The following is a 224,626-nucleotide window of genomic DNA, read 5'->3' as shown; positions in this document are numbered from 1 at the left end:
GGAGCGCTACTCCATCGCCATCCCGGCCGACCGCCAGTCGGCCGAGGCCACCCGGTCCGTGCAGGCGTTCGCCCGCGCGGTACGGGAAGCCATCATCGAAAGGCAGCAATCGTGACTCCTCCGCCCTCCGACGCCCGAGCCCGTGATCCCGAACTCACCCGGCTCGGCGAACGGCTGAAGAAGACCCGCGACTACCTCAACATGTCGCAGCAGTTCGTCTCCGACAACACCGGCATCCCTCGTTCGGCGATCAGCGACATCGAGCGCGGTGAGCGGCGTGTGGACAGCCTGGAGCTGAAGAAGCTCGCCCGCCTGTACCGGCAGCCGGTCGCCTACTTCCTTGCCGAGGAAGAGGATGCGGACGCCGGCGAGTACGCCCTGGCTGGACTGCCGCGCGCACTGGCCCAGTTGACCGACGGTGACCAGAAGACGGTGATGGAGTTCGCCGAGTACCTCTCGCTGCGGCGGGCGGCCGAGAAGGAGCAGGAAGACTCCGCGGAACAGGACAGTCAGCGGTGAACTGGGCGGTGGCGCACCGCATCGCCGGGATCGCGGCTGCCCAGGCCCACCGTGATCTGGGCATCGACCGCACCCGTTACGTACCCGTCCACCAGGCATTGAAGAGAGCCGAGGTCGTCGGCATGGCGCAGCCGATGCCGCGCCTGTTCGGCGTCTACCTCTCCCCCGCCGACAACGGGCCAGCCGTGCTGCTCAACGCCAAGCTGAACATCGTCACCCAGCGGCACACCGCGGCCCACGAACTCGGGCACCACCAGTTGCGGCACCGTACAGCGGCCGACGACGACCTCAGCCCGGCGCTGCGGTGGGGCAACGGCAGCTGGCCGGACGAGGAGAAGACCGCGGAGGCGTTCGCCGCATGGTTCCTCATGCCACGCCCGGCGGTGCTGGCCGGTCTCGACCGAATCTGCCAGGGACAGCCGACCAGCCCGGAGCATGTGTACCGGCTGGCAAGGGAGCTGGGCACCTCCTACACGGGCACCGTGCGGCATCTACAGAATCTTCGTCTGCTGGATGCCGACCGTGCTCGCCAGTGGGCGAAGATCTCCCTGGCCGCGCTGCGCAGTTCCCTGGCGGGCGGGGCGGCCCTGTCTGCGGAAGCCCAGGTCCATGTCGTCACCACGTCATCCCATCAGCAGCAGATACATGTCGACGTCGGTGACGTGCTGACCGTCCGCAGCGCCGGAGCTGCGTTCGTCTCGCTGCCCAAGGGCCTGGCCCGCTGCACGGATGTAGAGCAGGCGGCCGTGGTGACCGACGAGCTCGGCGATCCGGTCCTGCTGGAGGTGTCGGCGGCCGACTGGGACGAACCGGTCCGGCTGACGGTGGTGCGGGACGCGCCCCGCACCGGTGTGCACGACGTCTGGCCGGACTGACCACCTGCCGCACCGGACTCCTTTTTGCCCCGTCGACCGTGCCAGGAGGATTCATGATCAGCTTCGATGTCACCGGCCGTGACGTCACCCGCGCCTGGATCGCCGCCTGCAATGCCCTGGACCGCAAGGACAACCCGTCGCGCACCGGCCTACACACCGTCGTACGCATCACTGACCCCACCACTGACGACACCGGCTTCCGCACGGAACTGGACCGGCTGCGCACCGCCAAACGGCACGAGCCGATCGATACCGTCGCCGGCACCCTTTTCCCGGTCGGCCTCGCGGCCCGGGCCGCCGATCACGCCGATCTCGTGTCCCGCTACCGCGCCATGTACCCGCGGCTGAAGAAGTTCCCGGGCAACGCGCACGGCACCCACTTCGGCCGCCTGGTCGCCTACCCCGGCGTGAAGAAGACCGACATCGACCAGGTCGGCAACATCATCAGCCGGCTGCGCAAGCAGGCCTCGGGGAAAGGGCCAATGACCGCCGCCTATGAAGCGGACCTCGCCCACCCCGACGACGGTGACGTGCCGGCCGAGCTGCTCGTGCACGCCGCCGACCGCGACAACCTCTACCGCGGCTTCCCCTGCTTGAGCCACGTCTCCTTCCAGCTGGATCGTGACGGCCGAGTGCACGCCGCTGCGCTGTACCGCAGCCACTACATGTTCGAACGGGCCTACGGCAACTACCTGGGCCTAGGCAGGCTGCTCGCCTACATCGCCGACCAGGCCGAACTGGCCGTCGGGACCCTGACCGTCGTGGCCGGGCACGCCCACCTGGACGGGCCGATCACCGCCATACGCCCGCTGCTGAGCGACACCCCGCCCCTGGCCGCATGACACCCGCCTCAGCAAGCCGCGTTGATCCCCCACTTGGGCGGGAACCAGGCCGGCACCGGTGCCGTCGAGGAGCGGTAGGTCTGCTTGATGCGGCTGCGGCCGCTGATTCCTGCGATCTCCGGGTGGGCGACGCGCGCGTACTTGTCGACCTCGCAGAACAGGTTCTGGCAGTCGATCAACTGCAGCGGGCGCCCCCGCAACCCTGCAAAGTCCAGGCCCAGGCGGGCGAAGTGCTCGTCCTGGGTGTCGGCCATGTACCGGATGACATCGGCCTCGATGCCGTCGGCCGCCACACCGAAGCACTTGCGGATCCCGTCCCTCGCACCGGGCCCGGGCACGACGAAGTCCATCTCCGAAAACGGCATCTGTGCCGCGTAGTTGAGGTCGATCACGAACTGGTACGCCAGGAACGGACCGATGGCCGGATAGCCCAGCAGGACTTCGTAGGCATCCCGCAGCGTTGACGCTGCCAGGACCTTCTCCGGGGCGCCGGACGTCATCATCATCTCCAGCAGCCGCAGATGATTGCGGTGCTTGCGCTGCTCCCCCAGCTGCGGCGGCGGCACGATGTAGGCGGCCGAGTACAGCCGCTCCCCCGCCGCGAATGCCCGCGACAGCACCCGGTCAAAGACCCGGTGGTCGTACCCGTCCCACCGCACCTCGCCCAGCGCACCGGTCAGCAGCCGCCACGTGGACTCCTTGTTGAAGACCTTGAACAGCAGAGTGCGGAAGAAGACCTCCTCCCACTCCTGCTCACCGCCGTAGATGACGTCAGCGATCAACGCCTGGCTGACCCGGTCCGCGGCCCGGTAGCAGTTGGTGAACCGGTACCGGGACAGGATCGGATCACTCGTCCACGGCCCCGGCCCGCCGGACAGCCGCGCCTCGTACACCGCCTGCCGTGCCGCAGCAAACCGCCAGTACGTATCGAACACCGGTGTGGGACGCAGCGTCCGCCCCGCGACCCGGACACCGCCCCGGCCCGAAGCCCCCGAGCCCTCCGACGTCCGGCGTCCTTGCAGCAGCGTCACCATGCGCTCAATATATATTCGATATAGGGCAGTTGGCACAGCCAAAGGGGGAAACCGTGGACCTGCTGTGGCAGCAGCCCCGCCGCAACACACTCGTCTCCTGGCCCCACGACATCAACCAACGCCTCGACATACTCGTCCGCGCCGCAGCCGCCGCCGGCGAACAGACCTCCCGCTCCCAGATCCTCGCCGCCCTCGTCGCCACCGCCGAGACCGCACCCGAGGCCATAGCGGAACTCCTCCACACCTACCGGCGCCTCACCGCCGACGCCCTCACCGCCGACAACGAACGCACCGACCTCCCCACCGTCCGCGCCCCCGGCCCCACCCGCTCATCCACCTGACCGAACGGCGCACCTCCAGCATCACGCTTCGATCCGCGCCGGAGATCTCCGTCCTCTGGTCGCTCACGTGGGTTCGACGGCTTGGCGCTCCGGATGGGCAGTTGCTTCCCGACTGCCACTCGAGAGCAACACGTAGCCCAGAGCCACCAAGCACACCTTCGAGTGATGGCCCTCCCTCACGTCCCGGCAGGCGCTAGAGTTCCATCTCGTTGTAAATGGGGGCGTTACACCGACGCGTTGCTGGCTGCCCACCGCACGCGCTCGTGCCGTACTGCAAGGGAGCAGCGTGCGACTCGTCGAACTCAGCGTCAGCAACTTCCGTTCGTTGGGCCACGTCGAGAGCATTCCGATCCACAAGCAGACGATCTTGACCGGGCACAATGACTGTGGGAAGACAGCGACGCTGGATGCGATCGCGGTCCTGCTCGGCGAACGCAGCATCATCGATAGCGACATCTCCGATTTCGCCGAGGCAGAGCCCGTGCGCGCAGCGTTGCCCGCGGACCAGGACGAGGAGCAGCGTACGGTCACGGTCGAGGGCAGATTCGCTCTTTCTGCGGCGGAGGAGAAGGCGCTCGACACGGGACCGTTTCTGCGGGTGCGCCGGCGCCATGTGGAGGGTGGGCGCAGCTGTCTGGAGTGGTTGACGGAGGTGCCGCGAAATCCGGCCCTTCGGGACATCGCCCCTCTGAAGGCCGGCGAGTTGAGGGACCTGGCCTCTGAGCTTGGGCTCAAGCTGCCTGAGGGCAAGCCGAACGTGAAGGACAGCTGGGCAGAGCTGCTCAAGGAGCACGCCGCCGGCACCGACGACAAAGTCACCGACTGGGTAGTGGCGCCCGAGGCGGTCGCTTCTGCACTTCCTCAGTTGCTGTATTTCAAGGGGGATGCGGCCGAGTCTCCCGAAGCGGTCGTACGCAGCATCCTGACGGCGAAGCTGCGTGAGTACACGTTGCGGGAGGAGACCCGGAAGAAGATCACGGATCTGGAGGAGGAGTTTGCCGCTCTCCTCAAAGACGACGTCATCCGGTTGCAGAAGCTGGTCGAGGAGCGGTGCGCATTCGATGCCTTCACCGTGGATCCGGGCGTCCAGTTCCGGCCGACCGTCAACAGCCTGTCGTTGACCGCTGCAGCTCCGGGCCAGCGGGCCGTGTCGTTGACAGCAGCAGGTTCTGGCCGGTCGCGTCGTGTTTCTCTGGCGCTGTGGGAAGCCAGTCAGGAACTGCTGTCGGAGGATTCCGACGATGGTCCTGGCGTGATTATCGCCTATGACGAGCCCGACACCCATCTGGACTACGACCACCAGCGCCGCATCATGCAGATGATCAAGGTGTCGGCATCGGCTGCGCAGTCCACCGTGATCGTCGCCACCCATTCGCTGAACCTGATCGACGGCGTCGACATCCAAGACATCGTGCACCTCAACAGCCGGGACGGACGTGCCTACGTACAGTCCCTCGGTGCGGAAGACGACGACGAAGACACCCGCAGGTTCATGTCGAACATGGCCCTCTCCCTGGGCTTTCGAAACAGTGTCCTGTTGCACGAACGCTGTTTCGTCGGTGTGGAGGGCCCCACGGAGTACGCAACCCTGCCCATCCTCTTCAAGCTGGCGTTCGGATACCCCATCCAGTCCGCAGGCATCGCCCTGTGAGACTGCAAGGGCAACGACGGAGCCCTGAGCTTCGCCAAGTTCCTCAAAAAGCACAAACGCACCGTGGTGTTCCTGGTCGACGCCGACACGATGCGCGACAAGCAGAAGCAGTTCAACATCGACCGTCTGAAGAAACAGGGATTCACCGAGGCCGACTGTCTCTTCCTCGGAGATCCCAACGAGCTCGAGGACCTCTTCAGCGACGAACAGTGGGCCGACACCATGAACGCCGTCTGGCCCCGCAAGGACGAACGGCAGTGGGCCGCCCAGGACGTAGGTAATCTGCGCCAGGCGGGGAAGTTCAGCAAGTCGTTGCACGGCCTGCTGCGCCAGTACTCCACCACCTCGCCCAACGGCAAGGAAGACATGGTCGTCGAGCTCACCCGTCGGCTACGCACAGCAGCCGACGTCCCGCGTCCCCTGGTGAAGTCCTTCGAGGATGCGATCAAGGTTGCCCGGGAGGCAGGTCTGGCCTACTGGCCCGAGGACTGACCACGCCGCAGTGAACGGCGTGCTTGCATCCGGCTCAGGCGCTGCTCACGCGTGGGCTCCTCCCACGCATGCACCCCGACGGACGACACCCAGCGCCGCCCGTGCCGGCTCTGCTCTTCACCGCACCACCGGCACCCTGACGGCGCGGGAGGGCCTGCATGGCGAACGCGCACAGTCATGGCATGCACCTCAGTACTCTCCGCTCGTTGTGCCGGTGACGTACTCAAAGACTCCCACGCACCACTGACAATCGGCAGACCGGCGTCCCAGCACGGCAGCAGGTGCCAGATGCCTCACCGGCATCCGGCACGGGGTCCCCTATGTGCATCGGTGGGTTCGATTAGAACCTGAAGACGTCGTGTAAGCCCAAAAGGACATCGAGGTGAGGTGTTGGCAGTCGGGGTGTTGCGGACCGTGCCGCTGGACGGTGAGCTGACCTCATCGCTGATCAACCGGGTGGCGGCCCGCTACCGCCTCCCGGCCAGCAGCGTGCTGCGGCTGTGGACGTGCCGCAACTCCGTCGCCCGCCACGACGGCGGTGGCATCCGGGCGGATGCAGAGATCATCCTCAACGAGGCCGGGCGGGAGTCGCTCGCCGAGCTGTGTGGGGTAAAGCGGGAGGTGCTGACGCACGCTCTGCCGGCGTTCGCTGTGGACGACCCCAAGATCAGCACCGGCCGGGAGGCCGGGGTGGTGCAGGCGCGGTGGAGGGTGGCGAGCACGGCGGCGGGTGTGGCTGCCTATGGCTGCCAGCTGTGCACCGCGCGGCGTACCGGGCAGGCGCTTCGGGCGGTGCGGTACGTGCCGCGGTGGCAGCGGGTCTGCCTGCGGCACGGGTTCTGGCTGCTGGACGCGGATGCCGACCAGCCGTTGGAGCACCTGGGGTTGCGCCTGTTGCCGGAGGTGGTGGCCGCGCAGCGGCGGTGGCGGGGTGTGGCGCGGCGTGCGGTGCGGGCCGGGGTGGAGCCGGAGCGGGCGTTCACGTTGGCGCATGCGGTGGTGGCCCGCTGGTGGGAGCAGGCCCTGTCCTGGGAGCAGGAGGTGATCTGGCCGCGCCGTTTGCACCAGTTGGCGGGCGGCGACGCGGGATCGCGGCTTGAGTGGTGGCGGATCGTGGGCCGGGACGCGGCGATCTTTCCGGAGGTAGTGGCCGTCGCGGACGCGTTGCTGGAGCCGGCCATGGTCGAGGTGGCCTGGCAGGTGAGCGGCGGGATGAAGCCTCGGGCGCGCAGGGCCGACGATGCGTTCTGTCACCGGCTGGGTGAGCGGGTGGGCCGCATCTGGCTGGGGCCCGAACTTGCGGCCGATCACGGCAGCCCGCTGAACGGCTGGAAGGGCGCGATCGTGCGTGCCCGCCGCCACGCGGCGGGGCCGCCGGGCTGGCGGGAGGATCCGTGGCACCTGAAGCGGGAGCAGCAGCCCGCCACGATGGCCGGCCAGCTGCGCGTCATGGCGGCAGAGCAGCAGGCGGGCGGCTCGGGTACCCGGTGGCGGGCCACCGTTCCTGCCGAACAACGGTTCCGCGTCTCGCAGTTGGTCGACGAGGCGCGCGAACAGCTGGTGGAGTTGCGCGGCGTGCACAGCGGCACCACCGCCGAGGTGGCCCGCACGCTGCTGGAGCACCTCAGTGAGAGTGCCGACCTGATCGACCAGGCCCTCGTGCATACGGCCGCCGCAGCCGTCGCCTCCGGGGTGGCGCTCAAGGAGGTGGCCCAGTGGTCCCGTCTGCCCGCCGAGGAGCTGGCCGCGGTGCTCGCCCTGGGCGAGGGCGAGGACTGACACAAGGGCCTGCCATGGGAACGGGAAAGTGCGGGACTTCGCACTGACACCGGTGCCCGTTCGCGGCACCCTGGGTGCCGCGAGCAGCCCAACATCCGTCGGTTGCACCGATGTTGCGGTTACCGGCCGGTTCTCCTGCGCGGCAGGCCAGGTATGGCGTTGTGTGGAGTACGTGATCATCGACAGCAGCCAGGAGGCCGCATCGTCCGCGGCGCCCGGGGCCGGGCGCCGCATCCCCGAGCCGCACAGTACGGGTGGTGCTGTTCGACGCGACGAAGCTGCGGCTGTAGAGGCCAGCCTGATCGATGTGCGCTTTCGAGACCCTCTGGGGCGCGCACACCAGCTCCCGTGGCTTGAGGCTGCGCAGGACGTCGCCTTCGAGGAGAGTCCTGCGGTACGGGCTTTCCCCGTCCGGCCCGGGCGGCGTGTGGCTCCGGGCTGGTGGTGGTCGTCGACGACCGGGCGGCTGGTGGCGTACGGGTCCGGCGTCATGCGGACCGAGCTGATGCTGCTGGACCGGGATCCGGCGGTGGTGGCGCTGGCCTGCCGGCCGGTGGAACTGGTGTGGCGGGAGAAAAGCAGGGCCTTCGGTCATGCGCCGCAGCTGATGGCCAGGCTGCAGGACGGCAGCGGCCTGTTGCTCGACTGCGCGGGACGCAGCGGGCCTTCTGCCCGGCTGGCGGCGCGGGCACGGGTTGTGGCGGCTGCCGCCGAGGCAGCGGGCTGGTCCTACCGGCTCGCGGGGCCGCCGGATCCGGTGCTGGTGGCCAACGTGCGGTGGCTGGCGGGTTACCGGCATCCCCGGTACGCCGCAGGTCCGTGGACGCCGGCTCTGGTGGAGGTGTTCGCCAGTCCGCGGCCGGCGGTGGAGGCGGTGTGTGAGCTGGGGGATCCGATCGCCGTGTGGCCTGCGGTCTTTCACGCGCTGTGGAGCGGTGTGCTGCGGGTGCGGCTGGATGAACCGCTGCACGAGCGTGCCGTCGTCTGCCTCGCACGGCAGGAGACCGAAGCGGCGTGACGCAGGCGGTCGTCGAGGTCGGGGCGCGCCTTCGCTACGACGGACGGACATGGACGCTCGCCGTGCTGGAAGGCGCCCGGGCCACGCTGGTGAGTGACGAGGGCTCCTCGGCGGTCGTGCTGCTGCCCTACCTGTTCGCCGATCCGTCCTTCGAGGTGGAAGGCGGACCCGCGCCGGGGAGGGTGCCGCCGTTCGGGCTGCTGGAAGCACTGCCGGAACAGGTGCGGGAGCGGGCTCTGGCGTGGCAGCGGCATGTGCAGGAGGTGGAGACCGGCTTTCCTGACGCTGTCGGTCAGGGCGCCCCGCGTGAGCAGTTCGATCCGGCGACGCGGAGCCTGGCGCAGCGGGAGCGGGCGAAGGCCGAGGAGTTGACGGCGGCGGGCTGGTCGGCGAGTGCGGCGACGGTGCGCCGGATGCGGGCGCGCTACCGCAGCGAGGGCTTGTGGGGGCTGGTGGACGGCCGGGCGGTGCGGGAGCGATCGGCCGTGGGGCGGGCCGATGAGCGGGTGGTCGCGGCGGTCAGGAAGGTGCTGGAGGGGCAGCGGGAGCGGTCGACGGGCACGCTGGTGCGGCTGCGCCGCCGGGTGGGGTGGCTGCTGGAGGAGGAGTACGGCGCCGGGGTGGTGGCCCTGCCGCCGGTGTCGACGTTCAACCGGCTGGTGCACGCGATGGCCGACGGCCAGGGCCTTTTGGGGACGGCGGCGCAGCGGCGGTGGCATACGTCGCGGCCGGCACCTCCCTTCACGCCGACGGTGGCACTGCGGCCGGGTGAGCTGGTGATGCTGGACAGCACGCCGCTGGATGTACTGGCGGTCCTGGACGACGGGGTGACCGGCCGTCTTGAACTGTGTATCGCGCTGGACGTGGCCACACGCAGCATCTGCGCGGCGGTGGTGCGTCCGGTGGGCACGACGTCGGTGGACGCGGCGATGCTGCTGGCGCAGATGGTGGTGCCGACGGCGATGCGGCCGGGATGGGATGCGGCACTGTCCATGCAGCGGTCGGTCATCCCCTACGAGCGGCTGATCGCGCTGGACGCGCGGCTGGAGCACGCGGCTGCCCGGCCGGTGATCATGCCGGAGACGGTGATCGTGGACCAGGGCCGGGTGTATGTGTCGGCGTCGTTCGTCTCGGCGTGCGAGAGCCTGGGGGTGTCGGTGCAGCCGGTGCCGCCGGCGAACGGCCCGGCGAAGGGGAACGTGGAGCGGACCTTCCGCGCGATTGCCGACGGGTTCAGCCAGTACCTGCCGGGCCACACCGGCTCGGACGTCTCCCAGCGGGGCGCGGCTGCGGAGCAGGATGCCTGCTGGAGCCTGGCGCAGCTTCAGGAACTGCTGGACGAGTGGGTCATCTGCGGGTGGCAGGAGCGCCGGCACGAGGCGCTGCGGCACCCGATGATGCCGAAGGTTGCCGTCTGTCCGAACGAGATGTGGGCGGCTTTGGTGGCGGTGACGGGGCATGTACCGGTGCCTTTGTCCGCCGACGATTACGTCGAGCTGCTGCCGGTGCGGTGGCAGGCCGTCAACGACTACGGCGTCCGTTTCGGCTACCGCACCTACGACCACCCCGGTCTCAATCCCTACCGGCGCCGCCGCTCACTGCGGGCGGACAAGAACGGACGGTGGGAGGTCCACCACAACCCCTACGATCCGAACCGGGTGTGGGTGCGCCTGCCCGAGGGATGGCTCGAGGTGCCGTGGGTCCACGCGGGGGCGGTGAGGCGCCCGTTCACCGCGTTCACGTTCGACCACGTCCGCCGCACCGTGGAACGCTGGCATGGCCGTGAAGAGCACGAGGCGGCGATCGCCCAGGCACTCGATGCGCTGCTGCACCGTGCCGGCCAGGGACTGGGCAGCAGGCGAGAGCGGACGGTGGCCGCGCGGGCCCAGGCGGCCGCGCAGATGACCGATCCCTCCCCCGCCACCACCGGGCAGCAGTGGCCTGCGCCTCTGGCGCCGGGGGCCTCGTTCGGGCTGCCCGGTTCCTTCACCGTCCCGCTTCCAGATGACGGCGGCTGGGACGCCGACGACAGCCTGGACGACATCGAGGACAACCAGGACGACGAGGACTACCTTCTCGGCGCCCTCACCGACGGCCAGGACGCCGCGGCAGGCCACGCGGATGAGGCCGAAGCATCCGGGCCGACGGCCGGAACGACCCGGGGCCAGGCAGCTGAGCAGACGCCGGACGCCGCCGGGGCGGGCGGCATGCGCATCTACGACCCGTACCAGGAGGCCCAGGCATGGTGACGACGGCCCAGCCCGCCACCACGAGCACGTTCAGTCCGCTGACCACGTGGGACGGATGGCAGCAGTTCGTCGACACGCCCCACGCCCCGGCACGGGACGCCGGCGACCAGGAATGGACACTGGAGCAGCGGGAGGACTACCACGCACGATTCGTGGTGCTGAAAACCCCCGCCATGGACACCATCTCCATCGCGGTACGCCGCCTGCTGCTGCTCAACCGCGGCCAGCAGGGCGGAGCCAGACGCGGCCTGATCATCTCCGGGCCTGCCACCACCGGGAAGACCACCGCCATGCAACAGCTCGGGCGCACCGTCGAACTCGCCGACCGGCGCCGCCACCCCAACCAGGACGAGCGTCTGCCGGTCCTGTTCATCACCGTGCCGCCGTCCTCCACCCCGAAGATGCTCATCAGCGAGTTCGCCCGCTTCCTCGGCCTGCCCGCCCTGGAACGGATGAACCAGATCCAGATCACCAACGCCGTGTGCGAGCTGCTGTGCGAGATGAGCACCCAGCTCGTCCTGGTCGACGACGTGCACCTGATGGACACCCGCAGCCGGGCCGGCGCCGAGACCTCTGATCAGCTGAAGTACCTCGGCGAGCGGATCCCGGCGACCTTCGTCTACTCCGGCATCGACGTCGAATCCTCGCCGCTGCTGACCGGCGTGCGCGGCTCCCAGCTCGCCGGCCGCTTCAAAATCGTGCGCAACCAGCCCCTGCGCTACGGCAGCAGCGCGGACAAACAGATCTGGCACGACCTCGTGCGCAGCATGGACAGCGCCTTGCGGCTGCGCCATCACCGGCCGGGCACGCTGGTCACGCACGCCGCCTACCTGCACGCCCGCACCGGCGGCCGCATGGGCAGCCTCTCCCACCTCATCCGGGAAGCCGCCCTGGTGTCCCTGCTGGACGGCACCGAGAAGATCACCAAGAAGCTCCTCGAACAGATCGAGCTCGACAGCGCCGCCGAACAACGGGCCCGGGCACCGCACCGCCGCCGGATGCCCTCGCAACGCCAGCCCTGACCTGCGCGTCCGCCCCAACTTTCCGTCCTGATCCCCCATTTGGCGACTACTCGGATGCAGATGCATCCGAGCCCGCCAGGAACGACCTCTGCTCCCTCATGCTCGACTCTCTTCCACCACAGCCGCAGCCGCCTCGGACAGCAGAGGCACGTCCGGGGCCGGTTCGTCTCGCCCCGCTGCGCGGCGAGACGAACCTGTCGTACCTGGACCGGCTGGCCGACCGCTACCGACTCGGCGTCAGAGACCTCATCCCCGCACTCCTCCAGGTCGGCGGAGGCCTGTTCAAGGGCTACCGCACCGACGGCGAGGTCTACCTCAACGCCGAAGCCCGCGCCCGCGTCTCCGCGTTCTGCCGCGTGCCCGAGGAGATCCTGAAGCGGGCTCTGCCCGCCTGGACCGCCCAAGAGCCCATCGCGCCGGACGGGGCGGGTGCGGCCGGGCGGTTCCGCTTCGGGGCCGTGGTGCCGGCCGCGGGGGAAGGCTGCCAGCTGTGCACGGCCACACGCACCGGACGGACCAAGCCCGCCCGGCTCTATCTGCAGCCGCACACCCGCATCTGCCCGCGCCACCGGCGCTGGATGCTCGGCACCCACTGGATCGACGGCGCACCGGCCGACACCGAGCAGATCGACCTGACAGGACTGCCGGAGATGGTCGCGGCGCACCGGCGGCATCTGGATCTGCTGCGTCATCGGCCGGACGCCGCCCGCGCGTTCGAGGTCGCGCACGCCGTGGTCGTCTCCTGGTGGGCGCAGCAGTGGCCCGAGGAAGAGCAGTGGCCGCGCCGGGCACTGCGGCTCGCGCCGCCGGGCACCGATCCCGGCTGGTGGCGGCTGCTGGCCCGGGACGCGGTCACCTACCCCGAGACCGTCGCCCTCACCTCAGTGCTCACCGACGAACGCACCAGGCAGCGGCTGCTCGCCGATACGGGCGGACATCTGCCCCACACGCTCGCTCACGTCCCTGGTCTGGTCACCCAGCTGGCGCGGGTGACGAACCGTCCGTGGCTGCCCGAACAGATCGCCTCCACCTCGGCTGGTCCTTTGCTGCTCTGGGTGCAGCACTGCGTACGGGCCGACGCGGACACAGCCGTCGCCGACCGGCTGTGGACGCTGCACATGGCGCACCGGCCCCGCCCCATCGCCCGCGAACTCACCGCCTACCGCGACATCGCCGACAAGGGCGAGAACGCTGCGGGCGGTACGCGGCTGCACCTAGGGCTCCGGCACACCTCGGACCAGGCATTCACCACCGGCCTGGCCCACGCTCGCGCCTACGCTGCGGTCCACGGCCATCTCGCCGCTCCGATCGGCGAGCGGTTCAACGGCTTTGCCCTGGGCCGGTGGCTGTCGAACCACCGGAAATTCCCCGCGATGCCACCCGAACACGTCGCGGAACTCGAGGCGCTGGATCCGTGGTGGAGACCGCCGTGGACGGTCATGTGGCAGCGTTCCTACTACGAAGCCCGCGACCACGCCCGCGCCCGGGGCGGCCTGCGGCCCGAACACGGCTTCCCCGCCACCAGCTTCGGCCTGGGCGAATGGCTGTACAACCAGTGCACCGGCTACGACGACCTGCACCCCGCACAGCAGCGCCTCCTGGCCGACATCGGCCTCACCCGCGACAGTGCCCGGGCGGCCCGGCCCCGCCGCAAGCACATGGCCACCCACTTCCAGCGCGCCCTCGCCTGCGCCCGCGCCTTCGTTGAGGCCCACGGCACGCTGGTGAACGCGACCACCGACACCGTCCAGGACGGACTGAAGCTGGGGCAGTGGCTGTCCAACCAGCGCAGCAAGGACCGCACCTACCAGCACCGCCACGGCACCCCCTCGTCCCGGGCCCTGGCGCTGTCGGCGATCGATCCCTGGTGGAACCCGCCCTGGACCCTGGAATGGCAGCGCTCCTGGCACCGGGCACACACCCATGTTCAAGGCGGCCACGTCCTGGACGCCGCGGCAGGATTCCCCGGCACCAGCAGCGCGCTCGCCACATGGCTGACGACCCAGTGCGCCCAGTACGACATCCTCCAGCCCGGCCAGCAGGACCTGCTCGCCCGTATCGGACTGACATTGGAGACCGCGCGCGGCGCTGCCGCCCGGCCCGCCGAGCGCGAGGCCGACTTCGCCGTCGGCCTCGGATACGCGCGCTCCTACCACGCAACGCACCGAACCCTCGCCGCCGCGATCGACACCGTCCACGACGGATTCCAGCTCGGACGATGGCTGCGCCGGCAACGCCAGCACGCCCGTACCGACACCGACCGGGGTACACCTCCCTCTGCCGCGGCGAAGGCGCTGAACAAGATCGATCCCTGGTGGTGCCCGCCCTGGAGCCTGGCGTGGCAACGCGCCTGGCAGCACATCCACGACCAAGTCCGAGCCGGCCACCGGCTCGACACCGACCACCACTTCCGCAGCTTCGCCCCCACCCAACGCGCCTGGCTCCGCCAGCAGCGCACCCACTACAACGACCTCCACCCCGACCAGCAGCGCCTCCTGGCCGACATCGGCCTCACCCGCGAGAGAGCCCGCACCCGTCCCATCAACCCGTACGCCGAGACCGCACTCACGCATGCCCGCGCCTACGCCGCCACCCACCACACCCTGGCCGTGGCCTACTCCACCGTCCACGACGGCTTCCCGCTGGGGCGCTGGCTGAATGACCAACGCCAACAAGCCCGACGCGATGCCACCCCTACCGCTCGTCACCAGGCATTGACCGCGATCGACCCGTGGTGGAACCCGCCCTGGGATCTTGCCTGGCAGCGCGCCTACACCCGCGCCCTCACCACCCAGGCCTGGCCCACCGGCTTGCCGGCCGACGTCAGAAGCTGGATCAGAGCACAACACGCCGCCTGGACACATCTACTCCCCCAACAGCAGCAGCTCCTGAGCGACCTGGGCATCGCCCCCGTCGGCCGCCGCCGGACCAGCCGCGTCTACCCCTCAAGCCCCGGACTCGCCCACGCCCGCGCCTACGCCGCCCTGAACGGCCACCTCGCCTGCAGCAAAGACACCCACCACGACGACTTCGCCCTGGGCGACTGGCTGACACAAAAACGCCGCGCCGCCCGACAAGGCCGCCTATCCCCCACCACCGCTCACGCCCTCGACACCCTCGACCCCTGGTGGTGCCCACCCTGGCCCCACACCTGGCAACGCACCTACCACCAAGCCCGCGAGCAGCACGACGCCGGCCAGGACCACTCCCCCACCATCCAGCGATGGACCGAGCAGCAACGCACCCGCTGGAGCACCCTGCACCCCCAGCAGCAACACCTCCTCACCACCATCGGCATCCACCCCGGATAAAACCGACGATGTTGGAGGGCCTCCGCAGCCATATTGTCCGCTCGGGGTCGGTCGCTGCCCGCAGAGGAGACCGTCACGGGGCGTCTCCATAGACGGCGATGGTCATTCGCTTGGCGCGGGTGAGGGCCACGTAGAGCTTGCGGTGGTCTTCACTGTCTGAGCTGAGGCCCTGTCGCAGGGTTTCTCGCTCCGGGCCGGTAAGGCAGACGCCGACGGCGTCCCACTCCCGTCCCTTGGCCTGATGGGCGGTCAGGCCGGGGATGAGGCGTGCAGAGGCGTGGAGACGGGCTCTCAGGTTCTCCAGGCGTGCCGTGTGGGTGTGGTTGCGTCGTCTGGGCAGTGGACGGTCAGTTTCGCTGGCGACGACCGTGTTGAGGGAAGTCCAGATCTCGGCGATGCCTGTCGTGCCTGCGAGGTCAGCGAGCACAGCCTGGAGCGGAGAGCGCAGGCGCTGCGCCGCCTCGTGGTCGATACCGAGGGTGGTGAGGGCATCCCTGTGGAAGGTGGCGTTTTCCCCGAACATCCGCTGGGTGACTTCGCTGAGCAGGAGAGTGCAGGCTGCTTCGTGGATGTGGCCTGTGGTCGATCCGTAGGCGAGGGGCAGGACATGGGGCCCGGCCTCCCACAGGGGTTTCCATCGCAGGGCAAGGAGAACGTCCATGTTCTCGGCCTGCCCTTCGGGAAGGGACACGCCCTGACCCGCACGCAACTGATCTGCCAACAGGGCTTGTTGGGCACTCCTCCACCGGAAGGAGGTGTGCAAGTCGCGTTGGACGAAGCGGGCATCCTTGACCAGGCCGGGCACTTGTTCAGGGCGGGCGCCACGGAAGCCGTACAGGGCCTGCCACGGATCACCAACCACGGTGACCTCCAGGCCTGCGTCGGCGGCGAGGCGGACTAGGGACAGGTCCAGGGCGTTGGCGTCGAAGATCTCGTCGACAATCAGCGCCCGGGTGGTCTGGGCGAGGCGGGCGAGCAGGACATCGCGAACGCCGTGGGCGCCCAGGGCCGATTCGAGGAGGTGGCGCGCATCCTGGTGTGTGCAGTACCCCTCGGCCAGGACCTCTCTGACGTCCGCGGTGCTGGGTCTGTTCGCTTTCCCGGCCCGTCGGACGACCTGGGTGACGACCTGGCCTGTTTCCAGGATCACGGTGGGCTCTCTGTCGGTCCACTGAGTGGATAGCAGCACCCGCCAGTGGTCGATGACGGTGAGGTGGCGGTGGCCCGCGGGCCACCGCACGTGTCCGGTGTGCAGGAGGTGGGTGAGCAGGTCGCACACGATGGTGTCGAGTGTGACGATGCGGTGCGGCCAGGCGAGAGCGTTCGTGCCCCATTGGCTGAGCACACGATCGCGGAGTTCGGCGGTCGCGGAGCGGGTGAAACTAACCGCGATGACGGCGCGCTGGTCGTTGCCGTTGAAGCGCTGTATACCGAAGCGTTGAGCCGCCACGGTGGTCTTGCCGGATCCCGGGGCCGCTTCGATGTAGAGGCGGCGGCGCGGTGTTCCGGCCGCGGTCAGTTGTTCATCGGTAAGAGCGCCGGCGGTGTCAGCTCGGGTCACGGTCCGCGTCCCCCCATGGGTCCGCCGCCCACGGTTCAGATCCCCAGGAACCTGCTGCCCACGGGTCGGCATCGGCAGGCTGCGCCGGGGCGGTGGGCCAAGCTCCGGCGGGCATGGGTACCGGCGGAGCAGCAGGGCTGCCCGGGTCGACCGGGGACAGGCCAGGGATGGCCGGCGGAAGGGCGGGCGGGACGTCTCCCTCCTCTGCTTCTCCCTCTTCGGCGCCGTCTCCGTCCTGGGGTTCCGCGGGATGCGGAAAGAGGAAGTCGAACAGGTTCTCCAGATGGTCGGGGACCTGGACCGGTTCGCCGCGTTCGACTGCATCGGCCAGCAGAAAAGCCAGTGCGTCGGCGAAGGCCGCCTTGTCCTTGGCGTGCGGGCCCGCCGGCACGTCTGGGGCGCCCTTCTTGCCCTTACGGGCGCTCTTGAACAGGTTGTGCACCGACTGCGGGGTGATCGGCTCGATGGGTGCTGCGCCGATGTCGGTCAGCGCGGTCTCGATGAGCTGCTCGTTGCCCTGGGTGATGGACGGCTCCAGTGTCGGGTGGCTGATGAATGCCTGCACCACGGCCGGATCGTGGTCGGCCAGCCAGGCGGGCGGGGTGGGCTGTTCGTCGAAGGGCTTGTCGCTGTCGCGCAACACGGCCAGCCGGGTGCAGATCTCCGCACCCTTCGTCGCCAGGAGCCGCGAAGTCCACGGCCCGACTTTGGTCCCGACGTACATGATGCTGAGTGCCTCGACGAAGGCACGCTTCGCCTCGTCCTGCCCGGCCCAGGCTCGGCCGAAGTCGCGGAGGATGGCGGCTTCGGTCACTCCTTCGACCACGACGAGCCGCTCGGCGAACAGTGCGGCCGAGCGGCTGGCGTCCATGTGCAGGCGGGCCATGCGCAGCGTCTTGTCGCGCTCGGTCATCGGGATCGTGGCGATCGGTCGGCAGACGCGCTGGCCGTCCGGCGTGCGCCGCAGCACCACCAGTTGTTCGGGGTCGCAGGAAGTGATGATGTCGGTGGCGTGGCTGGAGAGCACGATCTGCAATTCCGGACGCTCGCGCACGGTCTTGCGCAGGTAGCGCACGAGGGCGTGCTGCAGCTGGGGGTGGAGGTGGGCTTCGGGCTCCTCGATGACCACGGTGGCGTGGAACGGGGTGCGGGGAAAGAAGGAGTCCGCCTCGGATTCGGCTTCCGCCGCGGCCTGCAGGCGGCGCTCCCTCGCCAACTGCTCCTCGTCCGCTTGCGTCAGTTCCCCGGGTTCGTCGCTGGTCTCAGACGCCTCTCCTGCGGCTGTGGCGCGTGCGGCGGAGTCGGGTATCGCGGCCAGCGTGACGGCCATGTGGAGCAGGTTGACGTAGCCCAAGCCCGAGACCTCCAGCGGACGGGCCGAGGTACGACCTTCGACGACAGCCAGCATCAGTTCCAGGACACGCGCGAGGTAGGAGTCGTCTATCACCTGTCCCCGCACGTAGGGCCACTGGCGCTGCACGCCCGAAGTGAGAGAGGCGAGATGGGTGCTGATGCGTTCCTCGACGGCTTCGATGAGCCCGTCCTTGGCGAGGTTTTCCAGAAGCCGGGAGGCCTTCACCCGCAGCGGCACCAGGCTGCGGCTGCCGTCGAGACGTTCCTGCTGGGCGCGCAGCAGCTCGATGAGGATCCGGGTCTCACGGCGGGCCAGCTCATCCAGAGGGTGGCGCCAGGCCGGCAGGTAGATAAACTTGAACGGGTCCGTCCCCAGACCCGGTTGCTGTATTCGGTACCGGTCGACCTGAGCGCGGACCGTGCCCAAGTTACGTTGGAATCCGCTGAACCATTGTTGCGCGACGTCGCCGGCGGATCGGTGCAAAGAGCCCTGGATCTGCTGTCCCAGAGGTCCTTCGGCTTCCGCGGCGTGCTCCAGGCTGTACTGCACCTCGACGCCCAATGCATCACCTGTGCCGAGAACGGCAGCGCTCTGCCTGGGCAGCAGCGGGAAGCGGCTGGTGTGCGCCAGGTACAGGGAGTCGGTGATCGTGGTCTTGCCAGCTCCGTTCGCCCCGATCAGAACGCTGAAGCGTCCCGGCAGCTGGCACTCGATCTCCCCCTCAGCGCTAGCTCTCAGCCCGGAGACCTTGACGCGGCTCAAATACAACGGACCCCCCTAACAACCCTGATGGCGCACAACGACCTCCATCATCACCGCTGGCACAAACACCTCTCACCCAAAAACACGACCCCGCCCCACCAAGTAGCAGCTCGCTGGAAGTGCATGACGCTCGATCAACCTGCGCACAGCCACGTACACACAGGTCAGACAGACACCACCCCGCCCAGCCTCACACTCCGGGCACCCCCAAGCACCACGAACATCACCCAGAAAAACTGAGAAACCCCAGCTCACAGCCACAGCAACAACTCACAAAAACTGGGCGACGACACCTCCCCGCGCGTGCGGACCGTCCTCGTGGCCGCCAGCCTCTCCCGGACCGGAGGCGCCGGTCACAGCGGCCCCATGAGCCGTGCGCAGGCCCGCTCCAGCAACCGGCGGTCCACCACCGCACGGCTCTTGCCGTAGGTCTCGGCCGTCAGGTGCGAGGTCAGCTTCGCCCACGTCCGGAAATTGCCGTGTCCCACATGCTCGTCCACCCACACGACATCGTCCTCGCTCACGACCTCCCACAGCGGGTGGAAGGCCGCCATCGCCGCTGCCACCTCGCGGCGGCGAAGACGAGGCACCAACTCCCAGGTCAGCACCCGAGACGCCAGCGCTGGCACCCGACGCAGCGCCCGTTCGCTGCCCGCACACGCCAAAAGGAGCGCCGTGTCCGTGTCCGGGTGGTCCCACAGCCCGCGCAGAAACTCCAGCGCCGGCCCCGGAAGACGCTGCGCCTCGTCCAGCACCAGCACGCGCGGCTGTCGCAATGCGTTCACCAGCATCAGGTCGGTCTCCCCCGCCCCGCGCGGCAGACGCCTGCCCAGCTCCAGAGCGTCCCCGAGCACCCTGCGCAGCTCGGGAACCGTCGGGTGCACACCGACGTGGACCCGACGGACTCTGGCCGGGTGCGGCAGCGGGGACAGGGCGTACTGCAGCGCGACGGTCTTGCCCTGGCCGGCGTCGCCGTAAAGACACACCACCGCCCCCACCGCGGCCGCGTGCGCAACCGTCCGCAGCACCGACCGAACGGCAGGCGTGTGCACCACCTGGGCATCCGGAACCAGGACCGGGGCCTGCGCCAGGTGCTTCTGCTCCCGCAGAAACACCTGCCCACCGACGCCCTTCTCGGCCACCGCGTCCAGACCCAGCTCACTGAGGGGATCCGGCCGACGCACCCCGGCCGCCTCCGGCTCCCGCCCGGTCAGCAAAGCCCGCCCCGCCCGCCGGTCCCTGCGGATCACCCGGCTCAACGTCGACATCGACGGAACCGGCACCTCACCCCTGGCGGCCACCAGCCGACGCCTCAGCTCCGAGACATTGCCCCCGCCTCGCCCAGCAGCTCCCATACCTCGTCCGACACCACGTATCCCTGCCGGGCCGGCGCCTCCGGCCGCCCCGTCGCCTTCGCCTGCTCCAGCCAGCGCCAGACCGTACGCTCCGAAACACCCACCGTCTCAGCGACCGCACGCACATGCCGCGTGGCCAGCTCCCCCGCCTGCTGCCGCTCCAGCAGACGACGCACCACCAACCCCCTGGGCAGCACAGGCCCACGACCGGCCCTTACCTCTTGGTCCATCCCACGATCACACCGACCGGGCCCACCTCACCGCATAAGAACTAACGAACCTGAGACACCATCAGCCGCAATGCGATAAAGCCCCATTACAGCGATCCCACCCATCAACCTCTCGCCTTATGACAGTGCCAGCCCTCCCTTCAACACCCCCCTGACCAGCACCAATGAACCAACCACCCGACCACCAACACCGACTCTCATCACCACCGACTACAAACCGAGAGGCCGCACACGGCCCCGCACTCTCTGCCAGGACATCCGCATCACCATCCCGCTGACGCCCACCCACTGCCGCCCCACCGCCCACTCACACTCCGGGCCGCGCAGCTATGCGGCATCCGTTTCACGAGCAGCGGTCGCGGCGTAGTCGGTCGGGGTCTGGCCGTAGTGCTTGCGGAAGGCGCGCGCGAAGTGGCCGCTGTCGGCGAACTGCCAGCGGGCGGCTATCTCCGTGACGGTCAGGCGCCGGTGCGGTGCGACGAGCGCGCGGCATGCCTCCTCGAGGCGGCGGCGCCGGATGTAGGTGCTCAGCGGCCCGTCTTCCCTGGCGAAGGCCCGTTGGAGCGTACGCGGGGAGACGTTCAGCTCCCGGGCGAGAGCCGAGGGGGACAGGGCGGGGTCGGTGAGCCGGCGGTCGGCCAGGTCTCGCGCGGCTTGGGCCAGGGCCGGCGCCAACAGGGGCTCCACGTCGTCCAGGCCGCCGACGGCGGCGGCCCGGGCCAACTCGGCCAGGGTGCTGCGGGCGGCGTCGGCCCCGGCCGGCCCGAGACGGTCCAGCATCCGGCCCACCATGGCGGCATGCGCCGTCAGCAGCCGCACCTCAGCGGTGTCGGCCGGACCGGAGGCCGGCCCGCCCCGCCCGAGCCGCACCTCCGCGGCGGGCAGGACGAGTACCTGCACGACGGTGCGTGGCGCGGCGGAGAAGTGGGACAGCCTTCCCCTCTGCACCAGCAGGCGGCCGGCCGGTGCCGTGTGCTCGGCTCCGTTCGGCTCGCCGAACCGCCAGGCTCCCCGGTGGACGATCCACAGGCGTACGTGATCGTCGGCCCCCACCCGTCGGCCCCCTGTCCGCAGGGCCGCCGCGGTCTGGAAGCGGTTGAACATCATGTCCCGCACCCAAAACCCGCGGGAGCGCGCCGAGAAACCGGACACGGTCGTGCGGCGGAAGGAGGCCAGAGCGAAGGTGTCACCCATCCGGCTGCGCCACTGGTGTGCGAAGACGCTGAAGGCGTTCGCGCCGCTCACGTCAGCCGAGAACGTACCGCTCATCGTTGTCGCGAATCTCCCGTTCGAACTGACGCACCGGTCCAAGGCGCCGGGACCACACGCTTCCTACCCTTGTTCCGGCATACATCGAAGAGCCGGCATCCGCGGTCTGGAATGTCGATACAAGGGTAACGAGGTGGCGCAATTGAGCACGCTCGCGATCGTGGGCGCAGGCCCGCAACTCGGGCGCGCGATCGGCCGGCGGTTCGCCGCCCAAGGAGTCGACGTGGCGCTGATCGCCCGCAGCCGCACGACGCTGCAGGCAGTGGCCGACGAACTGTCCCACACGGGCGTGCGGGCCGAGGCGTTCCCCGCCGACGTGACCGACCGTCCCGCCCTGCACGCCGCGCTCACCCAGGCCGAGGAACGGCTGGGACCGATCGACATACTCGAGTACTCGCCCGCACCGTCCCCGGCCGACCTGCGCCGGGCACCGCTGGTCGAGGCCACGAAGGTCACCGTCGACTCGGTCCTGGCCCAGCTGGACCTCTATCTGCTCGGAGGCGTGGCGGCGGTGCAGCACGTCCTGCCCGGCATGCTGGAGCGCGGCACGGGCACGATCCTGGTCAGCAGCGGAGCGGGATCGGGGCCGGTGATCGCCCCGCCGGTGGCGAACGTCCAGATCGCCACCGGCGGGATGCGCAACTGGATCCTCAACCTGCACGCGGCGCTCTCCGGCACCGGCGTCTACGCCGCGCACGTGGCGATCGCCGCCTACATCGGCCAAGGGGGCCACGCCTCCCAGCCGCAGACGATCGCCGACGCCTACTGGCGGCTGCACACCGGGCGCACCGAAGCCGAGCTGGTCATCCACGACCTGCCGAACGACTACCTGGACCGGGGACTGGCCGACAAGTTCACCGAGTCCTGAGCCGCCGGCGGCTGCCCGGCCCCAGCACGCACAGGGCGGTGGCGCCCGTCCGGCCGTCCGGCCGTCCACGGCGGCACTGCCGTGGACGTCCTGCCCGGAGACACAGGGGCCCGAGCCGGCCGTCCACGGCGGCGGTGCCGTGGACGTCCTGCCCGGTGGCACAGGGGCCCGGGCCGGGCCGATTCCCGCCGGCAGCCGCCGCTCCACTGCCCGGCACAGACACGGTTCACGCCAGCCCCGCGACCCGGGAGATCGCGGCACTCGCCCTGCGCAGCGCCGTCACGGCCGCGGTCCGGGGCCCGCCCTCATCGGGTGCGACCCATGACAACGCGCCCAGAGCATTGCCGCGGCGGTCCAGGATCGGGGCGGCGACCGTCGACATGGCCGTGGGCCCACGGCGCAGCGGGTTGGGCACCGTCACGGCACAGACACCGTCCGCACGAACGGTGGCCAAAAGCCGGCGGACACAGGGCGCATCGTCCGCGCCCGCCAGCACCTGCTTCCGGATGCTCCCCGGGGCGTGCGCCAGCAGGGCAATCCCGATACCCGTCCCGACGAGAGGCAGGCGCCCCCCGACCCGGTACTTGACCGCCGCCGCGTCCCGTGCGGACAGCCGCTCGACCAGAACGGCCTCGCCGCCGTCACGCACGGCCAGGAGGATGTGCTGGCCGGTGACCCGGTGCAGGTCCTGCATGAACGGCAGCGCGGCGGCGCGCAGTCCGTGGCCGCGGGGCGCCAGCGAGGCGATCTCGAGCAGTTGCAGGCCCACGACGAAGTCGCCGTTGCCGAGGCGTTCAAGGGCCCCCACATCCGTCAGCTGGGCCGCGATCCGGGACGTCGTGCTCTTCGGAAGACCCGCCCGGGCCGCGAGTGTGTGAAGCGCCAGAGTCTCGCCGGCCTCGCTGAAACAACCCAGCACCCGAAACGCCCGCTCCAGGACCGGCTCACCACGCAACGGCCTGCCCCCACGCCGGACTTGTACCGGCGTTCCACTCATCGAAACCGCCGGTGCGCATCGACTGCCACGCTCCGAATAATAGCCCCGAGACGCGCCCACCCGCTGACAGCAGACACCGGCCCAGACCACCGCCCCGGCACACCGGCACACCGGCACCGGTGGTCAGGACCGGGCCGAAGGAAACGCCGTCCACCCGTCACGACAGGCAGCACACACCGAGGAGAACACCAACATGACCAGCCCCGCCCTACGCGACGTCCACATCCCGCACGCCTATGCCGAACAGCAGGCCGACCTCGGCGAGATCACCATGAACTACGCCCAGGCCGGCGACCCCGCACGGCCCGCCCTGCTGCTCATCCCCGAGCAGACAGGATCCTGGTGGTCGTACGAGGAGGCGATGGGCCTGCTCGCGGAACACTTCCACGTCTACGCCGTCGACCTGCGCGGCCAGGGCCGCAGCAGCTGGACCCCGAAACGGTACAGCCTCGACAACTTCGGCAACGACCTGGCCCGGTTCATCACCCTGGTGGTGAAACGGCCCGTCATCGCCGCGGGCAACTCCTCCGGCGGCGTCCTCGCCGCATGGCTGTCGGCATACTCCATGCCCGGTCAGCTCCGGGGCGCCCTGTGCGAGGACCCGCCGTTCTTCGCATCCGAACTCCTGCCCGCACACGGCCACTCGGTCCGCCACGGGGCGGGACCGGTATTCGAACTCTTCCGCACATATCTCGGCGACCAGTGGAGCGTGGGCGACTGGGACGGGTACTGCCGCGCGGCCGGCGCCTCCGCCTCACCCATGGCACAGTCCTTCGTGGCGGACAGAATCCCGCAGCACCTCAAGGAGTACGACCCGGAATGGGCCCGGGCCTTCTACGAGGGAACCGTCGGCCTGAACTGCCCCCACGAACGCATGCTGACCCAGGTCAAAACACCGGTGCTCCTCACCCACCACATGCGCGGCACCGACCCGCGCACCGGAAACCTCCTCGGAGCACTCTCCGACGAACAGGCCGCACACGCCAAGCGGTTGATGGACTCGGCAGGGGCGAATGTCCACTACGAATCCGTACCCGAGGCATCACACACGATGCACCAGTCCGACCCGGCACGCTACACCGAAATCCTCACACGATGGGCGGCCACACTCGCCCCGTGACCAGGCACCGCACGAACAGGCACAGCCGGGCCCCGAGCACACGAACTCCACACCGGCCGGCGGGCAGGCACGCCCGACCAAGCCCCCCGGCCGCCTGGCCGCCTCAGACCCGCAGCCAGGAAGCAGCAGAACTCCCCGGCACCAGCCCGCAGGCGAACTCCGCCCTCTCCTTAAAACCCGCGCGTCAGCCCGACCCGCACACGTAGCACGCCAAAACGAACTCGACCACAAAGCCCCCCCCCACCTCCGCATCCGCATCCGGGTCTCCCAACGGCCCCAACCCCACCTAAGACTTGTCCCGCAATGATCACGCAGGAGGGCGTCGCTGCCGGTTGCCAGCCGGCTGCGGAGTCAGTCAAGGCTGCTCGCCCATGCCGTCAGCGCGGCGAAGTCGTCGATGGCGAGGCCGTGTCGTGGGTCGATCCGGTGTAGTAGGGCGGGACCATCGTGGTGTTCCTTCACCCAGGAACGATCCGCCTCTGTGATCTCGTCGTCGATCCAGGCGAACGCACGGCCTGTCACCCAGGCGACGATCTCAGGCGTCTTCCAGAACACACCGTTCCCGGGCTCGGGCCGCGGCGAGGGCCAAGGGATGAAGGGCAGCTCGGGCAATCCCAGGACTGGCGCGACGAAGGCGTTGGCTTCTTCCTCCCACGTCGTCGCCCACACCAGGTCAAGGGGAAGTGCCTCCAGCGCCGGGCCGTGATCCGGGTTGAGCCACACCCGCAGCGGCTTCACCGGCTTGTTAGGCAGTCCCCAGTCAGTCAGCCGGCGCCGCTCAGCGGCCTCCCACCGAGGCGTCAGCAAGCGGTGCGTCTGATAGCCCTCGGGCCGACGGTGCGGCTTCGCTGCATACGGGTTCAGCGGTCCATCCACATCCACCAACAGCACCGGGCGCACCAGCTCATCCCCCTTGGTCCTGCGTCGCACCGTACCGGCCGGTGAAGAGACCGCCCAACAGAATTCTGGCCGGTGCTGGTCTACGCAACTCTGGCTCCGGGGTAGAGGGACAATCTTGACGTGTCAGCAGTGATCACGGCGTCGCAGCCGTCCTGGATAGGCCCGTTCACAGGGCTGAGCCCGCGCTGCTTCGGCAAGCTGGTGAACGCCTTGCGCCGTGAGGGGGCGGACGCGGTCCGCCGAGGCCGGCCGTGGAGCCTTCCCCTGGAGGACCCAGTCCTGCTCGTCGCGGCTTACTGGCGCACGAACTTGCCACTGCGCCAGCTCGCGCCGCTGTTCGGGATCTCGAAGTCTGCGGCCGACCGGATCATCGACCGCCTCGCACCGCTCCTCGCGCTGCGGCCGCGCCCTCGGTTCCGCAAGGGCACCGTGCTCATCGTGGACGGCACCTTGGTTCCCACGCGTGACCATGCGGTGGCCGAGCAGTCGAAGAACTACCGGTACTCCACCAACCACCAGGTCGTCACCGACGCCGATACACGGCTGATCGTCGCGGTCGGCAAACCTCTGCCCGGCAACCGCAACGACTGCAGGGCATGGGAGCTCTCCGGAGCGAAGGGCTCCGTCGGCACCGCCACGGTGATCGCTGACGGCGGCTACCGCGGCACTGGCCTGGTGATCCCACACCGCCGCGAACCAGGCCCGGCCCAGCTCCCGGCCTGGAAGGAGGAGCACAACCGCTCACACCGCAAGGTCCCTGCCCGCATCGAGCACGCCTTAGCCCGCATGAAGAGCTGGAAGATCCTCCGCGACTGCCGCCTGAAGGGAGACGGCATTCACTACGCCATGCTGGGCATAGCCCGCCTGCACAACCTTGCGCTCGCCGGATAGACCGGCCCGACGGCGTTCCCCGCATGCTGACCGTGTCGGCTCAGTTGATCATTGCGGAACAGCCTTTAGCGCACGACCTCGAGCAGAGCATCAAAGTGGCTGCCCCCACAGCAGCAGGAAACCCCGCCGCAGAACATCCGGATCACCCTGTCCCGTACCAGCACAACGACCCCACAGGACAGACATCGGCCATGTGAGAAACCGCCGCCCCGCCCCCGCGTCACAGGAAGCACCACCACCCGCCCGGCACCCACGAAGCCGTTGCACTCAACCATGAACGTCCAGCCACCGACCAGGACCACCCCCACCGGCTGGACCTCCCCGAAAACCCGGCCCACCAGGCAATACCACCCGAGCGTCCACCCGCACAGCACACACAGCCGTCACCCCCGCCCCGACAGTGCCCCGCAGAACCACCAGCACCCCCAGGAACTCCCACAGCAAAACAGACCGCACATACCTTGAAACAACACAACCCCTCAAAACCGCCCCCAACACCAAAACACCCGCATAACCGGCCTCCACCCCCCACCAACACACCCCCCTGGCCGCGAACAACACGAAGAGAAGAACGAGAAAGACACCCCACCCACTCCACCCCCGACCCCACCCCGAAGACACCGCACACGACAACCACCACACACCCCCCAAAAAGCCCCGCCGGCCGACCACAGCCAGCGCCGTTCATAGACCGTCTTCCACGGCCCGAAACGTTCCGGAAGGTCACGCCACTGCATCCAGTCCGAATCCGGTGCGCAATCCCGTCGATTACCTGCCGGTGATTCCGCCACCGGCCGCAACGTCCGTTGCTGACCGGCATGAACGGACGCAGCCGTTCCCACTCGGCATCACTCAGATCACGCCGCCCCATACCCACATCAACGACCGGACGTGGAACAGCCACATGATCCGCAAGGCAGGCTAGGAGTCCATAGCCACTACGATGTATAGCGACTCGTCTAGGAAGACGGTACTCAGGCGGGGCCGGACGCCGGTCTCGGTCCCTTCCGCAGTCGGCGCCAGGACGTTACTCCGAAACAAGGCCTGGTTTCCGCGGGGACCTCGAGCCAGGCTAGACCGGTCCGCCACACGTTCATTACGCGGACAAATGGCACGCGATACGGAACACGCAGCGGACCGAGACAGCGGTGGGACCGTTCTAGAGCAGGCGACAACAGCGGATCAAGCCGCTCCTATAGGTCGTCAGGAACAAGACCAGCACGCACCCCGGACACAATGCAGTCAAGCTCGTCGACACAAAACCGGCAGCTCAACAAATTTTGAGACGATCAGTCAGTCGAGTGGCCAATTTGTTAGCTTCATTGGATTCAGCATGAGCCACACGTTCGTAACGCATTCACCACTGACGTCAAATGTGGCCATACCGTATCGGCGCTCTCCATTTCGAAGAATGTATCCGAGACCGTCAGCTGTTTCGCGTCGTTCAAGGCGGAGGGCGGGCTGTTTTCGCATCACTCCCATGAACCACCGGGCTACGTTATTCGACCCATGGATGACCTGAGGCGCCGCATTGACGAAGCCACCCCCGTCTACTCGTAGTTCGACGCCTGGAGCCAACACGCGGAGCAGGGCCTCGATGTCCCCTCCGACAGCTGCATCACGGAAGGCCCGAACAACCTCATCGTGCTGGTGCGAAGAAACCCATGCACGTCTTCCTCGTCGAACGTGGCGGCGCGCGGACGTTGCCAATTGCCTTGTTGCTGCCGCTGAACGATCTACGACACCAGCAATCTCGTCAAACGGGACGCCGAATACGTCATGCAGCACGAACGTCACTCGCTCCGCTGGGGTCATTGCTTCGAGAACCGTCAGTAGTGCCATGCTGACGGCATCATCTAGGGTGACACGATCGAGTGGATCAGCAGCAAGACTGCTGGAGTTCAGTGGCACCTTCGCTGTGTCTGCAAAAAGGTCAGCCGGAACCGGCTCCGGTAGCCATTGCCCGACGTACATCTCCCGTCGTGCTCGCGCGGAACCCAGCAAGTCGAGTGAGATGCGGCTGGCAACTCGAATCAGCCATGCTGCAGGCACGGCAATTTTGTTGCGTTCCTCGGGATCGAGACGGTACCACCTGACATATGTCTCTTGTACGACGTCCTCGGCATCGGCCAGAGTGCCCATCATGCGAAAGGCCAGCGACAGCAGACGATGCCGCTCTGCCATGACTGAATCGAGGGCTGTTGATTCATCACGCTCGATTCCTCCGAACTCGGCGGATTCCGCAGGAACATCTTCCGGCATGGGGCACCTTTCCCATTGGAGCGCAGCACGCCCAGCCTTCTGCCTGGCGCTCATGCGTTCCTCCTCCGTTCACTATCGCATTCAGGCGGTGGGAATCCCTGTGATTGGGTACCGCACAGTGCCTGCCCGGTACGCGCCGCGCGGAACCATGACATCGAGTGCCCCTTCCGCGTCCATGGTCACAACCTCACGATCATCTCCGCGGTCAGCCAAAGTGGCACGGAAGAGGTCGTCGTGGTAGAAGCGGTCGGGTCCAGCGATCTCGACCTCGCTTCCTGGTTCCAGCGTCGTGGCTGCCTCGGCGAGCAGCTCGATCACTTCGTCCAGCTCGACGGGCTGGATGAATGATCTTGGAGCAAGAACTTTGCCGTCCACGGTGTGCTGGTCAATGAGAACAGGAATGTAGCTCTGGAACTGGGTGGCCCGAATGATGGTGGCGGGGATCGAAGCGGATCGCACGGCCCTTTCCTGCGCCACCTTGCCGAGGTAGTACCCGATCTCAGACGCGTCCCCTTGCCCAACGCCGACAATGGAGAGCACGATGTGATGACGCACGCCTGCACGTTGTCCCTCCGCGGTCAGGTTGTTGATCGCTCCCTCGAAGAACGAGATTGCACCCTCCGCATCAAAGCGGGGGGTGTTGAGGACGTTGACGATGGTGTCGACTCCGACGAGCGCCTCGGTCAGCCCTTTGCCCGAGATGACGTCGATCCCGTCCTCAAGCCCTCCCGAGACCACCTCAATGCCCTTGGTCTCCAGGTTGTCAGCAAGGAGGGACCCCACTCGGCCGCGCCCACCAGCGATGAAAACCTTCATTTCCGCACTCCGTTCCGGGGCACCAGTCGCTGCCCTCAGCAACATGACGACGCAGGCCGGAGGAATGTGAGGTTGCGAGACAGATTCTCATCGCCCGCCTGATGGAGGTGTGCAGACGACCGGGCGACCAACTGGCTCGAGCCCGCCAGAGCAGTAGCCACCCGCTACGACAAGCGCGGCTACGTCTTCCTCGGGATCACGACCGCCGAAGCCCCATCATCTGGCTCTGTGCATGATCAGACGGACAAGTCATGACAAAATACGTCCGTCACGACAGCGGCCGTTACCTGGACAGCTGGTACCAGCGGCTGCGGGACGCCTACCTGGCCACGATGGCAGACCTCGGCGTCGGTGCCGACCTCGCCCCGGACGACTTCCTCACCGCGATGAACGGCTGGAAGGGCCGTGACCTGGAGCTGGCGATCGTCGTCTCGGCGGTCAAGGCGACGGTCAAGGGCGGCCTGGGCAAGCTCCGCGAGCGCCCCCGGGGCGAGGGCTGGAAACCCGGGCAGCCGTGGCGCGCCCTGGCCCGCCCGACGTGGCGGCCGGACATCCGGGCGGCGGTCATCTCCCGCACCCGCACCAACCTGCACCGCAAGATCGTCAAGTACGCGGCGTTCACCGGCCGGTACCCGGTCGCGATCCTGTCCGACTGCGTCGTCTACGCGGCAGGCGGCGAGAGCCCGTTGGACTTTCTGCCCTACCGGGAGGGCAAGCCGCTGCCCGGTGGCTTCAAGCACGGTATCAACCCGGGCCTGGTCAAGCACGAGGGCACCCAGACCGTGCTGTGGGGTGAGGAGGTCCGCGAGCGTTTCAACGCACCGGAACTCAACCTCGCCCGGTACATCAAGGACGGCATCGTCACCAACGTCGACAGCGGAGAGTAGGAGTGGGCCACGATGAGCCTGTTCGGGGACGGTCTCGACCGCGCCGTACAAGGGGCGTTCACCCGTCCCATCCCCAAGTCGGCCGGCGCGCAGATGCGCTACCTGGTCAAACAGCTCAAAGGCACCCGTGCCGTGGCCGGCCTGCTCGGCGTCTCGCAGCGCACCGTCGAGCGGTACGTGAAGGACCAGATCCGCCGCCCGCGCGCCGACCTCGCACGGCGCCTGGAGGACGCCGTACGCGCCCGCTGGCAGCCCCGCATCCGCGCCCAGGCCCGCAAGCAGGCCGCCACCAGCACCGGCCTGGTCCTCGACACCCGCGCCCGCTTCGGCTTCACCGCCGCCCCCGGCACCACCGACGACGCCCGCATCCGCCACCTCACCCTCGCCCTGCCCCCACACCACGCCGCACGCGGGCCGCGCCCTCAGTTCGATCAACGACACCATCGGGACCGATGCCTCAACCGTCACAACTCTCCGCATGAGGGTGAGTCGGCGGTCGTGGTCGGCGGACCTCACATGTCACCGGGCCGGACAGAGTGCCGCTCGCTCCGGCTCGGCTTCATGGTCGTGTTGTCAGCGGAGGGCTCGCTGGTCGTAGGCGTGCTGACGCGCTTGGATCTCGGAGGCGTTCGCGACGGTCCAGTCGTAGAGGTGGGCGAACGGCTCGCGCAGGGATTCGCCGAGGGAGGTCAGCGAGTATTCGACGCCGACCGGCGAGGTCGGCAGCACGCGGCGCTCGACCATCCCGTTGCGTTCGAGCCGGCGCAAGGTCTGCGTGAGGACGCGTTGCGTGATGCCCTCAAGGCGGCGCTTGATCTCGTTGAACCGGCGTGGTTCGGCCAGGACCGCCATTACCATCATCGACCACTTGTCGGCGATCTGATCGAGGATCGGCCGGCTCGGACAGTCGGACCGAAACGTGATGTCGTGCTCAGTGACGGCCCGGTAGACGGCCTCAGAAGTGGCCATGGCAGTATCCTCCACGATCCCTGGGATGTCTGAAGTGCGTTATTGACGCAGGTCAGAGACAGTTTCACAGTAGGTATACATCAGGAACCAGAGTCTTGTCAGATACCTAGGAGAAACGTCATGGGCCACGACGCCTACCAGACCTTGCGGGTCAGCCAGAAGGACGGAGTCGCGCACGTCACGATCGACAACCCGCCGGTCAACGTCCTCAGCGTCGCGGTCATGACCGATGTGCGGCGCCTGCTCACCACGCTGGCCGGCGACGACACCGTACGCGTGATCGTGTTCGACAGCGCGGACCCGGACTTCTTCCTCGCCCACGTCGACATGACCACCACCCCGGACGCCCTCGCCGGACTCATGGCCGACCTGCCGGACGGCGTCAACGTCTTCCAAGCCGTCGGGGAGCAGCTACGCCGACAGCCCCAGGTGACCATCGTCAAGCTCGCAGGCAAGGCGCGCGGCGGCGGAGCCGAATTCGTCGTGGCCGCGGACATGGCGTTCGCGGCGATCGGCAAGTCCGGTCTCGGCCAGATCGAAGCCCTCATGGGCATCGTCCCCGGCGGCGGGGCCACGCAGTACCTCACCGAGCGCGTCGGCCGTAACCGTGCCTTGGAGATCGTGCTCGGCGCCGATCTGATGGACGCCGAGACCGCCGAGCGCTATGGCTGGGTCAACCGAGCCGTCCCCGCCGGCCAGCTCGACGAGTTCGTCGACCGCCTCGCCGGTAACATCGCCGAATTGCCCGACGGCGTCGTCGCGGCCGCCAAACACGCCGTCGCCTCCCGCGATCATTCTGATGGCCTGGCGCGGGAGAACGACGCCTGGGCCGAGCTCGTATTCCGCCCCGCTACAGCACAGCTCATGGGCGCCGGGCTCGCCAACGGCGCCCAGACCCGGGACGGCGAACAGGACCTCGAGGGTCTGTTCCGCGGTCTCGCCGGGTAGCTGAATGTGCACCTATGACAAGTCGAATGCCTTGCCGGTGACTGAAGCACTCCGGGTATGACGGAGGCTCGATTCCCTGAGAGGATCCAGTCATGGCCCGCACCCTTACCCTGACGAGCTGAAGTCAGCAAGAGGTGACTCTCCAGGGTGCGAAGCAGACCCCGGCCCGCTCCTGCGCTGGTCGTCCCGGTCGCCGGCCGAAATCTTGGCGGCACCCCCAACTGGTGGCTCTGCAGTTTGCGCTGACCGACGACCTGATATACCCGGTCTCGTCACGCCGAGTACGGGCCGACGCTTTCCTACGAGCTGCGGCACACCGTTGCGCGTCTCCGGCTGGCTCGCCGCGTGGACTCCGCAACGGTGCAAGCGTGGTGCGGGCACGAGTCGATCGCGACCACCCATCGGTACCTGCCGGCGCCGTACCTCGTCAGACGCCGGACTCGTTGCGGACCACAGGCGTCGGCAGCATGACCGATGTGCTGGGGCGGATGCGCTGTGCCCGCACCCGCAGGACGCGGAAGCCCTGCATGGCGGCTTCGGTACCCAGGGCTGTCAGCAGGTGGGTCTTGGCGGTGCCGAAGTCGCCGATCAGGCAGAGCGGCTCGGGATCGTCTGTGGAGGCGTGCCTTGCTGGACCGGGCAACGATCGTGAAGGTTGTGGCGTCCGTAGGAGTGTGACCCGGCCCGGCACAGCGCCGGGTCTGTTGGGGGCTTTGGTGGAGAAGGACGTGGAGCGGGAACAAGACGCGGAGGCGGCGCCGAACGTGTACGAGCGGATCCTCGCAGAGGACCGCAGGGTGATACGGGAGGCACTGCGTACCAGCCGCGGTGGGGCGCACTTCGGATTGGTGCTGACCTTCTTGGCACTCGGTGCGGTCGGGTACTTCAACGGCCCGAGATGGCCCTTGATCATCGGCGGCGTGTTCGCCGTCTGGTTCGCGCTGGCCTTCGCCGTCGTCCGCCGACGTGGAGGTCGGGGCTGGAAGGCGGTGGAACGGGCATACATCGCGACCTTCGGCTGGGCCGAGTGGCTCTGACCTGACGGCCTCGGACCCGGCGGCGCCGACGCCCTCGAAGTCGCTCAGGCGGTGGGTGGCGAGGAGGTGAATCGTGCCGGTCGCGCGGGACAGGCGCAGGTCGGCGTCGATCTTCCTGACCTGGGAGGCCCCGCCGGATCGCATCTGCCGCCACCAACGCGGGCCGGCCGGAGCGCGCGGTGGAACCGCGGCGTGCTGTACGCCGACGCGTCGGCGCTGGGCGAGCACACGACCCGGACCGATGCCACCGCATGGCGGCCCACCTCGATGCCCGGACCGCCCGCATCCGCCAACTCCCGGGCTCCGAGGGCTCTACAGGCCCTGGGGAATACGAATGGCCAGCTTGCCAGCCTCAAGGATCCGGGCGGCCGCATATGGGAGATCGCACCGTGACCCCAAGCCTCGTTGCGTGCGGTTCGGGGCGGTCAGGCCGGTGTTGGTGCAGGTGCCGTCGCCGAGGGCAGCGCACTCGAAGTGCTCGGTCAGACTGGAGCCCCATCAGGCGGGCGCGTCCGCCGTGTTGCGGGCACCAGCCGGGTCGCGGTCACGGACCGGGATGAGAGTGGCGTCCACGATCCAACTGGCGGTCGACGGCATCGGTGGCGGTCCGGGCCCGCTCGGGATCGCACTCGGAGTAGTTGTCCAGTGCCACCAGCGGCTCCCGCGGGCCGGTCAGGGTTCCTATCGTGCCGGGCGCCAATGCCCCGACTCGCCGGGCGGCCCGTTCCGCAGACGGTCGACGCTCACGACGCCCCTCGTCCTCCAGGTGCCCGCGCGGCTTCAACCACCGTCCCTCGTACACCTGTACCACACGTCGGGCTTGCAGTTGCAGGCCATGTACGCCTGAGCCTAAGCTGGTTGGCAAGGCGACTGTGCGATGCGGGGGATGTAACGTGCGCAGGGCAGCAGTGAGGTGTCTGTCTCAAGGGCGGGGGACGCCGTGACGGCACCGCCCGGTGCCCGGAGCCATCCCTCGACTGCCACCCGCCTCAAGGAACTCGCGGGGCCCGAGCTTTACCGCCGCAACGCCTTCCGGCGCACCGGTCTGCCGGCCGTCGCGGCGCTCAGCGACATCAAGAACCGCCGTCGTACGGTGAACACCTGTATCGAGCTGGACATCGAGATCGACGTGCCCGGGGAGTTCCCACCCCGCGAACCGCTCACCGCCGACCAGGCGCGGGCCGCCTTCGAGGATCTCACCGACTCGCAACGGCGCATCGTCGACGAGGTGTTCTGGTTCTGGGGGACGGACTGCTCCGGCTGTCTCTGCCCCGAGTCGGTGCACCGCAACCACGACGACGCGGTACGCGCGCACGTGCGCGCCCTGGATGCCGAACTGTCCGACCCAGGACAGCCGCCGGACACCGAGGCGGCCCGGCAACGGAACGAGGAGTGGGCCGAAGCCGCTTCGCAGTGGAGACTGTTACTGCGCCGCGCGCCCTTCTGGGAGCACCTGCGGACTCGGTTACAGGCCCTGGACGACCGGCGGCTGGACGAATCGGTCATCGATCTGCTGCGCGGCGCAGTGCCCCGCACCCTGGTCGCGCCGGTCGTGCACCTCGCGGTCGCCGACGGCGCACCGGAGCGCCTGGTCCAGCAGTGCCTCAAGTGGTCCGACGTGGGTCGACACGCGCTGGACGACGCCCTCGACGACATCCTCTCCCCCCGCTACGCGGCGCTGAGCCCGCACATCCAACGGGCCCACGAACACACGGTCGCCGGACGCCCGAGCGCAGCCGAGTCCCTGCTGCTGGAGCACGTGGTACCGGCCCTGGAGCGTTTGGAGCCGTTCGAGGGGCGTACGTCCACGCACCGCGCCGCGGCCCGGCGGCGGACCGACGCTGTCCGGGACGCCACCGCCGTACAGCTCGCCAACAGCGCTTACAAGACGTTGGAGTTGGGGCAGGTCACGGCGTTGTCACCTGGGTGGGCGGTCGGCCGCCTGGAGCGGGCGCGGCGGTTCGCCACCCGCCCGGACACCCAGGAGGGTATCGACCAGGCGCTGTCGCTGGTCCGGGCCGCCCGCTCCGCGGGCCTGGGCTTGGGTCTCGGTACGGGCCCCGGTATGCGGTCCACCCCGCCCGGTGCGCGCAGCCGGCCGCGCCCGGCACCGCCGCCCGCCACACGCCGGCCCGCTTCACCGGGGCCGAGACCCCAGCCCGGCCGCCCCCGGTCGGCCACGCCGGCAAGGCCGCGCCGTGACCTCCCGTCGGCGCTCACGGTGGTCACCGTGCTGACCGGCGTGATCGTGTTCGTGGTCCTGATGTCCCTGAGCGTGTCGGCGCCGCTGCCGTACGCCCTGTTCGCCATGGGCGCGGTGCAGCTGATCGGCGGGGGCATACGCACATTCCGCGACCGCCGTCCGACCGATCGCCCGCTGGGACGCCGCTGAGAGGCCGTCATGAAACATGTGCTGCGCCGTGTACGGGGTTCCCTGCGGCAGGGGCGCCACCACCGCGCCTTCCGTATCCCGCCGCCGCGATGGAGTCCGGACCAGCAGCGGGCGCTGCGGCGGCTCGCACAGGAGACGCCACCGCTGGACGCGTCCCCGCCGGTCACGGCAGAGCCGGAGACAGCGTCCACCGCACCGATCGAGGCGGCCGAACTGGTCCGTGTCGCCACGTACTTGTGGCGGGCACGCAAGAGGCTCGATGGCCCCGGGGACCCCGAACCCAAGGGCGTCCGGCAGGCGGGACGGCACGTCGGCACGGCGCTCACCCTGCTCGACGAGACGGGACTGGTCGTCCAGGACCATGACGGGGCGCCGTTCCACTCCGGGCTGTCCCTGGAGGTGCTGGGCTTCGTGGACGACCCCGCGCTGGGCGAGGGGAGCGGGGAGTACGTCAAGGAGACCCTGGAGCCCTGTGTCTACGTCCATGACCGCCGTGTCCAGACGGGAAAGGTGATCGTCCGCCGGCCCGCCGCCGTGTCCCAGGACCGGCCCGCCCCTGCGGAGCCCGACCCCTTTGGACACGACCACCAGGAGAACGATGATGCGTGAGACCGTCGACTTCGGCATCGACCTCGGCACCACCACCAGCGCCATCGCCGTGGCTGAGAACGGCTCGGTACGGGTGATCAAGAACGTCCACGACTGGGACGTCACCCCCTCGGCGGTCTGGATGCCCAAGCCCGGTGAAGTGCATGTGGGCGGCAAGGCCAAACAGCGGGTCGAGTCCGATCCCGCCAACGCCCACGCCGAATTCAAGTTGGAGATGGGCGTCGCAGGCGCTGAACGCCACTTCGCGAGAGCCGATGTGTCCCTGACCCCGGAGCAGCTGTCCGCCGAGGTCCTCAAGTCACTGCGGGCCGACGCGGCCTCGCACTGCGGCGAGCCACCCGGGGCCGCCGTCATCACCGTCCCCGCCGCGTTCGCGCTCCACCAGAGCTCGGCGACCGGTCGGGCGGCGGAGCTGGCCGGACTCGGCAAGCATTGCCCGCTGGTCCAGGAGCCCACGGCGGCCGCCATCGCCTACGGGTACCAGGATGCCTCGGACCGCGCCTACTGGCTGGTGTTCGACTTCGGCGGCGGCACTTTCGACGCCGCGATCGTCAGCAAGCGGGACGGCGACCTGCAGGTCCTCAACCACGCCGGCGACCCCCACCTGGGTGGCAAGGTCATCGACTGGGCGCTGGTCGAGCGGCTGCTGGTGCCCGCGGTCGTCCGTGACCTGGGGCTGGCGGACTTCACCCGAGACAACAAGCGGTGGACGGCCAACTTCGCCAAGCTCAAGTGGGCCGCCGAGAGCGCCAAGATCGAGCTGTCCAGGCGGGAGTCCGCTTCGGTGGACGTCGAGCTCGACACCGGCTCCGGCGGCACCGAACCCTTCGAGTACACCCTTACGCGCGGCGCCCTGGAGGACATCACCACGCCCTACTACACCCGCGCCGTCAACCGCTGCCGCGACGCGCTCACCGAGGGCAATCTCCGCCCCGACGACATCGACCGGCTCCTGCTGGTGGGCGGCGCCACGCTCGCTCCGGGGCTGCGCGAGCACCTCGCCGACCCGCGGCACGGCCTCGGCATCGAGGTGGACCACAGTCAGGACGCGACGACGGTCGTGGCGCGCGGCGCGGCCGTGTTCGCCGGCACGGTCCGGGTCAAGGACCGGGTGCCCCGCCCCGCCAAGGCCGGGGAGTTCACCGTCGACCTGCACTACGAGCCGCGCGTCACCACCACCAACCCCCCGGTCGGCGGGGTGCTGCACAGCGTCGAGGACGTCGACTGGACGCGCTACTCGGTGGTGCTGGCGAACCCACAGGGCAAGCCGCCGTTTGTCAGCCCGAAGGTCGCCGTACGCCCGGACGGGAAGTTCGTCACCGACGTGAGCATCGACGCGCACGCCGCCTCGGCCTTCACCGTCCAGCTGACGGACGCGGACGGCGTGGCACAGCGGCTGTCCCCGGACACCCTGACCTTCACGCACAGCGATCTGGAGACCCCCGGCGAGGTGCTCACCCAGTCCCTGGGCATCGGCACGGCCGATGGCGGCTTCGACGCCGTACTGCGCAAGGGAACCCAGTTGCCGACGCGCAATACGCAGGTGTTCCGGACGAGTATCCCGCTCAGCCACTCCGCACCCGACGCGGTCATCAGGATCCCAGTGGCCGAGGGCGAGCAGTCCCGCGCCGAACGCAACCACTCCGTGGGCGAGTTGGTCATCCGGCGACGGGACGTCACGATCGATCTGCCGGCCGGCAGCGAGGTCGTGGTGACTTTCGAGGCCGACGCCTCCCGGCGCATCACCGTGATCGCCGACGTCTCGCTGGTGGACACGCAGTTCGAGGCAGAGGTCGACCTGTCCGGAGTACGACCACCGGAGCAGGTGGTGCTGGAGCAGCGCCTGGGCGGGGTACGGCAGCGACTCGCGGAGCTGCAGATCAGGGTGGCGCAGGCGGGTTCGCCGGCCGCCGGGGCGCGGCTGGCCAAGCTCGACGGCGAGAAGGTGCTGCCCGAGGTGGAGCGACTGGCGGCCAGGGCCGACTCGGACATCGGGGCGGCTTCGGCGGCCGAGAGCCTTCTGCTCTATCTGGAGAAGGAGCTGGACTCCGCGGAGAAGGAGCTCGACCAGCCCGGGGACGAGCAGGAGTTGCTGGAGCTGCTGCGCATGTGCACCCTGCTCGTCACCGAGAGCGGCAATGCCGAGCTTCGCGCGGAACTTGCGGACCTGCGGGCCCAGGCCGACGAGGCACTGGCGGGCGGCGATCCGGCGGCGCTGGAGCGGGCCAAGGAAGGCGTGGCACAGCTGTACGTCGCGCTGCTGCAGGCCACGGGGCAGTTGGAGGCCGTACAGTTCCGTTCGCTGCGTGCCGTGCGCCACGAGATGTCCTCCCGGGACCAGGCCGACTCCCTGCTCGCACGCGGCGAGCGGGCCCTGCCCGCCAACGACCGTGCCACCCTTGCCGATGTCAACGCCGCTCTGCTCCAGCTGCTGCCGGTGAACACGCAGGTCCAGATCGGCGGCCTGACGAAGGGATGAGCCGGTGACCGAGACCCGACCTCCGACCGATTCCAGCACGTCAACGAGCCCCCTGGGCGCTCCGCGGCGCCCGGACACACCGGATGCCGCGGACACCCCGCTGCACGGCGCTCTGGGCGAGGAACTCCTCCTGGTCCAGGCCCAGTCGGCCGCCCGATCAGGTGACCTTGCGGCGGCGAGGCGGCTGCTGGAGGACGTCACGGGCTCGTCCGCGGCACCCCCCAGGGACGTACTGGATCTGCTGGCCCGTGTCCACGCGCAGTGCGGGGAGTTCGAGGAGGCCGACCGCTGCTGGGAGCGGGTGCAGGCCGCGGACCCGCAGGACCGCGATGCGGCGGCGGGACGCGCCCTGGTCGCCCGGATCCGGTCAGGGCGCAGCCCGGCCCGGCCCCGGGTCGGCAAGGGCGCGCGGCTGGGAGCGGTGGCGCTGGTGGCGGCCTGTGCCGCCTCGTTCGCCGGAGTGGCCCTGGCCGATGCGTTCGACTCCCCTTCGGCGTCGGATTCCACCTCGGCCGAGCAGCGCGCCGACCGGGCCACCGCGCGGGCCGACCGGGCGACACGGCGCGCCGAGAAGCTCGCGGCACGTGTGGCGGAGCTGGAGGACGGTGCCGGACAACGTCGTGGCGAGTTGGCAGCCCAGGTCGCCGGCTTGGACCGCGCGCTGTCCTTCCCGGGGGTGCGCGTCGAGCGGCACACGGGTTCGGTCCGGGTCGTCTTCCAGGAAGCGCTCTTCGTCGGCGGCGAGCAGCTCACGCCTGAAGGCGCTGCCGCACTGGCCGAGTTGGGACGGCGACTGGCGGGGCAGGACGCCACGGTGAAAGTGGTGGGGCATGTGGCCGCCGTGCCCGGTGCCGATGTGAGCGGCGGTTCGCCGCTGGCCCTGTGGCGGGCGATGGTCGCGGTCCGCACGCTGAGCGACCACAGCGGGCGTCCGCTCAGTTCCTTCACCACCGCCGGCGGTGACGCCCGGCACGCTCCTCACCGCGACATCGACCTCAATCGCACGGTCACGTTGACCGTCGCGCCGACTCCATGATGAACACGCGTACGACGGAGGCGAGTGGGGAGAGCCACAGCGCCACGGCGAACCTCGAAGCCATGATGGACGCCGTACTCAGAGCACTGGACGAGCCGCCGGCCCTCGTCCTGGCCTGTCACCGTCTGCTCTCGCTCCTGCCGCAGGCACCGGAGAACACCGGGCTGCGCCGCCTGTCGGCCGCGGCTCAGGGCCTGTACGCCTACGGGCTGACGCGTACCCCGCACGGGGACCCGCAGCGCAACCGCGAACGGGCCCGCGCGGCCCTGCACTCCGGAATCGACACCTACCGGGCTCTGCGGGACGGCGGCGACTTCCAGGACGGCGACGGTCAGTCGGCCCAGGAGTCGTTGCTGACCCGGCTGGAGGGGGTCCCGGCGGCTTCGGCGGTTCCGGCGGCCACTGCGGTTGCGGGCGGACGCCACCTCACCGTTCACGCAGGCCAGCTGACCGACGCGTTCCAGTACGCGGTGCGCGACCTGTGCGGGAGTCCGGACCGGGCGCACGCCGAGTACAGCTATGCCCGCCGCCTGCTCGACGACGTCTCAGAGGACGCCCAGCGCAACACGGAGGCGGCCATCGCCCACCTCCTGGCCTCGGTGCGCGGACACGACAGGGACCGGGAGCCCACCCGCTGGGCCGACGCCCAGCTCCGCCTCGGCACGTGCTACGTCTCCCGTGCGCACGGCGCACGCCGGACCAACCTCGAACGGGCCATCGCCTGCTACGAGTCCGCCCTCGCGGTCCGTGACCACGGCTCGGGCTGGCGACGCTGGCCCACCGCCATGACCCAGCTGGCGCAGGCCTACAGCCACCGCATCGCGGGAAACCATGCCGAGAACACCGAGACCGCTCTCGTCACCTACCAGGATCTGCTCGCCACCCTCACCCCGGAGCTGGATCCCGGCGCCTGGTCGGGCGCCCGGCACGGCATCGGCCTCCTCTACAGTCACCGTGTGCACGGTGACCGGGCCGAGAACCTGGAGCGCGCCATCGGCCACCTCCAGGAGTCACTGCTCCACATCGACGCCGAGTCCGACGCGTACAACTGCGCCCTCACCCACCAGGCCCTGGCCGCCGCCTACGACTACCGGATCACTGGTGCCCGGCCCGCCAACCGCCGACTGGCCATCAGCCATCTGGAGACGGCACTCCGGGGCGCCACCCGGGAGCGCTTCCCGACGCTGTGGGCGTCGCTCAAGACGAATCTCGGGCTGGTCCACGGTGCCGGCGACAGCCCGGGGGCGCCGAACCCGAGGGAGCTGGAGCAGGCGGCCCGGCACCTGGAGGACGCGCTCACGGTCCGCACCCGCGAAGCCATGCCCGTCCCATGGGCCCGGACCACGGACAGGCTGGCGGCCATGTACATCCAGTGGGCGGGGAACGACGCGGCGGAGTACGCCGAGCGGGCCATCGCCATGCTGCACTCGACCTCGGCGGTGCACGACCGGTTGGCCGACCCCGAGGCCTGGGCCCGCAACCGCCTCACCCTCGCGATGGCCCTGCAGCGGCGCACCGAACTGTCCGGGCAGCCCAGCACCGAGGAGCGCGCGGCCCTCTACCGCTCCCTGCTGGCGCACTACTCGGTCGACAACCGCCCGGACGGCTGTATGCACGTCGCCGCCGAACTGGGCCAGGCGCTGGGCGACCTGGGACGCTGGCCCGCCGCAGCCGAGGCCTTCGGTACCGCGCTGGAGGCACTGGAGAGCCTGATCGCCCCCTCGCTCACGGCAGCCTCCCGGACGCACCTCTCCGGATCGGGCACGGTCACGCGCTGGGCGTCCTACGCCATGGCCCGCGACGGCCGGCTCCGGGAAGCGGTGGTGACGCTGGAACGCGGCCGCGCCCGGGCCCTGGGCGAGGCCCTGGACCGGGACCACACGGACCTGGCGGGGCTGCGGAACGGGCATCCGGACCTGTACGCGGCCTATCGCGAGGCCTGCGAACGGCTGCGGCGTGTGCAGGACCGGGACCTCGTCGGCGACCCGGACCTCAGCGGCAGCGAGGCCGACGTCGAGGACGGCGCGTATGACGGCATCGCCGCCGAGGAGGACGGCCCGCCCGAAGACGACCGGGCGCGGGGCACCGCGCTCATCGAGCTCGCCGAGGAGGTCCGCGCCGCCCGCGCCCAACTCACCGGGGTCGTCGAACGCATCCGCGCGATCGACGGCCACGAGGACTTCCTGGACACCCCCGACTGGGAGACCGTCACGGCGGCCGTGGAGCCGGACGCCCCGCTCGCCTACGTCAACACCACGCCGTGGGGAACCCTGACCCTCCTGCTGACCCGCTCCGAGCCGGGCGCCGGCACGGTCGAGATCCATCCCCTGTGGTGCGACGTCACCCAGGACGACATCGATCGCCTGCTGCACCGCTCGTCCTCCGCCGACGCGCTCTACCCGATCGTCAGCGGCTTCCTGATGCGCCAGTACAACCTCGTCCAGACGACCTTCCCGGACGGCTCCTCCGCGCTGACGTCCGGCTATTGGGACGTACCCGGCTCGATCACCCGCACGGGACTCGACGAGGACGGCGGCATCGACATGCTCGGCCGCCGGGTCGTCGCCCGGCTCGCCCGCGCCCTGGCCGGCCTGGGCGCAGGCCGAGTGACCCTGATTCCCTGCGGCACCCTGCTCTCCCTGCCGCTGCACACCGCCTACTACGACGAAGGCCCAGAGCGGCGCTGCCTCCTGAACGACGTCGACGTCGGTTTCGCCGCCTCCGCCCGCGCCGTGCGGCACGCCCGGGACCGCGTCCACCGCACCTGGGGCGCTCCGGCACTGGCCGGGGTCGGCAATCCGCTCCCGCACCCCGCGCCGCTGCGCTTCGCCTCCCTCGAACTGAGCCGTGTCGCCCCACTGTTCGCGACATGTACCACGCTGTACGAGGAGCAGGCGACCAAGCCCGGGGCCCTGCGGGCGGCGTCCGAGGCCACGTACGTCCATCTCGCCTGCCACGGCGCCCTGGAGTTCGGCGGCAACAACCCGACGCTGCAACTGGCGGGCACCGAGGACCTGACGCTGGAGGAGATCGCTCGCGAGCGCCCCTTCGCCGGGGCCCGGCTCGTCGTGCTGTCCGCGTGCCAGAGCGCGGTCGGCTCCCGATCGGGGGCCATCGACGAGGTCGTAGGGCTCCCCACGGCGATCATGTCCGCCGGCACTCCCGGTGTCATCGGCGCCCTCTGGCCGGTCGACGACCTGTCCACGACCCTGCTCATGGAGCGCTTCTACACATTGCACCTGCGCGGCGACGAACGCACCGGCGAAGGCCCCATGCCGCCGATCCGCGCTCTGGCCCGCGCCCAGCTCTGGCTCGCCACGGTCACCTGTGCCGAACTGCACCAGCGCTTTCTGCGCGAGGCGGAGCGCCTGGACACCGACGGACCGGACGTGGATCGGCCGGAACCAGGTGGCACTCCCCCGCACAGCGGCCCGTCCGCCACCGCGACCGCCGCGGCGAGCGCCGCACGATTCGGTCTCGACGACCCCGGAACCCGCCCTTTCTCGAACTCGTTCTACTGGGCCCCCTTCGTCTTCATGGGAGAGTGACCGTGCCCGACGACGCCCAGGCGTTCGTGGACCAGGTCGTCACCGTCGTGCGCACCAACTGGGGCGGCATGCCGGACCACTTCGGGACCGCATGGCCGTCCACCCGCGCCACGATCGAAGATCTGCTGCACCGCATCGAAACCACCCCGGACACGGACCGCAAGAGCGTGCTGGCGATGCGTCTGGCCCTGCTCTTCACCGGTCACCCCACCATCGCCGCACAACTGCGCTCGGACGCCACCGCCCATCTCCGGGGCACCGGCGCCGACCGTCCGGTGGCCGGATCCGACGACCGCGAGGAGCCCCCGGCGGACCGCCGCCGGGTGCCCGCACCGTTCACCGAGAAGGAGAAGGAGGCGCTGGAGAAGGTCCTCAGGCAACTGACGGCGGAGGGGAAGGTGACGGAGGCCTCTGTCAACTCCCCCGGTGACGTGCTGACCGGGCCCCGTTCCCCTGCCCGCCTGCCGGGGGCTCCCGAGCCTCGCCACCTCATGGTCGAGCTGGCCGAACAGGCGCCGCCCGGCTGGGAAGTGCCCCTGCACGTCCAAGTCGTGCGGGCGGCTCACGAGTCGGTCAGCACCCCCTTGAGCCCTTTCACCGTCGCGGACGGCGGCACCCGCCTGGTGATCAGCGTGCACGCTCCGGGCCTCCTCACCCTCGGTCACCTCCAGCAGGAGCTGACGGTGAGCGCCGGTCAGGACTCCGAGGTCCTGCGGTTCGGGCTGCGCACCACGGTGGCCGGGCTGCACACCGTCATCGTGCGGGCCTACCTCGGCGGCTCCTGTCTCGGCGAACTCCGCGTCCAGATCTCCGTACGGGTCGACACCCCCGGCCGGGACGGCCCCACGCACACCGCCCCGCTGGCCCCGCTGACCACCGACCCGGGCGAGGCCACGCTGCAGGTCCTGCGGGACTCCGACGGCACGTTCTCCTTCCAGCTGTTGAGCGAGACGCGCTATGCCCCGGAGTCCTTCCACATGCGCGCCGGCGACCCGCGGGAGGCGACCGAGCGCATCTACGACGAACTGCGCCGCACCGCCGCCGCGTCCCTGCACCCGGGCCGGCTCCACCCCCGGCGGGCGCAGGACCGGCTGCGCGCGCTGGGCGCCGAGTTGTGGGCCGCGGCGGTGCCCGACGCGGTGCGCCGGCAGTTCTGGGAGGAGGTCCGGGACTTCACCTCCGTGACGATCCTGGGCGAGCACAACGCCGTGCCCTGGGAGTTGATGTATCCCGTCGACGGGAGCCAGGAAGGCGACGGCTTTCTCGCCGAGTGGCTGCCTGTGGTCCGCCAGGTGTTCGGCCAACCCAGAGTGAGCCGGCTCCCGCTGCCGCGGGCCACGTTCGTGGTGCCGCCGGGCTCGCCGCCCGAGGCCCGCCAGGAGGTCGAACAGCTACGGCAGCGGCTGCCGGACGCCGTGGCGTACGGGGGCATCGTCACCGACCAGGAGGCGCTCGGCGACCTCATCGACCAAGGGCTGGGCGGCCTGCTCCACTTCGCCTGCCACAACACCTTCGACAGCGGCGGGTCCCGGGTGGTCATGGCCGACGGCGACTTCACCCCGGTCGACCTCTCCCTTCCCAAGCAGCGGGGTGCGCTCCAGGCCACCCATCCTCTGGTGTTCTTCAACGCCTGCCGCAGCGCAGGTGAGATCGACTGGTTCGCCGGGACGCTCAGTTGGGGCTCGCAGTTCCTGCAGGCCGGGGCCGGAGCGTTCATCGGGTCTCTGTGGCCGGTGCGTTCGGACTCCGCGCTCACCTTCGCCGACGCGTTCTACTACCAGTTGGTCACCGAGGGGCAGCCGCTCGGGCGGGCAGCCCTCGAGGCCCGCCGCGTCACCCGCAGCGACGACGGCGATCCCACCCGACTCGCCTACGCGGTCTACGGCAGTCCCACCGCCCGCGCCACGCCTCCCCCGAGCCATGCCCAAGGAGTGCCTCTCCCATGACCGTTGACGCCCACGCCCGTCCTCCGGGGCATCTGAAGGACCCGGCCTTCGTCATCCACGGCGTGGCCCACCGCGACCGTGACGATTTCGCCCGGGAAGTCGCTGCCCTGCAGGACGCGGCCGGGGTGGAACTGGTCCCGGTCTTCTGGGGTGATCTGGGTGCCCAGGAAGAACACATCCGCGCAACGCTCCCCTCCACTGCAGCACTTCGCCGGTACCCCGCGGACGAGGGTCTGCGGGACGGCACCCCTGTCCCTCAGGACCCCGGCGCCCCTCCCCTGGCCCGCTCGGCCCTGCTCGACCACGGCCCCACCGCACTCGAACCCGCCGCCCGGCTGACCGCCGTCGAGGCGGCCGTACGCGAGCAGTACGCCTCCCCACCGGCCGACTCGGGTCTCCGGGCGGGCGGCCCGCCCTCCTCCGCCCCCGCGGTGGAGGACGTCCTCGAACTTCTGCGGGAGGAATGGCCCCGGACCGAGTGGCTGTGTCACGCCGACGACCCGGCGCTGCTCGCCGAGGTCGGCCACGCCCTGGCGAACGCCGTCTCGGACACCGCGGACATCGCGGAACGTGCGGGCGAACCCCTGGACGACTCCTACGACGGTCTTCGTGCCACTGCTCCTGAGGACGGCCGACTGCGCGCGCTGGTACGGCGCCGACTGCGCGACCTCGACCGGGTGGCCGGCGCGGCGATCGAGGCCGTGGCGGGCCGGCTGAACCACCTGCTGCGCAGCCGCCTGGGCCCTGCCACGACCCGGTTCCTGGGAGACGTGCTCGTCTACCAGCGGCATCAGGCGAAGATCCACGCCCGCGTGCGCGAGGCGATCGATGCGGTGGATCCGGCCCTGGGCCGGGGTCCGGACCGTCCGGTCCGGGTCGTCGCCCACAGCCTCGGCGGAGTCATCGCGGTGGACATGGCCACCGCCTCCGCACCACTGTGGACGAGCTCCCTGCTGACGTTCGGCTCCCAGGCCGCGTTCTTCCACGTCTGCGACCCGCGCGGCGGTCAACTCGCGCCCTACGCCGGCGGGCAGGGCGTCACGCTGCCGCCCTCACTGAGCCGCTGGACCAACCTCTGGGAACCCCTGGACATGCTGGCGTTCGCCGCGTCGACCGTCTTCCGCCTGCACGACGGAAGCACGCCGGTCGACGTGTCCCTCCCCCACGCGGCCTCGGACGGCCTGTGGACCCACTCCGCCTACTGGTCCCTCCCCTCTCTGGCCGAGGCCATCGCCACCGCCATGGGCCACGCCCATGCGGAGGACGGTGCCCTCGGCTGACGAACTCGCCGCCGTGCTCGGGCGGCCGGCCTCCCTGCGCGAGTACCCAGTGGAAGGGGCTGCCCGAAGGGCGGGATCGAGACAAAGGATCGCCCCTTTGTCATGTCCCTGGACGGCCAAGTCCGGGCGTGCTGTCATGCCAGGGGCTCCTTTCCAACGTTGTAGGCGCACACCCGTCCCGCCTGCGCGTCCGAACCGTGACCCCTGTCGCTCACGCCCGCCCACCGACGAGGGCCCCGCCACCGACCGGAGGATCCACATGTCCTTGCCCAGACGACGCCTCCTGCGCGACACCGCCCTGATCGTGACTGCGGCATCGGCCGTCCCCCCGTACGTCGCCGCGTCCGCGTCGGCGGCACCCGCGGCCCCGTCCGCCGCGCACCGGGCCCTGGCGCCGGACGCGCTGCTCAGGCTGCCGCCGGGCAGCATCGCCGCGCACGGCTGGCTCGCCGGTCAACTGAGGCTCCAGCTGACGGGACTGTGCGGCCGCTACGAGGAAGTCTCCCACTTCCTCGACTTCGCCACGTCCGGCTGGGTCCACCCGGAGAACGGCGGCTGGGAGGAACTGCCCTACTGGCTGCGCGGATACGTACCGCTCGCCATCGCCACGAAGGACCAGGACGCGCTCGCCAACGCCCGCAGATGGATCGACGCCGTCCTCGCCACCCAGCAGCCGGACGGGTTCTTCGGTCCCAGGGCCCTGCGCACGGCACTCGACGGAGGGCCGGACTTCTGGCCCTTCCTCCCCCTGCTCATGGCCCTGCGCACCTGGGAGGAGTACTCGGGTGACCGCCGCATCGTGCCGTTCATGACCCGCTTCCTGCGCTACATGAACGGCCAGGGCCAAGGTGCCTTCGACTCCAGCTGGGTATCGTTGCGGTGGGGCGACGGACTGGACATCGCCGCGTGGCTGCACCGCCGCACCGGCGACACCTTCCTGCTCGGCCTCGCCGGAAAGATGCACACCTACGGCGCCGACTGGACGGGCGACCTGCCCGACCAGCACAACGTCAACATCGCGCAGGGATTCCGGGAACCGGCCCAGTACGCGCAGCTGACGGGCGACCCGGAGCTGATCCGGGCCACCTACCGCACGTACGAACAGGTGCTGAAGGGATACGGCCAGTTCCCCGGTGGCGGCTTCGCGGGGGACGAGAACATCCGCCCCGGCTTCACCGACCCGCGGCAGGGCTTCGAGACCTGCGGCATCGTCGAGTTCATGGCCAGTCACCAACTGCTCACCCGCACCACCGGCGATCCGGTCTGGGCCGACCGGTGCGAGGACCTGGCCTTCAACCTCCTTCCCGCCTCCCTCGACCCCGCCGGAAAGGGCGTGCATTACATCACGAGCGCCAACTGCGTCGACCTCGGCAAGGACCGCAAGACCCAGGGGCAGTTCCAGAACGGTTTCGCCATGCAGTCCTACCAGCCCGGCGTCGACCAATACCGCTGTTGCCCGCACAACTACGGAATGGGCTGGCCGTACTTCAGCGAGGAGCTGTGGCTCGGCACGCCGGACGGCGGGCTCGCCGCGGCCCTGTACGCTCCCTGCGAGGTGACCGCCGAGGTCGGAAAGGGGGTACGGGTCGGGGTGCGGGAAGAGACCGACTACCCCTTCTCCGAGACCGTCCGGCTGACGGTCTCCACCGGACAGCGCGTTTCCTTCCCCCTGCTCCTGCGCATACCGGGCTGGTGTCCCGATCCGGAACTCGAGGTCAACGGCAGGGCGGTCGCGGCACCGCGCGGCCCAGCCTTCGCACGCGTCGAGCGCGCCTGGCGCGACGGGGACACGGTGACCCTGCGGCTTCCGCAGCGCACCGTACTGCGCACCTGGTCCGCCCAGCGCGGTGCGGTCGGCGTCGATCGCGGGCCGCTCAGCTACGCGCTGCGGATCGGCGAGCGCTACGAGCGCTACGCGGGCGGTGACACCTTCCCTGAGTACGAGGTACACGCCACCACCCCCTGGAACTACGGGCTCGTACCCGACGCCCCCCTCTCGTTCCAGCCGCTGGACGGCCCGGTCGCCGACAATCCCTTCACCCACGGCACCGTCCCCGTACGGATCACGGCGCAGGCCCGGCCGATCGACGGCTGGATCGCGGACACCGAGCGGGTCGTCGCACCCCTGCAGCAGAGTCCGGCCCGCAGCGACGCGCCCGTGGAGACGGTCACCCTCATTCCCATGGGGGCCGCGCGCCTGCGCGTCTGCGCCTTCCCCACCGCCACCGAGGACGGGCACGCCTGGACTCCCGAACCGCCGTTCCGGCGGATTCTGAACAAGCACAGCAGCAAGGTCCTCGCCGTGGACGGCATGTCGACCGCCAACAGCGCCCACGTCGTCCAGTTCGACAACTCCGGTACCGGCGACCATGCCTGGCAGCTGATCGACAAGGGCGAGGGTTGGTTCCTGGTGCGCAACGGGCACAGTGGAAAGGTGCTCGGCGTCGACAACATGTCCACCGCCAACAGCGCCCACGTCGTCCAGTACGAGGACAACGGCACCGCCGACCACCTGTGGACCCTGGAGGACCGCGGCGAGGGATGGTTCCTCGTACGCAACCGGCACAGTGGAAAGGTGCTCGGCGTCGACAACATGTCCACCGCCGACAGCGCCCACGTCGTCCAGTACGAGGACAACGGCACCGCCGACCACCTGTGGCGGTTCGTCTGACGCTGCCGGCCACGTTCCGTGCTCCGTGGGCGCCGCACAATCTCCTTGTCAGCGGGAAGGCTCGCGACGTATAACGATGCGAGCCTGGCGCGAGCCTTCCCCCTGGGCGCCAGGAACCGGTCCGCGGCCCCGGGCAGACGGTCGGGTGGCGGAAGGAACATCGATGCGGGTCAGCCTCAAGGACGTCGCCTTACACGCGGGGGTGTCCATCAAGACCGTCTCGAACGTCGTCAACGACTACCAGCACGTCACACCCGCGATGCGCGCCCGGGTTCAGGCATCCATCGACGAGCTGGGCTACCAGCCGAACCTCACGGCACGTCACCTGCGCAAGGGGCGCACCGGAATCATCGCTCTCGCCCTGCCCGAACTCGGCAATCCCTACTTCGCCGAACTCGCCACCGAGGTCATCAACGCGGCGGCAGAACACGACTACACCGTGCTGCTGGACCACACCCGCGGCAGACGGGACCAGGAGATCCTCGTCAGTCGGGGATTCCGGACACGCGTGATCGACGGTCTCGTGCTCAGCCCCATCGAACTGGAGGCGGAGGATCTGCGGTCGCGGACCGAGCAGGTGCCGCTGGTGCTGCTCGGCGAACGGGAGTACGGCCTGCCCTACGACCACATCGCCATCGACAACGTGGCCGCGGCCCGTGCCGCCGTACGGCACCTCATCGGGCTGGGGCGCAGGAACGTGGCGTTCATCGGTGCCCGCCGAGGACACAGCCAGCCCGCGCATCTGCGTCTGCGCGGGTGGCGCGACGAGCTCGACGCCGCCGGTCTCGTCGCGGATTCCCGGCTGGTGGCCGCGACCGACGGGTGGGAGCACGCCGACGGCGCGCGGGCCATGGCCGGGCTGCTGGACTCCGGCCTGCGTCCGGACGCCGTGTTCGCCTACAACGACCTCATCGCGATCGGGGCTCTGCGCGCCGTGTCCGAACGCGGACTGCGGGTGCCGGAGGACGTCGCGGTGGTGGGCTTCGACGACGTGGCCGAGGGACGGTTCGGGGCGGTGACCTTGACGTCCGTCTCACCCGACAAGGCGGCGATCGCCCGTATGGCGGTGGAGTCGGTCCTCGCCCAGCTGAACGGCGGGGAGCAGCGAGGCCGGCGTATCCGGCCGGGCTACCGGCTGGAGAAGCGGGAGAGCACGCTGGGAACGTCGGGTGCCCTCGCTCACTCACGGGGTCCCACGCCTCCTGCCGGTTGAGGAGGACCTCGCTCACCTCGCCTCCGGCCCGGCGTCGACGGTGCGGATGTCGGTGGCGTCCAACTCGCGTGCCGCGTGGAACAACTCGGTGCGGGGGGGCGGCGCGCCGGCAGTTGAACCTGTCGGGCTGCGGCAGCACCCGGCGCGGGCAGTGCCTCTGCTCGGGCGGCACGTCGGCCATGGCGGAGTCGCCGTTGAGCAGTTGTTGTTCGGGTGGCCGATCACGGTACGGCCGGCGCCGGCGCCGCGCACCGGCAGGTGGGGCCGCGACGGGCCGACGTGGACGAGCTCCCGGTACGTGCCGGGTGCCACGTCGATGCGGACCTCGCCGCGGTTGCCCTCCGGCACGGAGTCGACGGCGCCCTGGACGGTGCAGAAGTCACCGCAGCCCCGGGCGTCGACACGCAGGTGCCGGATGCCGGAGCGCGGGGCGTCCGCGGTCCGGAAGCGCCACTCGTTCGGCGAGGTGATGCCCCGGTGGCCGAGGAAGAAGCCCGGGTCCACGGTGACGTGGTAGCGCTGTCCGGGCTTGCGGGTGCGGTGCAGCAGGACGGTGGCGGTGCGGCCGGTGACGACGACCGGCTCGTAGTTCCAGCGGTGCGGTTGGCCGTAGTCGGAGCGTGCGTCGGCGATGAGGCGCTGGTACGTCGCGGGGTCGGCCAGGTCAACGGTGTCCACGGCGACGCCGTCGGCGCGGTGCGCGGTCAGGCGCCCTTCGGTGCCGAGCCGGACGGCCGAGTCGAAGGTGAGGCGCAGTGGTGTCGGCGCAGACGGCACCTGCCGTGCCGTTCGGCGCGAGTGCGACCGGCCGGCCGCCCGCGGTACCGGCCCCGTTCGCCGTGGCGGAGGGGCGTCGGCCACCTGAGCGAGCAGGACGCGAGGACGGGACCGGCGCGCAGGATCGGGCGCACGCGGGAAACGAGCTGACGGAACATCGATCGCATGGGAACGACGCTTCACCCCGGCATACCTGTCGAACGCGGCCCGCTGGTCTACTGCTTCGAGCAGACCGACCAGCAGGGCGGCGTCCCGGTCGACCACCTGGCGCTGTTCCGGGACGCCATGTTCGAAGAGGTCACGCACACCGATCTGGACGGCGTCGGCCCCACCGTGGCACTGCGCACCCGGGCGGCGGCCGTCACGGGCGGGCACGAGGCGGGGCTCCCCTACCGCACCGCCGGCGGCCCGCACGCCGCGGACACCGACCGTCCCGTCACCGCCACCGCGGTGCCCTACTTACAGTGGGACAACCGCGGCGACGGCGCGATGCGGGTGTGGATGCCGCTACTGGGCGGCTGAACGCAGCCGGTACCGGCCGTTGCGGCGCGTGCCGAACGACACGACGCACTCCTCGGGACGGTCGGCCTCGGCACCCTCGACATCCACCGGGTGCGGGGTACGGATCCGCAGCGGATTGCCGAGCAGGGAACGCACCTCGGCGTGCGCGACCCCGCCCGCCGTCCACTCCAGGTCGACCTCGAAGCCGCCGCGGGCCCGCAGCCCCCGGAAGGAGCCGGCGGGCCACGCGTCGGGCAGGGCGGGCAGCAGCGCGACCTCGCCGGCATGGCTCTGCAGGAGCATCTCGGTGATCCCGGAGGTGCCGCCGAAGTTGCCGTCGATCTGGAAGGGCGGGTGCAGGTCGAACATGTTGGGCGCGGTGCGGGCGGGGACCAGCAGGTTGGTCAACCGCTTGTACGCCTCGGCTCCGTCGAGCAGCCGCGCCCAGAAGTTGATCTTCCAGGCGAGTGACCATCCCGCACCGGCCTCACCGCGCAGCTCGAGCGTACGCCGTGCCGCCGCAGCCAGTTCGGGACGGGTACGCGGGTTGATCTCCTCACCGGGGAACAGGCCCCACAGGTGCGAGATGTGCCGGCTGCGCGAGAGGGCGGCGTCCCCTTCGTAGTCCTCCAGCCACTCCTGGATCTGACCGAGGTGACCGACCTGTGTGGGGGCGAGCCGCTCGCGGGTCACGGAGACGGTACGCCGCATGCCCGGGTCCTCGCCCAGGGCCTCGGACGCGCCCTCGAACGCGGTGAAGAGCTGCCGCAGGATCTGCATGTCCATCGTCGGGCCGGCGCACATGCTGACGTTCTCGCCGTCGACCTCGTGGTGGCCCACCTCGGGCGAGTGCGACGGATTGGTCACCAGGTGGCCGGACTTGGGGTCTTCCTGAAGCGTGTCGAGGAAGAACTCGACGGCGCCCTTCAGCATCGGATAGTGCTGCCGCAGTGTGCGCTTGTCGCCGGTGTAGAGGTAGCGCTCCCAGATGATGCCCGCCAGCCAGGCGCCACCGGTGGGCCACACCCCGTAGAAGGCGAAGTCGACCGGCGCGGTGCCGCGCCAGCCGTCGGTGTTGTGGTGCACCATCCAGCCCTTGGCGCCGTACATCTTCCGCGCGGTCTCGGCACCGGCCTCGGACAGGTCGGACACGAGGTCGAACAGCGGGTCCCAGCACTCCGCGAGGTTGGCCGGCCCGGCGGGCCAGTAGTTCATCTCGAGATTGATGTTGAGCGTGTACTTCGACTCCCAGGCAGGATTCAGGCTGTCGTTCCAGATGCCCTGCAGATTCGCCGCGTACCCCGGGCTGCGCGAGCTGGAGATCAGCAGGTAGCGACCGTACTGGAAGTACAGGGCGGCCAGTGACGGATCGGTGTCCGGTTGCTTGCGCGCGATGCGCTCGTCGGTGGGCAGCAGGGCGGCCTCGGAGGTGCCGAGGTCGATGTCGACCCGGCCGAAGAGAGCCGTGTAGTCCCTGACGTGCGCCTCGCGCAGCACCCGGTACGGTTTGGCCGAGGCGCGCTGGAGATGGCGTCCCGCGGGCGTCTCCTGGTCGCCGTCCGCGTCGCGGTAGCTGCGGTAACTCGTACCCATGGAGATCAGCAGGGTCACCGCGTCGGCGCCGTCGACGATCAGCCGGCCTCCCTCGGTGCGCACCGTTCCGCCGTCGGCCTCCGCCCGGGCACGGGCCTGGAAGCGCACGGCGCCCGGGCGCCCCTCCCACGCGGTGCTGATGCCGTCGAGCCGGATGGTGGCGGCGCCCGCGGATCCGGTGGTGCTGTCCTGCGGGCTGGAGAACTCCGCCTCGAACGAGACCGAGGCACGCCGGTCGGCACTCAGCCGCATGACGACGACCTGGTCGGGCAGGCCGGCGAACACCTCACGGGTGTGACGCACCCCGTCCCTGACGTAGGTCACCTTCGTGATCGCCGTGGTCAGGTCCAGCTCCCGGTGATAATCCGTGTACTCCTCCGTCCCCGGGAACACCAGTCGCAGGTCGCCCACCGGCTGATAGGGCGCCTGTTCGCTCGGGGTGCCCATGAAGGCCTCGTCGGCCAGCCTCTGCGCCGCACCCCACTGGTCGTCGAAGACCAGCCGTCTGATCTCCGGCAGCGCCTCCAGCGCACCGGGCGGGTTGTAGTCGTGCGGGCCGCCGGCCCACACACTGTCCTCGTTCAACTGCAGGCGCTCGGTGGCCACTCCGCCGAAGACCATGGCGCCGAGCCGACCGCAGCCGACCGGCAGTGCCTCCAGCCACACCTCGGCCGGGGCCTGGTACCACAGCCGCAACGGATTGGAGCCGTGGCCGGTCCCCGGCGCGCCCGGTACGGGGTCCGCCGCGCCCGGTACGGCGTGCGCGGCACCGGCGTCCAGCGCGACCGCCGCCGCGGATGCTCCGGCCGCTGCCAGGACGTGTCGTCGGGACAACTCGGACATGGGGGTGCCTCCAAGTGCGTCGTGAGAGCTGCGGTACTCGTGCTGTCGGCGCCGTCGGCCCGAGTGCGACGGCGCCGGTCTCGCTCGGGAGCCCGCGCGGGACGCGGACGTGCCATGGATCGGACGTGTCATCGTTCCCGGGCGTGCACACCATCTAGTGGGTCACTGATCGAGCAACGATAGTTAATATGTTCGTGCCAATGTGGCGTCAATATGTGAGGCTGAACCTGAAGTTGATGACGCCGTCGAAGCCTTCGCCCACGGCGTCCGAGTCACAAGTTCGCGCATCCCAGGAGGTGCGGCAATGACCGTTCCTGATCCCCCGGCGTTCGTCCAGCTCAGCGCGGAGGACCGGGCCGCCCTGGCCGGCTTCTCGCAGCAACCGCCCGGCGCGGTCCGGCTGCGCAGCCGGATCGTCCTGGCCTGTGCCGAGGGGCTGACCAATGCCGAGATCGCCCAGCGACTCGGGGTCAGTCCCGCCACGGTGGCCAAGTGGCGGGACCGCTATCTGAGCCGGGGCATCGCCGGCCTGCGCGACGCCCCTCGCGCGGGGCGCCCGCGCAGCGACACCCGGCAGGAGGCGGAGGCCCAGGTGGCGGCCGTACTCGAACAGGCGCGGGACGGCGCGCCCGTGCCCTCCACCCGCGCCCTGTCGGACGCCCTGGGCCTGTCCCAGTCCACGGTCGCCCGGATCTGGCGGGAGCAGCAGGACAAGCTGCCCGAGCCGGCCAGGCCACGCAACAGCCGGCCCCGCCGGGAAGCCGGCCGGACGGGCGACGGCCCCGTGCCGGGCGCGCCCCGCGTGCCCCGCCAGTTGCTGTCCGACCACGTGTACACCCAACTGCGGGACTGGATCGTCGGTGGGCAACTCGCCCCAGGCCGACGCCTGGTGGAGGCGGAGATCGCACGCGGCTTCGGCACCAGTCAGGCCCCTTGCCGGGAGGCGATCAAGCGGCTGGCGTACGAGGGGCTCGTCATCTCCCAGCCGCATCGGGGCACATACGTCGCACGGGTCTCCGAGCGTCAGGCGCAGGACATCCGGGACATCCGGGTGATGTTCGAGGAGTACGCGGCCCGCCGGGTGGCGGGCCGGCTGGACGCCGAGCACACCCGGCTGCTCAGCGACGACGTGACGCGACTGCGCCGGGCGGCGGCCAAGGACGACATCGGCGCCTTCCGCGACGCCGACATGTCATTTCACCGCCATGTGTGCGAGGCTGCCCGCAACGCGGCGCTGATCCGCCTGTGGCGCATGATCGAGTCCAGCCTGTGGGACCTGCACGTCCTGGGCGACCCGCGCTACGCCGGCGGCTGGGGCGCGATGGCCGAGCACCACGCCGAACTCCTGGACGTCCTGCGCTCCGGCGACCCCGACGTCGCCGGACCGATGTTCGCCGACCACGCCGCGGGCGAGGCAGCACGGTACCTGCCCGACCAGTCCGGGGCCGGCACTCCGCCCGGGCCCTGAAGCGACCGCCCACCACCTGCGCGCCACCTCACCGAGGGGCAACAGCGTGAGTGATCCGGCACGCAGACAGCTTCTCCGCCTCGGCGCCCTGGCGGCCGCCGCCGTCCCCCTGGCCCACGCCACCGGCGCGGCCGCCGCCGGCCGGGGCCGCCCGCACTTCCCCGACGCTGGTTCCCCGTCACCGACCACGGGGCCGTCGGCGACGGCGCAACCGACTGCACGGCCGCGATCCGTGCGGCGGTCCGGGCCTGCCACGCCGCCGGCGGCGGGCATGTGCTGATCCCCGCCGGCCGCTGGGCCACTGGTCCGATTCACCTGCTCAGCGGTGTGGACCTGCACGTCGCCGAGGGCGCGACCGTGCTGTTCAGCACCGACCCGGCCGCCTACCTGCCGGTCGTGCGGACCCGGTGGCAGGGCATCGAGGTCCTCAACTACTCCCCCCTGATCTACGCCTACGGCCGGCACGACATCGCGGTCACCGGCCGCGGAGTGCTCGACGGGCGCGGCGACAACGCGCACTGGTGGCCGTGGAAGGGTTCCGGACAGTACGGCTGGAAGCCCGGCATGCCCCACGAGCGCACGGACTGGGCAATCCTGGAGGAGTGGGGCGCGCGGGGCGTCCCGGTGACCGAACGCGTCCTGGGCGGCGGGCACTTCCTGCGCCCCAGCTTCATCCAGCCCTACGCCTGCCGGAACGTCCTGATCGAGGGCGTCACGCTGCGCAACTCCCCGTTCTGGAACATCCATCCGGTGCTGAGCCGGCACATCACCGTGCGCGACGTGCGGATCGAGTGCGAGGGCCCCAACAGCGACGGCTGCGACCCCGATTCGTGCGAGGACGTCACCGTCGAGCGCGTCACCTTCGCCACCCACGACGACTGCATCGCCATCAAGTCCGGCCGCGACGAGGACGGCCGACGGGTCGGCGTGCCCTCCCGGCACATCCGCATCCAGGACTGCGTGTACCTCAGCGGCGGAGCCGCGGTGGCCATCGGCAGCGAGATGAGCGGCGGTGTCTCGGACGTGGTCGCCCGGCGGCTGTACCTGCCGGCCGACCCGAACCTGGACGAGGCCTCCGTGGCCTCGGTCCTCAACGTCAAGTCCACCCCCACTCGCGGTGGTTACGTGCGGGACGTCCGCGTCACCGACGTCGACGCGCCGGGCTGGACGTATGTGCCCTTCGAGGTGACCTTCCAGTACGCCGGCGGAACGGGCGGGAGTCAGCCGGCCGAGGTGTCCCGCCTCTCGGCGGAGCGCTGGTCGGTGGGCGGCCGATGCGAGTATCCGGTGCGCATCCGTGCGCTGCCCGACACACCGGTCAGCGGTGTCCGCCTCGACCGGCTCACCTTCCGGGACGCCGCGCAGGACATGCTGCTCCAGTCCGTCGGGGACCTGTCGGTGCACCGCGTGACGGTCAACGGCCGGCCGGTGGGTGCCGCATGACGAAGGCCCGCCCAGCCCGTGCCGTCGTGGTGGGCACCGGTTCCCGCGCCCAGTTGTTCACCACCGCCCTGGCCGGGCACCCGCGTTTCGGGTGTCGGCCCTGTGCGACCCGAACCCGGCGCGGATCGCCCATCACCAGCGGCTGCTCGCTCAGGCGGGCGAACCGCAGGCCGCGGTCTGGCGTCCCGGTGACTTCGAGCGGCGGCTTCGCACCGACGGCATCGACGAGGTCGTGGTCACCACGGTGGACGCCCAGCACGACGCGTCCATCGTGCCGGCGCTTCAGGCCGGATGCCGGGTCGTCCCCGTCGGGCTCACCGTGGTCCGGGTGATCGCGGACGGCGGCATCGTCCTCGGCGACGCCCCAGCCCGGGCATCGAGGTCGACGAGGAGACGATCGCCGCCCGGGCCGAGCCCGGGCAATGGGCCGTCCCTCCCGGCCCGCACGTCCGTCCGGCCGACGCCGGTCCGCGGCTCGTGCCGCAGACCGGCGTGAGAAGGGATCTCGACATGAGAACGCGAAGGGTGCTGGTCGTCCGCGGCGGATGGGAGGAGCACGACCCGTTCGGCTCCACCGAGATGTTCAGGCCCTGCCTGGAGCGGGCGGGGTTCGAGGTCTCGGTCAGCGAGGACCTGGCGGTCTACGACGACACCGATCTGCTCGCCGCCACCGACCTCGTCGTGCACTCCTGGTCGGGAGGCGAGCTGAGCCCGAGTCAGGAGGTCAACATGTCGCGGCCGTGGAGGCGGGCACGGGCTTCGCCGGGTGGCACGGGGGCGTCATCGGGGCGAGCGTCCACAACGCACGCTACCTGCGGATGGTCGGGGGCCGGCTGCTGTGGCCCCCCGACCGTTTCCAGGAGTTCACCGTGCGCATCGCCGCCATGCCGGACCGGGACGGGGTGATCACCAGGGGCATCGACGACTACGACGTCGTCACCGAGCACTACTGGGTGCTGACGGACGCGCACAACTCGGTCCTGGCCACGTCCGTGCTCGTGCCCGGAACCACCGGCGCGTGGGACGTCCCGGTCGAGTTCCCCGTGGTGTGGACGCGCCGCTGGGGCGCTGGACGGGTCTTCGTCTGCGCCCTGGGCCACGGCGTCGCGGACCTCGAGGGGCCGCAGACGGCGACGATGGTCGGCCGGGGGCTCAAGTGGGCAGCGCGCACATGAAGTACGTGCAACCGACGCCCGGCTGAGGGCGCGTCTGGCCGGGCGAGGCGATCGGCCAGTCCCGCGGCGGACCGACCACGAAGATCCACCTCGTCTGCGACGGTCAGGGGCGCCAACCGAGAACGGGCGAGGGACCCGTCGGCGCATCGTCAGTCCAGCACTTCCCTCAGCCAGGAACGTTCTGCGCGGCTGGTGGCGCGGGCGATGGTGAGCATGCCGCGGCGGTAGGGGTCATCGGTGTCCTCGACGCCCAACAGGCGGTCACCGTCGTGGAAGAAGCTAGCCGGTTGTTCCAGGAATTGCAGTCGGCGGCGCAGTACCGCGTGCTGGTCCGCGGCGTCGGGAAGCTGAGAGAGAAAGGCCAGGACCGTGAAATACCGGGTGCCGTCGCTGATATCCAGGCCGTCGGCATCCCGCAGCCGTCGCAGTAGGTCGCAGCGGCCGGTGCGGGTCAGGCTCAGCGTGTGCCGCTGGGCGGCCGAGGCGCCCGGTTCGGCACGTCGCTCCAGCAGCCCGGCGTTGACCAGCCGGGTGATCGCCGGGTAGAGGCTGCCGTCACTGACGGGCCGTGCATGGCCGGACAACTGCGCTATCCGGTGGCGCAGTTGGTAGCCGTGCAGCGGGCCTTCGGCCAGGAATCCCAGGATCGCGAGTTCGAGCATGCTGCTACCCTCGCACATCGAAGCGAGGTACCTCGAATCGATGCAGGAGGCAGGGATGACGTATACCGAGGAATGGGTGACCGCGCGGGCACGGGCTGCCTACGAGCACGGCCGGGCATCGTTCGATGTCAAACCCGAGCGGACGGCACTGCTGGTCATTGACATGCAGGATGAATTCGTCCGGCCCGGTTGGAGCCCCTACTGGGTGCCCGGGGCGACGCGGATGGCGCCCCGGCTGCGGCAGTTGGTCGGGGCATGCCGGGACGCCTCCGTCCCGGTGATCTGGACCATTTTCGACGACACGCATCTCGGCCTGGACCGGCCGCACGCCCTGCGCCACCTCCCGCACGCCGGCACCGACTGGCGTCGCCCCGGCCCCGCCGAGGTCTGGGCCCCGATGGGCCACCGCCCGGACGAGGCCCTGATCCGCAAGCCGTCCTACGGTGCGTTCTACGACACTCCGCTCGACACGATGCTGCGCAACCTCGGCCGCGACACGGTCGTCGTCACGGGAACGCTCACCAACTACTGCTGCGGCACCACCGCCCGACAGGCATATGAACGCGGCTACAAGGTCGTCGTCGGATCCGACGTCACGGCCACCGACGACGAGTCGCGGCAGGAACCAGAACTCGCCGTCCTGCGCAAGGGATTCGCGCTCGTCCTGACCGCCGAGGAAATCACGGACCGCCTGACCACAGACACACACGTGCCAGATGGTGGAGACCGGGCGAGCGTTGCCTGATGCGGCACTGGAAGAATCCAGAGCGGCCTCGTCCGGCCCACCCCCGACGGCTGACTATTCGGGGAAGGCGCCGTGGCCGTGATCGGGCGCGTCCCGTGATCGGGCCAGTGAGAGCCGGGGTGCTCGGCCCTGCTGCCGGATTGCCTGCACGCTGAGCGGACCTGGATCACCAGGGCTCTCTTCAACATCAGCCCTTCCCGCCGGTCCAGCCGGTGCTTGTGTTGGAGGCGCACCGGGCCGGCAAGATCCGCCGGCTGGGCACGGTGTCGCTGCCCAAGACGGCGAACACAGCGCGTTAGCCGGACACCTATGGCCGGTAACCCCTGGCCACAATCTCGTGTGCGTACTGGTCGTCCGGGCCGATGTCTTGGACTGCCTTCTGGGCTTCCTGGACCCGACCCGTCTCGCACATCAGTCGCACAAGGACGTACAGGGCGCCGCGGTCCCCGTCTCCGGCTCGGACACGCAGCGCCGCCTCCATACCGCGTTCTCGAAGCGACCTGTTCAGTCTTCGACGTGCGTGACTATCCGTGAGTGCGCGCTCCGTAAGTTCTGGAATCCGATCCGCTCGGGCCAGCAGATCCATGTGCCACAGATGGTTGTCGTGCATGTCCGGATCGTCGGAGTAGCACTCGGCGTGAGCGCTTACCAGCGCGATCGCCGCGTCCCATTCTTGAAGCTGTTCCGCCGCCCGAGCCCGCTCCAACCAGTCCACAGGACGAGTATCGCCTGCCGCCCCACCGGACAGCGCCTTCGTGAGGACAACAAGCCGCTCCGTCATTTCGTCGGTTCGCTCGCCCTCGGCCGGCCCGGGTGGACGCAGGCAGACCGGTAACCGAGGAGCTTCTTCATTCTGCTTCGGCAGCTTGCCGGTTGGCCCGACACAGGGTTGAACTCCCTGGTAGACGGGTTTTCCGCAGGTCGCCAGGCCCTGCTCGCCCTCGCCCACCCCGCGACGATCACCCCTATGTGCAGCTCGCGGCCGGGTCCGGCGTGGGCACCACCACTGCCTACCGTGCGGTCCGGGCGGCGTCGATGAAGGCGTTCGTCCTTCTGGACGGGACACTGTTGCCGATCGACCGAATCGACGCCTACCGGCCCTCCTATTCGACGAGGACTACTGGCGGGCCCGAACGGGACTGACGAACGTCGAGGCCATTACAGGAGAACGGTCTCCACCACAGTCAGCCCACGACCAGCACAAGCACCCGGACCAGCGTCACTGAGCCGGGATCGCCTGGGTGAGGTTCACCGGGTTGCCGTCCGGGTCCAGGATATGGGCGACGCGCTGTCCCCACGGCATGTCGTTGGGGCCGCTGCGGACCGAGCCGCCCAGCGCCGTCACCCGGCCGAGCATCTCGTCCACGTCGTCGACACCGATGCTGAGCAGGATCCGCGGTGCCGCCCCGGTCCCCGGGTTCGCCTTGGTCACCAGCCCGAGGTCGGTGTCGCCGATGCGCAAGCCGAGGTAGAAGGCCGGGCCTTTCGCCGGTACCCGGAAGATCTCCTCGGCGCCGAACAATTTCGTATAGAAGCCGAGCAGGACGTCCTGGTCGGCAGTGATGATCACTGGCTGGATGGTGGACATGGCACTCCTGTCGAGAACGGTTGTGTCGCTGGGTAGACCGCATGAGGACGGTGAACTCATCGGCAAACCGCCTGTCAGACCGGTACGCGCCGCATACCTCGCCCATGAGCGGGAGGCAGAGCGCCGTGTCGAACACTGGCTGGCCGGGATCATTCATGCAGGGAGGGAGTCTCCGGGGAAGCCGTGGCACGTCGGCGCGCGGCGGCACCATGCGTTCCTCCCCCTGTTTGAGCGGGGAGCGCCGAGCGATGTCTTCGTCCCCAGATCTCGTGGCTCTCGGCCTGGAGCCGGGCGACGGCGGCGTCGATCTGCTGTGTCGTCCAGAGCACGACGGCATTGAGGGCCGGGCTGCCAGGCAGAGCGCGCCGAGTCGGTCCTCCGTGCCGTCGCGGTACGCCTGGTGGACGTGCTCTTCCGGCCCGCAGGGTCCGTGGCGCGATCGCGAACCGAGGTGTCAGAAGCGATCGAACAGAGTGACTACGCTCTGCGGCGCCTCCTCGCCGAAGAACACCTTCAGGTTCTGCGCCGAGCGGCCGGCGGAGTCGCTGCTGCGTGGGAACAACTGCTCTTCGTAGGCGGCGAGCGCACCCTCGATGTCGGGCTGCTCCGCCAGCTTGTTCGCCAGATCCGCTCCGTCGAACATCGCGAGGTTCGCGCCTTCGCCGGCGAAAGGGGACATGAGATGCGCGGCGTCGCCGACGAGCGTCACGCCGGGTGACCGGTCCCAGGTGAGTCCGACCGGAAGCGCGTAGATGGGCCGGAGCCACAGTTCTGCGTCGCTCTCAGTCACGAAGGCGGTGAGCAGGGGCGACCAGCCGTCGAATTCGTCGGCGAGCCGACGGAGGCCCGTGGACGGGTCACCGAAGTCGATCGACCTCACCCACTCCTCGGGCTTGTTCAGCGCTGCGTACCCGCGTACTCGCCCGTCGGCGCAACGGTGGGCGATGATGCCTTTGCCCGGCGCGACCGCCATCAGCGTGCCGCTGCCGATCGCAGCCACGCTTGCCCGACAGTCCTGGGCACCCCCTGCGCCGAGAGCGATCTCGATGAAGCAGGTGCCGCTGTAGAGCGGCTTGGCGGGCGTGAGCAGTGAACGCACCTTCGACCAGGCGCCATCCGCGCCGACGGCGAGGTCGGCGCTCGCGGCGGAACCGTCCACGAAGGTGAGTTCGTGGCCGCCTTGCGGACGGTGCCGTATCGAAGCGAGCTTGTGCCCCCACCTGATCGTCCCAGGCGCCAGCGAGTCGATGAGCAGGCGCCGCAGCTCGCCCCGGTCCACCTCTGGGCGGGCCGAACCGGGGTCCGCAGGCTCGTCGAACAGGATCGTGCCGTGGCGGTCGACCACGCGCTTGGCGTCTTCGCCCGGGCGGACGAGCTTCAGGAACTCGTCGTGAAGACCGGCGGCGCGAACCGCGACCTGCCCGGTCTCTTCGTGGATGTCGAGCAGGCCGCCCTGCGTACGGGTCCTCGCCGAAGCCTCAGCCTCGTAGACAGTCGCGGCGATGCCGTGAGTTTGCAGTACTCGGGCGAGCGTCAGTCCGCCCAGCCCCGCTCCGACGATGGCGATGGTCTTCTGCATGCAGCGCTCCTCGGTTGCGTCGGCACAGGCCGACGATGGTCTGCCGGGAAGCGGACGAGATGTCCAGTCCCGGCAAGGAGACGCTCAACGATCAGAAGGATCTGCATCGATGTACGGGCGATGTCCCGCGGCGAACCCGCGGAACTTCGCTTTTCGCGACACTGTGACTATAACTCGGGATCCCCTTGTCCCGGGATCCCTTCGCAGCAGCCCGGTCCGTTCACCTGCGGCGCTCCCGGGCAAGATCACGAAACGAGACTGCCGTGATGACCGTCGCCACGTTCGAGGAAGGGAACGACGCCGGGAACAGCTGGTCTCCGGCACCGGACTCGTCATCCCACACCGCCGCTCGCGCGGCCGGACCGAACTGCCGACGTGGAAAGGGGAACACAACAAGTCCTACAAGCAGGTCCGGGCCCGTGTCGAGCACGTCTTCGCCCGGATGCGCAACCTCACCCTCGCCGGACAGGCAAGCGGATCGCAAGGTGGCCGCCTTATCCGAGGCGGCTTCGAGAGTCGCCAGGCAGTTCCGGATCGCCGACCGGGGCCTCGGCGATCGGAGACCCCGTTGGTCCGCCCCGTGTGGCCGCGGCTGGAGGTGCGTTTCCGTCCGGGACCGCTTAACCTCTGCTGGTCCGCCCGCCCGGGGCGGTTCCAGGGAGGGGCGTTCATGCGGCAGCGGGGAGCGGGCGGGCGGCTGAGAGTCGCGGGCTGGGTCTTGGTCCCGCTCGGGCTGGTCCTGGTGCTGGGAAGCACCGGCTACTTCTTCGCGCGTCACCAAGGGGTCACCGTCCAAGGCGAGTCGATGGAACCCACGTACCGCCAGGGCGAGCACCTGGTCGTCGAGCACATCGGCGCGGACGAGATACGCCGGGGCGATGTCGTACTCATCCGTGTGTCCGGCCGATACAAGGGCGCCCCTGTCCTGCGGCGGGTCATCGGGACGGGCGGTGATCACGTGGAGAGCGACGGGGAACGGGTCACGGTGAACGGGAAGCCGGTCGACGAACCCTACGTACGCGACGAGTTCACCCCCCGAGCCGCACCGTACGATGTGTCGGTGCCGAGCGGCCGGCTGTTCCTGCTGGGTGACAACCGGGGGAACTCGAACGACTCACGCTTCTCCCTCGACGAGCAGTCGGGCAGCGTCGCGGCCTCCGGGGTGCTCGGGCGGGTGCGGGCCGGGTTCGTCGTACCGCCGGTGTTGCTGACCGTGGGCGGGCTCGGGATCCTGCTGGCCGTGGTCGGGGCCGGCTTGGGAATCAGCGGGTACGCGTCCCGGCGACCGCTCGCGGCTGCGCCGCCGTGGCCTGCGGTGTGAGAAGGTCCGCACCGCAACGACACGGGTCTGGCCCGACGGCCGGCTCAACATCCAACGGGCGCCCCTCTCACGTGCACGCCTCAGGCCGCCCAGTCACGACGATCGCGAGCAAGACGACGTCGTCCGCCCGGGCGGCGTGATCAGCCGGGTCGGTGTTCCGCAGTACGAGCAGGCCCCGGTCGGCTTCGGCAGCCTCTTCGGCCGAAACATCCGCCTGGCCGGTGGGCCGGCCCCCACCCGCGCCTACGTCGAGGAGTTGATGCCCGCCATTCTCGAGGGCACCGTCGAACCGGGCCGGGTCTTCGACGCCACCACCGACCTCGGCGGCGTCCCGGCGGGCTACCGGGGCATGGCCGACCGCCAGTCCCTCAAGGTTCTCGTCCACCCCTGACCCGACGCCCCGGGAGGTCGGGCGCGGCCATCACGCTGCATGTGTGACCCACTCGCGGATCGGGTGGACGACATCGGCCTCGCCCAGGACGAGGGACCGGTTGACCGGCACCGGCGTCCGCCGTGGCCACCGCGACCGGCTCGTCCACGTATTGCCCGATGCTGCCCTCGGCCCGCGAGCACAGCCCGTAGGGCCGGCGCCAGTCGAGCATTTACATAAGCTATGAATATAAGACTGCTATGCTTTGGGCATGAGTCGTCAAGACACCGCTCCTGGCGCGTCCGCCGCCATCGGGGCAGCCCTCTACGGCCTGGCCACCAGGGCCGCGAGACGCCTGCCCCGGGACATGAGCCTGACGTCCGCCGCCACCCTGGCCACCCTGGACCGGACCGGTCCGCGGCGCATCACCGATCTGGCCGCGGTCGAGGGCGTCACCCAGCCCGCGATGACCGCCCTGGTCCGGGTGATGGAGGAGTCCGGCCTGGTCGAGCGGCGGGGCGACGCGTCCGACAAGCGGGTCACGCTGGTGTGCCTGACCGAAGCCGGCGCCTCCTATGTCCGGACGCGGCAGCGGGCCGGCGTCCACGCGTTCGAGCGGTTGATCGGTGGGCTCACCGGCGACGAGATCGAGGCGCTGGCGGCGGCCCTTCCGGCGCTGAAGCATCTGGCAGAGCTCGAGAACCAGGACCGCGAAGGGCCGGAGCCGTGACCAGGCAGCCGGTCGGCGGGGCCGCGGTGCAGGGGTTCCCGGTGGCGCGTTCCGAGGCGCGCCTGCTGGTCCCCGCCCTCGTGTTCATCGCTCTGGTCGTGGCGGCGGTCGCCTCCCTCGGGACGCCGCTCATCACCAGCGTGGCGACCTCGTTCCACGTCTCGCTCGGCAGCGCGCAGTGGACGCTGACCGCCTCGCTGCTCAGCGGTGCCGTCGCCACGCCGGTCCTGGGCCGGCTCGGAGCCGGCCCGCACCGGCGGGCCACGATCCTCGTCACGCTGGCGGTCGTCGTCGCCGGCAGCGCGCTCACCGTGCTGCCCCTGCCGTTCGCGTGGCTGCTGGCCGGCAGGGCCGCCCAGGGCGTCGGGCTCGGGCTGACGGCGCTGATGATGGGCGTCGCCCGGGACCACCTCCCCGAGCAGCGCAGCGCGGCCGTGATCGCCCTGATCTCGGTGGTCTCGATCATCGGGGCCGGTGTCGGCTACCCGCTGGCCGCACTGCTCGCCGAGCTCGGCGGGGTACGAGCCGCCTACGGTCTCGGCCTGGTCGTCACTGCCGCCGCTCTTGTGACCGCGTGGCGCTCCATACCCGAAGCTCCCGAAGGCCGCTCCGCGCAGGTGGACGTGGCAGGCGCGGTCGTCCTGGCCGCCGCGCTGATCCTGGTGCTCTTCCTCGCCGGCGAACGGAATCTGTGGAGCCGACACCTCGCCGTGGCGGCGGGCCTCGCCGTCGTCGCGGTGGTGCTGATCTGCGTCTGGGCCGTCATGGAGCTGCGCAGCACGACGCCCCTGGTCGATGTGCGGGCGGTGCGGCACCCGGCGGTCGCCGGGGCGAACTTCGCCATGTTCGTCGGCGGGATCGGCATGTACCTCCTGCTCACGCTCATCACCCGGTACGCGCAGACGCCGCACGGCGCCGGTTACGGCTTCGGACTGACGACCTTCGTCGCCGGGCTGGTCCTCATCCCGTTCTCGGTGCTGGGGTTCGTCGCCGGCAAGCTCACGCCGCGGGTCCGGACGCGGATCGCCGACCCCCTGCTCCTGGCCGGCAGCGCCGTCGTGGTCGGCGGCGGGTTCGCGCTGTTCGCGACGGCCCGGTCGGACCTGGCCGAACTGTTCGCGGCGATGGGCGTACTCGGCTTCGGCGTCGGCGGCTTCTCTGCCGCGATGCCCGGCGTCATCCTGGCCGTCACCCCCAAGAGCGAGACGTCGAGCGCCATGAGCTTCAACTACGTCGTCCGCAGCGTCGGGTACTCCCTGGGCAGCGCCATCGGCGGCCTGGTCCTCGCCGCGGGCACCGGCCCCGGCCACGTCTTCCCCGACGACAGCGCCTACACCACAGCGGCGCTGGTCGGCATCGGCGCCATGGCGATCACGACGCTGGCCGGCCTCGCTCTCGCCCGCCGACGCTCGTCCGAGACCAACCCGTAAGTCCGGATGCGCTCATCCCAACACTGGAGGTTCCATGCCCAAGAGCTACTGGGTCAGCTCCTACCGCACCATTTCAGACCCTGCGAAGCTGGCTGCTTACAACAAGCTGGCCGGTCCGGCCGTCAAGGCCGGGGGCGGTCGGACCCTCGTCCGTGGCGGTCAGGTCGTGGCGCGCGATGCCGGAATCGCCGAGCGCACCGTCCTGGTCGAGTTCGACAGCTTCGAGCAGGCCGTCGCGGCGTACGAGAGCGCGGCCTACCAGGCGGCGCTGGTCGCCCTCTCCGACGGCGTCGAGCGCGACTTCCGCATCGTCGAAGGCATCGACTGACTCATGCTGTCCGGTCGCCGCCGCCTGCTCGGCTCGCCGCCGTTGCGGAAAGAGGGCTGGCTGCGTGTGGCTCCGGCCAGGAGGGGATTGATCGGTACAACACGATCCACGACGAGTTGCTGCGGAGCAGCCGGTGTGCCGGGGGGCGGTGGGTCGTTCGGAACGGTTCCGCCGGGTCCTCGATGCACGAGGGCCCGGCGGATGGAGAAGGGGGAGAGCGTTTCCTCGCTTCCCCGGTGCTGAGTGTCAGAGTTGGGAGCCGCCGCCGTCCACGGCGAGTTCGGCGCCGGTGGTGTAGGTGGCGTCGAATGCGAGGAACACCACCGCCCTGGCGACTTCGATGGGGGTGCCCATGCGCAGCATGGGGTTGTCGGCCGCCATCTGGGTCTTGGTCTGTTCGGCCGCCTCCTGAGGCATCGACTTCTCCAGGATTCCGGAGTCGATCGGGCCGGGGCTGACCGCGTTGACGCGGATCTTGCGCGTGAGCAGCTCCCGGGCCAGGCTGCGGGTCATCGAGCGCACCGCCGCCTTGCCGGCCGCATAGGCGCTGAGCATCGGAAGTCCCAGCACGTTCGCCACGGATGTGGTGAGCACCACGCCGCTGCCTTCCGCCAGTAGCGGAGCGAGCTTCTGCACCGTGAAGTAGGGGCCCTTCGCGTTGGTGGCCAGCAGTTGGTCGTAGAGCGCTTCGCTGGTCGCCTCGAACGGCGCGAAGCCGTTGATGCCGGCGTTGGCGAACAGGGCGTCGACCGTGCCGAACTCGGCCTTCACGCGGTCGGCCAGCGCATCGATGTCGGCCAGCGAGGCGGCATCGCTGCGGACCGCGATCCCCCTGTCGCCGAGCCGGTCGCGGGCGGCGTCCAGAGTGCTCTGGTTCCGCCCGGTGATCAGCACGTGTGCCCCTTCGTCCACGAGCAGCTGCGCGGTGGCCAGTCCAAAACCGCTGCTGCCTCCGGTAATCACCACACGCTTGCCTGCGTACTTGCCCACTTCGAACACACTCCATCTGTTGCAACGGTTGTCGACTGTCATCCGCGCGGTCGGACCTCGCTGGACAACTTCGAGTCAACAACCGCCCAGATTCGGTGTCCAAGACCCGTTCTGCACCCCGTCATGCAGAAACTGCATAACGGGTAGGCTGCCGGTATGTCCGACGAAGTCCCGCCCTCCATCGTGTCCAAGCCCGGCCCTGACCTGGATCTGAGACTGGTGCGGTACTTCGCGGTCGTCGCCGAGCATCTGAATTTCGCGCGGGCGGCCGCCGCGCTCCGCGTTGCCCAGCCCTCCCTGAGCCGCCAGATCCAGCGGCTGGAGGACGCTCTCGGTGTGCGCCTGCTGGAACGCACGACTCAGGGCAGTCGCCTCACCGCTGCCGGCGCGGCCTTCCTCCCGCAGGCGCAGACCCTCCTGCACACGGCTCATCAGGCGGTGCTCAGCGCACGCTCCGCCGCGCCGCCGCGTACGGTCACCATCGGATACGTCGAGGACCTCGTCGTCACCCCCGCGGTGCGGGACCTGCGCCGCCGTCACCCCGACGCCCACGTCCGCACCCTCCACCTGGACTGGGACGAGGCCCGCGCCCTGCCCGAGGGGCGGGTCGACGCGCTCGTCCTGCGCACTCCGCTGCCGATCCCGAGCGACGGTCTGGACGTGACCGTCCTCTACGACGAACCCCGGGCACTCCTCGTGCCCGCCTTTCACCGCCTCGCGCGCAAGAAGTCGGTCACCCCGGACGACTTCACCGACGAGCCCCTCGTGGCCTGCGCCGGTATGGCGGCGCTGTGGACCGGGTTCTGGCGGCTCGACCCGCGTCCGGACGGCAGCCCGGCACCACTCGGTCCCATGCTCGTCGACACCTTCGAGGACAAGCTCGAAGCCGTCGCCGACGGCCGGGCCATCGCCCTCGTGCCGGCCGACGACCGGCGCTGCACACTCCGCGACGACCTCGCCACCATCCCCGTCGAGGGAGTAGAACCCTGCCAGGTGGTGGTCGCCACTCGTCTCGCGGACGCCAACCCGCTCGTCGCCCGCTTCCGTGAATCCGCGCACAGCCTTCTCGTACGCGAAGCCTGATGTTGCCTGGTCCGGAAGGCGAAGCTGTCGCACTGTGGGGTTGCCGGGGGCCTGGACTGCGCGAGGCCGCACACGACTTGCTTGCTGACGCCTCATCAGGTGCCTGAGGACGGCGCCAGGTGTGCCAGTGCCCGGTGACGGCAGTCGTAACCGGGGCTCAGTGCTTTCGTCTCTACGAACGAGGATGGTGAGCGGTCCGCCCGCTAGGACGGGCGCCCGCCGAACTGCCAGTTTTGCACCTCGATGTCGGCGTACCGGTCCGGGGTCAGGATGGCGCGTGCCGTGTCCGGGTCAGGTGCTCGGACCAGCGCCGCGGTGCCCACCCAGGTGGCGCCGTCGTCGGAAAGCAGCGGTCCGTAGGCGATCAGCTCGTTCCGGACCGGCGGCACTTCGAGGTCGGCGGCCTGTCCTGCGCCCAGTCCGATCACCAGATACCGGTTCCCGCCGGTCCGGCCGCCGGGGAACTCCCACATGGTGCGCCCCAACGTGTTGCGCCACCGTCGTAGCAGCACGTCCCGGTAGGCGCCGGCCTGGTAGTTCGGCTCGTCGAAGGCGAATGTGCGGGCAGCGGCGGGATCGGGCAGGTCGAGGATGTGCACGCTTCCGGTGAGGGTCTCGCCGTCGTCGGCGAGAGTCGGCCCCCGGGCGATCATCTCCTTCGCGTACTGGTCCATGTAGGACCAATGCGCTTCTGCCAGTTCGTAGCGCAGGGACAGGGAGGCGGGCCGGTCTCGGTGGTAGCAGAGGAACTCCATGCCTAAAGATCCCTCCTAGGAGGTGACCAGGTCGAGCGGATTTCATGGCGACTGCTGCCCGGTGGCCTCTTCCAGCAGGACCCATGGGACCGGCCGAACGCCCGGGGAACGGACCCCGGCCAACGCATCGGGCCGGGGATGGGGTCGGCGGATGCGCCAGTTCACACGGGCGGGACACATGCAGTGGGTGTCATCGTCTACAGCTGGGCCGAGTCCGAGAACTTCTGGCCCGCCTCGGAACCCGTCGACACGGCCCACCCATTCGCTCCCGCCTCCGGGCTGGTCCCCTTCCTGACCGCCCAGCGGAGACGGGACGGTCTCGGAGTCCGGGTTCCAGGAGTACTTCTCGCTGACGACAGCCGGCACCGCTACCCGGCGGATGTGGCAGTCGTCGAGGACATTGCCGGCGGCACCCTGGAAGCGCTCCTGGAGACCGACCCCGCACACGCCTCACATGCCTTGAGCGAGCTGGCCGCAATGCTCAACGTGATGCACCAGCAGCGCAGTCAGCGCTGGAGCTGGCCGCACGAGTGGCTCCGCGCACACAGCACGGACTGGTCCACGGCGAACTCTGCCCCGACCACGTCCTGGTCGATGCCACCGGGCGCCCCGCCCTCATCGACATCGAGGGCCTGATGTACTTCGACGTCGAGTGGGAGCACGTGTTCCTGCGACTTCGTCTCGGCGACCAGTACCGAGCGTTGTCCCGCCCCGGACTCGACCCGGCACGACTTGCCCTCTACATGCTCGCGATGCGCCTCTCACTGGTGGCCGGCCCCCTCCGCCTACTCGACGGCGACTTCCCGCACCGCACGGCCATGCACGAAATCGCCGAGCACAACGCGAAGGAAGCACTGGCTCTGCTGAACCGGTAGAACTGCCGGTGTCCGCATGCGCATCGCACGCCCCGGCAACCGACCGATTCGGGGCCGTCCTCCCGACCCCCGTGGCGGGAGGACGGCCCCGGCTCTTTCCGGTGGCCGCCCGGTCAGTACAGCTTGTCGACGGCCGTGCGTGTGGTCTTCTTGAAGGCGGCCACAGGCGCATCCCGGAAGTCGCCCATCTGTCCCCACTTCACGACGGTGACGGTCCTGCCGTCGCGCCCGACCGACAGCAGAGCGATGTCGGTGGCGCCCCAGGACGTCTCGGTGTGCAGGCCCCGGACGCGGGCTCCCTCCTCGACCGGCAGTGTGCCGTAGTTGCGGCCCTCTGCCTCGACGTCGGGCGAGGACTCCTCGATGCGGTCGGCGCAGGTGCGGATCAGGTCGTCGTAGTGCTGCGCCAGCGCCTTGGCCTGGGCGGACGTGTCCGCGACGACGGTCAACTGCACGGCGCCGGCGTCCAGGTCGGTCCAGAACCGGCGGTGCCGGTAGTCGTAGCCGGGAACGCCCTCCGTACTCAGGCACAGGCCGAGTTCGTCCGGGAAACCGTCGGTGACCGGACCGGCGGTCCAGGACGACGTCGGGTGCGGCGGCAGCTGGGACGCCGACAGGAACGTGGGCGCGGCGGCCGACGTGGGCGCGGCGGCCGACGTGGGCGCGGCTTCCTTCGGAGTGGCGCCGGCAGCCGGTGCCGTCAGGACCGCGCCGGCCGCGAGCGCGGCGACGGTGAGTGCTCGGAGCGCGCTCGCCTGGAGGTGCAGGGACATGGGTGTTCCCCCGTGGATGGAAGCGTGGACGTGGGTGCCGCGGGGAGGCCTGCTGATCGGCCCGGGGCCTGGTCGGTGCGGCAACAAGAGCATCGGCGGACACAGGGGGCGGGCGCAACAGCCGACGGCCCGTCATACACGGTGGAACCATCCCAGCCCGTCTGACGTGCAGGTACATGGGATGCCTGGGATGCCGTCCCGGGCTGGACAGGGGCCGTACTAGGACGGGGAGACCTGTGCCGACACAGCACGACTGCGACAGCACCGACGGGGTCGCCGAGTTCGCGGCGCTGCTGAGGGAGCTCAAAGACCACACGGACCGCAGCTACGGCTCGCTGGCCCGCCGCCTGGGCATGAACACCTCGACGCTGCACCGCTACTGCGCCGGTGACACGGTGCCGCTCGACTTCGCCCCCGTGGAGCGCTTCGCCGCCCTGTGCGGGGCGACCCCGGGCCAACGTCTCGAACTCCACCGCCGCTGGCTCCTGGCCGTGGCAGCCCGCCACCGGCCGCGCACCGCGGGAGCGGGGCAGGGCGCGGCCGACGCCGCCGAGTCGGAAACCGTGGACGACACGGCCCACGGGCCCGACACATCGGGGAACGCCTTCACCGAATCGGACACGGAGCCGGAGGCCGACGGCGCTCCGGCCGCCCCACCCGAAGCCCCCAGCGCCCCGCGCCCCGAAACGGACCCCTCACCCCCTCCCCCGCGCCGCCCCTGGTACCGCCGTAGACCGCTCGTGGCGGGGACGGCCTGCGTCTGTGCCGTACTCGCGACGCTAGGAGCCCTGTCCGCGCTACCGGACAGGCAACGGGCGTCCGCCGACGGTCCCGCGCACGTGTCCGACCCGACGGCGTCCGGCACGGCCAGGGCCGGAGCGTCCGAGCGTCCGGACGCCTCACGCAGCCCGAGCGGCGGCACCACCGCCTCCGAGACCTCCGAGCAGTCGAAGGGCCCCGCCGCCCCGAAGCAGCGGCAGCCAGGCACCTCCCGTCCGCACGGAACGACGACCGCCCCGCCCCACAGCGAACAGCCCGCCGGGCTTCCGCTCACCTGGTCCGTCAACTCTCAGGCCTGGAAACTCGGCTGCGGCCACGACTACGTCATCGCCAAACCACCGAGCCAGGTCCCCCCTCCCCCCGCCCCGCAGGACGCGGCGCCCTGGGCGGCGACGCAGAACGCGGTGCACGGCAAGGAGACACTCGTGCAGCTGTCGGTGCAGGGGCGCAGCGACACCGCCGTCGTACTTGAGGCTCTGCGCGTGCGTGTGACCGGCCGTGCGGCTCCGGTCGAGGGCAACGCCTACGCCATGGACCAGGGCTGCGGCGGCTCGATCACTCCCCGGTCCTTCGCCGTGGACCTGGACAAGGACCGTCCCATCGCCCGCGCGGTGGCCGGGAACGACTCCGGGACGCCGATCCCGGCCGTGCGCATGCCCTACCGCGTCTCGGCGAAGGACCCCGAGGTCCTGCTGGTGACGGCCTCGGCCAGTTCGTGCGACTGCCGCTGGTACCTGGAGCTGGACTGGTCCTCGCAGGGCCGCACGGGCACCGTGCGCATCGACGACGACGGCCGCCCGTTCCGCACCACCGCCATCGAGGGCCTGCCGCGGTACATGTACGACACCCTGGGTCGCCGGTGGGGGGCTTACAGCTAGAGGACACGGCAAGTCGAAGGAGGCGGGACGAAGGGTCGGAGTGGCCGGCATGCGGAGCGGCGTTGCGACGGTGCCCGGGGTCCGGTACGGCCCGGGGTCCCGGTACGGCCAAGTACCGCCGTGGTTTTTGTGGCGCGGTGACTCCCGCGACCGTGGTGAGGGGGGTCGGGGCTCGCCGGCACCTGGGTGCGGCGCCGCGGTCGTCACTCGGTGCCCTGGCTGCCGCCGTCCGCTTCCTCCCGCCAGCGGACGGCGGCGCGCCGGGACTGGACGGTGTAGACGAAGTCGGCTCCGTGCACCCGCTCCATGTCGAGCGCCAGCCGTTCGAACGCGTCGGCGGCACCGGCCGCGTCCCCGGCCCTGCCGCGCAGGTTGGCCAGGTTGTGCCGGGTGGTGAGGACCTGAGGGTGGTCCGGGCCCAGCGCCCGCACCCGCTCGGCGAGCAGCTGCTCGGAGATTTCCAGGGCGCCGGCCAGGTCCCCGGTCTCGCTCAGGTAGTGGGCCTGGTGCCGGAGCGCCACCGTATCGGGATGCTCTTCGCGCAGCGTCCGGTCCCGCTTGTCCAGCTCCTTCTCCGCCCGCGCGAAAGGGTCGCTCAGCGCTCTCCTCACCCGCACCGCGCCAAGCGCGGCCCCCACCGCCGCGACCGCACCCGTGATCACCCATCCCCACGACACGTCAGGCACGCCTCCTCAGCTCCACGCCGTCCGGCCGGCGCCCCCTCGCACGGTCTCGGCCGCGGCGGACCCGCCACCTCCATGGACGCCCCGACGGCCCACGTCAGTTGCGCCGGACCTGCCGCGGCGGCCGGAACGCGGCGGCCGCGGCACAGGTCAAGCTTTCGAAGAGGGGGCGTTGTCGGTGGGTCCTGGCAGGGTGCCTGCATGACCAACAGCGAGAGTGCCCGCATGACGCGGATCCTCAGCGGGTTGCCGGCAGTGGCTCAAGAACTGCTGCGGGAGACGGACTGGGCTTCTCACCGGCATGCCTACGGCTCCGGCGAGGACATACCGGTCTCCCTGTGCTCCCTCGTGGACGAGGATGCCGAGGTGCGGTCCGAGGCGTTGGCCGCGTTGGACATGGGCGTGCTGCATCAGGGCTCTCTGTACACGGTCACCGCGCCCGCGGCGCTGTTCGTCGCCGCGATCCTCGACCATCCGCTGTGTCGCGCCGAGCACGAGGGACACTTCCCGTGGGACGACGGGCCGCCGCGCAGCTTGCAGGCCGCCCTGCTCGACTGGCTGGGCCGAGTGGCCGAGTCGGCCGCCTACGGGGAGGACCCGGCGCGGGACCGAGCCAACTGGGAGTGGCAGCCCTGGCACGAGGGCAGGCGAGACGAGCGCGGCCCCGACGAGCTCGCCGCGCTGCAAGCGTGCCGGGACGTCCGTCCCGCCCTGTACGACGCCGTCGAGCCGTTCCTCTCCTCCTCCGACCCCCACATCTGTGAGTCCGCGCTCGGCGTCGCGGTGCCGCTCCTTTCAGCCCCGGCCCTCGCCGACCGGATACCGCGCGCCGCCGCGCTGCTGCGGGCCCGGCTGGGCACCCTGACGGGCCGACGGGAACGAGCCGCCGTGGCGCGGGCGCTGAGTCTTTGGGGAACGGACACCTCCGACCTGCTCGCCGACTCCGACCCGGCCGTACGGGTCTGCGCCGCGCTCGGTCCCGTCCGAGTCGGCCGGCCCCGCGCCCTCGCCGTGCTCCTCGACGCGCTACGGGACCCCCGCACGACAGACGGATGGTTCCCCGAGCCGCTGCGCGGGGTCGACGGATGGTTCCGGTTCACCGTGCTGCGTTCCGCGCTCGACCTGGCCGCATCGTTCGAGGAGGTGGCACCGGTGGCGATCGCGATGGTGGCCGCAGGCCAGAGATGCATCGTCGACAACGAACGCGGGCCGATCCTGTTCAGAGCCTTTCCCGGTGGCTACGACCCGACCCACTCGCTCACCTCCGCCCAACGCGCCCTGCTGCGGGCGTTCGTGGACACCGACGAGGCGACGGGCGGCATCGGCGGCAATTGGTTGTGGTTCCGCGCGGCAGGGCTGCCGGAGAACCGGGAGGGCATCGCTGCGCTGCTGTGACGCGGCCGGGGCCCGCCACCGCCTCCCCCCGGCCCGGAGTTGCGGTGGGTCTGGACCGCGCCCGACGGGAGCAGCGGCTTCCAGCCTGGACTGCCCTTCGCTGAGGACGGCACTTACTGGCTCTAACAAAAGCTGCTGATCATGAGACTCTCGGCCTCTCTGCCCGTATGTCTGGGCATGGGAAACCGTCAGTCGCGGCCGTGGATCGTGTCGGATGAACTGTGGTCGCTGGTCGAGCCGTTGCTGCCGAAGCGGGGTCCGAAGAAGGCCGAGGGCAGACCACGGGTGCCGGACCGGCAGGCCCTGTGCGGGATCCTGTTCGTCCTGCACACCGGCATCCAATGGGAGTACCTGCCGCAGGAACTCGGCTTCGGCTCGGGCATGACCTGCTGGCGACGCCTGGCGGCCTGGAACGAGGCCGGCGTCTGGGACCAGCTCCACCAGCTCCTGCTGAACGAGTTGCGGTCGAAGAACCAGCTGGACTGGGAACGGGCGGTGATCGACTCCTCCCACGTACGGGCCGCACGCAGGGGCCCAAAAGCGGGCCCAGCCCGGTCGACCGCGCACGGCCGGGCAGCAAGCACCACCTCATCGTCGACGGACAGGGCATCCCGCTCGCGGTGTCGCTGACCGGCGGTAATCGCAATGACGTCACCCAACTCGAGCCGCTGCTCGACAAGATTCCCGCCGTCGCGGGCCGGGTCGGCAGACCCCGCCGACGCCCCGACGCGCTGCTGGCCGACCGCGGCTACGACCACGACAAGTACCGCCGCCTGCTCTGGCAGCGAGGGATCCGTCCCGTGATCGCCAGACGGGGCGAGCCACACGGCACCGGCCTGGGCATCTTTCGCTACGTCGTCGAGCGAACGATCGCCTGGCTCCACGGCTTCCGCCGCCTACGCATCCGCTGGGAACGACGCGACGACATCCACGAAGCCTTCCTCGGCCTCGCCGTCTGCCTAATCACCCACCGCCACGTTCGACGCCTTTGTTAGGACCTTTTAGAGACTCTTTCGCATGAGGACGCACATCGTCTCGTGGCGACGGATCGACCCGTCGGGTCCTTCCTCGTCCCAAGCGTCCGGTTCGCGGCCGTACGCGACGTAGCCCAGGCGCTCGTACAGGGCGCGGGCCCGGGGGTTGTCCTCCTCCACAGCGAGTTCGGCCCTGCGGAGCCCGCGGTAACGGATTCGTTCTTCGGCCGCGCGGACGAGCAACGTTCCCAGGCCGCAGGACTGCAGCGCCGGCAGCACGGCGAGCTGCCACAGGGTTCCGGCTTCGTCGGAGACCTGATAGTCGATGCCGCCGATCGCCACCGGCAGGTCCACAGGGGTGCAGACGGCCAGGTAGTCCACCTCGCCCGCCGCAGCGCGCGTCAGCTCTCGCTCAACGTGGCGAAGGTGGGTGGCCGAACCGGACCATGTGCACGACGGCACGTCCCGAGGCAGCAAGTCGCGCACGGTGACACGCGTGGTGACGGTGGCGTAGGGAGACTCGTCTGCAGTGGTCACACCCGAAGCATGCGACTGCGGAGGTGGTGTGACAACGGATTTCTTGCGGCTGGTGCCGTGCGCTGTCGCTCCTCGTGAACATCGTTCGCGGAGCCGGTCACCGCCGATACCGCTGCGCGACGGCCGTGAAGGCGGCCTTGGGTTCCCATTCCATGTCGGGGTAGGTCTGTCCCCGGCGTCCTTCGAGGAGTTTGACGATGCCCAGGCCTGCCCGGTCCAGGTCGTCCCTGGGGTCGCCGTCCGGGCGGTGCGGGTAGCCGGGCAGGGCGAACAGGAACACGAACGCGCTGTCCACGCCCTCGGTCTCGAAGATCTCCAGCAGTTCGCTCAGATATGCGGCCTGGCCGGCCTCGTCACGCTCGTACACGCCGGTCAGCCGTAGCGGGGCCCTGGTCGCCGGGTCGTGCTCGACCACTTCCAGCACCCGTCCGCCGCGGTCTCCCGCGCCGCGGTAGGCCGCGGTGCCGAACCCGGTGATGGCGAGCGGCTTCGGATCCTGGGCGAGCGTGCGCACCGCGTCCCGGAACCGGTCGGCGACCTCCGCGGAGCGGATCAGTTCGTACGTCACCAGGTCGAAGGGGGTCCAGTCGATCTGCTCGAACTGGATGGCAGCGTAGGTGAGTTTTCCCTGGAAGCGCTCGCGGACCGTGGCCGCGGCCTCGCGGAGGAACGCGTTGACGCGCGCGCCGAGCTCGCCCATCGCTTCGGCTCGCCGCTCGGGATGGCGCAACAGCTGCTCGACCCGCTCCTCGGGGCTGTCCCCCGGCAGGAACCCGCGGTTCATCACGCTCAGCTCGACCCCTGCGACGAACACGACGGTGGCCCCCTGCTGCCGTAGCCGTTCCGCTCGCTCGGCGCAGTCGCGGAAGAGCGTGAGGATCGGCTCGGGACGCAGTTCCAGCGGGTAGGGCGAGAACCAGACCTCAAGGCCCAGTTCGGCGGCGGCACCGGCGGCCAGCTCCAGGCGGTCCGGGTCGCCGCCGATGATCTGGACCGCGTTGCAGTGCAGGTCGTCGCGGATGATGGCGAGCTCGCGCCGGACCACCGCGGGGTCGAAGTGCCCGCGGGATGTCTGACCGTGCACGACGAATCCGGTGTCGTAGGTCATTCCTCTTGCTCGCATGGCGCCGCAGTCCTCTCTGACTCTGTCCGTCTCGGCTGGTCGAGACTGACAGGGAAAGTGCGTGCACGCAAGTTTACGTGCGGGCAAATTTACGCACGCGCAAGTTTGCGGGCGCGCAGTCACGCGTGGAAAGCTGACCCCGTGACGACACCACCGCCCGGACTGCGGGAGCGGAAGAAGCAGGCCACGCGCGAGGCGCTGCGCGAAGCGGCTCTGCGCCTGGCCGTGGAGCGCGGACCGGACCGGGTGCGGGTCGAGGACATCGCCGAAGCGGCCGGGGTCTCGCCGCGCACCTACAACAACTACTTCGCCAGCCGCGAGCAGGCCATCGTCTCCGCCGTGACCGCGGACCGGGAGGCGCGCATCGCCGCGGCGGTCGCGGCCCGGCCCGAAGGAGTACGCCTGGCCGACGCCGTCACCGAAGCAGTGGTCGAGCAGTACACGAACACCGGCGCGCGTGAACACCAGGCGCTGCTGCTGATCACCACCAGGACCGCGCTGCGCGACGCGTTCCTCGACACCACTTCCGGCATCGAACTCCCGCTCACAGCGGTGATCGCCGAACGCCTGGAAAACGCCGAAGCCCACACAGCCCGCGTCCTCGCGGCGAGCGTGACCGCGGCGGTACGCATCGCGCTGGAAGGCTGGCTGCGGCCTGCGGGCACCGCGGAGACGGCCGGGAGCTTCGCCACCGGAGGCCTCGTCGTGCCCGCCGGTTCCCTGCCCGACCGGCTCCGCACGGCGCTGGCCCCGCTCGCGCCCGCGTTCGACGCCGCAGAGCGACGCGCGCAGCCGTGACACCGATGCGGCTCGAGCGCTTCTTCGCGCAAGCCGAGTGCTGTGGTCTGCGCCCACAGGTTCGAGGCGGGGGTCAAGAAGCTGCCGCGGAGTCAGGGGGCGACGGCCGTCCCGGCGATGGTCCGCGACCTGGACGGAATCGGGAGCGTGCGGCTCCGGATATTCCGACGATAACGCCCGCGGCTAGCTTCACGGTGACCCTGTCGTGTTCGGTGAAAGGCATCCCGTGAAGAAGCTCGCCTCTGCCCTGCTGTCCGCAGTTCTCCTCGGCAGCGTGTCCCTCGCCGCCGCACCCGCCGCCTCGGCGGCCACCGCGCCGGGCGCCACCGCGTCGGCGGCACCGGGCTGCGTCACCGAGACCAAGGAGGTGAGCAAGGGCTACGGAACGATCACCGTGTGCGTCAACGAGGACGGCTCCGCCCGGGCCTACGGCGACCTCCACTGCACCGCGTTCGGCGCCGTCCTCGTGATGTGGGACGTCGGCTGGAAGACGGCCTCCGGTGTCAAGATCACGAACGTCGCGACGGCCGGCTGGGGCGACGACGACGTCGAGTTCGACGTCGACCCCTCGGCCGGCACGGACGGGATCAAGGGGATCACCGGAGTGGACGAGATCTACCTGTCCACGATCTACATGTGACCCCGGCCCGCACCACGCCGCGAACCTCTGCCGGGCCACGGGCCCGCACAGGCCCGATCGTCCTGGCCTGTGTCCTATTGTCGCGGCCCGGGGACAAGTGACGCCGTCACGATGTCGAGATCGTGCCGTCGGCTCCGTCCCAGGGACATCGGTGGCCGGCACCGGCCGCTTGAGGCAGAAGGAGACCGGCATGGGGATTCAGCGGATGGACAACGTCGGCATCGTCGTCGAGGACCTGGATGCGGCCGTCGCGTTCTTCGTGGAACTAGGTATGGAGCTGGAGGGCAGGGCGGAGATCGAGGGCCCGTTCGCCGACCAGTGCACCGGACTCGACGGGGTCCGGTGCGACATCGCGATGGTCCGGACGCCGGACGGTCACAGCCGACTCGAGCTGGCGAAGTACCTCAGCCCCGCGGTGATCAGCACCGGGCCGCGCAACCGGCCGCACAACATTCTCGGCACTCACCGTGTCATGTTCGCCGTCGACGACCTCGAGGACACCATCGCCCGCCTGCGCCCGCACGGCGCCGAACTCGTCGGCGAGATCGCCCGGTTCGGCGACAGCTACCTGCTGTGCTATCTCCGCGGACCTGACGGCATCATCGTCGGACTGGCCGAACAGCTGGACTGAAGGAGGGACTGGAGCGTTCGCGCTCCACCGCGCCGCAACGGACGGCGCCGCGTGATGCGGACCAGCTGACCGGGTTCCTCACCGCTGCGCCGTCCCTCTGCCCTCAGCCCCGCTGAAGCGTGCGGTCGTGCTCCCGGACCGCGATCCGGGCCAGTTTGGTGAGCATCATGCCGTTGCGGACCTCGACCAGGTAGTCCACGGGCAGTCCGTGCATCCGGATGCCTGGTCCCCTCAAGGCGTGCCAGTCGAGCACGAAGAGCGTGGCATCACCCCAGGGCACCAGCTTCATGGCGATGCGGGCCGCGCCGAACGGTTCGGCCTTCGCCTCCAGTTCCAGGCGGCGCTCGGGTTCGCAGATGCGGACGACGCAGGTGTCGTCAAGGACCAGCGGACCGGCACCGACCCGGACGCGCAACCGGGCGCCCACCTGGGGCCAGTGCGGGTCCGCGGCGAGGACCTGCTGGGTTCCGGTCACCCACTCCCCGTAGCGGTGTCCGTCGGACAGCAGGCTCCAGACCTCGGACGGGGTACTCAGGATCAGACGACGGTTGCGGGCCAAGCTGAACACGCTCCCTCGGGACGACGGGGCGACGGGGCGGGGGCACAAGGTGATCCGCAGTCTGCGGCGTGCCCGTCGACACTAGCCCGGTGCTTCGGCGGCCCGGGAGAACGCGCCGACGCACGGGGCCGTCCGAGTGAGGCACGCCGCGGACGGCAGCCTCGTACGGGGCGTCCTCGGGGTTTCCTCTGCCCCTGCCCGTCCCCTGCCCCGGGCGCCGGGAGGTCGTCGCGTACCGCTGCCGGGGAGGTGTACCGGCCGGCGGCATGGTGGGGGCGTCAGTTCTTGACCGCGACCCCGCAGACGGACACGTCGGCCGTGGGCTCTTCGGGCCGGCCTGCGTCCGGGCGCCAGGAAGCCGTGGCGACGACCCCGGGGTCCACCAGGTCCAGTCCGGTGAAGAAGGCGGCGATCTCCTGCGGGGAGCGCAGGTGGTAGGTGTTGGCCGACTGCCCGTTGTAGACCTCGACCGCCCTGTTCAGCGCCTCGTTGTTGTCGGTGCCGTCGCTCAGGGCCAGATAACTCCCCCGGGGCAGCGCCGCCATCAGCGTGTCCAGCAGCTCGGCGGGACGCTCGGCGTCGGAGATCTGGCCCATGATCCCGAGGGTGGTCAGTGCGACGGGGCGGCTGAAATCCAGGGTTCTGGCGGCTTCGGCCAGGATCCGCTCCGGGTCCCTGACATCGGCGTCGACGTAGTCGCAGGCACCCTCCGGCGTGCTGGTGAGCAGCGCCTGGGCATGCGTGAGGACGAGGGGGTCGTTGTCCACGTACACGATGCGGCTCTCGGGCGCGATGCGCTGGGCCAGTTCGTGCGTGTTGTCCGCGGTGGGCAGTCCGGTGCCGATGTCGAGGAACTGGCGGACACCGACCTCGCCGGCCAGGAAGCGTACCGCGCGTGCCAGGAACCGCCGTTGCAGGCGGGCGACGGCGGCGAACTCCGGAAACGTCGTCAGGATGACGTCGCCGGCCTCGCTGTCGACGGGGTAGTTGTCCTTGCCTCCCAGCAGGTAGTTCCAGACCCGGGCGGAGTGCGGCCGATCGGTCTGCAGTCGCGCCCTGACTTCTTCACGCGGATCAGTCATAGGCAAAGCTTCACACAAGGCTGCACGGCCGCGAGTGAAGTACGGAACTTCCCCGGCGGCGCCCGGCTCAGACGGACGGCGTGAGCGGGGGCCGCAGGCCCAGCCACTGCTCGGCGTCCCAGGCCCGGAACCGCTCCACCTCGGTGAAACCCAGCTTCGCCGCCAGGCGCATCGAGCCGGTGTTGGCGGTCTGCGTGGTGAGCACCACCGGCTCGCCCGGAAGGACGCGGTCGAGCCAGTCGAGAGCCGCCGCGCACCCCTCGGCGGCGTACCCGAGTCCCCACGCCCGCGGCAGGAACAGGTATCCGAGATCGACCTTCCCCACCGCAACGGGGCAGTGGTGCTCCCGTGTGCGCCTGAGCAGGATCTGGCCGATCATCTCGCCGTCGAGGTCGACGACGAAGCTCCCGGGCCACCGCTCGGGTGTCCCGGGCAGCTCGCGCTCCAGTTCCGTCCGGGGGCGGGGACCGCCGAGGTACGTATGCACCTCGGGCGACGCCAGCAGCTCGACGAACGCCGCACGGTCCCCGGCCCCGGGCTCCCGGAGCACGAGTCTGGCGGTTGTGATCGGTACGGGCGGCCACGCGACGGGTCCCAGGTCTGACATGCACGCAGGCTAACAAGCCAGGCGGACACCGGACATCGCCCACGGGCGATGATTCTGCTCCGGAGCGGGAGTCTCCTTCGGGAACGCCCCTGCCGGGCGCGCACTCGTCGCGCCCGGGAGCACACGGACGACAACCCTTGACAGGAGTCCAGGACACATGACTGATCCGGCACTGACGGCAGACCCCCATCGCGAGACCGGGGTCTGGCCCTCGATCCGCGCCGAGCGGGCGGCGCTGGCGGCCGCTCTCGCAGATCTGACGGACGAGCAGTGGGCCATGCCCTCGCTCTGCGCCGGTTTGTCGGTGCGTGAGGTGCTGGCGCACCTGACGGCGGGCGCGAGCCTCAACACCGTGCGCTGGCTGGCGGGTGTGATCCGGTGTCGGTTCGACTTCGACAAGCAGGTGGCCATGCGGCTGGCCGAGCAGCTCGGCGCGACCCCGGGCGAGACCCTTGAACGATTCCGGCGCGTCGTCCCGAGCACGACCAAGCCTCCCCTGCCGGCCATCGCCATGCTGGGCGAGACCATCGTGCACGGAGAAGACATCCGGCGTCCGCTGGGCATCCGCCGCGACCACCCGATCGATGTCGTCACGGAGGTGGCCGAGTACTACCAGGGCTCCGACCTCGTCGTCGTTGCCAAGGGACGCATCGGTGGCCTCGGACTCGTGGCGGACGACGGCCCGTTCGCGACCGGTTCCGGACCTCTCGTGTCCGGCCGCACCCTCGCCCTGGTGATGGCCATGACCGGGCGCGCGGCCTACTGCGACGATCTCGAAGGCGACGGTGTGGAACTCCTCCGGAGCCGTATGAGTCTCTGACCTCTACGAGTTGTCAACCCCGACGATGGTCAGGGTCCGGGGTGGTCGTTCGGCCCGGGCGTCCGGACGGGCGCGCTTCTACGTTTCCGTTCATGAGACGAGAACCGCGAAAGAAGGTCGCGGCCGGCCGGTTGCTCGGCGTGCCGGCCGTCCTGGGCACGGGAGCAGGAGTGATCGCGTGGCTGTCCCCCGGCGGACTGGGCCGGGCCGGCCCCATCGAGGTCACCGGCGGGGCTTCGGCGTCCGCGTACCGGTCGGTCACGGGGGCCGTGGCGGACGCGCCGTCCTGGGCAGGGTCCGCTCTGGAAGCCGCCACCGAGGGCACGCTCGTGGTCCTCGGAGCGCTGCTGCTGTGGGCGGCGTGGACGGCGGTGCGCCGCAGGGACGCCCGAGGGGTCACCGGGGCCGTGCTGATCGGCGTCGGCACCGTCGTCGCCTACGCGGTGAGTGAGGCACTGAAACTCGTGGTGGACGAGGAACGTCCCTGCCGTGCGCTCGGCGCGGGGGCCGATGCCGTCGCCGAGTGCCCGGACGTCGGGGACTGGTCGTTCCCGAGCAACCACGCCACCCTGGCCGCCGGTCTGGCCGTCGGTCTCGCCGTCCTGCGGCCCCGGCTCGCCGTGGTCACACTGCCGTTGGCCGGGGCTGCCGCGCTGCTGCGCGTGCTGGTCGGGGTGCACTACCCGCACGACGTGCTCGCCGGTGCGACGCTCGGCGGCGCCGTCGTGGCGGCGGTGCTCCTCGCGTTCTGGCCCGCGGCCCGGGGTGCGGCCTCACGACTGGGGAGGCTGAGGCGCGATGATCCCGGCCTCGTGGGCCACGACGGCGGCGGCGGCCCGGTTGTCGACGCCCAGCCTCGCCAGGAGGGAACTCACGTGAGCCTTGACCGTTCCCTCCACCACGTGCAGGCGCCGGGCGATCTGGCCGTTGGACAGACCGCCGCCGAGAAGGGCCAGTACGTCTCGTTCCCGGGGGGTGAGGGCGGCGACCCGGTCACGGGCGGCGGAGCGCCGACCGGCCAGGGTGCCGGCGCCCGTGGCGGCGAGGTGCGCGACGACCCGGGCCGCGACTTGCGGTGACAGGTAGGCGGCGCCCCCGGCCACCGCACGGACTCCGGTGAGCAGCTCCTCGGGCTCACCCGACTTGATCAGGAAACCGGCCGCGCCGCCGCCCAGGGCCTTCAGGATGTAGTCGTCCTCGCCGAAGGTCGTGAGCATGATGACGCCGGTGCCCGGCACGGCGGTGCGGATCTCCGCGGCGGCGTCGATGCCGTTGAGGCCCGGCATGCGGATGTCGAGTACGGCCACCGCGGGACGATGGCGTCGCACCAGATCCACGGCGTCGTGCCCGTCGGCGGCCTCTGCGACGACGTCGATGTCCGCGGCGGTGGCGAGGACGGCGCGTACCCCGGCACGGATCATCGGCTCGTCGTCGGCGATCAGCACCCGGATCATCGCGCGCTCACGGGGCGACCGTACCGAGGGACACCAGGGTGTCCTTCCGGAAGCAGAGCCGGTAGGCGTCGCCGGACCGGTCGTCGAACCGGTCGGCCGTCATCGCGTAGTACTCGCACGTCGTGCCCTCTCCCGTCGGCTCGTCGGTCGGCGGCCGGTAGTCGGTCTGCCGTTCCGGCAGCAGGCGCCGCACCTCGTCACGATCTTGCCCCACGTGCAGGCGGGCGTAGTCACGCGGGTCCAGAACCGACTGCGCCGCCGACCGGGTCTCCCAGACCATGAGCACCGCGCTCAGCAGCGCTGCCGTCACCAGGGGCACCATGGCCGCGGCGACCAGGGTCCGGCCGACCCTGCGCCGGACGCGGCGGTGTTCCTGCGGCAGCGCGTGGTCGCGGGAGGCCGGGAGTACGAGCGGCGAGGGCGTGAGCGTGGGTGGCGAGGAGTGGTGCGGGTGTGGTGGCGAGGAGTGGTGCGGGATGCGGGCGACGACCGCGTAGCCTCCGTCGCGCGGCCCGTGCTGGAACGAGCCGCCGGTCAGCCGCACGCGTTCCTCGAGGCCGATCAGGCCACGCCCTCCGATGCCGGGCCGGGTCCGTACGCGGTCGGCGGACGGGGGTGGGCCGTTCTCCACGACGACGTCCGTCCGGATTGCCGTGTGCGTCACATGGACGGTGGTCCTCGCGCCCGGCGCGTGTTTGGCCACGTTGGTCAGGGCCTCCTGCACCACCCGGTGCGCCGCCCGCGCAACCGTGGGCGGCAGGTCGTCCGCCTCGCCGTCGACGCCGAGTTCCACGGGGAGGCCGGCCTCGGACGCCTCGGAGGTCAGCCGGGTGAGGCCGGGGTCCTCGGGCTCGAGGTCCGTCGCGCCGGCCTCCTCCCGCAGGACACCGATCACCTCGCCGAGGCGTTCCACCGCGGCCGCGGCCCTGGCGCGGATGTCGGCCGCCGCCCTCTGGTGGTGTTCCGCGAGGTCGGGCGCGAGCTTGAGCGCGCCGGCCGACAGGGCGATCAGGCTGAGGTCGTGGCCCATCACGTCGTGCATGTCCTGCGCGATGCGCGTCCGCTCCCGCAACCTCGCCTGGTCGGCGATCAGTTGCTGCTCGCGTTGCAGTTGACCGGCGCGCTCCCACCCGGCCCGGACGAGTTGGCGGTACTGGCACCAGAACCGCCCCGCGAACCAGGGCAGCATCATGGCGGCGACCACCACGGTCACGAACCGGCCGGCCAGCGGGAGCCAGGCGGGAACGACGGACAGGGCCGTCACACCGGCCGCGAGAACCGCGACCAGCGCGAGCGCCGTCGGAGCCGTCCGCCCTGGCCGGAGTCCCGCGAGGAACGCGGTGACGGCGGTCGGAACCGCCCACCACAGGTTCGTCACGCTCAGGCCGGCGGCCACCGCGGTGGCCGCGTTGAGAAGGGTCCCGGGATCACGTACCCGCCGCAGGAGCAGCTTCCGGGACGTCGTCGCCGTTCGGCTGTCGGTCAGTGTGCTGTCCACGGAGGGGACGGTACGGACCTCGGGCGGCGGCCGGCCACTGCCGAAAGTCTCATTCCGTGCCCGTCGTGGACTCCGTAGCCTCACATCCGGGACCTCAGCACGTCGACCTCGCAGCCCGGCGCGAAGGGGTCGAAGCCGTGCTCGCTCAGCCAGCGAACCGCCAGCAGGCTTCGCAACGACCACCACGCGTGGATCACGTCGATGTCGAGGTCGATGCCATAGCCGGCGGTGACGTCGCCGAGGTGCTCCTCGTGTCCGAGGGTGAACGTGGCGAGGTCGTACAGGGCATCGCCCTGGCCCGCCTCGGACCAGTCGATGATGCCCGTGACCTCGTCGCCGTCGACGAAGACGTGCGCGACCTGCAGGTCGCCGTGCGTGAACGCCGGAGTCCACGGCCGGAGCGCGGCCTCGGCGACCCGACGGTTGCGGGTGACCAGGTCGGCGGGCAGCACGCCGTTGGACACCAGCGACTCGCACTCGTCGTCGAGTTCCGCCGCCAGCGCGACGATGCTCCGGCCGGCCCGGCCCCGCCAGGGCGGCAACGGCGCGTCGTGCAGCTTCCGGATGGCGGCGCCCGCCGCGGCCCACCCCGCGGGCGACCCGGTCGAGGGCCCACCGAGCCGCCCGAGCGTCGTCCCGCGCACTGCGGCGATGGCGAGCACGGGCGGCTTGCGCCACAGGACCCGCGGCGTCGGGACCGGCACGCGGGACATCGCCTCGACCTCGGCGTCGATACGCGCCTGATCCGTATCCACCTTCAGAAACACGTCGCCGACGCGCAGAGTCGCACGCTCGGAATGGGCGACGACGACTTCGACCTCATCCATGGGCGACCAGTATCCCCGGGAGTGATCGCCGACGTCCCCTCCCGGACACGACGCTAGACGACCGGCGGGCGGCCAAGGCGCGTCATCCGTGCCACGGTCGCCCACCGCATCGGTCGACGCGCGCCGCCCGATGCGCGCACCCCTTCGGCGAAACCGCCCGCCCAGGCCCGCAGCCCGCCCCAGGAGCGGGTCCGCACCACCGTCAGCCCAGTCCACACCCCGAGGTAGACGGGGACCAGGGCGGCGGGCAGGTGCCGTTTGGCCAGCCACACCCGGTTGCGGGCCGTCATCCGGTAGTAGACGGCGTGCCGGGCGGGTGACGTCCAGGGGTGCTGGAGCAGCAGCGACGGCTCGTACACCACCCGCCACCCGTCGTCCAGGGCGCGCCATGCCAGGTCGGTCTCCTCGTGCGCGAAGAAGAACGCGTCCGGCCAGCCGCCGATCCGGTCCAGCATCCGCATCGACAGCGCGTGCCCGCCGCCCAGGAACGTCGTCACCTCACCACCGCGCATCGGGTTCTTCGACCGCAGCCGCGGTACGTGCCGGCGCTGTGTGCGGCCGTGCTCGTCGGCGATCCGGAACGACACGATCCCCAGCCGCTCGTCGGCGTCGTACATCGAGGCGAGCTTGGCGAAGACGCCGCTGTCCACGAGCAGTCCGTCGTCGTCCAGATCGACCACGACATCCACGTCCCCGCACGCCCGCAGGTGCTCGACGGCCACGTTGCGGCCGCCGGACACTCCCAGGTTCTCCTGCGACTCCACCCCGTCCACGCCCTCGGGCAGCTCCGGCAGCGCACAGCCGTTGCCCACCACCACGATCCGGGCGGCCGGCCGTGTCTGACCGGCCACCGAGGCCAGCAACGCCTGCAATTCGGCGGGGCGATTGCCCATGGTCAGGATCGCGATGCCCAGACGAGTGCGGCTCACAGGTGAACTCCGATCGACTTCTCGAAGGCCGCAGCCTATCGGCTCGCCCCTCCGCCGCGCGCGAAGCGGGCGTCGCTTCCGAGTCCGGTGAGGCGGGCCGTCAGGCGGGACAGCAGGGCGACCGACTCGCTCAGTCGCCGTCTTTCGTCGGGGTCGAAGGTCTCGCGGATGGCGGCGCCGAGGGCGCCCGCGCGGAGGGTGCGCTCTTGCCGCAGGCGGGAGCGGCCGGCGTCGGTGAGGCGCAGCAGGAGCTTGCGTCCGTCGTCGGGGTGCGGCTCGCCGCGGACCAGGCCGGCGACGGAGAGGTCCTTGACCGACTTGGCGGCGGACTGGTGTGTGACACCGCGCAGTCGGGCGAGGTCGGCCGTGGTCAGGGGGCCGTCACGGTCGAGGAATCCGAGGATGGCGGCCTCGCCGGGGGGCATGGTGTCCACGGCTCTCACCGCCCGCACCAGCTCACCGATCGACCGCCGCAGCTCCTCGGCCAGCGCGTCTTCGTCCATGGAGCCATCCTAGCCGGAGATCTTCCAGCTAGTTGTACAGTTAGGTTGTACAAGTTATCTACAGGTACTGTTCGATGAAGGCGGAAGGACATGGCGGTCGTGGAACTCACCAAGTTCGGTCATGCGTGTGTGCGGCTGGAGAAGGACGGGCGCCGCCTGGTCATCGACCCGGGCGGTCTGACCGACCCCGAGGCGCTGGACGGCGCCGACGCGGTGCTCGTGACGCACGAGCACTTCGACCACTTCTCGGAGGAGGTGCTGCGCCGGGCGGCCGCGGCGCGTCCGGGTCTGCGCATCTGGACCAACTCCTCCGTCGCGGGACGGCTGGACGGTCTCGGCGCGCAGGTCGCCACCACCGGGGACGGGGACGCCTTCAGCGTCGCGGGCTTCGACCTCACGGTGCACGGAACCTGGCACGCGGTCATCCACCCGGATGTCCCGCGCATGGCCAACATCGGATTCCTGGTGGACGGGTCCCTGTTCCACCCCGGCGACGCCCTGACCGTCCCCGGCACTCCGGTCGGCACGCTGCTGCTGCCCGTGCACGCTCCCTGGTCCACGGTCGGCGATCTGATCGACTACGTGCGCGAGGTCGCCCCCCACGATGCCTACGCCGTCCATGACGGCGCCCTCAACGAGGTCGGCACCGCGATGGTCGAGGGCTTCCTCGGCGAGCGGGGCCCCGGCGTCCCGGCCCGCTACCGTCGGCTGGCTCCGGGCGCGAGTGTCCGCATCGGGTGAGGCCCGGCGTCGTCGGTCGTGGCGTGCCGACGCCTACGACGCCGGGGACTTCTCCTCGCGGTACAGCACGAGGTGCTCGTGGTGAAGCACGCCGTCCCGCAGGTCTCCGGTGGCGGTGAAGCCCGTGTCGTCGACGTAGTCGAGGTGGTCGCCGGTCACCGTGTAGCGGCCGGTGTACGCGCTGCGCCGATGCCCCCGGGCCTCGTCGTAGCGCCCGTCCGGCAGCAGCTCCTGACGGATGTGGCCGTCCGCGGTCACCCACATGCCGACCACGTCGGCGTTCTCACGGTTTCGCCGATCCCGCGCGTTCGCTGTCATCGCAATTCCCTTCCACGGTGGGCGGTGGCGTCTGCCCGACCGAGTCTGCGCAGGTCGGCCCGGAGGTACCAGGGCGTTCGCTGCCTGGGTGCGGCACACCCGGGCAGCGCACCGGAGCACCGCCTAGCCTTGGCGGCATGGACGACAACCACCTCGGGGAGTTCCTGCGCGCGCGCCGCGCCGGTCTGCGGCCGCAGGACGTCAACATGGCGAGCCACGGCCTGCGCAGGGTCGCCGGACTGCGACGCGAGGAGGTCGCCGTCCTGGCCGGGGTCAACGCCGACTACTACACCCGGCTGGAACAGGGCCGCGAGCGTCACCCCTCCCCGCAAGTACTCGACGCTCTCGGCCGCGCGCTTCACCTGGACCCGCAGGCCCGTGCCCATCTGCACCGCCTGGCCGGGGTGTCACCGGCCGGGCGGGACTCTCTGCACGCGACCGAACGGGTCGGCCCCGCACTGCGCCAGCTGATGGACGGCTACGCCCACACCCCCGCCTTCGTCATGAGCCGCACCCTCGACGTCCTGGCCGCCAACGCCCTGGCCGACGCGCTCTTCGCCCCCTTCGCGCCTGCGGACAACCTGGCCCGCATGATCTTCCTCGACCCGGCGGGCAGGGAGTTCTACCAGGACTGGGACCGAGCCGCCCAGGCCGTCGTCGCCAACCTGCGCCAGGCACAGGGATTTGATCCCGAGCACCCGCGGCTGAGGAGCCTGGTGGACACGCTGGCCGAGCACAGCGCGGTGTTCCGGCGTCTGTGGGCGGAGCACTCCGTGCGCGGCAAGACCCAGGACGCCAAACGGCTCCTCCACCCGGACGTCGGCGCCCTCTCGCTGACGTACCAGTCCTTCGACGTCCGTGACGCTCCGGGTCAGCAACTCGTCATCTACCACGCCGAGCCGGGCAGCCCGTCGGCCCACGCCCTGGGCCTTCTCGGCTCGCTGCACGCCGGCGAGCGGCGCCAGGCATCGTCCGACTCCGCCGGGAAGTGAGTCCCGCGACGCGGTCCCCGAGCCGTGTCAGGCCCCGGCGCGGTCGGAGTCGAAGAACCCGATCATCCGCTCCAGGCCGTCCGCGGCGAACATGGTGTCCATGCTGCGGGCGGACTCGATGGCGGACGCTTCACCGCGAGGGAAGAGGCCTTCCTCGTACCGGGTGAGCGCGGCCTCGGTGTCGCCCGGGTGAGCGGCGAGGGCGAGGGCGAGTTCGGCACCGTCGTACATGGCGAGGTTGGCGCCCTCGCCGGCGAAGGGGGACATCAGGTGGGCCGCGTCACCGAGCAGGGTGACGCCGGGGGTCCGCTTCCAGCGATGCCCGACGGGCAGGGCGTGGATGCGGCGCGGGGTGATGGTCTCCGCGTGGTCGACCAGGCCGCGCAGGGCCTCGTCCCAGCCGTCGAAGTGGGCGAGTACGGCGGCCTTGGCGGCGCCGTGGTCGGTGAAGTCGATGGTGTCGATCCAGTCCTCGTCCGCCCTGAGCGCGGTGTAGACGTGGAGGCTGCCGTCGGTCTCGCGGTGGGCGAGGAGGCCGCGCCGGTCGCCGAGGCAGATGAAGAAGCCACCGCCGACGAGGGCCGCGCTGCCCGGGTGGCGGGTGTCGGCCTCGTGCAGGTCGGTCTCCACGAAGGAGATGCCGGTATAGGCGGGCTCGGCGGCCGAGAGCAGCGGCCGGATGCGGGACCAGGCGCCGTCGGCGCCGACGAGGAGGTCGGTGGTGATGGCCGAACCGTCGGCGAAGGTGACCTCGTGCCGGCCGTCGTCCAGCGCTCGGGCGCCGGTGGCCTTGCGCCGCCAGTGGACCGTGCCGTCGGGGAGGGAGTCCAGCAGCAGGCCGCGCAGCTCGCCCCGGTCGACCTCGGGGCGGCCGCCGTCGCCCTCGTCCTCGGTGGCCACATGGACCGTGCCGTCCGGGCCGACCAGGCGCATCGCCTGACCGCCCTCGTGGATGATCTTGCGGAACTCGTCATGGAGGCCGGCGGCGTGGATCGCCTTCTGGCCGTTCTCCTCGTGGATGTCGAGCATGCCGCCCTGTGTGCGGGCCTCCGGGCCCGGCTCCAGGTCGAAGACGGCGGATTCGATGCCGTTCACGTGCAGGACTCGGGCGGCGGTGAGGCCGCCCAGGCCGCCGCCGATGATCGCGATGGGGTGGTGCCGGGTGCTCATGATGGCCTCCAGGGGGGCGCGGTCGGACGCCTTCAGCGTAACGAACATGTTCGTAGCGAACAAGTTCGTTCAGTCGCGTCCTCGCAGGAGGGCTGGGCAGCGTCGGGTTCGGCAGCGGGCCCCGCCCCGTCCCTCAGCCGGTCGCGCCCCGCGCCGGGCCGGGGACGGGCGTGCGGGTGATCCCGTTGACGAGGACGTCGAAGGACCAGCGCAGGCGGTCGTGGGCGGAGCCGCCGATGAGCAGGGGCATGTGGGAGGCGATCGCGGGATGAGTGGCCTCGTCCGCGTCGCGCAGGGCGCGGACGGCGGCGCTCCAGTCCTCGTGGGACGTCGGATCGTGTTCCTGGGTCGCTTGCTCGGCGGCGGTGGCGGTGGCGTCCTGCAGGAGCTTGTCCACGCCCCAGGCGACCTGGGCGCCGGGGGCTCCGCTGCGGGCGAGCAGTTCGAGGATCCGTTCCACGAGCCGCAGGTAGTTCTCCCCGCTGGGGCGGGCGACCAGGGCCGACCGGGCGAGCTGAGGGTGTGCGAACAGTACGAGGGTGTACGACGTCAGCACGGCCCTGAGCTGCTCGCGCCAGCCCTCCTCGGCGCCCGCACCGGTGAGGTCGACCTCGCCCAGCAGCGCGTCCAGCACGGCCGCGTGCAGTTCGGCGGTGTTCGCCACGTACACGTAGAGGGAGGCGGGGCCGGTGTCCAGCTCCTGCGCCAGGCGGCGCATGGTGACCTTCTCCAGCCCCTCCGCACGCATGAGCGCCACCGCGGTGTCGACGATCCACCGCCGGGACAGTGCGGGCTTCGCCGGGCGGTCCCGGCGGCTGACCGGGTCTCTTCTCGCTGTCATGTCCCGATCGTAACGAACGCGTTCGTCCGGTGGCCGGGACCGTGTCAGCGGGAGCCCCGACGCAGGTGCCGGTCCTGTCCCGCCCCGTGTCCGGCGACCGCCGTGGTGATCCCGAGGACCGCCAGGACGATGAGGGGGAGTGTCCAGCTGTGCGTGGTGTCGTGCAGGATGCCGAGCAGGAGGGGGCCGGCCGCCGCCACGAGGTAGCCGATGGACTGTGCCATGCCCGCCAGTGCGGCGGCTTCGCCGGAGCTGCCGGCGCGCTGGCTCTGGAAGGTCAGCGCGAGGACGAGGCAGGCACCGCCGCCGAGTCCGAGCAGGGTGCACGCCAGGACGGACAGCGCGGGAGCGGCGACCAGTACGGTGAAGCCGCCTGCCACGAGGACCGAGGCCCCCGCCGCGGTCCACCGCTGATCGTGCCGGCCGCGGGTGAGCACGGGCAGGAGACTGCTGGCCGCCAAGGACACCACCTGGTAGTAGAACAGCATCCATCCGGCCGTGGTGCTGCTCGTACCGCGGTCGATCAGGATGCTGGGCAGCCACGCGACGGCGGTGTAGAAGGCCAGGGACTGCAGGCCCATGAAGAGGGTGACCTGCCAGGCGAGCCGCGACCGCCAGGGCATCGGGCTGTGCGTCTCACCGGTGGACGCCTGGGGCCTGTCACCTCGTATCCGGGGCAGCCAGGCGAGGAAGGCGGCGACCGTGAAGGCGACGCCCCAGGCCAGCGCCGTGCGCCAGGAACCCGGCACGGTGTGCGCCAGCGGCGCGGACACCCCCGAGGAGACGGCGGCCATGAGGCCCATGACGGTCACGTAGAGAGCGCTGACGCCCTGGATACGGTGTGCGGGCACGCTCCTTCTGATCAGGGCGGGCAGCAGCACGTTGCCGAAGGCTATGGCGGCGGACAGGATCACCGTTCCGGTGAACAGGAAGGCGACGGAGGGAAGGGAGCGGACCACCGTACCGACGGCCAGCACACCGAGCGCCGCCACCAGCAGACGAGCGCTGCCCCATCGGTGGGAGGCCCGGGCGACCAGCGGCGACGTCGCGGCGAACGTCAGCAGCGGGAGCGTACTCAGCAGCCCGCCCCAGCTCGACGTCAGGCCGCTGCCCCGCTCGATCTCGGGCAGCAGTGCTCCGACACCTGTGAGAGTGGTGCGCAGGTTCGCCGCCACGAGACAGATCGCGACGATGAGCCCGACCGACACGGCGGGCCGGGCGGGCCGTGCGCGGTCGGCGGCCGGCGCTTCGGAGGTGGAGTGCCGGCGGGAGGCCGAAGCCGGCTGCGGACTCACCGTTCCCCCGCAGCCCGTGCCGTGTCGCTCTCGTGGTCGCGGGTGAGCTGGACGATCGCCGCCGCCGCGTCCCGGGCGCCGCCCGCGTCCCGGGCCTCGATCGCGTCGACCAGCCGCCGGTGCAGGCGGGCGTGCTCCTCGGCGTGCGCGGCGCCCCAGGGCAGACCCCCGAGGGACGCGGTGAGCGCCGTACCGAGGTGGTCGTACACCTCCATCAGCAGGTCGTTCCCGCTGGCCCGGACCACGGCCCGGTGGAACAGCGCGTCGACGCCCGTGGCCGCGGCCGGATCCTCACCGGCGCTGGCCGCGTCGGCGTCGGCCAGCAGCTCCCGCAGCTGCTGCAACTGACTCTCACTCCGGCGCAGGGCCGCGGCTCCCGAGGCGTACTCCTCCAGAACGGTCCGCAGTTCCAGCACCTTGTCCCGCTGCGCGGAACTGGCCCGCCGCACCATGACGGACTGAAGCTCGCTCGAGGAACAGACATAGGTGCCGTCTCCGGCCCGCGGCTCCAGCAGACCCAGGTGCACCAGTGCACCGATCGCCTCCCGCAGCGTGCTGCGTCCGACCCCGAGCTCCTCGATGAGGGCATGCTCCGGGGGGATCCGCGTCCCCACGGGCCAGCCCCCCGACTCGATGTGCGAGCGGAGGCTGTCGACCAGTTGCGCGGACAGGCTGGCCGTCCGTCGCGGTGCGCTGATGCGTTTCATGGCGGCAGCCTACACAAACATCAGACATTTGAACATCATGCTTTTGTAGCTCGAGTCGCCCGGGCAGCCCGCCGGCGACGGCTGCATGGCCGAGGGGTGAACGGATCAGCCCTGCCCTCCGGCAAGCTGCCGAGGGCCGGCGTCGACGGCTGATCACGTCGCACGCCGGCTGCCAGGGGCGCCGCTTGGATCAGCCCTGCCGCAGCCTCCGTCGCCCTGTGGCAGACCCCGCGACCCCGGCAAGATCCAAATGGCATCCCCTAAACTGCACGGCATGTCAGCCGCATCGTGCTCGGCCGCTTGCGCGGCAGTGACCAGGACGTCCCGCTAGCGGCGGGACGTTCGACTCACAGCACCGACCTGAACGTCCAGCCGCTTCGTGATCAGTCCGGAGCGGCGACTCGCGCTGCCCGGGACTCCTCGGAGCGACGGAGCAATCGATGCTTTCAGGCAATCCTTCTTCCCGCGGGCACAGCCCGTCTCCCATGCGTGCACGGCTCGTGCTGTGCGCGATGTCGATGCTGCAGTTCTTCATCGCGGTCGACGTGACCGTGGTGAACATCGCGCTGCCCTCGATCGGCGCGGATCTCGGCGTCGACGGCCACGCGCTGACCTGGGTGGTGGTCGGCTACACCGTCACCGGCGGCGGGCTGCTGATGCTCGGCGGCCGCCTCGGCGACCTGCTGGGCCGCCGCCGCACGCTGCTGGCCGGCACCGCCCTGTTCGGTGCGGCGTCTCTGCTGGCGGGGCTGGCCCCCTCGTTCGCGGTCCTGGTGGCCGCGCGCCTCGTCCAGGGGGCCGGCGAAGCCATCGCGCTGCCGGCCGCGATGGCCACCATCGTGCTGATGTTCCCCGAGGGCCCACGCCGGTCGCGGGCTCTGAGCGTGTGGGCCGCGGTCGCCAGTTGCGGGCTGGTGCTCGGATTCGCCCTCTCGGGAATCATCACCGCCCATCTGGGCTGGCGATGGGTCTTCCTGATCTCGGTGCCGTTCATCCTGGCCGTGACGGTGGCCGCGCTCGTCCTGGTCCGGGCCGACCGCCCAGCACCCCGCGAACGGGCCCGGCTGGACCTGCCGGGCGCGCTCCTGCTGACCGCGTGCCCGCTGCTGTTCACCTACGCCGCGGTCGAGGCCGGTGCATCCGGCACGCGCCGGTGGGTGAGCCTGGTGGCGCTGGCCGGTGCGGCACTGGCCGCCGCCGGACTGGTGCGGGTCGAGTCGCGGTCCCCCGCGCCACTGGTGCCGCCGGCCTTCTTCGCCCACCGTGCCCGGGTGCGGGCGAACCTGACCACCATGCTGCTCAGCGGGGCGCTGTCGACCTCGTTCCTGCTGTTTACGTTCTACTTGCAGGACCGGCTCGGGGTCGGTCCGCTGGGAGCCGGGTTCACGATGCTGCCGTTGGCCGGCGCGCTGATCGCGGCCTCGGTTCTCGTGCCCCGGCTGCTGGCCGGCTGGGGAGCACGCGTGTGCGTGCTGGCGGGCCTCGGCTCCGCCGCGCTCGCGATGACGGTGATCGCGCTCGTGGCAGCGCTGGATGGCGGAGCGGTGTGGCTGCTGCCCGCGATGCTGCTGATCGCCGCCGGGATGGGTTTCGGGCTGGTGGGGCTGCAGTACATCGCGGTCGGCGGGACCACTGACGACGACGCCGGGATCGCCTCCGGAGTCCAGCGGGCGGCCGACCAGCTCGGCGGGGCGGCCGGTGTGACGGTCTATGTGGGGATCGGATTCGCCCCCGCCGTGCACGGTGTTGACCCGTTCCTGGCGGCAGCGGTGCTCGCCGTCGCCGGACTGGTCGTCGGTGCCTTGGTCATCAGCCGCTCGTCCGCCCCGGCGGAGGTGCAGCCGCAGGCCGAGTAGGAGGCGGTCTAGGAACCCTCGGTGTCGGCGCGCAGGGAATGAATCATGCTCTGCAGGATCCGGAACGCGCCCGACTGCTCGCTCTCGGTCATGCCGGCCAGCATTCTGAGCTCCACGGAGCGGACCGCCACGGTCGCCTTCTCCAGGCTCCGCCGGCCGCGAGGAGTGAGCCGCGCGGGAAGCGCCTTCCCGACGGGCGCCGCCGCGGGCCTGGTCACGTAGCCGTCGCGTTCCAGGGCCTGGAGCAGCACGTTCATCGACTGGCGGGTCACGAACGCGCCCCGCGCGAGCTCGGAGTTCGACATGCCCGGCCGTTGAGCCAGCAGTTCGAGGCAGGAGTAGTGCGTCACGCTCATCCCGAGTGGCCGCAGCACCTCCTCCATGGCTGCGCGCAGGGCGCTCGAAGCCTCTTTGAGCAGGTAGCCCAGTGATTTGTCCAGGTCGATGCCGGCACCCTTTTGACTCATGTCAGCATTCTGACATACATTGGCTTGTGTCAGGAATCTGACACGAAGAGAAGGAGCATCGCCATGCCCGTCACCGGTCCCGACTTCATCTCGCTCCAGGTACGCGACCTCGACGCCTCGCAGGCGTTCTACGAGCAGTACCTCGGCCTCGTCCGTTCGCAGGCCGGGCCTCCGCACGCCGTCGTCTTCGAGACGAAGCCGATCGCGTTCGCACTCCGCGACCTCGTTCCCGGCACCGATCTCGCCTCCGTCGCCCAGCCCGGCATCGGTGCCGCGATCTGGCTCCACGGCACCGGCGTCCAGGCCATCCACGACGCCCTCGTCGCCGACGGTCACACCATCGTCTCCGCACCGATCGACGGCCCGTTCGGCCGGACGTTCACCTTCGCCGACCCCGACGGCTACCACGTCACCCTCCACGACCGCGCCTGATCCGGTCGGCAGAGCGAAAGGAGCCCCTCACTGTGACGGACGGTCACGAGGAAAGAGTCCTGGCCAGGATCGCCAAAGGGCTCGTCTACACCGAGTCGGAAGCGGCCTTCCAGGCCCCTCTGCAGCGAACGGAGCAGATCTTCGAGTACAACCACACCCCGCCGGGCGAGACGGAGCGGCGTCGGTCGCTCCTGACCGCGATCTTCGGCTCGGTCGGTGAACGGACCGTGCTGCTGCCGCCGTTCCACGCCGGGTTCGGCAGCAACGTCCACATCGGCGACGACTTCTTCGGGAACGTGAACCTGACGTTCGTGGACGACGTGCGGATACGCATCGGCCACGGTGTCATGATCGCCCCCAGCGTGACGCTGACCACGACGGGGCATCCGGTTCACCCCTCCCGACGTGTGGACTTCGGGAGGTTCTCCGAACCGATCGTGATCGAGGACAAGGTGTGGATCGGCAGCAACGCGGTGGTCCTGCCCGGCGTCCGTATCGGATACGGGTCGGTCATCGGCGCCGGCAGCGTCGTCAGCCGGGACATTCCCCCCATGTCCATCGCGGTCGGCACACCGTGCCGGGTGACCCGCACCATCACGGAAGAGGACCTGGCCACGCGTGCGGCCGAACACTGAGGCGTCTCGTGCGGTGGACCGACGCAGAAGGCGAGTGCCACCGGAGCGTTTCAGCGCACCAGGAGACCGACGGCCACCGTCAGGCGTTCGAGGTACGACTCCCTTGACCCGACCTGGTGCTTGAGTCCCGTCGACGCGCTGATCATCGTCTGTGCGATCCGGACGGCCTCCTCCCGTCCTGTCGCGGCGGCGATCGCCTCCGTGATCAGCTCCTCGAAACGTCGCGGCAGGACCTCGACCACCTCTCCGAGGATGCCGGGATTGTCCTCGATCACCGTCGCGGCATCGCGCGTCAGCGGGCCGACGTAGCGGCCCGCCCAGTGATCGAACGCTTCGACGAGGCGCTCCAGAAGGGGGCGGTCGCCGTCGGCCAGGGCCTGTTCGACCGCGGTGATGTCGCGGTGCAGGGCCTGGGTGACCGCGGCACGGAACAGGCTCTCCTTCGAGGAGAAGAGGAAGTAGAGGCCCGGCCGGGAGATGTGCGCCGCCCGCGCCACCTCCTCCATCGAGGTCTTCCGGTATCCGAAACGCGCGAACGTGGCCATGGCGGACTCCAGAACCATGGTCCGGCGGTCGGCATCCGCGCCGGTCGAGGGCGGGTGGTCGGCGTCGCGACTGCTCATGCGGTGAGCATACGAGCACCGGTCGCACTATACAAATTTCGTCTAGTTCGTATAGTTGAGCCATGGAAACCCGCCCGCTCGTCTCCACGCCCTTCACCGCCTCCAGCACCGCGGACGAGGTGCTGGAGGGCATCGACCTCACCGGCGTCCGCGCGATCGTGACGGGAGCGTCCTCCGGGCTCGGCATCGAGACGGCTCGTGCCCTGACCGCTGCCGGGGCGGAGGTGACGCTCGCCGTGCGGAACACGGCTTCGGGTGTCACCGTCGCCGAGACGATCGGCAGGTCGACCGGAGCGGCCCCGCCCCGCGTCGCCCGGCTCGACCTCGCCGACCGGGCCGGCGTCACCCGGTTCGTCGACGCGTGGGACGGCCCGCTCCACCTGCTCGTCAACAACGCCGGTGTGGTCACCGGCGGGCTCGAACGGACGCCCGAGGGCTGGGAGTTGCACTTCGCGACGAACCACCTCGGCCACTTCGCCCTGGCCACCGGGCTGCACCGGGCCCTGGCCCGCGGTGCGGCCGAGCGCGACGGAGCACGGATCGTCTCGGTCAGTTCGACGGCGCACATGCGGTCCGGCATCGACTTCGACGACCTCCACTTCCAGCACCGCAGCCACGACCCGCAGACCGCCTACGCACAGTCGAAGACGGCGAACTCCCTCTTCGCCGTCGAGGCGACCCGCCTGTGGGCGTCCGACGGCATCGTCGCCAACGCGGTCAATCCCGGCGGTGTCGCCACGGGTCTGCAGCGGAACTTCACGCCGGAGCAGAAGGCGTCGCTCGACGCGGCCGAGGCTGCCGGAATCTTCACGTACAAAACGGTCGAGCAGGGAGCCGCCACCAGTGTCGTCGCGGCCGTCGCCCCCGAGTTCGCCCACTCCGGGGGCCACTACCTCGACGACGGACAAGAGGCCTACCCGGTGCCGAACGACGCCGACCTCGCGCAGCACCCGCACGGTGTCAAGGAGTGGGCGCTGGATCCCGCCGCCGCCCAGCGCCTGTGGACCGTCTCCACCGATCTGCTGCGCCCCTGACCTCTCGGCCCGGAAGTGCCGACCGTGAGCCGAACCTACGCGACTTCCTTCCCGGCCTCCCCCGGCTCCCCCAGCGGCCGGGTCATCCCGTCGTCCGGGGCCGCACGCCGGCCGGGTTCGGTCTGGTCCAGCTCCCAGTGGTACCGGCATTCCTCGCACCGCGGCCCGTCCACGACGGCGTCCTCCCCGTTCGGGCAGTCCGTACCGTCTCCGCGTCCCGCACACGCTTCACCTGTATGCCCCATACATCCGACCGTGCGCCGCAGCGCAGCAGGTCAGGGAGAGAGCCTGCGGGGCGCACAGGTGCTCGATCCCCGCACAACGCCCCACAGCCACCACTGAACTCGGCCTTCCGCAACACCCGTCAGAGGACGCCTCCGTTGGCACGGGTGTCCTGTCCCGTCAGCCATCGCCCGTCCGGCCCCGCGAGGAAGGCGACCACGTCCGCCACGTCCTAGGGCTCAGGCCACGAGGGTCGGTACGACGTCGGTGTGCACGGCCGCGTTGTCGACCAGGATGTCCAGGCCGTCGAGCCGACGTTCGGCCGTGGACAGCAGGTCTTCGGCCGCCCCCGTTCGGCCAGGTCCAGCTGGACCGCGGTGACCCTGCCACCGGCCTCCTCGGCCTGCCGCACCACGTCGTTCGCGGCCTCCCGGTTCTGCGCGTAGTTGAAGACCACCGCCGCTCCGTCCCGTGCGAGTCGCAGCACGACAGCCCGTCCGATCCCCCGCGAGCCTCCGGCGAAGACGGCCGCCTTGCCGGTGAGTACCGCCATGTCCCCTCCTGCGTCGACGACGTGTCCGTTGCCTCCGATCCGTCCCCTCCGCCGGCTCCAACGGCACGGTTGCGGTCAGGTGAGGGAGAACCGCAGGTACGGGGCGACGCTGCGGAGTTTCTCGCAGGTCTCCTCGGTCTCCCGCTCGGGGCTGGACTGAGCGGTGACCCCGGCGCCGGCTCGCAGCCACGCCTCGTCGCCCGCGCCGATCAGGGTGCGCAGGACGAGAGCGGCGTCGAGGGCGCCGCCGGTGGTCCCCCGGAAGACCGCCCCGCCGTACAGGCCGCGTGGCCCTTCCTCGTGGCGGGCCAGGGCCTGGAGGGCGGCACGTTTGGAGACTCCGGTGGCGGTGATCGCGGGAAACAGGGAGGCGAAGGCGTCCCAGGGTCCGGCGTCCGGCCGGAGCCGGCCCGTCACCCGCGAGGCCAGGTGTTGCACCGATCCTCGTGGGCGGACCGCCATGTACTCCTCGACCACGACGGAGCCGGGGCGGCACACGGCCGCCATCTCGTCCCAGGCGAGACGAACGGACACGGCGTGTTCGTGTATCTCCTTGGGGTCGCTGAGCAGTTCCGCGCGCCGGCGCTCGTTCTCCGCCGGGTCGGCGCCCAGGGCGCGCGTGCCCGCGAGCGGCTGGGTGCTGACCCGCCCGTCGTCCCCGACCTCCAGAACTGTCTCGGGGCTGAATCCGGCAGCCCGGTAGCCGCCGAGGTCCAGCACGTAGGAACGTGCCGGTGTGTTGGCCCGGCGGCCCGCGAGATAGGTCGCGGGGAAGTCCGGGCGGGGCTCGGCCGGCAGCGGGACCCGCCGGGAGACCACGGCCTTCTCCAGCAACCCGGCGCGGATGTCCCGGACCGTACGGGAGACCGCCCGGCCGTAGGCTGCGGTGCCGACGGCGATGACGTCCTCGGTCCGGTCCCGCGCCGGTCCGTCGTGGGAGGTCTGCTCGGCCGCGGGCTCCGCGAGCAGGTCGGCGACCTTGCGCGCCCACGCCTCGTCCACCGCGCGGACCACCGTCGAGTCGCCGGTGAGGGTCACTTCGACGGACGGGACCAGGGCGTGCAGCAGCGGCCGGTCCCCGGCCGTCGCGGGTTCCGCGTGCAGGAGGTGGGCGAGTTCGAAGGCCGCCCAGCCGTAGAAGCGGCGCTCTTCGCCGCTCTCGTCGGGCAGCGCGGACACGGGCGACAGCGCGGCCAGGGCCTCGGCGAACGCCGTCAACGGCCGCCGCTGCGTGCGCGAGGTCCAGGTACGCCCGGCGGCCCGCGCGGTGATGCCGGTGGCGTCCGCGGTGACGCTCACGTCGGAGCCCGCCGCGAAGTGCCAGACTCCGCCTTCCGACTCGTACACCACGTACTGGTCCGCGAGGCCCGCCCGTGCGAGGCGGGTGGCGGTGGCGGCCGGGTCGTGGCAGGGCTCCCGGGTGCTCGCGCACGTAAGCGGTGGGACGGACCTCGCCCATGCCTCCCAGGTGTTCCGGGATCCGGTGCTCATCGTGTCGTGCCTTCTCTCTGCCGATGGGTCGGGGTGGTCGCGGGTGTCGGGCGAGGGGTCATGAAGGGGCCGACTCCAGTCGCCAGCCGTGGGCCTGCGCCCGCCGTTCCCAGAAGGAGGCGTACGTGCCTGCCGCCGCCACCAGGTCGTCGTGCGTGCCCCGTTCGGTGATCTCGCCGTCCTCCAGGACCAGGATCCGGTCGGCGCTCACGACGGTGCTCAGCCGGTGCGCGACGACCAGGAGCGTCTTGCGGGCGGCCAGGGCCCGCACGGCCCGGGCGAACAGCGCCTCGTTCTCCTGGTCGAGGGCGGCGGTGGCCTCGTCGAGGACGAGGATCGGGGCGTCCTTGAGCAGTGCGCGGGCGATGGACACGCGCTGCCGCTGTCCGCCGGACAGACGGGCGCCGCCCTCGCCCACCTTCGTGGCCCACCCCTCGGGCAGTTCCTCGATCACGCGGTCGAGGCCGGAGAGCGCCGCGGCCTCGGCCAGTTCGCCGGAGTCCGCGTGCGGGGCGGCGATGCGGACGTTCTCCTCGATCGTGCCGTCGAAGAGGTAGACGTCCTGGAAGACGAGGGACACGTGGGCCGCGAGGTCGTCGGCGCCGATCTCGCGTACGTCGACGCCGCCGATGCGGACGGTGCCCTCGGTGGTGTCCCGGAAGCGGGCGAGCAGGTGGGCGATCGTGGTCTTGCCCGCGCCGGAGGGCCCGACCAGCGCCGTCATGCTGCGCTCGGGCAGGCGGAAGCTCACGTCGTTCAGGACCGGGCGTGCGGCTGCCCCGGCCACCGGGTCGGCGCCGCCGTCGTAGCGGAAGCCGACCTTGTCGAACTCCACGCTCGCGTCGCGGGGCGTCTGCGGCTCGGCGGGCTGGGGGAACGGCGGTTCGTCGAGGAGAGCGCCGAGGCGTTCCAGGGTGTTGCGGGCGATGCGCATCCCGGCACCGGCCTCGGCGGCGGACGACACGCTGTCGATCAGGCGGACCAGCAGCACGAGGAGTGCCAGCAGGGTGGGCACGGTGAGGGAGCCGTCGAGCTGCCAGGACACCCCGAGGGCGAGCAGCAGGGCGAACACGAGCCGGGTGGCGGAGGAGAACGAGACCAGTCCGGGCAGCCCCCGCGCGATGAGCCGCCGGTCGGCGCGCGCCTCGGCCACCAGGGCGTCGTCCAGCGCGCCGTATCCCTCGGCGGTCCGGCCGAACGCCCGCAGTACCGGCTGGTTGCGCGCGTACTCCAGGACCCGGTCGGCGGACTCGCCGATCGCGGCGTCGCGGCCCAGGTCCAGTCGGCGCATCACGGCGCTGCTCGCCGCCTGGACGGCGAACAGCACGGGCGCGCAGACCAGCAGCACCAGGGCGGTGCGGACGTCGAAGAAGAACGTGGCGAGCACCAGGGTGGCCGGAGTGAGCAGGGAGCTGATGAACGGGCGCAGCAGGTGGGCCGGTGTGCTCATCACCTGGATGACGTTCTGTCCGGCGAGCCTGCTGAACTCGGCCGTGCGGCCGGCGCCGAACCAGCCCAGCGGCAGGCGCAGTGCCTGGTCCGCCATACGGCGGTGCAGCACCCGGGAGAGCTGGGAGCCGACCGTGAACCCGCCGCCGACGGCCGCGCCCTGGAGCACGGCGTGCGCGAGCGCGCAGCCGGCGAACGCCGCCAGCCAGGGCCACACGTCGTCGGGATCGGGGCCGAGCAGGGCACGCAGTACGGGCACCAGGAGGGCGAAGGCCACACCCTGGAGGACGGCCGCGCCGCACTGGAGGACGAGCAGCCGGTTGAGCGGACGGGAGCCTTCCGGCCCGAGGACCCGGTAGAGCTGACGGATCATCGCGCACTTCCTTCTCGGACGTCGTCCGTGCTGCTCTGGGCGTCCCAGAGGGTGGCGTAGCGGCCCCCCGCGGCGACGAGGTCGTCGTGGCGGCCCTGTTCGGTGACGCGTCCGTCCTCCAGGACCACGATCCGGTCGGCGGAGCGGACGGTCGACAGCCGGTGGGCGATGACGAGCAGGGTGCGGCCGGCCGCGAGCGCGGACAGCGCGTCCTGGATCAGTGCCTCGGAGTGCGGGTCGGCGTACGCGGTGGCCTCGTCGAGCACGAGGACGGGGGCGTCGGCGAGCAGGGCCCTCGCGATGGAGAGGCGTTGTGCCTCACCGCCGGAGAGCGTGACGGCGGTGCCGAGTTCGGTCGCGTAGCCGTCGGGCAGTGCCGTGACGCGGTCGTGGATGCGGGCGGCGCGGGCGCACCGCTCGACTTCCTCGTCGGTGGCTTCGGGGCGGCCCAGGCGGATGTTGTCGGTGACGCTGGCCCGCAGCAGCCGTACGTCCTGGAGGACGAAGCCGACCCGGCGGTACAGCTCGGTCGCGGGGATGTCGCGGAGGTCGGCGCCGCCGAGGGTCACCGTGCCGGCGGTGACGTCGTGGAAGCGGGGCAGGAGCGAGGCGAGGGTGGACTTGCCGGAGCCGGAGGGGCCGACCAGCGCGGTGACCGTGCCGGGCGCCAGATCGAGGTCGACGTCGCGCAGGACGTCGGTCCGGCCGTCGTAGGAGAAGGAGACCCCGCGCAGGGAGATGTGGTGGCCGTCGGGCAGGACGGGGGTGGCGGGCTCGGGGAGGGTCGGGGCGTGCAGCAGCTCCGTGATGCGTACGGCGGCGGCCTGGCCGGCCCGGATCTGCTGGATGCGGGGGCCGACGACGCCCATGGGGGCGGCGACGGCGGGGCCCAGCAGGAGGAAGGGGACGAGTGCGGCGCCGGTCAGCCAGTCCTGGGTGACGAACACGGCGCCCACCACGGTCAGGAGCAGCAGGACCACGGCCGGGGCGACCACCAGCACTGCGGCGGTGGAAGTGACCAGGGTGGTCCGCACCCAGCGGGAGAAGAAGTCGGCGAAGCCCTCGGTGGCGTCGACGAAACGCTCGTGGGCCTTGCGGCCGCGGCCGAAGCTCTTGAAGACGGCGATGCCGGAGGCGAATTCCACGGCGGCGGCGGAGATCCGCCCCAGCGCGGCGCCGAACTCGGCCATCTGGGCCGCCGCGCCCGCCATGGCCCGGCCGAACAGGAGCACGCCGAGCGTCAGGGGGACGACGCCGACCAGGGCGAGGCGCCAGTCGACGGTGAACAGGTAGGCCAGGGCCAGGACCGGTGCGGTGAGCACGGCGACGACGTCGAGCAGGGTGTGGGCGAACAGCGTGTGCAGTGCGCTCACGTCGTCCTGCACCGCCTGCTTGACCTCGCCGGTGCCCCGGTCGGTGAGCCGGCCCAGTGGCAGCCGTCCGATGTGCCGGGCGAGCCGGCGGCGGAGGGCGAGCTGGAGGTCGTTGTCGGCGATGTGGGCGAGGGCGCCGGCCGCCGTGCCGCAGGCCAGGGCGAGGAGCCCCGCCGCGCAGGCCAGCGCGACCAGCGGCCACAGGATGTCACCGTCGGCGGGGGTCCCCGCCGTGAGCCGGTCGGCGATCTCGGAGACGGCGATGAACGGCACCACTCCGGCGAGGGCCGCGCCGGTCTGGAGGCCGACGGCGGCGGCCAGCCGGCCCCGGACGGGTCCGGCCAGCTCGCGCAGGGGCTGCGGGCGGGGCGGGGGCGCCCCGGTGCCCGCGCCGGGGGCTGCCGGGGTCCGGGACACCGGGTCCGGGCCGGTCTCGGGCGGTTGTGACTTCACTTGACGAGTACTCCGATTTCGGGGATGGGCCGGCCGCCCGCCTCGGTGATGCGGCGGCTGGTCATGCCCGCCTCGCGGGCCAGGCGGGCGACGTCGAAGGTGTGCCAGTCGTAGCTGTCGGCGACCTCGCGCACGGTGCGGCCGTCGCGCGACACCTTCCAGGTCGTGGTGAACCGCATGGCGTCGCCCTCGGTGGGTTCGCCGCCGATCCACCACTCGTAGGTCTGGCGGCCGATGGTCTCCCTCAGGGACATCACCGGGGGGATGTGGCGGGGCGAGGAGACCCCCATCAATTCGACGACGATGGGCGCACCGTCCGGCAGGCGGTCGGCGAGACGCTTCCACAGCGCCACGCGTTCGGGGACGGTGAGATGACCGGCCACGCCGAAGATGACGACGGCGGAGAGCCGTTCGGGCAGGACGAGATCCTGCGCGGCGCCGTCGACCACCGTCACCCGGCGCCGCAGGTCCGGGTCGCGGGCGACCCGGGAGGTGAGCATGGCCCGCATGGTGGCCGACGGTTCGGCGGCAAGGATCTCCGCCTCGGGGAGCGCCGCGGCGATGACCTCGGTCACGCGTCCGGTGCCCGCGCCGATCTCCAGAACCGGGCCGTGCGAAACGTCCAGGCCCGTCAGGACGCGGGTCAGCGGCGGGCCGCTGCTGGCGGTGTGCCGGGTGGCGACCAGTTCGTAGAACTCGGCCGAGGTCGAGTAGTAGTCGATCACGACGGTCTCCTCACGGGGTGCTCGGCCAGGTGCGCCGGACGTCCGTGGTCAGCGAGGGGTCCATCCTGCGCAGCACGGTGGCGACCACCTCACGGCGTCGCGGCGTGAGGTAGAAGTGGTCGCCGGGGAAGACCCGGACCTCGGTGCGGGCGGTGGTGAGGTCCGCCCAGCCACCGGCCCCCGCGCGGCTGCGCCGCTCGCCGAGTTCCGGGTCCGCGTCGCCGGTCAGCACGTGGATCGGGCAGGACAGCGGCGGCCGCTTTTCGGGCCGGTGGGTCTCGATGATCCGGTAGTCGTGGCGGACGGCGGTGAGGACGAGGGAGCGCAGCCCCGGGTCGTCGAGGACCTCACGGCTGGTGCCGCCGAGCCGGGCCAGTTCCGCGCACAGCACGTCGTCGTCCTGGCGGTGCAGCTGCCCGGTCACCGCCGTACCGGGGGCGGCCCGGCCGGAGGCGAAGAGCCGGCGCGGGCCGGGGGCTCGGCGGCGGTCCAGTTCGTGGGCAAGTTCCCAGGCCACGGCGGAGCCCATGCTGTGTCCGAAGAGGGCGTAGGGCCGGTCCAGCAGCGGCAGTACGGCGTCCGCGACCGCGGTCACCAGCTCGCCCATGCCGGCGCTCTCCGGGTCGTCGAAGCGGTCCTCGCGGCCCGTGTACTGGAGGGCGACGAGTTCGACCTCCGGGGGCATCAGTGCCGCCCAGGGCCGGTAGAAGCCCGCGCTGCCGCCGGCGTGCGGCAGGCAGATCAGCGTGAGCCGGGAGGCGGCGCCCTCGTTCCACCGTCTGATCCACGGGCTGTCGGCGCGCCGGGGGCGGGCGGAGGAGTCCGACGGGAAGGCGGCGGTCACCAGGTCACCATCAGTTCGTCGAGGCCGAAGGTGGCCGAGTCGTGCTTGACGACGACCTGGTCCCGCTCCCCCGCGAGGCGCAGCGTCGGGACGCGGCGGAGGAGCGTGTCCAGGGCGACCTCCAGCTCCAGCCGCGCCAGGTGCTGACCGATGCACTGGTGCACTCCGTAGCCGAAGGCCACGTGGTGGTTGTCCGTGCGGCGGAAGTCGACCCGCTCGGGATCGTCGAACTGCTCGGGGTCGTGGTTGGCACCGGCGAGGAGCGCGATGACGCCGTCGTCGGCGGGGACGGTGCGGCCGGACAGCTCGATGTCCTCGGCGGCGACGCGCAGCGGAATGGAGTCGGCGACGGACAGGAAGCGCAGGAGTTCGTCGACGGCCGCGGGCATCAGGGCGGGGTCCTCGCGCAGTTCCGCCAGCAGCTCCGGCCGGTCCAGGAGCAGCAGGGTGCTCAGGGCGATCATGCTGGTGGTGGTCTCGCGGCCGGCGTTGATGGTGATGCCGAGGGTGGACAGCAGCTGCTCGGTCGTCACGTTGCCGGGGACCAGGTGGTCGGTGACGAGCTTCGAGATCAGGTCGTCGCGGGGTTCCTCCCGGCGCTCGGCGACCAGTCCGGCGAGCAGGCCGAAGAGGCCGCCGAGGGCTTCGGAGACCTGCTCGGCGGTGCTGTTGCGGGAGCCGGAGATCCGGGTGACGTCCCGGAAGAACTCCAGGTCGTGCCGCGGGATGCCGAGCAGTTCGCAGATCACCGACGTGGAGACGGCGTTGGCGTAGGCGCTCACGAAGTCCACCGGACCGCCGGCGGCCAGCATGCCGTCCAGGATCTCGTCCACCCGTGCCTGTACGGCGGGCCGCATCGCGCGGACCCGGCGCACGGTGAACGCCGGCAGGAGCATGCGCCGGTAGCGGGTGTGCTCGGGGGCGTCGGTGCGGATGAAGGGGCGGAACCTGGCCCCGGCCTCCTGCTCGCCCTCGCCGAGAGCGGGGAAGCCCGGGCGGCGGATGTCGGCGCTGGCGCGCGGATCGGAGAGCAGTTCCCGTACGTCGTCGTAGCGGGTCACCACCCAGGCTTCCCGCCGGGTCGGCAGGGTGACGCGGGCGACCGGGTCGTCGGTGCGCAGCGCGGCGTACTCCGCGGGCGCGGCGAAGGGGCAGCCGCGCCGGATCGGGAAGTCGCGGGGCGGGGCGGCGCCGGGGGTGTGGGAGGCCGTCGGGGATTCGGGGGGTGTCATCGGTGGTCCTCAGCCGTGGGTGGAGGTGGAAACAGGGACAGGGGTGGTCGGGGCGTCCGGTGCCCGGGTGAGTACGGCCAGCGGGGGCGCTCCGGGGCGGGTGGGCAGGGCGCGTGCGGTCATCCCGGACTCGGCCGCCACCTCCTTCACCCCGAAGGGCGCCCACCGGTAGGAGTCGTGCACCTCGCGCTCCGCCTCGATGGAGTCGTCGCGGTAGACGCGCCAGGTGGAGTGCAGGCGCATCACGCCGTCCTCGGTCTCGTCCGGCGCTCCGCCGAACGACCACTCGTAGCGCTGCCGTCCGGCGGTGGCGGTGGCGAGCCTGGTCTCGGGGAGCGTCAACGGCTCCTCGAACTGCATGAGTTCGACGACCACCAGTCCGCCGGGGGCCAGCCGCCGGTTCAGCCGTCGCCAGAGCCTGGCTCGTCCGTCGGCGTCGAGGTGGCCGAGGACACCGCACAGCAGGACGGCGCTCACCCGGTCCGGGAGGTCCAGGTCGGGAGCGGCGTCCGGCGTGACGGTGACGCGGGAGCGCAGGTCCGGGTCGCTGAAGACCCGGCTGGTGAGCACCGCGCGCATGCCGGTCGCCGGTTCGCAGGCGAGGATCTCGGCGTCCGGGCGGGCCCGGGCGACGGCCTCGGTGACCAGGCCGGTGCCGGCGCCGATGTCGACCACCGGGCCGCCGCTCAGGTCGGCGTCGGCGAGGAGTGCGGCGACAGCGGGTGCGCTCGCGGTCGCGGTGTGCTCGGCGGCGACGAGGTCGAAGAACTCCGCCGACGGGGTGTAGGGCGAGGCGCTCGAAGGGGCGGCGGCGCGGTGCGCGTCGGCCCCGTCCCTGAGAGCCCCATCCGGATCGGCGCCACCCATGTCGGCCCCATCCGGATCGGCGCCGTCCGTGCCCGTACGGCGCGCGTCGGCGCGAGCCCGCTCCGGGGCGGGGAAGACGTCGCTGACCGCGAGGGGCCGCGGGGTGGCCGGACGGACGATGTCGGGCGGCCCGAGCCGTGCGGCGAGGTCGGTCCAGATGCGGCACACGGCCAGGTCGTACTGGCCCGCACGCAGGGCGTCGCCGCCTTGCGCGACGGCCGCGCAGAGCCCGTCGAGAGCACGGCCGACCGCGTCCGGCCACAGGTCGGAGAAGACGGTGCGGAAGGTGCCCGTGGTCCCCACGACGGCCGTGGTGCCCAGACCCAGGCGGCCGGTGCCGGGTCCGTCGAGGACGAAGCGCCGGTCGGTGTCACGTCCGACGTGCAGCCGGGGACTCCACAGCACGGGGCCGTGGGTGTCGGCCAGGGTGAGGACTCCGCCTTCGGTCCCGATCGAGATCCGGTGCCAGTGCAGGGCGTGGTTGTCCCGGTCCGACGGGTCGAGCTGGTGGTGCACGCGCAGGGTGAGGGGTACGCCCGCCAGCATGCCGTGCAGGGAGCGGAACGGCTGCGGACCGATGTCGGCGGGCAGCGGCGCCGGGTCCGCGAACCGCCAGGGCCGCAGGGTGCCCATCGCCCGCCCGAGGATGTCCACCAGGGGGTGCATCAGGTGGACCGGGGTGGCGGCGTCCACGAAGAGCGGTCGCTGTTGTGCGACGAGCCTGCGGGCGGCGTCGATGAAGTCGCGGACCGGGGCGACGTGCGGGTAGTGGGTGTTGAGGCGGTACTGCACGCCCCGGCGGCGTGCGTGGGTGAGGTTGCCGGTCAACTCGGTGAGGTGGACGGGGTGTTCCTGGAGGACGTGGATGCCCCGGTCCATGAGCGCCCGGGCCAGCTCGGTGCCCTGCCCGCCCGAGATGGCGGAGCTCACCGCCACGCACGCGGCGTCGATGCCGGCCGGGAGGTCGTCGACGTCCGTGTAGTGGGGAACGCCGAGTCGCTCCGCGCAGGCCCGCGAGGCGGCCGAGCCCCGGCTCAGGATGCCGGCCGGCGCGTATCCGGGGCGCCGGTGGGCCGCCTCGGCGTAGAAGCGGCCGAAGTTCGTGCCGCAGACCAGCACCCTGAAGGGCGTCGATGTGTTCACAGCACGCCCTCTTCCACCTGGTCGGTGCCGGCCGCCGCTCCGGTGGGCCGGAGGTCGGCGACGTTCCGGTCGCGCAGGTGCCGCACCACGGCGTCGGGGTCGAGTACGTCGCAGGCGAAGTGCACGCCCGCCGGTACCCCGCCCCGCAGCACCGCGTCCACCGCGAGCGCGCCCACGGCCGCGGTGAGCCGGTAGCTGCTGGCCGCGCGCAGGGTCAGTCCCGCGGCGGCCGGCCGCCCGGACGCGGTGCCCGACAGCTCGAAGTCCATGACGTACCAGGGCTTGCGCCCGGCCAGGTCGAGGTCGGCGGCGAGGATCAGCCGGTCGGCCAGCTCCGCCGGGTCGTCCCCGGCGGCGAGGCGGCCCGGCAGCTGGTTGAGCAGCGCCCGTACGGCGGGGCCGGGGTGGACGTTGTACCAGTCGAGCCGGTCGAGGCCGAGGACGGTGGCGAGGCGTTCGCTCTCTCCGCTGAGGTACGGCTGGAGGGCCACCTGCCCCGGGAAGGACGGGTGCGCGGTGTCCTCGGCGGTGCGCAGGGCGCGCGGGACGCGCCGGCCGCCGCGGACGGCGGCGAGGGCCTCGCCGTAGGCCGCGCCGTCCGCGCCTCCGGAGGTGAGGGAGAGCATGAGGTCGTGCGCCACCGTCGGTGAGCAGGTCTCCAGACCGCCGCAGTGCGCGGTCAGCGCGGAGGCGCCGTCCAGGCCCTGCCCGGCCAGCCAGCGGGGCAGGAGGCTGGACAGGCCGGGCAGGGCTCCGGCGGACAGGACGACCGTGCGGCCGTCGCGGGCCGGGTCACCGGCCTCGCGGAGGTCTTCGGCGGCCGGGTCGTCCCCGGCCACGTCGACGCAGTGCGCCGCGGCGGCGAGTGCGGCGGAGGCCACCGTGGCGCGCAGCCGGTAGGTGGGCCCGACGCAGTTGAGGACGATGTCGCAGCCCTCGGTGAAGGCGCGCAGGCCGTCCGGTGCGTCGGCGTCCGCCCACACGGTCTCGTCGTGGCCCGCCGGTTCCTCCTCGGCGACCGCGCACAGGGCCGAGACGGTCCGGCCCCCCAGGCGGAGCCCGGTGTGGCCGAGCGCGCGCAACTCGCGTACGGCGGCGCGGCCCACCGCCCCGGAGGCGCCCAGGACTCCGATCACGGGCTTGGTCATCGGGTGATCGCCCCCTGGGTCAGCTCGCCGAGGGTCTTGAGGATTCCGGGGGCGTGTTCGACGGACAGGCAGCTGTAGTGGTCTCCGCCGATGTCGACGATGTCCAGGTCTCCCAGGGTCAGTTCCTCCCAGTAGGCGGTGACGGCGTCCTTGCTGCCGGGGAAGGGGTAGGCGCCGTCGTGGCGCAGGAAGGTGATGTCACCCGCGTAGGGCTCCGCCCGGTAGCGGGTGATGGCGAAGACGCTCTGGCGGAAGGCGAGGAAGAGCCGTGTCATGTGGTCGGGTTCGTAGGTGCCGGCCGATGCGGGCACCGCCTCGCACATCCGGGCGATACGGGTGGCGCGGGGGATGTCGGCGAGCCGCCGGAAGCGGCTCGCGACGTCCTCGAACTCCTCGCCCGGCGCGGCGAGTCCGCCGTCCGGCAGAACGCCGGGACTGGCGGCCAGGACGGCGTCGGCCGCGGCGGCCACCCGGTACTGGTCGTCCGGGAACCCGAGGTCGGCCGGGTCGATGCCCATCATGACGGCGAAGGAGTACTCGGCGAGGAGTTCGTCGTCCAGGCGGAAGCGGGGGCTGTGGCTGCTGATGACGGTGAGGCTCTCCACCTCTGCTCCCGACTCGGCCAGGTTGCGGGCCACTTCGGTCGCGATCAGGCCACCCAGGCAGTAGCCGACGACGTGGAAGCGGCTGCGGCCGTCCGCCGTCAGCGCCCGCGCGTAGTCGGCCGCCATCCGCTCGATGAGTCCGTCCGGCGGTGCGGCGAGGAATCCGCCGAGGTCCGGGACCTCCACGCCGACGACCTCGGCGAGGCCCGGCGAGCGGCGCCTGATCTCGGTGATCAGGGCCCGGTACGGCATGATCGTGGCGGTTCCGGCGTGCACCAGCACGGTCGTCGGCTCGTCCTCGGAGCGCGAGCCGTGCAGGTGGATCACCGGGTCCGTGCGTACGGCACCGGACGCGGGCCCGTCCTCGGGACCGGCCAGGGCGCGCAGGAACCCGGCGAGACCCGCGACCGTGGGTCTGCGCAGCATGTGGCGCAGGACGACCTCCCACTCCAGGTCCGCCGCCTGCGGTACGCGTTCCCGCAGCCGGCCCACCATCCGGGCCACCAGCAGCGAGTCGCCGCCCAGGTCGAAGAAGTCGTCGTTGCGGGTGACGCGTTCGACCGCGAGGAGTTCCGACCACAGGTCGGCCAGGCTGTTCTCCAGCTCGTCCTTCGGCTGCTCGTCCACGACGACCGGTGCGCTCTCCCGGGGCAGCCAGGACCGCAGGCGCGCGCGGTCGGTCTTGCCGTTCGCCGTGCGGGGCAGGGTGTCGACGACCTGCCACACCGTGGGGAGCATGTACTCCGGGAGCCGGGTGGCCGCCGTTCGGGCCAGTTCCCCCACCGGCACGTGGTGCCGGTCGTCCTTCATCGTGGCGATGAACACCTCCTGCCCGGTGCGTGCCAGGGCGTCCCGGGCGTCGGGCAGCGAGGTGACCCCGGACGCGTCGTGCCCGTCGAGGAGGGCACGCCACTGGGTGTGGGTGAGGAAGGACTGCCCGGTGTGCTCGCGCACGTCGGTCCAGGTCCGGCCGGCGACCTCCAGGAACTCCATGGAGACCAGCAGCGGGAGGTTCTCGTCGCGGGTGTTCTCCACGAACACGAGCTGTCCGCCCGGTACGAGCAGTTCCCGCAGTCTGCCCACGGCGGCGTCCGCGTCGGCGGCGGCGTGCAGCGTGTTGGCGCAGACCACGACGTCGAAGGTGTTGGGCAGCAGCTGCTGGGCGCGCGGGTCCTCGTCGACGTCGAAGCGCTGGTAGCGGACCCAGTCGTGGTCGGCGAAGCGCTCGCGGGCTTCGTTCAGGAAGAACGCCGAGGGATCGGTGAACAGGTAGTCGACGCCGTACTCGGCGAGGACCGGCACCAGTTCGCCGGTGGTGCCGCCGACGCCGCCGCCGACCTCCAGCACCCGCAGCCGCTCCTCGCCGGTGTGGCCCGCGGCGATCTCGCGCAGCGCGGCGACCACGGCGCGGTTGAGGTGCCGGATGGCGAGGTTGTCCCGGTAGGCGGCGTCCGCGGCCTCGGTCGCCGCGCCCGGGAAGAGCAGGTCCCGGATGCCGACGTCCCCGCAGACCAGCTCGGGCAGCCGCTCGGCGCAGGTGCGCATGACGGTGAGCAGTTCGGTGCTCCACCCGATCTCGTGCTCCAGTTCGGCGGCCCGCCGCCACCGGCGCTCGGCCTCGGGCGCGGGGACGGGGCGCAGGCCGGTGTAGGTCGCGTCGGCGTCCCGGTGGGTGAGCAGGTCCCGGGCGGCGAGGGCGCGCAGCCAGCGGCGCACGATGTGCCGGTGGCGCGGTGTGGCCCGCAGTGCCGTGCCCACCTCCTCCGCGGTGCGTGCCGCGGCCGAGTCGAACACTCCGGAAGCGGCGAGGACCCGGGTCATCTCGGCGACGGCCACGTCGTCGAGGGCGGCCAGGAAGTCGGTGAGCCGTGCGGCGTCGACGGCCGCGGCCGCCTCGCGTACGACGTCGGCGGCTGCCGTGCGCGCCCGTTCGCGGCTCGTCACGGCGGGCCCGCCGCCGTCCTTGCGTACCGTCTCGACGAACGCGGCCAGGCGCCGCCCGCCCGCCGCCGAGTCGTCCACGACGACTGCGCCCGCCGCGACCGCGGGGTGGGTCTGTACGGCGGCCTCCACCTCGGCGAGTTCGACCCGGTAGCCGCGGATCTTGATCTGGGCGTCCTCCCGGCCCAGGAACTCGATGGTCCCGTCGGGCAGGTAGCGGCCGAGGTCGCCCGTGCGGTAGAGCCGCTCTCCGGTGGCGGGGTCGGTGAGGAACCGTTGTGCCGTGCGCTCGCCGTCGCCGAAGTAGCCCAGGGCGACACCGGCACCGCCGATGTACAGCTCGCCCGGAACCCATTCGGGCCGCGGCCGCAGGTGCCGGTCGAGCACGGCGAACGTCTGGTTGGTCAGGGGCTTGCCGTACGGGATGCTGGGGCGGGCGGTGTCGACCTCGCCGATCGGGTGGGCGATGGACCAGATGGAGCCCTCGGTGGCTCCGCCGAGGGAGACGATCTCCAGTCCGGGCAGGAGTTCGCGGGCCTGGTCGGGCAGCGAGACCGGTATCCAGTCGCCCGATATCAGTGCCAGGCGCAGTGAGCCGTCGTCGGTGGGCGGCTCGGAGCGGAGCCAGTCGCACAGCATGTGGAGCTGGCCGGGCACGGAGTTCCACACCGTGACGCCGAAGTCGCGGACGAGTTCGGCCCAGTGGGAGGGGTCGCCGCGCCGGTCGGACCGGGGCAGGACGAGGGTGGCGCCCACGGCGAGCGGTCCGAACAGGTCGTAGACGGACAGGTCGAAGCCGAGTCCGGCGATGCCGAGGACACGGTCGCGCTCGTCGACGCCGAAGCGGCGGTTGATGTCCTCGACGGTGTTGAGGGCGGCCCGGTGGCTGATCATCACGCCCTTGGGCGTGCCGGTGGAGCCCGAGGTGTAGATGACGTACGCGAGGTCGTCCGGGTCCCGGCGGGCAGCGGGCGCGCGGTCGGCGTGGGCCTCCTCCACGAGGTCCACGGCGACGGGCGACACCGCCGACGGGAGGTCCTCGAGTTCGGCGAGCCAGGACTGGGTGAGGACGGTGCGGACGCCCGCGTCCGCGATGATCGTGTTCCGGCGGGCCGCCGGCTGGGCCGTGTCGACGGGCAGGTAGGCGCCGCCCGCCATGAGGATGCCGAGGACGGCGACGACTTGCTCCCAGCCCTTGTCCATCCAGATGGCCACCGGTTCCCCGGGGCGCAGTCCGGAGTCCGTCAGCTGCTGCGCGATTCCCGTGGCGCGGGCCACGAGCTGCCGGTAGGAGAGGGCCAGTTCGGGAGCGCGGACCGCGATCGCGTCCGGTGTGGTCCGTGCCCGGGCGAGTACGGGTTCGTGGAGCAGGGCGTCCGGGAGGGGGCCCCCGGTCGCGTTGACCGCGTCCCGGCGGGCCGCCTGCGCCGGGGGCAGCGGGATGCGCACGGGCGCGTCCCATGCCTTCTCACCTGCCTCGCCCTCGGCCGAGAGCGACCGCACGAGCGCCGTGTACGCCTCGAACATGGCGTCGGCCGCCCCGGGGGCGAGCGCGCCCTCCCGGATGTCCCAGGACAGGCTGAGGGCCTCGCCGCGGTGCATGACCTGGCAGTCGAGCCACACCTGCGGTGTCCGGGTCACGGCGTACTCCACCTCGGGGGGCACGCCCTCGGACGTGGCGCCCGCGCCCAGGGCGCTGGTGAAGACGACCGGCATGAGGACCGGACCGCCGGCCCTGCGGGAGAGTTCGGCGAGCACCTCCGAGCCGGTGAACAGCGGGTGCGCGAGGTCTTCGAGGAGCTGTTCGCCCACGGCCCCGGTCCGTTCGGCGAAGGTGGCCGGGGTGTCGAGATCGACGGCGAGGAGTTCGAGCGAGGTGAAGTCACCGACGAGGCGGTCGATGTCCTCGTGCAGGGCGGGCCGGTCGACGGTGGGCACGTTGAGCGTGAACCGGCTGGTCCGCGACCAGGAGCCGACCGTCTCGGCGTACGCGGTGAGAAGGGCCGTCGAGACGGTCAGCCCGCGCCGCGCGGCACGTTCGGTGAGCCGGTCCCGGTCGGCCGCAGGCAGCAGGACCTCCAGTCGGCAAAACGCCACCGCGTCGCCGCCGGACGCCGGGCCGCGGCCCGCCTCTCCCGGGTCGCCCACCGCGGCCTGCCAGGCTTCGGCGAGGGGAAGTTCGGGGGCGGGCGGCAGGGTGTCGAGCCGTCGGGTCCAGTAGGCGCGGTCGCGGGCGTGGCCGTCGGTGTCGGCAAGGGCGCGGCGGGCCAGGACGTAGTCGCGGAACGTGATCCGCGGCGCGTCGGCGAGAGCGGTGCCGCCGTAGCTCCGCCGGAACTCGGCGAGCAGGATCCGCAGGCTGGCGTGGTCGACGACGAGCATGTCGAAGGAGAGGTGCAGTACGGCCCGCCTGCCGGTCCGGGTCACGTGCACGTCGAAGAGGGGCCACTGGTCGGTGGGCGCCTCGCGGGCGGACAGCCGCGCCCGGGTGTGCCGCACCCGTTCCTCGGCGGTGGCGGCCGGCAGCGCGGTCAGGTCGTCGGCCCCGACGGACAGCGCGGGCACCTCGGGCAGGACCCGCTGGTGGCCGTCCTGGTGGATGACGGCGCGGAGCATGTCGTGCCGCTGGACCAGTTGCCGCCACACGGAGGTGACGCGGTCGACGTCGAGGTCGGGGTATGCCAGCTCCACGTAGGCGTGGCAGCCGACGCCCCCGTAGGCGTAGGCGTCGGTGCGGCCGATGAGGTAGGCGGCCTGGATGTCCGTCAGCGGGAACGGTTCGTGGCGGTGGCCGGGGTCGGCGCGCAGCGCGGGCTCCCCGGCCTCGAGGTGGCGCAGGATGGCTTCCTTGTGGGTGCGCAGTTCGGCTCGGTGCGTGTCGGTGAGCCGGCCCTGCGGGGCCCGGAACCGCAGTTGTCCGTCCTGGGCCCACAGCACCACGCCTTCGTCCGCGTAGCGGGCCAGCAGTTCAGCGATGTTCACAGCTCTCCGGTCTCGTAGGCGGTCCCGTGGGCCGCGAGCGTTCGGGTGATGTCCGCGGCGAGCGCGGCGATGGTCGGTGCGGCGAAGAAGCGTCGGGCGGGCACGGCGGCCCCGAAGCGGCGCTCGATCGCCGTGAGCAGGCGCAGCGCGGTGAGGCTGTCGCCGCCGACGGTGAAGAAGTTGGCGTTGCGGTCCGGCGACCCGTGCGGCAGACATGCGTGCCAGAGCGCGGCGAGGGCCGTCTCGGTCTCGCCCCGCGGCGGCTCGGCGACGGTGGAGACCGCCTCGGGTCCCGCGAGGCCGGTCAGGGCGGCCCGGTCGACCTTGCCGTTCGCGGTGAGGGGCAGAGCGGGCAGCAACAGGATGCGGGACGGGACGGCGTAGCCCGGCACCCGCTCGGCCAGCAGGCCGAGGAGATCCTCGGTGAGTTCGGGGTTCTCGACCGGCTCGGTGCCCTCGGCGGGCGGCGGCTCGTGGGGTACGGCGGGCGGCGGCTCGTGCGGTACGGCGAACGCCACCAGGCGCCTGGCGGTGCGCTCCCCGACGGCGAGGACGGCGGCGCGGGCGACGGCCGGGTGCGCCTCCAGCGCGGCCTCGACCTCGCCGGCCTCGATGCGGTGGCCGGCGATCTTCAGCTGGCTGTCGAGCCGGCCGAGGAACTCCAGCAGTCCGTCGCCCCGGAACCGGCCCAGGTCTCCTGTCCGGTACCAGCGCCGCCCGTCCCGTTCGACGAACTTCTCGGCGGTGCGGGCCGGATCGGCCAGGTAGCCGCGGGCCAGTCCCGCGCCGCCGATCCACAGTTCGCCGGGGGCCCAGTCGGGGCAGTCCCGGCCGTCCCGGCCGACCACGCGGTAGTGCTGCCCGGTCAGGGGCCGTCCGTAGGGGATGGACACCCACCGGGGGTCGGGTTCCGTGACGGTGAGGGTGTTGGACCAGATGGCGGCTTCCGTGGCTCCGCCCATGGCGACGAAGGCGCAGGGCCGCCCGGTCCGGGCGCGCAGCCGGGCGGGCAGGTCGAGGGCGATCCAGTCGCCGGAGACCAGTGCGGTCCGCAGCCCCGCGATCCGGCGGTCTTCCCGTCCCCCCTCTTCCCCCTGTCCGTCCTGCCCGTCCTGCCCGTCCGCGTCGAGCAGCAGGTCGAGCAGGGCGGGGACGGTGTTCCAGACGGTCACGCCGTACCGGTCCAGCAGGTCGGGCCAGCGGGCCGGTTCACGTCGTTGGTCCTCGGTGGGCAGCAGGAGGGAGCCGCCCGCGGCGAGCAGTCCGAAGACGTCGTACACGGACAGGTCGAAGTCCAGTGCCGACAGGGCGAAGACGCGGTCGTCGCCACGGATGCCGTGACGGGCGTTGATGTCCGCGATCGTGTTCCAGGCGGCGGCATGGGTGATCTCGACGCCCTTGGGCTCGCCCGTGGAGCCCGACGTGAAGATCACGTAGGCGAGCGCGTCGGGAGACGTTGCGACCGGCGTGGACAGCGCCTCGCCGCCCTGCGTGTCCGCGAGGGACAGGGTGCGGGGGCCGGGGTCGTCCGTGGCGGGCCAGCCGCCCAGGACGAGGTCGAAACCGGCCGTGGCGTGCACCCGTTCCAGCCGTGCGGCGGGCTGTTCGAGGCTCAGGGGGACGTAGGCGGCGCCGGCCGCGAGGGTGCCGAGGACGGCCGCGATCTGTTCCGGGCCCTTGGGCAGGGTGACCGCGACCAGGTCGCCCGGCCGTACCCCGGCGTCGCCGAGCGCGGCGGCGGTGCGCAGCGCCTGTCCGGCGAGGGTCTTGTAGGTCACCTCCTCCCCCGCCGTCGTGACGAGGGCGGTGCGGTCGGGGGCGGCCGCCGCGTGGGTGAAGAACAGCTGGTGCAGCGGGCGCGGCGTGACCGGTTCCAGGGCGGCCTCCCGTGCGGCGGCGTCCCGACGTTCGTACTGGGAGGCGGGCACCAGGTCGGGGAGCGGTGCCTCCCAGTCACCGTCCACGAGGTGCCGCAGCAGCCGTCCGTACGCGGAGAACATCGCGTCCAGCACACCCTCGGCGAACAGTTCCTCGACGGCGTCCCAGGTGACGACCAGGTTCCCGGACTCCTCGGTGACCTGGTTGTCCAGGCAGACCTGCGGGGACTGGGAGATGCCCCAGACCTTCGGGGGGAGTCCGGTGCCCGGTCCGGCCAGCGTCGCGTCCCCGACGCCGATGGCGCTGGTGAAGACCACGGGTGCGGCGGCGTCCACGGTGCCCGTGCGCCGGCCGAACTCCCGCAGCAGCCAGTCGACGGGTACGTCGGCGTGGTCGAGGTCCTCGGCCTGACGGCGTTGCAGCTCGGCGGCCGCCGCCCGCCAGGCAGCGCCTTCGCGCCGGTAGCCGGCGAGGGACAGGGAGGTGAAGTCGCCCAGTACCCGGTGGATGTGGGGGTGGACGTCACGCCGGTTGAAGAGGGTGAGCGTGACGGTCACGGCGTCGGTCCCGCTCCAGGCCGCCAGGACCTCCGCGTACAGGGCGAGCAGGACGGTGGACGGGGTCAGGCCGTGCCGGGCGGCGTCCCGCTTGACGGCCTGCCAGTCCCCGGCGGGCAGGCTCAGCCGGCGCCGGGTGAAGAGGGGTGCGTCCAGCGTCGCCGGGTCCCTTTCGAAGGGGAGGGCGGGCGGCGGCGGCAGTTCGGGCAGACGGGCCTGCCAGTGGACGCGGGCCCGCTCGGTCGACTCGGGGTCGGGCGGGAGGCGGGTCAGGTAGTCGCGGAACGACACGCCGACGGGCGGCAGTTCGTGGTCCGGGTCGGCGTAGAGGGCGTTCAGTTCGGCGTAGAGCGTGGTGATGGAGAGCGCGTCGAGCACGAGGTAGTCCAGGCCGATGCCGATCCGGGTCCGTAGGTGGCCGCCGTTCTCGTCGGCGTCCTCGTCCGCGGGGTGGCGCACCGCCTCGATGGCGAAGAGCGGCCAGCGGGCCGGGTCGCGGACCTGCTGGGACAGGCGGGCGCGCAGGCCGGCCAGGGCCTCGGCCGCGCCGTCGGCAGGTGCGTCCTCCACCGGTACGCGCACCGGCGGTACGTCGGGCAGGACACGCTGGTGTCCGTCCTCGACGACCGCACGGAGCATGCCGTGCCGTCGCACCAGGGTGTTCCAGGCGCGCTCCAGCCGGTCCAGGTCGACGTCGGTGCCGTCGAACTCCGTGTAGTGCCAGGTGCCTACGCCGCCCAGGGTGAATCGGGGGTCGCGGCCGGTGTGGTAGGCGGCCTGGACGTCCGTCAGCGGGAACGGCTCGTGCGCGTGGTCCGGATCGGGCAGGACGACGGGAGCGGTGGCCGCGACCGGCTCCTCGTCGGTGGCCGTCGGGGGGTGCAGCGTCTCGCAGAAGTGCCGGAGTACGGGGCGGGCGAAGAGGTCGGCCACGCGGGCGTCCGGGAAGCCCGTGGCGCGCAGCCGGCCGATCATGCGGGTCGCGACGAGTGAGTCGCCACCCAGCAGGAAGAAGCCGCTCTCGCGGCCCACTTCGGCCACGCCGAGCAGGTCGGCCCATTCGGCCGCCACGGCGGTCTCCACCGGGCCGGTCGGCGCCGACGTGCGGGGTCCGGGCCGGCCGGCGGCCTCGGTCAGTGCCTGGCGGACGGCCGTCCGGTCGAGCTTGCCGTTGGCGGTCAACGGCAGGTCGGGCAGGACGAGGACGCGCTCGGGGACCATGTGGGCGGGGAGGCGTTCCGCCGCCCGCAGGCGGATCTCGTCCGGGTCGGGTGCCGCCCCGGGCGCGGACACGGCCGCGGCGAGGTGGCGTACGGGGGTGTCGAGGACGGTCGCGACCGCGTGCAGGACGGCGGGGTCGTCCTCCAGCGCGGATTCGACCTCGCCCAGTTCGATGCGGTGGCCGCCGATCTTCACCTGGTGGTCGGCGCGGCCGAGGAACTCCAGCACACCGTCGGGCCGGTAGCGGGCCAGGTCGCCGCTGCGGTACCAGCGTTCGCCGTCGTGGTCGACGAAGCGTTCCGCCGTACGTTCGGGGTCCGCGCGGTAGCCGTTGGCCACGCCGGGGCCGCCGATCCACAGCTCGCCCGGGACGAGATCGGGGCAGTCGCGGCCGCGTCCGTCCACGACACGGGCCCGCATGTTGCGCAGCGGAACGCCGTAGGGAACGGACTTCCAGGCGGGGTCGGTCTCCTCCACCTCGAACACCGTGGAGTGGACGGCGGCCTCGGTCATGCCGCCGAGCGCCACGAAACGGCAGCCGGGGACGAGCGCGCGGAGTCTGCGGGGCTGGTCGAGCCCGATCCAGTCGCCGCCGAGCAGCACCATGCGCAGGGAGTCCCCGAGGCCCTCGTCCTCCCCCGCGGCCATCAGCAGGTCCAGCAGGGCGGGCACGCACTGGACCAGCGTCACCCCGTGCGTGCGCACCAGCCGCGCCCAGTGGTGGGCGTCGCGGCGGTGCTCCTGTCCGACGGCCACCACCTGGCCGCCGAGGGACAGCGGGGCGAAGACGTCCCAGGTGGCGAGGTCGAAGTCCAGCGCGGAGATGGCGAGCGTGCGGTCCGCCGGGCCGAGCCCGAGCTGCGCCTCCATCGCCTCGACGGTGTTGACGACCGCCCGGTGCGACACCTCGACGCCCTTGGGCAGTCCCGTCGAGCCGGACGTGAACAGCACGTAGGCGGCCAGGCCTGGGTCCGGCCGGACGACCGGCGCAGGCCGGAGCCCCGAGGCGTCCTCCACGAGCACCACCGGGGCCGGGGAGACGTCCTCGCACAGGTGGGCGTGGTCCCGGTCGGTGAGTACGACGGAGGCACCGGCCACCGCGTGGATGCGTTGGCGGCGCACGGCGGGCTGTTCCACGCCGACGGGGGCGTAGGCCGCGCCCGCGGCCAGGATGCCGAGGACCGCGGTGATCTGGTCGTCGCCCTTGGGCAGGGTGACGGCGACGGTGTCGCCCTCCCGTACGCCGTGGTTGTGCAGCAGCGTGGCGATCCGCCGTGCGGCGTGGGCGAGTTCGCCGTAGGTGAGGGTGTCGCCGGTCGTGCGGACGACCGCGGTGCGGTCCGGCTCGGTCTCGGCCAGCCGGAAGAAGCGGGTGTGCAGGGCGCGGTCCGCGACGGGCGTGGCGGGCAGGGCGGCCTGCGCGCGCCGGGACAGGACGCCGGGGGCGAGCAGGCCGTCCACGGGCCGGTCCCAGGCGTCGGGATCGGTCACCAGACGGGTGACGAGGCGGCGGTAGGCGTCGAACGCGGCGTCGGGCACGCCGGCCTCGAACACGCCGTCCCGCACGTCCCAGTTGAGGAGGAGACCACCGTCGAGTTCGGTGACCTGGGCGTCCAGATACACCTGCGGGCCCTGCGAGATGATCCAGGAGGGGCGGCCGAAGGACTTCTGGACGTCCTGTTCGAAGATCTCCCCCAGTCCGATGGCGCTCGTGTACACGACGGGAGCCAGTACCGGGGCACCCTCGGCGCGGGCGAGGTCGCGCAGCACCTCGACACCGCCGTAGGCGCCGTGGGAGATTCCCGCCCGCAGCCGCTCCTGGAGGCCGCGGGCCTGCCGGGAGAAGGGAAGGGGCGCGCTCAGGTCCGCGTCGAGCAGGACCGAGCTGCTGAAGTCGCCGACGAGTCCGGCCACTTCGGGTGCGAACATCTCCCGGTCGAACAGCGGCAGGTTGAGGAGGAAGCGCCGGCTGTCGCTCCAGGCGGCGATCACCTCGGCGAAGGCGGTGGCGAGGGCGGCGGCGGGAGTGACGGCGTGCCGACGCGCGGCGCCGAGCAGGGCGGCCTTGTCGGCGGGGCCGAGCCAGTGGTGCAGGCGGCGGGAGTGGGTCAGGGTGCGGTCGTCCGCGGTGACCGGAGTCAGGGGGTCTACGGTCGTCGGCAGTCGCGGAGCCCGCGGCAGCTCCGGCAGGCGCTCGCGCCACCAGGCGGCGTCCCGCTCACGCTCGGTCCGTCGCCGGGCGTCGTGCTCCGCGAGGTAGCGGCGGTAGTCGAGCCCGAGTTCGCGCGGGGGTTCGTCGGGACACTCGTAGAAGCGGCGCAGGTCGGACAGGAGGACCCGCAGGCTCAGCGCGTCACCGGCCATCATGTCCAGGTCGATCTGGAGGCGGGTCCTGCCGTCGGGGAGCAGGCACAGGGCCGTGCGGAAGACGTCACCGGCGCCGATGTCCGGGCGGGTGTGGGTGTTGCGCTCGCGCAGGCGTTCCAGCGCGGACTCGGCCTCGACGGGGGCGAGTTCCCGCAGGTCGTGGACGGTGAGCGGCGCCCCGGCGGCACCGAAGCGCTGCCGGCCGTCCTCGTCGAAGACGGCCCTGAGCATGCCGTGCCGCAGCACGAGCGCCCGCAGGGCGGTGTCCAGCCGGGCCGGGTCGACGCCGTGGCCGTCGAGTTCGACGTAGAAGTGCGCGGCGACGCCGCCGAGAGGCTGTCCGTCCTGGCGTCCGATCCAGTAGGCGTGCTGCATCGTGGCCAGCGGGAAGGAGTCCGAGTCCGGCTCCGCCCCGGTCACCGGCGGCTGCGGCCCGGGCGGGGCGGTGGCGGCCGTGTCGTGCCGCGCGGCCCGCCCGAGCAGGGCCGTCCAGTCCCGCAGGGTCGGCCTGCTCGTGAGGTCCTGGAAGGTGACCGTGCTGCCCTCGCGCCGCCAGGTGCCGACCAGGGACATCAAGGCCAGTGAGTCGAGGCCGAGTTCGAAGAGGTCACGGTCGTCGTCCAACTCCTCCGGTGCGATCTCCAGCGCGCCTGCCACGGCTTCCCGCACCGCGGCGGGGGCGTGGCGGTCGCGGCTGCCGACGTCTCCTTCCGCTGTCCGCGCCTGGACGACTGCTTCTTCGCTCACTGGTGCTGCCTTCCGGTCGGACGGTGCTAGATAGAAATGATTATCATTTCTATAGTTCACATCGTAATCACATGCCGGGACTCGGCGCCAGAGCCGGAGGCCCGGCAGATGAATGAGAGGCGTAGCCCGTGAGCGAGACTCAACGGACCTGGTCCGAAGCCGAATCGGCGCGTTACCGTGCCGTCGGCCACTGGCAGGGGGTGACCTTCGCCGCCCGGCTGCGGGAGAGTGCGGCGGTCCATGGAGGGCACGTCGCCCTGGTCGACGGCGACCGGCGGTGGACCTACGCGGAGCTGGACGCCGAGGCGGACCGCGTCGCCCTCGGGTTGCGGGGACTCGGGATCGGGCGGGGCGACCGCGTGGTGGTCCAGCTCCCCAACTGCGCGGAGTTCGTGCTGGTGTGGTTCGGGCTGCAACGCGTCGGTGCCGTTCCGGTGCACGCCATGCCGGGCCACCGGCGCCTGGAGATCGGCCACCTGGTGCGCGTGGCGGGCGCCGTGGCCTGCGTGGTGCCCGACCGGCACGCCCGGTTCGACCACCGCGAACTGATGCGCGAGGTACGGGCGGAGCAGGGGCCGGGCGGCTCGCTGCGGCACGTCGTGGTGGTCGGCGATCCCGGGACCGACGAAGGCTTCGTCCCCTTCGAGGCGCTGCGGACGGACCCACCGTCCGCGTCGGGTCCCGGGTCCGACCCAGCATCCGGCGAGGACGCGGCGGACGCCGCCGATGTCGCCCTCCTGCTGCTGTCCGGCGGCACCACGGGACTTCCCAAGCTCATCCCGCGCACCCACGACGACTACTCCTACAACGCGCGTGCCTGCGCGGAGGTCTGCGCACTCGACGCGCGCACCGTGTACCTCGCGGTGCTGCCCCTCGGGTTCAACTTCGCCTTCGCCTGCCCCGGTGTGCTGGGCACCCTGATGGCCGGGGGGACCGTCGTCGTCGCGCCCGACCCCAGCCCGCAGACGGCGTTCGCCCTCGTCGAGCGGGAGGGCGTGACCCTGACCTCGCTGACGCCCCCGCTCGTCCCCCACTGGACGGACGAGGCCGCGTCCGGCTCCTGGGACCTCGGCAGCCTCTCGGTGGTGCAGGTCGGCGGGGCGCGGCTGCCCGAGGACCACGCCCGCAGGCTCGGACCGGCGCTCGGGGTGACCGTGCAACAGGTCTTCGGCATGGCGGAGGGCCTGATCAACCTCACCCGCCTCGACGACCCCGAGGACCTGGTCTGCGCCACCCAGGGCCGGCCGGTCTCGCCGGACGACGAGGTGCTCGTGGTGGACGCCGACGGCAGGCCCGTGCCGGACGGTACGGCGGGTGAGCTGCTCACCCGAGGTCCGTACACGTTGCGTGGCTACTACCGCGCCGAGGAGCACAACCGCACCGCGTTCACGCCGGACGGCTACTACCGCTCCGGAGACGTGGTGCGGCGTCTGACGTCCGGTCACCTCGTGGTGGTGGGGCGGCTCAAGGACCAGATCAACCGTGGCGGCGAGAAGGTCGCCGCGGTGGAGGTGGAGGAGCAGCTGCTGACGCATCCCGCGATCACGGCGGCGGCCCTGGTCGGGGTGCCGGACGAGCGGTGGGGTGAGCGGTCGGTCGCCTTCGTCGTGTGTACGGGGGCGGCTCCCGGCATCCGGGCGGTCGCCGCCCATCTGAAGGAGCGCGGGCTGGCCGGGTACAAGGCTCCGGACGAGGTGGTGCGGGTTCCCCGGCTTCCGCTCACCGCGGTCGGGAAGGTCGACAAGGCCGCACTGGCACGGCAGTTGCCCCGGCGGTGAGGCCCGGCGCGGAGGAGCGCCCGGTGACCCGGGTGCTCCTCCCGCCTGCCGTAAGACGTCCGTCACCGCCGCTGGTCCGGTACGGCGAGGACGGCACCGTCGGCGTAGGTGAGCAGTGCCCTGGTGACGGGGTGCTCGGGGGCGGTGAGCACCCGGTCCACGGGCCCGGCCTCGGCCACCCGGCCCGCGTCCAGGACGACGACCCGCTCCGCGTGGTGGGCGGCGGCCGTCAGGTCGTGCGTCACCATCACGACCGTCACTCCCAGTGTCCGGCGCAGCGAGTCCAGCAGGGCCAGGACTCCGCTCGCGGTCTCCCGGTCCAGCGCGGAGGTGATCTCGTCACAGACCAGGACACGCGGCTGCGCGGCCAACGTCCGGGCCAGCGCGACGCGTTGGCGCTGGCCTCCCGACAGCTCCCCCGGCCGGCGGGCCAGCACGTCGGCGTCCAGTGCGACCAGGTCGAGCAGCCGTACGGCTTCGCGGGAGGCGTCGGCGGCGGGATGGCGCAGCCCGAGGGGCCGCATGAGCGCGGCGCGCACGGACTCCCGTGGGTTGAGGGCACCGCGCGCATCCTGGGCGACGAGCTGCACCGGGGCGCCGCGCCCTCGCTCCGCGCCGTCCTCCCGCCATTCGACGCTCCCCCGCGCGGGCCGGTGCAGCCCCGCGAGGCACCGGGCGAGGGTGGTCTTGCCGGAACCCGAGGGACCCACGACGGCGGTGCAGGAGCCTGCCGGGACGGTGAGGGAGATGTCGTGCAGCACGGACACACGCCCGTGGGCCGCGTCCAGCCCCCGCACGGACAGCGCGCCGCCGGAGCGGGTACGCGGCGCAGTGCCGGAGCCGGTACGCGGCGCAGTGCCGGAGCCGCCGGTACGCGGCGCACCGCCCGGGCCGGGGACGCTGCCGGCCGGGAGGCCCGCGGACGACCGCGGGGCGGGCACCGGCACTTCGGGCTTCCCGGCACCGGCGATCCGGCCCTCTTCCAGGCGGACGACGTCGTGCGCCACGGACGCGATCCACGCCGGGTCGTGGCTGACCAGCAGAGCGGCGCGGTCCCCGTCGGACAGGACCTCGGCCAGCAGGCCGCGCATCCGGTCCGCCAGGACCGTGTCCAGACCGCTGGTGGGCTCGTCGAGGACCAGCAGGGCGGGCGTACCCGCCAGGGCGAGGGCGAGAGCGACTCGTTGCGCCTGCCCTCCCGACACCTGACGCGGCAGCCGCCGCCGGAACTGCCGGTCGGCGGGCAGCCGCACGGACAGCAGCAGTTCCTCGACCTGCGCGCGGACCGCGTGCGCACGCCTCGCGGGCGAGCGCAGTCGGACCGCTTCCGCGATCTGCGTGCCGATCCGGAGCGCGGGGTTGAGCGAGGAGGCGGGGTCCTGCCCCAGGAACGACACCACCCGCCCACGCAGTCGGCGGGCGTCCGCGCGGTCGAACGGGTCGAGTCCGGCCACGCGGACGGTCCCGGAGCGCACCTCCAGGCCGGGGCGGACATGCCCGAGCAAGCTGTACGCCAGGCTGCTCTTGCCCGATCCCGACCTGCCGACCACCCCCAGCACCCGTCCGCGCGGCATCGTGAGGCGGGCGTCGTGCAGGACGGGCGGGCCGCCCTGCACCGGTCCGAGGGACAGCCCGCTGATCTCGACCAGCGGGTCCGCACCCGACGGGCCAGCGGTCGCGTTCCCGGTCATGCGGCTCCCTTCCCCACCGTGTCCGCCAGTCGTCCGGCCAGCAGACCGACGCAGACGGACAGCAGTACGAGCAGCAGGGCGGGCGCGAGAAGGGGCGCGGCGGCCAGTGTCGCCCCGGGGGCGTTCTCGCTCACCATGCGTCCCCAGTCGGGCGCCGCTCCTCCCCGTCCGAGGCCGAGGAAGCCCGCGGTGGCGGTGAGGTGAAGGGAGGCGACCAGGCGCAGCGCGGTGTCCATGAGGGCCGGTCCGGCGATGTTGGGCAGCACGTCGTGGCGCAGCACCGCCCTACGGGTGTCGCCCCGGGCCAGGGACGCCTCGACGTAACCGCTGTGCAGCACCGTGTCCGCCGCGGCTCGCAGCACCCGGGTGGAGAAGGGGGCGGTGGCCAGGGCGACGGCTGTCACCAGGGCGGCGTCGCTGCCGGGGAAACCGGCGGCCAGCACGAGGACGACCAGGAGGGCGGGGAGCACGGCGAGGGCGTCCACGCAGCGGACCGTCAGGTCGCCCAGCCGGCGGGAGACCATGGCCGCCAGGACACCGGCGCTCATGCCGACGGCGCCGGCCGCCGCCGTTCCCGCCAGCGCGGTGAGGACGATGGTGCGGCCGCCGCCGAGCACCCGGCTCGCCACGTCCCTGCCCAGCACGTCGGTGCCGAGGAGGAACTGCCCGTCCGGCTGCTGGAAGGGTGCGGCGAGCTGCGCGGTGGGGCTGTGCGGCGCGGCCAGCGGACCCAGGAGGGCGAGGAGGAGTACGAGCAGCGTGGCCGCCCCGGTGAGCAGCGGCGGTCGTGGGCGTCCTGCGGTGCGGGCCGTGCGTGCCCGCCTCCGCGGTGGTGTCAGTACCGTCGTCATCGGCTGTGCCCCTTCCTCGCCCCCAGCAGACGCGCGCAGACGTCGCCCAGGAGCAGCACCGCGAGCATCACCGCGACCAGGGCGGTGGCGATGCCCTGCACCATGGGCACGTCCCGTGCCGCGACGGCCAGTTGCAGCTCCCGGCCGATGCCCGGGTAGTCGAAGACGTTCTCCACCACCACCGCCGAGCCGACCAGGGCCCCCGTGGTGAGGGTGAGCGCCTGCACGGCCGGTCCGGCCGCGTTGGGCAGGATGTGGCGTACCGCGAGTCGCACGCCGCGCACGCCGTTGAGCCGTGCGGCTTCGCAGTACGGCGTGGCCGCCGTGTCCGCGACGGAGGCCCGCAGCAGTCGGGTGGCCACCGCCAGGCCGACCGCGCTGAGCGTCAGTACGGGCAGCACCAGCGCGTGCGGGACGTCGAGCGGGGTGCCGCCCAGGGGGATGACGGAGACACGCGGCAGCAGCTCCAGCCACACCGCCAGTACCGCGACGAGCAGTGCGGCGACGACGAACTCCGGTACGGCGGCCAGGACCTGGGCGGACGTCGAGACGAACCGGTCGGCGACGCCGCCGCGCAGCCCCGTCCACAGGCCGAGCAGCGTGGCGAGCGGCGCGGTGACCGCGAGCGTCAGTCCGGCGAGGAGCAGGCTGTTGGGCAGGCGGGTGGCGAGCACGTCGGTGACCGGCCGCTCCCCCACGAAGCCGCGGCCCAGATCCCCCCGGACCGCGCCCGCCGCCCAGTCGGCGTACCGCTCGACGGCGGGCCGGTCCAGCCCGAGTCCGGCCCGGACCTCGGCGCGTTGCGCCTCGGAGGCGTCCACACCGGCGACCGCGCTGACGGCGTCTCCGGGAAGGACCGCTGTGGCCGCGAAGACCGCGGCCGACAGCAGGACGAGGAGGACGGCCGCCCCCGCGAGGCGACGGGCCGCGAAGGCGAGCAGGTTCACGCCAGCGACGCCCGGGAGAAGCCGGGGAACTGTTCGAAGAGGTCGTCGGGTATCCCGTCGACCCCCTTGGCCTGGGCGTTCAGGTTCGGCTTGAAGACCGGCACCACCTGATTGCCCTCTTCCCAGCGCGTGCGCTGGGCCTGCGTGCCCAGTTGCCTCGCCCGCTCCGGGTCGCGCTCGGCGCGCGCCCTGGCCACGAGGGTGTCGGTCGCGGACTTCTTCCAGCCGAAGGCGGACGGCGATCCGCCCGCCGTGTTCATCTGGTAGGTGGTCAGCGCGGGAATGGGCATCTGGTACGAGCCGGCCAGCTGCAGTGCCGAGTAGGCGGGGAAGTCGGCGTAGAGCTGGCCCGGGGGCAGCTCACGGACGGACGCCCGCACGCCGATCTTCTTCAGGTCCTCGACGAAGAGGGTGGCCATCTCCACCATGCCCGGCGTCTCGGGGCCGGTGGTCAGCTGGACCTTCACCCCGTCGGCACCGGCCTCCTCCAGGAGGGCGCGGGCCCGTTCCGGATCGTGGGCGCGCTGGGGGATGCCGTCGGCGTAGTCGGGGAAGCCGAGGGAGGGCAGGTCGTTGCCGATCTCGGCGTTGCCGTAGAACACGGTCTTCACCATGGCCTCGCGGTCGACCGCGAGTTTGAACGCCTCCCTGACCCGCGGGTCGTCGAAGGGCTCGGCGCTCATGTTCAGCTGGAAGGAGAGACCGACCAGGTAGGGACTCCTCGTGGGGGCCAGTTCGACCTTCGCGTCGTCGGCGAGGGTGCGCGCGGTGACGGGCGAGAGGTCGTGGGCGAAGTCCACCGCGCCGCCGGTGAGCGCCCCCGCTCTGGCCGTCGAGTCCGCGATGGACCGCAGCTCCAGGCCGTCGAGGTGGGGCACGTGACCGTAGTGGTCGTCGTAGCGCTCGAACGCCGAGCCCTGGCCGGCCGTGAATCCGGTCAGCCGGAAGGGGCCGCAGCTGGGCATGGACTCGCGGAAGTCCTTGGTGCCGTCCTTGACGACGAGGAAGTTGCCCTGACAGAGGATCAGGCGGCCGTCGGCGATGGGCCGCAGGGTGGGCAGTACGACCTTCAGGTCGCCGTCGGCCTTGGCGCGCGCGAGGTCGAAGTTGGCGGCGGCGAGCCGGTACACGGGCAGTTTGCTCCGGGCCGCGAGCGCGCTGAGCGAGTGCAGGATGTCGGCGGAGGTCAGCCGGGAGCCGTCGGTGAAGCGGACGCCGGGCCGCACGTGCAGTGTGTAGGCCGACAGGTCGTCGGCGATGTCGATTCCCTTGAGCACGCCGTACCGCACCCCGTCGGGGCCGCTGGGATCGAGGTTGCCCAGGGTGCCGTGCCAGGCCCGGGCCCGTACGAGGTCCAGTGCGGAGGGGCCGTTGAAGAAGTCCAGGGTCTCGGAGGCGCCGCCGCCGACGAAGGCGGCGCGGAGCGTGCCGCCGGAGCGGGGCGAGGACCCCGGTCCGGGCTCTCCGGCGGAGCCGGGCTCGTCGGTGGAGCACGCCGCCAGCAGGCCGGGTCCCACCGCGAGAGCCGCGGCGCCCGCCGCGCCACGACGGAGGAAGGCACGGCGATCGATCTGTCTGGACATGCTTCTCCTTGACGTTCTGCTGAGCTGAACCGGGCGCCGCGCGACAGCTGCGGCGCGTGAAGTGAGGCGGGAAGAAGGGAGGGGAGGCCGGAAGACGGGCGGCCCGCGGGACTACCGAAGAGTGAGCGCTCCGGACGGGCAGGCCCGTACGGCCGCACGCACGGCGTCGGACTCGGCGGCGGAGGGCCGCTCGGCGAGCACGCGCACGAGCCCGTCCTCCTCGTCCTGGTCGAAGACACCGGGCGCGGCGAGGACGCACTGCCCCGCTCCGGCACACCGGTCCCGCTCCACGCCGACTCTCCCGGATCCGAACGCCTGGCCTGCCAAGGACATGAGGGCCCCTCCCCTGCAGCCGCGGACGCGGCCGACACGCGATGGTCAGACGTTAATAGAAAACGACATTCATCTTCAACCATGGGTCCGTACCGCCGAGCCCCACCATGCCCAGCCACCACCACCCAGGTGACAGGTATGCGACCGACAGGATGTCAACATGCCGATCAGAGCAGGTGAAATCTCCTGAACACCGCTGGAATCGCCAGAGAAGACAATGCTCGACCCGACGGCTCCGCCGAGAAAATTAGGCGACAGTCTCATTGACGGACGACTTTCCAAACGACCATCCTGTTCCGGGTGTTCCACGCCGGAGACCCGCACCGGCTCTCAGGAACCTGGACAGAGAGGTCGGACAGTGAGACTGAAACGGTTGACGACCGCGCTCACGGCGCTCCTGGTCACCGCCGCCGCCGGAGCACCAGCCGTGGCCGACCCACACCAACGGGTGTCCCGGCCAGGTGAGTACGCCGGCTACGCCCCCGTGCTCTACGACGAGTGGGTGCGCACCTCGCGGTACCTGCCCACTCGGGACGGCACCCGGCTCGCCGTCGACCTCTACCGTCCCGCCGTGAACGGCAAGGCGGTCGAGCGTCCCTTCCCGGTGTTGTGGGAGCACCAGTTGAGCAGGGCCTCGCGCGCCGAGGACGGCACGGTCGACCTGCGCGGGGTCACCAGCGGCATGGCCGAACTCACCAAGTACGGCTACACGGTGGCGTTCGTCGACCGCCGGGGCAACGGCGCCTCCTTCGGCACCATGACGGGTTATCACTCCCGCACGGAGGCGTCCGACGCCTACGACGTCACCGAATGGCTGGCCGCGCAGCCCTGGAGCGACGGCCGGGTGGGCGTGTTCGGCTGCTCCAACACGGGCGACGCGGCGATGCAGGCGGCGACCGTGGGCGCACCCCACCTCAAGGCCGTCTTCGCGGGCAACTACTCCTTCCACAAGTACGACGCCTTCCAGCGGGGCGGGATCAGGGCCAACTGGGGTGCGGGGCCCAACCGCACGCGTGAGGAAGACCTGCGCAACCTGCCGGTCGACGCGGACGGGGACGGCGCGCTGCTCCGCCGGGCAGTGGAGGAGCACCGGGCGAACACTTCCCTGAAGGACATGTGGCGGGCGGCCCCCTACCGGGACACCGAGGTCGCCTCGGTCGGCACGCGGCCGTGGCCCGAGTACAGCGTCGCCACCTACAGGGACGCGATCGAGCGCTCCGGCGTCCCCGTCTACAGCTTCGACGGCTGGGAGGACGACTTCCGCAAGGAGAGTCTGGTCAGCGCGGCGACCTTGTCGAACCCGCACAAGGTTCTCGTCGGCCCGTGGCCGCACTGCGGCAACGAGGGCTTCGACATCGTCGCCGAGCGGCACCGGTTCTTCGACTACTGGCTCAAGGGCGTCGACAACGGCATCATGCAGGAGCCGCCGCTGCACTACTACACCGGTTCGTCCGACGGCACGGGACGGTGGCGGGACGCCCGGCAGTGGCCGCCGAACCCGCGTGCCCGCCAGACTCGCTACTACCTGGGCGGCGGCAGCAGCGGCACCGTCGACTCGGTCAACGACGGCACACTGGACCGCTCACGGCCACGCGGCCGCGACGCCGGTGACGCCTACCGGGTCGACTACTCGGTGAGCTGCCCGGAGCCGGTGGGCCTCGCGCAGACCTGCCCCCAGGACGAGAAGGGGCTGACCTACACCACGGCTCCGCTGCGGGACGACGTCGAACTCACCGGCCACCCCGAGGTCTCGCTGCGCCTGTCCTCCACCGCGCCCGACGGCAACGTCTTCGCCTACCTCTCCGACGTCGCCCCGGACGGCACGGTACGCATCCTCACCGACGGTCGGCTCCGCCTCGCGCTGCGCGGCACGCAGCGGGCGCCCTACGACGTGCTCGGCACGCCCTGGCACCGCGGCAACGCCGGTGACGCCGTCCCCATGCCCGAGGGCCGCGCGGAGCGCGTCGACTTCGACATGCTCCCCCTTTCCGCCGTGGTGCCCGCCGGTCACCGGCTGCGGGTGACCGTCACCGGAGCCGACGTACGCGAGAGCGACCGCACCGAGCTGAGCCCGGCCCCTGTGTACACCGTGCACCGCGAGCCGGGCCGCGCATCGTCGATCACCCTTCCGATCGCGTGGTGAGCGTCGTGACGACGAGAAGGACGACGAGAAGGACGAAGGGAACGCGAAGACTGCGCGACGCCGTCGCCGTGTGCCTGGCGGCCGTCGGGATGGCGGCGCTCGCCGCCCCGACGGCGGGTGCCGCGCCGCGCGGCACCGGGCCGTGTCCCGAAGGGAGCCCCGCCGACGTGAGCTGTACGGGTGGGGAGCTGGCCGACGGCACGCCGTACCGGTTCGTGGTCCCCGACCGCTGGAACGGCGTGGTGATCGTCGACCTCGACTTCGCGAGCCGCCCCGCCGAGGAGCCGCTGACCGCGGAACTCACCGGGCGGGGTTACGCCGTGGGCGGCACCACCCGCGACGTCACGGGCTGGCGCATCGCCGAGGCCGTCGACAACCAGGCCTCCGCCCTCGGGCGGTTCGAGGAGGCCGTGGGCCGTCCCCGGTGGGCCGTCGCCTCCGGACGCTCGATGGGCGGTTTCGTGTCGGCGGGCGTCGCGCAGGTCCACCCCGGTGTCTTCGACGCCGCCGTCCCCTTCTGCGGTGGTCTCGGCGGCTCTGTGGGGCAGTGGAACCAGAAGCTGGACACCGTCTTCACGCTGAAGAACCTGCTCTTCGCGGGCAGTACGCTGCCGGTCACGGAGATTCCCGCGGACACCGGAGCGGCCACCTCGGCCTGGAGATCGGCGCTGGCCTCGGCCCAGGAGACCCCTGCGGGCCGCGCCCGGATCGCGCTGGCCGCGGCGATCGGGCAGTTGCCGGGCTGGGGCCTGGACGCGGGCGGGGCGGCCACACCGATGCCCGATCCCGGCGACGCGGACGCCGTGCAGGAGGGCATGTACCTGGCGCTCGCCGGCGGCTCGCAGCCGTACATCGGCCAGGCGATGAGCAGTCGGCGGTCCATCGAGACGCTGGCGGGCGGCAACCCCTCGTGGAACACGGGCATCGACTACGCCCGTCAGTTCGCGTCGGCGAGCCCGGAGCAGCGGCGGACGGTCCGGGAGCTGTATGCCCGTGCGGGCCTGGACCTCCGCGCCGACCTGGGCATCCTGTCCCGTGCGCCGAGGACCGGGGCCGACCCGGCGGCGGTGGCGTACCTGGAGCGGGGCATCGTCTTCGACGGTGACCTGGCGGTCCCGGTGCTCACGGTCAGTCCGATCGGCGACCAGATCTCCACCGTCGCCCAGCAGCAGTCGTACGGAGAGGCGGTGCGCGCGGCCGGGAAGGCGGCGCTGCTGCGCCAGAGCTACCTGCGGACGGTCGGGCACTGCGGTTTCACGACCGGCGAGCAGGTCGCGGCGATCACGGCGATGACGGAGCGGCTGAGGACCGGGCACTGGTCCGGCTCGGCCACCCCGGACGGCCTGAACCGGTTGGCCCGCCGGGCCGGGCAGACGCCGGGCCGCTACGTGCACTACCGACCGCCCGTCTTCAACCGCCCCTACGTCGGCTGACCGGCCGGCCCTGACCCCAAGGGCCCCGCCGGACGAGCGTCCGGCGGGGCCCTTGGGGTCAGGCAGACTACCCGCGCGCCTCGAGCGGGGTCCCCCGCACCGGGAGTACGGCGGCGAGGGCGACCGCGGCAAGTGGTACGGCCATGCGCTCCGGGGTAGCGCCCTCCCGCAGGCCGGGTGCCGGGTCAGTCACCGGCGAGGACGTGCCCGTCGAGCCAGTCGCCGACGGTGCGGGTGAGGGCGTCGCCGTCGGCGCCGCGGGAATCCACGTTGTCGGCGTGCAGTTCGAGCACCGGGATGCCGGCGGCCTCAAGGGCACGGGTGGTGAAGTAGCTGCCCCTCGCGTCCTCGGAGACCAGGTGCACCACGCCGTCGACGCCGTGGTGGCGGGCCTCCTTCACGTACCACTCGGCCGACCAGGGCGGGGTGTAGAGCTGGTCGGAGAAGGCCGCGAAGCGGGCGGCCAGGGCGCGCAGCGGGTCGCCGCCGTAGCGCAGGTAGCCGTCGGCGGCGATCGCGAGGTACATGGACCAGACGAACACCGCTCCGTGGCTGTCCTCGAAGCGCCGGTAGAAGTCGAGGTCGAACCAGAGTCCGCGGCCGATCCACATGAGCCTGGCCCGTTCCTCCGGGCCGACGGAGGTGCCGGCGGACACGCGCTCGGCGACCTCGTCGTGGAAGGCGCGGGCGGCGTCGCGCGCCCAGGTGGTGCCGCGGTGCCACTGCGGGATCATCACGCTGGGGATGCTGTCGTTGACCGGCAGCGGGCAGGGGCGTGCCCGGGCGATCAGGTCGCGGGTGCGGCGGTTCCACTCCTGCTGCTCGTTGACGAGGGTCATGACCTCGGCGAAGCGGGTTTCGGAGAACACCCTGCCGGTGGTCTGCTCCAGGAACCTGATGAGGCCTTCGAGTTCGCCGGTCATGAGGTCCAGGCGGTCGCTGCCGACGGCCCGTTCCCAGTCCCGCGGCATCAGTTCCCACCAGCGCGTGGGGACGTCGTTCTCGGCGGCGCTCTCCAGGGGGTAGAAGGAGACGCCGGGTTGGGTGTCCCAGATGTCGAAGATCTTCCGGGAGGCGTCGCCCGTGGTCTCCGCGAGGACGATGGAGGGCCGGGGCAGTCCGCCCCAGGGCGCGTTCGCCGGGTCCGGGTCGAAGGCCGAGGCCAGGGGGATGGAGCTGTACTGCTCGCTGTCGTCGGGGTAGCCCCGCTCGCGCAGGAGCCCGAGGTAGTCCTGGGCGCGTCGTTTGGCCGTGACGATCGAGGACCACCACTGGTTGACGACGTACGGGATGCCCATGGCGCGGAAGATCTCCTGGGGGGCGTCGGCGTTGACCAGCGCGAGGTGCCCGCCGTCCGCCACTTCCTTCCTGAGGTCGGCGAACCACTGCCGCTGGTGGGCGGTCGCCGCCGACGCGGAGGCCAGTCGGGCGGCGCTCATCGGGCGGCCTCCGCGCGGGCACGCGGCCCGGCCGGTCGCACCGTCCTCGTCAGCCCCGCCAGTTTTTCGGCCGCCTCGGCGCCGAGCGCGCCGTACGGCTGCCGGTTCAGCAGCACGGACGGCAGTCCGGTCGCCTCCCGCTGGGCCGAGTAGTCCCAGCCCGGGGCGTCGTCGCGCACCCGGGCGTAACCGACGAGTGCCTGCGCACCGCACTCCCGGGCGGCACACCGGGTGTGTCCGGCGCGGGCGCGGATCGAGGCGCGGGGGGCCGCGGGCCCGTTGTACTGGTAGCGCTCGGCGAGTGCCGCCTCGGTGGGGGCGGCGGTCCGGCGCAGGGAGAGCAGGTCCCCCCAGTCGTGGTCCTCGCCGACGACGAGCAGGCCGCTGTCCTCCAGGGCGGTGTAGACGTGTCCCGTGTCGTGCGGGCTTCCGGTGAGGAACACTCTGAGTCCTTCGTGCTCGGGCAGGTGGTCCGCCTCGGTGAGCAGCTCTTCGAGGAGCGCGGTGGCACGCCCGACGGGCAGGACGGTGGTCGCGGCCACGACGGTGAGCGCCTGGGTACCGGTGAGGCGGGCCGGCTGCGACCGGCGCAGGGCGGCGACCCGGGTGAGCAGCTCCCGGAGCCGGTCGTGGGCGGTGATGGCGTCGGCGAGGGCCCCGTCGTCGATCGGCCGGCCGGCCCAGGTCTCGACGGTGGCCCGCAACTGGCTGAGCTTGGCGCGCACATAGCGCGTGGTCGTGCGGTGCGGCAGGTGCAGCACGTCGACCAGGTGCACCGGCGGCAGGGCCAGGGCGGGGTCCACGCGGCGCAGCTCGCGCAGCGCGTAGAACAACCGCAGGGACGCCTCGCAGTCGCGGGAGACGACGATGCCGTCCAGCGGGCCGAAGTCGCCTGCGAGCAGGCGGGTGAGCACGGAGCGGGCGGCCGGGTCCAGGCCGGTGCCGAGGTAGCGGTCGCCGGCCGTGCTCGGGGTGCCGGGGCTGCCGGACAGGCGCAGGGGCAGCAGCCCGGCGGCGGTGATGTACTCGACGGGGACGTCGGCGCCGACGTAGCCGATCACCCCGCCGTGGTGGCGTGCTCTGAACTCGTCGGCGGCCGCGCGGCGGTCGGTGCCGTGGGAGGTGAGCCGCGCGAGGGCAGCGGACATGGGGAGTTCCTCCAGGTGGTGCGGGGGTGCGGTGGAGCGGCGACCCGGGTGCGGCGGGATCAGATCACCGACTCGGCGGCCAGCTCGGCGAGTTCCTCGGGGCTGTAGCCGAGCCTCTCGCGGTACACCGCGTCGTTGTGCTCGCCGAGCGCCGGGGCGGGCCGGTCGAAGCCCGCGCGGGCGGCGGAGAACCTGATGGGGACGCCGGTGGTGGCCAGGCCCTCGACGGGGCCGTGCGTCGGGTGGGTGACGGGGACGACCTCCTCGCGCTGCTGCACGAGCGGGTCCCGTACGGCGTCCCTGGGCTCGCGCACCTCGGCCGCCGGCACGCCGTGCTCGGTGAACGCGTCGAGCGCCTCGGCGGTGGGGCGGGCGCTGCTCCACTCCCGGATCAGGGCGTGGATCTCGTCGGCGTGGCGGACCCGCTGGTCGCGGCTGTGGAAGCGGGCGTCGTCGATCAGGTCGGGCCGGCCGACGGCGCGCAGGGCGCCGTGGGCGAAGGCGTCGGTGGGCGCGGACAGGGCTATGTGGCCGTCGGCGGTGGGCAGGATGCCGAAGGGGGCGAGGCGCGGGACCATCGCGCCGGTGCGCTGCGGCATGCCGACCGCTGCGAAGGCGTCGAAGGGCTCGCACGCCACCAGGGAGGTGAGCGCACCGAGCATGGAGACGTCGACGTGCTGTCCCTCGCCGCTCTGGTCGGCCTGCATGAGCGCCGACAGGGTGCCGATGACCGCGAACAGCGGGGCGAGCATGTCACCGACGGGAAGTCCGAAGCGCACCGGTCCCTCGTCCGGCTCGCCCGCGGTGAGCATGACGCCGGACAGCGCCTGGATGATGGAGTCCATCGCCTTGCCGGAGCCGGGGCCGCCCTGGCTGCCGAAGCCGGTGATGGACGTGTAGACGAGCCGCGGGTTGAGCTCGTGGACGGCCGCGTAGTCGATGCCGAGGCGGCCGGTGACGCCGGGGCTGTAGTTCTCCACGAGGACGTCGGCGTCGCGTACGAGGTCCTCGAAGACCCGCCGGGAGCGCGCGTCCTTGAGGTTGAGGGTGACGCTGAGCTTGTTGCGGCCGCGGGCGAGCATCGAGACCGACATGTCGTCGGGGCTCCGCCGGGACACGGAGAGGCCGTCGCCGCCGACGTAGGGGGCGTTGTTGCGCGAGGAGTCACCGCCCGTGGCCGGGTTCTCGACCTTGATGACGGTGGCTCCGAGCCCGGCCAGGAGCAGGGTGGCGTAGGGGCCGGCCAGCGCGGTGGTCAGGTCGATGACGGTCCGTCCGGCCAGTGGCTGGTCGCTCATGACGCCCTCTCGTTGTTCAGCTCGATCATGACGCGGCCGTCCTCACGGACGAACCGGCCGTTCAGGCCCGCGGTGCGGGTGATGTGCTCGATGTAGTCGGTGACCCGTCGGCCCTCGTCGGTGTCGCCGCAGGGCACCGGGCGCCCCCGGTCGTCGATCCGGCAGGGTTCGAAGCCCGCCTCGACGCGTCCTTCGCCGTCGAAACGGCACACGGCGATCGCGGTGTTGCGGCTCTCCGGGTGGAAGGGGTAGGCGGGCATGCCGGGATCCGGGGCGAAGCCGTACAGCTCCTTGCGGCGGTGGGCCCATGCGGTCAGCTCCGCGCTGGAGCGGCTGGTCGCGTCCGGTGTCAGCGCACGGGTCACGGTGACGAAGTTGCCGAGGCCGTGGAAGATCGGGCGGCCCCGGTAGGTCTCGATGCCGCGCATGATGTGGGCGTGGTGGCCGAAGACGGCGTCGGCGCCGGCGTCGATGGCGGCGCGGGCCACCGGTGACTCGTACATGGCGACGGCGGCGGGGGTGTGGCCGACACCCTTGTGGAGACCGACGAGGACGACGTCGGCACGCTCGCGCAGGGCCGCCACGTCGGTCTGGAGCCGGGTCAGGCTGTCCGGGTCGGCGAAGGTGTACGTCTTCGGCGGGCCGCCGGGACTGGCGTGGTCGAGTTCGTAGTGGGTGAGGACGTGTACGTAGGCGCAGCCCGCCTTGCGCGAGGTGGCCCAGGACTCGCGCGGGCCCACGCAGTTGTAGGAGAGGACACCGATCCGCAGCCCGCCGCGCTCGACCAGGGCGGGGGTGCTCGCCTCGTCGAGGTCGGCTCCGGCGCCGGCGGTGGCCAGGCCGGCCCGTCGGGCGTGCGCGACGGTGTCGGCGACGCCGGTGTCGCCCGCGTCGTAGATGTGGTTTCCGGCGAGCGTGACGACGTCGAAGCCGGCCTCGGCGAGCGCCGTGAGTGCGGCGGGGTCGGCCGGGGGTGCGGGGACGTCGGTGCTCTGCTGGACGGTGGTGGTCGAGTGCGGGACCTCGACGTGCCCGACGGTGACGTCCGCGGCGCTCAGCAGGGGTGCCGAGGGGGCCAGGAACGAGGCGGGGTCGGGCTCGTCGAGGATGAGGTCCCCGACCGAGGCGACGGTGATCACGAGACGGTCTCCTGGGGTGAGTCGCTGCTGTCGCGATGCCGGGCGAGAAACGAACGCAGCCGCGCGGTACGGGGGTTGGTGAGCATCTCGTCGGCTGTTCCGCTCTCGACGATGCGGCCCGCCTCCATGAAGACGCAGCGGTCGGCGACCTCGCGGGCGAAGGCGATCTCGTGGGTCACCACGACCATCGTCATGCCCTCGGTGGCCAGCTTCCGCATGACGGCGAGTACTTCGTCGACGAGTTCGGGATCGAGGGCGCTGGTGGGTTCGTCGAAGAGCATCACGCGGGGCCGGGCCGCGACGGCCCGCGCGATCGCCACCCGCTGCTGCTGGCCTCCGGAGAGCTGACGCGGATAGTGGGCGGCGCGGTCGGCGAGCCCGACGCGTGCGAGCAGGTCACGTCCTTCGGCCTCGGCCTCCTCGCGGGACCTGCCGTGGACGCGCACCGGCGCCTCGGTGATGTTGCGGAGCACGGTGAAGTGCGGGATGAGGTGGAACTGCTGGAAGACCATGCTCATCCGGCCGCGCTGGGCGGCGACCCGGCGGGCGCCGAGGGGGCGCAGGGTGCCGCGGTGGTGTTCGTGGCCGAGCAGTTCGCCGTCCAGGTAGATCGCGCCGGAGTCGATGGTCTCCAGCTGGTGCACGCACCGGATGAGGGTGGACTTGCCGGAGCCGGAGGGCCCGATGATCGTGACGACCTCTCCGTCGGCGACGTCGAGGTCGACTCCGTCGAGGGCGGCGTGGTCGCCGAAGTTCTTGCGTATGCCCCGCACGCGCAGGGCGGGTCCAGTGGTCATGCGGACGCTCCGTCCGTGGTCTTCTTCGGGCGGCGGGTGGGGCCGCCGGCGGTGTGGCCCCGGGAGAAGTGCCGTTCCAGCCAGCGCTGTCCGACGGTGAACAGGGTGACGACGGCGAGGTACCAGAGACAGGCCACGATGAGCATGGGGACGATTTCGTAGGTGCGGTTGTAGACGACCTGGACCGAGTGCAGCAGGTCGGACATGGCGATCACCGAGACCAGCGCCGTCCCCTTGAGCACGCTGATGAACTGGCTGCCGGCCGGCGGGATGATCACACGCATCGCCTGCGGGATCACGACCCGGAAGAAGGTCTGGGCAGGGGTGAAGCCCATCGCCCGGGCCGCGTCCCGCTGTCCCTGCTCCACCCCGAGCAGTCCACCGCGGATGATCTCCGCCATGTACGCGGACTCGACCAGCGACAGGCCGACGACGGCGGCCGTGACCGGCGTGATCACCTCGTTCGCGTCCCAGGAGGCGAACTCCGGACCGAAGGGAATGCCGAGGGAGATGCGCGGCAGGAGGTAGGCGAGGTTGAACCAGAAGATGAGCTGCACCAGGGGCGGGATGCCGCGGAACACGCCGATGTAGAGCGTGGCCGCCCAACGGACCGGCGGGAAGTCGGACATCTGCGCCGCGGCGAGGACCGCGCCGACGGCGGCGCCGACGACGGTGGCCGCGACGGCGAGCCACACGGTGGTGCCGAGTCCGGAGAGCACCGAGGGTTCGAAGAGGTACTCCGCGACGACGCCCCACTCCAGGCGTGGGTTGGTCACCAGGAAGTGGACGAGGAGCACGGCCACGAGCGCGAGCACCACGCCGGCCACCACCCGCCAGGGCCGTATCCGCCGTCTGGACAGGGCGACGTCGTCGGACTTCGGGTCGGTGGGGATCCTGCTCTCCGTCAGTGGGATGGGTCCGGCCACGGTTCAGCTCTCTTTGCTGGCGATGTTGAGGACGGGTTTGCCGACCATCACGTCCTTCAGTCCCCAGTGCTCCATGACGCGTCGGTACTCACCGTCGTCGACGAGCTTCTGGAAGGCCTTCTGGATCACCGGGCCGAGCTTGCTCTCCTTGGGCACGAGGAGGGCGAGGTTGTCGGTGGTGGCGCCCTGCTCCTCGGTCTGGGTGACGTAGTCGTACTTCTCCGACTGGGACCCGGTGACGTCGATGGCGGCGGCCTGGGTCATCCCGGCGGCGTCGGCCCGGCCGGACTGGGCGGCGAGGAGAGTGGCGTTGGTGTCGTCGAGTCCGATCGACCGGGTGGCCCGCTTGCCCTGGTCGGTGCAGTACGCGGACAGCTTGGCCAGCTGACTCTCGACGATGCTCGACTTCACCACGGCGACCTGCTTTCCGCACAGGTCGGCGGCGGAGGAGATCCGGGTCTTGCCGGACTTGGGCACGACGTAGGACGTGCGGCTGGTCATCCAGGTGATGGTGTCGAACTGACGCTCGCGTTCGACGGTGGCCTGCACGGGCCCGTTGAAGCCGTTGTAGCGCCCGCTGAGCATCCCCTGGAGCGCGGCGGGGAGGTTGTTCACGATCTTGATCTCGGTGCGTACTCCGAGTACCTGTCCCAGGGCTTCCTGGAGGTCCTGGTCGATGCCCGTCACGGAGCCGTCCGCGCCGACCGAGCGGAAGGGCGGGTGCGAGTCACCCGCGAACCGCAGGACGCCGGAGTCCCTGACCGACTGCGGCAGGGCGGCGTGGAGGGCGGCGACCTCGGGGATGGAGGGCTTGGAGACGCCGTCCTCCTCGTCCGCGGCGCAGCCGGCGAGTGCCGTGGCGGCGACGAGCGCGGTCGTGAGGGTGCAACATGTTCGCCACCGACGGTGGCCTCGAAAGTTACGCATGAAGGTGTTCCCTTGCATGGGAGGAGATCCGCGTCATTGTCGGTATCGATGCCGAGCGTCGCATGAGGTGTCGCCTATGACAAGAGTCGTGCGATACTTCGACGCGACGCGAAGACCACCGAGGGAACCGAGGTGCCATGGGGAAGGACCTGTCGAAGGCCGAGCTGCCCCGGGCTCAGAACGGGGCGGAGCCCCAGCTCCTGCTGACGTCCCTGCTGGGCGACTTCTGGTACTGGCGCGACGAACACATCCCCGCCACAGCCCTGGTGAGACTGCTCGCCGACTTCGACGTGACGTCCGACGGCGCCAGAGCCGCGATGCGCCGGCTGGCGACCCGCGGACTCCTGGACACCTCCCGCAGCGGACGCACCACGGCGTACGGGATCCCGGCGCGCACCTCCGAGGTGATCGTCGAACGCACGCACCGGATGCTGACCTTCGGCACGACCGCGCCCGAGTGGGACGGACAGTGGACGGTCGTCGCGTTTTCCGTCCCCGAGCAGGCCCGCGGTCTGCGCACCGCGCTCCGCTCCCGGCTGCGGCTGCTGCGGTTCGCCGCGCTGTACGACGGCGTGTGGGTGTCGCCCCACGACCTCGGCACCGAGGCGCAGGCACTGCTGCGGGAACTCGGCATCGAGACGGCGACCGCGCTGCGCTGCGTGACGGTGCCCGGCACCCGCCGGGGCGACCCGGCCTCCGCGTTCGACCTGACGTCGCTGAGCAAGGAGTACCGCGCCTTCACCGAACGCTACGAGCCGGTGCTCCAGAGTCTCGCGGCGGGCCTGATCAGCCCGGCCGAGGCACTGCGCACCCGCACCGAACTCCGGGTGGCCTGGCGACGGTTCCCCGAGACCGACCCGGACCTGCCGGCCGAGCTGCTGCCGTCCGACTGGGACCGGCCGCGCGCCCAGCAGGTCTTCCTGGAGATCTACGACCGCCTGGGCCCCCTGGCCGAACTCCGGTTCCGGCAGATTCTCGGCACGGTCTCACCCGCTCTGGCCGAACTGGTCTCCCATCACGACTCCGCGGCCATCGCCGGCCTGTACGCCTCGCTGGGCGACCGCAGGGCGCACGGGGACACCCCGTTCGAGCAGGCGGCGGCGGCACGGCGGCTGGACGAGGTGACGCACTCGAAGTCCTGAACCGGGCGCCGTGAATCCGGGCCCGGGCCCGGCCACACGTCACCCGCGCCACACGTCACCCGTGCCACACGCCACCAGCGCCACACGTCACCCGCGCCGCGAGTCACCCGGCTCGGGTCGGGACAGCGCGCGGTGCGCGCTCTTCAGGGCGTCACGGAAGCGCTGGACGTCGGCGGGGCCGAGCTCCGCCACCATGCGCCGCTCCAGGAGCCGGGCCGGTTCGGCATAGTCGGCGAGCAGCCGTCGCCCGGCGTCCGCGAGCAGGATCACCTTCTCCCGCCGGTTCGACGGGTTCGGCTCGCGTCGCACCAGCCCCCGGCTCTCCAGCGCGCGCACCATGTCCGCCATCGACTGCGCCGTCACGAACGAGTCGCGGGCCAACTGCGCGGCGGAGATGCCGTCGTGGCGCTCCAGCACGGTCAGCGCCGTGTACTGCAGCGCGGTGACGCCGGCGGGCTTGAGCACCTCCTCCAGGCGCGCGCGGACCACGAGCTCGGTCCGCTTGAGCAGGTAGAGCAGCGACGGCCCCGCTCCGGTCTCGGCTCCGGCGTCCCCGGCGGGCCGATCCGCCGTTCGCGTGCGCGTCATCCTGTGCCTCCACCGACTGCCGATCCGTGTCTCACGGTGGACCACCCTAAGCCATTGACAGGATTCCTGTTAAAAGAGAACACTGAACCCAACCGACAGGATTCCTGTCGATCAATCGCTGGGTGACGGCCCGGTCGGCGCGCCGCTCCACAGGAATCCCACCGCCACCAGGAAGAGGCACAGTCATGGATCTGCAGGGCAAGGTCGCCGTCGTCACCGGGAGCGGACGCGGACTGGGACTCGCCTACGCCCGGGCCCTGGCCGCCGCGGGCGCCGCCGTCGTGGTCAACGACGTCGACGCCGACGTGGTCGACGAGGCGGTCGGCGCCATCTCCGCGGCCGGCGGCAGGGCCACCGGCGTCGTGGCCGCGGTGGGCGACAGCGAGGCCGCCGAACGGCTCACCGAGGCGGCGGTGCGCGAGTTCGGCCGGCTGGACGTCCTCGTCACCAACGCCGGCATCCTGCGCGACCGGGTGCTGTGGAAGATGACGGACGACGACTTCGACTCGGTGGTCAAGGTCCACCTGCGCGGCACCTTCACCTGCGCCCGGGCCGCGGCGGTGCGGATGCGCGAGCAGGGTGAGGGCGGACGGCTGATCCTGATCTCCTCCCCCGCCGGCCAGCGCGGCAACTTCGGCCAGACCAACTACGCCGCCGCCAAGGCCGGCATCGTGGCGATGGCCCGGACCTGGGCTCTGGAGCTGGCCCGGGCGGGCATCACCGTCAACGCGGTCGTCCCCGTCGCCGCCACCGAGATGACCAAGACCATCCCGGCCTTCGCCCCGGTCATCGAGGAGGCCGAGCGCACCGGCGCGCCCCTGCCGGCCTGGCTGCGCAAGGACGAGGGACTCGGCACCGTCGAGGACGTGGCCGGTCTGATCACCTTCCTCGCCTCGGACACCGCCAAGGACGTCACCGGGCAGGCCATCGGCATCGGCGGCGACCGGCTGGCCCTGTGGGCCCACCCCAAGGAGGCGGCGGTCGCCTTCGCCGACGGCGGCTGGAGCGCCGACGCGATCGGCGAGCGCTGGCACGACGGTGTCGGCGCCGCCCCCGAGACGTTCGGCATCCCTGCTCCCAAGGCACCGGAGGCCTGACATGAGCGATCCGGTCATCGATGTCGACGCCCTGACCGCCATCGACGTCCACACCCACGCGGAGGTCTCCCGCACCGGTCACGGCGCCCTGAGCCCCGAGCTCTTCGGGGCCTCCGAGGAGTACTTCAAGGCGCACGGCCACCGGCAGCCGACCATCGACGAGATGGCCGCGTACTACCGGGAACGGCACATGGCCGCCGTGGTGTTCACCGTGGACGCCGAACACGCCACCGGCCATCCGCGCATCGCCAACGAGGAGGTCGCCGAGAGCTGCGCCGCCCACGCCGACGTGCTCGTCCCGTTCGCCAGTGTCGACCCGCACAAGGGCCGTGCGGGCGTACGGGAGGCACGCCGCCTGGTCGAGGACCACGGGGTGCGCGGCTTCAAGTTCCACCCCAGCATCCAGGCGTTCGCCCCGAACGACCGGATGGCGTACCCGCTCTACGAGGCCGTCGAGGAACTCGGTGTGCCCGCGCTGTTCCACACCGGGCAGACCGGGATCGGCGCCGGAGTGCCCGGGGGCGGCGGCATCCGGCTGAAGTACTCCAATCCCATGCTCGTCGACGACGTGGCCGTGGACTTCCCCGAACTGCGGATCATCCTGGCGCACCCGTCCTTCCCGTGGCAGGACGAGGCCCTGGCCGTCGCCACGCACAAGCCCCACGTCCACATCGACCTGTCGGGCTGGTCGCCGAAGTACTTCCCTCCGCAACTGGTGCGGTACGCCAACACGCTGCTCAAGGACAAGGTGCTCTTCGGCTCCGACTACCCGGTCATCACCCCGGACCGCTGGCTCGCCGACTTCGAGAAGCTCGACATCAAGCCCGAGGTCCGGCCCAGGATCCTCAAGGACAACGCCGCCCGCCTGCTCGGCCTGGTCAAGGACTGAGGGAGGACGCCGTGTTGAACCAAGGCATCGGCTCCTGGCCCGCCCGCCGGGCCCGCAAGACCCCCGGGCGCACCGCCCTGGTCCACCGGGACGCCGAGATCACCTACCGCCTGCTGCACGAACGGGTCCTGCGTCTGGCGCACGGGCTGCGTGCCCTCGGCGTCGCCCGCGGCGACCGGGTCGCCCATCTGGGTCCCAACCACCCGGCCTTCCTGGAGACCCTGTTCGCGGCGGGCGCCCTCGGCGCCGTGTTCGTTCCGCTCAACACCCGCCTGACAGCGTCGGAGTTGGCGTACAGCCTCAGGGACTCGGGCAGTACGGTGCTGGTCCACGGCGCCGCGCAGGCCGAGACGGCCGCCTCGGCCGCCGCGGACAGCGGGGTCCGGCACCGCGTCACCCTGGGCACGCCGGACGGTGGGGCCCGCGGCTACGAGGATCTGCTGGCGGGCAGTGACGCCGGTCCGCTGGACGAGCCGGTCGCCCCGGACGATCCCTGCCTCATCATGTACACCTCCGGGACGACGGGCCGCCCCAAGGGCGCGGTGCTCTCGCACGCCAACATCACCTGGAACAGCGTCAACGTCCTCGTCGACACCGACCTGACCGGTGACGAGGTCACCCTGGTCGTCGCCCCGCTGTTCCACACCGCCGGGCTCAACATGACCTGCCTGCCGACCCTGCTCAAGGGGGGCCGGGTCGTGCTGCTGGAGGCCTTCGACCCGGGGACGGTGCTGGAGGCCGTCGAGCGCAGGCGCGTGACGTACATGTTCGGCGTGCCCACGATGTACGACGCGATGGCCGCCCATCCGCGCTGGCGGACGACCGACCTGTCCAGCCTGCGCACCGTGTCCTGCGGCGGGTCACCCGTCCCGGCACGCACCATCGAGCGGTACCTCGCCCGCGGCCTGGCCTTCAGCCAGGGGTACGGCATGACCGAGGCGTCCCCCGGCGTGCTCTTCCTGGACCGGGAACAGACCTCGGCCAAGGCGGGTTCGGCGGGCGTCCCGCACTTCTTCACCGACACCCGGGTCGTCCTCGCCGACGGCAGTCCCGCAGGGCCCGGGCAGCGCGGCGAGGTCCTCGTCCAGGGGCCCCACGTGATGTCCGGCTACTGGGGCCGCCCCGAGGACACCGCGGCGGCCTTCACCGACGACGGCTGGCTGCGCACGGGCGACGTCGCCCGCACGGACGAGGACGGCTACGCCTACATCGTCGACCGGGTCAAGGACATGTTCGTCTCCGGCGGGGAGAACGTGTACCCGGCCGAAGTGGAGGACGCCCTGATGGGTCATCCGGCGGTGCGCGAGTGCGCCGTCGTCGGCGTGCCGGACGAGGTCTGGGGCGAGGTCGGTCACGCCGTCGTCGTCCTGGAGGCCGGCCGCCCCGCCGACGGGCCCGGGATCCTCGCGCATCTGCGGGGCCGGCTCGCCAAGTACAAGATCCCGAAGACCGTCTCCTTCGCCGGGGAACTGCCCCGGACGGCCTCCGGCAAGATCGTCAAATCGGCCGTGCGCGAGGCCCATCCGGCCCCCTCCCCCGAACCCACCACCCCGACCCCGTGGAAAGGCAGCACCCCGTGACCACCACCGCCCAGGGCCTCGAAGGCCTCGTCTCCCTCGCCGGCCGCGACCTCGGCCGCACCGACTGGCTCGAGATCACGCAGGAGCGTGTGAACACCTTCGCCGACGCCACCGACGACCACCAGTGGATCCACACCGACCCGGAGAAGGCCCAGCACGGCCCCTTCGGCGGCCCCATCGCCCACGGCTACCTCACCCTGTCCCTGATCATCCCGATGTTCGGCGACCTGCTGGAGATCTCCGGCATCTCCATGAGCGTCAACTACGGCTTGGAGAAGGTGCGCTTCCCGAGCCCCGTGCCGGTCGGCGCGAAGATCCGCCTGCACGGCGCGGTCGACTCGGTCGACGCGGTCAAGGGCAACGGGGTGCAGATGGCGCTGACCTTCACCGTGGAGGTCGAGGGCAGCGAGAAGCCCGCCTGCGTGGCACGGGCGGTGTACCGGCACTACGCCTGACCGGCCGCGAGGCCGCGGCGAATCCCGGTCCGACCCGGGGATTTCGTCCTCAACGCCCCGCGCGCGAGTGTCCGGCGGTGTGTTTGCGGGCTCAGTGGCCCCGAGCGCCTCGGGGCCGGACGAGCAGCAGGTACAGCGTGGCGAGCGCGGCGACGGCCTGGGCGACCGCGGCGGCTTCCTTCTGGCCGTACCAGATGGGCTCGTACATGTCCGGGATCGGCCCCAGTTCGCCGACGTCCACGTAGCGGTACACGAGCAGCAGCGCGAGTCCGCCGACCGCCACCGACGCGGCGAAGAGGTCCCCGGGGAGGCGGCGCCAGACGAGGACGAGCAGGGCGGCCAGTGCCGCGAGGGCCGCCTCGAGGCGGAAGAGGGTGCCCTGGCCGACACTCGACGCGATGGCGTCGTAGCGGTCGGCGAGGTGCGCGTGCAGATACGCGTCCACGGCGAGACCGGCCGCGGCGAGCACCCGTACGGCACCCCGTACGACCTGGCCGGCGCCGCCTCGGCGCGGGGGCGGAGCGGTGGGCTGTGCTGACATGGCAGGTCTCCGTTCTCGCGGCCGAGGGGCCGCCGGCCAGGTCACTCGACGGTGAGCGTGCCCTTCATGAACGGGTGGATCGTGCACGTGTAGGGGAAGTCGCCCGCCGTGGACGGCGCCGTGAAGGTGGCGCTCTTGCCTGGGGCGATGTCTCCGGTGTCGAACGATCCGCCCTTGGACGCCGTCACGGTGTGCGTGGTCGAGTCCTTGTTGACGACGGTGACCTTCGCCCCGGGAGAGACGGTCAGGGAGGCGGGCTGGAACTTGAAGTCCTTGATCGTGACCTGCGTCCCGCCGCTCGCGGACGGGCGGGTGGCCGTCTCGGTCGCGCCGTCGCCGCCACCGCCTCCCCCGTCGGAACATCCGACGAGGGTGGTCAGGGCGAGCGCGCAGGCGGCGGCCGCGGCGAGCCGGGCGGCACCGGTGGGGAACGGGAACGGCATGGCTTCTCCGAGCGGTGGTGGGCCGGTCCGGCCGGAGGTCAGTAGCCGCCGTCGCCGGTCTTGGGCTTGGTGGTGATCTTGTCGCCGTCGGGGTCGACGACGAACCACTTGGCGCCGAAGGCGTCGACGTCCTGCCCGTTGGTGTCGCCCGGCTTCCGGTCGTCGGCGAACCGGTAGAGCGGGTGCCCGTTGTACGTCACCTGCTCGGAGCCGTCGTCCCGCTTGGTGGTCTTGAGCAGGTCCTTCTTCACCCCCTTGCCCGCGGCCGGGGTCGACTTCACCGTGAACGGCGGCCACGCGGCGGCGCAGTCGTCGTCGCACTTCGACTTGTCCTTCGCGTCCTTCTCGAAGAGGTAGAGGGTCCGGCCCTTCTCGTCGACGAGCGACTTGCCGTAGGTGCCGTCCTTGATGTCGACCGCGGGGGCGCTCGAGGAGGTCGCGGCCGGTACGACGTCGGTGTCCGGCGCGTCCGCGGCGTTGCGGGTCTCCGTACCGCCGGCGCCGCCTCCGCCGCCGTCGTCCGAACACCCTGCCGCCGCGCCGGTGACCAGCAGGGCCGCGGCCAGCGCGGTGGCTGTCCTGATGCGTTTCATGAGGGTCTCCTCGACCGTCGGGCCGCCTCGCGGGCAGCACCCGGCCCCGCTTCGGGGCCACCGGTCCCAGTGCACCTCAGGACTCGCGAACCGACCAGCGCACCGCGTCTGTTCGGAGTGCGGCCCGGGTACGCAGCCCGCGCTCAGCTCATGTCGGGAGCGTGCAGCAGCAGTTGCGCCACCGCGATGCCGGCCACCACGACGGCCGCCCGGAACGGCCACCGGCTGCGGGTTCCCGCCCGCACGGCCGTGCCCGCCACGGCGGCGACCACCGCTGCTCCCGCCAGCACCAGGTCCATGACTCCCCTCGCGCCGGGCGGTCCCACGACGAGCACTCCCACGGCGGCCGACATCACGACCGGCGCCAGCCGGCGGCAGGCCGACCGGTGCAGCCGCTGCGGCAGCCCGCGCACCCCCGTGGCCAGGTCGTCCTCGATGTCCGGCAGCACATTCGCCAGGTGGGCTCCCACCCCCAGCAGGGCCCCGGCGGTCGCGGCCCACCAGGCGGGCCAGGCCGACAGGGGCGGACCGAGGGTGACGAAGGCCGGCAGGGAGGCGAAGCCCACGGCGTACGGCAGCGGCGAGAGGACCGTCCGCTTCAGCCGCAGGTTGTACGCCCAGCCGGCGGCCACCCCCACCAGGTGGACGGCTCCCGCGGCGAGCCCGCAGACCAGGGACAGGGGTACGCACAGGACCAGGGCCGTGCCCGCGGCGGCGGCGGCAGCGGCACGCGGAAGCGCCCCGGTGCCCACCGGCTTGTCACCGCGCCGGCAGGCCGTGTCGCGCCGTGCGTCGACCGCGTCGTTGCACCAGCCGATCGAGAGCTGGCCGGCGAGGACGGCGAGGACCACGGCCGCCGACCCCGCCGGCCCGCGGCCGGCTCCGACCGCCAGAACCGCCACGAAGACGGTGACGGCGGCCGTCGGTTCCGGATGGCAGGCGCGCAGCAACGCCACGACTCTGCCGGACGAGCGCGGGAGAACCCCGGACGGGTGGAGTGACACGTACGCACGGTAGTGGGACCGGCGGCCGAGGAAGGCATGAACGACATGCGTGTCCCTGTGCTCGTCGAGCATGCTCCCTCCCCGTCCGCTCCCCCTGCCTCCGCGCGGCATCCGAAGCCGCCGTCCGCGGCGGGTCCCCGCATCGCCGCCGTGCGGTGCGCGCTGCCTGCGCACCGGTACGCCCAGCACGAGCTCACCGGGCCCATCGGCGACCTGTGCCTGCCCTCCGGGGCGGACCGCGCCCTGTTGCAGCGTGTGCACGCGTCGGCGGGGGTGCGTACGCGTCACCTCGCCCTGCCGATCGAGCGGTACGCCCGGCTCGGTGACTTCGGGCGCAGCAACGACGCCTGGATCGAGGCGGGGCTCGAACTGGGCGAGGAGGCCCTTTCGGGCGCGCTGCGCGAGGCAGGGCTGGCACCGGCCGACGTCGACCTGCTGGTCTTCGCCTCGATCACGGGCGTGGCCGCTCCGTCGCTCGACGCCCGGCTGGCGGGGCGCATGGGGCTGCGACCCGACGTCAAGCGGCTTCCGCTGTTCGGGCTCGGCTGCGTCGCGGGCGCCGCCGGTCTGGCCCGGGTGCACGACCACCTCCGCGGGCACCCCGACGACACCGCCGTGCTGCTCACCGTGGAGCTGTGCTCGCTCACGCTCCAGCGCGGTGACGGTTCGCGTGCCAACCTCGTGGCCGGGGCCCTCTTCGGCGACGGCGCCGCCGCACTCGTCGCCCGCGGCGGCAGCACCGACGGCGGCGGCAGTGGCCCCGTCGCGCCCGCGGCCGGTCCCCGCGTGGTCGCCACCCGCAGTCACCTGTACCCGGGTACCGAGCAGCTCCTCGGATGGGAGATCGGCGCCGCCGGCTTCCGCGTCGTGATCGACGCCGGTGTCCCGGACATCGTCCGGGGCCACTTCGGCCGGCATCTGCGCGCGTTCCTGGCCGAGCACGAGCTGACCGTCGACGACATCGGAACCTGGATCTGCCACCCCGGGGGCCCGCGGATCCTGTCGGCGGTGAGCGAGACCCTCGGCCTGTCCGACGACGCCCTGGACTGCTCACGGCGCTCCCTCGCGGCGGTGGGGAACATGTCGTCCGTGTCCGTGCTGCACATCCTGGAAGGCATCCGGGCAGGTCGTGCACCGGAGCCCGGCACCTGGGGCCTGCTCGTGGCGATGGGCCCTGGTTTCTGCTCGGAACTCGTCCTGCTGCGCTGGTGAGGTGCTCTCATGCCGTGGTACGCGCTTCTCCTCCTCGCCGTCGCCGTCGAACGCGTGGCCGAACTCGTCGTCGCGCGCCGCAACGCGGCGTGGACGCTCGCCCGCGCGGGAGTGGAGCACGGCCGTGGCCACTACCCCGTGATGGTCGCCCTGCACACCGGGCTGCTCGCGTGCTGTCTGCTCGAACCCCTGATCGCCGACCGCCCGTTCCTGCCCGCCCTGGGGTGGCCCGTGCTGGCCCTGGCGCTTCTGGCGCAGGCCCTGCGCTGGTGGTGCGTCGGGACGCTCGGGCCCTACTGGAACACCCGCGTGATCGTCGTTCCGGGAGCGCGTCTGGTCGGCGCCGGACCTTACCGCTTCCTGCGGCACCCCAACTACGTCGCGGTCGTGGTGGAGGTGGCCGCCCTGCCCCTGGTGCACTCGGCGTGGCTGACCGCGGCCGTCTTCACCGCGGCCAACGCGATGCTGCTCACCGTCCGCCTGCGCTGTGAGAACACGGCCCTCGCCCAGGCGGCGCCCGCGTGAGTGCCCAGCACGACCTGGTGATCGTCGGGGGCGGTCCCGCCGGTCTCGCCACCGCCCTGCACGCGGCGCGCGCCGGTCTCGACACGGTCGTCGTCGAGCCCCGCCCGGCGCCGGTCGACAAGGCATGCGGCGAGGGGCTGATGCCCGGCGCGGTCCGCTCGCTCGCCGCGCTCGGTCTGGCGGTCCCCGGCGTCCCCGTCAGCGGCATCCGTTACGTCCAGGGTGCCCGCGGGGTCCAGGCCGCGTTCCGGCACGGCCCCGGCATGGGCGTCCGCCGCACCGACCTGCACGGCGTGCTGCACCGTGCCGTGCTGGCGGCCGGGGTGCCCGTACTGCCGCTGCGCGTGGGAGAGGTGCGGCAGGACCATGCGGGCGTGAGCGTGCCCGGCACGGGGCTGCGCTCCCGGTGGCTGGTCGCGGCGGACGGCTTGCACTCACGTGTACGCCGCTCCCTCGGCCTGGAGGTGGAGACCCGCGGCGCAGCCCGCTACGGACTGCGCCGGCACTACGCGGTGGCGCCCTGGTCGCCGTACGTCGAAGTGCACTGGGGCGGGGACGCGGAGGCGTACGTCACCCCGGTCGGCCCCCGGCTCGTCGGCATCGCCGTGCTGACCACCCGGCGGGCCTCCTTCACCGCCCATCTGGAGGGCTTTCCGGGTCTTGCGGCCCGACTGCCGCCGGACCGGGCCGTCACCTCGGTGCGGGGCGCCGGACCGCTGCGGCAGCGCTCCCGCACCCGGGCCCACGGCAGGATCCTGTTCGTCGGTGACGCCGCCGGATACGTCGACGCCCTGACCGGCGAGGGCGTCGCCCTCGCCCTCGTCGGCGCCGAGGCCCTGGTCGCCAACCTGCGCCGGGGCACACCCGGCCGTTACGAGGCCGACTGGCGCAGGGCTACCCGAAGGCACCGGCTGCTGACCGAACTCCTGCTGCGGGCCCGCCTCCAGCCCGCGCTCGCCCCCCGCATCATGCCCACCGCCGCTCGACTGCCGCGCGTGTTCTCGGCCGCGGTCAACGCGCTGGCCTGAGCCGTTTTGGCCCCGCGCGAAGCCCGGACCCCGACGGTACGGCGTCCGGGCTTCGCGCGGGACGGAGCCCTCAGCGCTTCATCAGGGCGAAGACGCCCCAGCCGAGATACTCACGTGTGGCGCGCGCGTGGCGGACGGGCTCGGTGGCGAGACCTTCCCGTATCTCGGGCGCCAGTTCGTCGTCCGGGTGACGGTCGAGCCAGCGGCGCATGTTGAGCCACTGGGCCGCGACGTACCGGTCCCAGCTGTCCTGGTCGGCCAGCGTCATTTCCACCACGTCGTAGCCGAGCCCCTGGAACTTCCCGATGAGGTCCGGGAGTTCCAGGAAGTCGGCGATGGAGGCGGCGTGGCAGGCCGTGGCGGTCTCCTCGTCAGGAGGGGTCCGCCGCCAGTAGGGCTCGCCGATCAGCATCAGGCCGCCGGGGCGGAGGCTGCGATCGAGCAGTTCGGTCGTTCCGGCGACGCCGTTCCCGATCCAGGTGGCGCCCACGCAGGCGGCCAGATCGACCGGCTGGTCCGCGACGTGGCCCGCCGCGTCACCGTGGACGAAACGGACCCGGTCGGCGACGCCGAGTTCGTCGGCGCGGGCGCGGGCTCGCTCGGTGAAGGCGGTGCTGATGTCCACTCCGGTGCCTGTGATCCCGTGGTCGCGGGCCCAGGTGCACAGCAGTTCGCCCGAACCGCTGGCCAGGTCGAGCACCCGGGTCCCGGGGTCGAGGTGGAGCGATTCGCCCAGCGTGGCCAGCTTGGCCGGAGTTATGGGGTTGTGGATGCGGTGGCTGCTCTCGCGGATGGTGAAGATGCGGGGAAGGTCCATGACCAGGTTCCTTTCCATGGAAACCCTTGGACCGGGACCCGTCCGTCGACAGGCATGCCGAATCCGGTCCTACGAGGGAGGGAGGCAGACGCAGATCAGGACGAGGCCCGGGAGATGAGGACGACTCGGACGCCGCGCACGGCGGGCGTTTCCACGCCAGTCATCAACTCACCTCCTTCAGTCTCCGCAAGCAGACGGATCATCACTTCGATGCGAAGCCTAGCACCGGTCGCGAGGGGCTACCGACCGCCCCCGTGCGGCCGTCGGACGGCCGCGTCCTCGGACTCCTGCACGGGCGGGTCGACGACCACGCAGCAGCGGCCGGGGCGGGGTGCGAGCACCGCACGACCGGGCTGCTGTCCGCCGGCCTCGAGCACGCCCCGTACCAGGTGCAGGTTCAGCCAGCACACCAGTTCCGTGTGCTCGCGAGCGAGCCGGTGGAAGGGGCAGTTGCGCAGGTCGATGCTTCCCGCGGCGGTCGTCGCGGGCTCGTAGCCGCAGCCGCGCAGCGCCGCCGTCAGGTCCTCGCCACCGGCCGACCTGCCCGCCGCGTGCGCGGCGGCGGCCACGGCCTCCCGCACCGCCCCGGAGCCGTCGGCGGCGACGGCCTCGGCCAGCACGCCGGCCAGCACGCCGGCCAGCAGAGCGTAGTCGCGGGGCGGCACGCTGACCGACAGCTCCCGGTCCGTTCGCGTGTAGCGCTTGGCCGGGCGGCCCGCTCCCGGGCCGCCGCGCCCGGCGGCCCGCGCGTAGCCGGCGGTCAGCAGGCCCGCCTCGGAGAGCTTGTCCAGGTGATAGGCGGCCAGCGTGCGGCTGATCCCGGCCGCCTTCGCGGCGTCCTCCCGGCTGACGGCTTCGTCGCAGGTCCGCACGTAGTCGTACAGCCGACGCCGCACCGGATCGTCCAGGCTGCTCAGTTCGCCGATGGCGTCCCTGTCACGGTCCTCGTTCGTACCCACATTCCCAATGTAACACCAATGAGATTTGACAAATCTCCGGCACGGTGACCAGCCTGTAAAAACAACAGAACTTGTCGATACACGGAGGGCCGTGGGCCGTGCACATGTCACAGGAGGATCCGTGGATATGACTGCCACAGCCGCACTGCAGGTGATCGAGGATGTCACCGCGCCCGACGAAGTCACCGGGCCCGACCTGGAGGCCGCCGAGCGGGCCGCCCGGGAGTTCCTGCGGGCGCTCGGGGTCGTGGTGGACAGCGAGGGAACGCGGGACACGCCCGGCCGGATAGCTCGCGGCTACGCCGAACTGCTCAACGCGCGCCCGTTCCGGATGACCACGTTCCCCAACGACGAGGGCTACGACGAACTCGTGCTGGCCCGCGACATCCCCCTGCGCTCGGTCTGCCAGCACCACATGCTGCCCTTCGTGGGGGTGGCACACGTGGGCTACCTGCCCGGCGCACGCATCCTCGGGCTGTCGAAGCTGGCCCGGGTGGTGGAGCACTACGCCTGCCGGCCCCAGGTGCAGGAACGGCTGACCAAGCAGGTCGCCGACCACCTCGCCGAACAGTTGCGGCCCCGGGGAGTCGGGGTCGTCGTCGAAGCCGAGCACACCTGCATGACCCTGCGCGGAGTGCGGGCCACCGGATCGAGAACCGTCACCTCCACCCTGCTGGGAACGCTGCGCGAGGACGCGGCGTCCCGGCAGGAGTTCCTCGCCCTCACCGGCATCCAGCGGTAGCAGAGCAACGCGCCAGCCATCGGGAGGCAGTCATGAGCACACCGCAACGCCCGCCCCGGCGGATCCTGATCGTGGGCGCCGGCCTGGCCGGCGCGTCGGCCGCCGCCGCCCTGCGCGAGCAGGGATACGACGGAGACCTCACCCTGTTCGCGGAGCAGGCCCACGACCCGTACGAACTCCCCCCGCTGTCCAAGGGTGTCCTGCTGGGCGAGCGGGACGAGCCGGACTGGGTCCGCGAGGCCGGCTACTGGGACGACCACGGCATCACCCTGCGCCGTGACACCGCCGTCACCGCCCTCGAACCGGCCGACCACGAGATCGTCGACGCCGACGGCAGGACCCACGGATACGACCGGCTGCTGCTGGCGACCGGGTCCCGCCCCCGGGTCCCGCCCGGCTTCGAGGGTCCCGGGGTGTGCACGCTGCGCACCCTCGACGACGCCCTGGCCCTGCGCGAGAAGCTGACCGACGGAGCCCGCGTGGTGATCGTCGGTGCCGGATGGATCGGCTGCGAGGTCGCTGCGGCGGCCCGCGCCCACGGCGCACGGGTGACCATGGTCGACCCCGTGCCGCTGCCTCTGCGGCACGTCCTCGGCGACCAGGTCGGAGCGGTCTTCCGCGACCTGCACGCCGACCACGGCGTCGCCCTGCGCCTGGGCGTCGGGGCGACCGGAACCGAAGTCCGCCACGACGGCCGGACGGTACTCCTGGACGACGGCAGTGAGCTGCCCGCCGACGTGGTGGTCGTCGGAGTCGGTGCCCTGCCCCGCACCGAACTCGCCGAAGCCGCCGGCCTGGACCTCGCTGCGGGCGCGGTCGCCACCGACGCCGCACTGCGCACCTCCGCCCCCGACGTCTACGCGGCCGGCGACATCGCCGCCCACGACCACCCGCGCCACGAGGGACGCGTACGGGTCGAGCACTGGTCCAACGCCAAGGAGCAGGGCGCCCATGTGGCGGGCAACCTCCTCGGCGGCCACGACGCCTACAGCGCCGACCCGTACTTCTTCTCCGACCAGTACGACCTCGGCTGCGAGTACCGCGGCCTCGCCGACCCCGACCGCGACGAACTGGTCCTGCGCGGCGACCCGGCCACCCGCGAGTTCCTCGCCTTCTGGCTGCGTGACGGGCGGATCACCGCCGCCCTCAACGTCAACTCCTGGGACCACGGCGACGCCCTCACCGCCCTGGTCGGCACCCGGGCACGGGTTTCCGCCCAGCGGCTCACCGAGGCAGATCTCGACACGCTCGCCACCGGCGACGCACCGCCCCGGCGATGAGCACCCTCGACCGGCCGACGACAGGAGCCGCACACACCATGCCCACCACAGCAGTCGACCTGGAGTTCCGCGGCCGCCGCGTAGTCGGCGACCGGCCCCTGGTGATGGCGATCGTCAATCGCACACCGGACTCCTTCTACGACCGGGGTGCCACCTTCGCCGCCGAGGCGGCCCGGTCCGCCATCGCCCGGGCCGTCGCCGAGGGCGCCGACATGATCGACCTCGGCGGAGTCGCGGCCAGTCCGGGAGAGGAGGTCACGACGGCCGAAGAAGTGGCCCGTGTCGTCCCGCTGGTGGAATGGGCCCGCGACCGCTATCCCGACCTTCTGATCAGTATCGACACCTGGCGCCACGAAGTCGGCGACGCCGCCTGCCGGGCGGGAGCGGACATCCTCAACGACGCCTGGGCCGCCGCCGACCCGAAACTGATCGAGGTGGCCGCCGACCACGGTGCCGGCTACGTGTGCACGCACACCGGCGGCCGCACTCCCCGCGCCGAACCCTTCCGACCCGACTACCCCGACGTGGTGGCCGCCGTCCGCACCTCCGTCGTCGAGCTGGCGGAGCGGGCCGAAGCCGCCGGCGTGCCCCGCGGCGGCATCCTCATCGACGCCACCGGCTACGGCAAGAACACCGCCGACCACCTCCTCCTGCTCCGCAGCCTCCGCGAGTTCACCCGGACCGGGTGGCCGGTCCTGATGGCACTGTCCAACAAGACGTTCGTCGGCGAGATGCTGGACGTGGAACTGGAGGACCGGCTGGCCGGCACCCTGGCGGCGACCGCCGTCGCCGCCAGGGACGGCGCCGCCGTCTTCCGGGCCCACCAGGTCCTGCCCACCCGCCACGTCGTCGAGATGGCCGCGGGCATCAACGGCAGCCGTCCCCCCGCCCGTACGAGTACCTGGATCGCCTGATGCACCTGATCTGGCCCGCCGAACACGCCCGGCCCATCGACGACGACGAACTGGAACGCCTCTACACCTACCCGGACCGTGAGCGCTGGCTCGCCGTCAACTTCGTCGCCAGCGCCGACGGGGCCGTGGAGGTCGGCGGCCTGGCCAGGCCCCTGTCCACGCCGCCCGACCGCAAGGTGCTGCGGCTCGGCAGCGACCTCGCCGACGTCCTGCTGATCGGCGCCAACACCGCCATGGTCGAGGGCTTCCGCGGTGTCCACCCCGACCCGGACACCCTCGGCCGCCGGCGCCGCCACGGCCTGGCCGACGTCCCGCCGACGGCCGTCGTGAGCACCGGCAGAACACTGCCCGCCGACGCCCCCGTCATCACCCGGGCGCGCGTCCCGACCATCGTCCTGACCTGCGCTTCGGTACCCGTGCCCACGCGTCGGGCCTGGCAGGAGGCCGGGGCGGACGTCGTCGTCGCGGGCGAGGACACCGTCGACCTGGCCGCAGCGGTCTGCGCACTCACCCGGCGGGGGCTGCGGCGCATCGACTGCGAAGGCGGACCCCATCTGTTCGGGGCGCTGACCGCCGCCGGACTGGTCGACGAACTCCGTCTGACCGTCTCCCCGTTGCTGACCGCGGGCCCGGCCGGCCGGATCGCCACCGGGCCGCCCACCCCGCCCACCGGCCTGCGCCTGGCCACCGCACTCGCCGAGGACGACACCCTGCTGCTGCGCTACCTCACGCCCTCGCGCTGAACCGGCACGGCCCACGGACCCGTGCGGGGAACACGAGCCGGGCTCAGGGGCCGAGCGGGTTGGCGGCCATCCTGCCGGCGAGCCCGGACCGCACCGCGACGCCCGCGGAACTGCCGGGTTTGCGCGCGGCCTGGGCCTCGAAGCACGCCAAGAAGCGTTCGGTCAGGTCCAGCCTGGGATAGCGTGCCAGCACCTCGTCGCGGAAGTGCGGCGGGTAGTCGTCCACGTCCTTGCCGGTGACCTCGGTCGCGGTGGCGCGGGCCAGCAGGTGTCCCTCGGTGTCCGTGGCGGCATCCACCTGCGGCGCCATATGGCGGACGACGACGTCCGCCAGGCGCTCGCGGCGCCCCGGCGGCCATCCGGCGCCCGCCGCGAAGACGCGGGCCACGTGGCCGCTCGCCTCCTCGAACGCGAGCGTGTGGCTGTCGAACGCCGGGACCAGCCCGATGTCGTGGTAGAGCGCGGCGACGTAGAGGAGTTCCGCGTCGAACGAGAGGCCGTCCGCCGTGCCGCGGGCGGCCGCCCACGCGTAGGCGCGCAGCGAGTGGTTGAGCAGCGCGGGCGGAAGGTAGGCGGTCGCGACGTCCAGGGCGGCGGCCGATGCCGCGCTGCCGGGCACGGGCAGGGCGCCGAGCGACATACGGGTCACCGGTGGCCCGCCGCCTCGTCGGGGCCCTCGGCCACGACGCGGATGATGGTCCTGCCGTGCCTGCCCCGGCCGGACGCGAAGGCGGCGGGTGCCTCGGTGAGCGGGCGCACCTCTCCGACGGACACCCTGAGCCGCCCGTCCCTCACCCGCTGCGCGAGGTCGGCGAGCCTGACCCGGTCGGATTCGACGACGAAGAAGACCGCCCGCCCGTTCTCCGGCCTGACGACGGGGGGCGCGGCGATGGTGACGAGGGTGCCGCCGGGACGTACCAGAGCGGCCGAGCGGTCCAGGATCTCGCCGCCGATGACGTCGAACACGACGTCGGCCTCTCCCGCGTCCTCCAGCCGGTCCGACTGGAGGTCCAGGAAGACCTCGGCGCCCAGGCCGAGAGCGGTGTCCCGGTCGGCGGCACGACCGGTGGCGATCACCCGGGCACCCGCCTCGCGGGCGAGCTGGACCGCGATCGAACCGACGCTGCCGGCGGCGCCGTGGATCACGACCGTCTGCCCCGTCGCGAGCCGTCCGTGGTCGAACAGCCCCTGCCACGCGGTCAGCCCCGAGACGGGCAGCGCGGCGGCCACGGTGTGGTCGAGACCGGCGGGAAGCGGGGCCAGGTTGCGTGCCTCCACCGCGGTGTACTCGGCCAGCGAACCGTTGCGCGTCCAGTCCGCCAGGCCGAACACCCGCTGGCCGACGGTGAGTCCGGTGGTGCCGTACCCCAGTTCCTGGACCACGCCCGAGAGTTCGTGCCCGGGCACACTCGGGGTGCGGTCGCGTCCGGCACGGTCGGTCCACGTGCCCGGCCAGGTGAGTTCCCCGCGGGTGAAACCGGCGGCATGCACACGCACGACGACGTCGTTCTCGGCAGCGTGCGGGTAGGGCATTTCCGTGAGGGCGAGCCCTTCGGCGCCTGCGTCACGGTCATGGACGGAGATGGCTTGCATATCGGGTCCTCGGGTCGAGCGGCTGTCGTCACGCACACGGTGCCCTCGACCGTATGCTCCCGCCACTTCGCCCGTGTGGGCCACTTCGGCCCCGGGGGACTGAGCCATTCACCGGATAGCCGCGGGCCTGCCCACGTGAGATTCTGGACCACATGGCGGACGATTTTTCCGTGGGAGACCACGTGCGCTGGAACTCCGAGGCCGGGTACGTCGAGGGCGTCGTCATCAAGAAGCACACCCACGACGTGGAATTCAAGGGCCGCACACGTCACTGCTCGGCGGACGACCCGCAGTACGAAATAAGGAGCGACAAGACCGACCATGTCGCCATGCACAAGGGTGGAGCACTGAAGAAGGCGTAGGGGCCGAGGTGAGCCGGGTCCACACGATCGGGCATTCGACGCGTGCATTCGACGAGGTGCTGGACATGCTGCGCGGCCATGACATCACCTGCCTGGTCGATGTCCGCTCCTACCCTTCGTCCAGGAAGCATCCGCAGTGGAACCAGGCCGCTGTCGTGGAGCAATTGCCGTCCGACATCGAGTACCGCTGGATCCCTCGGCTGGGTGGTCGCCGGCACACCCCCGCGGGCGTCCCCAGTGAGAACGGTGCGTGGCGGGTAAAAGCGTTCCGCGACTACGCCGATTACATGGCGGGGGACGAATTCGCGGAAGGCCTCGACGAGCTGATCCGGTTGGCGCGGCACGAGCGGCCCGCGATCATGTGCAGCGAGGCGGTGCCGTGGCGGTGCCACCGCCGGCTGATCACTGACGCGCTGCTGGTCGCCGGGGTGGAGGTCGCGCACATCATGTCGCGGACGGCCACGAAGGCGGCCGTCCTGAACGAGCACGCACAGGTCCGCGACGGCCGGCTCACCTACCCACCGCCCGACTCGGAGGTGCCGTGACCTTCGTCGACGAGGTCCGGGATGCGGTCTGCTCGATCCCCGCGGGCGCCGTCGCCTCGTACGGTGACGTCGGTCGACGGGTCGGCGTCGGTGCACGGCAGGTGGGTCGGGCCATGAGTCTGCTCGACGAGGGCGTGCCGTGGTGGCGTGTCGTGTACGCGGACGGGACGCCGCCCTCCTGCCACGGGGGGGCGGGCGCCGCTCCTTCTGCGGGACGAGGCCACGCCGATGCGCGGGACGCGAGTGGACATGTCCCGTGCCCGCCACCACTGGACGCCGTGACACCGTTCACGGTGGACAACGCGCATTTCGCATGCGTCATCGGATCGTCTCGGGTCGTGCGGCAGTCGTGATCACCGTGCGGAAGGGGAACGCGACGAGCAGCGCGACGGCGACCAGGAGCCCGCTCGCCCACAGCGGCCCGAGGGTGCCGGTCGTGGTGCCGAGGGCGGTCGCGCCGACGAGGGGTCCGACCGCGGCGCCCACGTTGAGGGCGGCGGTCGCGTAGGAACCGGCCATGGTGGGCGCGCCCACCGCCTCGTAGAGGACCCGTGTGATCAGTGTGGCGCCCAGCGCGAACGACAGTGCGCCCTGGACGAACACGAGGATCAGCAGCGCGACCGGCCGGTCGGCCAGCATCGCCAGCGCGGGCCAGCCGGCGAGCAGCAGCGGACCGCCGACGGCCAGGACCTGGGCGGGGCGTTGGTCGGACAGCCGTCCGGCGACGGTGACGCCGACGAAGGAACCGGCACCGAAGAGCACCAGAGCGACGGAGACCCACAGTTCGCCCAGCCCGGCGGTGTCGGTCACGACGGGGGCCAGGAAGGTGAAGCTCGCGAAGGTCGCCGCGTTCACCAGCGCGCCCAGCAGCATGGCGAGCAGCAACCGGGGGGTCTTGAGCCGGGCGAGCTCGACTCGCAGCGGCGGCCCACCGGTCGCCGCCGCCGTCACGGGTCCCGCGGGGATTCCCTTCAGCACGCCGAGCGCCGCGGGCAGGCAGAGGACGGCGACGGCCCAGAACGTGGCCCGCCAGCCGAGCCAGGTCCCCAGGAGTGACCCGCCGGGGACACCGGCGACCGTGGCCACCGTCGTGCCGGACAGCAGTACGGCCAGCGCGCGTCCCTTCTTGTCGGCGGGGACCAGTGCGGCGGTAGTCGTCAGTGCGACCGCGAGGAATCCCGCGTTGGCGAGCGCGGCCACGACCCGGCAGGTCACCAGGACGGGGAAGCTCGTGGTGCCGGCTCCCACGGCGTGTGCCGCCGCGAAGGCGAGGATGAATCCGAGGAGGCTGGAACGCCTGGGCCAGGTGCGGGCCAGCGCCGCCACCAGGGGAGCGCCGACGACCATGCCGGTCGCGAAGGCCGAGGTGAGTACGCCTGTGGTCCCGACGCTGACGCCGAGGTCCGAGGCGATGTCCGGCACGAGGCCGGCGAGCATGAACTCCGAGGTGCCCATGGCGCAAACGGCCACGGCGAGCAGGTACAGCGGAAGGGGCATCGAGTGGCTCCGAGGCGAGGAGAAGCACGAGAAGGGTCATCTCGTCACCACGGCCGGCCCCCGTGCGTGCGCTCGTCCGACCGGCGAAAGCGGTATGACGGCACAGGGCTGCGAACTCAGTGATTCAGGGGGCTGACGGGTGACCGAAAGCCCCCACCCTGTCTGACTCGGGACTCGACATGAGCCGCACAGTACCGGACCCCGGCACGTCGGGGCACCTCGGTTCCTCCGGCGTCCTAGTAGGTGTCGTAGCTGGGCGCACCGGTCGGCCGGTAGACACCGACGACCGTGCCGCCCTTCGTCGTCGAGACGCTGACCGGCTCCAGCGCGGTGGGAATCGCTCCGTCGGCGAACAGCCGCTTGCCGGTCCCGATGATCACCGGGTGGATGGTCAGCCGGTACTCGTCGACGAGGCCGTGACGCATGAGGGTCTGGGCCAGGTCGCCGCTGCCGACGACGTTGAGGTTCCCGCCGTCGGACGCCTTCAGCCTGCGTACGGCGTCGACGGTGTCGCCCTCCAGCAGGGTCGAGTTCTGCCATTCGAGGGACGTCAGGGTCCGGGACGCCACGTACTTGTGCATGCCGTTCATCCGGTCGGTGAACGGGTTGTCCGGGTCGGCGGTCGGCCAGTACGACGCGAAGATGTCGTAGGTCTTGCGGCCGAGCAGCATGGCGTCGGAGTCCTCGTACCATCCGGCGATGGCCCTGCCGACCTCGTCGTCGTCCACCGGCTTCTGCCAGCCGCCGTGCTCGAAGCCGCTCTCGGCGTCCTCGTCCGGGCCGCCCGGCGCCTGCATGACGCCGTCCAGTGTCAGGAACGTGCAAACGATGATCTCGCGCATGGTGCGCTCCTTTCGTCGACGGGTAGACCGCACGACCGCCGGAATCTCATCGGTGCCGCGTCCGGGCGGGGAGTCACCCGCGGTTCTCGTCGAGCATCCGCTCCAACCGGTCGAAACGCTCGTGCAGCGCCCGGGTCGCCTGGCTGTACGCCTCCTCGGCGGCCTTCTCGGTGTGGCGCACGAAGTGGCCCCGGCGCTCCCGTTCCCTTCCGACGAACCAGGTGGCCAGCGCGGCGGTGACCAGACCGAAGGCGGTGATCCCGGCGACCATCACCACCACGGCCACGAGCCGGCCCCACAGGGTCACGGGATACAGGTCGCCGTAGCCGACGGTCGTCGCGGTCTCCACGGACCACCACAGCGCCCGCGGATAGGTGGTCAGCTGCGCCCTCGGGGCGCCGCGCTCGGCCAGGACGGCGAGGTACGAACCCGCGAGGAGCACGATCACCAGGACGACCGTCGCGGCACACGCGGCCCTCCAGTGCAGCGCACTGCCGTGGCGCCCGAGCAGCAGTTTGACCAACCTGGCCAGAAGACCGGACAGCATGGGTGGCATGCTCCGCCACCGGCTGGGACGACGATGCGACAACGCGCCGGTGCGCGAGGTACTCGTTTACTCTCCGTGACCGATCTTCACTCCTTCGGCCATGTTCGTGGTGCCGCGTCCGTCACCCGAACGCAGTGTGGTCACCAGTCCCTCCCCCGCAGAGAAAGCAGGGTCATGGAGCACATACGACGCGCCGCCACCCGGCGGGCACTCCCCTTGGCCGTCCTCCTCCCCGCGGCGGCCCTGATGGCCGCAGGCCCCTCACTGGCGTCCGAGGGCGGAGGCGGTGCCACGCCCCCCGGCGGGACGTCCGGAAGCAACAAGCCGACGGTCGTACTGGTGCACGGGTACTGGGCGGACGCCTCCGGCTGGGACCGCATCGTCGAGCACCTGCAGGCCCGGGGCTACCCGGTGGTGGCCACCGCGAACCCGCTGCGCAGCCTCTCCGGCGACGCCGACTACCTCGCCGCGCGGCTCAAGGCCATCGAGGGCCCCATCGTGCTCGTCGGGCACTCCTACGGCGGAGCAGTCATCACCAACGCCGCCGCCGGCAACCCCAACGTCAAGTCCCTCGTCTACATCGCCGGGTTCGCGCCCGACAAGGGCGAGTCAGCCTTCCAGCTCGCGGCCAAGTTCCCCGGCAGCCGAGTGACGGACGACCCGAACGCGCCGGTGCCCACCGCGCTGAACGCCGTACCGCTCGGCGGCGACGCCACGAATGTGGACCTGTACCTCAAGCCGGAGAAATTCAGCGACGTGTTCCTGAGCGACCGGCTCGACGCGAGCCGCACGCAGGTGCTGGCCGCCACCCAGCGGCCCGCGACCGCCGCCTCCGGCAACGAACCGACGCGGGCCGTCGCGTGGAAGACCATCCCGTCCTGGTACCTCGTCCCCACCGACGACCGCACCATCGGCACCGACAACCTGCGTTTCATGGCGAAGCGGGCCGACGCCACCACCGTCGAGGTCGACGCGCCGCACGCCGTCATGGAGACCAACCCGGAGGACGTCACCGAACTGATCCTGCGGGCCACGGGAGACGCGCGGCCGAGCCTCGCCAGCACCGGCACGAGCGGACGGACCGCGTTCCTCGGCGGCGCGGCGGTGCTCGCCGTCGCGGCGGGCACAGCCGTCGTGATCCGCGCCCGCCGCGCCTGAGCGCATCGTCCGACCTGCGGTGCCGGTGTCGTGCCGGCCCCGCGTAGGAGAGATGTCGGGGGCTGTCGGTCGGATGTCGGTGGCCCGTCGGCGGCAGCTGACACCTTTCGAGAGGTGGCCGTCCGGAGAAGAACCGGACGGCCCGGTCCCGAAGGAGTCAGCATGCACACCCCTGTCACGATCGTCGGCGCCGGGCTCGGCGGACTCACACTGGCCCGTGTCCTGCACGTCCACGCGATCCCGGTGACCGTCTACGAGGCCGACTCCTCCCCCTCGGCGCGCGCCCAGGGCGGACTGCTGGACATCCACGACTACAACGGGCAGCTCGCGGTCGAGGCGGCCGGTCTGACGGACGAGTTCCAGGCGATTGTGCTCGAGGGCCGCCAGGCCATGCGGGTGCTCGACCAGGACGGCACCGTCCGGCTCGACCAGGCCGACGACGGGACCGGTGGACGCCCGGAGGTGCAGCGCGGCGACCTGCGGCAGATCCTGCTCGACTCGCTCCCGGCCGGCACCGTGCGGTGGGGACACAAGGTCAGCCGAACCCGTTCCCTCGGCGACGGACGCCACGAGGTGACGTTCGCCGACGGTGGCACGGTCGTCACCCGCCTGCTGGTCGGGGCGGACGGCGCGTGGTCACGTGTCCGGCCGCTGCTGTCCTCCGCCACACCCGAGTACGTCGGCAAGTCGGTGGTCGAGACCTACCTGTTCGACGCCGGCATCCGCCACCCGGTGGCCGCGAAGACGGTCGGGGGCGGGATGCTGATCGCTCCCGCACCGGGCAAGGAGATCTTCGCCCACCGGGAGAAGGACGACACCCTGCACGCCTACGTGGGGCTGTCCCGGCCGCTGGACTGGTTCACCGGGATCGACTTCACCGACGGCGCCGCGGCGACCGCACGCATCGCCCAGGAGTTCGACGGCTGGGCGCCGGAGCTCACCGCGCTGATCACCGACAGCGATGTCGCGCCGGCCCTGCGCGCCCTCTACGCTCTGCCGACCGGACACCGGTGGGAGCGGGTGCCGGGCGTGACCCTGCTGGGCGATGCGGCCCACCTCGCCGCTCCCAACGGCGAGGGCGCCAACCTCGCGATGCTCGACGGAGCGGAACTGGGCAGCGCCCTCGCCGCGCACCCGGGCGACGTCGAGGCAGCGCTGGCCGAGTACGAGCGGGCCATGTTCCCCCGCAGCGCCGAGGCGGCGAGCGACGACATGATCGGCATGGACTCCCCCGACAACACGGCCCAGGGCCTGATCGACCTGATCACCGAGAACGGCGTGTGAGTCGCCGGGTTCGGTGGGGGAGCCGACGGCCACCGCGCGTGGCCGTCGGCTCTTCGGGCCGGGCACTGACGCCCTGAGGTCAGGTCAGTTCGCGTTCACCAGGTCGTGTGCCGGTACGGTCACGGTCCGGGCGTCCGGCTTGCCGCCGAGCACGATCTTCCGCAGTGCGCTGTTGTTGTCGAGGTTGGTCTCCTTGAGCCGCTTCTCGGGGTTGGCCAGCACCTGGATGTAGTACGTGCCGTTGGGCACGTCCGTGATGTCGAAGGACTGGCCCGGCAGGTCCTGGGAGTAGGTGTCGCCGGAGCCGACGTCGAGCACCTCGCGGACGGAGATGGAGTTCTCCTCACCGCAGGCGGTGGAGAGATCGGTGTTGAACGGGTGCCAGTTGGCGTTCTTCACCGTGTAGTCGATCGCGTCGGTGTTGGCCAGGCAGAAGGCCTCCTTGCCGCTGCGTACGGCCTCCTTCTTGTCCGCCTTCAGCAGCCGGTAGCTGGCGAAGTCGGTGAAGTGCCAGTGCACGTGCCCCGGGCGCGGGTCCCATTCCATGGTGCCGGTCGGTGCGTAGCCGACCTGCTTGCCCTTGGCGTCGTAGAAGTACTGGTAGGCGTCCATCTTGGCCTTGCCGGGCGACCGGAAGCCGTCCACCACCAGCTGGGCCGGACCGGCGTTCCACACGTTGGCGCTGAAGGCCAGGTAGTCCTTGCCGGGGACGTCCTCCTCCCCGTCGCTGACGACGATGCCGTAGGCCGGCAGCGAGCGCAGATCGGGCTTGGGGACGTCCGGGACGGATGCCTTGCCTGCGGGTCGCTCCGCCAGCGGCTGGAGCGCCGGGGCCTTGCGCGAGCCGTCGGTCTGGCCCCCCTTGTCGCCGACCGGTGCGGAGCGCGCAGCCTGCTGCTTCTTCAGCGCCCACGGCAGGGCGGGCGGCGCGGCCCTGAGCGGCCCGTGGCCCACGTTGTACGAGGCGCCCGCCCCGCTCGTGACGGGCGCGGCGGCCTGGGCGGGGGTCGGTGCGTGCCCCGGCCCGTGGCCCGCGTGTGCGGCCGGAGCCTGGTGGGTGGCTCCGTGACCGGCGTGCTCGCCGCCCGCCGCCGCGGACCGGGACGCGGCCGCCCCGGCGGCACCCTGGTCGTCCTCGTAACTCCGCTCCACCACGGTCACCTTGACGGTGGCGGGCTTGTCCGCGATGCCGAACAGGTCGCGGTACTTCTTGGCGACCCCGACCTTGGCCGTGTAGGTCCCGGCCGCCAGGGCGACCGGCTCGGTGTAGGAACCCGCGTAGGTGTTGGCCGCCCAGCCCTGCTCGACGCCCCACACCGAACCGAGGGTGAAGGGGTTGGTGGGACAGCTCTCCGGATACTTGGAGGTGGCGGGTGCGTCGGGGCGTACCCGGCCGCTGGCGTTGTTGGGGCAGAAGTCCTCGGTCCGGCTGAGGACCTTCTTGCCCGCCTTGTCGGTGACCGTGATCTCCGCGAAGCCGGGCAGTCCGGAGAAGTCCTTCACCGTGCCCTTGGGCAGCGTCTTGGCCTTGGCCTTGCCGCCCTCGTACACGGTCTGGGTGATGGTCACCGGGTCCTTGTAGGACTTCCGGGTCACCTTCAGCTCCAGCGGCCTGCCCTCGGCGGTGAGGTAGGTGCCGAGGTCGAGGTAGACGCCCGGGTCCTCCTTCCAGGAGGTGAGCGTGAGTGAGGTGGTCGCGGCGATGAGGCTCAGCTTGGGCCCTGTCGCCGCTTTCGCCGGCTCCGCGGTGGCGGCCACGAGTCCGGCGGTCACGGCCATGGCGGCGACCGCCGTGGTGCCTGTGAGCAGCGGACGCCGCAGCCGGGTGGTGCGCGTTCTGGTCATCGATCCCTCGTCCTTCAGGTGCTGGGGGGTGCGGTGGGAAGGAAGCAGGCGGGCACTCGCTGTGCCCGCGCTGTGAGAGGGAGCGTTCGGATGCTCGGTTGTCCAGGAGGTGGGAACCGGCTGGAGGTTGGCCGGATCGCAGCGCTTTCGAAGCGCCCTGCCAGGGTGCGCGAATGTCATCGATCAGGCAGGTACAGGTCACCTTCGACTGCGCCGGACCCGAGCGTGTCGCCCGCTTCCGGTGTGAGGTGCTGGGGTACGTCGCACCGTCGCCGCCGGAGGGTTTCAGCACCTGGGACGACTACAACGCCTCCCTGCCTCCCGAGGACCGGGACCGGGACGCGTGGTTCGCGTGCAGTGACCCCTCCGGTGTGGGCCCGCGGCTGTTCTTCCAGCGCGTTCCCGAGGGCAAGGAGGGCGCGGCTGCCGCTCGCCGCCGCCTAGCGACTGAGCGGCAGTTCCGCGAGGGCCCGCCACCCCGTCTGGGCGAGAGTGACCACGTGCAAGGTGGTGACCGCCGTGGTGATCGGCAGGGCGGCGGCGGTACGGCGGGCGATGTCGGCGGCGGCCTGCGGTGCCGCGTCCAGGGCCACGGTGACGTGCACTTGGGGGCGGGGGCCGAACCGGCCGCCGTAGGGCACCTGCGCGGGAAATGCCGTGCGAACCGCGTCGGCCGCCTGGCTCAGTTCGGGCACCGGGACACCGACGAACCCGCCGGTTCGTTCGACCGCGGCCAGCCTGACGGGGACCGGGCCGACCGGTAGGGCGGCCCGCAGCCGGTGCAGCTCCGGCTCTCCCACTTCGTCCGCGGGCAGCCAGGGATAGAGCAGGGCGGCGTGTGCGGGCAGGCCCGGTCGCACCGCCGACCCGTCCACCGCGGCGGCCGCCCCCAGCAGCGGCTCGGCGTCCGGCAAGAGCGCCAGCACCGCCGTCGTTCCCGTCCGGGCCACCTCGTTCCCTCCCGCGCCTCGTCGTCCCCTGTGGCCGCGCCGTCGGTTACGGAACCGTGTAGCCGGCCGCGCGGAACAGTTCGTACCATTCGGGCCGGGTGAGCGGGAGGTCCGAGCCGAGCGCGGCCGCCGCGACGCGCTCCGGCGTGGTGGTGCCGAGCACGACCTGCATCCGCGCGGGGTGGCGCGTGATCCAGGCGACCGCGATCGCCTCGGCCGGCACGCCGTACTTCTCGCTCAGCCGGTCGATCACGGCGTTCAGCTCGGGGTAGCGGGGTGAGCCGAGGAACGGACCGTCGAAGAACCCGGCCTGGAAGGGCGACCACGCCTGGACCGTGATGTCGTGCAGGCGGCAGTAGTCGACGATTCCGTCGTCGCGCACGACCGACTGGTCGAGGCCCTGCATGTTCGCGGCGATGCCCTGCGCGATCATCGGCGCGTGTGTGACCGAGAGTTGGAGCTGGTTCGCGACGATCGGCTGCCGCACGTACTTGCGCAGCAGGTCGAGCTGGCGCGGCGTCTGGTTGGAGACGCCGAAGGCACGCACCTTGCCCGCCGCGGACAACTCGTCGAAGGCACGGGCCACTTCCTCCGGTTCGACGAGCGCGTCGGGCCGGTGCAGCAGCAGGATGTCGAGGTATTCGGTGCCCAGTGCCTCGAGTGAGCCGTTCACCGACTCCACGATGTGCTCGTAGGAGAAATCGAAGTACGGACCGTCCTTGACGATGCCGGCCTTCGTCTGGATGACGAACTGCTCGCGTTCCGAGGAGCTGAGTTTCAGGGCCTCGGCGAAACGGCGCTCACAGCCGTGATTGCCCGTGCCGTACACGTCCGCGTGGTCGAGGAAGGTGATGCCGGCGTCGCGTGCCGTGTGCACGAGCGTGCGCACTTCGTCGTCGTTCATGTCCTGGATGCGCATCAGGCCGAGGACGACGTTGGGCACGACCATGTCGGTGCCGGGCAGGGTGAAGGTCTTCATGCGGCTCTTTCGCTGTGGCTCGTTCGGGTCGGGTACGGGTCGGGCGGCGTAGGACGGCCGGCGGCGGATCAGGCGGACAGGAGCGCGACCTGGTCGGTGGTGAGTTCGAGGTCGGCCGCGGCGGCGGAGTCGCGGATGCTCGCGGGGCGCGAGGCTCCGGGGATCGGGATCACCACCGGCGCGAGCGCGAGCTGCCAGGCGAGCGCGACCTGGTGGACACTGGTGCCGATCTCGTCGGCGACCTGCTGGAACACGCCGTGCCGTGCCGCCAGGTCCTTGGCGTTGGCGATACCGCCGAGCGGGCTCCACGGCAGGAACGCGATGCCGAGCCCGGCGCAGTGTTCGAGTTCGGACCGGCTGGAGCGGAACGCGGGCGAGAACTGGTTCTGCACCGACACGAGCCGGCCGCCGAGCACTTCGCGGGCCTCGTCGATCTGCGCGATGCCGGCGTTCGAGATCCCGGCCATCAGAATGACGCCCTCGTCGAGCAGTTCGCGCAGGGCACCTACCGAGTCGGCGTACGGGACGGCGGGATCGGGGCGGTGGAACTGGTAGAGGCCGATCGCCTCGACGCCGAGCCGGCGGGCGGACTCCTTGGCCGCACGCTTGAGGTACTCGGGGTCCCCGTTGCGCGTCCATGTGCCGTCACCGGGACGCAGGTGGCCGCCCTTGGTGGCGACGAGGACGTCGGCGGCGCCCGCACCGTACTCGCGCAGCGCGCGGGCGACGAGTTCCTCGTTGTGGCCCACCTCGTTCGCGTCGCGGTGGTAGGAGTCGGCCGTGTCGATGAGGGTGACGCCGGCGTCGAGCGCGGCGTGGATGGTGGCGATCGACCGCTCCGGGTCCGGTCGCCCTTCGATCGACATCGGCATCCCGCCGAGACCGATCGCGGAGACGGACCGGTCGCCGATGGTGCGCTGCTGCATGGCTCTCCTCGTCCTGGACGCTCTGGTGAGCGCGGGTGCCGCGCGAGTCCCCCGCGCTCACTCTAGGAACCGCTGATCCAGAAATCCAACAGCCGTGGTTTCTTGGATTCAGAAGTACGGGATGTGGATGGGGGCCCTCGCACCCTCTCCTGCTCCCGGGCCGGAAACTCGGATGCGGGGTCGGCGCGGCCGCACCTAGACTGCGGCCTCGGGACGGGCCGTCCACGTCATGGAACGAGGTTGCACGGCGTATGACCAGTCAGTTGTTCGCGATCTGCTTCAACACCGCCGTGCCCTTGGACCTGGCGCGATTCTGGTCCGGGGTCCTGGGCTGGGAGCTGTCCGCCGGGGCGGACGACGACCTCGAGGTCCTGCCCCCCGACGGCGCCGGGTACCGCATTCGGTTCCTGCCGAGCGCGGCACCGAAGACCGGCCAGAACCGGGCGCACTTCGACCTCACGAGCGCGTCCCCACAGGACCAGCGGGCGACGGTGGCCAGGGCGCTGCGACTGGGCGGAAAACACATCGACGTGGGCCAGCTCCCGGAAGAGGGGCACGTGGTGCTCGCCGACCCGGACGGGAACGAGTTCTGCGTCATCGAGGCGGGCAACAACTTCCTCGCGGGCACCGGCGCCGTCGGAGCGCTGGCCTGCGACGGCACACAGGAGGTCGGCTACTTCTGGAGTGCGGCGCTGGGGTGGCCGCTGGTCTGGGACCAGGACCAGGAGACCGCGATCCAGTCCCCGGCCGGCGGCACGAAGATCACCTGGGGCGGTCCCCCGGTGGCGCCGAAGTCCGGCACCAACCGGCTCCATCTCGAGCTCGCGCTGCCCCTCGACGCCGACTTCGAGGCGGAGACCGCCCGCCTTCTCTCGCTGGGCGCGACCCGCTCGGCAGCCGGTGAGGGGGCCCGCGGCCGGGCGTTCCTGCTCGACCCGGACGGCAACGAGTTCACGGTGACACACGTCGGCTGACGGACCGTGCGTTCAACACCCCACAGCACGGGCGGTTCTGGGTTCCCGCGGTCGCCTGCCGTCGCGCGCCTACCGCGCCCGTGACCGCGACCGCCGGTCGGCGGCCAGAATCGCCCAGACCTGCTTGTCGTAACGCACACCCTCGTACGGCCACGCCTCGCGTCGCACTCCTTCCAGGGTCATGCCGAGCCTCTCGGCCACGGCGGCACTGCGGTCGTTGTCCGCCCGGCAGTGCCATTCGGCCCGGTGCAGCCCTCGGACCGTGAAGGCCCAGTCCAGGAGCAGGCCGCAGGCCCGCGTGATCAGGCCCCGGCCCTCGGCCGACGGCTCCAGCCAGCAGCCGATCTCGCAGTTGCCGAAGGCCGCGTCGAATTGGGTGAACATCACGCCGCCGACCAGTACTTCCTCGCTCCACAGACCGTACAGGCGGGCACCGTCGGCGGCCTGGCGCGCGGCATACCGCTCGAGCGTGGCCCGCGCTCCGTCCGTGTCGCCGGTGACGAAGGCGGGCCCGACCCAGGGGCGAATGTGCTCCCGAGCCCGGTCCAGATGCGCCGCGAACTCCTCGGCCTGCCACACCTCCAGTGGAGCGAGCCGAGCAGCGTCACCGAGCGACACCGAGAACATGAGGGCCTCCCCGTTTGCACAACGACTGTTATGACAATGTACCGTGGCGGCATGCCACGCACCAAGGGAGATCACGAGGCCCGGCGGCGGGACGTCTCCGCGGCGGTCTGGCAGGTCATGGCCACCCGCGGTTTCGCGGGCCTGACCCTGCGTGCCGTGGCCGCGGAACTCGGCGCGACCACGGGTCTGCTCACCCACTACTTCCCCACCAAGCGCGCCCTGGTCGTCCACGCCCTCGACCTGCTTGAACAGCGCACTCGCTCCCGCCCCCGCCGACGGGCCGGCCACGGCCCGGCCACCCTCAGGGACGCCCTGCTGGACATCCTGCCGCTGACCCCCGAGGCCACGGACAGCAACCGCGTCTGGGTCTCCTCCTGGGACGCCGCGCTCTCCGACCCGGACCTGAGCACCGACTACGCCCACAAGTACGCCGAGAGCCGCGAAAGGCTGCGCGCCCGGGTGGCCGCGGCGCAGGAACGCGGCGAACTGGCCCCGGGCGACCCCGCGCGGGTCGCGGCCGGCGCGCAGTCCTTCGTCCTCGGGCTGGTGGTCCAGGCCCTGTTCGACCCGGTGACGTTCACGCCTCAGCGGCAGGTCGAGCTGCTGGACGACTACCTGGCCGCCCTGGCCGCCGGGGCGCGGTAGGTCACTCGCCCGGTCGCGCCGCGCAGGCGAGGTCCCGCGCGGGGCGTTCCCCGGTGGTGAGGAACCTGGTCGCCGCATCGTTGGCGCAGGTGTTGCGACCGTACGGATAGACACCGTGGCCGCCCTGGTCGGCGGTCACCATCGTGGCCCGCCCGCCGAAGGCGCGCCGCAGTTCCAAGGCGCCGGCCAGTGGCGTGCCCGGGTCGCGTTCGTTCTGCAGCATCAGCACGTTCGACGGCCCCCTGCCGGTGATGCGCACCGGCGGTTCGGTCCCTTCCCGCGGCCAGAACGCGCAGGGGTTGATGCTCGCCGTGGAGCCGCCCAGCATGGGGTACCTGAGCCGGTCGACGGCGACGTTGCGCTGGTACTCCCGGACCGTCCCCGGCCAGCGCGAGTCACCGCACACCACGGCGAAACGGGCGGCCATGAGGTTTTCCAGGCCCGGGGGCGGTTCCGGCAGCGGCAGTGGCCCGCCCGTGTCGACGGCCCGCCAGAACTCCGCGAGCCGGGGCATGGAGGCGTCGGCGTAGAGGCTGTCGAAGGTGTATCCGCGAAACGCGGTCCCGTCCACGTCCTGGTACGGCTTCGCGTCCAGCCGCTCGGCGAGCTCGAAGTACTTGTCGGTGACCTCATCCCGCGTGGTGCCCAGGCCGTACTCGGGGTGGGCCGCGGCGAACGCGGCGAAGTCGGGGAAGCGGTCCTCCAGCCCTCGGGCGAACAGCCGCATGGCCGTGATGTCGTAGCCGCCGGGACCCATGTTGCTGTCGAGCACGATCCGGTCACCGCGCCGCGGGAACAGCGTCGCGTAGACCGCACCGAGGTAACTGCCGTAGGAGGCACCGAGGTACGACAGCTTCGGCTCGCCCAGCGCCGTCCGGAGGCGGTCCATGTCACGTGCCGTGTTGGCGGTGGTGGTGTGCGGCAGCATCCACGCCGTACGCGAGTTGTGGCACTGTTCGGCGATCTTCCGCGCGTTCCCCGCCTCCCGCGTGACGTCGGCCGCGGTGTGCGCGTACGGCGGGAAGTTGCCCCGCCACTGCTGCTCCTGCGTCAGGTCGCAGGTCACCGGCGTACTGCGGCCGACACCGCGCGGGTCGAAGCCGATGACGTCGTAGGAGTCGAGCACCTCCTGCGGCAGCCCCGAGGCGGCCAGCACGGCCGGGTAGACGAGGCCCGATCCACCCGGGCCGCCCGGGTTGGTCAACAGGACGCCACGCCGCCGCGACGGCTTCTCGCTCGCCAGCCGGGAGACGGCGATCTCTGTCCAACGGCCGTCCGGATTCCGGTAGTCCAGCGGGACGCGGAGTGTCGAGCACTGAAGGCGTGGCGCGGCGGCGCCCTCGGGGCACGGGCCCCACCGCAGGGCGCCCGGCGCCGACGCGGTCGTCACCGCCGCCGGCGAGGCGGCCGACGCGGGCAGCGCGGTCAGCGCCAGCGCGGTGGCGGCGAGGGCGAGTGACAGGCTTCTGCGCATGAGGTGTCCTCCTGTGGGGGGCTTGACCGGCACGGGATCGAGTCTGTTGGGCGGCAACGGCCGGTACATCGACCCGGCGGACCGGCTCCGTCTCCGACCCTGGGAGAGGTGCCGGTTGGACCTGGGTCCAAGGCGCATCGGTCCCCGGTCTGATCCACCGGCCGCACGGTGTGGCGACAATGGCGTGGTGAACACGGACGATGTGCCGCGGCTCGGGGCGTGGCAGCACGCATGGCGGCTGATCGTGGCCGCGGTCGTGAGCCTGCCGGTCTGGCTCTCGACCCTCGCGCTGATGCGGAGCCGGTCCGGCGAGCCGGGCTCCTGGGTCCTCGTCGGCGATCCGCTGGTGGCCCTGGGCTGCCTGACGGTGCTCCGGTGGCGGCGCCGGTGGCCCGTCGCGGTCGCCGTGACCGTCACGGTCGCCTCGTCCGTGTCGGCGCTCGCCACGGGCGCCGCGCTGTTGGCGCTGTGCTCGGTCGCCACCCGCCGCCGCCCGGCGGAGATCGGGATCGTCGTCCTGGCCTACGTGACCGCGTCACGGCTCGCCGGGGAGGTCTACGCGGTGCAGGGGTCGGCCGACTCGATGTGGTGGGTCCAGGTCGTGGTACCGGCGCTGACCGCGGGGATCGCGGTGGCCGCGGGCATGGCGGTCGGGGCACGGCGGGTCGAGGTACGGTCCCTGCGCGAGCGGGCGGAGAGCGCGGAACGGGAGCAGAGCGCGCGGGCGGCGCAGGTACGAGCCCTGGAACGCAACCGGATCGCCCGCGAGATGCACGACGTCCTCGCCCACCGCATCTCGCTGGTGGCCATGCAGGCCGGGGTTCTCGACCACCGCGGTGACCTCTCGGCCGACGAGAACCGCGTCCTGGTCCGCGGTATCGCCGAGGGAGCCCACCAGGCACTGGAGGAGCTGCGGGAAGTTCTCGGCGTACTCCGCGCGGAGCCCGGCCGCCCGGAGCCCCCGCAGCCCTCTCTCGACCGCGTTCCCGAGCTGGTGGCCGACACCCGCGCCTCGGGCCTCGACGTCAGGCTCACCAGCACCGTGACCGCGGCCCCGCCCGACGGCCTCGGACGGACCTGCTACCGGATCGTCCAGGAAGCACTGACCAACGCCGCCAAGCACGCCCCCGGCGCGGTCGTGCGGGTCACCCTCGACGGCGCCGCGGGCGGCACGCTCGACATCGGCGTCCGCAACGGACCCGCTCCCCTGCGCCCCGCACGGCCGCCGGCCTCCGGCTTCGGTCTGCTGGGCCTCGGCGAACGCATCACCGTCGCCGGCGGCGAACTCGGCCACCGCCCCACGCCCGACGGCGGGTACCTCCTCACCGCACGGCTGCCCTGGCCGGACGGCCCCTCCCACCGCCATGAAAGGGGCGCATGAGTGGACAGCCGACACGATCCCGCTTCCGAGCCCGAGCCCGAGCCCAAGCCCGGTCCTGGTCCTGCTCCCGGTCCCGGTCCCGGTCCCGTGCGGATCGTCATCGTCGACGACGAGCAGCTGGTGCGCATGGCCCTGCGGCTCGTCATCGACGGCGAACCGGACCTGACCGTCGTGGCGGAGGCGGCCGACGGGAACACCGCCCTCGCCGTGGTGGACGAACAGCGGCCCGACGTCGTGCTGATGGACGTGCGGATGCCGGGCCGGGACGGTCTGGACACGACCCGGGAACTGCTCGCCCGGCCCGCGCCGCCACGGGTGCTGATGCTGACCACCTTCGACTCCGACGACCTCGTGCTCGGTGCGCTGCGTGCCGGGGCGCTCGGCTTCGTCCTCAAGGACACCCCTCCCCCGCGCATCCTCGACGCGGTGCGGACCGTCGCGGACGGCCATCCGGTGCTGTCCCCGGCGGCCACGGCACGAGTGATCGCCGCGGCCACGGGCCCGGACTCCTCGCACAGCCGTGACCGCACCCGCGAGGCCGCGCGCGAACGGCTGTCCGTGCTGACGGAGCGGGAGTGGGAGACCGCCCGGGCCGTCGCGGACGGGCTCGGCAACCCGGAGATCGCCGAGCGGCTGCGCATCACCGTCGCGACGGTCAAGGCGCACACCGGCAGCCTGTTCGCCAAGCTGGGGGTCGAGAACCGGGTGCAGATCGCGCTCCTGGTCCGCGACGCGGGGGATTCGGCCTGTCGGCGTGCTACCGATCGCCCTTCAGATACCGGGTGATCATGGCGACCAGCTCCGTCTCCAGTCTCTCGACCTGGACGGGCTGCGGTCCTGCCATGAGCTTGTGGGTGTTCATCTCCACCGTTCCCACGACGAGTTCGGCGGCCACGTCGAGATCGGCCACCCCGACGTCCGGGTGGCGGGCGAACACCTCGCGCACCTGCTCCGCCCGCGCCTTGCCGTGCCGGTCGATCGCTTCGAGCAGGTCGTCGGAGACCGGCGCTTCCTCGATCATCATCCGCAGGAGTTGCGGGTCGTCGCGGTGGTGGTCGATCGCGTCGCGGACCAGGGCGCGCACGGTCTCCGGCAGGCTGCCGGGGCTCGTGTCCAGTTCCTCCGTGCCCGTCCAGGCGCCGCGGTCGATGTGCCGGACCAGCAGCTCGGCCAGGATCGCGTCCTTGTTCGGGAAGTACTGGTACAGCGAGCCGATGGACATGCGAGCGCGTTCGGCGATCCGGTTGGTGGTGCCGGCGGCGTAGCCGTACTCGCCGAAAACCTGAGCAGCGGCCGTCAGGATGCGCTCCCGGGTGAGTTCGGCCCGCACCTGTCGAGGCTTGCGACGTGGGGTGAGTCGGCGGTCGGAGGACGGCATCCGTTGTCCCTTCCGGGCGGCGAAAAGCGAGTAGCCAAAGAGTTGAGCTTTTGCTCAGAATAGTGCCATGAGCTGCGAAAACAAGATGGGAAACGATCCAGGGGAACGAACGTGATCCCCCCGGTGAGCGTCCCGCGGGAACGCGCGATGATCACATTGGAGGTGCGGCGGTGCGAGTCCCTCACCCCCGGCTTCGCCTGCGTCACCCTGGGCGGAACCGGCGTGCGCGACCTCGTCCCGGGAGGTGCCGACCAGGCGGTCCGGCTCTTCTTCACCAGAGAAGGGCAGCGTGAGCTGAGGATGCCGACCGCCTCGAACGAGGCGTGGATGGTGCAGGTCATGCTCATGGCCAAAGCGGCCCGCCCGTGGGTGCGCAACCTGACCGTCCGGCGGCTGCGGCCCGCCGAGGAGGAGATCGACATCGAGTTCGCCCTGCACGGCGACTCGCCCATGTCGTCGTGGGTGCGCCGGGCCCGACCGGGCGACCCGGCCGGGATCTTCGACCTGGGGTCCATGTACCGGCTGCCAGGGCACGCCCGGGGGCGGCTGCTGGTGGGCGACGAGAGCGCGCTGCCGGCCATCCTGTCGATCCTGGAGGCCGATCCGAACCCGCCGCCCACCGAGGTCTTCGCGGAAGTGGCGACGGCGGCCGACGTCCGGCCCGTCCCGGCCCCGGCGGGGGTACGCGTCCACTGGCTCAGCCGCGACGACGTGGGCATCCGGCCCGGCACCCTCGCGCTGGAGGCGGTCCGCCAGGCCGAACTGCCCGAAGGCCCCCTCTACGCGTGGGTGGCGGGCGAGTCCCGGTTGGCCACCGGTGTCCGGCGGCACCTGGTCGGCGACCGTGGCGTGCCCAAGCGGGACGTCTCCTTCTACGGCTACTGGCGACTGGGCCGGTCCACCCCCGGATGAACAGGACTGTCATGCACCAGCACACACTCCGGCCGGTCTCGTTGCACCGGCTCACCTCCGTGGACCAGGTCAAAGCGGTCGTCGGCCGCCCGGCGTCGGTGATCGCGCGCAAGCGGATCGGCAGTCTCGACGCGGGCTGTCTCGAGGTCCTGGTCCGCAGTCCGGTCGCCGCCTTCGGCCACCGGGGACGACTGAGGCCCGGCTGTCCGGCCCCCGCCGCCGGTCAGCCGGAGAGACCGGCGGTCAGATGGTCACCGGGGATGCCGGACTTCTCGGGCCGGTAGTAGTCCCTGATGCCGTCCGCCCAGGTGGCCACCCGGATTCGGTCGCCGTCGTCCGGCTCGAAGGCGTCGAACAGCGTCTCGATGTTGCGCCGTTCGAACCCGATGGCGATCATCAGTGCGACGAACTCGGGCCGCGCGACGAGGCCGTCGCCCTCCGGGTCCCCCATCGCGGCCAGCGCCTCGGCGAACTCGTCCACGGCGCTGTCGAAGCGCTGCGGGTCGAGGACGACGGAGGCGAACTCCTCGGGACTGATCCGCCCGTCGCCGTTGGCGTCCAGCTCGGTCCGGAGCGTGTCCCAGTAGCCGCCGAAGGACGCGGAGAGGCGCTCCTTCACCGCGTCGCGGGCCGCGGGCACGGCCGCCGTGACACGGTCGCTCATGAGGTCGAAATCGGCCTGCTCCAGGTAGCCGTTCCCGTCGGCGTCGAAAAGGGAGAAGACCAACTGGATGCGATCTGTCGCCTCGTTGGTGGGCGTCATGGTGCACCTCGGACTTTCGGGATGGACGACTTCCGGCGGAGTGCGCGCCGGCGTCACCTCCGGCGGCTCGTCCACTATCGGCCCGCTGCCACCGCCGTGTCGGCGAAATGCGGCCGGGAGCACACGAACGGACGGAAACCGCGCGGCCGTTGTGTGAAACGCCCTTGCCCTGGACACGACTTCCGGTCCTCGTCGGTGACGAGCAGCCGAGCCGGGTTCGCCACCGGGCCGCGGGCGCGCGTCACGCAGCACGCACGGTGCCCGCACCGCTTGCTGGAAGCGGTACGGGCACCGTGGTGAACGGCCGGCAGAGCGCGTCAGCCGATGTGCCAGGAGAAGCTGCCGCCGTTGCCGGCCGCCACCGCGAACATCACGATCATGAGCAGGATGTCGACCACGCCGAGGCCAAGTGCCCACTTGGCCATGGTGGATCCGGTCTGCCGGAGCGCCACGGCACCGAAGACGATCGCGAGCGGGCCCAGGACGATCGGCAGGATGAAGAGTCCGACGATGCCGCAGACAAGTCCGGCGACCGCCAGTCCGCTGGTCCGGCCGCCCTTTCGGGTTCCTGTTCTGCTGTAGGTCGCCATGCCTTCTCCCGAACTGTCGTGGATCAGTGGGTATTTCCTTCGATGGCCTTCGAGTTGCCCCTCGGGGTCGATTCACACCTGCGGATCGTCACAAGGGCACCTGGGCGAGGCCCTCGCACGCAGTGGTTCTCCTGCCGGCCGTCAGCCGCTGCCCGTCCCGGGCCGGGTGTCGTCGGACTCGGTCGGCCCGGCCACGTGTCCGGGTTGACGTCCGGTCAGTTCGGCGGCGATCCCGTCCAGCAGGGTGTCCAGGACCACGGGGTAGGCGCTGTGCGGCATGCGGGCCGCGAGCCGGTCGGCGGTCGCCGCGATGTTCGGGTGGGTCGCGGCTGGCAGCCGGGCATAGGTGGTTCCCCACATGTCCTCGTCGGCCCTGCGGGCTTCTTCCGGAAGGGCCAGTGAACCCGCGTCGAGCGCCGCGAAGGCGAGCGCCAGGTCGATGAACGCGTGGTAGAAGCGGACCGCGGACCGATCGGTCAGCCCGGCGCCCCTCAGGAGACCGAGGATCGCCTCGTCCACGGCGATCTCGCGCGGCCGGCCGCTCACCCGGCTGGCGGTGAGCACGGCCGCCTGCGGGTGGGCGAGGTACGAGGAGTGCAGGGCGAGACCGAGGGAGCGGAGGTCCGCGCGCCAGTCGCCCTGCGCCGTCCACCCGTCCAGGGCCCGTCCCATCAGCTCGTTGCCCACGGCCCGTGCCAGGTCGTCCATGCCGGCGAAGTAGCGGTACAGGGTGCTCGGATCCGCCCCCAGTGCCCCGCCCAGGCGCCGGGCGGTCAGTCCTCCGGTGCCGTGCTCGCGCAGCACCCGCAGCGCGGTCCGCACGATCAGGCCCTCCGAGAGCACCGCACCCTGCCGCGTCGGCCTGCGCCTGCGGCGCGCCTCCTCCGGCACCACCTTCTTCGGCATCCGCCCGCTCCTGTCCTTATGCCAACACGGTTGACCTTACAACGGTGGGTCCTGTTGCATCGGGGCCACTCCGGAGGCAGCGGCCTCCCGCACGAAAGGTCTCTGTCATGCGCGTCCTCCTCGTCGGCGCGGGCGGTGTCGGCACGGCCGTCACCCGGATCGTGGCCCGCCGGAAGTTCCTGACCCACATGGTCGTGGCCGACTACGACCACTCCCGCGCGCGTGCGGCGGTGGACGCGCTGCCGGGACGGGATGAGCGGTTCAGTGCCCTCCGCCTCGACGCCTCGGACGAGGCCGCGGTGCGGAAGGCGCTCGCGGAACACCGGTGCGACCTCCTGCTGAACGCGACCGATCCGCGGTTCGTGATGCCCTTGTTCCGGGCGGCCCTCGCGTCCGGGGTCCACTACGTGGACATGGCCATGTCGCTGTCCGCTCCGCACGCCTTGCGCCCGTACGAGGAGTGCGGGGTGAAGCTCGGCGACGCGCAGTTCGAACTGGCCGAGCGCTGGGCGGAGTCGGGACGCATGGCTCTGGTGGGCATGGGTGTGGAGCCAGGTCTGTCCGACGTCTTCGCCCGGTACGCCGCGGACGAACTCTTCGACGGGATCGACGAGATCGGCGTCCGGGACGGTGCCGACCTCACTGTTGAGGGCTACGAGTTCGCCCCCTCCTTCAGCATCTGGACCACGATCGAGGAGTGTCTGAACCCACCGGTGGTCTACGAGAAGGATCGTGGCTGGTTCACCACCGCACCCTTCAGTGAACCGGAGGTGTTCGACTTCCCCGAGGGGATCGGGCCGGTGGAGTGTGTGAACGTGGAGCACGAGGAGGTGCTGCTGATCCCCCGCTGGTTGGACGCCCGGCGCGTCACCTTCAAGTACGGCCTCGGCGACGATTTCATCGCCCGGCTCAAGACCCTGCACGAACTGGGGCTGGACTCCACCGCCAGGGTCACCGTGCCGGGCGAGGACGGACCAGTGCGGGTCTCGCCGCGTGATGTGGTCGCCGCATGCCTTCCCGACCCCGCGACCCTGGGCGACAGGATGACCGGGAAGACCTGCGCGGGCACCTGGGTCAGGGGCACCAAGGACGGCGAGGCCCGCGAGGTCTACCTGTACCACGTGGTCGACAATCAGTGGTCCATGCGCGAGTACGGGTCGCAGGCCGTCGTCTGGCAGACGGCCGTCAACCCGGTCGTCGCCCTCGAACTGCTCTCCACCGGTGCCTGGTCCGGCGAGGGTGTCCTCGGTCCCGAGGCCCTGCCCGCCCGGCCGTTCCTCGACCTGCTCACCGAGTACGGGTCGCCCTGGGGCCTGCGCGAACAGGGGTGAGCGGTATCGGCGACCCCGAAGACCGACCGACGTGCCGGTGGTAGGCCCTGCTCGCGATGCGCCAGCCGTCTTCGGCATCCACCAGCAGGAAGACGTCCGCGAACCGGTCCGCGCCGTGCCGCAGTGTCGTGGTGGCGGTCGCGGCGGTGCCATGGGCCTCGACTCGACACCCTCGATACGGCGGGTTCGGGTCGCTTCCTCCGCGGCGGGCCGGCGGCCGGGAAGAGGGCGCAGTACTCGTCCAGGCCCCAGGAGACGAAGGCGCCGTCCCGGACACCCTCGATGTGGGCGGCGGGAAGGAAGGCGTCGCGGAAGCGGCCGGGGTCGCGGCGAGTTCCACCGCTTCACCGCCGCCCGGGGCCCACCGGCACGGCGTCAGCGAGTGGCAAGCCGCTCGAGCAGGGCGGCGCTCTCCGCCAGCAACGTCCGCTCCCTGTCCGTGAGTTCGTCCTCGATGGCCTGTGCGAGCCAGCCGACCCTGCGGCCGCGCTCCGCGTCCAGCGCGGTGCGGCCCGCCTCCGACAGCTCGACCAGCGACTTGCGGCCGTCCGTCGGGTGCGCCCGTCGGGTGACCAGGTTCTGCTCCATGAGAAGGCCCACCGCCCGCGCCATCGACTGGGGGCGTACGCGCTGGTCGGCGGCGAGTTCACTGGTGGTCATGGCACCGTCGCGGTCGAGTGCGCCGAGCACGGCGACCTGCCCCAACGGGATGCGGTCCTCGTGCTTGACGCGTCGGGTGAGCTTGCTCATCGCGGTGCGCAGTTCGGCGGCGATGGCGGCGGCTTCCGAGGTGGGCATGGGGCATCTTACCCCCGCTGACCAGCAAAGCTGTTCACCTGGCCTGCACAGCCGATCTGCACGGCATCACTGCGCAGCCAACCTGAACAGCCATACTGCTCAGCAATGCTGCTCAGCCAAACTGAGCAGCATTGCTGTAGAGTCTGGCCTGCCGGGCTCCGCGCCAGCGTTGCCGCAGCCGGGTCACGGCACCGACAACGGGAAGGAACTCCCATGTCCGCAACAGCAGTCGAACCCTCCGCGGCGATCGAGACCGTCAGCGCCCGCCGGATCATCGACAGCCGCGGCAACCCCACGGTCGAGGTCGACGTCGTCCTGGAAGACGGGTCGCTGGGGCGGGCTGCCGTCCCGTCCGGCGCCTCCACCGGTGCCCGGGAGGCGGTGGAGCTGCGCGACGAGGACCCCACCCGCTGGCACGGCAGGGGCGTCGACCGCGCGGTGGCCCATGTGAACGGGGAGATCGCGGCGTCCGTGCACGGCCGCGACGCGGCGGACCAGGCAGGTCTCGACGCCGCACTGATCGCCCTCGACGGCACCGCCACGAAGTCCCGGCTCGGCGCCAACGCGATCCTCGGCGTCTCCCTCGCCGCGGCCAAGGCCGCCGCGGCGGCCCGCCGCCAGCCCCTCTACCGCTACCTCGGCGGCACCGACGCGCGCCTTCTGCCGCTGCCGATGATGAACATCGTCAACGGCGGTGCCCACGCCGACAACCCGCTGGACTTCCAGGAGTTCATGATCGCGCCCGTGGGGGCGGACACCTTCGCCGAAGCCGTCCGCATGGGCAGCGAGGTCTTCCACACCCTGCGCCGCGATCTGCTGGCCGCCGGGCACTCCACCGGTGTGGGTGACGAGGGCGGCTTCGCGCCCGCGCTGCGCACCGCCGAGGAGGCCCTCGACTTCGTGGTGACCGCCATCGAGCGCACCGGCTACCGCCCCGGCCCGGACATCGGCCTGGTCATGGACCCGGCGTCGTCGGAGTTCTTCCGCGACGGAGTGTACGACTACGCGGGCGAGGGGGTGCGCCGGTCCCCCGCCGAGCACGCCGACTACCTGGCCGGGCTCATCGACGCCTACCCGGTCGTCTCCGTCGAGGACCCGATGGCGCAGGACGACCTGGACGGCTGGCGCGAGCTGACCGGCCGCGTCGGCGACCGCTGCCAGCTCACCGGCGACGACGTGTTCTGCACCGACGAGACACTCGTGCGCGAGGGCATCCGTACCGGCGTCGGCAACTCGGTCCTGGTCAAGGTCAATCAGATCGGGACCCTGACCGAGGCGCTGGCGACCGTGGCCACGGCCCGGCGGGCGGGCTGGTCCGTCGTCATGTCGCACCGCTCGGGCGAGACGGAGGACACCACCATCGCCGACCTCGCGGTGGCGACGGGCTGCGGTCAGATCAAGACGGGCTCGCTCTCCCGTTCCGACCGCACGGCGAAGTACAACCGGCTCATCCGGATCGAGGAGGAACTGGCCCGCACGGCGCGGTTCGCGGGCCGCTCCGCCCTGCGCGGGGCGTAGTCCCGGGCGGATCCCGCCACCACGGCGCCCCGGGCGGGGCGGACGGGACGGTCAGCCCGTCACCGGGGTGTCGCGCCGGCCCGAAGACCTCCGGGCCGGGCCGGGCGGCACGGCCGACGACCTGCGCTCGCTCCGGCCGAGCGGACCGGTGCGGCGCGACGTCATGACGGAGGGCCGGGCCGCCCTGCACATGCCCGTCCCCACCTCGGTCCCCCACGGGAACCGGTGACACGGAGGAACGGGTTCCGTCGCGATGCGTGGGCGTACTCCGCTGCCTGGGCGGGCGAACAGCGTTCCCCGCCCCGGACGTCGACCACCCGTCGCGCGACGATCAGCTTGCCGCGGGGGTGACCGGACTCGCTGCGGGCCGGCGCGGTGCAGTTACCCGAAGGGGCGGGCCGCGCCGATCCCGACGGTCACGGCTCCCTCGGCGGCCAGGTCCAGGACCGTACCGACGGTGGCGGCCGTCAGCCGGGTCGGGTCGCCGCGCGCGACGACGGCGCCCGGGCACCGGCGGCGAAGTCGACGATGGTCACGAGGCGTTCGGGACCGATCAGACCGTCCACCCCGTCGCGAGCGTGGTCTCGAGTAGATCGAGAGCCGGGAGGATCTCGATCGACACCGCTGGGTACGGGTTCGTCGCCCGGGGCGGTCTCGACGGATCGGGACCGGTCCTCGACACTGGTGCGCCGTGGGGGACAACACGGTATGGGTAGCGGTGTTCACCGGCGGCACGGCGATCCTGGCGAGCTGGGTCACGACCCTCGGGAACGCGCGAGCCGCACGGGTCCAGGCGGAGACGGCCGTCGAGGCCCAGCGCAGGGACCGGGTCCGCAGCAGTCGGCGCGACGCCTACCTGGACCTCATGGCGGAGGCCCACGTCACGGGTGAGTTGTACTGGCGGGTCGGGGACGCCTACGCGCAGCTCATGGACGAGGACGCCCTTGCGGCGCACATCGAGGAGATCCGGACGCGGCTGCGCGACGGCTTCGACCCGCTCATGCGCTGCGTTCGCGTCATTGTGCTGGAGGGACCCGACACCGTCGCCCGGGCCGCCCGGGCGGTGCTGGAAGCGACCTCGGAGAGCAACTCGGCCCTCGCCCGCGTCGCCGAGGGCCGTCCACGGGCGCGCGAAGGCTTCGACGCGGCGCAGGCGCGCTTCCGACACCGCTTGGACGAGTTCATCGAGGCGGCGCACACGGCCGTCGGCGACCGCTGACGGCAACCGCGCCGTACGAACAGGGGCCCGGCGGCAGCGCCGCGGGGCTTCGTCACTCGGTGCCGTAGAACAACCGGAGGAACTCCTCCATCGCCGCGTCGACGCCGGCGCGGTCACCGGTGGCGAGCAGGTCGAGGAGCAGGCCGCGGACGGTGGCGAGGCCCAGTCGGGCTCGGTTGCGGGCCTCGTCCGGCGACGCACCGGCCTCGGCCTCGGCGGTCGCGAGCGGCTCCAGCCAGTCCCTCACGAGCCCTTCGAGGAACGGGGCGGCCTCGGGCCGGCCGCGCAGCGCCTGCCCGTAGATCTCGAAGAACAGCCGCTCCTGACCGGCCAGTCCGGGATCCGTCAGCTGCCGCCACAGCAGCCGCGCGACATCGGCGGGCGAGGCGCCGGGCTCGACGCGAAGCCGCGCCAGCGACGCGCGCCGGCGTCGCTCCGACGCCCGGACGATCTCGACGAGCAGTTGTTCCTTGGAGCCGAAGTAGTGGATCAGCATGCGATGGCTGACGCCGATCGCGGAACCCAGCCGACGCAGGCTCAGATCGGCGATGCCGTGCGCCGCGACGTGGTCGACGGCCGCCTCCACCAGCTGCGCCCGTCGATCGCCCTGCGCCTTTGGGGCGGGGGCAAGGGAGCCGGGATACGACGCCGACCGCGAACCGTCCTGTGTCACCACGACCCGAGTGTACCAATCGGTACACCGGATGTACCGTGTGGTACATGAAGCCTGTAACCGTGTCGACCGCCGTGCCGCAGACGCCCGAGCAGGTCTACGACTTCCTCGACGTCATGGCGCACCACGAGCGATTCACGAATCACTTCCTCACCGACTGGCACCGCACAGGACCCGCCCGCGGGGTCGGCTCGCGCGCCGCCGTCACCGCCACGCTGGGCGGCAGGCGAACGGACGTCGACATCGAGGTCGTCGAGGCGGAGCCCCCGCGACGCATCGTGGAACGCAACATCAGCGCGGGCGGCCGGCGGGTGGCCCAGGGAACCTACGCCGTCGAACCCCTGCCCGCCGGAGGGGCAGACGTCTCGTTCACCTACTCCTGGGTACGCGCCCCGCTCGCCGACCGGCTGCTGGCCCCCGTCGTGCGACTGACCATGCGGCGTGCCAACCGCACCGTCATGCGCCGCCTGGCCGCCGAGCTGGCCCGCCACGTCCCCGGCACCGGCGACTGACGGCGCCGGGGACGCACTGCGATCCTCCGGGCGGGCGGTTCGACGGCCCGGGCCCCTGTCGCGCACCGGCGGGCGGGTGTACGGTCTCGGGCCGATGGGCTTTGGGAGCGCTCCCATCGCGTTGTGTCCGCTTCGTACGAGGAGGAACGCTGTGAAACGCTTATGGGCTCTGCTCGCGGCCGGCGCGTCGGTCGTCGGCCTCACGTCGCTGGCCGGGCCACCGGCGCAGGCGGCGACCGGCTGCAAGGCCGAGTACACGCTCACCAGTCAGTGGGAGGGCGGCTTCCAGGCCGGCGTGAAGATCACGAACCTGGGCGAACCCGTGAGTGGCTGGACGCTCGAGTTCACGATGCCGGATGCCGGGCAGCGGGTCGTCCAGGGCTGGAACGCCGCCTGGACGCAGTCCGGTTCCTCGGTCACGGCCCGCGGGGTCGACTGGAACCGCACCCTGTCCACGGGCGCATCGACCGAGCTGGGCTTCGTCGGTTCCTTCACGGGCTCCAACCCGGCACCCACATCCTTCGCTCTCAACGGTGTGACCTGCACCGGGTCCGTCACCGACCCGCCGACCGACCCACCCGCGGACGGGCCCCCGGCCGCCGTAAACGGTCAACTGCACGTCTGCGGCGTGCACCTGTGCAACCAGTACGACCGTCCGATACAGCTGCGCGGCATGAGCACGCACGGCATCCAGTGGTTCGGCCAGTGCTACGGCGACGCGTCCCTCGACGCCCTGGCGCAGGACTGGAAGTCGGACCTGCTCCGCGTCGCCATGTACGTCCAGGAGGACGGCTACGAAACCGACCCGGCGGGCTTCACCAGCCGGGTGAACGGCCTGGTCGACATGGCTGAGGCCCGCGGCATGTACGCGGTGATCGACTTCCACACCCTGACGCCGGGCGACCCGAACTACAACCTCGACCGCGCCAAGACCTTCTTCTCCTCCGTCGCCGCCCGCAACGCGGACAAGAAGAACGTGATCTACGAGATCGCCAACGAGCCCAACGGCGTGAGCTGGACGGCCGTCAAGAGCTACGCCGAGCAGGTCATCCCGGTGATCCGGGCCGCCGACCCGGACGCCGTCGTCATCGTCGGCACCCGCGGCTGGTCCTCGCTGGGCGTCTCGGACGGCTCGAACGAGAGCGAGGTGGTCAACAACCCGGTGAACGCGACCAACATCATGTACGCGTTCCACTTCTACGCCGCCAGCCACAAGGACGCCTACCGGGCGGCGGTGAGCCGAGCGGCCACCAAACTTCCCCTGTTCGTCTCGGAGTTCGGCACGGTGAGCGCCACCGGCGGTGGTGCGGTGGACCGGGCGAGCAGCATCGCCTGGCTGGACCTGCTGGACCAGTTGAAGATCAGTTACGCGAACTGGACCTACTCCGACGCGGACGAGGGCAGCGCCGCCTTCAAACCGGGCACCTGTGAGGGCAGCGACTACAGCAGCAGCGGTGTGCTGACCGAGTCCGGGGCGCTGTTGAAGAGCCGTATCAGCACCGCGGACGACTTCCCGACGAGCTGACGCGGCGAGGCAGGAGGAGCAGACGCACGACGGGGGTGGGCCGCGGTTCCGGTTCCGCGGCTCACCGACCGCCCCCGAAGTGGTCCCGGAGTTCCTCTTCGCAGTCGTCCTCGGTATCGCCCCTGACCCGCGAGAACGTCAGCACCCCGTCACCGCCCTCCCGCCTGGCCTTGGCCAGTTGCTTCTCCATGTCCGCGATGCGCTCCGCGCACACGGCGCCGACGGGCTCCTCGGGCCGGGGGGCCGGAGTCGAGGAGGCGTTCAGCACCGCGGTGGCGACGAGGCCGACCGCACCCGTCACCGCACACGCGGCAACCCGTCTGCGGCGGCTCGTGCGCAACGGCTCGGACATCCGGGCATCGTACGTGCACGGCGCCAGGCCCTGCTCGGCCTCCTTGTCACGGACGGCCGGGAGCTGCCCACGAATTGACTGATTGGCAGCGCCGTCTCCTGGGCAGGGAGCCAGTTGATGTCATGAGCACGACTCCTCTCCCCCACAAGGAGGTCGAGCATGCACGTCCGCACACTGACCGGATGTCTCGCGGCGGCGCTGATGTCGCTGCCGCTGCTGAGCGGCCAGGCCGTGGCCGCGGGCTCACCGGCCGCAGCCCGGGTTCTCACCTACGACGCGAGCGGCTCCGCGGAGTTCCGGTCCGCGGTCGACCGGGGCGCGGCCATCTGGAACGAGAGCGTCGAGGGTGCCGAGCTGCGTCCGGTGCCGGCCGGACAGCGGGCCGACATCCGGATACTGGCCGACGACGGCTGGCCGCGCGCCCTCCCCACGTCCCTGGGCAAGGGCACCGTCTGGATCGGACGTCAGGCGGTGAACGAGGGCTACAACACGGTACGCATCTCGTCCCACGAACTCGGTCACATCCTGGGGCTGCCGGACCGCAAACCCGGTCCGTGCTCCAGTCTGATGTCCGGATCGAGCGCGGGCGTCCCGTGCACCAATCCGTACCCGAACGCCGCGGAGAAGGCGGAGGTCGAGAACAACTTCTCCGGTGCGGCCGGTTCGCCGTCGGCGGTCGCGCGACCGGTGCCCGTCCTCATCGAGGACTGAGGCTCGGCGACGATCAGCACGGTCAGCACATGCGCACGCGGACTTCCAGGTAGCTCTCCCCGTCCCTCGGTGGACGGGTCCAGGAGCGGCTGGTGCAGGTGTGCAGCCTCCCGTGCACGAGCGCCTGCCGGGGCAGGTGGACGCCGAACTCCCCGCCCACCGCCGCCAGCAGCGCCCGTTCCGCATCGTCGGCGCCGTCGCCCGGGCCACCGAAGTACTGGTCCGGGCGCAGTGTCCTCGGTATCTCCCCGCTCTCCCGGATCTCCCCCTCGCCGTACGTGAAGGCGTACTGCTCGACGCCGTCCCGGGCCACCGAGAGATGGAAGAAGGGTTCTCCGTGCCGTGTTCTCAGCCCGCTCCACACCACCACCGCCCGAGTGCCCGCGCAGACGGCGGCCGCGGGGGAGACGAACCGCTGCCGGTCGAAGGGCGCGGGGTCGCCGTCGAAGGCGAAACTCCAGCCGGCGCCCGCCCGGCCGACCGCGAGGAGCGCCCGGTCCTCGTACGACGGGAACTCCCCGCGGCCGCGCGACGAGCCGTGCCGCGCCTGCCAGAAGGTCATGGGCTCGTTGAGCACGGCGCCGCCCCCGTCCGCGAGCCGCGCCGGCAACTCCTCGGGCTCGACCCCTTCGACCAGTACGAACCGGTAGCACGTGCGGCTGTTGCCCGGGTCCGGCTCGGCGAGCCATGCCAGGCCGGGCGGGTCCAGCGGCGGCGTCGGCCCGGGTGCCTCACCGGGCTGACCGCCCCTGGGCGTGGACAGCAGCTCGCGCCCCCGCTCCGCGGTCAGCAGCGGCCCGAGCAGCGTGTCCGCGATCCACCCCACCGGCGCCAGGTGGTCAGGTCCCAGCGGCTCCCACGAGGGCAGGGCGCTCGTCAGCTCCCGCCAGGCCGCGTCCGTGTCCCCCCACCGGGCCAGCTCCCGCGCCCGCTCGACCGCCTCTCCGAACGGTCCGGGCGCCGTGTACGCGTACGTGCCCTTCCGCATCCCGTCGAGCGTCGTCCGCGCCGGTCCCGTCAAGTCCGCCTCGGCGGTCAGCAGGGGCAACAGCTCGGGCGTGTACCGCGGGTCCGCGGCGAGGCCGTCGAAGTTCACCATGTAGGTCTTGCCGAGCAGACGGCGTATCTGGTCGCCGAGTCCGGCGGCTCGCGGTCTGCCGTACGCCTTGGCCTCGTCCAGGAGTCGCAGGGCTCCCTCCCAGTCGCCGCGCAGCGCCTCCAGCCGGGCCTCCTCGACGAGCGCGTCGAGCCTGCGCGTCGTGCCGTTGACGAACTCCGGCTCCCCTTCCCCCGGGCGAGCGCGCAGGCGGTGGAACTCGCGATGCATCTCCCGCATGAACGCACCGAAGTTCGCGTGCCGTTCGGGCGGTGCGGCCCGCCAGCCCGCCCAGGTGTACACGGCCCACTCACCGTCCTCGTCCACGTCCTCCGGGTCCATGAGGACGTAGGTGGCGTCGGACTCGACGTCAAGCTGCAGTCCGCGCCGCCAGATGCCCGCCGCCCGCCGCTCCTCGGGCCCGGCGTCCTCGTCCAGGTACTCCTCGAACGTGTCCGCCAGGCCCGACGCGTCGTCGTGCCAGCGCGCGTCCGCGGTGCCCGCGAGCAGCCACACGAATCCGCCCGCGTGCCGCCACCCGTCACTGACCATCAGGAAGTCCCGGTACGACGGGGGCAGGCGGCGGCCCAGGCGCGCCTCCGCCGCCGCGACCCGCGCCTCGTCGGCGGGCGGGAATCCCAGCCAACGAGACCACCGGGCGGATGTGTCGTCCGCGCTCCGCGTCTCCCCCTCAGGCAGGCAGTCCGCCCACTCCCCGCTCCACTCGGCCAGGAAGGGCCGCCAGTCGAACGCCGTCGTGTTCGTCATGGATCCAGGTTGTCATCACCCACTGACAGTGCCGTCCGGGTCGGGAAGACTCGAAGGGCTTCACTCGGCGCCGGTGAACCGGCCGGGCACCGATCACGAGAGATGGAGAACGATCGATGAAGTTCACTCCGGTACGGAGCAGGGTGCGCAGGGCCGCGCTCGCGCTCTCGGCCGTCGCGGCCCTCGCCTTCGGCACGGCCGCGACGACCACCACGACCGGCGCGGCTGCGGCCCCCGCCGCCGCGAAACAGGGACCGACCTCGGTGGCCTACATCGAGGTGAACAACAACAGCATGCTCAACGCGGGCAAGTACACCCTCGCCGACGGCGGCGGCAACGTCTTCGACGTCGCCGTGATCTTCGCGGCGAACATCAACTACGACACGAGCACGAAGACGGCGTACCTGCACTTCAACGAGAACGTGCAGCGCGTCCTGGACAACGCCGCCACCCAGATACGGCCGTTGCAGCAGAAGGGCATCAAGGTCGTCCTCTCGGTACTCGGCAACCACCAGGGCGCGGGGTTCGCCAACTTCCCCTCCCAGCAGGCGGCTTCGGCGTTCGCGAAGCAACTCTCGGACACCGTCGCCGAGTACGGCCTCGACGGCATCGACTTCGACGACGAGTACGCGGAGTACGGCACCAACGGCACCGCGCAGCCCAACGACAGCTCGTTCGTCCACTTGGTGACGGCCCTGCGCGCGAACATGCCGGACAAGATCATCAGCCTGTACAACATCGGTCCGGCCGCCTCACGCCTCTCCTACGGCGGCGTCGACGTCTCCACCGACTTCGACTACGCCTGGAACCCGTACTACGGCACCTGGCAGGTCCCCGGGATCGCGCTGCCCAAGTCGAAGCTGTCACCGGCGGCCGTCGAGATCGGCCGGACCTCGCAGAGCACGTCCGCCGCCCTGGCCCGGCGCACCGTCAACGAGGGGTACGGCGTCTACCTGACGTACAACCTCGACGGCAGCGACCGCAGCGCCGACGTCTCCGCGTTCACCAGGGAGCTGTACGGCAGCGAGGCCGTCCACACGCCGTAGGGCGCCGCGCCGCGCTTCGGCCGGACAACGATGTCATGGATGGATGGATGCCCTGCGGCCCGTGGGCCGCAGGGCGGCGGGTCAGCGCAGTCCGGCGAAGAGGTCGTTCTCCGGTACGGCCGCGCCGGTGGTGTCCCGCACGCGTACGAAGGTCTCCATGCCCATCAGCTCGCCGAACCTCTCCTTGCCCATCCTGAGGAAGAAGATGTTCTCGCCCTGGCTGGCGTGGGCGGCCAGCGCGTCGAACTTCTGGCCACTGAACGCGGTGGTGTCCACCCAGGTGGTGATCTCTTCGTCGGGGAGGCCGATCTCTGCCATCGCGGCGGCCTCGGCGGGGTCCGGCTCCGGCATGTCCTCGTTGAACTCGCGCATGATCTCACCGAAGCGCCCCATCATCGAGCGGGGCGCCGTGGTCCAGTACACCTTCGGTGTCAGCGTCGTCATCTCCAGTGCCGCCATGGTGATGCGGTGGGCCTGGATGTGGTCGGGGTGGCCGTAGAAGCCGTTCTCGTCGTAGGTGACGACCACGTCGGGCCGGTAGTGCCGCATGAGTTCCGCGAGGCGGGCGGCGCCTTCCTCCACCGGGGTCCGCCAGAAGGATCCGGGGGCGTCGTTGCTCGGCCAGCCCATCATTCCGGAGTCGGCGTAGTCCAGCGTCTCCAGATCGCTGATCTTCAGGACCTCACGGCTCTCCTCGAGTTCCCGCCGGCGCATCTGGGCGACGGCCGCCGGATCGTGCCCCGGATCGCCCGGCTTCACGCCCCCGGGCCCGTCCCCGCAACCGCCGTCGGTACACGTCACGAGCACCGTGCGGATGCCCTCCGCCGCGTACCGCGCCAGGACCCCGCCCGTTCCCGTGGCCTCGTCGTCGGGGTGTGCGTGCACGGCCATGAGCGTCAAGGGTCGGTCGGTCATGAAAGAGTCCTCCTGCTGGGGTACGTCTTGCTCCGGACACGGCGGGCGCGGATGCGGCGCCGGTCCCTTGGCCGATGCAACAGCGTGTGACGGCTCCCCTGTTCCCGGCCCGCCGCCGCAGGTTACCGCCACGGGCCGTCGTCGGCCGGGCGGGCGGTGTTCAGCTCGGCGCCATCGGACGGTCGGCGCGGGTGAGCAGCATGCGGACTGATCGCAATCCGTCACCCGGCCCGTGGAGCCCAGATGAGCACAGAGGAACAGAGCAGTCAGCGCCGTCACCCGGACAGACGCGTGTTGTTGCGTGCGGCGGTGGCCGTACCCGCGGCCGGTGCCGTGGTCGCCGGTCTGGACACCGTCCCGGCCCGGGCGGCCGAGGCGGCCGGGTGGTCCGGCGGCCGCTTCGACGCCGACAGTCCGCGGTTCGCCCTGGCGGTGCTGCCCGACACCCAGTACCTGTTCGACGCCGACAGCGCCGATCCGGCCCCGCTGCGGGCGACGTTCCGCCACCTCGTCACCGAGCGGGCCGCGGCCAACATCGCGTTCATGACGCACCTCGGCGACGTCACCGAGCACGGCACCGAGGCCGAGATCGATCTCGCGGCCGACACCTTCCGCGTCCTGCACGGCCGGGTCCCGTACAGCGTGCTGGCGGGCAACCACGACATCCGTTCGTCCACGGACGACCAGCGGGGCGACTCGGCCTACCTCTCCGCCTTCGGGCCCGACCGCTACCGGTCCATGCCGACGTTCGGCGGTGCCTCGCCCGACGGCTACAACAGCTACCACGTCCTGCGGGCCGGCGGGCGGCAGTGGCTCGTCCTCGCCCTGGACTGGCGGGTCTCCGACCAGGGGCTGGCGTGGGCGCGGCAGGTGCTCGCCCGGCATCCCAGCCTGCCGGCGGTGCTGACCACGCACGACATCGCCTGGTCGGGCGACGACGGCGAGGCCCGGCTGTCCGACCACGGCCGGCGTCTGTGGGACGGCCTGATCAGGGGGAACGACCAGATCTTCCTGGCGCTGGGCGGGCACTACTGGCCCCCCGGCCGCACCGTACTGACCAACGACGCCGGGCACGACGTCCACGTCCACATCACCAACTACCAGGACCGCTACTACGGCGGCGCGGGCATGATCCGCACCTACGGCTTCGACCTGGTGCGCGGGGTCGTCGACGTGGAGACGTTCTCGCCCTGGTTCCTCGCCCGGGACCCCGCGGCGCGCTCCCCGCTGGCGGCGGAGACGCTGGAACTCACCGGTCCCGCCGACCGGTTCACGCTCGGCATCGACTTCGACGCACGGTTCGCGGGCTTCGCCCCCGTGCCCGCGCCGAAGCCCCGGCCGGCCCGGGCCGTGATGCCCCGCGGCACGCTCGCCTACTGGCGCTTCGACGGCGCCGGAACCGACGCGGCCCAGAAGCCGGGCGCGCCCCTGCCCGACGGCACCGTGGTCAGGGACCTCACCGGCCGGGGGAACGACCTGAGGGTGCGCCGGCTGCACGCCTCCGGCGCCGACGCGCTCACCTGGTCGCGGGACCACCACCGCGGTCAGCCCGCGCACGCCAGCCTGCGCTTCGACGGCGGTCAGGGCCCCGACCGGGGTGCCGTCCTCACCACCGCGGACGGAGCGGCCCTGAACAGTGAGAAGTTCCTGCGCGGGTACACCATCGAGACCTTCGTCCGGCTGCCCGAGCCGTTCGAGGGCAACCACGACTGGATGGGCATCCTCAGCTGGGAGGGCCGCAACGGCGACGCGGGCAAGACGACGGGCTGGTCCCCGCTGGAACCGACGTGCAGCCTGAACCTCTCCCCCGAGCGCTTCCTCCAGTTCGTCGTCTACCCGCACCGGCAGGACGCCGACCCCACGTCGTGGAGCCATGCCGTCCCGGTCGGGCGCTGGATGCACATCGCCGTCGTCAACGACGGCCGCCGTACGGTGATGTACGTGGACGGATCGAGGATCGCGCGCAATCCCGCGCAGCCGTCGACCGGGATCGCCACCCTCGGCAAGCCCTTCGTCCTGGGCGGCACGCAGTTCGACGAACGGTTCGGGCAGGGCTTCTACGGCTGGCTGGGCGACACCCGGATCGTCGGGCGGCCCCTGCCGGTGCGGGAGTTCCTCACTCCCCTCGGCTGAGCTGCTCCACGGTGGCGCCGGTGGGGTCGTCCGGGCCCGGCGTGAGGGGCACGGGCCCCAGGGACTCGCCCTCCCAGAGCAGCGCTCGCCATCCCTGACCGGGCGAACCGGAGAGGATGACGATTCCGGTGTTCGCCAGGGGGTGCCCCGCGGCGTGGTCGACGTCCACGTTGTCGGCCCGCGCCGCCACCCACATGCGGATGGCGGCGCCGTGGCTGACCATGGCCACTGTCTCGGCGCCGCCCTGGTGGGCCTCGGCCACGACGGCGTCGAAACGGGCCAGTGCCTCCACCCCGTTCTCGCCGCCGGGCATCCGGAGCCCCACGTCACCCGCGGACCAGGCGAACGCGGTGTGCATGTAGGTCCGTGCCGCCTCGTCGTCGCCGCGCATCTCCAGGTCGCCGGCGGTCAGCTCCCGGATCCCGGCCCGGACCCGGACCTCCAGTCCGGTCGCCGAGGCCAGGGGCGCGGCGGTCAGCTGCGTGCGCACCAGCGTCGACGCGTACAGGGCGTCGATCTTCTCCGACGCCAGGGCGTCGGGCAGCGCCGCCGCCTGTTCCTGGCCGAGGGCGGTCAGACCGGGGCCCGGCTCGGCCGTGTCCAGGAGGTGCTTGAGGTTGGACGGGGTCTGGCCGTGCCTGATGAGCAGGAGACGCATGCGACGGGGACTTTCTGCGGGACGACGGGAAACGGGGCATCTCCACTCTGCCACGCGGCGCCGGTCCCGGGCCTCACCAGTCGTGGACGGTGCCGTCGCCGAGGCGGTTCACGGGCAGGTAGGCGGGCTCGTAGGGGAAGCGGGCCGCCGCCTCGTCGTCGAGTTCGACGCCGAGCCCGGGGGCCTCGCCGGGGTGCAGGAGGCCGTCCTCGAAGCGGTAGGAGGTGCGGAACACCTCAAGGGTGTCCGGGGCGTGGCGCATGTACTCCTGGATGCCGAAGTTGTGCACGGCCAGGTCGAGGTGGAGGGCGGCCGCCATGCCCACCGGCGAGATGTCGGTCGGACCGTGCATGCCGGACTTGATGCCGTACACGGCGGCCATGTCGAGCAGTTTGCGTACGGCGGTGATCCCCCCGGTGTGCGTCACCGCCGAGCGGACGTAGTCGATCAGCCGTTCCTGGAGCAGGGTGGTGTAGTCGTGGACGGAGTTGAAGACCTCCCCGATGGCCAAGGGCGTGGTGGTGTGCTCCCGGATCAGGCGCAGTGCCCCCTGGTCCTCGCCCGGGGTCGCGTCCTCCAGCCAGAAGAGGTCGTAGGGTTCGAGGTCCTTGCCGAGCCGCGCCGCCTGGATGGGCGTCATGCGGTGGTGGCCGTCGTGCAGCAGGGGGAGTTCGGGGCCGAAGGTGTGCCGTACGGCTTCGAAGACCGTGGGCATGTGGCGCAGGTAGGCGCGGGTGTCCCAGGTCTCCTCGGTGGGGCGCGGGTGCGCGGCGCCGGTACGGCGGGCGGGTTCGTAGTCGTAGCGGTCCCCGTCGCCGGCGGCCGAGGCGGCGACGCCGTACACGGAGTCCAGACCGGGGATGCCGCTCTGGATACGGACGGCCCGGAAGCCGTCCGCCAGGTGTTCGCGCACCGAGTCGAGCAGTTCGGGTATGTCCCGGCCGGAGGCGTGGCCGTAGGCCAGGGCGCCCGTGCGGCAGGCGCCGCCGAGGAGTTGGTACACCGGCATGCCCGCAGCCTTGCCCTTGATGTCCCACAGCGCCATGTCCACGGCGGCGACGGCAGCCATGGTGACCGGGCCGCGGCGCCAGTACGCACCCCGGTAGAGGTACTGCCAGGTGTCCTCTACGGCGTGCGCGTCCCGCCCGAGCAGCAGCGGGGCCACGTGCTCGCGCAGGTAGGCCTCGACGGCCAGTTCGCGCCCGTTGAGGGTGGCGTCGCCGAGGCCGGTGAGCCCGTCCTCGGTGGTGATGCGCAGGGTGACGAAGTTGCGTCCCGGGCTGGTGACGACGACGTCGGCAGCGGTGATCTTCACAGGGGTCGTTCCTCCTCGGCGACGCGCGCCCGGTGGTCAGGCCCGTGCCGGGGTCACGCCGGGTCGACGCGGGAAACCGTACCTCCGATGGCGAGGACGTACAGCTCCCCGTCGCCGTCCTGGGCGAAGGAGACGACCTCGCCGCCGTTCACCCCGAGGTCGTGCTCGGCGGTCACCCGGCCGTCCTCGATCTCCAGGGAGCGCAGTGTGCCGTCGCAGTAGTCGCCGTAGACGTACTGTCCCGCGAGGCCGGGGACCGCCTCGCCGCGGTAGACGTAGCCGCCGGTGACGGAGCAGCCGAGGCCGGTGCGGTCGTACTCGTGGATCGGCGGAACGTGGTTCGCGGGCTCGGTGCCGCCGCGGAAGGGATGCGTACCCTCCATCTGCGACCAGCCGTAGTTCTCGCCGCCCGGGCTGCTCGCGGGCGCCCAGTCGATCTCCTCCCAGTCGCTCTGGCCGACGTCGCCGATGAGCAGGTCGCCCGAGCCGGCGTCGAAGGAGAACCGCCAGGGGTTGCGCAGCCCGTACGCCCAGATCTCGCCCCTGGCGTCCGGGTCGTCGGCGAAGGGGTTGTCCTCCGGGATGGCGTACGGGTCGCCGCCCTGCGGGTCGATCCGCAGCAGCTTGCCGAGCAGGGTGTCGAGCTTCTGGCCGTTGCCCTGGGGGTCGCCGCCGCCCCCTCCGTCACCGAGCCCGATGTAGAGGTGGCCGTCGGGGCCGAACGTGATGGCGCCGCCGTTGTGGTTGGACTCGGGCTGCTCCTGGGTCAGCACGGTGCGCCGGGTGTTCTCCTGGACCGTGCCGTCCTGGACGGCGAACTCGTCGACGGTGCTGGTGCCCGCAAGGTCGGTGTAGGAGACGTAGAGGTGCGCGAACCGTTCGTCGAAGGCGAGGCCGAGCAGGCCGCGTTCGCCGTCGGTGGTGGTCTCGTCGGAGATGTCGAGCACGGGTTCGCCGAGTCCGTCGTCGTCGAGGACCCGGACGGTGCCGGCGCGTTCGGCGATCCAGACCGTGTCCTGCGGGCCGGCGGCACCGGCCGTCGGGTTCTGGGCCCGGGCCACCTCGGTCAGCGCGACCTGCGCCGCGGAGCCGGGGGCGTGGGACTCGTCGGCGGACGCCGTGGCCAGGGCCAGGGATCCTACGAGACCCAGTGTTGCGAGGATCGCCGACATTCTGGTGCGCATGTTCACCATGGCCTCCCGGAGGCGGTGAGTGGGGGGAGTGCACCTGACTGCCCGGTCCGGACCTGGGGTCGCCCGGGCCGGCCGACGACCGGGGTGGGGGGCGTCGTCGGCCACCGCCGAGAATAGGGGGTCGGGCCTTTCAGGCCTAGACCAATACGCGCTACTTCTGGCCGACCCCGGGCGGTCCGTCCAGGACCGTGGGCACGTACTCCAGCAGCTGGAGCCGGCCGTCGAAGGTGCGGCTCTCGACGAGGTCGAGGGTGACGTCCGGGTACTGGTCGAAGATCCTCTCCCTGCCCGTCGCCCCGGTGATCACCGGGAAGACGACCACGCGGAAGCGGTCGACCAGACCGGCCCGGAGCAGCGAGCGGCACAGGGTGAGGCTTCCCAGGGTGCGCAGGGGCCGCGTCCCGTGCCGTTTCATGTCCCGTACGGCCGGGACCGGGTCCCCCCGGACCAGTTCCGTGTTGTCCCAGGACAGCGGGGTCCGGAGGGTCGAGGAGAACACCGCCTTGGGCATCGCGGTGATCTCCTTGAAGCCGGGGTCGTCCGGCATCTCGCGGGCGAAGCCGGACATCAGCCGGTACGTCGTGGCCCCCATGAGGCTCGTGTGCTGCTTCTCGCCGTCCCCGTCGAGCCAGGCGAGGTACTCGGGGCCCTCCATGCCCCAGAAGCCGGGCCAGCCGTCCGCGGCCGCGTATCCGTCGAGCGAGATGATGAAGTCGACCATGAGACTTGCCATCGGTCCGTTCCTCCGTGCGGTGGGTCTGCCTGGTCTGCCTACCGGATACGACCGCTGCCGGGCACGAAAGTCATCGGAGTCGCCGAAAGGGATTGGACGGTCCGAGCCCCGCACTTGTAGCCTGCACTCGACCGTGACACCGCCCGAGGAGGTGAGACCCATGAACGCTGTATCGACGTGGGTGCTCCCCCTTCCCGTCATGGCCGGCGACTGACACAGGTCTCGCCGGGAGCGCCTCGACCACAAGGCACTCCCGAAAGGCAACACCCATGAACTCTGGGCAGTTCACCGCCGAGCCGTCGTCCGAGGACACGGCCGGGCGCGACTTCGACGTGATCATCGCCGGATGCGGACCGACCGGCGCGATGCTCGCCGCCGAGCTGCGGCTGCACGATGTGCGCGTACTCGTTCTGGAGAAGGAGACCGAGCCCGCGTCGTTCGTCCGGATCGTCGCCCTGCACATGCGCAGCATCGAGCTGATGGCCATGCGCGGACTGCTGGACCGCCTCCTCCGGCACGGCAGGCAGCGCCCGGTCGGCGGAGTCTTCGCCGCCATCCCCAAGCCCGCGCCCAAGGACCTGGATTCCGAGTACGCCTATCTGCTGGGCATCCCGCAGCCGGTCGTCGTCCGGCTCCTGGAGGAACACGCGGTCGACCTGGGCGCGCGAGTCCTGCACGGGGGCGCGGTCGCCGGTTTCCAGCAGGACGGCGAGGGGGTGACCGTGGAGTTGGCCGACGGGCGACGACTGCGTTCGCGCTACCTCGTCGGCTGCGACGGCGGCCGCAGCACGGTGCGCAAACTGCTGGGCGTCCCCTTTCCCGGCGAGCCCTCGCGGAACGAGACGCTGATGGGCGAGATGGAAGTGGGGGTGCCCCCGGAGGAGGTCTCCGCCGGGGTGGCCCGAGTCCGCGAGACCCAGCAGCGGTTCTGGCTGCGGCCCTTCGGCGCGGGGGTCTACAGCGTCGTGGTCCCCGCCGCGGAAGTCGGTGACCGCGCACAACCGCCCACTCTGGAGGACTTCCGGCGGCAGTTGCGTGCCGTCGCCGGAACCGACTTCGGCGTGCACTCCCCGCGCTGGCTGTCCCGCTTCGGGGATGCCACCCGGCTGGCCGAGCGCTACCGGGTCGGGCGGGTGCTGCTGGCCGGTGACGCGGCACACATCCATCCGCCCACCGGCGGGCAGGGACTCAACCTGGGCCTTCAGGACGCGTTCAACCTCGGCTGGAAGCTGGCCGCGCGGATCCGCGGCTGGGCGCCGGACACCCTGCTGGACACCTACCAGGCGGAGCGTCGTCCGGTCGCCGAGGACGTGCTGGACAACACCCGCGCCCAGATGGAGCTGCACTCCACCGAACCGGGTGCGCGGGCCGTGCGCCGGCTGCTCACCGAACTGATGGACTTCGACGAGGTGAACCGCCGGCTCATCGAGAAGGTCACCGCGACCGGCATCCGCTACGACTTCGGTGCGGGTCCCGACCTGCTCGGCCGCCGGATGCGGGACATCGACGTCGAACAGGGCAACCTCTACGGTCTGTTGCGTCGCGGACGCGGCCTGCTGCTGGACCGCACCGGACGTCTGACCGTCGGCGGCTGGTCTGAGCGGGTCGATCGGCTCGCGGACCCCACCGCGGCGCTGGACGTACCGTGCGTCCTGCTGCGCCCGGACGGCCACGTCGCCTGGATCGGCGACGATCAGCGGGACCTGGACGAGCACCTCTCCCGCTGGTTCGGCGAGCCCGCCGGCTGACCCGGCCCCGGCGGCCGACGGGTCGGCCGCTCAACGGGACGGCTGGACCTGGTCGAAGACGGCGAGGGCCGCGGCGGGATCCGGACTCACCAGGCGTTCCAGACCGGCCGCCGTGATCCTCGCCCACCGTCCGGCCCGTGCCCACATCCGTTCCTCGAAGGCGCGGACGGCCCCGTCCGGATTTGCGGGGCCGTCGGCGAGGGCCTCGGCGAGTTCGGCGCCCTCCAGCAGCGCGAGGTTGGCGCCCGCCCCCAGGGGAGGCATCAGATGGGCGGCGTCACCCAGGAGCGTCACTCCGGGGACGTGGGTCCAGGTGTGGGACACGGGCAGGACGTGCAGGGGCCGGTGGACGAACGCGGCGCCGTGGCGGAGGAGGTCGAGGACGGGAGCGGTCCAGCCGTCGAACAGCGTCATCAGACGCGACCGCACGGCCTCCGCGTCCCCGAGGTCAAGGTGCGCGTGCCAGTCCAGTGGCGCGCGGAACTGGGCGTGCACCTTGACGTGGCCGCCGCTGCCCCGCTGGGCGACGACGGCCCGGTTCACGCCGTACACGGCCACCGAGCCGTCACCGACCAGCCGGGCGAGGTCGGGGTGCCGGGTGTCGACGTCGTCCAGTGAGGTCTCGACGGCGGTGACGCCGGTGTAGTGCGGCGTCACCGGGGAGACCGCCGGGCGAGTGCGGGACCAGGCGCCGTCCGCGCCGACCACCAGGTCGAACGCCTCCTGCCGCCCGTCCTCGAAATGGACCAGGACGCCGTCCCGGCCGCCCGGCACCACCTTCGTCACGCCCTGGCCCCACCGGACGTCGAGCGGGCCGAGCAGCAGGTCGCGGAGTTGCCCGCGGTCGATCTCCGGATTGGCCCGTTCCGCCGGGTCCGGCCGCCAGTCGCGCAGCACGGTCCCGTCCGTGTCCAGGATGCGCATGGCCTGTCCCTCGGGACGGGACAGCGCCTGGAACTCCGCCAGCAGCCCCGCCTTGTCCATGGCGAGCTGGCCCAGCCCTTCGTGCAGGTCCAGTGTGCCGCCCGGCGGGCGGGCGTCGGGGGCGGGATCGCGTTCGAGGACGGCGACGGGGCGGTCGTGGCGGTGCATGACACGGGCGAAGGCAAGTCCTGCGGGGCCGCCGCCGACCACGGCGATACGTTGTCTCATGTCGATACACTGTATTTTCGGTCTACGACGTATCGCAACAGTACGGTGTGAGCATGACTGTCTGGGACCGGCCCGAACCGCCGCATCGCCCCGTGCCGCTCGACCGCGAGCGGATCGTCGCCGCCGCGGTCGCGCTCGCCGACGAGGGCGGCCTGACGGCGGTGTCCGTGCGCAAGGTGGCCGCCCGGCTGGACGCCGGGCCGATGCGGCTGTACGGATTCATCTCCACCAAGGACGAGCTGTTCGACCTCATGGTGGACGCGGTGTACGCCGAGATCCTCCCCGAGGAACGGGCCGGTGACTGGCGGGAGGCGCTGCGCGTCCTCGCCCACCGCACCCGGCAGGCCGCGCTGCGGCACCCGTGGCTGGCCGACCTGCTCGGCGGCCGCCCGGCCCTGGGGCCGAACGGTCTCGCCGTGGCCGAGGCGACCCTGGCCGCGCTCGACGGCCTGGCCGACGTCGACACCGTCATGCGCGCCGTGGAGACGGTCGGTTCCTACTACACCGGAGCAATCCGGCGCGAGCTCGCGGACCTGCGGGCGGAGCGCACCACGGGCCTGTCCAAGGACGAGTGGCAGCGCGCCCACGGCCCGCACCTGACCCGGATGCTGGCCACGGGCCGTTTCCCGGCGCTGTCCAGGGCCGTGTACGACGGCACGCACGTGGATGCCGAGGAGTCCTTCGCGACCGGCCTGGACTGGGTCCTCGACGCCGTGGCCGCCAGACTCGGTCGACCTTCGGTGCGTTGACGTCCGTGCCCGCTCACCGGAGGTGGCGGGCGGTGCGCCGAAGAACGACGGCCGTCTCCCGGTGCCGCGTCGCCCTCCCGTGGGTACGGAACCGGTCAACAACGCCTCCACGAGAGACTGGACATGACTGGACACCAAGCCGCTCACCACCCGGCTCGGCGCGTCGGCGTCGTCGCCGAGTCCTTGCCCGGGGAGACGCGCGTCGCCGCGACGCCCTCGACGGTTCGCCTGCTCCTCGGCCTCGGTTACGAGGTCGTCGTCGAGTCGGGGGCCGGCGCGGCCTCCGGCTTCGCCGACGATGCCTACGCCGAGGCGGGAGCGAGCGTCGGCGAGGCCTGGGCCGCGGACGTCGTACTCAAGGTCAACGCGCCGACCGCCGACGAGAGCGCCGCACTGCGCGAAGGAACGACGCTGGTGGCCCTCCTGGCACCGGCGCAGCGGCCCGAGCTGCTCGAGGCGCTCGCCGAGCGGGGCGTCACGGCGCTCGCCCTGGACGCGGTGCCGCGCATATCGCGGGCGCAGTCGATGGACGTGCTCAGCTCCATGGCGAACATCGCCGGGTACCGGGCCGTGATCGAGGCGGCGCACGTCTTCGGCCGCTTCTTCACCGGGCAGGTCACCGCGGCGGGCAAGGTGCCGCCGGCGAAGGTCCTCGTCGCCGGGGCCGGAGTCGCGGGGCTCGCCGCCGTCGGGGCCGCCTCCAGCCTCGGCGCGATCGTCCGCGCCACCGATCCCAGACCGGAAGTCGCGGACCAGGTGCGGTCCCTGGGCGGCGAGTACCTCGCGGTGGACGTGGCCCAGGAGGAGAGCACCGACGGCTACGCCAAGGCCACTTCTGCCGACTACGACCGTGCCGCGGCCCGGCTCTACCACGAGCAGGCCCGTGACGTGGACGTCGTCATCACCACCGCGCTGATCCCCGGACGGCCCGCCCCGCGCCTGCTGACCGCCGCCGACGTGGCGGCGATGCGGCCCGGCAGTGTCGTCGTCGACATGGCCGCCGCCCAGGGCGGCAACGTCGAGGGGACCGTCGCGGGCCGGACCGTGGTGACCGGCAACGGTGTGACCGTCATCGGCTACACGGACCTGGCGGCCCGGCTGCCCGCCCAGGCGTCGCAGCTGTTCGGCACCAACCTGGTCAACCTGCTCCGGCTGCTCACCCCGGGCAAGGACGGCCGGATCGTCATCGACTTCGACGACGTGGTGCAGCGGACCGTGACCGTGGTCCGTGCGGGCACGGTCACCTGGCCTCCCCCGCCGGTCCCCGTGTCGGCGGCCCCGCCCGCCACCGCGCCCGCCGCTGCGTCCCCCGCCGCACCGGTGGGCGGGAAGCCGCGCCGGGCGACCCCGGCGGGGCGCTTCGGCCTGATCGGCCTCGGCATGCTGGCGACCTTCCTTCTGGTCGCCTTCGCTCCGGCCCAACTGGCGCAGAACTTCACGGTGTTCGCGCTGGCGGTGGTCATCGGCTACTACGTGATCGGCAAGGTCCATCACTCCCTGCACACCCCGCTGATGTCGGTGACCAACGCCATCTCGGGGATCGTGGTGATCGGTGCCCTGGTGCAGATCGGGCACGAGAGCACGCTCGTCACCGTGCTGTCCTTCGTGGCGATCCTGCTGACGAGCGTGAACATCTTCGGCGGCTTCGCCGTCACCCGCCGCATGCTGTCCATGTTCTCGAGAGGCGAGTCCCGATGACGTCCATGACCGCCTCCCGCGCCGCCGACCTGGTGGCGGCCCTGCTGTTCGTGCTGAGCCTCGCCGGTCTGTCCCAGCACCGGACCTCGCGCGCCGGCGTCGTCTACGGCATCGCGGGGATGGCCCTCGCCCTGGCGGCCACCGTCGTGGTCTCGGCGCGGAGCGTGTCCGCCGGACCCGTCGCGCTGATCCTGCTCGCCATGGTGATCGGCGCCGCGATCGGCCTGTGGCGGGCGCGGCGCGTGGAGATGACGCAGATGCCCGAGCTGATCGCGGTGCTGCACAGCTTCGTCGGTCTCGCCGCCGTCCTGGTCGGCTGGAACAGCTATCTGGAGGTCGAGGCGCACGGCTCCCGGGGCCGGATCGCCGCCGACCTGATCGGCATCCACCACGCCGAGGTGTTCATCGGCGTCTTCATCGGCGCGGTCACCTTCACCGGTTCCGTGGTCGCCTACCTGAAGCTGTCCGCGCGGATCAAGTCCCGGCCGCTGATGCTGCCCGGCAAGAACGCCCTCAATCTGGGCGCGCTGGCCCTGTTCGCGGTGCTGACCGTCTGGTTCACCGTCAGCCCCGGCCTGCCCCTGATGGTGGCGGTCACGGTCCTGGCGCTCGCTCTGGGCTGGCACCTGGTGGCCTCCATCGGCGGCGGCGACATGCCCGTCGTCGTCTCGATGCTCAACAGCTACTCCGGCTGGGCCGCGGCGGCGGCCGGCTTCCTGCTCGACAACAACCTGCTCATCGTCACCGGTGCACTGGTCGGATCCTCGGGTGCGTATCTGAGCTACATCATGTGCCAGGCGATGAACCGTTCCTTCCTCTCCGTCATCGCAGGCGGTTTCGGCATCGAGGCTCCGCCCGGCGGTGCCGAGGAGCAGGGCGAGCACCGTGAGGTACGGGCGCACGAGGCGGCCGAACTGCTCGCGCGGGCGCGGTCCGTGGTGATCACCCCCGGTTACGGCATGGCCGTGGCGCAGGCCCAGCACCCGGTCGCGGAGCTGACCCGGCGGCTGCGCGAGCGCGGCGTCGAGGTGCGCTTCGGCGTCCACCCCGTCGCGGGGCGGCTGCCCGGGCACATGAACGTGCTGCTGGCCGAGGCCAAGGTGCCCTACGACATCGTGCTGGAGATGGACGAGATCAACGACGACTTCGCGGACACCTCGGTCGTGCTGGTCATCGGCGCGAACGACACGGTCAATCCCTCGGCGACCGACGATCCCGCCAGTCCGATCGCGGGCATGCCCGTGCTGCGGGTCTGGGAGGCGGAACAGGTCGTCGTGTTCAAGCGCTCGATGGCCTCCGGCTACGCGGGCGTGCAGAACCCGCTCTTCTTCCGGGACAACAGCAGCATGCTCTTCGGCGACGCCAAACAGAGCGTCGAGGCGATCCTGGAGGCTCTCGGGTCCGGCACCGGACAAGGCCCCCGGGCGGCGCAGGGGGTGACGGCGGGGCGGTGACGGCGGTGCCGGGCCCGTGGGCGCCGTGCGGAGTCCTCATTCCTGGTCCGTCCCGAACGCCTGGGCGACGGCGAGGCTGTCCTCGTACACGTGGTGCCGGGTGACGAGACCGTTCTCGACCGTCAGGTGGAGGGCGAACCGTGCGCGGTAGGCGCGTCCGGTGGGGCGGGCGGTCTGGCGGATCTCGCCGAGCACGACCGCGTCGTTCCCGTCGACGAGGATGCGCTCCACCTCGGTGTCCGCCTGCTCCGGCAGGTGGTGCTCGGCAAGCTCCCGGTAGTGGGCCGCCGCGTCCGCCCGGGTGGACCGGTGACGGATCCACGGCGTGGCCGGACGACCGTGCTCGGCCTCCGGCCAGTCGAGCCTCCAGTCGCCCCGGTCGGCGTACAGCCCGGCGATGTGCTCGGGGTCGCCCGTGCCGATCCTGCGCAGCAGCTCCTCCACCACGGAGCGGGTGTTCGTCGACGCGGACGCGGACATGGCAGACCTCCTCCTGGTCCGCATCCCGTCGATGCGGAGACCTCGCCCATCCTGTCGGCCCGAGCGCGGCGGGGCGATTACCTCCGAGGTAGGGCGGCGGGCGGGGGCTCCCTCAGGACCTGCCCAGCCACTGCGCGAGCGCGGCCGCCCCGCTGTGGTCCACGTCCTTGGTGGCCGTGAGCAGGGTCACCCTGGCCCCGGCCGCCAGGCCGCGCAGACGCTCCAGCGCGGCCTCGTGGTCGGGGTCCTCCAGTTCGGCGAAGTAGCGGCGCCGGAACTCGTCGTAGCGCTGTGGGTCGTGGTGGTACCAGCGCCGCAGATCGGCCGACGGTGCGACGTCGCGCAGCCACGCGTCCAGACCGGCCTTCTCCTTGCTGACACCGCGGGGCCACAGCCGGTCGACGAGCACTCGCGTGCCGTCCTGGGGCGTGGGACTTTCATAGATTCTCCGGTATCCGACCCGTGCCGTCATGATCCACCTTCCGGAGAGGATCCGGGCAGCGACTTCGGTTTCAAGTGAACCGCCGCGGGCGGGCCCGAACACGGGGGCAAGCGGTGACGGAGGCGTCAGCCGCGCACGTACGGCCAGCCGGCCAGTCCCTCCGCGCCGGGAGGCTGCGCGACGGCCTTGTCCACGGAGTCGTGGAAGGAGTAGACCGCCCCCAGGCCGCCGAGCGCGAAGACGTGCAGGAGCCGCCGGTCGGCACAGGCGATCCGCAGCGACCCGTGATGGGTCCGGATGAGCTTGGTCACGGCCACGATCATGCCGAGGCCCATGGAGTCGATGAAGGGCGTGTCGCACAGGTCCAGCACGAAGTGCCGGTGGCCCTCGGCGAGGCGTCGACCCACCTCGGCCCGGACTTGCGGGGCGAAGGCGATGTCGATCTCGTCGTCCGCCCGGACGACCGTCCAGCCGTTCGCCAGGTGACAGCCGACCTGCCCGTACGGCCCTGCGACGCCCTGCTCACTCACGTTCCGGCTCCCCTTGCAACCATGCCCGATTTGCCCGTCTCATCCAGGAAACGCGGTGGGGCCGCGATGCCACAAGAGCCCGGTTTTCAGATGGTGAGCGAGAGGCCCCGGGACACCCGTTCCGCGGTGGCGAGCAGCGTCGTCACGGCGTCGTCGAGGCAGGCCGTGCGGTTGATGTCCACGGAGATGCCGAGCGATCCGATGGTGTCGCCCCGGCGGACGGGGACCGCGACGCACGCGGTGCCCAGACGGTACTCCCCCAGGTCGGTCACGGCCGGGCCCCGCGGGGAGGCGTCCAGGCTCCGCAGCAGCTGGGCGCGGTAGGTGATGGTGCGCGGGGTGAGATCGTTCATCGCGTGGCGGGACAGGTAATCGGCGCGGGCGTCGGCGTCCAGCTCGCGCAGCACGCTCTTGCCCAGCGCCGTGGCGTGTCCCGCGTCCTCGAAGCCCACCCAGAGATCCACCCGGGGCGCCTTGGGGCCGTCCACGATCTCCGCGATCCGGATCTCGCCCTCCTCGTAGAGGGTGAGGTACGCCGCGGCCGACAGGTCGTCCCGCAGTTCGGTGAGCGTGGGACGGACCCTGCTGAGCGCCGTCTGGTCGCGGCTTCCCGCGTGCAGCGCGCCCAGCCTCTCCCCCAGGACGAACGTGCCGTCCTCGAGTTTGCGCACGTAACCGTCGTGGACCATGGTGCGCAGCAGGTGGTAGGTGGTGCCCAGGGCCAGACCCGTCTCGCGCGCCAGCTGCTTGGCCGGTACGCCGCTCTCGTGGGCGCCCACCGCTTCCATCAGGCGAAAGGCTCGCTGCACCGAGGAGATGAGCGTGGGGCCCTCCTGACCGCTCACCCCTCCACCCTGCGCCCCGCCGGAGGGGTCCGGCAAGTGCGCTACGGCTTGATGCCGACCCCGGCCCACAGGCTGACCCGGGCGTCGGTGGGGGCGTCGGGAGCGGCGGGCAGGTCAGGTCGCCAGCGGTGACCGACGGTGACGCCGGGGGTGAGGAGGTCCAGCCCGTCGAAGAAGCGGGCGACGTCCTTCTGCGAGCGGAACTGCACCGGTGTGCCCGCGCCGGTGTAGATGTCGGTGACCTTCTCCCAGGTGGGCGGGTCGAAGTCGGGCGTGCAGTGGCTCAGCGCGAGCGCGCTGCCCGCCGGGAGGGCTGCCATCAGCCGGTCGACGATGCCGTACGGGTCGCGGGCGTCGGTGATGAAGTGCATCAGCGCGTTCAGCGACAGGGCGACCGGCCGGGAGAGGTCCAGCACCTCGGCCAGTTCGGGTGCGTTCAGCAGGGCGTCGGGGTCGTTGACGTCGGCCTCGATGTAGGTGGTGCGGCCCTGCGGGGTGCTGCGCATGAGGCGCTCGGCGTACTTCAGGACGAGCGGGTCGTTGTCGGCGTAGACCACCCGGGCCTCGGGGACTACGGACTGTGCCACCTGGTGCACGTTCGGCTCGGTGGGGATGCCCGTGCCGATGTCCAGCCACTGCCGGATGCCGTGCTCCTGTGCCAGTACCCGAGTGGCACGGTGCATGAAGGCGCGGTTCTCCCGGGCACAGGTGAAGATGCCCGGGTAGGCCTCGGCGACCGCTTCGGCGGCCTGCTTGTCGACCGGGAAGTGGTCCTTGCCGCCGAGGTAGAAGTCGTACATGCGGGCCGAGTGCGGCCTGCTGGTGTCGAGGCCCCGCGCGGCCCGGGTGCTGCTCATGCTGTTCCCTTCCTGCGGCCGGCCGTCAGGTGGTCGGCCATGCCCTGCTTGACTCCTCGGACGAACGCGCCGATCTCCTCGCGTGTGTAGATGAGTGCGGGGCCGGCCGGGTCCGTCGACTGACGCACGGCGATGCGTCCGTCGGCGAGTTGCTTGGTCTCCACGCACTGGCCGCCGTTGGGGCCGCTCCACGGGCGTTCCCAGCCGCTTTCGCCGAGTTCGCCGGCGGGCATCCCGTTGTAGACGGACGCGTCGGTGGTGCTCATGAGTACTCCTTGCGCATGCGGTTCAGGAGTGCCGTGCTGTCCCGGGTCGAGGTGAGCAGCGACATCCGGTTGTGCGCCTCCAGGTGCGCGACGACGTCGGCCCGTTCGTCCAGGTACATCGACGCGGAGAGGATCTCGCTGTAGACGACGTCCGGCAGCTCCGGCTCCTCGAACCGGAAGTAGGTGAAGGGGGCGCAGGCCCCGACGTGGGCGCCGACGGCGAAGGGCAGGATGTCGATGCTGACGTGCTCCAGCTCGGACGCCTCCAGAAGCCGGTCGATCTGCTCGCGCATGACTTCGGGACCGCCGACGACCCGGTGCAGGACCGCTTCCTCCATGACCACCCAGAGGGTGGGCGCGTTCTCCCGCTCCAGCAGACTCTGCCGGCGCAGCCGCAGGCCGACGCGGCGTTCCAACTCCTCGTCGGAGCCGTTCGGAAAGCCTCCGCCCAGGACGCCGCGGGCGTAGGCGGGGGTCTGGAGCAGCCCCGTGACGTAGTGGGGTTCGTAGGTGCGCAGCGTGCCGGCGCCGGTCTCCAGACTGACGTACGCGGTGAACCAGTTGGGCAGCACGTCGCGGTAGGCGTGCCACCAGCCCGGTTTGTTGGCCTGCTCGGCGAGCGCGACGAACTCGTCTATCTCCTGCTGTCCGGTGCCGTAGGTCTGCAGGAGCTTTTCGACGTACAGGGGTTTGAGGGCGACTTCGGCCTTCTCCAGCCGGCGGATCGTCAGGGGCGTCACCCGCAGCGCCTTGGCGGCGTCGGCCAGTGAGGCACCCGCGCCCTGCCGCATGTCGTGGAGCCGACGCCCCAGGATCATGCGCAGCACCGTCGGGGCGCTGGTGCCCGCGCCGGTCCGAGCTTCACTCACGCCCCCACCTCCTGATGGGCTGTCACCGACGCCATTGTGACAGCGACTTGGTGACGACACCAGACTGAACGGGTCTTTCTGAAATTATCAGGGATTCGGTTGCAGGCTGAACTCGACGGCGAGCATAGTTGCGGTCGTGAGCATCGCGCCCGTCCTCACTGGAAGGCGATCACCGTGACCCCCCACACGAGCCCTTCACCCGGACTGTTACCACCGGCGCGCCCCGACCTGGAACACTGGTTCGACCTTCCCTCGCTCCGGGTCAGCGTGCGGACGGCGCGGGACACGGTCCGCCGGCAGCTTCGCACCTGGCGGCTTCCGGGCGACGTGTGCACCGACGCGGTGCTGCTCGTCTCGGAACTGGCGACCAACGCCGTGATGCACTCGGGCAGCGACCGCATGCTGTGCGGCCTGTCGCTGACCCCGCACAAGCAGCTGCGGATCGAGATGCACGACGACGGGCGCACCTCGGCCAGTCCGGCCGGTTGCGGCTCCGGCCCCCAGGACGAGAGCGGCCGGGGGCTGTTGATCGTGCAGCAGCTCGCCGACTCGTGGGGGACGGCCCGGTCCGGCCGCACCGGGGGCAACACCGTCTGGGCGGTTCTGCGGATCGAGTTCTGACCCCCACCGCAGCGCCGCGTCCCTGAGTACGAGCTGAGTACGCGCGCTCATGTCCCGGCACGTGGCGAGGACCACACTCCGAGGCATGACGAACCTTCCGCCCCCGGCCGAGGAGCTGCGGTTCCTGGACGCCGAGCTGCGGCAACTCGACCTGCGCCGCGCCGCCCTGCTGCGGCGCCGTGCGTGGCTGGTCCACACGCTGCGGGCGACCGCCGCCCGGCAGTCCGCCCTCGGTCCCGGGGCCGCGCCCGGGGGACCGCCCCCCGACGCCGGTGCCGCCGCACGCCGTCCGGAGGCCACCGCGCCCGGTGTGCAGAACGTGCTGCTGGTGCTCGGTGGCGTACTGCTGACGATCGCGGCGATCGCGTTCACCCTCGTCAGCTGGGGTCACCTGGGGATCGCGGGACGCGCTCTGGTGCTCGGTGCGCTGACCGTGGGGGCGCTCGGTGCGCCGGTGGCGTTGCTGCGGCGCGGGCTGAGGTCGACGGCCGAGGCGGTGGCCGCTCTCGGGACCGCCCTGACCGTTCTCGACGCCTACGCGCTCCACGAGGTGGCGTTCACGGAGACGGACGGCGTCGGGTACACGGCCGCCGTTTCCGCCGTCCTGGCGGCGCTGTGGGCCGTGTACGGCGTGCGCCTCAGCCTCCGGCATCCCCTCCCGCTCGCCGTGGCGACCGCCCATCTTCCCCCGCTCCTGTGGGCGGTCGCCGTCGGAGCGGGTCCGTACACGCTCACGGCGGTGTCGCTGGCGACCGCCGCGGGCGGCACCGCTGTCGCGCTGCGTGCCGCACCGCTGCCGGTGCGGATCGTCGCCGTCACCGGCGCACTGGGCACGGGCGCCGCCGGTGTGCTGTCGGCCGGGTGGCTGTGCTGGAGCGCGTCCGGCCCGGGCCCGGCGGCTCGGGCGGCGGCGCTCCTGGTCGTGGCGGCGGTGCTCGCGCTGGTGGCCGGCCGCTTCGTTCCCCGTCCGGAGATCTCCATGGGCGCCGCCCTCACGGCGGGTCTGTGCCTGGTCGCCGGGGCCGGTGGGGCGCTGCGGGTGACGGTGCCCGGCGAGTGGACGGTGCCGGGGTGCCTGGCCTGCGCGATCGCCCTGCTGGCGGCGGAGCGAACGCCCCTTCACCAGCCTTTGCGTCAGGGGTTGGTGCGCGCTTCGGCGGCGGTTCAGGGCTTCGCGGTGCTGTGGACGCTCCCCCTGGTCGCCGGGTGCCTCCTCGGTCCGGCGGTCCGGGGTGCGCGGCCCTGGTCCGGTACGCCGCAGGATTTCCGGGACGCCGTGTTCGCGGGCCTGCCCAGGCCGCCGTACGCGGGCACCGCGCCGCTGGTCCTCGCCGTGGTGGCCGCGGTGCTGGTGGTGGCCGGGCGCCGCACGGCTCGGCGCCCGGCGGTCACGGTGGTGGCGCTGGTCCTCGGCTGGGCGGCCGTCCTAGTCCTCCCGGTGGTGCTCCAACTGCCCTACGCTGCCGGTCTGGTGTCACATGCGGTCGTGGTCGCGGCGGCCCTGGGCCTCGCGGTGCGGACCGGCCGCGCCGACCAGCGGCTGTCGCCGCCGGCCCTGACGGCCCTCCTGCTGGCGCTCGTCACCTCGGTCGCTCTCGCCCTCGTCGCGCTGGCCTCCGAGCCCGCGACGATCGCCGTACTCGTGACGCTGACGGTCCTGTTCGGTGCCGTCGGCCGCCGCCCGGGAGCCGCGCCCTTCACCGCGCCCGCCGCCCTCTGCCACGCCACTGCCCTGGCCTGCGCGATCGGGGCGTCCACGGGCCGGCAGCCGCACCACACGGCGCTGCTGGTCCTCGTCGTACCCGCCGTCGCCGCCCTGATCGCGTCGCGGACGGGCGGGTCGCGCGCCACCGTACCGGTCGAGGTGGCCGGTGCGGCCGCGGGGCTGCTCGCACTCGCGCTCGCCGCGCCGGAGCCGCCGATGCTGGCCCTGGTGCTCTCCCTCTGCGGTGCCGTCGCGGCAGCCACCGCGCTGCGCCCGGAGCGGCGGGTGTCCGGCTGGGCGGCGGCCGCGCTGTTCCTGCTGGCCGCCTGGGTGCGCCTGGCGGCGTGGGACGTCGCCGCTCCGGAGGCCTACACCCTGCCGGTGACCGGACCGGTGTTGGTCGTCGGACTTCTGCGGCGGCGCCGTGATGCCGCGGTGTCGTCGTGGACTGCGTACGGCTCCGGGCTGGCCGTCACCCTGGTGCCGAGTCTGCTCGCCGCCTGGGACGACCAGCACTGGCTGCGTCCGCTGGCGCTCGGCGTCGCCGCGCTCGCGGTGACGCTGGCGGGCGCCCGGCACCGGCTCCAGGCGCCACTGGTCCTCGGCCCGGGTGTGCTCGCGCTGGTGGCGCTGCACGAACTGGCCCCGTACCTCACCCAGGTCGTCGGCGCGCTCCCCCGCTGGGCCCCTCCCGCCCTGGCCGGTCTCGTACTGCTGGTCCTCGGCGCCACTTATGAGCAACGGCTGCGGGACGCCCGTCGGCTGAGGGAGGCGCTGGGGCGGCTCCGCTAGGACAGGCCCTTGGGCCTGCCGTGTGCACGAGCGAGGGGCCGCGTGTCCAAGCCGTGCAGCTTTGCGGTCGGGGTCATGGAACCCGGACGAGGTCACCCATCTTGCCGTGGGCCATTGATCGACTTCGTGGTAACACGAAGTGATCGCATTCGAAAGGGCCGACTCATGGGTATCTTCAGCCGTCGCCAGACCGCCACCGCCACCGCCGAGCAGCCGTCGGCCGCCGGGCCGGCCCCGTTCGCCGCGCGGTCCGCGACCGCGGCCGCCACGCTCGACCCGGCCCTTCGCGCCCTGACCGGGCGATGGACCATCGACCGCCCGCACAGCCGGATCGGATTCTCCGTGCGGCACGCCATGGTCACCACGGTCCGCGGGGCGTTCACCGACTACGACAGCACGCTCCACTTCGACGGAGACCGCCCCTGCGAGTCCCGGGCCGACCTCGTCATCCGCGTGGCCAGCGTCGACACCGGCGTGGAACAACGGGACGCCCACCTCGTCGGCAAGGACTTCTTCGACGCGCGGCGCCACCCCGAGATGACCTTCCGCTCCACCTCCACCGCCCAGGAGTCCGCGGGGAGCTTCCGTATGACGGGCGACCTCACCATCCGGGACACGACCCGCCCCGTCGAGCTCCAACTGGACTACCTCGGCTCCGTCGTGGATCCGTTCGGCTACGAGCGGGCGGGTTTCGACGGGACCACCACCATCGACCGCCGGGACTGGGGTCTGGTCTACAACCAGCGGCTCGAGGCGGGCGGCAGCATGGTGAGCGAGAAGGTCCGCCTGCAGTTCGACATCTCCGCGATCCGCGCCTCCTGAGTCTCACGACCGGGGCGCGTCGTAGGGACGCAGGACCATGAGCGAGTCCTCCGGAGCCGCGACCATGGCGAAGGGAAACCGGTCGAGTTCGAGGCAGAGGGCGACGTCATCGGGATGGACGCCCCGACGCACACCCTGGGCCAGCTCGGTGGCGGCGCGCGACGCGGCGGCACGGCGGAGGAACCCGGCGGCGTCCGCACCGTTCCCGGTGGCCCGGCGCGCGATGTACTGGGCACACGCCAGGTCTTCGTCGGCCCGGCCGTCCTCGCCGGTGACCACGAACGTGACGTGCTCGGCGGCGCGTGTCCGCAGCACCCGGGCCGTCGCCTCCGCGACCACGAAACCGGCGCACAGCACCAGCGCCGCGTCCTTGACCGCGAGGGCGCCGACGGTCCCCGCCGTGGTCTTCTGCACGACGGTCCGTCCAGCGAGGTCGGCGGAGCGCAGCAGGCCCGGCGAGTTGACCAGGTCGAAACCGGGCGTGAGCGGCCCGTCCCTGAGCGCCACCCGGTCCGGGTCGCGCTCCTTGAGGGCCAGGGCTTCGTCCAGCGACTCGGCGAGAACGATCTTCTCCGCCCCTTGGGCGAAGGCCCAGGCGGCCACGGTGAACGCGCGCATCACGTCGACGACGACCGCCACGGACGGAGCCTCGACCACCTCGGGTATGCCAACGAAACGAGTGTCCATCCGGGTCATGATCGCGGATGCCCGGCAGCGGTGTCACACCTGCGGGCAGGGGGACCGTGGATGCTTGTTCCCGCGGTTCGACGAGCGCGACTCGGTTTCGCCGCCCCCGGTCACGTCTTTGAGTCGTGGTCCGTCACCGCCGCGGTGAAACGCTCCGCGAGGGCGGTGGCAGCGGCACGCAGTTCCTTACCGCCCTCCACGCGGAAGGCGAAGGGCACCCTCGCGAGCCACTCCTGCGCGTACATGTCCGGGTTGCGGGTGCTGCCGACCAGGACGCAGCCGTCTCCCAGGGGTTCGAGCCGTCCCATGGGCGGGCGGATCCAGGGGGCGACCTCGGCGGGCGGGGCGTCGAAGACCACGCGGGTGTCGAACCGCCATCCCGTGCCCAGGTTCTCCTCCAGCACCGCCACCGGGTCGAAGTCCACCGGCGCGTCGAATCCGTGGCCGGTGCTGCGGACCTCGCCGATCCGGTCGACCCGGTAGGTGCGGACGGCGTCCGCGCGGTGGGAGTGGCACAGCAGGTACCAGCGCCCGTGGCGGACGACGAGGGACCAGGGGTCCGCCTCCTCCTCCCATGCGTTGCCGGCCTCGCTGCGGTAGGCGAGCAGCACGCGGCGCCGGTGCGCGACGGCGTCGACGAGCGCGCTGGTGACGGCCGGATCCGGGTGGGCCGCGTACGGGTCGGGGGCGGCGGCCGCGTACTCCCGCAGCAGTGCCGCCTGCCGGCCGACGCTCTCCGGCAGCGCCTTGACGACCTTGCCCAGGGCGGTACCGACGAGGTCGTCGGCGTCGGCCACGGCAGGCCGGCCGCCGAGCGCCGCCATGACCAGGCCGAGTGCCTCGGCCTGGGTGAAGTGCACGGGCGGCAGCCTCGTCCCGCGTCCCAGCCGGTATCCGCCGTGCGGTCCCCGGGCCGACTCCACGGGGATGCCCGCCTCTTTGAGGATCCCGACGTACCGGCGCGCCGCTCGCTCCGTCACGCCCAGCCGTACGGCGAGTTCGTCGGCCGTCGTGGTGGGGCGGGTCCGGAGGATCTCCAGGGCTCGCAGCGCTCGCGCGGTGGGACCGGGGTCGTTGGGCACGGAAGCAGGCTAGTCCGCGCCGCGGACGCCAGGAGTGGGCGCGGTGAGGAAACCGGCAGTGGAACGTCCGGATCTCCTCCTACGGTGAAGTCACGCAGACGAAGGGAACAGCTCATGGACATCGTGCTCATCGGCGGCCTGTGGCTGGACGGATCCGTGTGGGAGCGCGTCGCGTCCACGCTGGAGTCGCTCGGCCACCGTCCGGTGCCGCTCACGCTCCCGGGACAGGGAGACGGCGCGGCGGCCGCCACGCTCGACGATCAGGTGGCCGCGGTACTGGCCGCGGTGGACGCGGCGCCCGGCAGTGCCATGGTCGTGGGGCATTCCGCGGCCTGCGCACTGGCCTGGCTGGCGGCCGACCGGCGGCCGGGGCGGCTGGCCAAGGTCGCGCTCATCGGCGGCATCCCGACCTCCGACGGTCAGCCGTACGCGGACTTCTTCGAGGTCAGGGACGGCGCGATGCCCTTTCCGGGCTGGGAGCCCTTCCAGGGGCCCGATGCCGCCGACCTCGACGAGGCGGCGCGGCGTGAGCTGGCGGCGGCCGCGATCCCGGTGCCCGAGGCCGTGGCCCGGGGCGTGGTGCGGTTGTCCGACGAGCGCCGGTACGACGTGCCGGTCGTGGTCGTGTGCCCCGAGTTCACGCCCGCGCAGGCGCGGCAGATGATCAGCGCGGGCGACGTTCCGGAACTCGCCCGGGCCAAGCACGTCGACTTCGCGGACATCGACTCGGGCCACTGGCCCATGATCACCAAGCCGGTCGAGCTGGCCCGGATCCTGGCCGCGGCGGCCGAGGAGAACTGAACGGACGCCGTCTGCGCGGAAGCTCGTCGCGGCAGGACGCCCGGTGCCCGGTGCCCGGTGCACTCAGTGGAGGCAGAGGCAGAACGGATGGCCGGCCGGGTCCGCGTAGACGCGCCAGTTGGCACCCGGGCGGAGCTGGTCGGTCCGCTCCAGGACGGTCGCGCCGAGTGCGAGCGCCCGCTTCTCCTCGCCTTCGAGGTCGTCGACGTCGAAGTCCAGATGGAGCTGCTGGGGACGGTCCTGGCCGGGCCATTCGGGCGGGCGGTAGCCGTCCACCCGCTGGAAGGCCAGCGGCGTCCCCTCGAAGCCGTGCACCTCGAGCCAGTCGGAGTCGTCCGGATCCGCGACCACCCGCCCGCCGAGCAGCTCCGCGTAGAACGACGCGAGCCGTGCGGGATCCGCGCAGTCCAGCGCGACCGCCTGCAGCTTTCGAATCACGTCCGACACTCCTCGCTCTTCGGGCCCCTGCGTTACGCCTTGTACCGGAACGTCCTACCCGGGGCGGCGCCGGGCATGCGCGGCGGCGGGCCGCACCGGATTCTTCTTCGCTCCCTCTTTGCACTTGGTGTTGCGCGCATGCTGCACGCGCCGCGTGCATAATGGGTTCAAGAGCATGCCGAAGACCACCGAAGAGCCGGGGAAAGGACACCTGCCATGAGTGACTCGCTGGATCCCGAGGTACTGGGCGCAGCCGTCGAGAACGTCCACCGCGCCGGGATGCCGGGCCTGTTCGCCGAGGTGCGGGACGGCGACCAGGTCTGGCGGGGCGCCGCCGGGGTCGCGGATGTCGCCACCGGCCGCCCGGTCACCCCCGACATGCGCCACCGGGTCGGCAGCATCACGAAGACCTTCACCGCCGCCGCGGTCCTGCAACAGGTCGAGCAGGGACGGATCGCTCTCGACGCGCCGATCGGCCGGTACCTCCCGGGCCTCCTTCCCGACGGCCGCGGCGAGAGCGTCACGGTCCGCATGCTGCTGAACCACACCAGCGGTCTCGCCGAGTACCTGCCGCACGCCTACTCGTCCCTCAAGGCGTTCCCCGCCCTCGCGGACACCGGACCCCAGAGCCTGGACGAGCACCGGTTCACCCGGTTCGACCCCGACGAACTGATCGCACTCGGCCTCGCCGCACCCGCCGTCGGCCCCCCGGGCGGCACTCCGGGCCTGTACTCGAACACCAACTACCTGCTCCTGGGCAAGCTCCTGGAACAGGTGACCGGCACCAGCGCCGAGCGCTGCATCACCCGGAACGTCATCGAGCGCGCCGGGCTCCGGGACACCGAGCTGCCCACCGGACCGTACGTGGGCGAGCCGCACTCGCGCCTCTACGAGTCCTGGTTCGGCATGATCGACCCGCCGCGCGACTACAGCGTGTACGACATGTCGTGGGTGGGGCCGTCGGCGTCACTGATATCGACCGTCTCGGACCTCAACCGCTTCTTCGGGATGCTGCTGGCCGGCGAGATCGTGAGCCCGTCGTCGCTGGCGCAGATGCGGCGTACCGTGCCGGTCGTCTCCCAGGAGGGGCGGACGATCCCGTACGGCCTCGGCCTGCACCCGCTGGAAGCGCCCGGCCAGGTCACCTTCTGGGGCCACGGCGGCACCGCCTGGGGTGCCGGGACCCTGGCCGTGATCAGCGCCGACGGCAGGCGTCGCACGGCCGTCGCGGTGAACCTCCAGAGGTGGAACGCCCTCGACTCGGCGGGCAGGCCGCAGCCCCATCCCATCGACGACGCGCTCGCCGCCTTCCACCGCGTGGCGATGTACGGCTGACCGGCCGCCGCGCCCCCGAGGAGGCTGCGCACGTCAGCCGGTGTGCAGGACCCGCAGGCGGCCGGGTTCCGCCGGATCCCGGTCGACCACCTGGACCGGCGCCCAGACCCATTGCCACACGCCGCTGCCCGGCGTCCGGGAGAACCGGATCCGCCCCCGGGTTCCCGCGACCGAGACGCTCGCCCAGGATTCGGCGGTCCACGCCCGGTCCGGGCCGTGCGAACGCAGCGCGTCGGCGAGGACCGCCACCGTGTCGTAGCCCTCGAAGGCGACGAAGGAGGGCGCTTCGGCCAGCCGCTCGCGCAGGGCCGTTGCGACCCGTGCGCCGAGCGGGCCCAGGTGCTCGGGCAGGTAGCGCAGGAAGGGAACCGCGGCGCCGTCCGCGCCCAGCGACGTCGCCCAGCCGGCGAACTCCGGCTGCCCGGCCGGGGCACCGATCATGATCCCGGCCAGGCGCGGGTCGCGGCGCAGGGACCGGACGATCGACACGGCCGGCTCGGGGTGACCGACCAGCAGGAGAAGCGCGGTCGCCTGCCGGTCCACGACCGTGTCGCACACCGACGCGGCGGTCGACCCGCGCACGTCGATTTCGACGACGGTGCCGTCGTGCCGCGCGAGGTGGTCCCGCAGGAGGCGGGTGCCGCACGCCCAGTAGACGCTGCTCGGGTCGGCGGCCACGGCGATGCGGCGGTGGCCCGCGGCGAGGAGGTGGTCGGCGTAGATCCGCCAGCCGTGGGACTGAGCCGGGGCGAGGCGCGCGACCCACGGCGTCGGCTGTTCGGTGAGCGCGTCGAGCACGGCCGAAGCGCACAGGAACGGTACGCCCAGGGCGTCGGCCCTGGCGGCAGCGGCACGAGCGACGACGCTGTGGTACTCCCCGGCCAGCGCGGACACGCCCAGCCCGGCCAGTTCCTCCACGGCCACCGCGGCCCGGTGAGGATCGGCGGCGGTGTCCCGCACCACCAGCTGCAGTGGTCTGCCCAGGATGCCGCCCCCGTCGTTGACTTCGCGTACGGCCAGTTCCATTCCGGCGAGCAGGTGCCGGCCCGCCTCGTCCCAGCCCGGCCGGGTCAGCGGCGCGAGCGCGCCGATCCGGACGTGCCCGTTCGTCTCGTCCCGCCTCGGCAGAGGCTCTTGGGTGACCATGGCGGTCATTGCATCCACCACCGGCGCCGACGGCAACCGATTATGCGTTCCGCTCCGCGATCGACGCGTCCGCGCCCGGCCTGGCCCGGACTGGCCTGGGGCTGTACCTGTGCGGCTCACTCGGTTTCGGCGCGTGCAACGGGAGCACCCTCGCCCCTTCCCCGACGGTTTCCACGCGACGCGCGAAGACCTGGCCGGGCCACTCGCGTTCACCGCCACGGCCATCGGGGCCGGGCTCGCCCACGGCACCCGGCGGGACCGAGGCTTCGGCGAAGTCGGGGTAGCCGGCGGGGAGTTGTGGCAGTATCCGCTGTCATGTCGCCGCTTGGCACGCCCCTGCCCGCCCCGTGGTCGCACCGGGGCGGTCGTCGTCTGTTCGTGGTGCTGCTCGTGCTGCTCCTGGCGGTGGGCACGCCGGCGGGTGAGGCCGGCGCGGCAGCCGGGGCCGCCGGGACCGCGGCGACACCCGATCGCGCCCGCTACGACGTGGACCTGCGCTCCGACGCCGACGGCGGCCACTGGACGGGGCGGCAGCGGGTGTCCTTCCGCAACGCGTCCGACCGGCCGCTGCGCGAGGTGTACCTGCGCCTGTGGGGCAACGGCGAGGACGGGTGCGGGACGCCCGGCGGGCCCGGTGTGCCCGCCGCGCCCTCCCCCGTCGTCGTGTCGGGTCTGCGCGGTGGCACGGCGGACCCGCTCACGGTGAACTGCACGGCTCTGCGCGTCGCCCTGCCGAAGCCACTCGCGCAGGGGAAGCGGGCGTCCGTCGCCTTCGACGTCTCCATCACGGTGCCCGACCGCAATGCCCGCTTCGGCCGCGAGGGTGCCTTCCGCTTCCTCGGCAACGCACTGCCGGTGCTCGCCGTGCACGACGCCGAGGGGTGGCACCTCGACCCGTACGTGGCCGTCGGCGAGAGCTTCTACGCCCTCGCCGGCGACTTCAGGGTCCGCCTCGACCACCCGTCGGACATGGCGGTGCCCGCGACGGGCCGCACCAGGACCCGCCCGGGAGCCCCGGGACGTTCGGTGACCCTCAGCCTCGCGGAGCGGGTGCGGGACTTCGCCTGGGCCGCGGGACCCTTCCGGACGGCGGCGGAGACCACGCCCGGGGGTGTGCGCGTGCAGTCGTTCTGGGCGCCCGGCAACCCCGCCACGGGCGTCCGCCTCGGCCGCGCGGAAGCCGTCGCGGCCGTCGACCGGTTCGGCCGCGAGTTCGGCCACTACCCCTACGGCGAGATCGATCTCGTGATGACCAGCGGGTTCGGCGGCGGTATGGAGTATCCCGGCCTCGTCCTGCTCGGCACCACCGAGGAGGGCAACGCCGTCGTCCACGAGTTGGCGCACCAGTGGTGGTACGGCATCGTCGGCAACGACGAGTACGCCTCGCCGTGGCTGGACGAGAGCTTCGCCCAGTACGCCAACTTCCGCTTCTACGGCGTGGAGACCCGCGACTGCTGGTCGGACGTCTACTGGCCCGACGAGGGCACGGAACTGACCGCGTCCATGGACTACTGGTCGCGGCACCGCGGCGAGTACCACCTCGTCTACACGGCCGGTCCCTGCGCCCTGGCCGACCTGGAGCGCACCCTCGGCGCCGACACCATGGCCCGGCTCCTCAAGCGCTACGCCCGGGACCACTGGTACGGCGTCTCCACCACCGAGGACTTCAAGCGGGCCGCCCAGTCCATGACGGACGAGGACCTCGGCCCCTTCTGGGAGAGCCACCGCATCCGGTGACGGGGCCTCAGGTGACGTCCAGGTCGGCGTACAGCATGTCGTGGTCCGAGTGCGCGGTGCGGACCACGCGGTGCTCGCGGGAGGCGATGCCGCGCAGGAAGACGTAGTCGAACTTGCTCTGCCAGTCCGTGGTCGGCTCGCAGGTGCCGACGGGCGCGGGGTGGCACTGCGGGTCGGTGTCCGTGGCCAGGGACCACATCGGGTCGAGTTCGGAGGCTTCCGGCACGGCGTTGAAGTCGCCGACGACTATGGCGCGTTCGTGCCGGGCGACTTCCCTGGCGAGTACGCGGACCTGGTCCGTCCTGAACTCCTCCTGGCGGCGCTGGGCGAGGTGCGTGTTGAACACCCGGACGGACCGGCCGCCCACCTCGGTGGTGACGGCGAGGTATCCGCGGTCCTCGGAGCCGCCGTCGGGGTACTCGACGTTGACCGCGTCCGTGATCGGTGCCGCCGACAGGACGGCCTGGCCGAAGCCCCCGGGATTCCACGGCGCTCCCCCGCAGCGGCCCCAGTTCTGCAGGACCGACCCGTGTGCGACGTGGTAGACGAGCCCGTGGAAGGCCTCCAGGTAGTCCCGGATCCTGTCCACGTCACGTGCGCAGGCTTCCTGCATGCCGATGACCTGGGGCGCTTGCGCGGCTATCTCCGCGGCCCGGTCGAGGTTGCTCGCGTCGCAGGGGTTGCACAGGTTCCACGTCATGACCCGGTCGGGTACGACGTCCTTGACCGCTTCGACGGGCATCGACCTGCCCGACAGGGCACCGCCGGGGGCGCTCGGCCCCACCAGTGCCACGCAGGCCAGCGCCACCGCGCAGACGAGCAATCGCGAGCCGCCCCATTTGAGCACCGCCGCCTCCTCGGTGTGGACACACATGGCAACCGCCGTTCCCACGGACGAGGTTATGGCACCGAGGTGCGGGCCCCGGCACCGCCCGGCACACGCCTCATCCGGCGTCGCGGCTTCGGCCCATCGGCAGGTCGGGGAGCCGCCAGTCACCGCCCCGGTCGGTCTGCGAGCGGCGCGCGACGAGATCGGGGACGCGCAGTCGGCAGGCGAGTGCCGTGAGCGCGTGGAAGGCGTCGACGCCCAGCCGGCTGCCGGGCATGCCCAGGCGCAGGAGGTGCGGTTTCACCTCGGCCTGTATCTCGTCCACGAAGGGCCGCAGCACGGTGTCGTAGTTGGCCAGGGCGGTGGGCAGGTCGTGGCCGTGCCGGTTGAGCTCGCCGGCCAGGACGTAGGCGCCGACCAGGGCGCCGGAGGTTCCCATGCCGCTGTAGGGGGAGGCGCAGTGCGCCGCGTCGCCGACCAGCACCACGCGGCCCTTGGACCAGGTGCCGGTACGCACCTGAACGACCTCCTGGGAGTAGAAGCTCTCGGTCCGCTCCATGCCGTCGAGGAACCGCTCCGTCTGCCATCCCGCGTCGCGGAACCTGTCGGTCCAGAACCGCCGCTGCCGCTCGGCCGGTTCCCGGTGGACGGCCGAGGCCTGCGCGGAGCGTTCCCGCAGCACGAAGTAGACCTGGGTCTCGGTCGGGTGGTGACTCCTGCGCATGATCATCCGGCCGCCGGGTGCGAGGTAGGTGTCCCGGATGTTGCTGTCCGACGCGATGCGCGGGACGAACCAGTAGGCCATGTGGATCCCCACCCGCCAGTAGGGGTCGGGGGCGTCCTGCGGCAGGAGGGCCCGGCGGATGCGCGAGCCCTGCCCGTCCGCGCCGACGAGGAGGTCGAACGCGTCGGACGAGCCGTCGGAGAAGTGGGCGACGACCCGCCGCTCGTCCTGCTCGAAGCCTTCCACGCTCGTCCCGAACACGTGGTCCACCTTCTCCCGTGCCGCCTCGTGGAGGATGCGCACCAGGTCGCCGCGCATGATCTCGTACTCGGACGTCAGGGTCTGACGGCCCCGGCCGGAGGTGTTGGCCATGATCGTCGCCCGTTTCCTGCCCCGTCCGTCCACGAAGGCGACCCCCGCCTCGTCCACGAGCCGGCTCCGGACGGCGTCCAGGAGCCCCATGCGCTCGACCGCTTCGATGCCCTCGCCCCGGAGGTCCACCTGGGCTCCCGTGGCCCGCAGTGCCGGGAAGCGTTCGACGACGGTCACCCGGTGACCGCCCCGGGCGAGCCAGTGGGCCAGCGCCTGACCGGCCACCCCGCCGCCGCAGATCAGGACCTTCAGAACGGCGTCGGTGGACGCCGGTGATCCGTGGGTCATGTCGCACCCTCGTTTTCTATCGCTGATAGGTACGCTTTGCAGAGTCACCTATCACCGATAGATTGTCAATGTGGCGAAAATGAACCGCGAGACCGTCCTCACCGAGGCGCTCGACCTGCTGGACGAGGTCGGCCTGGACGCCGTCAGCACACGACAGCTGGCCAGGCGTCTGGGCGTCGAGCAGCCGTCGCTCTACTACCACTTCCGGAACAAGAGGGAACTGCTCGGCGCCATGAGCGAAGCCGCCATGGCCCCGCACGCGACGGCTCCCCTGCCGACGCCCGCCGACGACTGGCGCGACTGGTTCCGGGAGAACACGCGCAGCTTCCGGCGCACCCTGCTGGCGCGCCGCGACGGCGCACGCCTGCACGCCGGGAGCAGCCCCGGCGGCGCGGACCTCGACCGCATCGCCCACAAGATGGCGTTCCTGACCGCGGCGGGCGTGCCCGCGGAACCGGCAAGGACCGCGATGCTGGCCGCCGGCCGCTTCACGGTCGGCAGCGTCCTGGAGGAGCAGGCGGACACCGGCCACGGCGACGGCACGGACCGCTCGGCCGCCGTGCCGCCCGATCTGCCGCCGGACGTGCCGCCGATGGACCACGAGTCCGCCTTCGAGGCGGGCCTGGCCCTCATCCTGGAGGGACTGGAACAGCAGGTGAGGCGCGCACAGCACCCGGACGGGACCGGCCGGGACCGCTGACCGTCCCGCCCCGGGAGGTCCGACGGCACGCGCGCGCCACAACCATCGGTTGGGCGGCCCTATGCTCGCCCCCATGGACACGGAGGCGGTGCGATCATTCGTCCGCGCGGCCGAGCTGGGACAGCTGCGGCACGCGGCCGACGAGCTCGGCGTGACGCAGCAGGCCGTCTCGAAACGGATCGCGGCCCTGGAGCGCACCCTGGACGTCCGGTTGTTCACCCGCACTCCCCGAGGGG

202 protein-coding genes and 14 pseudogenes (2 of these 216 running past the window's edge) are annotated in these 224,626 nt (G+C 71.7%); 104 read left to right on the top strand and 112 right to left on the bottom strand.

Going from position 1 to position 224,626, the window contains the following annotated elements; genetic code table 11:
* The 4 genes in view from ACFYZ3_RS22615 to ACFYZ3_RS22600 are tightly spaced (at most 53 nt apart) and all read left to right on the top strand, a layout consistent with a single transcriptional unit that may run on beyond the window.
* On the top strand, positions 1 to 115 hold the 3' portion of the coding sequence (locus tag ACFYZ3_RS22615; protein WP_388520536.1) for a phosphopantetheine-binding protein. The gene continues 170 nt to the left of window position 1, outside the view; the window shows 115 of its 285 coding nt (coding positions 171-285); its start codon lies beyond the left edge, outside the window; it ends in the stop codon at positions 113 to 115.
* Entirely contained in the window at positions 112 to 519 is a 408-nt protein-coding gene (locus tag ACFYZ3_RS22610) for a helix-turn-helix domain-containing protein (RefSeq protein WP_055537979.1), read from the top strand. The genes ACFYZ3_RS22615 and ACFYZ3_RS22610 overlap by 4 nt, the downstream gene beginning before the upstream one ends.
* Positions 516 to 1,394: an ImmA/IrrE family metallo-endopeptidase gene (locus ACFYZ3_RS22605; RefSeq protein WP_370406045.1), complete on the top strand. Its 879-nt coding sequence runs from the start codon at positions 516 to 518 to the stop codon at positions 1,392 to 1,394. Before ACFYZ3_RS22610 ends, ACFYZ3_RS22605 begins: the two co-directional genes overlap by 4 nt.
* A gap of 53 nt (positions 1,395 to 1,447) precedes the next feature.
* Positions 1,448 to 2,236, top strand: a complete 789-nt coding sequence (locus ACFYZ3_RS22600; RefSeq protein WP_388520532.1) for a hypothetical protein — start codon at positions 1,448 to 1,450, stop codon at positions 2,234 to 2,236.
* An 8-nt stretch (positions 2,237 to 2,244) separates the two neighbouring features.
* Here the strand turns inward: ACFYZ3_RS22600 and ACFYZ3_RS22595 are convergent, their stop codons facing one another.
* Complete coding sequence (locus tag ACFYZ3_RS22595) at positions 2,245 to 3,270, bottom strand: nucleotide kinase domain-containing protein (RefSeq protein WP_175448125.1); 1,026 nt, start codon at positions 3,268 to 3,270, stop codon at positions 2,245 to 2,247.
* Between the two features lie 53 nt (positions 3,271 to 3,323).
* On the opposite strand from ACFYZ3_RS22595, the gene ACFYZ3_RS22590 reads away from it, so the two are divergent.
* From ACFYZ3_RS22590 to ACFYZ3_RS22555, 8 genes are all read left to right on the top strand, one after another.
* Positions 3,324 to 3,611 (top strand): hypothetical protein, encoded by a 288-nt coding sequence (locus tag ACFYZ3_RS22590; protein WP_175448126.1) that lies wholly within the window; start codon positions 3,324 to 3,326, stop codon positions 3,609 to 3,611.
* A 286-nt stretch (positions 3,612 to 3,897) separates the two neighbouring features.
* On the top strand, positions 3,898 to 5,262 hold the full coding sequence (locus ACFYZ3_RS22585; RefSeq protein ID WP_388520529.1) for an ATP-dependent endonuclease: 1,365 nt from the start codon (positions 3,898 to 3,900) through the stop codon (positions 5,260 to 5,262).
* A 63-nt stretch (positions 5,263 to 5,325) separates the two neighbouring features.
* On the top strand, positions 5,326 to 5,754 hold the full coding sequence (locus ACFYZ3_RS22580) for a hypothetical protein (protein WP_388520527.1): 429 nt from the start codon (positions 5,326 to 5,328) through the stop codon (positions 5,752 to 5,754).
* Positions 5,755 to 6,141: 387 nt separating this feature from the next.
* Positions 6,142 to 7,533, top strand: a complete 1,392-nt coding sequence (locus ACFYZ3_RS22575; protein ID WP_388520524.1) for a TniQ family protein — start codon at positions 6,142 to 6,144, stop codon at positions 7,531 to 7,533.
* Positions 7,534 to 7,705: 172 nt separating this feature from the next.
* Complete coding sequence (locus ACFYZ3_RS22570) at positions 7,706 to 8,551, top strand: TnsA-like heteromeric transposase endonuclease subunit (protein WP_388520522.1); 846 nt, start codon at positions 7,706 to 7,708, stop codon at positions 8,549 to 8,551.
* A complete protein-coding gene (locus ACFYZ3_RS22565) occupies positions 8,548 to 10,800 on the top strand; it encodes a transposase (protein ID WP_388520520.1) in 2,253 nt (750 codons plus the stop codon). Before ACFYZ3_RS22570 ends, ACFYZ3_RS22565 begins: the two co-directional genes overlap by 4 nt.
* The gene (locus tag ACFYZ3_RS22560) at positions 10,794 to 11,822 is read left to right on the top strand and encodes a TniB family NTP-binding protein (protein ID WP_388520517.1); all 1,029 of its coding nucleotides are present in this window, start codon (positions 10,794 to 10,796) and stop codon (positions 11,820 to 11,822) included. The genes ACFYZ3_RS22565 and ACFYZ3_RS22560 overlap by 7 nt, the downstream gene beginning before the upstream one ends.
* A gap of 98 nt (positions 11,823 to 11,920) precedes the next feature.
* Positions 11,921 to 15,133 (top strand): Helicase associated domain protein, encoded by a 3,213-nt coding sequence (locus ACFYZ3_RS22555; RefSeq protein WP_388520515.1) that lies wholly within the window; start codon positions 11,921 to 11,923, stop codon positions 15,131 to 15,133.
* Positions 15,134 to 15,206: 73 nt separating this feature from the next.
* On the opposite strand, the gene ACFYZ3_RS22550 is transcribed toward ACFYZ3_RS22555, so the two are convergent.
* The 5 genes from ACFYZ3_RS22550 to ACFYZ3_RS22530 all read right to left on the bottom strand — a co-directional run bounded on the left by ACFYZ3_RS22550 (position 15,207) and on the right by ACFYZ3_RS22530 (position 21,640).
* On the bottom strand, positions 15,207 to 16,694 hold the full coding sequence (locus ACFYZ3_RS22550; protein ID WP_388520512.1) for a UvrD-helicase domain-containing protein: 1,488 nt from the start codon (positions 16,692 to 16,694) through the stop codon (positions 15,207 to 15,209).
* The gene (locus tag ACFYZ3_RS22545) at positions 16,681 to 18,810 is read right to left on the bottom strand and encodes an ATP-dependent endonuclease (RefSeq protein WP_388520509.1); all 2,130 of its coding nucleotides are present in this window, start codon (positions 18,808 to 18,810) and stop codon (positions 16,681 to 16,683) included. The genes ACFYZ3_RS22550 and ACFYZ3_RS22545 overlap by 14 nt, the downstream gene beginning before the upstream one ends.
* Positions 18,811 to 19,163: 353 nt before the next feature.
* Positions 19,164 to 20,078, bottom strand: coding sequence for an AAA family ATPase (locus ACFYZ3_RS22540; RefSeq protein ID WP_388520506.1), 915 nt, complete (start codon positions 20,076 to 20,078; stop codon positions 19,164 to 19,166).
* A 44-nt stretch (positions 20,079 to 20,122) separates the two neighbouring features.
* The gene (locus tag ACFYZ3_RS22535) at positions 20,123 to 20,395 is read right to left on the bottom strand and encodes a helix-turn-helix domain-containing protein (protein ID WP_388520503.1); all 273 of its coding nucleotides are present in this window, start codon (positions 20,393 to 20,395) and stop codon (positions 20,123 to 20,125) included.
* A 327-nt stretch (positions 20,396 to 20,722) separates the two neighbouring features.
* Positions 20,723 to 21,640, bottom strand: a complete 918-nt coding sequence (locus ACFYZ3_RS22530) for a helix-turn-helix domain-containing protein (protein WP_388520501.1) — start codon at positions 21,638 to 21,640, stop codon at positions 20,723 to 20,725.
* Positions 21,641 to 21,806: 166 nt separating this feature from the next.
* Here ACFYZ3_RS22530 and ACFYZ3_RS22525 point away from each other — a divergent pair, with 166 nt between their 5' ends.
* A complete protein-coding gene (locus ACFYZ3_RS22525) occupies positions 21,807 to 22,532 on the top strand; it encodes an SDR family NAD(P)-dependent oxidoreductase (RefSeq protein WP_388520498.1) in 726 nt (241 codons plus the stop codon).
* Between the two features lie 226 nt (positions 22,533 to 22,758).
* Here ACFYZ3_RS22525 and ACFYZ3_RS22520 read toward each other — a convergent pair whose 3' ends face one another.
* Complete coding sequence (locus tag ACFYZ3_RS22520; protein ID WP_388520495.1) at positions 22,759 to 23,529, bottom strand: IclR family transcriptional regulator; 771 nt, start codon at positions 23,527 to 23,529, stop codon at positions 22,759 to 22,761.
* Positions 23,530 to 23,722: 193 nt separating this feature from the next.
* Here ACFYZ3_RS22520 and ACFYZ3_RS22515 point away from each other — a divergent pair, with 193 nt between their 5' ends.
* Positions 23,723 to 24,649: an alpha/beta fold hydrolase gene (locus ACFYZ3_RS22515; protein ID WP_388520492.1), complete on the top strand. Its 927-nt coding sequence runs from the start codon at positions 23,723 to 23,725 to the stop codon at positions 24,647 to 24,649.
* 351 nt (positions 24,650 to 25,000) lie between these two features.
* Here ACFYZ3_RS22515 and ACFYZ3_RS22510 read toward each other — a convergent pair whose 3' ends face one another.
* Positions 25,001 to 25,552, bottom strand: coding sequence for a hypothetical protein (locus ACFYZ3_RS22510; protein ID WP_388520599.1), 552 nt, complete (start codon positions 25,550 to 25,552; stop codon positions 25,001 to 25,003).
* A 117-nt stretch (positions 25,553 to 25,669) separates the two neighbouring features.
* Here ACFYZ3_RS22510 and ACFYZ3_RS22505 point away from each other — a divergent pair, with 117 nt between their 5' ends.
* Complete coding sequence (locus ACFYZ3_RS22505) at positions 25,670 to 26,440, top strand: transposase (protein ID WP_388520489.1); 771 nt, start codon at positions 25,670 to 25,672, stop codon at positions 26,438 to 26,440.
* Positions 26,441 to 26,660: 220 nt separating this feature from the next.
* Here the strand turns inward: ACFYZ3_RS22505 and ACFYZ3_RS22500 are convergent, their stop codons facing one another.
* From ACFYZ3_RS22500 to ACFYZ3_RS22490, 3 genes are all read right to left on the bottom strand, one after another.
* On the bottom strand, positions 26,661 to 27,311 hold the full coding sequence (locus tag ACFYZ3_RS22500) for a transposase (protein ID WP_388520596.1): 651 nt from the start codon (positions 27,309 to 27,311) through the stop codon (positions 26,661 to 26,663).
* 422 nt (positions 27,312 to 27,733) lie between these two features.
* Positions 27,734 to 28,702, bottom strand: coding sequence for an RNA polymerase sigma factor SigJ (sigJ, locus tag ACFYZ3_RS22495; protein WP_388520593.1), 969 nt, complete (start codon positions 28,700 to 28,702; stop codon positions 27,734 to 27,736).
* Between the two features lie 81 nt (positions 28,703 to 28,783).
* Positions 28,784 to 29,518: an SDR family oxidoreductase gene (locus ACFYZ3_RS22490; RefSeq protein WP_388520486.1), complete on the bottom strand. Its 735-nt coding sequence runs from the start codon at positions 29,516 to 29,518 to the stop codon at positions 28,784 to 28,786.
* Between the two features lie 260 nt (positions 29,519 to 29,778).
* On the opposite strand from ACFYZ3_RS22490, the pseudogene ACFYZ3_RS22485 reads away from it, so the two are divergent.
* Both ACFYZ3_RS22485 and tpg read left to right on the top strand, forming a co-directional pair.
* Positions 29,779 to 30,405 (top strand): annotated as a pseudogene (locus ACFYZ3_RS22485) (transcriptional regulator); the annotation flags it as partial.
* A gap of 12 nt (positions 30,406 to 30,417) precedes the next feature.
* Positions 30,418 to 30,816: pseudogene (tpg, locus tag ACFYZ3_RS22480) on the top strand (telomere-protecting terminal protein Tpg); the annotation flags it as partial.
* A 162-nt stretch (positions 30,817 to 30,978) separates the two neighbouring features.
* Here the strand turns inward: tpg and ACFYZ3_RS22475 are convergent.
* Positions 30,979 to 31,374, bottom strand: a complete 396-nt coding sequence (locus ACFYZ3_RS22475; RefSeq protein WP_388520591.1) for a winged helix-turn-helix transcriptional regulator — start codon at positions 31,372 to 31,374, stop codon at positions 30,979 to 30,981.
* A gap of 120 nt (positions 31,375 to 31,494) precedes the next feature.
* Between ACFYZ3_RS22475 and ACFYZ3_RS22470 the strand changes: the two genes are divergently transcribed.
* Positions 31,495 to 32,322 (top strand): enoyl-CoA hydratase/isomerase family protein, encoded by an 828-nt coding sequence (locus tag ACFYZ3_RS22470; protein WP_388520483.1) that lies wholly within the window; start codon positions 31,495 to 31,497, stop codon positions 32,320 to 32,322.
* Positions 32,323 to 32,809: 487 nt separating this feature from the next.
* On the opposite strand, the pseudogene ACFYZ3_RS22465 reads toward ACFYZ3_RS22470, so the two are convergent.
* Positions 32,810 to 32,926: pseudogene (locus ACFYZ3_RS22465) on the bottom strand (ATP-binding protein); the annotation flags it as partial.
* A gap of 124 nt (positions 32,927 to 33,050) precedes the next feature.
* Between ACFYZ3_RS22465 and ACFYZ3_RS22460 the strand changes: the two are divergent.
* Entirely contained in the window at positions 33,051 to 33,359 is a 309-nt protein-coding gene (locus ACFYZ3_RS22460) for a hypothetical protein (protein ID WP_388520480.1), read from the top strand.
* 3 nt (positions 33,360 to 33,362) lie between these two features.
* Here the strand turns inward: ACFYZ3_RS22460 and ACFYZ3_RS22455 are convergent.
* Positions 33,363 to 33,512: pseudogene (locus tag ACFYZ3_RS22455) on the bottom strand (type VI secretion protein); the annotation flags it as partial.
* A 787-nt stretch (positions 33,513 to 34,299) separates the two neighbouring features.
* Between ACFYZ3_RS22455 and ACFYZ3_RS22450 the strand changes: the two are divergent.
* From ACFYZ3_RS22450 to ACFYZ3_RS22410, 9 genes are all read left to right on the top strand, one after another.
* Entirely contained in the window at positions 34,300 to 35,751 is a 1,452-nt protein-coding gene (locus tag ACFYZ3_RS22450; protein ID WP_388520477.1) for a hypothetical protein, read from the top strand.
* 9 nt (positions 35,752 to 35,760) lie between these two features.
* Positions 35,761 to 36,360, top strand: coding sequence for a hypothetical protein (locus ACFYZ3_RS22445; protein ID WP_388520474.1), 600 nt, complete (start codon positions 35,761 to 35,763; stop codon positions 36,358 to 36,360).
* Complete coding sequence (locus ACFYZ3_RS22440) at positions 36,350 to 38,839, top strand: Hsp70 family protein (protein ID WP_388520472.1); 2,490 nt, start codon at positions 36,350 to 36,352, stop codon at positions 38,837 to 38,839. The genes ACFYZ3_RS22445 and ACFYZ3_RS22440 overlap by 11 nt, the downstream gene beginning before the upstream one ends.
* Before the next feature lie 4 nt (positions 38,840 to 38,843).
* Entirely contained in the window at positions 38,844 to 39,875 is a 1,032-nt protein-coding gene (locus ACFYZ3_RS22435) for a hypothetical protein (protein WP_388520469.1), read from the top strand.
* The gene (locus tag ACFYZ3_RS22430; protein WP_388520466.1) at positions 39,872 to 43,423 is read left to right on the top strand and encodes a CHAT domain-containing protein; all 3,552 of its coding nucleotides are present in this window, start codon (positions 39,872 to 39,874) and stop codon (positions 43,421 to 43,423) included. The genes ACFYZ3_RS22435 and ACFYZ3_RS22430 overlap by 4 nt, the downstream gene beginning before the upstream one ends.
* A gap of 2 nt (positions 43,424 to 43,425) precedes the next feature.
* Complete coding sequence (locus ACFYZ3_RS22425; protein ID WP_388520463.1) at positions 43,426 to 45,369, top strand: CHAT domain-containing protein; 1,944 nt, start codon at positions 43,426 to 43,428, stop codon at positions 45,367 to 45,369.
* Positions 45,366 to 46,649, top strand: coding sequence for a hypothetical protein (locus tag ACFYZ3_RS22420; protein WP_388520460.1), 1,284 nt, complete (start codon positions 45,366 to 45,368; stop codon positions 46,647 to 46,649). Before ACFYZ3_RS22425 ends, ACFYZ3_RS22420 begins: the two co-directional genes overlap by 4 nt.
* Positions 46,650 to 46,908: 259 nt before the next feature.
* Positions 46,909 to 49,320, top strand: a complete 2,412-nt coding sequence (locus tag ACFYZ3_RS22415) for an RICIN domain-containing protein (RefSeq protein WP_388520457.1) — start codon at positions 46,909 to 46,911, stop codon at positions 49,318 to 49,320.
* 163 nt (positions 49,321 to 49,483) lie between these two features.
* A complete protein-coding gene (locus ACFYZ3_RS22410) occupies positions 49,484 to 50,533 on the top strand; it encodes a LacI family DNA-binding transcriptional regulator (protein ID WP_388520454.1) in 1,050 nt (349 codons plus the stop codon).
* Between the two features lie 12 nt (positions 50,534 to 50,545).
* On the opposite strand, the gene ACFYZ3_RS22405 is transcribed toward ACFYZ3_RS22410, so the two are convergent.
* Positions 50,546 to 51,310, bottom strand: a complete 765-nt coding sequence (locus ACFYZ3_RS22405; RefSeq protein ID WP_388520452.1) for a pectinesterase family protein — start codon at positions 51,308 to 51,310, stop codon at positions 50,546 to 50,548.
* 165 nt (positions 51,311 to 51,475) lie between these two features.
* Here ACFYZ3_RS22405 and ACFYZ3_RS22400 point away from each other — a divergent pair, with 165 nt between their 5' ends.
* Entirely contained in the window at positions 51,476 to 51,832 is a 357-nt protein-coding gene (locus ACFYZ3_RS22400) for a hypothetical protein (RefSeq protein WP_388520451.1), read from the top strand.
* On the opposite strand, the gene ACFYZ3_RS22395 is transcribed toward ACFYZ3_RS22400, so the two are convergent.
* Positions 51,818 to 54,247, bottom strand: a complete 2,430-nt coding sequence (locus ACFYZ3_RS22395; RefSeq protein WP_388520449.1) for a glycoside hydrolase N-terminal domain-containing protein — start codon at positions 54,245 to 54,247, stop codon at positions 51,818 to 51,820. The two genes, ACFYZ3_RS22400 and ACFYZ3_RS22395, sit on opposite strands and share 15 nt — an antisense overlap.
* 304 nt (positions 54,248 to 54,551) lie before the next feature.
* On the opposite strand from ACFYZ3_RS22395, the gene ACFYZ3_RS22390 reads away from it, so the two are divergent.
* The 5 genes and pseudogenes from ACFYZ3_RS22390 to ACFYZ3_RS22370 form a co-directional block, all read left to right on the top strand.
* Positions 54,552 to 55,715, top strand: a complete 1,164-nt coding sequence (locus ACFYZ3_RS22390; protein ID WP_388520446.1) for a GntR family transcriptional regulator — start codon at positions 54,552 to 54,554, stop codon at positions 55,713 to 55,715.
* Between the two features lie 273 nt (positions 55,716 to 55,988).
* Positions 55,989 to 57,158, top strand: a complete 1,170-nt coding sequence (locus tag ACFYZ3_RS22385; RefSeq protein WP_388520443.1) for a glycoside hydrolase family 28 protein — start codon at positions 55,989 to 55,991, stop codon at positions 57,156 to 57,158.
* 91 nt (positions 57,159 to 57,249) lie between these two features.
* Positions 57,250 to 57,654: a hypothetical protein gene (locus tag ACFYZ3_RS22380; RefSeq protein ID WP_388520440.1), complete on the top strand. Its 405-nt coding sequence runs from the start codon at positions 57,250 to 57,252 to the stop codon at positions 57,652 to 57,654.
* A 244-nt stretch (positions 57,655 to 57,898) separates the two neighbouring features.
* Positions 57,899 to 58,333, top strand: coding sequence for a ThuA domain-containing protein (locus ACFYZ3_RS22375; protein ID WP_388520438.1), 435 nt, complete (start codon positions 57,899 to 57,901; stop codon positions 58,331 to 58,333).
* A gap of 26 nt (positions 58,334 to 58,359) precedes the next feature.
* Positions 58,360 to 58,446 (top strand): annotated as a pseudogene (locus ACFYZ3_RS22370) (IS5/IS1182 family transposase); the annotation flags it as partial.
* Between the two features lie 36 nt (positions 58,447 to 58,482).
* Here the strand turns inward: ACFYZ3_RS22370 and ACFYZ3_RS22365 are convergent.
* Positions 58,483 to 58,995, bottom strand: a complete 513-nt coding sequence (locus tag ACFYZ3_RS22365) for a PadR family transcriptional regulator (RefSeq protein WP_388520435.1) — start codon at positions 58,993 to 58,995, stop codon at positions 58,483 to 58,485.
* Positions 58,996 to 59,050: 55 nt separating this feature from the next.
* On the opposite strand from ACFYZ3_RS22365, the gene ACFYZ3_RS22360 reads away from it, so the two are divergent.
* Entirely contained in the window at positions 59,051 to 59,740 is a 690-nt protein-coding gene (locus ACFYZ3_RS22360; RefSeq protein WP_388520432.1) for a cysteine hydrolase family protein, read from the top strand.
* 307 nt (positions 59,741 to 60,047) lie between these two features.
* Here the strand turns inward: ACFYZ3_RS22360 and ACFYZ3_RS22355 are convergent, their stop codons facing one another.
* Complete coding sequence (locus ACFYZ3_RS22355) at positions 60,048 to 60,689, bottom strand: hypothetical protein (protein WP_388520602.1); 642 nt, start codon at positions 60,687 to 60,689, stop codon at positions 60,048 to 60,050.
* Between ACFYZ3_RS22355 and ACFYZ3_RS22350 the strand changes: the two are divergent.
* Positions 60,654 to 60,850: pseudogene (locus tag ACFYZ3_RS22350) on the top strand (IS5/IS1182 family transposase); the annotation flags it as partial. The gene ACFYZ3_RS22355 and the pseudogene ACFYZ3_RS22350 overlap by 36 nt on opposite strands.
* Positions 60,851 to 60,959: 109 nt before the next feature.
* Here the strand turns inward: ACFYZ3_RS22350 and ACFYZ3_RS22345 are convergent.
* From ACFYZ3_RS22345 to ACFYZ3_RS22335, 3 genes and pseudogenes are all read right to left on the bottom strand, one after another.
* A complete protein-coding gene (locus ACFYZ3_RS22345) occupies positions 60,960 to 61,328 on the bottom strand; it encodes a VOC family protein (RefSeq protein WP_388520429.1) in 369 nt (122 codons plus the stop codon).
* Positions 61,329 to 61,554: 226 nt separating this feature from the next.
* Positions 61,555 to 61,734, bottom strand: a pseudogene (locus ACFYZ3_RS22340) (Tn3 family transposase); the annotation flags it as partial.
* Between the two features lie 48 nt (positions 61,735 to 61,782).
* Positions 61,783 to 62,907 carry an FAD-dependent oxidoreductase gene (locus tag ACFYZ3_RS22335; protein ID WP_388520426.1) on the bottom strand — a complete coding sequence of 375 codons (1,125 nt, stop codon included), beginning with the start codon at positions 62,905 to 62,907 and terminating at the stop codon, positions 61,783 to 61,785.
* A 319-nt stretch (positions 62,908 to 63,226) separates the two neighbouring features.
* Here ACFYZ3_RS22335 and ACFYZ3_RS22330 point away from each other — a divergent pair.
* The 6 genes and pseudogenes from ACFYZ3_RS22330 to ACFYZ3_RS22305 all read left to right on the top strand — a co-directional run.
* Positions 63,227 to 63,355, top strand: a pseudogene (locus ACFYZ3_RS22330) (IS5/IS1182 family transposase); the annotation flags it as partial.
* 222 nt (positions 63,356 to 63,577) lie between these two features.
* Positions 63,578 to 64,228: a signal peptidase I gene (gene lepB, locus ACFYZ3_RS22325; RefSeq protein ID WP_388520589.1), complete on the top strand. Its 651-nt coding sequence runs from the start codon at positions 63,578 to 63,580 to the stop codon at positions 64,226 to 64,228.
* Positions 64,229 to 64,364: 136 nt separating this feature from the next.
* Positions 64,365 to 64,619, top strand: coding sequence for a hypothetical protein (locus ACFYZ3_RS22320; protein WP_388520423.1), 255 nt, complete (start codon positions 64,365 to 64,367; stop codon positions 64,617 to 64,619).
* A gap of 250 nt (positions 64,620 to 64,869) precedes the next feature.
* A complete protein-coding gene (locus ACFYZ3_RS22315; RefSeq protein WP_388520421.1) occupies positions 64,870 to 65,328 on the top strand; it encodes a MarR family winged helix-turn-helix transcriptional regulator in 459 nt (152 codons plus the stop codon).
* Positions 65,325 to 66,758 (top strand): MFS transporter, encoded by a 1,434-nt coding sequence (locus ACFYZ3_RS22310; protein WP_388520418.1) that lies wholly within the window; start codon positions 65,325 to 65,327, stop codon positions 66,756 to 66,758. The genes ACFYZ3_RS22315 and ACFYZ3_RS22310 overlap by 4 nt, the downstream gene beginning before the upstream one ends.
* A 34-nt stretch (positions 66,759 to 66,792) precedes the next feature.
* Positions 66,793 to 67,086 carry a DUF1330 domain-containing protein gene (locus ACFYZ3_RS22305; protein ID WP_388520415.1) on the top strand — a complete coding sequence of 98 codons (294 nt, stop codon included), beginning with the start codon at positions 66,793 to 66,795 and terminating at the stop codon, positions 67,084 to 67,086.
* Between the two features lie 246 nt (positions 67,087 to 67,332).
* Here ACFYZ3_RS22305 and ACFYZ3_RS22300 read toward each other — a convergent pair whose 3' ends face one another.
* Positions 67,333 to 68,076 carry an SDR family oxidoreductase gene (locus tag ACFYZ3_RS22300; protein WP_388520412.1) on the bottom strand — a complete coding sequence of 248 codons (744 nt, stop codon included), beginning with the start codon at positions 68,074 to 68,076 and terminating at the stop codon, positions 67,333 to 67,335.
* Positions 68,077 to 68,232: 156 nt separating this feature from the next.
* Here ACFYZ3_RS22300 and ACFYZ3_RS22295 point away from each other — a divergent pair, with 156 nt between their 5' ends.
* Complete coding sequence (locus ACFYZ3_RS22295; protein ID WP_388520409.1) at positions 68,233 to 69,159, top strand: LysR family transcriptional regulator; 927 nt, start codon at positions 68,233 to 68,235, stop codon at positions 69,157 to 69,159.
* Positions 69,160 to 69,362: 203 nt separating this feature from the next.
* Here the strand turns inward: ACFYZ3_RS22295 and ACFYZ3_RS22290 are convergent, their stop codons facing one another.
* Complete coding sequence (locus ACFYZ3_RS22290; RefSeq protein ID WP_388520406.1) at positions 69,363 to 69,914, bottom strand: YciI family protein; 552 nt, start codon at positions 69,912 to 69,914, stop codon at positions 69,363 to 69,365.
* Between the two features lie 491 nt (positions 69,915 to 70,405).
* Here ACFYZ3_RS22290 and ACFYZ3_RS22285 point away from each other — a divergent pair.
* Positions 70,406 to 70,789: pseudogene (locus tag ACFYZ3_RS22285) on the top strand (phosphotransferase); the annotation flags it as partial.
* A gap of 113 nt (positions 70,790 to 70,902) precedes the next feature.
* Here ACFYZ3_RS22285 and ACFYZ3_RS22280 read toward each other — a convergent pair.
* Positions 70,903 to 71,562, bottom strand: a complete 660-nt coding sequence (locus ACFYZ3_RS22280; protein WP_388520403.1) for a hypothetical protein — start codon at positions 71,560 to 71,562, stop codon at positions 70,903 to 70,905.
* A 176-nt stretch (positions 71,563 to 71,738) separates the two neighbouring features.
* Here ACFYZ3_RS22280 and ACFYZ3_RS22275 point away from each other — a divergent pair, with 176 nt between their 5' ends.
* Positions 71,739 to 73,220 carry a helix-turn-helix domain-containing protein gene (locus ACFYZ3_RS22275; RefSeq protein WP_388520399.1) on the top strand — a complete coding sequence of 494 codons (1,482 nt, stop codon included), beginning with the start codon at positions 71,739 to 71,741 and terminating at the stop codon, positions 73,218 to 73,220.
* A gap of 203 nt (positions 73,221 to 73,423) precedes the next feature.
* Here the strand turns inward: ACFYZ3_RS22275 and ACFYZ3_RS22270 are convergent, their stop codons facing one another.
* Positions 73,424 to 73,906, bottom strand: coding sequence for a tetratricopeptide repeat protein (locus tag ACFYZ3_RS22270; protein ID WP_388520396.1), 483 nt, complete (start codon positions 73,904 to 73,906; stop codon positions 73,424 to 73,426).
* 198 nt (positions 73,907 to 74,104) lie between these two features.
* Between ACFYZ3_RS22270 and ACFYZ3_RS22265 the strand changes: the two genes are divergently transcribed.
* Positions 74,105 to 75,298, top strand: a complete 1,194-nt coding sequence (locus tag ACFYZ3_RS22265; RefSeq protein WP_388520393.1) for a hypothetical protein — start codon at positions 74,105 to 74,107, stop codon at positions 75,296 to 75,298.
* 141 nt (positions 75,299 to 75,439) lie between these two features.
* Positions 75,440 to 76,293, top strand: a pseudogene (locus tag ACFYZ3_RS22260) (IS5 family transposase).
* Between the two features lie 6 nt (positions 76,294 to 76,299).
* On the opposite strand, the gene ACFYZ3_RS22255 reads toward ACFYZ3_RS22260, so the two are convergent.
* Both ACFYZ3_RS22255 and ACFYZ3_RS22250 read right to left on the bottom strand, forming a co-directional pair.
* Positions 76,300 to 76,809, bottom strand: a complete 510-nt coding sequence (locus ACFYZ3_RS22255) for a GNAT family N-acetyltransferase (RefSeq protein WP_388520391.1) — start codon at positions 76,807 to 76,809, stop codon at positions 76,300 to 76,302.
* 97 nt (positions 76,810 to 76,906) lie between these two features.
* Positions 76,907 to 77,917, bottom strand: a complete 1,011-nt coding sequence (locus tag ACFYZ3_RS22250; RefSeq protein WP_388520587.1) for a hypothetical protein — start codon at positions 77,915 to 77,917, stop codon at positions 76,907 to 76,909.
* Between the two features lie 156 nt (positions 77,918 to 78,073).
* On the opposite strand from ACFYZ3_RS22250, the gene ACFYZ3_RS22245 reads away from it, so the two are divergent.
* The 3 genes from ACFYZ3_RS22245 (at position 78,074) to ACFYZ3_RS22235 (ending at position 80,001) form a co-directional block, all read left to right on the top strand.
* Positions 78,074 to 78,730, top strand: a complete 657-nt coding sequence (locus ACFYZ3_RS22245; RefSeq protein ID WP_388520389.1) for a TetR/AcrR family transcriptional regulator — start codon at positions 78,074 to 78,076, stop codon at positions 78,728 to 78,730.
* 226 nt (positions 78,731 to 78,956) lie between these two features.
* Positions 78,957 to 79,370 (top strand): hypothetical protein, encoded by a 414-nt coding sequence (locus ACFYZ3_RS22240; RefSeq protein ID WP_388520386.1) that lies wholly within the window; start codon positions 78,957 to 78,959, stop codon positions 79,368 to 79,370.
* A 190-nt stretch (positions 79,371 to 79,560) separates the two neighbouring features.
* Complete coding sequence (locus ACFYZ3_RS22235) at positions 79,561 to 80,001, top strand: VOC family protein (protein ID WP_388520383.1); 441 nt, start codon at positions 79,561 to 79,563, stop codon at positions 79,999 to 80,001.
* Between the two features lie 103 nt (positions 80,002 to 80,104).
* Here the strand turns inward: ACFYZ3_RS22235 and ACFYZ3_RS22230 are convergent, their stop codons facing one another.
* From ACFYZ3_RS22230 to ACFYZ3_RS22220, 3 genes are all read right to left on the bottom strand, one after another.
* The gene (locus tag ACFYZ3_RS22230; protein ID WP_388520380.1) at positions 80,105 to 80,560 is read right to left on the bottom strand and encodes an SRPBCC family protein; all 456 of its coding nucleotides are present in this window, start codon (positions 80,558 to 80,560) and stop codon (positions 80,105 to 80,107) included.
* A 278-nt stretch (positions 80,561 to 80,838) separates the two neighbouring features.
* The gene (locus ACFYZ3_RS22225) at positions 80,839 to 81,642 is read right to left on the bottom strand and encodes an SAM-dependent methyltransferase (RefSeq protein WP_388520377.1); all 804 of its coding nucleotides are present in this window, start codon (positions 81,640 to 81,642) and stop codon (positions 80,839 to 80,841) included.
* 67 nt (positions 81,643 to 81,709) lie between these two features.
* Positions 81,710 to 82,249: a GNAT family N-acetyltransferase gene (locus ACFYZ3_RS22220; RefSeq protein ID WP_388520374.1), complete on the bottom strand. Its 540-nt coding sequence runs from the start codon at positions 82,247 to 82,249 to the stop codon at positions 81,710 to 81,712.
* Between the two features lie 157 nt (positions 82,250 to 82,406).
* On the opposite strand from ACFYZ3_RS22220, the gene ACFYZ3_RS22215 reads away from it, so the two are divergent.
* On the top strand, positions 82,407 to 83,069 hold the full coding sequence (locus ACFYZ3_RS22215) for a maleylpyruvate isomerase family mycothiol-dependent enzyme (protein ID WP_388520371.1): 663 nt from the start codon (positions 82,407 to 82,409) through the stop codon (positions 83,067 to 83,069).
* A 92-nt stretch (positions 83,070 to 83,161) separates the two neighbouring features.
* Positions 83,162 to 83,809 (top strand): annotated as a pseudogene (locus tag ACFYZ3_RS22210) (phosphatase PAP2 family protein); the annotation flags it as partial.
* Positions 83,810 to 83,842: 33 nt separating this feature from the next.
* Here ACFYZ3_RS22210 and ACFYZ3_RS22205 read toward each other — a convergent pair.
* The 5 genes from ACFYZ3_RS22205 to ACFYZ3_RS22185 all read right to left on the bottom strand — a co-directional run bounded on the left by ACFYZ3_RS22205 (position 83,843) and on the right by ACFYZ3_RS22185 (position 88,280).
* A complete protein-coding gene (locus tag ACFYZ3_RS22205) occupies positions 83,843 to 84,523 on the bottom strand; it encodes a response regulator (protein ID WP_388520368.1) in 681 nt (226 codons plus the stop codon).
* A gap of 7 nt (positions 84,524 to 84,530) precedes the next feature.
* Positions 84,531 to 86,021, bottom strand: coding sequence for a sensor histidine kinase (locus ACFYZ3_RS22200; RefSeq protein ID WP_388520365.1), 1,491 nt, complete (start codon positions 86,019 to 86,021; stop codon positions 84,531 to 84,533).
* A gap of 80 nt (positions 86,022 to 86,101) precedes the next feature.
* Positions 86,102 to 86,848, bottom strand: coding sequence for a phosphotransferase family protein (locus ACFYZ3_RS22195; RefSeq protein WP_388520362.1), 747 nt, complete (start codon positions 86,846 to 86,848; stop codon positions 86,102 to 86,104).
* A gap of 53 nt (positions 86,849 to 86,901) precedes the next feature.
* Positions 86,902 to 87,777, bottom strand: a complete 876-nt coding sequence (locus ACFYZ3_RS22190) for a glycosyltransferase family 2 protein (protein ID WP_388520359.1) — start codon at positions 87,775 to 87,777, stop codon at positions 86,902 to 86,904.
* 35 nt (positions 87,778 to 87,812) lie between these two features.
* Entirely contained in the window at positions 87,813 to 88,280 is a 468-nt protein-coding gene (locus ACFYZ3_RS22185; RefSeq protein ID WP_388520356.1) for a MarR family winged helix-turn-helix transcriptional regulator, read from the bottom strand.
* Positions 88,281 to 88,370: 90 nt separating this feature from the next.
* On the opposite strand from ACFYZ3_RS22185, the gene ACFYZ3_RS22180 reads away from it, so the two are divergent.
* Positions 88,371 to 89,021 (top strand): MBL fold metallo-hydrolase, encoded by a 651-nt coding sequence (locus tag ACFYZ3_RS22180; protein WP_388520353.1) that lies wholly within the window; start codon positions 88,371 to 88,373, stop codon positions 89,019 to 89,021.
* Between the two features lie 33 nt (positions 89,022 to 89,054).
* Here the strand turns inward: ACFYZ3_RS22180 and ACFYZ3_RS22175 are convergent, their stop codons facing one another.
* Positions 89,055 to 89,339, bottom strand: a complete 285-nt coding sequence (locus tag ACFYZ3_RS22175; protein WP_388520350.1) for an Atu4866 domain-containing protein — start codon at positions 89,337 to 89,339, stop codon at positions 89,055 to 89,057.
* A gap of 137 nt (positions 89,340 to 89,476) precedes the next feature.
* Here ACFYZ3_RS22175 and ACFYZ3_RS22170 point away from each other — a divergent pair, with 137 nt between their 5' ends.
* Positions 89,477 to 90,331 (top strand): helix-turn-helix transcriptional regulator, encoded by an 855-nt coding sequence (locus ACFYZ3_RS22170; RefSeq protein WP_388520347.1) that lies wholly within the window; start codon positions 89,477 to 89,479, stop codon positions 90,329 to 90,331.
* 27 nt (positions 90,332 to 90,358) lie between these two features.
* Here the strand turns inward: ACFYZ3_RS22170 and ACFYZ3_RS22165 are convergent, their stop codons facing one another.
* The 4 genes from ACFYZ3_RS22165 to ACFYZ3_RS22150 form a co-directional block, all read right to left on the bottom strand.
* Entirely contained in the window at positions 90,359 to 91,549 is a 1,191-nt protein-coding gene (locus tag ACFYZ3_RS22165; protein WP_388520344.1) for an FAD-dependent oxidoreductase, read from the bottom strand.
* 85 nt (positions 91,550 to 91,634) lie between these two features.
* Positions 91,635 to 92,342: a TetR/AcrR family transcriptional regulator gene (locus tag ACFYZ3_RS22160; RefSeq protein ID WP_388520341.1), complete on the bottom strand. Its 708-nt coding sequence runs from the start codon at positions 92,340 to 92,342 to the stop codon at positions 91,635 to 91,637.
* Positions 92,343 to 92,386: 44 nt separating this feature from the next.
* Complete coding sequence (locus ACFYZ3_RS22155) at positions 92,387 to 93,637, bottom strand: CynX/NimT family MFS transporter (RefSeq protein WP_388520338.1); 1,251 nt, start codon at positions 93,635 to 93,637, stop codon at positions 92,387 to 92,389.
* A complete protein-coding gene (locus tag ACFYZ3_RS22150) occupies positions 93,634 to 94,344 on the bottom strand; it encodes a FadR/GntR family transcriptional regulator (RefSeq protein WP_388520335.1) in 711 nt (236 codons plus the stop codon). The genes ACFYZ3_RS22155 and ACFYZ3_RS22150 overlap by 4 nt, the downstream gene beginning before the upstream one ends.
* 512 nt (positions 94,345 to 94,856) lie before the next feature.
* Between ACFYZ3_RS22150 and ACFYZ3_RS22145 the strand changes: the two genes are divergently transcribed.
* Positions 94,857 to 96,200, top strand: a complete 1,344-nt coding sequence (locus ACFYZ3_RS22145) for an MFS transporter (protein WP_388520585.1) — start codon at positions 94,857 to 94,859, stop codon at positions 96,198 to 96,200.
* Positions 96,201 to 96,208: 8 nt separating this feature from the next.
* Here the strand turns inward: ACFYZ3_RS22145 and ACFYZ3_RS22140 are convergent, their stop codons facing one another.
* Positions 96,209 to 96,667 (bottom strand): MarR family winged helix-turn-helix transcriptional regulator, encoded by a 459-nt coding sequence (locus ACFYZ3_RS22140; protein WP_388520332.1) that lies wholly within the window; start codon positions 96,665 to 96,667, stop codon positions 96,209 to 96,211.
* A gap of 63 nt (positions 96,668 to 96,730) precedes the next feature.
* On the opposite strand from ACFYZ3_RS22140, the gene ACFYZ3_RS22135 reads away from it, so the two are divergent.
* Complete coding sequence (locus tag ACFYZ3_RS22135; protein WP_388520329.1) at positions 96,731 to 97,099, top strand: VOC family protein; 369 nt, start codon at positions 96,731 to 96,733, stop codon at positions 97,097 to 97,099.
* A 32-nt stretch (positions 97,100 to 97,131) separates the two neighbouring features.
* A complete protein-coding gene (locus tag ACFYZ3_RS22130) occupies positions 97,132 to 97,734 on the top strand; it encodes a sugar O-acetyltransferase (protein ID WP_388520326.1) in 603 nt (200 codons plus the stop codon).
* 50 nt (positions 97,735 to 97,784) lie between these two features.
* Here the strand turns inward: ACFYZ3_RS22130 and ACFYZ3_RS22125 are convergent, their stop codons facing one another.
* On the bottom strand, positions 97,785 to 98,357 hold the full coding sequence (locus tag ACFYZ3_RS22125) for a TetR/AcrR family transcriptional regulator (protein WP_388520323.1): 573 nt from the start codon (positions 98,355 to 98,357) through the stop codon (positions 97,785 to 97,787).
* 62 nt (positions 98,358 to 98,419) lie between these two features.
* Between ACFYZ3_RS22125 and ACFYZ3_RS22120 the strand changes: the two genes are divergently transcribed.
* Positions 98,420 to 99,391, top strand: coding sequence for an SDR family NAD(P)-dependent oxidoreductase (locus ACFYZ3_RS22120; RefSeq protein ID WP_388520320.1), 972 nt, complete (start codon positions 98,420 to 98,422; stop codon positions 99,389 to 99,391).
* A 35-nt stretch (positions 99,392 to 99,426) separates the two neighbouring features.
* Here ACFYZ3_RS22120 and ACFYZ3_RS22115 read toward each other — a convergent pair whose 3' ends face one another.
* From ACFYZ3_RS22115 to ACFYZ3_RS22060, 12 genes are all read right to left on the bottom strand, one after another.
* Positions 99,427 to 99,564, bottom strand: a complete 138-nt coding sequence (locus ACFYZ3_RS22115) for a hypothetical protein (protein WP_388520317.1) — start codon at positions 99,562 to 99,564, stop codon at positions 99,427 to 99,429.
* A 281-nt stretch (positions 99,565 to 99,845) separates the two neighbouring features.
* Positions 99,846 to 100,166, bottom strand: coding sequence for an SDR family NAD(P)-dependent oxidoreductase (locus ACFYZ3_RS22110; protein ID WP_388520314.1), 321 nt, complete (start codon positions 100,164 to 100,166; stop codon positions 99,846 to 99,848).
* A gap of 75 nt (positions 100,167 to 100,241) precedes the next feature.
* The gene (locus tag ACFYZ3_RS22105; protein ID WP_388520311.1) at positions 100,242 to 101,657 is read right to left on the bottom strand and encodes a salicylate synthase; all 1,416 of its coding nucleotides are present in this window, start codon (positions 101,655 to 101,657) and stop codon (positions 100,242 to 100,244) included.
* Positions 101,658 to 101,715: 58 nt separating this feature from the next.
* Positions 101,716 to 103,479, bottom strand: a complete 1,764-nt coding sequence (locus tag ACFYZ3_RS22100; RefSeq protein WP_388520308.1) for an ABC transporter ATP-binding protein — start codon at positions 103,477 to 103,479, stop codon at positions 101,716 to 101,718.
* Positions 103,476 to 105,305: an ABC transporter ATP-binding protein gene (locus ACFYZ3_RS22095; protein ID WP_388520305.1), complete on the bottom strand. Its 1,830-nt coding sequence runs from the start codon at positions 105,303 to 105,305 to the stop codon at positions 103,476 to 103,478. The genes ACFYZ3_RS22100 and ACFYZ3_RS22095 overlap by 4 nt, the downstream gene beginning before the upstream one ends.
* A complete protein-coding gene (locus ACFYZ3_RS22090) occupies positions 105,302 to 106,030 on the bottom strand; it encodes a class I SAM-dependent methyltransferase (protein WP_388520302.1) in 729 nt (242 codons plus the stop codon). Before ACFYZ3_RS22090 ends, ACFYZ3_RS22095 begins: the two co-directional genes overlap by 4 nt.
* A gap of 10 nt (positions 106,031 to 106,040) precedes the next feature.
* Entirely contained in the window at positions 106,041 to 106,874 is an 834-nt protein-coding gene (locus tag ACFYZ3_RS22085) for a thioesterase II family protein (RefSeq protein ID WP_388520300.1), read from the bottom strand.
* Positions 106,871 to 108,106: a cytochrome P450 gene (locus ACFYZ3_RS22080; protein ID WP_388520297.1), complete on the bottom strand. Its 1,236-nt coding sequence runs from the start codon at positions 108,104 to 108,106 to the stop codon at positions 106,871 to 106,873. The genes ACFYZ3_RS22085 and ACFYZ3_RS22080 overlap by 4 nt, the downstream gene beginning before the upstream one ends.
* A 9-nt stretch (positions 108,107 to 108,115) precedes the next feature.
* Positions 108,116 to 110,116: a Gfo/Idh/MocA family oxidoreductase gene (locus tag ACFYZ3_RS22075; RefSeq protein ID WP_388520294.1), complete on the bottom strand. Its 2,001-nt coding sequence runs from the start codon at positions 110,114 to 110,116 to the stop codon at positions 108,116 to 108,118.
* On the bottom strand, positions 110,113 to 111,264 hold the full coding sequence (locus ACFYZ3_RS22070; RefSeq protein WP_388520291.1) for a saccharopine dehydrogenase NADP-binding domain-containing protein: 1,152 nt from the start codon (positions 111,262 to 111,264) through the stop codon (positions 110,113 to 110,115). The genes ACFYZ3_RS22075 and ACFYZ3_RS22070 overlap by 4 nt, the downstream gene beginning before the upstream one ends.
* Complete coding sequence (locus tag ACFYZ3_RS22065) at positions 111,261 to 116,792, bottom strand: amino acid adenylation domain-containing protein (RefSeq protein ID WP_388520288.1); 5,532 nt, start codon at positions 116,790 to 116,792, stop codon at positions 111,261 to 111,263. The genes ACFYZ3_RS22070 and ACFYZ3_RS22065 overlap by 4 nt, the downstream gene beginning before the upstream one ends.
* A complete protein-coding gene (locus ACFYZ3_RS22060) occupies positions 116,789 to 123,562 on the bottom strand; it encodes an amino acid adenylation domain-containing protein (RefSeq protein WP_388520285.1) in 6,774 nt (2,257 codons plus the stop codon). Before ACFYZ3_RS22060 ends, ACFYZ3_RS22065 begins: the two co-directional genes overlap by 4 nt.
* A gap of 128 nt (positions 123,563 to 123,690) precedes the next feature.
* On the opposite strand from ACFYZ3_RS22060, the gene ACFYZ3_RS22055 reads away from it, so the two are divergent.
* The gene (locus ACFYZ3_RS22055) at positions 123,691 to 125,340 is read left to right on the top strand and encodes a (2,3-dihydroxybenzoyl)adenylate synthase (protein WP_388520282.1); all 1,650 of its coding nucleotides are present in this window, start codon (positions 123,691 to 123,693) and stop codon (positions 125,338 to 125,340) included.
* A gap of 62 nt (positions 125,341 to 125,402) precedes the next feature.
* Here ACFYZ3_RS22055 and ACFYZ3_RS22050 read toward each other — a convergent pair whose 3' ends face one another.
* From ACFYZ3_RS22050 to ACFYZ3_RS22030, 5 genes are all read right to left on the bottom strand, one after another.
* Positions 125,403 to 127,031, bottom strand: coding sequence for an ABC transporter ATP-binding protein (locus tag ACFYZ3_RS22050; protein ID WP_388520280.1), 1,629 nt, complete (start codon positions 127,029 to 127,031; stop codon positions 125,403 to 125,405).
* Positions 127,028 to 127,882: an ABC transporter permease subunit gene (locus ACFYZ3_RS22045; protein ID WP_388520277.1), complete on the bottom strand. Its 855-nt coding sequence runs from the start codon at positions 127,880 to 127,882 to the stop codon at positions 127,028 to 127,030. Before ACFYZ3_RS22045 ends, ACFYZ3_RS22050 begins: the two co-directional genes overlap by 4 nt.
* A complete protein-coding gene (locus tag ACFYZ3_RS22040) occupies positions 127,879 to 128,829 on the bottom strand; it encodes an ABC transporter permease (protein ID WP_388520273.1) in 951 nt (316 codons plus the stop codon). The genes ACFYZ3_RS22045 and ACFYZ3_RS22040 overlap by 4 nt, the downstream gene beginning before the upstream one ends.
* Positions 128,826 to 130,412 carry an ABC transporter substrate-binding protein gene (locus tag ACFYZ3_RS22035; RefSeq protein WP_388520270.1) on the bottom strand — a complete coding sequence of 529 codons (1,587 nt, stop codon included), beginning with the start codon at positions 130,410 to 130,412 and terminating at the stop codon, positions 128,826 to 128,828. The genes ACFYZ3_RS22040 and ACFYZ3_RS22035 overlap by 4 nt, the downstream gene beginning before the upstream one ends.
* Before the next feature lie 111 nt (positions 130,413 to 130,523).
* On the bottom strand, positions 130,524 to 130,745 hold the full coding sequence (locus ACFYZ3_RS22030) for a ferredoxin (RefSeq protein ID WP_388520267.1): 222 nt from the start codon (positions 130,743 to 130,745) through the stop codon (positions 130,524 to 130,526).
* A gap of 373 nt (positions 130,746 to 131,118) precedes the next feature.
* Between ACFYZ3_RS22030 and ACFYZ3_RS22025 the strand changes: the two genes are divergently transcribed.
* Complete coding sequence (locus ACFYZ3_RS22025) at positions 131,119 to 132,888, top strand: CocE/NonD family hydrolase (protein ID WP_388520264.1); 1,770 nt, start codon at positions 131,119 to 131,121, stop codon at positions 132,886 to 132,888.
* Between the two features lie 167 nt (positions 132,889 to 133,055).
* Entirely contained in the window at positions 133,056 to 134,321 is a 1,266-nt protein-coding gene (locus ACFYZ3_RS22020) for an alpha/beta hydrolase family protein (protein ID WP_388520261.1), read from the top strand.
* A gap of 185 nt (positions 134,322 to 134,506) precedes the next feature.
* Here ACFYZ3_RS22020 and ACFYZ3_RS22015 read toward each other — a convergent pair whose 3' ends face one another.
* The 7 genes from ACFYZ3_RS22015 to ACFYZ3_RS21985 are packed head-to-tail and all read right to left on the bottom strand — an operon-like array spanning position 134,507 to position 141,995.
* Positions 134,507 to 135,760 (bottom strand): 2-hydroxyacyl-CoA dehydratase, encoded by a 1,254-nt coding sequence (locus tag ACFYZ3_RS22015; protein WP_388520259.1) that lies wholly within the window; start codon positions 135,758 to 135,760, stop codon positions 134,507 to 134,509.
* On the bottom strand, positions 135,757 to 136,908 hold the full coding sequence (locus ACFYZ3_RS22010; RefSeq protein WP_388520257.1) for a 2-hydroxyacyl-CoA dehydratase: 1,152 nt from the start codon (positions 136,906 to 136,908) through the stop codon (positions 135,757 to 135,759). Before ACFYZ3_RS22010 ends, ACFYZ3_RS22015 begins: the two co-directional genes overlap by 4 nt.
* A 59-nt stretch (positions 136,909 to 136,967) precedes the next feature.
* Entirely contained in the window at positions 136,968 to 138,206 is a 1,239-nt protein-coding gene (locus ACFYZ3_RS22005) for a CaiB/BaiF CoA transferase family protein (RefSeq protein ID WP_388520255.1), read from the bottom strand.
* The gene (locus tag ACFYZ3_RS22000) at positions 138,203 to 139,345 is read right to left on the bottom strand and encodes a CapA family protein (RefSeq protein WP_388520252.1); all 1,143 of its coding nucleotides are present in this window, start codon (positions 139,343 to 139,345) and stop codon (positions 138,203 to 138,205) included. The genes ACFYZ3_RS22005 and ACFYZ3_RS22000 overlap by 4 nt, the downstream gene beginning before the upstream one ends.
* Positions 139,342 to 140,142, bottom strand: coding sequence for an amino acid ABC transporter ATP-binding protein (locus ACFYZ3_RS21995; protein WP_388520249.1), 801 nt, complete (start codon positions 140,140 to 140,142; stop codon positions 139,342 to 139,344). Before ACFYZ3_RS21995 ends, ACFYZ3_RS22000 begins: the two co-directional genes overlap by 4 nt.
* A complete protein-coding gene (locus ACFYZ3_RS21990) occupies positions 140,139 to 141,068 on the bottom strand; it encodes an amino acid ABC transporter permease (protein WP_388520246.1) in 930 nt (309 codons plus the stop codon). The genes ACFYZ3_RS21995 and ACFYZ3_RS21990 overlap by 4 nt, the downstream gene beginning before the upstream one ends.
* A 3-nt stretch (positions 141,069 to 141,071) precedes the next feature.
* Positions 141,072 to 141,995, bottom strand: coding sequence for a transporter substrate-binding domain-containing protein (locus ACFYZ3_RS21985; protein ID WP_388520243.1), 924 nt, complete (start codon positions 141,993 to 141,995; stop codon positions 141,072 to 141,074).
* A 137-nt stretch (positions 141,996 to 142,132) separates the two neighbouring features.
* Here ACFYZ3_RS21985 and ACFYZ3_RS21980 point away from each other — a divergent pair, with 137 nt between their 5' ends.
* Positions 142,133 to 143,137, top strand: a complete 1,005-nt coding sequence (locus ACFYZ3_RS21980; protein WP_388520240.1) for a PaaX family transcriptional regulator C-terminal domain-containing protein — start codon at positions 142,133 to 142,135, stop codon at positions 143,135 to 143,137.
* An 87-nt stretch (positions 143,138 to 143,224) separates the two neighbouring features.
* Here ACFYZ3_RS21980 and ACFYZ3_RS21975 read toward each other — a convergent pair whose 3' ends face one another.
* The gene (locus tag ACFYZ3_RS21975; protein ID WP_388520237.1) at positions 143,225 to 143,725 is read right to left on the bottom strand and encodes a MarR family winged helix-turn-helix transcriptional regulator; all 501 of its coding nucleotides are present in this window, start codon (positions 143,723 to 143,725) and stop codon (positions 143,225 to 143,227) included.
* Between the two features lie 185 nt (positions 143,726 to 143,910).
* Here ACFYZ3_RS21975 and ACFYZ3_RS21970 point away from each other — a divergent pair, with 185 nt between their 5' ends.
* From ACFYZ3_RS21970 to ACFYZ3_RS21955, 4 genes are read left to right on the top strand one after another with little or no spacing between them, the layout of a single operon-like run.
* Positions 143,911 to 144,822: an SDR family oxidoreductase gene (locus ACFYZ3_RS21970; RefSeq protein WP_388520235.1), complete on the top strand. Its 912-nt coding sequence runs from the start codon at positions 143,911 to 143,913 to the stop codon at positions 144,820 to 144,822.
* A 1-nt stretch (position 144,823) separates the two neighbouring features.
* Positions 144,824 to 145,711 carry an amidohydrolase family protein gene (locus tag ACFYZ3_RS21965; protein WP_388520232.1) on the top strand — a complete coding sequence of 296 codons (888 nt, stop codon included), beginning with the start codon at positions 144,824 to 144,826 and terminating at the stop codon, positions 145,709 to 145,711.
* Positions 145,712 to 145,722: 11 nt separating this feature from the next.
* Positions 145,723 to 147,291 (top strand): long-chain fatty acid--CoA ligase, encoded by a 1,569-nt coding sequence (locus ACFYZ3_RS21960; RefSeq protein WP_388520229.1) that lies wholly within the window; start codon positions 145,723 to 145,725, stop codon positions 147,289 to 147,291.
* Positions 147,288 to 147,746, top strand: coding sequence for a MaoC family dehydratase (locus tag ACFYZ3_RS21955; protein WP_388520226.1), 459 nt, complete (start codon positions 147,288 to 147,290; stop codon positions 147,744 to 147,746). The genes ACFYZ3_RS21960 and ACFYZ3_RS21955 overlap by 4 nt, the downstream gene beginning before the upstream one ends.
* Before the next feature lie 91 nt (positions 147,747 to 147,837).
* Here the strand turns inward: ACFYZ3_RS21955 and ACFYZ3_RS21950 are convergent, their stop codons facing one another.
* From ACFYZ3_RS21950 to ACFYZ3_RS21935, 4 genes are all read right to left on the bottom strand, one after another.
* Complete coding sequence (locus ACFYZ3_RS21950; protein ID WP_388520223.1) at positions 147,838 to 148,287, bottom strand: hypothetical protein; 450 nt, start codon at positions 148,285 to 148,287, stop codon at positions 147,838 to 147,840.
* 41 nt (positions 148,288 to 148,328) lie between these two features.
* Entirely contained in the window at positions 148,329 to 148,730 is a 402-nt protein-coding gene (locus tag ACFYZ3_RS21945) for a cupredoxin family copper-binding protein (RefSeq protein WP_388520221.1), read from the bottom strand.
* A gap of 38 nt (positions 148,731 to 148,768) precedes the next feature.
* Positions 148,769 to 149,323 carry a hypothetical protein gene (locus ACFYZ3_RS21940; RefSeq protein ID WP_388520218.1) on the bottom strand — a complete coding sequence of 185 codons (555 nt, stop codon included), beginning with the start codon at positions 149,321 to 149,323 and terminating at the stop codon, positions 148,769 to 148,771.
* 143 nt (positions 149,324 to 149,466) lie between these two features.
* Complete coding sequence (locus ACFYZ3_RS21935; protein ID WP_388520215.1) at positions 149,467 to 150,327, bottom strand: UbiA family prenyltransferase; 861 nt, start codon at positions 150,325 to 150,327, stop codon at positions 149,467 to 149,469.
* A gap of 45 nt (positions 150,328 to 150,372) precedes the next feature.
* On the opposite strand from ACFYZ3_RS21935, the gene ACFYZ3_RS21930 reads away from it, so the two are divergent.
* From ACFYZ3_RS21930 to ACFYZ3_RS21920, 3 genes are read left to right on the top strand one after another with little or no spacing between them, the layout of a single operon-like run.
* Entirely contained in the window at positions 150,373 to 151,539 is a 1,167-nt protein-coding gene (locus ACFYZ3_RS21930) for a type III polyketide synthase (protein WP_388520583.1), read from the top strand.
* A 9-nt stretch (positions 151,540 to 151,548) separates the two neighbouring features.
* A complete protein-coding gene (locus ACFYZ3_RS21925) occupies positions 151,549 to 152,064 on the top strand; it encodes an isoprenylcysteine carboxyl methyltransferase family protein (protein WP_388520212.1) in 516 nt (171 codons plus the stop codon).
* Complete coding sequence (locus tag ACFYZ3_RS21920) at positions 152,061 to 153,092, top strand: NAD(P)/FAD-dependent oxidoreductase (protein ID WP_388520210.1); 1,032 nt, start codon at positions 152,061 to 152,063, stop codon at positions 153,090 to 153,092. Before ACFYZ3_RS21925 ends, ACFYZ3_RS21920 begins: the two co-directional genes overlap by 4 nt.
* Before the next feature lie 70 nt (positions 153,093 to 153,162).
* Here ACFYZ3_RS21920 and ACFYZ3_RS21915 read toward each other — a convergent pair whose 3' ends face one another.
* Together ACFYZ3_RS21915 and ACFYZ3_RS21910 are read right to left on the bottom strand one after the other, a co-directional pair.
* Positions 153,163 to 153,909: an SAM-dependent methyltransferase gene (locus ACFYZ3_RS21915; RefSeq protein WP_388520207.1), complete on the bottom strand. Its 747-nt coding sequence runs from the start codon at positions 153,907 to 153,909 to the stop codon at positions 153,163 to 153,165.
* A gap of 239 nt (positions 153,910 to 154,148) precedes the next feature.
* Positions 154,149 to 154,868 (bottom strand): helix-turn-helix transcriptional regulator, encoded by a 720-nt coding sequence (locus ACFYZ3_RS21910; RefSeq protein WP_388520205.1) that lies wholly within the window; start codon positions 154,866 to 154,868, stop codon positions 154,149 to 154,151.
* Between the two features lie 127 nt (positions 154,869 to 154,995).
* On the opposite strand from ACFYZ3_RS21910, the gene folE reads away from it, so the two are divergent.
* From folE to ACFYZ3_RS21890, 4 genes are read left to right on the top strand one after another with little or no spacing between them, the layout of a single operon-like run.
* The gene (folE, locus tag ACFYZ3_RS21905; RefSeq protein ID WP_388520202.1) at positions 154,996 to 155,610 is read left to right on the top strand and encodes a GTP cyclohydrolase I FolE; all 615 of its coding nucleotides are present in this window, start codon (positions 154,996 to 154,998) and stop codon (positions 155,608 to 155,610) included.
* 32 nt (positions 155,611 to 155,642) lie between these two features.
* A complete protein-coding gene (locus tag ACFYZ3_RS21900; RefSeq protein ID WP_388520199.1) occupies positions 155,643 to 156,890 on the top strand; it encodes an NAD(P)/FAD-dependent oxidoreductase in 1,248 nt (415 codons plus the stop codon).
* 38 nt (positions 156,891 to 156,928) lie between these two features.
* On the top strand, positions 156,929 to 157,804 hold the full coding sequence (gene folP, locus ACFYZ3_RS21895; RefSeq protein ID WP_388520196.1) for a dihydropteroate synthase: 876 nt from the start codon (positions 156,929 to 156,931) through the stop codon (positions 157,802 to 157,804).
* Positions 157,804 to 158,547, top strand: a complete 744-nt coding sequence (locus ACFYZ3_RS21890) for a pyrimidine reductase family protein (protein WP_388520193.1) — start codon at positions 157,804 to 157,806, stop codon at positions 158,545 to 158,547. Before folP ends, ACFYZ3_RS21890 begins: the two co-directional genes overlap by 1 nt.
* A 43-nt stretch (positions 158,548 to 158,590) precedes the next feature.
* Here the strand turns inward: ACFYZ3_RS21890 and ACFYZ3_RS21885 are convergent, their stop codons facing one another.
* Both ACFYZ3_RS21885 and ACFYZ3_RS21880 read right to left on the bottom strand, forming a co-directional pair.
* Complete coding sequence (locus ACFYZ3_RS21885) at positions 158,591 to 159,187, bottom strand: HD domain-containing protein (RefSeq protein ID WP_388520580.1); 597 nt, start codon at positions 159,185 to 159,187, stop codon at positions 158,591 to 158,593.
* Between the two features lie 5 nt (positions 159,188 to 159,192).
* On the bottom strand, positions 159,193 to 160,140 hold the full coding sequence (locus tag ACFYZ3_RS21880) for an NADP-dependent oxidoreductase (protein ID WP_388520190.1): 948 nt from the start codon (positions 160,138 to 160,140) through the stop codon (positions 159,193 to 159,195).
* A gap of 152 nt (positions 160,141 to 160,292) precedes the next feature.
* On the opposite strand from ACFYZ3_RS21880, the gene ACFYZ3_RS21875 reads away from it, so the two are divergent.
* The 3 genes and pseudogenes from ACFYZ3_RS21875 to ACFYZ3_RS21865 all read left to right on the top strand — a co-directional run bounded on the left by ACFYZ3_RS21875 (position 160,293) and on the right by ACFYZ3_RS21865 (position 161,329).
* Positions 160,293 to 160,502: a DUF2945 domain-containing protein gene (locus ACFYZ3_RS21875; protein ID WP_388520188.1), complete on the top strand. Its 210-nt coding sequence runs from the start codon at positions 160,293 to 160,295 to the stop codon at positions 160,500 to 160,502.
* 8 nt (positions 160,503 to 160,510) lie between these two features.
* Complete coding sequence (locus ACFYZ3_RS21870; protein ID WP_388520185.1) at positions 160,511 to 161,047, top strand: DUF488 family protein; 537 nt, start codon at positions 160,511 to 160,513, stop codon at positions 161,045 to 161,047.
* Positions 161,044 to 161,329, top strand: a pseudogene (locus tag ACFYZ3_RS21865) (MGMT family protein). The gene ACFYZ3_RS21870 and the pseudogene ACFYZ3_RS21865 overlap by 4 nt, the downstream one beginning before the upstream one ends.
* A 36-nt stretch (positions 161,330 to 161,365) precedes the next feature.
* On the opposite strand, the gene ACFYZ3_RS21860 reads toward ACFYZ3_RS21865, so the two are convergent.
* From ACFYZ3_RS21860 to ACFYZ3_RS21850, 3 genes are all read right to left on the bottom strand, one after another.
* Positions 161,366 to 162,544 carry a Cmx/CmrA family chloramphenicol efflux MFS transporter gene (locus tag ACFYZ3_RS21860; protein WP_388520183.1) on the bottom strand — a complete coding sequence of 393 codons (1,179 nt, stop codon included), beginning with the start codon at positions 162,542 to 162,544 and terminating at the stop codon, positions 161,366 to 161,368.
* A gap of 236 nt (positions 162,545 to 162,780) precedes the next feature.
* On the bottom strand, positions 162,781 to 163,386 hold the full coding sequence (locus ACFYZ3_RS21855) for a dihydrofolate reductase family protein (RefSeq protein ID WP_388520181.1): 606 nt from the start codon (positions 163,384 to 163,386) through the stop codon (positions 162,781 to 162,783).
* Positions 163,387 to 163,459: 73 nt separating this feature from the next.
* Positions 163,460 to 163,942 carry a potassium channel family protein gene (locus tag ACFYZ3_RS21850; RefSeq protein ID WP_388520178.1) on the bottom strand — a complete coding sequence of 161 codons (483 nt, stop codon included), beginning with the start codon at positions 163,940 to 163,942 and terminating at the stop codon, positions 163,460 to 163,462.
* A gap of 165 nt (positions 163,943 to 164,107) precedes the next feature.
* Between ACFYZ3_RS21850 and ACFYZ3_RS21845 the strand changes: the two genes are divergently transcribed.
* The gene (locus tag ACFYZ3_RS21845; protein ID WP_388520175.1) at positions 164,108 to 165,091 is read left to right on the top strand and encodes an alpha/beta fold hydrolase; all 984 of its coding nucleotides are present in this window, start codon (positions 164,108 to 164,110) and stop codon (positions 165,089 to 165,091) included.
* 162 nt (positions 165,092 to 165,253) lie between these two features.
* A complete protein-coding gene (locus ACFYZ3_RS21840) occupies positions 165,254 to 166,375 on the top strand; it encodes an FAD-dependent oxidoreductase (protein ID WP_388520172.1) in 1,122 nt (373 codons plus the stop codon).
* Between the two features lie 84 nt (positions 166,376 to 166,459).
* Here the strand turns inward: ACFYZ3_RS21840 and ACFYZ3_RS21835 are convergent, their stop codons facing one another.
* Entirely contained in the window at positions 166,460 to 168,220 is a 1,761-nt protein-coding gene (locus ACFYZ3_RS21835; protein ID WP_388520169.1) for a lysyl oxidase family protein, read from the bottom strand.
* Between the two features lie 173 nt (positions 168,221 to 168,393).
* Here ACFYZ3_RS21835 and ACFYZ3_RS21830 point away from each other — a divergent pair.
* Positions 168,394 to 168,663 (top strand): annotated as a pseudogene (locus tag ACFYZ3_RS21830) (VOC family protein); the annotation flags it as partial.
* Here the strand turns inward: ACFYZ3_RS21830 and ACFYZ3_RS21825 are convergent.
* The 3 genes from ACFYZ3_RS21825 to ACFYZ3_RS21815 all read right to left on the bottom strand — a co-directional run bounded on the left by ACFYZ3_RS21825 (position 168,661) and on the right by ACFYZ3_RS21815 (position 171,075).
* A complete protein-coding gene (locus ACFYZ3_RS21825; RefSeq protein ID WP_388520166.1) occupies positions 168,661 to 169,170 on the bottom strand; it encodes a 2'-5' RNA ligase family protein in 510 nt (169 codons plus the stop codon). The pseudogene ACFYZ3_RS21830 and the gene ACFYZ3_RS21825 overlap by 3 nt on opposite strands.
* A 46-nt stretch (positions 169,171 to 169,216) precedes the next feature.
* Positions 169,217 to 170,149, bottom strand: coding sequence for an aldo/keto reductase family oxidoreductase (locus ACFYZ3_RS21820; protein WP_388520163.1), 933 nt, complete (start codon positions 170,147 to 170,149; stop codon positions 169,217 to 169,219).
* 68 nt (positions 170,150 to 170,217) lie between these two features.
* Positions 170,218 to 171,075 carry an aldo/keto reductase gene (locus ACFYZ3_RS21815; RefSeq protein WP_388520160.1) on the bottom strand — a complete coding sequence of 286 codons (858 nt, stop codon included), beginning with the start codon at positions 171,073 to 171,075 and terminating at the stop codon, positions 170,218 to 170,220.
* Positions 171,076 to 171,326: 251 nt separating this feature from the next.
* On the opposite strand from ACFYZ3_RS21815, the gene ACFYZ3_RS21810 reads away from it, so the two are divergent.
* On the top strand, positions 171,327 to 172,049 hold the full coding sequence (locus ACFYZ3_RS21810) for a VOC family protein (protein ID WP_388520157.1): 723 nt from the start codon (positions 171,327 to 171,329) through the stop codon (positions 172,047 to 172,049).
* Positions 172,050 to 172,118: 69 nt separating this feature from the next.
* Here the strand turns inward: ACFYZ3_RS21810 and ACFYZ3_RS21805 are convergent, their stop codons facing one another.
* The gene (locus ACFYZ3_RS21805; protein ID WP_388520154.1) at positions 172,119 to 172,676 is read right to left on the bottom strand and encodes a GNAT family N-acetyltransferase; all 558 of its coding nucleotides are present in this window, start codon (positions 172,674 to 172,676) and stop codon (positions 172,119 to 172,121) included.
* Between the two features lie 51 nt (positions 172,677 to 172,727).
* Here ACFYZ3_RS21805 and ACFYZ3_RS21800 point away from each other — a divergent pair, with 51 nt between their 5' ends.
* Positions 172,728 to 173,321, top strand: a complete 594-nt coding sequence (locus ACFYZ3_RS21800) for a TetR/AcrR family transcriptional regulator (protein ID WP_388520152.1) — start codon at positions 172,728 to 172,730, stop codon at positions 173,319 to 173,321.
* A gap of 1 nt (position 173,322) precedes the next feature.
* Here ACFYZ3_RS21800 and ACFYZ3_RS21795 read toward each other — a convergent pair whose 3' ends face one another.
* Positions 173,323 to 174,795 carry an alpha/beta hydrolase gene (locus ACFYZ3_RS21795; protein ID WP_388520149.1) on the bottom strand — a complete coding sequence of 491 codons (1,473 nt, stop codon included), beginning with the start codon at positions 174,793 to 174,795 and terminating at the stop codon, positions 173,323 to 173,325.
* Between the two features lie 187 nt (positions 174,796 to 174,982).
* On the opposite strand from ACFYZ3_RS21795, the gene ACFYZ3_RS21790 reads away from it, so the two are divergent.
* Both ACFYZ3_RS21790 and ACFYZ3_RS21785 read left to right on the top strand, forming a co-directional pair.
* A complete protein-coding gene (locus tag ACFYZ3_RS21790; protein ID WP_388520146.1) occupies positions 174,983 to 176,176 on the top strand; it encodes a sensor histidine kinase in 1,194 nt (397 codons plus the stop codon).
* Positions 176,177 to 176,263: 87 nt separating this feature from the next.
* A complete protein-coding gene (locus tag ACFYZ3_RS21785; RefSeq protein ID WP_388520577.1) occupies positions 176,264 to 176,962 on the top strand; it encodes a response regulator in 699 nt (232 codons plus the stop codon).
* On the opposite strand, the gene ACFYZ3_RS21780 is transcribed toward ACFYZ3_RS21785, so the two are convergent.
* On the bottom strand, positions 176,934 to 177,554 hold the full coding sequence (locus ACFYZ3_RS21780) for a TetR/AcrR family transcriptional regulator (RefSeq protein ID WP_388520144.1): 621 nt from the start codon (positions 177,552 to 177,554) through the stop codon (positions 176,934 to 176,936). The two genes, ACFYZ3_RS21785 and ACFYZ3_RS21780, sit on opposite strands and share 29 nt — an antisense overlap.
* Before the next feature lie 147 nt (positions 177,555 to 177,701).
* On the opposite strand from ACFYZ3_RS21780, the gene ACFYZ3_RS21775 reads away from it, so the two are divergent.
* Positions 177,702 to 178,466, top strand: coding sequence for a siderophore-interacting protein (locus tag ACFYZ3_RS21775; protein ID WP_388520141.1), 765 nt, complete (start codon positions 177,702 to 177,704; stop codon positions 178,464 to 178,466).
* Positions 178,467 to 178,689: 223 nt separating this feature from the next.
* On the opposite strand, the gene ACFYZ3_RS21770 is transcribed toward ACFYZ3_RS21775, so the two are convergent.
* From ACFYZ3_RS21770 to ACFYZ3_RS21760, 3 genes are all read right to left on the bottom strand, one after another.
* The gene (locus ACFYZ3_RS21770; RefSeq protein WP_388520139.1) at positions 178,690 to 179,229 is read right to left on the bottom strand and encodes an EF-hand domain-containing protein; all 540 of its coding nucleotides are present in this window, start codon (positions 179,227 to 179,229) and stop codon (positions 178,690 to 178,692) included.
* 317 nt (positions 179,230 to 179,546) lie between these two features.
* On the bottom strand, positions 179,547 to 179,819 hold the full coding sequence (locus tag ACFYZ3_RS21765; protein ID WP_388520136.1) for a DUF4190 domain-containing protein: 273 nt from the start codon (positions 179,817 to 179,819) through the stop codon (positions 179,547 to 179,549).
* 141 nt (positions 179,820 to 179,960) lie between these two features.
* Positions 179,961 to 180,725, bottom strand: a complete 765-nt coding sequence (locus ACFYZ3_RS21760; RefSeq protein ID WP_388520133.1) for a TetR/AcrR family transcriptional regulator — start codon at positions 180,723 to 180,725, stop codon at positions 179,961 to 179,963.
* 107 nt (positions 180,726 to 180,832) lie between these two features.
* On the opposite strand from ACFYZ3_RS21760, the gene ACFYZ3_RS21755 reads away from it, so the two are divergent.
* Positions 180,833 to 182,056, top strand: coding sequence for a saccharopine dehydrogenase family protein (locus tag ACFYZ3_RS21755; RefSeq protein ID WP_388520130.1), 1,224 nt, complete (start codon positions 180,833 to 180,835; stop codon positions 182,054 to 182,056).
* Here ACFYZ3_RS21755 and ACFYZ3_RS21750 read toward each other — a convergent pair.
* A pseudogene (locus tag ACFYZ3_RS21750) lies at positions 182,013 to 182,397 on the bottom strand (nuclear transport factor 2 family protein); the annotation flags it as partial. The gene ACFYZ3_RS21755 and the pseudogene ACFYZ3_RS21750 sit on opposite strands and share 44 nt — an antisense overlap.
* Before the next feature lie 34 nt (positions 182,398 to 182,431).
* Complete coding sequence (locus ACFYZ3_RS21745) at positions 182,432 to 182,854, bottom strand: MarR family winged helix-turn-helix transcriptional regulator (RefSeq protein ID WP_388520128.1); 423 nt, start codon at positions 182,852 to 182,854, stop codon at positions 182,432 to 182,434.
* Between the two features lie 213 nt (positions 182,855 to 183,067).
* On the opposite strand from ACFYZ3_RS21745, the gene eno reads away from it, so the two are divergent.
* Complete coding sequence (gene eno, locus ACFYZ3_RS21740) at positions 183,068 to 184,372, top strand: phosphopyruvate hydratase (RefSeq protein WP_388520125.1); 1,305 nt, start codon at positions 183,068 to 183,070, stop codon at positions 184,370 to 184,372.
* A 691-nt stretch (positions 184,373 to 185,063) separates the two neighbouring features.
* Positions 185,064 to 185,591: a hypothetical protein gene (locus ACFYZ3_RS21735; protein ID WP_388520123.1), complete on the top strand. Its 528-nt coding sequence runs from the start codon at positions 185,064 to 185,066 to the stop codon at positions 185,589 to 185,591.
* 52 nt (positions 185,592 to 185,643) lie between these two features.
* Here the strand turns inward: ACFYZ3_RS21735 and ACFYZ3_RS21730 are convergent, their stop codons facing one another.
* Positions 185,644 to 186,267 carry a TetR/AcrR family transcriptional regulator gene (locus ACFYZ3_RS21730; RefSeq protein ID WP_388520120.1) on the bottom strand — a complete coding sequence of 208 codons (624 nt, stop codon included), beginning with the start codon at positions 186,265 to 186,267 and terminating at the stop codon, positions 185,644 to 185,646.
* Between the two features lie 44 nt (positions 186,268 to 186,311).
* On the opposite strand from ACFYZ3_RS21730, the gene ACFYZ3_RS21725 reads away from it, so the two are divergent.
* On the top strand, positions 186,312 to 186,776 hold the full coding sequence (locus ACFYZ3_RS21725) for an SRPBCC family protein (protein ID WP_388520117.1): 465 nt from the start codon (positions 186,312 to 186,314) through the stop codon (positions 186,774 to 186,776).
* Positions 186,777 to 186,927: 151 nt separating this feature from the next.
* Positions 186,928 to 188,301 carry a cellulase family glycosylhydrolase gene (locus ACFYZ3_RS21720; protein WP_388520115.1) on the top strand — a complete coding sequence of 458 codons (1,374 nt, stop codon included), beginning with the start codon at positions 186,928 to 186,930 and terminating at the stop codon, positions 188,299 to 188,301.
* Positions 188,302 to 188,362: 61 nt separating this feature from the next.
* Here the strand turns inward: ACFYZ3_RS21720 and ACFYZ3_RS21715 are convergent, their stop codons facing one another.
* Positions 188,363 to 188,653: a hypothetical protein gene (locus tag ACFYZ3_RS21715; protein WP_388520112.1), complete on the bottom strand. Its 291-nt coding sequence runs from the start codon at positions 188,651 to 188,653 to the stop codon at positions 188,363 to 188,365.
* 159 nt (positions 188,654 to 188,812) lie between these two features.
* Between ACFYZ3_RS21715 and ACFYZ3_RS21710 the strand changes: the two genes are divergently transcribed.
* Positions 188,813 to 189,364 carry a snapalysin family zinc-dependent metalloprotease gene (locus ACFYZ3_RS21710; protein ID WP_388520109.1) on the top strand — a complete coding sequence of 184 codons (552 nt, stop codon included), beginning with the start codon at positions 188,813 to 188,815 and terminating at the stop codon, positions 189,362 to 189,364.
* Positions 189,365 to 189,386: 22 nt separating this feature from the next.
* On the opposite strand, the gene ACFYZ3_RS21705 is transcribed toward ACFYZ3_RS21710, so the two are convergent.
* Entirely contained in the window at positions 189,387 to 191,228 is a 1,842-nt protein-coding gene (locus ACFYZ3_RS21705) for an SMI1/KNR4 family protein (protein ID WP_388520106.1), read from the bottom strand.
* Positions 191,229 to 191,344: 116 nt separating this feature from the next.
* Here ACFYZ3_RS21705 and ACFYZ3_RS21700 point away from each other — a divergent pair, with 116 nt between their 5' ends.
* Entirely contained in the window at positions 191,345 to 192,274 is a 930-nt protein-coding gene (locus tag ACFYZ3_RS21700; RefSeq protein ID WP_388520103.1) for an endo-beta-N-acetylglucosaminidase H, read from the top strand.
* A gap of 81 nt (positions 192,275 to 192,355) precedes the next feature.
* Here ACFYZ3_RS21700 and ACFYZ3_RS21695 read toward each other — a convergent pair whose 3' ends face one another.
* Positions 192,356 to 193,189 (bottom strand): PIG-L family deacetylase, encoded by an 834-nt coding sequence (locus ACFYZ3_RS21695; protein WP_388520101.1) that lies wholly within the window; start codon positions 193,187 to 193,189, stop codon positions 192,356 to 192,358.
* Positions 193,190 to 193,432: 243 nt separating this feature from the next.
* Here ACFYZ3_RS21695 and ACFYZ3_RS21690 point away from each other — a divergent pair, with 243 nt between their 5' ends.
* Positions 193,433 to 195,322, top strand: a complete 1,890-nt coding sequence (locus ACFYZ3_RS21690; RefSeq protein ID WP_388520097.1) for a LamG-like jellyroll fold domain-containing protein — start codon at positions 193,433 to 193,435, stop codon at positions 195,320 to 195,322.
* Here ACFYZ3_RS21690 and ACFYZ3_RS21685 read toward each other — a convergent pair.
* The 4 genes from ACFYZ3_RS21685 to ACFYZ3_RS21670 form a co-directional block, all read right to left on the bottom strand.
* Entirely contained in the window at positions 195,306 to 195,980 is a 675-nt protein-coding gene (locus ACFYZ3_RS21685; protein WP_388520094.1) for a histidine phosphatase family protein, read from the bottom strand. The genes ACFYZ3_RS21690 and ACFYZ3_RS21685 overlap by 17 nt on opposite strands.
* Positions 195,981 to 196,053: 73 nt before the next feature.
* Positions 196,054 to 197,295, bottom strand: coding sequence for a D-mannonate dehydratase ManD (gene manD, locus ACFYZ3_RS21680; RefSeq protein WP_388520092.1), 1,242 nt, complete (start codon positions 197,293 to 197,295; stop codon positions 196,054 to 196,056).
* 53 nt (positions 197,296 to 197,348) lie between these two features.
* Positions 197,349 to 198,485, bottom strand: a complete 1,137-nt coding sequence (locus tag ACFYZ3_RS21675; RefSeq protein WP_388520575.1) for a PQQ-dependent sugar dehydrogenase — start codon at positions 198,483 to 198,485, stop codon at positions 197,349 to 197,351.
* 154 nt (positions 198,486 to 198,639) lie between these two features.
* A complete protein-coding gene (locus ACFYZ3_RS21670; protein WP_388520089.1) occupies positions 198,640 to 199,221 on the bottom strand; it encodes a dihydrofolate reductase family protein in 582 nt (193 codons plus the stop codon).
* Between the two features lie 269 nt (positions 199,222 to 199,490).
* Here ACFYZ3_RS21670 and rox point away from each other — a divergent pair, with 269 nt between their 5' ends.
* Positions 199,491 to 200,969, top strand: coding sequence for a rifampin monooxygenase (rox, locus tag ACFYZ3_RS21665; protein WP_388520086.1), 1,479 nt, complete (start codon positions 199,491 to 199,493; stop codon positions 200,967 to 200,969).
* 30 nt (positions 200,970 to 200,999) lie between these two features.
* On the opposite strand, the gene ACFYZ3_RS21660 is transcribed toward rox, so the two are convergent.
* The gene (locus ACFYZ3_RS21660; RefSeq protein ID WP_388520083.1) at positions 201,000 to 202,121 is read right to left on the bottom strand and encodes an FAD-dependent oxidoreductase; all 1,122 of its coding nucleotides are present in this window, start codon (positions 202,119 to 202,121) and stop codon (positions 201,000 to 201,002) included.
* Between the two features lie 53 nt (positions 202,122 to 202,174).
* Here ACFYZ3_RS21660 and ACFYZ3_RS21655 point away from each other — a divergent pair, with 53 nt between their 5' ends.
* From ACFYZ3_RS21655 to pntB, 3 genes are all read left to right on the top strand, one after another.
* Complete coding sequence (locus tag ACFYZ3_RS21655) at positions 202,175 to 202,870, top strand: TetR/AcrR family transcriptional regulator (RefSeq protein ID WP_388520080.1); 696 nt, start codon at positions 202,175 to 202,177, stop codon at positions 202,868 to 202,870.
* A gap of 123 nt (positions 202,871 to 202,993) precedes the next feature.
* Complete coding sequence (locus ACFYZ3_RS21650; RefSeq protein ID WP_388520078.1) at positions 202,994 to 204,568, top strand: Re/Si-specific NAD(P)(+) transhydrogenase subunit alpha; 1,575 nt, start codon at positions 202,994 to 202,996, stop codon at positions 204,566 to 204,568.
* Positions 204,565 to 206,022 (top strand): Re/Si-specific NAD(P)(+) transhydrogenase subunit beta, encoded by a 1,458-nt coding sequence (pntB, locus tag ACFYZ3_RS21645; RefSeq protein WP_388520075.1) that lies wholly within the window; start codon positions 204,565 to 204,567, stop codon positions 206,020 to 206,022. The genes ACFYZ3_RS21650 and pntB overlap by 4 nt, the downstream gene beginning before the upstream one ends.
* A 36-nt stretch (positions 206,023 to 206,058) precedes the next feature.
* Here the strand turns inward: pntB and ACFYZ3_RS21640 are convergent, their stop codons facing one another.
* The 7 genes from ACFYZ3_RS21640 to ACFYZ3_RS21610 form a co-directional block, all read right to left on the bottom strand.
* Entirely contained in the window at positions 206,059 to 206,502 is a 444-nt protein-coding gene (locus ACFYZ3_RS21640) for a nuclear transport factor 2 family protein (protein WP_388520072.1), read from the bottom strand.
* 112 nt (positions 206,503 to 206,614) lie between these two features.
* A complete protein-coding gene (locus ACFYZ3_RS21635; RefSeq protein ID WP_388520070.1) occupies positions 206,615 to 206,974 on the bottom strand; it encodes a DUF488 domain-containing protein in 360 nt (119 codons plus the stop codon).
* Positions 206,975 to 207,069: 95 nt separating this feature from the next.
* On the bottom strand, positions 207,070 to 207,474 hold the full coding sequence (locus tag ACFYZ3_RS21630) for an STAS domain-containing protein (RefSeq protein ID WP_388520068.1): 405 nt from the start codon (positions 207,472 to 207,474) through the stop codon (positions 207,070 to 207,072).
* An 86-nt stretch (positions 207,475 to 207,560) separates the two neighbouring features.
* The gene (locus ACFYZ3_RS21625; protein ID WP_388520066.1) at positions 207,561 to 208,319 is read right to left on the bottom strand and encodes an IclR family transcriptional regulator; all 759 of its coding nucleotides are present in this window, start codon (positions 208,317 to 208,319) and stop codon (positions 207,561 to 207,563) included.
* 41 nt (positions 208,320 to 208,360) lie between these two features.
* A complete protein-coding gene (locus ACFYZ3_RS21620; protein WP_388520063.1) occupies positions 208,361 to 209,176 on the bottom strand; it encodes an SAM-dependent methyltransferase in 816 nt (271 codons plus the stop codon).
* A complete protein-coding gene (locus ACFYZ3_RS21615) occupies positions 209,173 to 209,442 on the bottom strand; it encodes a DUF397 domain-containing protein (RefSeq protein ID WP_388520060.1) in 270 nt (89 codons plus the stop codon). Before ACFYZ3_RS21615 ends, ACFYZ3_RS21620 begins: the two co-directional genes overlap by 4 nt.
* Complete coding sequence (locus ACFYZ3_RS21610; RefSeq protein ID WP_388520057.1) at positions 209,439 to 210,311, bottom strand: helix-turn-helix domain-containing protein; 873 nt, start codon at positions 210,309 to 210,311, stop codon at positions 209,439 to 209,441. Before ACFYZ3_RS21610 ends, ACFYZ3_RS21615 begins: the two co-directional genes overlap by 4 nt.
* A gap of 99 nt (positions 210,312 to 210,410) precedes the next feature.
* Here ACFYZ3_RS21610 and ACFYZ3_RS21605 point away from each other — a divergent pair, with 99 nt between their 5' ends.
* From ACFYZ3_RS21605 to ACFYZ3_RS21595, 3 genes are all read left to right on the top strand, one after another.
* Positions 210,411 to 210,932 carry an ATP-binding protein gene (locus ACFYZ3_RS21605; protein ID WP_388520055.1) on the top strand — a complete coding sequence of 174 codons (522 nt, stop codon included), beginning with the start codon at positions 210,411 to 210,413 and terminating at the stop codon, positions 210,930 to 210,932.
* An 85-nt stretch (positions 210,933 to 211,017) separates the two neighbouring features.
* Positions 211,018 to 213,429, top strand: a complete 2,412-nt coding sequence (locus ACFYZ3_RS21600; protein WP_388520052.1) for an SCO7613 C-terminal domain-containing membrane protein — start codon at positions 211,018 to 211,020, stop codon at positions 213,427 to 213,429.
* Positions 213,430 to 213,594: 165 nt separating this feature from the next.
* Complete coding sequence (locus ACFYZ3_RS21595) at positions 213,595 to 214,251, top strand: YceI family protein (protein ID WP_388520049.1); 657 nt, start codon at positions 213,595 to 213,597, stop codon at positions 214,249 to 214,251.
* 3 nt (positions 214,252 to 214,254) lie between these two features.
* On the opposite strand, the gene ACFYZ3_RS21590 is transcribed toward ACFYZ3_RS21595, so the two are convergent.
* The gene (locus tag ACFYZ3_RS21590) at positions 214,255 to 214,938 is read right to left on the bottom strand and encodes a 2-phosphosulfolactate phosphatase (RefSeq protein ID WP_388520046.1); all 684 of its coding nucleotides are present in this window, start codon (positions 214,936 to 214,938) and stop codon (positions 214,255 to 214,257) included.
* A gap of 110 nt (positions 214,939 to 215,048) precedes the next feature.
* Positions 215,049 to 216,020: a helix-turn-helix transcriptional regulator gene (locus tag ACFYZ3_RS21585; protein ID WP_388520044.1), complete on the bottom strand. Its 972-nt coding sequence runs from the start codon at positions 216,018 to 216,020 to the stop codon at positions 215,049 to 215,051.
* A 114-nt stretch (positions 216,021 to 216,134) separates the two neighbouring features.
* Between ACFYZ3_RS21585 and ACFYZ3_RS21580 the strand changes: the two genes are divergently transcribed.
* Complete coding sequence (locus ACFYZ3_RS21580; protein WP_388520041.1) at positions 216,135 to 216,821, top strand: alpha/beta fold hydrolase; 687 nt, start codon at positions 216,135 to 216,137, stop codon at positions 216,819 to 216,821.
* A 63-nt stretch (positions 216,822 to 216,884) separates the two neighbouring features.
* Here ACFYZ3_RS21580 and ACFYZ3_RS21575 read toward each other — a convergent pair whose 3' ends face one another.
* Positions 216,885 to 217,259: a VOC family protein gene (locus tag ACFYZ3_RS21575; protein ID WP_388520038.1), complete on the bottom strand. Its 375-nt coding sequence runs from the start codon at positions 217,257 to 217,259 to the stop codon at positions 216,885 to 216,887.
* A gap of 216 nt (positions 217,260 to 217,475) precedes the next feature.
* Between ACFYZ3_RS21575 and ACFYZ3_RS21570 the strand changes: the two genes are divergently transcribed.
* Positions 217,476 to 218,594, top strand: coding sequence for a serine hydrolase domain-containing protein (locus ACFYZ3_RS21570; RefSeq protein ID WP_388520035.1), 1,119 nt, complete (start codon positions 217,476 to 217,478; stop codon positions 218,592 to 218,594).
* A 33-nt stretch (positions 218,595 to 218,627) separates the two neighbouring features.
* Here ACFYZ3_RS21570 and ACFYZ3_RS21565 read toward each other — a convergent pair whose 3' ends face one another.
* A complete protein-coding gene (locus tag ACFYZ3_RS21565) occupies positions 218,628 to 219,749 on the bottom strand; it encodes an ABC transporter substrate-binding protein (RefSeq protein WP_388520032.1) in 1,122 nt (373 codons plus the stop codon).
* Between the two features lie 306 nt (positions 219,750 to 220,055).
* Here ACFYZ3_RS21565 and ACFYZ3_RS21560 point away from each other — a divergent pair, with 306 nt between their 5' ends.
* Positions 220,056 to 221,477 (top strand): M1 family metallopeptidase, encoded by a 1,422-nt coding sequence (locus ACFYZ3_RS21560; RefSeq protein WP_388520029.1) that lies wholly within the window; start codon positions 220,056 to 220,058, stop codon positions 221,475 to 221,477.
* 7 nt (positions 221,478 to 221,484) lie between these two features.
* On the opposite strand, the gene ACFYZ3_RS21555 is transcribed toward ACFYZ3_RS21560, so the two are convergent.
* Both ACFYZ3_RS21555 and ACFYZ3_RS21550 read right to left on the bottom strand, forming a co-directional pair.
* Positions 221,485 to 222,351: an endonuclease/exonuclease/phosphatase family protein gene (locus tag ACFYZ3_RS21555; protein ID WP_388520572.1), complete on the bottom strand. Its 867-nt coding sequence runs from the start codon at positions 222,349 to 222,351 to the stop codon at positions 221,485 to 221,487.
* 70 nt (positions 222,352 to 222,421) lie between these two features.
* Positions 222,422 to 223,690 (bottom strand): FAD-dependent monooxygenase, encoded by a 1,269-nt coding sequence (locus ACFYZ3_RS21550; protein WP_388520026.1) that lies wholly within the window; start codon positions 223,688 to 223,690, stop codon positions 222,422 to 222,424.
* Between the two features lie 79 nt (positions 223,691 to 223,769).
* On the opposite strand from ACFYZ3_RS21550, the gene ACFYZ3_RS21545 reads away from it, so the two are divergent.
* Together ACFYZ3_RS21545 and ACFYZ3_RS21540 are read left to right on the top strand one after the other, a co-directional pair.
* Complete coding sequence (locus ACFYZ3_RS21545; protein WP_388520023.1) at positions 223,770 to 224,390, top strand: TetR/AcrR family transcriptional regulator C-terminal domain-containing protein; 621 nt, start codon at positions 223,770 to 223,772, stop codon at positions 224,388 to 224,390.
* A gap of 73 nt (positions 224,391 to 224,463) precedes the next feature.
* A protein-coding gene (locus tag ACFYZ3_RS21540; RefSeq protein ID WP_388520020.1) for a LysR family transcriptional regulator crosses the window boundary here: on the top strand, positions 224,464 to 224,626 show its start. The gene runs 776 nt beyond the window's last position; only the first 163 of its 939 coding nucleotides appear in the window; the start codon lies at positions 224,464 to 224,466; its stop codon lies beyond the right edge, outside the window.

Source organism: Streptomyces sp. NPDC001599 (assembly GCF_042893535.1).
Taxonomy (GTDB): Bacteria; Actinomycetota; Actinomycetes; order Streptomycetales; family Streptomycetaceae; genus Streptomyces.
This window is presented reverse-complemented; position numbering and strand designations above follow the sequence as displayed.

Coding starts and splice junctions, on each gene's coding strand:
- ACFYZ3_RS22600 (WP_388520532.1), top strand. CDS start 1,448: ATGATCAGCTTCGATGTCACCGGCCGTGACGTCACCCGCGCCTGGATC.
- ACFYZ3_RS22595 (WP_175448125.1), bottom strand. CDS start 3,270: ATGGTGACGCTGCTGCAAGGACGCCGGACGTCGGAGGGCTCGGGGGCT.
- ACFYZ3_RS22560 (WP_388520517.1), top strand. CDS start 10,794: ATGGTGACGACGGCCCAGCCCGCCACCACGAGCACGTTCAGTCCGCTG.
- ACFYZ3_RS22555 (WP_388520515.1), top strand. CDS start 11,921: ATGCTCGACTCTCTTCCACCACAGCCGCAGCCGCCTCGGACAGCAGAG.
- ACFYZ3_RS22540 (WP_388520506.1), bottom strand. CDS start 20,078: ATGTCGACGTTGAGCCGGGTGATCCGCAGGGACCGGCGGGCGGGGCGG.
- ACFYZ3_RS22535 (WP_388520503.1), bottom strand. CDS start 20,395: ATGGACCAAGAGGTAAGGGCCGGTCGTGGGCCTGTGCTGCCCAGGGGG.
- ACFYZ3_RS22520 (WP_388520495.1), bottom strand. CDS start 23,529: ATGAGTGGAACGCCGGTACAAGTCCGGCGTGGGGGCAGGCCGTTGCGT.
- ACFYZ3_RS22515 (WP_388520492.1), top strand. CDS start 23,723: ATGACCAGCCCCGCCCTACGCGACGTCCACATCCCGCACGCCTATGCC.
- ACFYZ3_RS22500 (WP_388520596.1), bottom strand. CDS start 27,311: ATGGGGCGGCGTGATCTGAGTGATGCCGAGTGGGAACGGCTGCGTCCG.
- sigJ (WP_388520593.1), bottom strand. CDS start 28,702: ATGCCGGAAGATGTTCCTGCGGAATCCGCCGAGTTCGGAGGAATCGAG.
- ACFYZ3_RS22490 (WP_388520486.1), bottom strand. CDS start 29,518: ATGAAGGTTTTCATCGCTGGTGGGCGCGGCCGAGTGGGGTCCCTCCTT.
- ACFYZ3_RS22475 (WP_388520591.1), bottom strand. CDS start 31,374: ATGGCCACTTCTGAGGCCGTCTACCGGGCCGTCACTGAGCACGACATC.
- ACFYZ3_RS22470 (WP_388520483.1), top strand. CDS start 31,495: ATGGGCCACGACGCCTACCAGACCTTGCGGGTCAGCCAGAAGGACGGA.
- ACFYZ3_RS22445 (WP_388520474.1), top strand. CDS start 35,761: ATGAAACATGTGCTGCGCCGTGTACGGGGTTCCCTGCGGCAGGGGCGC.
- ACFYZ3_RS22440 (WP_388520472.1), top strand. CDS start 36,350: ATGATGCGTGAGACCGTCGACTTCGGCATCGACCTCGGCACCACCACC.
- ACFYZ3_RS22430 (WP_388520466.1), top strand. CDS start 39,872: ATGATGAACACGCGTACGACGGAGGCGAGTGGGGAGAGCCACAGCGCC.
- ACFYZ3_RS22420 (WP_388520460.1), top strand. CDS start 45,366: ATGACCGTTGACGCCCACGCCCGTCCTCCGGGGCATCTGAAGGACCCG.
- ACFYZ3_RS22415 (WP_388520457.1), top strand. CDS start 46,909: ATGTCCTTGCCCAGACGACGCCTCCTGCGCGACACCGCCCTGATCGTG.
- ACFYZ3_RS22410 (WP_388520454.1), top strand. CDS start 49,484: ATGCGGGTCAGCCTCAAGGACGTCGCCTTACACGCGGGGGTGTCCATC.
- ACFYZ3_RS22400 (WP_388520451.1), top strand. CDS start 51,476: ATGGGAACGACGCTTCACCCCGGCATACCTGTCGAACGCGGCCCGCTG.
- ACFYZ3_RS22395 (WP_388520449.1), bottom strand. CDS start 54,247: ATGTCCGAGTTGTCCCGACGACACGTCCTGGCAGCGGCCGGAGCATCC.
- ACFYZ3_RS22390 (WP_388520446.1), top strand. CDS start 54,552: ATGACCGTTCCTGATCCCCCGGCGTTCGTCCAGCTCAGCGCGGAGGAC.
- ACFYZ3_RS22365 (WP_388520435.1), bottom strand. CDS start 58,995: ATGCTCGAACTCGCGATCCTGGGATTCCTGGCCGAAGGCCCGCTGCAC.
- ACFYZ3_RS22360 (WP_388520432.1), top strand. CDS start 59,051: ATGACGTATACCGAGGAATGGGTGACCGCGCGGGCACGGGCTGCCTAC.
- ACFYZ3_RS22345 (WP_388520429.1), bottom strand. CDS start 61,328: ATGTCCACCATCCAGCCAGTGATCATCACTGCCGACCAGGACGTCCTG.
- ACFYZ3_RS22335 (WP_388520426.1), bottom strand. CDS start 62,907: ATGCAGAAGACCATCGCCATCGTCGGAGCGGGGCTGGGCGGACTGACG.
- lepB (WP_388520589.1), top strand. CDS start 63,578: ATGCGGCAGCGGGGAGCGGGCGGGCGGCTGAGAGTCGCGGGCTGGGTC.
- ACFYZ3_RS22315 (WP_388520421.1), top strand. CDS start 64,870: ATGAGTCGTCAAGACACCGCTCCTGGCGCGTCCGCCGCCATCGGGGCA.
- ACFYZ3_RS22305 (WP_388520415.1), top strand. CDS start 66,793: ATGCCCAAGAGCTACTGGGTCAGCTCCTACCGCACCATTTCAGACCCT.
- ACFYZ3_RS22295 (WP_388520409.1), top strand. CDS start 68,233: ATGTCCGACGAAGTCCCGCCCTCCATCGTGTCCAAGCCCGGCCCTGAC.
- ACFYZ3_RS22290 (WP_388520406.1), bottom strand. CDS start 69,914: ATGGAGTTCCTCTGCTACCACCGAGACCGGCCCGCCTCCCTGTCCCTG.
- ACFYZ3_RS22280 (WP_388520403.1), bottom strand. CDS start 71,562: ATGTCCCTGCACCTCCAGGCGAGCGCGCTCCGAGCACTCACCGTCGCC.
- ACFYZ3_RS22275 (WP_388520399.1), top strand. CDS start 71,739: ATGGGATGCCTGGGATGCCGTCCCGGGCTGGACAGGGGCCGTACTAGG.
- ACFYZ3_RS22265 (WP_388520393.1), top strand. CDS start 74,105: ATGACCAACAGCGAGAGTGCCCGCATGACGCGGATCCTCAGCGGGTTG.
- ACFYZ3_RS22250 (WP_388520587.1), bottom strand. CDS start 77,917: ATGACCTACGACACCGGATTCGTCGTGCACGGTCAGACATCCCGCGGG.
- ACFYZ3_RS22235 (WP_388520383.1), top strand. CDS start 79,561: ATGGGGATTCAGCGGATGGACAACGTCGGCATCGTCGTCGAGGACCTG.
- ACFYZ3_RS22225 (WP_388520377.1), bottom strand. CDS start 81,642: ATGACTGATCCGCGTGAAGAAGTCAGGGCGCGACTGCAGACCGATCGG.
- ACFYZ3_RS22220 (WP_388520374.1), bottom strand. CDS start 82,249: ATGTCAGACCTGGGACCCGTCGCGTGGCCGCCCGTACCGATCACAACC.
- ACFYZ3_RS22215 (WP_388520371.1), top strand. CDS start 82,407: ATGACTGATCCGGCACTGACGGCAGACCCCCATCGCGAGACCGGGGTC.
- ACFYZ3_RS22205 (WP_388520368.1), bottom strand. CDS start 84,523: ATGATCCGGGTGCTGATCGCCGACGACGAGCCGATGATCCGTGCCGGG.
- ACFYZ3_RS22195 (WP_388520362.1), bottom strand. CDS start 86,848: ATGGATGAGGTCGAAGTCGTCGTCGCCCATTCCGAGCGTGCGACTCTG.
- ACFYZ3_RS22185 (WP_388520356.1), bottom strand. CDS start 88,280: ATGGACGAAGACGCGCTGGCCGAGGAGCTGCGGCGGTCGATCGGTGAG.
- ACFYZ3_RS22180 (WP_388520353.1), top strand. CDS start 88,371: ATGGCGGTCGTGGAACTCACCAAGTTCGGTCATGCGTGTGTGCGGCTG.
- ACFYZ3_RS22175 (WP_388520350.1), bottom strand. CDS start 89,339: ATGACAGCGAACGCGCGGGATCGGCGAAACCGTGAGAACGCCGACGTG.
- ACFYZ3_RS22170 (WP_388520347.1), top strand. CDS start 89,477: ATGGACGACAACCACCTCGGGGAGTTCCTGCGCGCGCGCCGCGCCGGT.
- ACFYZ3_RS22165 (WP_388520344.1), bottom strand. CDS start 91,549: ATGTTCGTTACGCTGAAGGCGTCCGACCGCGCCCCCCTGGAGGCCATC.
- ACFYZ3_RS22160 (WP_388520341.1), bottom strand. CDS start 92,342: ATGACAGCGAGAAGAGACCCGGTCAGCCGCCGGGACCGCCCGGCGAAG.
- ACFYZ3_RS22150 (WP_388520335.1), bottom strand. CDS start 94,344: ATGAAACGCATCAGCGCACCGCGACGGACGGCCAGCCTGTCCGCGCAA.
- ACFYZ3_RS22145 (WP_388520585.1), top strand. CDS start 94,857: ATGTCGATGCTGCAGTTCTTCATCGCGGTCGACGTGACCGTGGTGAAC.
- ACFYZ3_RS22140 (WP_388520332.1), bottom strand. CDS start 96,667: ATGAGTCAAAAGGGTGCCGGCATCGACCTGGACAAATCACTGGGCTAC.
- ACFYZ3_RS22135 (WP_388520329.1), top strand. CDS start 96,731: ATGCCCGTCACCGGTCCCGACTTCATCTCGCTCCAGGTACGCGACCTC.
- ACFYZ3_RS22125 (WP_388520323.1), bottom strand. CDS start 98,357: ATGAGCAGTCGCGACGCCGACCACCCGCCCTCGACCGGCGCGGATGCC.
- ACFYZ3_RS22120 (WP_388520320.1), top strand. CDS start 98,420: ATGGAAACCCGCCCGCTCGTCTCCACGCCCTTCACCGCCTCCAGCACC.
- ACFYZ3_RS22110 (WP_388520314.1), bottom strand. CDS start 100,166: ATGGCGGTACTCACCGGCAAGGCGGCCGTCTTCGCCGGAGGCTCGCGG.
- ACFYZ3_RS22105 (WP_388520311.1), bottom strand. CDS start 101,657: ATGAGCACCGGATCCCGGAACACCTGGGAGGCATGGGCGAGGTCCGTC.
- ACFYZ3_RS22100 (WP_388520308.1), bottom strand. CDS start 103,479: ATGATCCGTCAGCTCTACCGGGTCCTCGGGCCGGAAGGCTCCCGTCCG.
- ACFYZ3_RS22080 (WP_388520297.1), bottom strand. CDS start 108,106: ATGACACCCCCCGAATCCCCGACGGCCTCCCACACCCCCGGCGCCGCC.
- ACFYZ3_RS22070 (WP_388520291.1), bottom strand. CDS start 111,264: ATGACCAAGCCCGTGATCGGAGTCCTGGGCGCCTCCGGGGCGGTGGGC.
- ACFYZ3_RS22050 (WP_388520280.1), bottom strand. CDS start 127,031: ATGACCGGGAACGCGACCGCTGGCCCGTCGGGTGCGGACCCGCTGGTC.
- ACFYZ3_RS22045 (WP_388520277.1), bottom strand. CDS start 127,882: ATGACGACGGTACTGACACCACCGCGGAGGCGGGCACGCACGGCCCGC.
- ACFYZ3_RS22035 (WP_388520270.1), bottom strand. CDS start 130,412: ATGTCCAGACAGATCGATCGCCGTGCCTTCCTCCGTCGTGGCGCGGCG.
- ACFYZ3_RS22030 (WP_388520267.1), bottom strand. CDS start 130,745: ATGTCCTTGGCAGGCCAGGCGTTCGGATCCGGGAGAGTCGGCGTGGAG.
- ACFYZ3_RS22015 (WP_388520259.1), bottom strand. CDS start 135,760: ATGAGCGCCGCCCGACTGGCCTCCGCGTCGGCGGCGACCGCCCACCAG.
- ACFYZ3_RS22010 (WP_388520257.1), bottom strand. CDS start 136,908: ATGTCCGCTGCCCTCGCGCGGCTCACCTCCCACGGCACCGACCGCCGC.
- ACFYZ3_RS22005 (WP_388520255.1), bottom strand. CDS start 138,206: ATGAGCGACCAGCCACTGGCCGGACGGACCGTCATCGACCTGACCACC.
- ACFYZ3_RS21995 (WP_388520249.1), bottom strand. CDS start 140,142: ATGACCACTGGACCCGCCCTGCGCGTGCGGGGCATACGCAAGAACTTC.
- ACFYZ3_RS21985 (WP_388520243.1), bottom strand. CDS start 141,995: ATGCGTAACTTTCGAGGCCACCGTCGGTGGCGAACATGTTGCACCCTC.
- ACFYZ3_RS21980 (WP_388520240.1), top strand. CDS start 142,133: ATGGGGAAGGACCTGTCGAAGGCCGAGCTGCCCCGGGCTCAGAACGGG.
- ACFYZ3_RS21975 (WP_388520237.1), bottom strand. CDS start 143,725: ATGACGCGCACGCGAACGGCGGATCGGCCCGCCGGGGACGCCGGAGCC.
- ACFYZ3_RS21970 (WP_388520235.1), top strand. CDS start 143,911: ATGGATCTGCAGGGCAAGGTCGCCGTCGTCACCGGGAGCGGACGCGGA.
- ACFYZ3_RS21965 (WP_388520232.1), top strand. CDS start 144,824: ATGAGCGATCCGGTCATCGATGTCGACGCCCTGACCGCCATCGACGTC.
- ACFYZ3_RS21950 (WP_388520223.1), bottom strand. CDS start 148,287: ATGTCAGCACAGCCCACCGCTCCGCCCCCGCGCCGAGGCGGCGCCGGC.
- ACFYZ3_RS21945 (WP_388520221.1), bottom strand. CDS start 148,730: ATGCCGTTCCCGTTCCCCACCGGTGCCGCCCGGCTCGCCGCGGCCGCC.
- ACFYZ3_RS21940 (WP_388520218.1), bottom strand. CDS start 149,323: ATGAAACGCATCAGGACAGCCACCGCGCTGGCCGCGGCCCTGCTGGTC.
- ACFYZ3_RS21930 (WP_388520583.1), top strand. CDS start 150,373: ATGCGTGTCCCTGTGCTCGTCGAGCATGCTCCCTCCCCGTCCGCTCCC.
- ACFYZ3_RS21925 (WP_388520212.1), top strand. CDS start 151,549: ATGCCGTGGTACGCGCTTCTCCTCCTCGCCGTCGCCGTCGAACGCGTG.
- ACFYZ3_RS21915 (WP_388520207.1), bottom strand. CDS start 153,909: ATGGACCTTCCCCGCATCTTCACCATCCGCGAGAGCAGCCACCGCATC.
- folE (WP_388520202.1), top strand. CDS start 154,996: ATGACTGCCACAGCCGCACTGCAGGTGATCGAGGATGTCACCGCGCCC.
- ACFYZ3_RS21900 (WP_388520199.1), top strand. CDS start 155,643: ATGAGCACACCGCAACGCCCGCCCCGGCGGATCCTGATCGTGGGCGCC.
- folP (WP_388520196.1), top strand. CDS start 156,929: ATGCCCACCACAGCAGTCGACCTGGAGTTCCGCGGCCGCCGCGTAGTC.
- ACFYZ3_RS21890 (WP_388520193.1), top strand. CDS start 157,804: ATGCACCTGATCTGGCCCGCCGAACACGCCCGGCCCATCGACGACGAC.
- ACFYZ3_RS21885 (WP_388520580.1), bottom strand. CDS start 159,187: ATGTCGCTCGGCGCCCTGCCCGTGCCCGGCAGCGCGGCATCGGCCGCC.
- ACFYZ3_RS21880 (WP_388520190.1), bottom strand. CDS start 160,140: ATGCAAGCCATCTCCGTCCATGACCGTGACGCAGGCGCCGAAGGGCTC.
- ACFYZ3_RS21875 (WP_388520188.1), top strand. CDS start 160,293: ATGGCGGACGATTTTTCCGTGGGAGACCACGTGCGCTGGAACTCCGAG.
- ACFYZ3_RS21860 (WP_388520183.1), bottom strand. CDS start 162,544: ATGCCCCTTCCGCTGTACCTGCTCGCCGTGGCCGTTTGCGCCATGGGC.
- ACFYZ3_RS21855 (WP_388520181.1), bottom strand. CDS start 163,386: ATGCGCGAGATCATCGTTTGCACGTTCCTGACACTGGACGGCGTCATG.
- ACFYZ3_RS21850 (WP_388520178.1), bottom strand. CDS start 163,942: ATGCCACCCATGCTGTCCGGTCTTCTGGCCAGGTTGGTCAAACTGCTG.
- ACFYZ3_RS21845 (WP_388520175.1), top strand. CDS start 164,108: ATGGAGCACATACGACGCGCCGCCACCCGGCGGGCACTCCCCTTGGCC.
- ACFYZ3_RS21840 (WP_388520172.1), top strand. CDS start 165,254: ATGCACACCCCTGTCACGATCGTCGGCGCCGGGCTCGGCGGACTCACA.
- ACFYZ3_RS21835 (WP_388520169.1), bottom strand. CDS start 168,220: ATGACCAGAACGCGCACCACCCGGCTGCGGCGTCCGCTGCTCACAGGC.
- ACFYZ3_RS21820 (WP_388520163.1), bottom strand. CDS start 170,149: ATGAAGACCTTCACCCTGCCCGGCACCGACATGGTCGTGCCCAACGTC.
- ACFYZ3_RS21815 (WP_388520160.1), bottom strand. CDS start 171,075: ATGCAGCAGCGCACCATCGGCGACCGGTCCGTCTCCGCGATCGGTCTC.
- ACFYZ3_RS21810 (WP_388520157.1), top strand. CDS start 171,327: ATGACCAGTCAGTTGTTCGCGATCTGCTTCAACACCGCCGTGCCCTTG.
- ACFYZ3_RS21805 (WP_388520154.1), bottom strand. CDS start 172,676: ATGTTCTCGGTGTCGCTCGGTGACGCTGCTCGGCTCGCTCCACTGGAG.
- ACFYZ3_RS21800 (WP_388520152.1), top strand. CDS start 172,728: ATGCCACGCACCAAGGGAGATCACGAGGCCCGGCGGCGGGACGTCTCC.
- ACFYZ3_RS21795 (WP_388520149.1), bottom strand. CDS start 174,795: ATGCGCAGAAGCCTGTCACTCGCCCTCGCCGCCACCGCGCTGGCGCTG.
- ACFYZ3_RS21780 (WP_388520144.1), bottom strand. CDS start 177,554: ATGCCGTCCTCCGACCGCCGACTCACCCCACGTCGCAAGCCTCGACAG.
- ACFYZ3_RS21775 (WP_388520141.1), top strand. CDS start 177,702: ATGATCACATTGGAGGTGCGGCGGTGCGAGTCCCTCACCCCCGGCTTC.
- ACFYZ3_RS21770 (WP_388520139.1), bottom strand. CDS start 179,229: ATGACGCCCACCAACGAGGCGACAGATCGCATCCAGTTGGTCTTCTCC.
- ACFYZ3_RS21765 (WP_388520136.1), bottom strand. CDS start 179,819: ATGGCGACCTACAGCAGAACAGGAACCCGAAAGGGCGGCCGGACCAGC.
- ACFYZ3_RS21760 (WP_388520133.1), bottom strand. CDS start 180,725: ATGCCGAAGAAGGTGGTGCCGGAGGAGGCGCGCCGCAGGCGCAGGCCG.
- ACFYZ3_RS21755 (WP_388520130.1), top strand. CDS start 180,833: ATGCGCGTCCTCCTCGTCGGCGCGGGCGGTGTCGGCACGGCCGTCACC.
- ACFYZ3_RS21745 (WP_388520128.1), bottom strand. CDS start 182,854: ATGCCCACCTCGGAAGCCGCCGCCATCGCCGCCGAACTGCGCACCGCG.
- eno (WP_388520125.1), top strand. CDS start 183,068: ATGTCCGCAACAGCAGTCGAACCCTCCGCGGCGATCGAGACCGTCAGC.
- ACFYZ3_RS21725 (WP_388520117.1), top strand. CDS start 186,312: ATGAAGCCTGTAACCGTGTCGACCGCCGTGCCGCAGACGCCCGAGCAG.
- ACFYZ3_RS21715 (WP_388520112.1), bottom strand. CDS start 188,653: ATGTCCGAGCCGTTGCGCACGAGCCGCCGCAGACGGGTTGCCGCGTGT.
- ACFYZ3_RS21710 (WP_388520109.1), top strand. CDS start 188,813: ATGCACGTCCGCACACTGACCGGATGTCTCGCGGCGGCGCTGATGTCG.
- ACFYZ3_RS21705 (WP_388520106.1), bottom strand. CDS start 191,228: ATGACGAACACGACGGCGTTCGACTGGCGGCCCTTCCTGGCCGAGTGG.
- ACFYZ3_RS21700 (WP_388520103.1), top strand. CDS start 191,345: ATGAAGTTCACTCCGGTACGGAGCAGGGTGCGCAGGGCCGCGCTCGCG.
- ACFYZ3_RS21695 (WP_388520101.1), bottom strand. CDS start 193,189: ATGACCGACCGACCCTTGACGCTCATGGCCGTGCACGCACACCCCGAC.
- ACFYZ3_RS21690 (WP_388520097.1), top strand. CDS start 193,433: ATGAGCACAGAGGAACAGAGCAGTCAGCGCCGTCACCCGGACAGACGC.
- ACFYZ3_RS21685 (WP_388520094.1), bottom strand. CDS start 195,980: ATGCGTCTCCTGCTCATCAGGCACGGCCAGACCCCGTCCAACCTCAAG.
- ACFYZ3_RS21670 (WP_388520089.1), bottom strand. CDS start 199,221: ATGGCAAGTCTCATGGTCGACTTCATCATCTCGCTCGACGGATACGCG.
- rox (WP_388520086.1), top strand. CDS start 199,491: ATGAACTCTGGGCAGTTCACCGCCGAGCCGTCGTCCGAGGACACGGCC.
- ACFYZ3_RS21660 (WP_388520083.1), bottom strand. CDS start 202,121: ATGAGACAACGTATCGCCGTGGTCGGCGGCGGCCCCGCAGGACTTGCC.
- ACFYZ3_RS21655 (WP_388520080.1), top strand. CDS start 202,175: ATGACTGTCTGGGACCGGCCCGAACCGCCGCATCGCCCCGTGCCGCTC.
- ACFYZ3_RS21650 (WP_388520078.1), top strand. CDS start 202,994: ATGACTGGACACCAAGCCGCTCACCACCCGGCTCGGCGCGTCGGCGTC.
- pntB (WP_388520075.1), top strand. CDS start 204,565: ATGACGTCCATGACCGCCTCCCGCGCCGCCGACCTGGTGGCGGCCCTG.
- ACFYZ3_RS21640 (WP_388520072.1), bottom strand. CDS start 206,502: ATGTCCGCGTCCGCGTCGACGAACACCCGCTCCGTGGTGGAGGAGCTG.
- ACFYZ3_RS21635 (WP_388520070.1), bottom strand. CDS start 206,974: ATGACGGCACGGGTCGGATACCGGAGAATCTATGAAAGTCCCACGCCC.
- ACFYZ3_RS21620 (WP_388520063.1), bottom strand. CDS start 209,176: ATGAGCAGCACCCGGGCCGCGCGGGGCCTCGACACCAGCAGGCCGCAC.
- ACFYZ3_RS21615 (WP_388520060.1), bottom strand. CDS start 209,442: ATGAGCACCACCGACGCGTCCGTCTACAACGGGATGCCCGCCGGCGAA.
- ACFYZ3_RS21600 (WP_388520052.1), top strand. CDS start 211,018: ATGACGAACCTTCCGCCCCCGGCCGAGGAGCTGCGGTTCCTGGACGCC.
- ACFYZ3_RS21595 (WP_388520049.1), top strand. CDS start 213,595: ATGGGTATCTTCAGCCGTCGCCAGACCGCCACCGCCACCGCCGAGCAG.
- ACFYZ3_RS21590 (WP_388520046.1), bottom strand. CDS start 214,938: ATGGACACTCGTTTCGTTGGCATACCCGAGGTGGTCGAGGCTCCGTCC.
- ACFYZ3_RS21580 (WP_388520041.1), top strand. CDS start 216,135: ATGGACATCGTGCTCATCGGCGGCCTGTGGCTGGACGGATCCGTGTGG.
- ACFYZ3_RS21570 (WP_388520035.1), top strand. CDS start 217,476: ATGAGTGACTCGCTGGATCCCGAGGTACTGGGCGCAGCCGTCGAGAAC.
- ACFYZ3_RS21565 (WP_388520032.1), bottom strand. CDS start 219,749: ATGACCGCCATGGTCACCCAAGAGCCTCTGCCGAGGCGGGACGAGACG.
- ACFYZ3_RS21560 (WP_388520029.1), top strand. CDS start 220,056: ATGTCGCCGCTTGGCACGCCCCTGCCCGCCCCGTGGTCGCACCGGGGC.
- ACFYZ3_RS21555 (WP_388520572.1), bottom strand. CDS start 222,351: ATGTGTGTCCACACCGAGGAGGCGGCGGTGCTCAAATGGGGCGGCTCG.
- ACFYZ3_RS21550 (WP_388520026.1), bottom strand. CDS start 223,690: ATGACCCACGGATCACCGGCGTCCACCGACGCCGTTCTGAAGGTCCTG.
- ACFYZ3_RS21545 (WP_388520023.1), top strand. CDS start 223,770: ATGAACCGCGAGACCGTCCTCACCGAGGCGCTCGACCTGCTGGACGAG.